Source organism: Bradyrhizobium arachidis (genome assembly GCF_024758505.1).
Classification (GTDB): Bacteria; Pseudomonadota; Alphaproteobacteria; order Rhizobiales; family Xanthobacteraceae; genus Bradyrhizobium; species Bradyrhizobium manausense_C.
On sequence record NZ_CP077970.1, the window covers coordinates 1,827,400 to 2,058,085 of the forward strand.

The window sequence follows — 230,686 nt, forward strand, 5'->3', positions numbered from 1 at the left end:
TCCGTATTGGCCACGGCATTTGTCTTGCCTCGCCGCACTACAATCATCCAGTGCGGGTCGCTGAGCGCCTCGCAACGCTCGATCTGATTTCTGGAGGACGCGTTGACTGGGGGACTGGGGAATCTGCCTCGCTAATTGAGATGCATGGTTTGGAATAGAGCCAGACCAGAAGTTGCGATGTGGCGGGAAGGCGTTGAACAGGCCGCCAATATGATGACGATGCGGCCGTATCCGGGATACAATGGACGGTTCTTCAAAATGCCACCCCGCAACATCGTCCCAAAGCCGGTACAGAAGCCGCACCCACCGCTTTGGATGGCCTGCTCGCGGCGCGAGAGCATTTTGCGGGCCGCGCGTCACGGGATGGGAGGCGCTGGTCTTTGGGTTCGTCGATGCCTCCCAAGCGAAAGTCTGGCGCGACGAGTACTATGAGACGATCAAGGACGACGTGAAAGAGACACCAGGCTCAGGAAGCATCGGCCGGCCTCAGAGCGTTCGTGACCATCTCATGGGCTATGCCGATGTCGGTATCGACCAGATGATTTGCGGACTGAATAAGCACGAGCATATCTGCGAGGCACTCGAGCTGTTCGCCAAAGAGGTTATGCCCTCACTGAAGGAACGGGAAGACGAACGCGTTCGACATAAAGAAGAGGAGCTGGCGCCCTACATAGAGGCGGCACTAGCCCGCAAACCCTTAATGCCTGAGCTGCAAGAGAAGGGCATTCCGAACATTGAGGGCATGGGGATCGTGCTCGAGCGTCGCACGGGTAAGGATTACGCTTCGGCGGGTGGTACCTTTGCGGATCCGACTCGCGGAGGCGCGCCATCCCGATGGTTTCTCGCGAAATGTTTGCCAAAGCAGCCAAGGTTGACTGATGGAAGTTCGCCGCAGAACGTGCCTGAGTTCATGGTGGTGTTGCATGCACAACGGCTGAGGCATACTGCAAGCATCTGAGGACCGATGAGGATATCACAAGCGTTCAGGTTCGAGGCAGCCCACTGCCTCCCCAACGTGCCGGCCACACACAAGTGCAGCCGCATACACGGGCACTCCTATCGAATCGAGGTGCAGCTTGATGGGCCTGTGGACCCGGTCACCGGATTCGTCATCGATTTTTCTGACCTGGAGGAATCGCTTGTCGAAATAGTGAATGCGCTTGATCATCGATATCTGAATGAAGTCGAAGGATTATATAATCCTACGGCAGAAAACATTGCTGTTTGGATCTGGGAAAGATTGCATCGCAAAGTTCCGCAAATCTCGTGCGTTCGAGTCTATGAAACGTCTGATGCCTGGGCTGAATATGACGGACGATGAGATAAATAAGTCTCTTTTGAGCTTTTCTCCTCCCCGACAACGGCGATAGGCGAGCGGTCGTACCGCGCTGGCGCTGATCCAAATCGACCGCGGATTACCAAGCGCCTGGGAACCGCGAGCTTCTACGCCCGGGCGAGATCATCCGATGGTTGGCGAGCGCATTCCGGAATCCAGCGGCATCACCTCAGTATATTCTGGAAAGATTGCCGGAATCCGCGCTTCAGACAGCTTCTTCAATATTATGCCGACCATCAGGCTATGCGGTCTTGGATCACCGACTAACGCTTGCATCGCAAGGCGCTGGGCTGACCGAGCAGCAAATAAACTTTCATATTCGGTTCTTGGCACAACAGATAAAATTCACGAAACACGGTCGGTGGTTCGCACTAACGACTCGCCAAGGGCAAACGTGTGGAATGGGAGAGGAGCGCGCGCGGCGCCCGCTCCTGTTAATGGCTTTACCCTTTCACCGGTGGGGGCAACGACGATAAACCAAATCACTCTCGAATCCGGTCTCGTCATTGCAACTGTTACCCCATAGCCAATCGTCTCATGGCGCGCTCGAGGTGCCAAGAAGGGTCGTCGTCAGAAGAATCTGCTTCACTCGAGTATGTTTCGCTACCTGCTTCGGTATCGGTATCATTGCTCTCTTCTTTCGAAAGATACAGTGGAGGTTTATCGGCGCGCTGCCATTTTCCGTCGGCGTTCCTCGTCCACTTCTCGGGATGTTGGGTGGGATCGAGGCCCCAGCAGTTATTACCCCAATCGCCCATATCACCCATATGAACAAAGCCCATCTCCGCTAGACGGGGTTCAATCCCGTCTAAGGCAGGACGCGACATGACCAATGGCCGCTCGCCGTCAAGCCGAAGCTGATGCTCCAGCAGAATATCGCCTGCGTTCTCGACCAGCGGATGAGTAATCCTAAGGTCCAGAACGGATGTGACCTCGCTATGCTCAGGAAATTGTCGCTGCGCCTCTTCCGTTTCGAGGGGAAAGCCGGCTCCTGACCTTAGAAGACCGACAGTTTTGTCGCCCAATTGATAGCGGAAGAAACGCGCCCTCTTGCTCGGATTATCGTAGGTGCTGGTATAGCCCCCAGCAACCCATGCTGAACGCTCAGCTTTTTCGGCTACGAAAGCCGAGTACTCTTGTGAACTATCGGCGATGTGTCTGATGTCACGGCCCAAGAACTCCCTCACTTCTGTCATGAAGGAAGACCTGTCGATCTCATCGATTGGTGGCTTGGAAGCGAGGAAGTAGGGCCTAGACCCCGACGCGCCTGCAACCGTCTCCGCAAAGCGGTAGGTGTCTTCTGACTGTCTCGATTCATCAGCGTGGCTGGCGCTTGTGGACTGGCTGGATGAGCCAGTGATTCGGCTATACATTAGATCGCCCTCCTATCGGCAAAGTTGCTTGCTACGGGCTTGTGCCGCTCAAGCGTTGGGTACAATGATACGCAGCCTAACTGACCACAAGCTGACACGCCGGCGCAGAGCGTCTGCTGCAGACCGCGACTAGCGTAGGTTCTGTCGGGATTCATCGGGAGCTTATCACGGCCGCGGCTAATGGATCATAGCAGCGAAGCTTTGATCGGCTTGTCTGCGCGCAGCGGGATGCGTTTGAATTGCTTGAGCCTGCAGAAGAGGGTTTCGATCGGATGATTTGTACTTTTTCTTGTCGATGGCGTGCGGCTGTGCGTGGCGCGGGTGCTGGGAGATGACTACCTTGGCGCCGCTGCTCGCCGAGATCGACGCTGATGGCATTGCTGTTAAACTGTCGGTGATCAGTGCTTCGAAGGCCACCTTTTCGATGAGTGGCGGAACACCGACGATGTCGAAGCTCTATCCGAGCAGCAGCACGAAACACACGAGGGCAAAGAGCGCATCGGTGAGGGTCAGGATTTTTGGTGCTCATGCCACTCTTAACGGCGACAGCCTGACTTTGAGTCCTCCTTTTGCACCTTGTCCGTGGCGGTGCACCTTGACGACCGTGGCGTTGACGATGGCGTACTCCATATCCGGCTCGTCCGGCGCCGAACAGGCTCTTCCACACATCCGCCTTCTCCTAATGCGCGAGCACACGGCGGTTCGACGTGGGCGACACTTTGCTGACTCATGAAGAATTTGCGAATGTCTATGAGATCGTCCGCAAACTGATCGACGAAAATCCGAACCTCAGGGGGATCTTCGTTAATCATGGCGGCGGTTCTGCGTCTTGCGTGCAATGCGTGAGCTGTCTAGCCGGTGTTGTTGGGTTCAAAAGCAGAATCAGAGATCGTACAAATAGACGCTACGTACGATTCAATCTCTTTCGAACTATTTGCGTAAATGATGTCTCGGCGATGCGGAGGCGGTCTAGCGGCCTAAGTTTCGCCACGCTGCTCGCGTCAGTCAGAGCAGCATCATCACGGATGTACTGATGGTGCAGAGGCGGGACCCGGCGCATTTTACAACTGGCAAAAGTGCGCCGGGCGCCTCGGTTTGCTTCGCGAGCCGCAATGCGTGTAAGACCTATCAAGTGTATAGGGTGGTTGGTGGGCTTTGACGTGCGGCCTCTAGCAGCACGCTATGAATCTAGGCAGCTCCGGTGCAAACACGGCCTTTGTCAGCCGCTTCGCCAAATGATGCCGAGCTCAACACCGAATTTGGTTCGAAAGCGACGGGCACCTGCTTCAAACCGGGGAAGATGTGGCTGAGGCGACATCCGAGCGAGAGAATCGCTTCGTGCGTTGACCTGCCATGGCCCAATTATTGCAAACTTTCCTGCCAACGATGCCGACTTATCTCTTCACTCTTAAGGAGCTCGCTTGCCCCTTCATCGATTAGATGAAGACAGTGTTGCTGGTCAGACCTCTGATCCAGATCTGGCGCACTGTCCGTTTCACGACGATAAGTCCCACGCGCGACTTGGCGAAAAGAAGACGCTTGTACTAACCGGCGCCTCGCGCGGCATCGGTCACGCTACGGGTAAATTGTTCTCCGAAGCTGGTTGGCGAATCATCTCCTGCTCTCGACAGCCCTTCGATGACCGTCGATGTCCATGGGATTCGGGAATCAACAACCACGTGCAGGTGGAGCTAAGCGATCACAGCGCGTTGCCGCGCGCGATTGCCGAGATCAAGGAGCGGCTCAACGGAGAGCCGCTTCACGCCCTTGTCAACAATGCCGGTATTTCCCCAAAGGCACCAGATGGCGGTCGGCTGAATTCGTTGACAACATCCATCGGAACCTGGATGAGCGTGTTTCACGTCAATTTGGTCGCGCCGATTCTACTTGCGCAAGGTCTATTCGACGAATTGAAAGTGGCATCCGGCTCGATCGTCAATGTCACCTCAATCGTTGGCACTCGTGTGCATCCTTTCGCAGGTACTGCCTATGCGACCTCTAAGGCGGCGCTCGCCTGCCTTACGCGCGAGATGGCGCATGACTACGCGCCGTTCGGCATTCGGGTCAACGCGATCGCGCCGGGCGAAATCAAGACCGACATTCTGTCACCGGAAACTGAAGCGAGGTTGGCGCCGATTATACCGCTACACCGTGTCGGCACGCCGGACGAGGTCGCGAAAGTTATTTTCTTCCTCTGCTCAAGCGCCGCGAGCTACGTCACAGGTGCGGAAGTGCCAATCAATGGCGGACAACACGTGTGACAGTGCCGGCGTGGTTCATCGCGGATTTGATGCGCTCATCAAGACGAGATCTCGGTTGTCCCGGGTGCAATGTCAATTCTAGTGTCGCAAACTGGCCAAGTCGTCGAGACGACAACAGGGTGCGGATAAGCCGACAATGTAAAGTTGAGTACCCGCGTAACTCGGCACGAAGCGGGGAAAGTCTAAGTCTTCTCGGATTTTCCTGGCCCAAGGCGGCAGCTGTCGCTGCGGGCAGATCCGCCGAGCCAAAGTCGGCGCGCGCGCATGCCCGCTCGCAGATCGACGACACGCTCAAGATAGCCCCCTCCAATTCAAACGATTCTGATGAGACGATTGCCGATTACAAGGTGGTGTTATTGTATTGCTAGCGACGGCAGACTTGCGAAAGTCGGTGTCGGGAGCTCCCGTCTCTCACATGTGGCACGAGGCTTGAAAGGCAGGTGTCGAGCGCACCGCTTAATCCTAGGAGTCGCAATCCATGGCCTACAAGATCGTCGCTTCGCAATGCTCGGTTTGCGGTGCATGTGAGTTCGAGTGTCCGAACGGCGCGATCAGCCTCAAGCGCGACATCTATGTAATCGATCCGGAAAAGTGCACTGAGTGCGAGGGGCATTCCGATACACCGCAATGCGCGATGGTCTGTCCCGTCGAAGACACATGCGTTCCCGCCTGACAATGTTGATCGAGATATCGTCGCCGATAAGAAGAGTGTCGGCGCATCCCCGCCGAGTCGTCGAGCGGCGTGGCCAGCTTGCGGCAACCTTGAAAGAGCGTTCGTCAGCGGCGTTATGGCCGGCGGCCAATAGGGCGCACACTCTCGAAGGCAGACCGAGGCGATACATCGGTTCACAGGCGAAGTAGTGGATGGTAGCAGCTCACAAACAGTCGAGCGGGTAGGCGGCATTGACGTGGACCAATCGCAACCGTGAGGCCCTGATAGCTCCCAATAAGGCCTTGAAGAACTAAGAGGTTGCCAGAGAAAAAGAAGGCTCGCTTGGATGCGTCCCGTGGTACCTGGAGGGCTATTACCGCTCGCTGATCATGACCGAGCTGGTCCGGCGCGCGTTGACTATCCGACAATCGAGTTTCCGGCATCCATTGCTACGCGGGGCCGAGGTCGAAGAAGCGGTCGTCTGGCCAGGCAAGGCCGATTATTCAGATCCCGGAAGACCCACGAGCTTGCTGTTCCCCGTCGCCAGGTCGCGATGCTGGAGATCTGCTTCCACGAACTGCGCCCGCAAAGGTCTTCACGCCGATATCTATGGTCCGGACCTTCAAGGCGGAGCCGATGAAGAGGGCGTCATTTTCATGTCGATTGCGAAGCCGTCCACGAGCATCGGGAGCTGGTGCAGGTCGACTGCAACTAGGCCATCCGATGTCGCGTAAGAAGCGTCTAATCGAACGTGACAGGAATGAGACGCGATGGTCCATCGTGAAAGACCGGTTCACCCAACGCTATTCTAACGGCCTCGCAGACAGAACTGAAGGAGATTGGATTGGTGATGACCCCGTGTGCGCCCCGCTCAAGTCCAGTCTGCACCAGGGGATCGGAGTTCCGCTCCGCTACGAGCAGGACCTTGGTACTCGCGAACACCTTGATGAGTTCGTCCAGGACTGCCTCTCCTCGATCCCGCAGGATGGCAATGCCGACCAGAACGAGGTCGGGAGTTTTCATTGGCGACGTCATGGCGTCATCCAGAGAGGCAAAAGCATGTGTCTGGTAGCGCTCACGTAAGATGTAGTCGAGCGCGGAACGGACGACCTGCTCAGGTTCGATCAGGAGGATGCGCGGACAGCCGCTACTTGTATAGGTCTCGGTATCGAATCGCATGATACCCTCTGTGCATTGATCAATACACATCAAAGCAAGCTCCGTACCGTAGCTGTCCAGCCGCGTGTGAACGAAAACTGTCGATTTCGTCCGTCGGGTAAAGCAAAGCAAAGCATTGCCTTGCTTCAGACAAGTTAGTGCGACCGCTCATGTCGAAAATTGCCGATGTCGGACTTGCGACAATGGTCCCCTACAACCGGTATCTATCTCCACTTGCACTGTTATTTGTTTCGAGCGAGCGCTGGCACGCTCGTTGCAAAAGTCGTTGTGCAAAGGCGCGGCTGTCGGCCTTTGTATCTCACCGAGCTGCGAATGCGGCGAGCCGAGTGATGGGATTACGAGAGAGCGCATTACGCAGATCATCAATTGATCGATGGAGAGCAACATGTCGTCACTGAGACAAATCGCGTTTTACGGCAAGGGTGGTATCGGCAAATCGACCACATCACAGAACACGCTCGCAGCGCTTGCCGAGATGGGCCACAAGATCCTGATCGTTGGCTGCGATCCGAAGGCCGACTCGACCCGCCTGATTCTGCATGCCAAGGCACAGGATACGATCTTGAGTCTCGCGGCGAGCGCCGGCAGCGTCGAGGATCTCGAGATCGAGGACGTCTTGAAGGTCGGGTATAAAGATATCCGCTGCGTCGAATCCGGTGGTCCGGAGCCAGGCGTCGGGTGCGCTGGCCGCGGCGTCATTACGTCGATTAACTTCTTGGAAGAGAACGGCGCCTACGAGGACATCGATTACGTGTCCTACGACGTGCTCGGCGACGTCGTCTGCGGCGGCTTTGCGATGCCAATACGCGAGAACAAGGCGCAAGAGATCTACATCGTCATGTCCGGCGAGATGATGGCGATGTACGCCGCCAACAACATCTCCAAGGGCATTCTGAAGTATGCCAATTCCGGCGGCGTGCGGCTCGGCGGCTTGATCTGTAATGAGCGGCAGACCGACAAGGAGCTGGAACTGGCGGAAGCGCTCGCCAAGAAGCTCGGCACCCAGCTGATCTACTTTGTCCCCCGTGACAACATCGTCCAGCATGCCGAGCTACGCCGCATGACGGTGCTGGAATATGCGCCGGACTCCAAGCAGGCGGAGCACTATCGCAATCTCGCGTCCAAAGTTCACAACAATGGCGGCAAGGGCATCATCCCGACGCCGATCAGCATGGACGAACTTGAGGATATGCTGATGGAGCACGGCATCATGAAGTCAATCGACGAAAGCCAGGTCGGAAAGACAGCTTCCGAACTCGCCGCCCTTTCGGCTTGAACTCAAACCTCACATTCGGTGCGATTCGACAAAGCGTCGGCCCGAAGCCATAGAGAGCAATCAGAAGGATATTCGCATGAGCCTGGCGTCCACCCAGAGCGTCGCAGAGATCAAGGCCCGCAATAAGCAATTGATTGACGAAGTCTTGAAGGTCTATCCCGAGAAGACCGCCAAACGGCGTGCCAAGCACCTTAACGTGCACGAGGTCGGTAAGTCCGACTGCGGTGTTAAGTCGAATCTCAAATCGATCCCCGGCGTAATGACCATTCGAGGCTGCGCCTATGCTGGCTCGAAGGGTGTGGTGTGGGGTCCGATCAAGGACATGATCCACATTAGCCATGGCCCCGTCGGTTGCGGCCAGTATTCCTGGGGATCGCGACGCAACTATTATGTTGGCACTACCGGTATCGATACCTTTGGAACTATGCAGTTCACTTCCGACTTCCAGGAAAAGGACATTGTCTTCGGGGGCGACAAGAAGCTCGTCAAGGTGATCGACGAGATCCAAGATCTGTTCCCGCTCAGCCGCGGAATCACCATCCAGTCGGAATGTCCGATCGGCCTGATAGGGGATGACATAGAGGCAGTTTCGAGGGCAAAGTCGAAGGAATACGGCGGCAAGACTATCGTGCCCGTACGCTGCGAAGGATTCCGCGGCGTATCGCAGTCGCTGGGTCACCACATCGCTAACGATGCCGTGCGCGACTGGGTGTTCGACAAGATCACCCCGGAGGCAGAGCGACGATTTGAATCCACGCCCTATGACGTTGCCATCATCGGCGACTACAACATCGGCGGCGATGCCTGGTCGTCTCGCATCCTCCTTGAGGAAATGGGCTTGCGTGTGATTGCGCAGTGGTCGGGCGACGGTAGCCTCGCCGAACTTGAAGCGACGCCAAAGGCGAAGCTTAACATCCTGCATTGCTATCGCTCGATGAATTATATCTCTCGCCACATGGAGGAGAAGTTCGGCATTCCCTGGTGCGAGTACAACTTCTTTGGCCCATCCAAAATCGCGGACTCGCTGCGTAAGATCGCTAGCTTCTTCGACGACAAGATTAAGGAGGGAGCCGAGCGCGTGATCGCTAAATACCAGCCACTCATGGATGCTGTCATCGCCAAGTACCGGCCGCGGCTAGAAGGCAAATCCGTGATGCTCTTTGTTGGCGGCCTGCGACCTCGGCACGTGATTGGCGCCTATGAAGACCTCGGTATGGAGGTTGTCGGGACCGGCTACGAGTTTGGTCACAACGACGATTATCAGCGCACCGCCCAGCATTACGTCAAGGACGGTACATTGATTTACGACGACGTCACTGGTTACGAGTTCGAGCGCTTCGTCGAGAAGATCCAGCCCGACCTCGTTGGTTCGGGCATCAAGGAGAAGTACGTTTTCCAGAAGATGGGCGTGCCGTTCCGACAGATGCACTCTTGGGACTATTCGGGTCCTTATCATGGCTATGATGGGTTCGCGATCTTCGCCCGCGACATGGATATGGCAATCAATTCCCCGATTTGGAAGAAGACCAGGGCGCCTTGGAAGGATGCCCCGCGTCCGAGCCTAATGGCGGCGGAATAAGTGCGCCGGTTCAGACGATCGAACACGAATCCAACAAGGACGCCACGATGACACAGAATGCCGAAAACGTGCTCGATCATTTCGAGCTGTTCCGAGGGCCCGAATACCAGCAAATGCTGGCGAACAAAAGAGCGCTCTTCGAGAATGCGCATGATCCCGCGGAGGTCGAACGTATCCGCGAATGGGCCAAAACTCCCGAATATCGTGAAAAGAACTTCGCGCGCGAGGAACTGACTATCAATCCGGCCAAGGCGTGCCAACCGTTGGGGGCCGTGTTTGCCTCGGTCGGATTCGAGAGCACGTTACCTTTCGTCCACGGCTCACAGGGCTGCGTCGCCTACTATCGAAGCCACCTGTCGCGGCACTTCAAGGAACCAACCTCCTGTGTTTCCTCGTCGATGACCGAAGATGCAGCTGTATTCGGCGGTCTCAAGAACATGATCGATGGGCTGGCCAACAGCTACAACATGTACAAACCGAAGATGATCGCGGTCTCGACCACGTGCATGGCGGAAGTGATCGGAGACGATCTCAACGCCTTTATCAAGACGTCGAAAGAAGAAGGCTCGGTTCCGGCCAAGTTCGACGTTCCCTTCGCTCATACACCCGCTTTCGTCGGTAGCCATGTCACCGGTTATGACAACGCCCTAAAAGGCATCATCGAGCATTTCTGGGACGGCAAAGCCGGTTCTGAGCCAAAGCTCGAGCGCCAGCCGAACAAGAAGATCAACTTCATCGGCGGCTTCGACGGCTACACCGTGGGCAATATCCGCGAGATAAAGCGCATTTTTGAGTTGATGGGCATCGAGTACACGATCCTCGCTGATAACAGCGACGTGTTCGACACGCCGACTGACGGTGAGTTCCGCATGTATGACGGCGGGACTACGCTGAAGGACGCCGCAAATGCCATCAATGCCAAGGCGACCGTCTCCATGCAGCAATATTGTACGGAGAAAACGCTGCCCTTCATCGAGAGCCATGGCCAGCAAGTGGTTGCGTTCAACCATCCGGTCGGCGTCAGCGCGACCGACGACTTCCTGATGACGTTATCGCGCATTACGGGAAAATCAATCCCGAAGGGCCTAGAACAGGAGCGCGGTCGTCTGGTCGACGCCATGGCGGACTCCAGCGCACACATTCACGGTAAGAAGTTCGCAATCTATGGCGATCCTGACCTTTGCTATGGCTTAGCAGGCTTCCTGCTCGAGCTCGGTGCCGAACCCACCCACGTCCTATCAACCAACGGAACTAAGGCCTGGGAAGAGAAGATGCAGGCGCTATTTGCCAGTTCGCAGTTCGGCAAGGACTGTCATGCCTATCCTGGTAGGGACCTTTGGCACATGCGTTCGCTGCTGTTCACCGAGCCGGTCGATTTTCTGATCGGTAACACCTACGGCAAGTACCTGGAGCGCGACACCGGCACGCCGCTGATCCGAATCGGCTTCCCCGTGTTCGATCGTCACCATCATCACCGCTATCCGGTGTGGGGCTATCAGGGCGGCATGAATGTGCTGGTGAAGATACTCGACAAGATATTTGAGGAGATCGACAAGAACACCAACGTAGTGGGTAAAACCGACTACAGCTTCGACATCATCCGCTGATGCGAGCGTGTCTCCGCCTCATCGCCGCGTGCCGCGGCCGTGAGGTGGGGATCTACACTCGTCCGTGCTAGGACCACAAACCATCCGCGGAAGGAGACTACCGTGACTTCGCTCTCGGCCACGATCCAGGACGTCTTTAATGAGGCGGACTGCGCCAAGAACGCCAACAAGTCGGAGGCTGCGCGCAAAAAGGGCTGCACCAAGCAACTGCAGCCGGGCGGGGCCGCCGGAGGTTGCGCCTTTGATGGCGCCAAGATTGCGCTACAGCCATTTACCGATGTCGCTCATCTCGTTCACGGCCCCATCGCATGCGAAGGCAATTCCTGGGACAATCGCGGCTCTGCCTCCTCAGGGCCCGATCTCTGGCGCAGGAGCTTTACGACCGACATGCATGAGATCGATGTCGTGTTCGGCGGCGAGAAGCGACTGTACAAAGCCATAAAGGAAATCATCGAGAAGTATGATCCGCCGGCGATCTTCGTCTACCAGACCTGCGTGCCGGCCATGATCGGTGACGACATCAATGCGGTCTGCAAGATCGCGGCGGCAAAATTCGGCAAGTCCGTCATTCCCGTCAATTCGCCGGGATTTGTCGGTTCGAAGAACCTCGGAAACAAGCTCGCCGGTGAAGCGCTGCTGGAATACGTGATTGGCACGCAGGAGCCAGATCGCACAACGCCCTACGATATCAATCTCATCGGGGAATACAATTTGTCCGGCGAGCTCTGGCAGATCAAGCCACTGCTGGACGAAATCGGCATTCGCATCCTGTCGTGCATCTCCGGTGATGGCAAATATCGCGAGGTCGCCTGCTCACATCGGGCGCGCGCCGCTATGATGGTGTGCTCCAAGGCCATGATCAACGTCGCGAGCAAGATGAGGGAGCGCTACGGCATTCCATTCTTCGAAGGGTCATTCTACGGCATCCAGGATACCAGCGAGGCTTTACGAAAGATCGCGCGCATGCTGATCGAGCGCGGCGCTCCACCCCAACTGATGGAGCGCACCGAGGCTGCAGTCGCACGCGAGGAAGCAAAGGCCTGGGCTGCAATCGAGCGCTTCAAGACGCGCTTTGTCGGCAAGAAGGTTTTGCTCGTCACTGGCGGCGTGAAGTCATGGTCGGTGGTCGCGGCTCTGCAGGAGGCAGGGCTCGAGATCGTTGGCACTTCGGTCAAGAAATCGACCAGCGAGGACAGGGAGCGCATTCAAAAATTGATGGGTCATGATGCCCACATGATCGAGGATCTTACGCCGCGTGAAATGTACAAGATGCTCAAGGAGGCGGAGGCGGATATCATGCTGTCGGGCGGCAAGTCGCAGTTTGTCGCCCTGAAGGCGGCTATGCCGTGGCTCGACATCAATCAGGAACGCTGCCACGCCTATATGGGCTATGTCGGCATCGTGAAGCTAATGGAAGAGATCGATAAGGCGCTCAACAATCCGATATGGGATCAGCTCCGTATGCCCGCGCCATGGGATAACGCGGAGGGAAACTGGCAAGCAAAGGCGCTTGCGCAAGTGGATGTGTCGGCGCCCGGGGGCGCGCCGAACTCGGTCGGTGCCGAGAAGGCCCCGCACGCCAAGAGAACCCGTTCGTGCAAGACGGTCGAGCTCAGCATCATCGAGGATCGCGTTTCCGCTCACGGCTCAACCGCTGTCGGTACTATGGCGCAGGACACCGACGCTTCCGCCGCTTCTAAGCGAGCGAGCGAGAATAAGATGCCGGCCCAGCCTGTGTCCGCGCTGCAGGCGGCAGAGTAGGCGTAAGCAGGGGGCAAGCTATGGCGATCGTTACCTGTTCGAAGAAGGCCTGCACGATCAATCCGCTGAAGATGAGCCAACCGATCGGCGGCTCTTTCGCCTTTTTGGGACTTCGTGGTGCGATGCCACTCTTACACGGTTCTCAGGGCTGCACGTCTTTCGGCTTGACCCTCTTTGTCCGCCATTTCAAGGAGGCCGTGCCCTTGCAGACCACCGCAATGAGCGAGGTTTCGACCGTGCTCGGTGGCTATGAGAATGTCGAGCAGGCGATCCTCAATATCTACAAACGCGTCAAGCCCGAAATTATCGGCATCAATTCGACCGGCGTCACCGAGACCAAGGGCGACGACGTCGAGGCGTTCATCCGCCTTATTCGGCAAAATCATCCGCATCTCGAAAATGTCCCGTTCGTCTACGTTTCGACGCCGGATTTCAAGGATGCGTTTCAGGATGGCTGGGAAAAGACCGTGGCGCGACTGGTTGAGGTGCTCGTCGATCCCGTGGATCCGGCCGCACCGCGCGATTGCTCGCGCGTTAACGTCCTGCCTGGTTGCCACCTCACCCCTGGCGATCTTGACGAGCTACGGACGATCTTTGAGGACTTTGGGCTGAGGCCGTCGTTCTTGCCGGATATCGCCGGGTCGCTCGACGGTCACATTCCCGAAGAATTCACGCCGACTACGATCGGTGGGATTGGGGTCGACGAGATCGCGAGCATGGGGCAGGCGGTCTGGACGATCGCCATCGGAACGCAGATGAGGCGCGCGGCTGAGGCGATGCAGGCGAAGACCGGCACGCCGTTCCGGCTATTCGAGCGGCTCTGTGGCCTCGTCCCCAATGATGAATTCATGACTTTTTTGAGCGAGATCAGCGGCGAGCCGGTGCCGACAAAATATCGCCGGCAGCGTGGCCAACTCGCGGACGCGATGCTGGATGCGCATTTCCATATCGGAGGTCGAAAGCTCGCGATTGGGGCCGAGCCGGACCTCTTGTTCGACATCTCCAGCATGCTGTACGAGATGGGCGCGCAGGTGACCGCGGCAGTGACGACAACGGCATCTCCGGTGCTCGAACGCGTCAAGGCCCAAGAGGTCGTCATTGGTGACCTCGAAGATCTAGAGGAGCTTGCCAAGGCGCGAGACTGCAATCTCCTGATTTCTCACTCGCACGGCCGCCAGGCGGCAGCACGATTGGACATCCCGTTCTATCGAGCCGGCTTTCCGATGTTCGATCGCCTCGGCGCAGGTCACCAGATGAGCGTCAGCTATCGCGGAACGCGCGAGCTGATCTTTGACCTCGCCAACCTCATCATTGCGGACCGCGAGGCCAACCACCAACCGACACCAGCGACTTGGCAAATCACCGGCGCCGGTCTGCATGTCGTTCCGCCGCAGCTGAACTGATGCGAAAATAGGAATCAGAGCCCATGAAAGTCGCATTCGCAACCCAGGATTTAAAGCGCGTCGATGCACATTTTGGCTGGGCCAAAAACATCGCCATCTATGAGGTTAGGCCCGAAGGGCACCACTTGATCGAGGCCATCCAGTTCGACGGCGATCTACAGGAGGACGGCAATGAGGACAAGCTCGCGCCGAAGATCGATGCCATCAAAGACTGCGCCATCCTCTACGTTGCTGCGATCGGCGGCTCTGGTGCAGCGCGTGTCGTGGCAAACAATATCCATCCGATGAAGGTGAGCCAGCCCGAAGCAATCGACGATCTCTGTATCAAGCTCGAAGGTGTGTTGAAGGGCTCCCCGCCACCCTGGTTGCGCAAGGTGCTTGCCAAAGGCCACAAACGCTCGTTCGATTTCGAGGACTGAAGGAAACGACTATGAACGAGACGGCTGAATTGATCCAAACCAGCCTCGCTGGGGAGGCACCCTTTGTGAGGGAGCTTGTCAAGATCTGGCGCGCCGAGGATGGCCACGGCGCCTGGGATGGCAGAGGGGATCTCGAGCTGCTCGAGCCCTATATTCTCGACAGGGAAAAGCGCCGCGCCTTGCCGATCGTCGGCGATCCCGATCCGGACACGATCTGGCGATTGGAATTGTTCTTCAACGCCGTTGCGGTGTCTATCGAGAAGGCCACCGGGGTGATGATCTCGCCGATGCTGAAAATGCACCATGAAGGCTTTGGCCGCATAGTGCTCATAGGCGGCCGGCTGATTGTCGTAAACAAGCAACTGCGCGACGTGCATCGTTTCGGTTTTGACAATCTCGCAAAGCTGGTTGCGGAAGGTGACAAATATGTCGACAAGGGCATCGAGATGATCCGAAGATTCCCGGAAGTTGCGAACTACTGAGGTGATAGATGAGCAATCTTGAAGCACTGAAAGCCGATATCAAGAAGCTCTCGGTCAAGGCTACTCAAGCAAAGATGGATCTCCACGATCTAGCCGAGGGGCTGCCGGCGAATTGGACCTCGATCCTTAGCGTTGCCCAACAGGTCCACGACGCCTTCGACGAGCTAGAGCGCAAGCGCGAGGATCTCAAGGCGCAGGAAGAAGTAGACGGTTGGTGACATGTCATTTGCAACGCGCGACGGCCGCAATTGGAAGCCCGACTATCTGATTTCTATCGATCCCAAGAAATGCATCGGCTGCGGCCGCTGCTACAAGGTGTGCGGGCGCCAGGTCATGATTCTGAAAGGCATTAACGAGGCCGGCGAGATGATCGATCTCGAAGACGATGATGACGAGATCGAGAAGAAGGTCATGGTGCTGAATGATGACGGAGCGTGCATCGGCTGTGGTGCCTGCGCACGGGTGTGCCCGGCCAACTGCCAGAGCCACGCTCCAGCCGCTTGAATGTAGCCACCGCTTGAGGCGGAGCGATAATGTCCTTAGGGGTCTTCCGCAGTGGCCCGAGCGTGTGTGCGCCTGGTAACCTCTTAGTGAGAGTACGAGCGACATTGCTCCGCCTCTGCCGCCGGCGCGGCTTGGTTCAAATTCGACGAGGGTGGCGAGTCATTTTGCGCCGTCATCGCGAGGCTTATCCGCGGCGATTCAGTATGCAGGCGGGGAACTCGATGCTTGGCATGCTTGATGTCAGCGTCCGGAGCCAGCTCAACTCTTGCTACTCGATCCCCTGTTCACGTGCCTTCCTCATCGCAGCAATGCGAAACCGCTCGTGGATAGCGACGGGATTGCCGAGCATATCGGCCTCGGCCCTATTTAAAGCCGCGAGAACGAGCGTCGCTTCCTCGCGTGTCAGCGGGACGCGGCCAGCCATGTGAGTGGCCTCGGGCACTGTGGCCAAAATTGCTCGGCGATATGGATGATCCTTGACTTCGATGAGCTCGTCAGTTTCGAGCCTGCCCCCAAGCATGATTGCGAGCCCAACTACCTCAAGCTTGCGGCCGTCCTGAGTGGTCTTGATCAGAGTTGCCATTTCATTCAGTCTCCTACGCGGCAAACCAGTATAGCGAGCATGATCACGGAGTCGCGTCACGGCTCGGTCGGAGTTTTAGGTGGGGAGTCCTCTTTTCAGACCGCGCAATAATCCGCCCCGAAGCGTGACGCGCCTGTGGCGCAGATCCGCTTTTGAAAACTGCCTGGGACCACAGCACCAAGTCGGACGGTTTGCTTAAGGCCAGCAACGCGAATCTAGTCGTGTCAAACAGAAGGCGCACCGGCGCTTCACACATTTAAGCACTCGCTCTTTCGACGCGACAAAAATATCGGCATCGCGAAACCTGGACACGGACGGGCATTTTCGTCATCAGGCCGCTCCAGCCAGCCGTCTTCAGTGACGAACTTGAAATGGCAAGTTGCACCAGGGCAGCTTGCGCGCTTGGAGATTTTACAGTTTCGATCTCGTGCTTGTTCCAGCCCAGCGGAAAATTGCAATGTCACGCCCACGAGCTTGGCAGCACGAGAGCAGCGGAGAAATCTGACCCGATACCTTAGACAGGGCGGTTCTCGTTGCGGTTCTTCACTGGCTTCATCTTAGCGAGACCTTCCTCGTAGGAGAGTTCGGCATAAGATGCGTCGACGTTCTTGGCAGCGTCGAGCAGATAGTCGAGCTTGCCGGCAGTATTTAGCTTCTTGATGTCGTTCTTGTCGACTCCAGCAAGATCCATCATCTCCTTCCACACAGTCGACTCGTCACATGGCAGCACGCGGAACGTGATGTCACCGATCTTGGTACGGTATTTTGCCGATAGATCGATGTTGTTGCAGAACATGAAGTATCTGCCCTTCTGGCTCAATGCGCCGTCCAACACTCTTGCGACATCGGCAAGATAGGCAAAAGAATGCAGGTAGCCGGCCAGTACCGGGATCGCTGTCTCTCCCTCGTCTGCGACAGTCAATACCTGCTCGACCGAATAGTCGGGCGGACGCTTCTCGTCGGCAACCTGAGTCTGGAACTTTAGCGCGATATCGCCGCGGAAGCCGAAGCGGCCGGGCTTCGTGGTCTCGCCCTTAAGCACTGCATTTAGCAAGCGGCCCTCCTTGTCCAGCCGGCCAAGAACGGTGTTGTCGATGGACGTCATGAAGTCCTCCTCGTTTGATGGGGCCGGCGCAGATGTCGCACCGCGTGAACTCACCTTGCCATCTATGCAAATTGTTTGCCGGCTTCCCACGCCCGCAGCACAGTCAGCGGCAATCCTTCGTCTGTGCTTAAGTAGACAAGCGTGTCCGGCAGCGCGAAGATCACGACAATCTCTTCCCAAGCAGCAAACCCCTGTGTCGCAATCCCGACAGCTTCGCAACGCTAACAGGCGAGATCGGCAAAAGCCCAGCTCTGTCAGGAGCACGATTGTTGGCATGGGACTTGCCAAACCCATGGGAGACTTGCCAAACCCAAGTTGGCGCAGAGGGAAAGCGATGATTAATCTGACAGAGAGCGCGGAAAACGCGGTGAAGAGCGCGATTTCAACGGCAGCGCAGCCTGCGAGCGGCTTGCGGATAATGGTCGAAGGTGGCGGCTGCGCCGGGTTCAAGTACACGATGGGACTTGCCGATGCGCCGAAGCCCAACGATACCGTGATCGAGCGGGGGGGCATCAAGCTGTTTATCGACTACAACAGTCACGAGCATCTTGCCGGAACCACGATCGATTTCGTGGTGGCGCTCGAGGGCTCTGGTTTCACCTTTGACAATCCCAACGCAAAGTCGAGCTGCTCATGTGGCAAGTCATTTAGCTAAGGCCGACTTGCGAAGATAATTATAGAGAACCGGACAATGCTCGTCGAGACTCAACAATCAAGACAATTGGCCACCAAAGAGTCTTCCGGACGGGAGCGGATCGTCCGCGCCGTGCTCGACGAAATCCGGCCCAATCTGAAGCGTGACGGCGGGGATTGCGAGCTTATCGGCATCGATGGCAACAAGATCATGGTCAAGCTCACAGGCGCCTGCCTCTTCTGCAAGCTCGCAAGTGTGACCCTGGAAGGCATCCAGGCGCGGTTGATCGAAAGGCTAGGCGAGTTTGTCCGCCTGATCCCGGTTGCGGGATCTGCCAGAGCCGAACACTAAGGAAGACGCACCGTGCGGCCGGTTTACCTGGACAATAACGCGACCACACGCGCGGATCCGTCCGTCGTCGCGGCGATGTTGCCATTTTTCTCCGAGCAGTACGGCAATGCCTCCTCCGCGCATGCGGTGGGCAGGCAGGTCGCGGAAAGCATAAGAGGCGCGCGCAGGGGCGTGCAGGCGCTGATCGGTGCGGCCTTTGATCACGAGGTCGTCTTTACCTCAGGCGGCACCGAATCGGACAATACCGCGATTCTCTCGGCGCTTGCTGTGCAGGAGCAGCGCGACGAGATCGTCACCACAGCTGTGGAACATCCCGCCGTGCTGTCCCTTACAGACGAGCTCGGCCGACGCGGCACCAAATGCCATCTGATACCTGTCGATTGTGCCGGCCGACTCGACATTGACGCCTATCGCCGCGCGTTGTCCCCACGTACCGCGGTTGCCTCCGTCATGTGGGCCAATAATGAGACCGGCACGATCTTTCCGGTCGAGGTCCTCGCCAAGATGGCGCGCTCCGTCGGCGCACTCTTCCACACTGATGCGGTGCAGGCTGTGGGGCGAATTCCGATCGACGTAAAGACGACAGAGATCGACATGCTGTCGCTTTCTGGCCACAAGCTGCATGGTCCAAAAGGCATTGGCGCGCTCTATGTACGCAAAGACACCAAGTTCAGGCGGCTGATCTTCGGCGGCCCGCAGGAGCGCCGTCGGCGTTCCGGCACCGAGAACGTGCCCGGCATCATTGGGCTGGGTAGGGCTGCAGAGCTTGTTGCTGCAGAGCTCGGACGGGGGCGGATGAAAATCGCCGCCCTGCGCAATCGGTTGGAGCAAGGCGTCCTGGAGCTCGGCAATTGCGTGGTGCTCGGCGACCAAGAGGACCGCCTGCCAAACACATCAAACATCGCCTTTGAACATCTGGAAGGTGAAGCAATCACTCATCATTTGAATCGCGCCGGCGTTGCAGCGTCCCTGGGATCTGCCTGTAGGTCTGGCTCTATGGAGCCGTCGCACGTGCTGCGCGCAATGAACGTACCCTCGGCCTGGTTGCGCGGCGCGGTCCGCTTCTCATTGTCTCGCGAGACCACGAGCGAGGAGATCGATCGTGTCCTTGTTGTGCTCCGGAAGATCATTACGAAACTGAGAGGGGCATCATCTGGGGGGCTAGAGCGCGCAAGGTCTATTTCTCGATTCAATGAGTCTGTCCGATGAAGGTCATTATTCGTCGTTCACCTGAAGTCGGTCTCTCGATTTACGTGCCCAAGAAGGATCTTGAAGAGCCGATCGTTGAATCCGAGTACGAGACGCTGTGGGGCGGCTGGATCAGAATCGCCAATGGCTGGGTGCTCGATCTCCCGCCGATGACGAGCGACACAACCTTGCCAATTACAGTCAACGCAAGGAAGCGTGGCGGCGACCGCGAAGAGGCATGAACGCGCTCAATCCAGGAATCGAGTTCATTAATGGGCAGGCGGCCGAAGCCATCCTCCGCAAGGTTGCCGAGGAGCTTCGTCGCGGCCATGTTGTTCCCTATCTCGGACCCGGCTTAGCGGAGTTGTCGAAGGCGAGTGTACCGAGAAGTCCCGAGGACCTAGCGGCATTCTTCGGCAGCAAGCTGGCCTTGCCAAGACGCACGAGAGGGAACGCCTGGGCCTCCGCACAGCACATTGAGACCACGAGGCACCGCACCACCCTGACAGCGATGATGGCGGACGCCTTTAGCACACCGGTCGAGCCGGCGCTGCTACAGCGGCATCTCGCAGGGCTGCCGCTGCCGTTGATCGTCGATAGCTGGTACGATGACGCGATGAGAAACGCGCTGACGAGACGCAGCAATTGGGGCGAGGTCCAAGGAATCAACCGCGCTGGTCTCAGCGAGCATCGTTGGTACCGCTTCTATGATGCCGCAGGCACTGAAGTCGACTGCTCTTCGGCAAGAAGGTGGCAAACTATCCTTTACAAACCGCACGGCAGCGTCGCCCCGGCCAAGAATTTCCTTGTCTCCGATGCCGATTATGTTGAGGTGCTAACCGAAATCGACATACAGACGCCAATTCCGGACGACGTCATGGATCGCCGCACCGGCCGCAGCTTCCTATTTCTTGGCTGCCGCTTCAATGACCAGCTTCTGCGTACCTATGCGCGACAGGTGCTAAAGCGCTCTGCAGATGTACACTACGCGGTGATCGAGCCCGAAACGCTCTCCAAGAATGAGCGCCGCTTTCTGCTCGAGCAGGGCGTGAGGCCACTCGCAATTCCGCTCGCCCATGCCGTCGAGATCCTCCGGACCAATTAGCGGAAGCAGTCAATTGTTCGGCAGTCGGAAAGGGAACTCTCCACCCCGCATCGCCTCCACCCGGTGAGCGATCCTTCCAGCAAATCAGAGGGAAATGAGACTGATAGAGTCAACATCTCTGCTCACGCGCTGCTGCGTGGCGTCTTAGCAACAAGGCATGTCGACTTTCCAACATGCCTCGGCAACAAAACATCCGTGCCCTTTGTAAGTCATTGACACGACCATGAAAGTCGCGTGCCCTGGCTATGGCACGCCGGTTGCTAAGACCTGGATACACAAGCTTGTTTGGTCTGAAGGGAGAACTGGGCAAATGGATGCTCCAACGCAACAGGAAGCATCGAGCAGCGCCATTGAGATCGGCGAAATCACGCGGGTGCTTGCCAAGCAAAAGGGCTGCGGCACGAGCAGCGGCAGCGGCAGCGGCTGGGCTGGCTGCGGCTCGCAGGCGAACCGCGGCGATCTGCCAGCCGAGACATGGGAGAAGGTGAAAAACCACCCCTGCTATAGTGAGGAAGCGCATCATCACTATGCGCGCATGCATGTCGCGGTCGCGCCGGCCTGCAATATCAAGTGCAACTACTGCAACCGAAAATATGACTGTGCCAATGAATCGCGCCCCGGCGTGGTCAGCGAGAGGCTGACGCCCGAACAGGCCGCTAAGAAGGTCGCGGCGGTCGCTTCTACCATTCCACAGATGACCGTGCTCGGCATCGCCGGTCCTGGCGACCCCCTAGCCAACCCCGAAAAGACCTTCAAGACGTTCGAGCTCGTCCGCGAGGCCGCACCCGATCTCAAGCTGTGCCTGTCAACGAACGGTCTGGCACTACCCGATTACGTCGACACCATCACAAAATTCAATGTCGACCACGTCACGATCACGATCAATATGATCGACCCCGTAATCGGCGCAAAGATCTGTCCCTGGATCTTCTACAAGCACAAACGCTACGCCGGCATCCAAGCTGCAAAGATCCTCACCGATCGCCAGCTCCAGGGGTTGGAAATGCTCACTGCGCGGGGAATCCTCTGCAAGATCAACTCGGTCATGATCCCCGGGATAAACGATCGGCACCTCCTCGAGGTCAACAAAGCTGTGAAACGGCGCGGTGCCTTCCTGCACAATATCATGCCGTTGATTTCCTCGCCCGAACACGGCACCGTGTTTGGTTTGAATGGCCAGCGCGGCCCGACGGCGCGGGAATTGAAGGCGTTGCAGGATGGCTGCGAGGGTGAGATGCGCATGATGCGCCACTGCCGTCAGTGTCGGGCCGACGCGGTCGGCCTCCTCGGCGAAGACCGTCGCGCGGAGTTCACCACCGAAAAACTCATGGACATCGATGTCAAATACGATGTCGAGAGCCGCAAAGTCTATCAGGCCAAGATCGAGGAAGAGCGCGCCGCCAAGTCTACTGCCGAGCGCGCGGACCTTACGAAACGCGCAGATAGCGTTAGCGACATTAAGCTTCTGGTGGCGGTCGCGACCAAGGGGGCAGGCCTGATCAACGAACACTTTGGTCATGCCAAGGAGTTCCAGGTCTATGAGCTCTCCAGCGACGGTGCCAAATTCGTTGGCCATCGCCGCATCGATCCGTACTGCCAGGGAGGCTATGCGGAGGAAGGAAGCCTCGCGACTGTCATCGAAGCTGTTAGCGATTGCCATGCGGTGTTCATCGCCAAGATTGGCAGTCGCCCCAGGACGGAATTGATCAAAGCTGGCGTCGAGCCGGTCGATGAGTACGCTCATGAACCAATCGATACATCAACGGTTGCCTGGTTCGAGGCCTATCTCGACAGGGTCAGCAGCGGCGCGATCGAACATGAGGAACGTGGTGATGCCGCGATCCGCCCGCGCCCGCTGACTTCCGCGGCATGAGATAGAAAAAAATGCCGTTCAAGATCATCGCCTCTCAGTGCACGGGCTGTTCGGCCTGCGAGCCAGAATGCCCAAACGTCGCGATCGCGGAGAAGGCCGGAACGTTCGTGATTGATCCTAAAAAATGTACCGAATGCATCGGCCATTTTGACGAACCGCAATGTGTGGCGGTCTGCCCAGTCGACAACACCTGTGTCATCGACACCTCGCTTGCGCGCTACCGGGAGCCCGCTCGAGCGGAGGACAGGACATGAACGTTATGAATATGCGAGCGGTGCGACGAATCGCCCGCTTGATGCTCCAAGCCGACAGATTCTCCGGCTGCTACCTTTGCCTTGCGATTAGCCCAGGCGGATGTTCGGGGCTTGGCTGTGGAGGGAGCCTGATAGAAGAGCCGTGGGTCCTTGATGCTAGAGTAGAGAACGATCACGTCGAGCCGCTCCGGGAGAGCCCGCAGCTGCACGAGGGTGCGACGATTGACTTGCCAAATGATCCGAAGTGGACTGGGTTCGTATCGCCAGATCACAAGCAAGTCTCCAGCGCGCATTGCTGATTGTAAGGGGCTGCCAACGATGCCAGAAGCTCTGTTCAGCCCGCAATCCGAAATCAACGAGGCGCTCCTCACCAGCACCTTGCTCGGACATGGGCTGCCCAGCGAGGCCGAGCATCATCTGTGGGAGGCGAGCCTCTTCTATCATCTCGATGAGATCGCCGAAAGCCACTTGCGCCAGGCCGAGGCGCTCGCACCAGAGCATGCAGCAGTGCTGATTGGCCTCTTTCGCTTCTATTTCTACAAGGCGCGTCTCGCTGAGGCGTTGCAGGTCGCTCAGCGTTGCATAAACAAGGCGGCCGAGGTGAACAATCTTTCGTCGGACTGGCGCCTGGTCCGTGCCGGTGACGCGGAGTTCGGCCGTTATGAAAACATTCTGCCACGCTTCTTTCTATTCTCGCTGAAAGGATATGCCTATTTGCAAATGCGCCTTGGTCGTACCGAGGAAGGGCGTATAGCGGTTCAAAAGCTGCTGGAGCTCGATCCCACTGATAAGATCGGTGCCAAGGTTCTCCTAAGTGTGCTTGTACACATGGGTCAAGACGATGACTGATGACATCGATGAGGCCCGAGACTGGCTGGGCAGTCAGGTCCATTGCGCCCGCTCCGTGCATGTTGGTCTGAAGCACGTTAGCCGCTGTCAGCCCAAGCACGCTTGCGTCAACGAGCGCTGTGCCCGACGCATCGATCGTTTCTTCGCGCCGCGACAAAGACTGGCGTATCCGGCACAAGGTTGCGAGCCGGATCGCGCCCTCCGACCTTATAGGCCTTGTCGATGACCCATACCAGCCTAGCGCGCGAGGTCGCGCGTTCGCGACTTGCCATCGAGCCAGAACGAGGAGCCCGGCATGCGCACTAATGTTCCTGATGATGATGTCGTCGAGCTGATGGCAGGACCCGTCTTCGACTTCGGGGAGAAGGTGCGGGCCAATCGCACCATCCGCAATGACGGCACCTATGCCGGCAAAGACATCGGCGACATCCTGGCCAAGAAGGGCGAGGTCGGCTACGTCGTGTCGATCGGCACTTTCCTGCAGCGGTTTTACATCTACGGCGTCCAATTCATCGAAAGCGGCAACAGGGTCGGCATGAAGGGCAAGGAACTCGATCCGATCGTGCCTCGCGACACGGTCGAAGACCTGCTCTTGCCGGGAGCTAAAGCACGATGATCGAAGCCAAGCGGCCAAAATTTCAGCGGGGCCAGCGCGTGAAGGCGATGTTCGACCTGATCAATGACGGGTCCTTCCCCGATGCTCCAGCGGAAGGCCTCCTAGTTAACCTCGGTGACATCGGCGAGATCGTCCAGGTCGGCCGGCATACAGAAGCGAACCTGCCGATCTATCTGGTCGAGTTCGGTGAAAAATTGGTCGTCGGCTGCCTCGAAAGAGAAATTGGCCCGGTTTAGGAAGTGGACGCATGATCGCCGGCTTAGGCAGAAATCCGGGACGACCCGCGCACCCTAACGACATCGATCGCATGCGAATCGAGCGCGCGCTAAGATCGAGAGAACGCTACCGTTATGTCTCAGCGAGCATCACCGCTGTTGCCGGCGGCTACTTGATCGAAAGTCCATGCTGCTCGCGCAACATCGATATCGACGGCGGGATTATTGACGTGGCCCTGCTGCATCACAACAGCGCAAGCGCCTGCTGGCAGGTCTTCCGAAAGGATCACAAGCAATGCGTCTGGAAGCTGCACTCGACGCACCGGCGCTTGGCAGCGGTTACCGATCTCTTGAACGCCGATCCGGAACGCGTGTTCTGGCAATAAGGAGCCGTTGGATGGCTTTGGGAGCAGACGAAATCGCGGATATCGAGCAGGAGCTCGGGTCATTCGATGATGTATCTCAAGCTTATGCGGCTTTGCGACAAAGATACCCGCATCTATCCTGGATTCGCTGCGACGCCTCCGATCTCACCGAAATACCCTTTTGCAGCATCAGGCAATTCGACCTGCATTTGCTCGATAGCGCTGATCATTGTGCGCGGATCACGGACGATCCAACGCGGGCGACCGGCATTGTGTTGGCCAAGCGGGCGGCCGAGTTGTGACCGGACCAAATCTAACCTATGGCTGCGTTGCAGAGGCCGACGAAGAGCCGGGTCAAACGGGACATAGCTCATTGATTCCATTGTCGGATCCCGACATTACCCAGGTCGAAATCGCGGCAGTCGATCGCGTGTTGCGCTCGCAACGGCTCTCAAATGGCGCGGTCACCGAACAATTCGAGGCGGCATTTGCTGCCTATCTCGGGCGGAACTATGCCGTTGCAGTACCGAGCGGCACCATCGGCCTTCTGCTTTGCCTGAAGGCTTGCGGCATTGCTGCGGGCGACGAAGTGATCGCCTCGTCCTATTCATATCGCGAAACTGCGCACGCAATTAGCCTCGCGGGTGCACTGCCGGTGTTTGCGGACATTGACTATTGGTCCGGGACACTCGCGCCGCAGAAAGTCGAGGAGCGCATCACGCCAAAGAGCCGCGCCATTTTCGCCGCCAACATTAATGGGCATCCCGCAGCTTGGTCGGAGCTGCGGGATATCGCCAGTAGGCACAATCTGCTGCTGCTGGAAGATTCCACTGAGGCCATCGCCTCGCGTTACAAGGGCCAACTGGTCGGCACCTTCGGCGATGTCGCCGTGTTTGACTTGGCCCAGCCCTCGCTTCTGACCTGCGGCGAAGGCGCGATAGTGGTTACCGATGATATCGAGCGAGCAGTGGCGCTACGTCGCCACCGCTCGCATCGGCTGGACGACCGTTCTTCCATTGCCGTCGGTTCGGTTGCGCCATATCAGGCCGGGATGAGCGATCTTTCCGCTGCGCTGGGACTTGCGCAGCTAAGGCGTATCGACGAGATCTTGGAGCGGCGCCGGCTGATCGGGCAGCTTTACGCGACGCATATGCAGTCGTTCGAAGGTATCAAACCTCCCTATGTCGAGTCTGACGCGACTGAAGTCAACTGGTTCCTCTATGTTGTCCATCTCGGGACGCGTTTCATGCGCTCCAGCCGCGACGCGGTCGTCGAGGACCTCCGCGTCCAGCAAATCGAGGCTGCCGCCTACAGCCGTCCCCTGCACCTGCAGCGGCACTATTTCGATCTCGGCTACCGCCGTGGCGATCTGCCGGTGATCGAAAAGATCTCCGATCGCGCCGTCGCACTGCCGTTTCATACGCATCTCACCGACAGCCAAATCGAGTTCATCGTTGAGACTATGAAAGACGCCTCGATCAATGTGGGCGCAGGGGCGGCGATCTACTGAATGGCCGATAGATGGAGCACAAAGGACGATTAAGTTGACCGTGGTGGCCGACATTCGCGAACCCAAGACCATCTCAGAATTCATGAAGACAAGCATGTTTCGTAGGCCAATATGCCGAAGCTTGACCCAGCGGCAACTTCTTCATGTCGGACCAAGCGTTTCCTCAAGTGTGACCGCGATAAGTAGATCTTCGAGATCGACGCTGGGCTCTGCCTGGAGAGGCTCTGCAAAGGCAAAAGTTCTGTCGATCATGCTAATGTCCTCGAGGGCGAGGTCTTTCTTTGTGCGGCCAGCGATTGATGGTCGAGAACAACCGGTTGCTTGATGTGTTCGACGATGGCGAGGAGATCATAGTGATCACGATCCATCCAGACTACCGGTCTCGAGTCACCAATGCTCAAAGATTTGAGAACGCTGCTCAAGGATGAACTCGTACTGAGCGGTCACAGGTTCTCCCGAATCGAATTCATGGCAGACCGACGCTCACCGCTGTAATGCGGCAGTGTCGCCAATCGATACGAATTCTTGTTGTCTCTGCGGCAGTCCGCCGGCTGGATCGTCGATTAGCATCTGCGTCGCGGACCCTCTCGTCGGATGGCCGTCGCTACAGTTGGTTTGGAGCTTGCATGAAGCTGTGCCAGAGCAGGAGTGAGCGACCATGGTGATGGCTGGACCGACAATTGAGGCCTTGATCCGCGAGGCGTTTCCCGACGCGGATGTGGTCGTGACCGAGCTCGGAGGCACCGGGCGCTACTGTGGGACACGAATCGTGTCGCAGGCCTTTGCCGGCAAGAGTCGTATCGAGCAGCATCGGATGATCTATGAGGCGCTAAAGGGCAAGATAACCGACACGTTCCAGGCGCTCGTGCTCGAAACAACCGTTCCAAAATGAGCCGCTTGCAAGGAAAGACTCAATGAGTGTCCTAACCGGACAATGTATTAAGCGCTCCAGTGCTGGAGGTGACATCCAACCCGTTCGAACCGGCTGATCATCCTACAGCTCTATATTTGTGACGATAGCAAGTTGGGGTAACAGACGCATGGACAACAATATGAACGAGTTTGAACTTCCGCAGCTCTACCGGCATCACGTGTTTTCCTGTCACACTCAGCGCCCGCCCGACCATCCGCACGGCAGCTGTGGGACGGCAGGCGGTGGACCTTTGTGGGAACGGCTCGGCAAAGCGATCGAGGCGAGAGGTCTCACAGATGTCGGATTCACAGCAGCCGGCTGTCTCGGCTTCTGCAGCTCCGGTCCCCTGATGGTCGTCTATCCTGACGGTGTCTGGTATCGTCCGCGTAGCTCGGAAGACATTGACGAGATTGTTGACTCCCATTTGAAGAATGGCCGCCGTGTCGACCGCCTCGTCATCGTGCTCACGCGGAGTTAGCGGCTCCGCCGCTTGTGGTATGAAGATAGACGTCGCAGCGATGCATCGGCGTTGGCGCGGAGGGGGGATCCTTCTCCTCGCACTTGAGCGGGAACGTCTCGCTGAAAGGATGCCTCGCGTCTATCCGCGTCGCAGAAAAGGCCCGACAGTGGTACAAGGCAGTGCGTAGGTGTGCGTGCAGTTCTGAAGCTCGCGCCTCGGACTTGCGCCCAGCAGCGACAGTACGGGTTCCCGGTCAAATCCGGCACATTTCATATTTACGGCTTCGATCAGTGGACGCCGGATCAGCAGAGGACTTTCGAGCAACAAGGCGATCGCGTCGATTGCATTGATCGCCGTCGGGTCAATCGCGCCCGATTTCACCTGCCGCGCGGCGGGGTTGAACCAGGATCGAACCGGCGTGTCACCAAAGAAAGTAAGCAGATTTGGCGCTGTCCAGAGCTCGGTCAGCAGGTTCTTTGCAACGACGCGATGTCCCGCCGCCTCCAGGGCGCGAATCTGGCGCGCGTTCGTGCTGCAGCCGGGCTTCTGCCAAAGCAGAACAGTAGCCATGTCCAATATCCTCTTTCTTTACAGTGAGCTGGATCACTGGCGTCGTTGTCGATCCTTTTTGCGGGGGCGATCGAGGGTTGGCGGCGTCACCGCTCCGCGGCCAGCCCTCACGCCTCCAGTCGTCGAGGTTGTCTAGGCGATCAAAATGCGCAGACCGCTCGATTGCTCGGCTTGACCGATCGGACCAGTCCGCGGAGCCGCCGGAGCAGTATCGCGTGAGGCAGTTGGTGGTTTGGCGTAGGTCCGTTCGGGCGTGCCTGTTCGTCGGTCTCGACATGCCTTGGAGTGTGAACAGCAATGCTGCACGGCGGATCTCGTCCCCAGCGCGCGCCAGGGGTACTGCCGCCTCGACGCCGATCTGCATGTCGCATTCTCCTCAAATCGCCACTTGGTGAGGAGGTAGCAATTTCTGTTCCGCATTGTGCGGCTGCTTCGCAGCAGAATCTTGCTTTCGGGAGCCGGCTCTGTCCTGCTTCTGACAGGACCATTATCGGTCGGCAGCGCCTGTTGGTCGTGAACTTCCATGGTTCTTCGAGGACGACCAAGCGCTTAGCGCAAGCGCCGCGAATGGCACGCCAGTTGCTACACGGATGCTGCAGGAGTGAGGCTGGAGCGCGCCTGGTGCTTTTGGCGAGCATCTTCTCCTTCCCAAAGCTCGTGTGCCCACCTTTCCGAGAGAGAAGCAATCTCACACAAGCCCAGCGCAAAATCGTTGGAAATCGATGGATGGAGAGCAACATGTCGTCACTGAGACAAATCGCGTTTTACGGCAAGGGTGGTATCGGCAAATCGACCACATCACAGAACACGCTCGCAGCGCTTGCCGAGATGGGCCACAAGATCCTGATCGTTGGCTGCGATCCGAAGGCCGACTCGACCCGCCTGATTCTGCATGCCAAGGCACAGGATACGATCTTGAGTCTCGCGGCGAGCGCCGGCAGCGTCGAGGATCTCGAGATCGAGGACGTCTTGAAGGTCGGGTATAAAGATATCCGCTGCGTCGAATCCGGTGGTCCGGAGCCAGGCGTCGGGTGCGCTGGCCGGGGCGTCATTACGTCGATTAACTTCTTGGAAGAGAACGGCGCCTACGAGGACATCGATTACGTGTCCTACGACGTGCTCGGCGACGTCGTCTGCGGCGGCTTTGCGATGCCAATACGCGAGAACAAGGCGCAAGAGATCTACATCGTCATGTCCGGCGAGATGATGGCGATGTACGCCGCCAACAACATCTCCAAGGGCATTCTGAAGTATGCCAATTCCGGCGGCGTAAGGCTCGGCGGCTTGATCTGTAATGAGCGGCAGACCGACAAGGAGCTGGAACTGGCGGAAGCGCTCGCCAAGAAGCTCGGCACCCAGCTGATCTACTTCGTCCCCCGTGACAACATTGTCCAGCATGCCGAGCTACGCCGCATGACCGTGCTGGAATATGCGCCGGACTCCAAGCAGGCGGAACACTATCGCAATCTCGCGTCCAAAGTTCACAACAATGGCGGCAAGGGCATCATCCCGACGCCGATCAGCATGGACGAACTTGAGGATATGCTGATGGAGCACGGCATCATGAAGCCAATCGACGAAAGCCAGGTCGGAAAGACCGCTTCCGAACTCGCCGCCCCTTCGGCGTGACCCAGCGCGTCGGCCTCCCGAAAAGGCGGCCATCACAATTGAAGGCCTAACGATGGAGTTGTCCGTGATTGTAGCGGAGGAGGAGCCAATCGATGCGATGTCAATTCCGTCGGGCGGCCTCCCCGCTGACAGACGGCAGGCCGGAATTGAACTCTACCGTCTTCTAACTGGCTGCGATCCGGCAGATGCCGACGTAAGCGATAATGGAGACTTTGATCGGCATGTGCTCGCCTCAGTTCTTTGTGCCGCTGTGATGGATGGGGGGCCGCTTCCCGAGCGCGCGGGCCTGACTACGGAGGACCTCAATGAACTGCTGGCGCAGTGTTTCTCATTAGCGCCCGTACACACTCTCGTCTCGATCGAAAACGTCGTTTCGACCAGCGACGAGGAGGTCATGGTGCGTGACCTTCTGCTTGAACAGCGATCGACGGAGGGCGAGGTCAGCCGCTGGTTGGCGGCCATGATCGCGCGGCGAGCGATGGAGCCGAACCATTTGTGGGAAGATCTCGGATTGCGCGCGCGGCCTGAGTTGTCGCGCCTATTGGCGCGCCATTTTGCGCCCCTGGCAGCGCAAAATACCAAGAATATGCGCTGGAAGCGCTTCTTCTATCGCAGATTGTGTGAGGACGAAGGTATGGCCATGTGCACGACGCCTGTGTGTACACAATGCAACGACTTCGATCACTGTTTCGGCGAAGAGACCGGCGAAAGCAGGATGGCGGGGCGCCACCGCGACTATCTGCGCGGAGTGGAGGTCATGTCGGAGCCACCAGGCAGGCGCGAGTGAATCGATTATGTACGGGATCTCCGCTGACCGCCTCGCAGGAGCGTCGGAAGCTGCGCAGCCTGAACTCGCGCAACGGCTTTGCACCGGAAGTTCCGCGACAGGGTGCATGCGGCGACTGCGTGAGGCGGGCATGAGGCCGACGCGCCGGCGCGTACGGCTGGCTCAGTTACTCTTCGCAAGGGGCGATCGCCATGTTACCGCCGAAATGCTCTTCAACGAGGCGATCGAAGCCAACATCGAACTCTCAAGTGCGACGATCTACAACACGCTAAACCAGTTCACAAAAGCTGGCTTGTTGCACCGAATCATGCCCAACCGCTCAAAACTATTCTTTGATACCGATACAAGCATACATCCGCATTTCTATCTCGTCGACGAAGACATTTTGATCAATATCCCCGAAAAGCTCCTGTTTGCGCAGATGCCGAAGGCCCTACCGGGCCACGAGATTTCTCGGCTCGACGTCATCGTCCACATTCGCCGTAGGGCAGCCGACATCTGATGCGTCAGATCTCCTACATTGTTGTATTTATGACCAACCCAGTTACTGCCTATTATTAATTTAATCTCAGAAGTCTGCCTCACCGATCGCTCTGGCACAGCCGTTGCTCACGATTCAGCGGGGAAGGCGGAATCCGCCCATGGCCTTTGGAGTGACCGTGTCTAGCAAGTTGCAGACAAGACAGATAGTCCTGAATGATACCACGTTACGCGACGGCGAGCAGGCTCCCGGCGTGGCCTTCGCAACAGCGGAAAAGGTATCGATTGCACGTGTGCTAGCAAGCGTCGGGATTACCGAGATCGAGGCCGGCACGCCGGCGATGGGCCATGAAGAAGCCAGCGCGATCCGCGCAATTGTCGAAGCTAGCTTGGAAGCGACAATCATCGCCTGGTGCCGGATGAAACGTTCTGATGTCGATGCGGCAATCGAATCTGGCGTTTCAATGGTTAATGTTTCGGTCCCATCCTCCGACCTGCAAATAGCCGCCAAGCTCGGCACCGGTCGGATCGCCGCGCTCGAGCAGCTGAAGCGGATTGTGGGCTACGCTCGCGACAAGGGGCTCGATGTCGCAGTCGGAGGCGAAGACTCTTCGCGCGCCGACGTCAACTTCCTGGTCGAGCTGGTCGCCGCGGCAAAGAACGCCGGTGCCCGGCGCTTTCGTGTCGCAGATACACTCAGCGTGCTCGATCCCGATTCGGCCTTTGCGCTGGTGGCGGCGCTGCGTGCCACCACCGATCTCGAGATTGAATTCCACGGCCACGACGACCTGGGCCTTGCAACCGCAAACACGCTCGCCGCAATCAAGGCCGGTGCAACGCACGCCTCAGTCACTGTGATCGGCCTCGGCGAGCGCGCTGGCAACGCGCCGCTTGAAGAGGTCGCTGTCGCGCTCAAACAGCTGTATGGATGCGATACGGGCATCGTGCTGTCGGAACTCGAGAATGTCGCTGCCCTCGTCGCGGCCGCCGCCGTCCGCACCATCCCACTCAACAAGGCGATTGTGGGCGAGCATGTCTTTACGCACGAATCCGGTATCCATATCGATGGTCTCCTGAAGGATCAGCGCAGCTATCAGGCGCTCGATCCAGAACTGCTCGGTCGCTCCAATCGCTTTGTGATCGGCAAACATTCGGGGATCGCCGCGATCACCGCGCTGCTGTCCGAATTGCAGCTTTCCGTCAGCGCCGAGGAAAGCAGGGCGATTCTTGCGCGCGTCCGCAAGCATGCCGTTGAGCACAAGGGTGGGGTGGGGCGTGAGACTGTGATGACGATCTGGCGCGAGGTCCGCGAGCGCTCCCTGCCCAAGGCGACGTAAGGCCGCCATGTCCAAAATAGCCGCCCTCTCTGTTCTCGAACGGGTAGTTAGGCCAGCACGCCAGCGTGTTGCACCCCGATGACGAGCAAGCGGGCCGTACTCGGCATAGCGCAATGGTAGAAATACGGATGGAAACGATGGTAAACGGAATCCTTTTTCAATTGAGCAAGGCTGGTGCGGCCGAGGAGTTTTTTGAGCTGCTCGGCGTCAAGTACGATCCTAAAATCGTCAATGTGGCGCGTCTCCACATCTTGCGACGCATGGGGCAGTATCTCGCGGCCGAAGACTTGACTGCTGCAACCGATGCGGAGGTCGCTAAACGGTGTAAAGCCGTGCTGGAGCGGGCATACGCCGACTTCGTGACCTCCTCTCCAATCGATCAACGCGTTTTCAAGGTTCTGAAGGAAGCCGTCGCGCCACGGCCGAAGAAAGCGCCACCCTTCGTGCAACTCGACAGGTTGAAGTGACAGCGCTTGTCCTCACCTCGCTTTCGTTCGCTGCACTTCCCGGCCTTCCCGCAACAACGAGGCCGCTGCTGAGCGTGGGCGCCCCGATTTGCTCGAAGGGCTGTCGAGATGCGAACATTCCGAATTGCAACGTCGCGCTAACCCTCCTTGTCGTGGCTAAGTTCGCCTGTGACGATCATAAGCGTGGATCTGGTGCCGCTGTTCGGTTTGCGACGCGTGGTCGCCGCATTCTCTTGTCGGGTCGGGCCTCTGTCGGCCAAGGGGCATGCCGCTGATTTTGTAAGCCTCTGTATTAGCACCGAAATTCGAATGCGCGCCCAGTTGGTACGACACTTGCTGTCTGTATTGGCAGCAAAGCCTTGGAGAAGCGCATGCACATCGTCGTCTGCATTAAGCAAGTCCCGGTTTCCGCGCAGATGAGAGTGCAGCTGTGAGCAAGACCATCATGCCTCAAACGGGAAGGTCCGACCTCCAAGCCCTGTTTGCACTCGTACAATGCGACCTCCGCGGCTCGCCCTCTGTACCGAACGCCAATTGGGGCCGGGGTCACGCAGCAAGACTGATCTAATCGAAGTTCGGCGAGCAACTCGGCCCCGCCCTTAGAGGGGGTGACCCGCGAGCGCCAGACGAACTCGAAAAGCCGGCCTCGCGACGTTGGCGCACGGCTAGTATAGCAAGGAAAACCAATATCATGAGCAGTACCCCCAAAAGCCGCGCTCCGGCCGCCGCCTCTGGCCGTGCCGCGACCAAGAAGGAGTTGCCCGAGCGCTTTAAGGCCTACAAGCACGTTTGGGTTTTCGTCGAGCAGGAACGCGGGGTTGTGCACCCCGTGTCCTGGGAACTCATGGGTGCCGGCCGTAAGCTTGCCGACAAGCTCAAGGTTGATCTTGCCGCGGTCATCATCGGCCCAGAAGGTGAGGCGACACAACAAGCGGCTGCGCAATCGTTCTGCTATGGCGCCGACCTCGTGTACATGGTTGCCGACAATCTCTTGGCCGACTATCGCAACGAGTCCTACACGAAGGCTCTGACCGATCTTGTCAACCTCTACAAGCCGGAAATCCTGCTCTTGGGGGCAACTACGCTCGGCCGCGATCTCGCGGGCTCGGTCGCAACTACGTTGCTTACGGGACTGACTGCCGATTGCACAGAGCTCGATGTCGATGCCGACGGTTCGCTCGCTGCGACGCGCCCGACCTTCGGAGGCTCGTTACTCTGCACGATCTATACGCTGAACTTTCGTCCGCAAATGGCAACCGTCCGCCCACGTGTGATGCCGATGCCAAAGCGCGTCGCGCGCCCAGTCGGTCGGATTATCACCCAGTTACTCGGACTCGTCGAACACGACATCGTCACAAAAGTTCTCTCTTTCCTGCCTGACCGCAACTCAGCAAAATCCAACCTCGCTTATGCCGATGCCGTCGTCGCGGGCGGCCTTGGGCTCGGATCACCGGAGAATTTCCAGCTGGTGCACCAGCTGGCGACCGCGCTTGGTGCCGAATACGGCAGTTCGCGGCCGCTGGTACAGAAGGGCTGGGTCTCCTCCGATCGCCAGATCGGCCAGACCGGCAAGACGATCCGACCGAAACTTTATATCGCCGCCGGCATTTCGGGGGCGATCCAGCACCGAGTTGGAGTTGAGGGCGCCGATCTTATCGTTGCTATCAACACCGATAAGAACGCGCCGATTTTCGACTTCGCTCATATAGGCATCGTCACCGATGCCATTCATTTCTTGCCGCCGCTCACCGCCGCGTTCCGCGAGCGGCTGTCGCCACATTCCAGCGATCGCATAGCAGGTTAAAGGAGTACGATCATGATCGAGGAAAAATTCGATGCCATCGTCGTTGGCGCGGGCATGGCCGGCAATGCGGCCGCGCTCACCATGGCCGAGGGTGGCATGAAGGTGCTGCAGCTCGAACGCGGCGAGTATTCGGGATCAAAGAACGTGCAGGGCGCGATCCTCTATGCCGACATGCTCGAGAAGCTGGTTCCCGATTTCCGTGAGGACGCTCCGCTTGAGCGACATTTGGTCGAGCAGCGCTTCTGGATGATGGACGATCGCGCGCACACCGGCTTGCATTACCGCTCCGAGGATTTCAACGAGGAGAAGCCGAACCGCTACACCATCATCCGCGCTCAATTCGACAAATGGTTTTCACAAAAGGTTCGCGAAGCCGGCGCCACAGTATTATGCGAAACAACTGTCACCGACCTGGCACGAGACTCCCATGGCAAGGTCATCGGTGTAAGAACCGATCGCCGCGATGGGGAGATCCACGCCGACATCGTCGTGTTGGCGGAGGGCGTCAACGGCATGCTTGGTACGCGGGCTGGCCTGCGGGAGCGGCCGCAGCCCGAGAAGGTTGCGCTCGCAGTCAAGGAAATGCACTTCCTGCCGCGCGAGATCATTGAGGCGCGTTTCAATCTAAAGGGTGACGAAGGCGTAGTGATCGAGGCCGTAGGCACGATTTCTCGCGGCATGACCGGCATGGGGTTTATCTACGCCAACAAGGAATGCATCTCGCTGGGTATCGGCTGCCTGGTCGCCGACTTCCAGCGAACGGGCGAGACGCCTTATGGCCTGCTCGATCGTTTCAAACGGCATCCTTCGGTCGCCCCGCTCATAGAAGGCTCCGAGGTGAAGGAATATTCTGCCCATCTGATCCCAGAAGGGGGCTTCAAAGCGATACCTGAACTCTATGGCAAGGGCTGGGTCGTGATCGGCGACGCCGCGCAGCTTAACAACACAATTCATCGCGAAGGATCAAACCTCGCGATGACGTCGGGCCGGATTGCGGCAGAAGCGATCCTTCAGATCAAGTCGCGGAATCAACCGATGACCCCGCAGAACCTGGCGCTATACAAGAAGATGCTCGATGAATCTTTCGTGATAAAGGATCTAAGGAAGTACAAAGACATGCCGGCGCTGATGCACACTCGGTCACAAAACTTCTTCCTGACCTATCCGCAGCTCGTCTCAAAGGCTATGCAGAACTTTCTGCGCGTCGACGGCACGCCTAAAATCGAAAAAGAGAAGCTCACACTCAGGTCGTTCACCAAAGCTCGCTCGCGCCGAGGTCTGTTTGGCGATGCCTTTCGCCTCGTGCGCGCGTGGCGGTGAACGAAAGAGCAGGACATGTCAACGAGGGAGACCTAATTATGTCGATCGAGCTATCCATGCGTGTCGAAGACAAGCTATTCAACAACCGCTATCTCGTCGATACCGGCCGCCCCCACATCAAGGTGCGGCCGCATCCCAAACCATCGCCGCAGCTTTTGTCAATGCTGAAGGTTTGCCCAGCGCGATGCTATGAGCTCAACGAACAGGGCCAGGTTGAGGCTACCGTCGACGGCTGCATCGAATGCGGCACTTGCCGAGTAATTTGCGAGGAGAGCGGCGACATCGAATGGAGCTATCCACGAGGCGGCTACGGCGTGCTATTTAAATTCGGATGAAGCAAAATGGAGAGTTTCCCGGAGAGTCGCGATTCTGCAGCTATCAAGCCGCGATTTCCCGAGCGTCGAGGCGTCTTCCATGAACTGTCCGAGGGCTATGAGAGCATGATCGGGCTTTCGGGCGAACAGCAGACCTCTGCACAAGATCAGCGCAGAACTAAATAACATCGCAGAGGATCGTGATGAGGACAGAACATCTCGCCTCCTACGTTCTAAGGGGTGGAGAAGAGGGCCGGGCACGTCTTGCAGTGATCGCCCGCGTGCTGGCGGAACCAACACGCTTGCTGCTCGATCGATCCGAACCGCTCGAAGGATGCGCGGCCATCGATGCAGGCTGCGGCGGTGGCGATATAACGTTCGAATTGGCAAAGAGGGTTGGCAGAGCCGGCCAAGTCTTCGGTCTGGATCTCGACGAAGACAAAATCGTTCTGGCACGGGCCGAGGCTAAGCGGCGTGGCATCCCAAATGTGGAATTCTGCCGCGCAGACGTTACGCATCATTGGCCGGTGCGCGGGGTATCAGTGGTGAGCGTTCGGTTCGTGCTTACTCATCTCGTCGATCCTCGCGAGGCGCTCAAACAAGCATACGAGGCGCTCCGACCTGGGGGTATGATCGTGGTGCAGGATATCGATTGTGACGGCGAGTTCTGCGATCCGCCGTCGGCTGCGTTTCGTCGCAAAGGCGAACTCTTCATTGAAGCCGTGCGCAGGCGCGGCGGAGATCCCTTGATTGGCCGTAGGCTCGTCGCGCTCCTCGAAGCCGCAGGCTTCTCCGACGTTCACTCCTCAATGGTTCAGCCTTACGGGCGCGATGGTGACGTCAAGCGGGTTCCATTGCTGACTTTCACCGCAATTCGCGACGCGCTGCTTCAGTTAGGGCTCACCAGCATCCAGGAGATCGGCGGCATTACGGCCGAGCTCGAAGCGTTCCTCGATCGGCCTAACACGACTGTCGGGCTGCCGCGGATCTTCCATGCCTGGGGACGGAGGCAGTGAAGCTTGAGTTTGCCGGCTTGCTATACCTCGAGCGCGCTCCACGATGGTTTGAGAGCGCGCGACGATGGTTCGACAGTGCATGACGTGAAGCCTGCTGCTGGGCCGTTTTTCGCCGTACGCACGATAAGAACCAGCGGCGGAAACCGGCAAGACGAAGCTTGGGTTTTCTCACTAGCGTATTTTCACCAAATGCAGCACGCGAGGACAAAAGCGTGAAGACGATGACAAACGAGGATTTTGCGGCCATGCGCAGTCATCGTGACCGCATCCATCGTTATCGCCGTATACTCAAGACGCGGCCAACTGGACTCGAGCATCAGGATCTCGAGCGACGTTTGTGCGAAGAGCGTTGTGCTTTCGATGCCTTAATAGCCGGTAGCTTTCCACTAGTTTTCAAAATTCCGCATGGGGCTGACCGGGAGAGGTCTGTTTCAGTCACGGCGAAGGGCGCCATCGTGTGACTAAAGCCGCCCGACCCCTCGGTGCCGGTGTTCGCTGCCCCGATGATTGCAGTTGTCGCGAGCCAAGCGCTGGTAAGCGGCAAGCTGAGGCCGTCGGGCGGCGTGATTTCCATGGTATAATCGCGTCGATTTCGCTGCTTGGCCAGTCCGTTGGCGATACCCCGAAGCGTTAGGGTGAGCCAGGCGAACGGATCTACGTTGTTCGTCTTAGTTGTCTGCAGCAGTGTTCGTAAAGCCGTATGTCCGTCTCTTCCGGTGAGGTGGCTCGCCCTATACTGCGCGTCCGAGGTTACTCGGGCGTACCGACCCGATCCTCATCACAGGCGGACGAGTCGTGGCAGATTATAGGGAAGTATTTGTCGGAATCGACGTGGCGAAGCTGAAAAGCGCGATCGCGGAAAGACGCCGGGAAGGAGAGGCTCGCTTCTTCGGTGAGGTTGACGCGTCGGCGACCGGCATGCGCCGGCTCGTTGAGCGGATCGCCAGCCGGTTTGATGGTGTGCATTTCTGTCGCGAAACAGGTCCGACTGGCTATGGCCTTTATCGCCTGATCCGATCGCTCGGCCATGAATGCACCGAGGTAGCGCGATAGAGGCAAGCACGCCCAGGTCATTGCCACCCTTCTGAGACTCGTCAGCTTCTTGAAAGCTAGGCCTGCGAGCATCAGGCAGTTGGCCTTTAGACGATCGAGCCGTCTTAGGTTTTCAGAGGAAAGGAGAGTGCTATGGACTTCAATCGAATCAACGGTGCCGGATCCCCACCAATGACCCCAGGGTCCTACGTCCTTACTCAGGAGGATGCCGAGCTGTTTCGACAGGCATTGGGGGAATCGTCTTCCAGTGCTGGGGGAAACCCCGCAACCGGCCATCCAGAGGTCCTTGATGTCTCACATGCCGCTCCGCGGTACTTTTCCCACGGCACCCAACGCGCGCCCCGACAGCTAGCAGACGCGTTGTTCCACATGGGCCTCGCGCCGGATTCGGACCAGCCGAGGATGCATTACAACATCCGCGGTGAGCGCTACACGGGTGAGTTGGGGCCAGGAGGGCTAACCGACATTCGTCTTACACACCATCCCCGCGCTCGAAATGAGCAGGTAAATGAAGCCGGGCCGTCGTCTGTCACGCCATCAGCGGGTCAACCGGTGCCAGATTTCGGCGACATCTTCCCGATCAACCCAAGGAACTACGTGCAATGGGCCACGTTCGGGCTGATGGACGCATTGCGCGAAGCGAATCTCATGCCGAGCGCAAACCGCCCCACAATTGTCAACATCAGCCAACGGCCCTATATAGCCGAGCTTGTTGAGGGCGCGGTTCGTCTCACGCCGCGGGCCCCCGAGTAACTGCAGGGGTTTGAATCAACGCGGTTGGTACCATGAGCGAGTAGGCTGCTTGAGTTCTCCCTCCGGCCTCTCGCAGAACGGTCCGCGGCTCTTTCGACCCATACCACTTCCACCAGGCAAACGTGCCGGCTATGCCGAATTGCCATTGGACGAGGGTTCGTCCCCAGACCGGTCATTGCAGGAGACCCGCGCCTGATGTTGTGAGTTCTGCATCGTCCACAGTGCATCAGCCCACCGTCGACATACCGACACCATGGGAGGTCGGGATGTGCCCGGGCCATCCAGAGGTCAAATGGGATAGTAGAGAAAAACCTTTAAGCGTTAGCCTCTGCGCGGCCCACTGTTGCTTACGCTTTGTCGTCAGTGCCTCACCCAGCCGGCTGCGGGGGATCTCGGCGTTACAGCAATCGATCGTCGTCTGGATCCGCGACAGCCGACTTCACACCGTGTGTCCCGTACAACCGCCGCGAAGCTACAAGCCGGACGGCCTTCGCAATATGCGGTCGAAAAGGGTAGCGGGTTTAGGACTGACAGACGTTGTGGCGCTCGCAAGGACTGTTCGCCTTTGCGAGCCGCCGCGGCCAGCTATCTTTCGACCTGATAGAATACTGAGCGTGCCATCATGCGGCTTGTGGCCCGGGTCTAGTGTGAAATCAGGGCGGGCTCCAGAGGTCAAAGGCTGTAAGCGAAGTATGAATCTTCGTTGTAGTCGAACATGTGGGCGTCACGACGCTCGACTTTTACTGAGAAATAGGAAGACGTGTCGTGATCAAAGCCGTTGTACGCCCCCGAGCCGTTCGGCATGAGCGTGAAATGCGAATACTCTCCATGGTGATAGACGTTTGCTAACTCGCCACTAACGTAGCAATGGCTGATGTAGTCATACCCGCTAACTCTGCCGTTCCGAACGCAGACGCTGATCCTGTTGTAGGCGCTGGTCTCGTGTTCGTACACCCTGGTGACAAGACGACCGAGACTGTGAGCCAGTGCAACCGCGGCTGCGGCCGCCCGAATACAGGGTTTCACGTTGTCTCCTTGCTGCTTGATCGGAGAACTTGGGGTGGAGGCGTGGCTTGATGCGCGCGTGGAGACGCGCCATGCCCACCTCTACGTGGCGCGGCGATTTTGTGCCTTAAGAAGCAAGCAGTATGCCGAACCGCGGCTGAAGCAGCTGCAAGCATTCCATCCAAGGACCGCTCTCGAAGAATCTGGCGTCCGAGCCATTCTGCGCCGAATCGTCGACGTGGCAGTGATAAGCGCCTGACGTGAGCCGGCGGTCGTCACCTCGCGAATGTGAGGAGGATAATTCCTTCCAAAAGAGGGCTTGAATCGGACGTTGCGTCAAGTTGTACTGGAGGCGAAAGCCCTTTCGAGAAGACCTAAACCAAAATGACGCGATCCTTCCTCGCTACTATACTATGTTCCGTATCCGCTTTGATTGGGATGGCCGGAGTCTCGCTCGCTGGCCCAATCGGACGCTACGACTGCGCCATTGTCGCCACATCTCGATATCCAGTGGGTGATCGCAATGAACACGACGTCGTCAGCTTCCAATATACGTGCAACGGCGTCGATGGGGCATTCAAAAATGCCGTAGTTACAGCAATATCTGTTGTGGAGCTCGATAACGAGGAGGGAACCTATTTGGCTTCGTTTAGTCTTCACCGCTCACCCGATGGTTTTGCAGCTGAGCAGTTTTTGGAAGGCATCGGCGACATCGTCGTAGAGGGCGACAACGCCGTTGGAATTGAAGCGTACGGAAAGACGTCGTTTAAATTCGCATCCGGTACCTTGGAGTGTCTCGCAGACAAGACGGTCAAGTTCACGGCCAAGCCCACCGGTTTCGGCAAATTCAAGCTGGAGTTTACAGACTAATCGTTCGTCAACTCGGTGCTCACGTGCAAGCGGCGCTTTATGTAGCAAAACCTCCCTGACCTCGTCCTTCTTGATTAGCGAGATCCGTCGATCTCGAAGGTTCAGGACGCGGAATCGCCATACGACAAGTTCCCACACTTGGAGCGTGAGCGGGAGGAGTTCAGCGGTGCGTGCGACGTCCAATGTTTCTCGCATTGAGCTGCTGGGACGCTACAGGAGTTATGCATATCTGCAGGTGAGGCTACGCTTGTCGACCGTCGTTTCGTGGAGTCGCTGGTTTGCAGCGGTTTAAGGCAAGCTTTTGAGGGAAGGGGATGTTAAGGCCGGATCAGGTGCAAGGCGCTCATATTGCGCGCGCCCTAGAGATCAAAGTGGCCATGGCCGTGTTAAAGATCTTTGATTGATCGCTTCAATACAACAACTCCAAAGCGTTCAACTAGCACGTCGATTGCAGCTGGAAAGGCCCGCGCGGTGCCTTGCCCCGGGACGGGTCGCCCGTTGGGGCGCGACCGGTCAGGCCCAATTCTCTCAAGGGCGAACGAACGCCGCGGCCTGAGGCGCTTGTTTAGAATGAGGTGGAGCGTTACTCGCTCCTGCGCATTGAACAAGCTGAGATCGAAGCAGAAGAATACAGGTCGAGATCTCCGCAGCTAGCTGATCGACCTCGCTGAAAAGCATTAATACCCGAAAACGGATTACTCATCCGGCGAAACATAGCCCTACCGGCGCTTGAACCAAGGATCCGGTTCGAGCGCACGTGGCTTGCGAGAACCGCGCGGATCCTTTTGTTCGAAGTCGTGCGTCTAGCTGTCCGACCGCAAACGTGCCGATGTCAACAAGTTACCAATTTGTCGGCAGACTGACATTGTGCCGGAAAGGCAACACGCGTGTTCGTGCATCGCACTGGCCCAAATCCTGCACCGCACAAAAAAGCGGGATGCCGAGGCTTACGAAACGGAGGCCTATTTGAAACTCTATGTATCAAAGCGACGATACCGACCCGGCTCCACTGTTGGTGAACAATCGCGGCAGTTCGCCCAAGAGGCTGGACGGCGCAAAGCTGATGGCCCCCATGACTTCAGCAGAAGCCTCGATGACCTCCTTCAAGATCAATTGGCTGGCGCCGATCTGGGTGGCGCAATGACTCTTTCGCGAGCTGACGACCGTCAATCTAACCGTGATCGTTTGCTGGCGGGCCTACCGATTTGGCGTCGCCGACGATGCGGCTCGCGGTGATGTGGGGCGTTGCGGGCTCGGGAGATCTCGATGGTCGATCAATTGGATTTGGCATCATTCAAGCTACATCCCGAGCGGGACGCTGTACTCGGCGAAGTGCATGCACGCCCATTTACCGGCCTAGTGTCGGCGCTCGGGATGGTGCGTTTCGTGTTTCTCGCGAAGGGCGACGACGCCGCAAGCGATCGCCGCCGGTTTATTGATTTCTGTCGGGAGCACAAGGTAACCTCGCCCGAGCCGTCCGCGAAACATCATCAGATCGGGTTCGGGCCAGTGGTGCTACGCTGGGAGCAGCATTCCGAATTTGCAACGTTCACTTGGATCTGGAGCACCGCGAACGGTCCAGCCGCCCGCCAATTTGGCGACGTCCGTGACTCCGCTCAATCATTAATCCGTGGACTATCGCAAGCTGGAGAATTGCTCGCCGCGATCAAGTTAGAGGCAGAGCGGGGAGGCGCTTGTCCGATCGAGCGCGCCGAGCAGATTTTTGACAAAAGTAGTCTGGCGATGGTCAACGTCAAGGGCGGGGCAGGCGTTGTGGCCTCCGACTTTCGCGCTGACGATAAAGGTTTTACGAGAATTCTGGTCTACGATCGCGGACTGACCCCGCACGATCTCGGCGCGCTGGTCCAACGTCTGTTGGAAATCGAGACCTACCGCTCCCTAGCGCTGCTTGGTCTATCGACCGCGCTGGAGCTTGCGCCATCGGTCGATCGAATCGATCGCCGTCTCGTCGAGGTGCTCGAAGAGATGCAGGGCGCGGAAGGGCTAAAAGTCAACAACCATCTCCTTCAGGAACTGACAGCACTGGCAGTCTCGTTCGAAAGAGACGTGGCCGGCAGTTTGTTCCGTTTCGGTGCCAGCCGAGCATACAACGAGCTGGTGCAATCGCGATTGTCGATCGTTGAAGGCGAGGGCGTCGCGGATTATCCAACTTGGTCGTCCTTCCTGGCGCGCCGTATGGCGCCTGCGATACGAACCTGCGCAACGATGGAGGAGCGCCAGGCAAATTTATCGGACAAGCTGGCGCGCGCCGCGGATCTGTTGCGAACACGCGTTGATGTTGAAATCGAGCAACAGAATCGCGACCTTTTGCGCTCGATCAACGAACGGTCGAGGCAGCAGCTTCGCCTGCAGTCCACGGTCGAGGGCTTGTCAGTCGGGGCCATCGGGTACTATGTGGTCAGCCTGTTCGCCTATCTCGCCAAAGGTGCCCACGACGTTGGACTGCACGTAGAGCCAACGTCTGTAACCGCGGCTTTCGTGCCAATCGCCGTCGGCGTGATCTGGCTGGTTAGTTACAATGTTCGGAAACGACACCTTAAGCCAGAAGACGCACCGTCCAGAGCGCGCGAGTAGAGTTTCCTGAGACAACATCGATCGCGAAGTCCTGCAGCCTGGGGCGAGGTCGGGAGAGGATATATTCAGGGGCGCCGGCTGCCCTTGCGTGCTGGCTTTGCGAAGGACGATAGTTGGTGGGCTAAATCGATTCTCATGAGATGCGTTCTCTAGTCGTTTGTTGCGAAGCGAGCGATCGCCTGACCAAGTGGCACGCGTTTCTGTATAGCAAGCCAACTCCGGATCCGATAGTTCGGCCGCACCTCGACGTAGGGCAACCAAGCCGGAGATTTCGTCGTAGCGGTCTTGATGAAGGTTTTGTTCTGGGCACTGGGGCTAAGCGTGGCGATGTGCAATGCGGGCGCTTTCGATCGTGATCCCGTTAAGAGCTGCTTGCCTAAATGCGGCCTCCGTCTGGCACACTGTTTGCTCTGCCAAACACAACATCACCAGGCCCCCCATGGTGGTGTTGGGGCGGACTCGGTGCATCCGAGGTCCAGGCGTCGGGGCCGCCCCGCTGCCCTTGTTCGAGTATAGGCGAAGACACACGTCTGCACAGCGCTAATGTTGATTACTCCACATCTCCGACAATTTTGACAGAGATTCGACCCACACAAAGCCGATACCGTTCACATCGACACGCCAGAGTGTCGTTTAGAACGTCACTGCCTTCTGTAGGTCCCGTTCCATGGCGCATGCCAAACCGCCGATTTGGAGCAGACCAGCAAGGGACGTGAAGCAAAGTCGCCAATCATATGGCTGATCGCGTAGTTTCCCGGCGCCAAGATATCCTTCAAGATATCCTTATCGTCTGCATGAACCAATGTTGGGATCGGCCGATTGCCATTCGCTGTGCTCGTTTGTCGCGATTCCGACGTCGTCGTGCGCCTGTGATTTGGTCGACGATAATCCCAACGAACGGGAACGTCTTCAGTTCGCGCACACACGGAGCCATTGGCCTGCTTCTTGCTGTTCGCTTCATCGATAACTCATCAATCGGCACAATCGGTGGGGAGCCTCATGGGAGCAGCGACGGCAACGTTCTATGGCGTGATCAGACGGCAGGGTATCACCCGTCGAAACTTTCTTAAATTCTGCAGCCTGACCGCGACGAGCCTCGGGCTTGGGCCGCTGGCCGCCAGCCGCATCGCAAATGCTCTTGAAACAAAGCCACGCATACCGGTTATCTGGATGCATGGGCTCGAATGCACCTGCTGCTCGGAGAGCTTCATCCGCTCCGCCCATCCCTTAATGAAGGATACCATGCTGTCGATGATCTCGCTTGACTATGACGATACCATCATGGCCGCCGCTGGCCATCAAGCGGAAGCGATCCTCGAAGAGACCCGTGCCAAATATAAGGGTCAGTATGTGCTCGCGGTCGAGGGCAATCCGCCGCTGAACGAGAGCGGCATGTTCTGCATCCACGCCGGCAAGCCTTTCGTCGAGAAGTTGAAGATGATGGCCGAGGACGCGATGGCGGTCATCGCCTGGGGCTCCTGCGCTGCATGGGGCTGCGTTCAGGCAGCAAGGCCCAATCCGACGCAGGCAACGCCCATCGACAAGGTCATCACCAACAAGCCGGTCATCAAGGTGCCGGGTTGCCCGCCGATCGCGGAGGTGATGACGGGCGTAGTGACCTTCATCACCACCTTTGGCAAGCCCCCTGAACTCGACCGGCAGGGCCGGCCGAAGATGTTCTACTCGCAACGCATCCACGACAAATGCTACCGACGGGCGCATTTCGACGCAGGCCAATTCGTCGAGGAATGGGACGATGAGGCGGCGCGCAAAGGATATTGCCTCTACAAGATGGGCTGTAAGGGGCCGACCACATACAACGCCTGTTCGTCGGTGCGCTGGAACGGTGGCGTCTCCTTTCCGATCCAGTCGGGCCACGGCTGCATCGGTTGCTCAGAAGATGGCTTCTGGGACAAGGGCTCGTTCTACGACCGCCTGACCAACATCAAGCAATTTGGCATCGAGAAAAATGCCGACCAGATCGGTATGGCGGCGGCTGGCGCCGTCGGCGCTGGGGTCGTCGCACATGCAGCGGTGACGGCGCTGAAGCGCTATGCCGGCAAACGCGAAGATGCGAACCGGCGTCACTGAGTGTTTTGAGGTAGGGCAAGAGTGGACCTCCAACACCCCCACGGGTTCAAGCCCGGCAAGCGCATCGTGGTCGATCCGGTGACCCGGATTGAAGGTCACATGCGGGTCGAGGTCAACATTGACTCCGACAACGTGATCCGCAACGCGGTCTCCTCGGGCACGATGTGGCGGGGCATCGAGATCATCCTGAACGGTCGCGATCCGCGCGACGCTTGGGCCTTCACCGAGCGGATCTGCGGCGTGTGCACCGGAACGCATGCGCTCACATCGGTCCGTGCGGTCGAGAACGCGCTCGGCATCGCCATTCCGGAGAATGCCAACTCGATCCGGAACATCATGCAGCTCTGCCTCCAGGTGCATGATCATCTCGTGCATTTTTATCACCTGCACGCGCTCGACTGGGTCGATCTGATGTCGGCGTTGAAGGCCGATCCAAAGGCGACCTCGGCGCTGGCGCAATCGATCTCGTCCTGGCCGTTGTCCTCTCCCGGCTATTTCAAGGACCTCCAGATCCGGCTGACAAAGTTCGTCGAGTCCGGTCAGCTCGGTCCGTTCAAGTACGGCTATTGGGGGCATGCCGCCTACAAGCTACCGCCGGAAGCGAACCTGATGGCTGTCGCCCATTATCTGGAAGCGCTCGATTTCCAGAAGGACATCGTCAAGATCCACGCCATATATGGAGGCAAGAATCCGCATCCCAACTGGCTGATCGGCGGGGTGCCCTGCGCGATCAATGTCGATGGCACCGGCGCGGTCGGCGCCATCAACATGGAGCGGCTGAACCTCGTCTCGTCGGTCATCGATCGCTGCATCGAGTTCACCGAAAAAGTCTACCTGCCCGACATCGTCACGATCGGCTCCTTCTACAAGGACTGGCTCTATGGCGGCGGGCTCTCCGGCAAGAGCGTGATGGCCTATGGCGACATTCCGGAGAACGCCAACGACTATTCTGCGAAGAACCTGAAACTGCCGCGCGGCGTGATCATCAACGGCAACCTTAACGAGGTGCTGCCGCTCGACCATGCCGATCCCGAGCAGATACAGGAATTTGTTAGTCACTCCTGGTACAAATATGACGACGAGTCAAAGGGCCGGCATCCCTGGGACGGCATCACCGAACCGAACTATGTGCTCGGTCCCAATGCGCGGGGCACCAAGACCGACATCAAGGAGCTTGACGAAGGCGGCAAGTATTCCTGGATCAAGGCTCCGCGGTGGCGCGGAAATGCCGTCGAGGTCGGGCCGCTCGCCCGTTACATCGTGGGCTGCGCGCAGAACAAGCCCGAATTCAAGGAGCCGACCGAAAAGCTGCTTAAGACGCTCGGCCTGCCGGCCAGCGCATTGTTTTCCACTCTCGGCCGCACCGCGGCACGCGCGCTGGAATGCGAATGGGCGGCCAACCAGATGCGCTATTTCCAGGACAAGCTGGTGGCACGCATTAAGGCGGGCGACTCTTCAACCGCCAATATCGACAAATGGGAGCCGGAGAGCTGGCCGAAGGAAGCCAGGGGCTATGGCTTCACCGAGGCGCCGCGTGGCGCGCTCGCGCACTGGATCAAGATCAAGGAGACTAAGATCGACAACTACCAGTGCGTGGTGCCGACCACCTGGAACGGATCGCCACGGGATCCCAAGGGCAACATTGGCGCCTTTGAAGCGGCGCTGATGGATACGCCGATGGCGGCGCCGGAACAGCCCCTGGAGATCCTACGTACGATCCACTCCTTCGATCCCTGCCTTGCGTGCTCGACCCACGTGATGAGCCCGGACGGTCAGGAAATGGCAGCCGTCAAAGTCAGGTAAAGAGGCAGGAACGTCATGATGGATGCAGGTTCACGTCCGGCGGCAGAGTCAGAGCTGGCCTCTGCCGTAATCGCGCTCGATGCCGCTGGCGAACAGACCGCCGCTCGGCCCACCATCTATGTCTACGAAGCGCCGGTGCGGATTTGCCACTGGGTGAATGCGTTGTCGATCCTGGTCCTTATGGTGAGCGGCTATCTGATCGGCACGCCGCCGCCGATGGTCGCGGCGTCCGGCAACTTTGTAATGGGCTACATCCGGTTTGCTCACTTCGCGGCGGCGCAGGTGCTCGTGGTGTTCTTTCTCGCCCGCATCCTATGGGCCGTCTTCGGGAACCATCACTCACGGCAGATTTTCTACATTCCGGTGCATCGCAAGCAGTTCTGGAAGGACGTACTGCACGAGATTCGCTGGTACGCCTTCCTGGAACGCGAGCCGAAGATTTATGTCGGCCACAATCCCCTGGCGCAGACGGCGATATTCACGGGCTTCACCCTGTTGGTCCCCTTCATGATCGTCACAGGTTTTGCGCTCTTTTCGGAAGGCGCGGGGATCGACAGCTGGCAGCACGCGCTATTCGGTTGGGTGTTCGACCTTTGGCCGAACAGTCAGGACGTTTACACTTGGCATCATCTTGGCATGTGGGCGCTCATCATATTCTTGATGGTCCATATCTATGCCGCCGTCCGCGAAGACATCATGTCGCACCAGAACATCATCTTCTCGATGATCTCGGGTGTACGTCGGTGCCGCGATAACAGGGGAAGAGGAGCGGTGCCGACATGTTCAAAGCCAAGGCGCGTCCTTTTGCTCGGTATCGGCAACATTCTTTGGGCAGATGAAGGGTTTGGGGTGCGTGCCGTGGAAGAATTTCATCACCGCTACGCCGTACCCGATGAGGTCACAATCCTGGACGGTGGTACCCAGGGGCTCCACCTCGTGAACTATCTTCAGGAATCCGACCGCCTGATCGTATTCGACGCGATCGATTATGGCCTGGAGCCTGGTCAGTTGAAGCTCGTGCGCGACGAGGAGGTGCCGCGTTTCACCGGCGTTAGGAAGATGAGCCTTCATCATACCGGATTTCAGGAAGTTATCAGTGCGTGTGACCTGCTCGGGGATTGCCCGAAACATCTCGTGTTGATCGGCTGCCAGCCGCTTGATCTCGATGACTGGGGTGGGCCCCTGACGTCGGACGTGCGTAATCAGATCGGCCCTGCGGTCGAGCTTGCCAGATTTATTCTGGTGGAGTGGGGCGTGCAGGTGACGCCGCGCATCACACCGTTACGGGAATCTGAATGGTTGCTCGCCAATGGTATCGATCACCAGCGTTACGAAGTGAGAGCGCGGACATAAACGGCGAGCGAGTTGTCGGAGACATCGCAGATGTGTCTTGGTTTGCCAATGACGATTATCGAAACCGACGGTATCTCTGCGCTTTGCGAGTTTCGTGGAAAGCGCCGTCGCGTCTGGGTGTTCTTGCTCTCCCGTCCGATTGCCTGCGCCAAGGTGCTTGTCCATGTCGACACTGCGATCCGGCTCTTGGATGATGAAGAGGCGCAGCTAATTGGCGATGCTATTGAAGGCATCGGCGCAGCGCTCAACGGCGAGGATTGCGACCGCTTCTTCGCCGACCTGATTGACCGCGAGCCGACGTTGCCCGTGCATCTACGGCTCGATCAGGCCTCTGGTCACCTTCGACTTCCTAATACGAGCCACGAGACAAGCACCGACCTTAAGAAAACGACTGTGAAGCTGGAAGACGATCCTGTGATCCATAAGATCATTGTCAGTCGTTCATGATAGCGATCGTTCCAACTAAAAACGGCCTCGTAGAATAACTGATCTGCTCAGATCTGGAGGACTGATGGAATTCCGCCTCGCACGACGCGACTGGTCCGTGCCCGATATCACTGCTCTTCGTTCTCCAGTCGTGTCCGATGAGGGTGCGGTGGCAGTGTTGATCCCGCACGCCTTGCCGAGGCGCCCGGCGTTCGCCTCGTTCTGCCTGAGTTGAACATGACTTTCGGAGGGTAGGTGCATGGCGTGGTTGTTGCGTGCAAGGCCAAGAAGGAGCTCGGTCAGCGCTATGGGCTGCGCGTGCGACCATAATGAACTGTCTCACCAAGGGAGAAACACTCGGATTGATCGCAAAATCCAGAACTGGTCGATTTATATCGTCCGCATAGCCAAGCTGACCAGGCGACCGCTCCGAGGCTCGACCGCAGGCGTAAAAACAATCGTCGCGTACTATAGGTCACACGGTGTCCGACTATGAATGCGGATTTCTTGACAGCGGCTGAAGACAAGGAGCCGCCGATGCGCGCCGAGGAAAGTCGGGACGCGGCGGGGGGCAGCCGGAGCGCCGCGGACTCCTTGGTGGGGCTTGCCATGCTCGATGGTGCCGGGCTCGCGAAGAGCTGCCCGAATGTTGTCGAGCTCTTGTCGAAGATCGCTGAAGCCATCGCAAGCCAGAAGGCAGATGCGCCCACGCAGCTGTTCCGGCTTGACGATCTCAATCATCTCGAACGCGAGCTCCTCGCTGACGTGATCGGTGAAGGTGAGGTGGCCGGCGTCGTCGCGCTGCCGGGTGGATCGCTGGTGCAGATCCAGGAAGCGGTACTTGCAGGCCTATGGCGCGTGCGGATTGAGACCGACTCTCTCCACGAGTATCTCGAGGTCGGAGCGATCCCGGAGATCGTGAAACGGGCGGCCGCGGATTTGACAGCCGCGAATTTTGAGATCGGCCAGCCGCCGGAGGGCGCCATGAACGTGCTGCCGGTGCTCGCCGAAATCCAGGAGCGGGCACCTGCCTGGCGGCCCGGCATGCACTCTCTGATCATCAACTTCACGCTGCTACCGATGAGCCCGGTCGACATGAGCTTCCTGCAGGAGACGATCAGGAACGGACCAATCCAGCTGGTCTCGCGCGGCTATGGTACCTGCCGCGTGCACGCGACCGGAATCCGCAATGTCTGGTCGGTGCAGTTCCTCAACGCCATGGACACCATCATCCTCGATACGCTCGAGGTCGGCGGCGTGCCGACGGTGGCGGTCGCGGCCGACGAGGATTTCGAGGATTCGGCTAAGCGGCTCAGGGAAATTATAGAGGTCTATTTCAATTGAGCGGGAGTGATAATTTCGGCGTGCGGCAGGATGTTACTGAGCTCGCGCGGCTCGAATGCAGCATGTGCTGGACCGTCTATGACCCCCTCGGCGCGCCCGCGACAAGTGCGTTCGACGACCGTAACTTCCTGCGCGGTGTACTGACGGAGTAGCGCGGATGAGCCTGGCCCTCCGCAACGAGATCGACATCACGGTGTGGCTCGCGGGGGGCTCGATCGCCGACGTTGCGATCCTGCCGCGCAGCCGGCCGCCCGTCATGCGCCTGTTTGCGGGCAGGCCGGCATCGTCAGTGCTCTCAGCGCTGCCTCGGCTGTTCTCGCTTTGCCTGGTCGCGCAGCAGGTGGCCTATCTGTCGGCCGCCGAAGCTGCGCGGGGTGAAGGCGCCACCGTAAAGACGGTGCAACGCCGTGTCACCGCAATCGTTGCAGAACGATTGACTGAATTGGTGCGCGGCCTGTTCGTCGGGCGGCTTGCGCTTGACGGCACCAGCGCTGCGGCCGTGCGCGCGGTGATGCAAGCGGCCACAGTTCTTGGCGGCGTCGCCAGCGAAGGCGATAGGGGGGTAGCAATGCGCGAGGCGGTGTCGCAAATCAGGTCCGCGCTGACCGAGCTCGGGATCTTGCGCGAAATTCAGTCACCGGAACCAGGCCGTGCACCGGCGGCGACGCGTCTTACGAGCTTCGATGGTGGGCCGCTGTCGCTTCCGACTATCGAGCAGTCATTCCTGTCTGCTGCTGATGACCTGGACGTCGTTGGGCGGTTGCTCATCGAGGGCGCGAGCTTTTCCGGCGCGCCCGAACTTCACGGTCGCATTCCGGAGACAGGTGTCTGGGCCCGCAGGGCCGGACGCGAGCAGATTGTGCCGCTGGATTCTGGTCCAGCCGAGCGCCTCAAGGCGCGCGTCGCCGAAGTGGCTCGTCTCTTCGCCTGGCTTGACGGCGCCGAGGGGGATCTCGAAGACGGCGTTATCGCCAGCTATTCCCTCGGTACCCGCAGGGGCGCGGCCGCGGTCGAATGTGCACGCGGCCGACTCTACCATGCGATCGAGCTCGACGACGAGGACCGGATCGTACGCTTTGAATTACTGGCGCCGACCGAATGGAATTTCCACGCTCGTGGGCCGCTGGTCCAGAGCCTCAAGGGCTCGCTGCTCGGCGCCGGCCCGCGCGGACAGGACGCGGTTCGTACCCTCGTCGGGTCGTTTGACCCTTGCGTCGGCTTCAGCCTCAACTTCCACGAGGTCGGCCGTGCATGAGATGGCGCTGTGCGAGGGCATCATTGGAATCGTTGAGGAAGAGGCGCGAAATCGCTCGTTCTCGCGGGTGAAGGCCGTGTGCCTCGAGATCGGCGCGCTCAGTCACGTCGCACCGGAGGCAATCAAATTCTGCTTCGAGGCCGTCGCTGTGCGGACCATCGCGCAGGGCGCAAGGCTCGAGATCATCGCGACGCCGGGGATCGCATGGTGCATGGCTTGTTCGAAAAGCGTCGAGATCAAGCAACGTTACGAACCGTGTCCATCCTGCGGCAGCCATCAATTGCAGGTGACCGGCGGTGAGGAAATGCGCGTGAATAAACTGGAGGTCGCCTGATGTGTACGGTCTGCGGTTGCAACGACGCCAAGACGTCTATCGAGTACGTTCGTGATGAACATCACGAGCATGACCACGATAGCCGTCATCACCATCATGCACACCAGCATGATCATCCTCACCATCACCACGAGGCCGGATTCCACGATCATGTGCACGACGATGCGGGGCTTCTCGATTGCAGCGCCAAGGCCGCGGGCCAGCAGATCGCGGGCATGAGCAGCGACCGTATCATCCAAGTTGAGCGCGACATTCTCGGCAAGAACGACCGCCTCGCCGCCGAAAACCGTGCCCGCTTCCGCGCCGACGACGTACTTGCTTTCAACCTTGTCTCGAGCCCCGGCGCCGGCAAGACTTCGCTGCTGGTCCGCGCCGTGTCCGAGTTGAAGCACAGCTTTCTAATCGGCGTGATCGAAGGTGATCAGCAGACCTCCCACGATGCAGAGCGCATTCGCGCCACTGGCGTGCCGGCCATCCAGGTCAACACCGGAAAGGGCTGTCACCTCGATGCCGCCATGGTCGGTGAGGCCTATGAGCGGCTGCGCCCGCTTAACGGCGGCATTCTCTTCATCGAGAACGTCGGCAACCTTGTTTGTCCCGCGGCGTTCGATCTCGGTGAAGCCTGCAAGATCGTGGTGCTCTCGACCACGGAGGGCGAGGACAAGCCGCTGAAATACCCGGATATGTTCGCCTCCTCTTCGTTGATGCTGATCAATAAGATCGATCTCGCGCCGGTGCTCGATTTCGATCTCCCCAGAACCATCGAATATGCGCGGCGTGTCAACCCAAGAATTGAGGTGCTAACAGTGTCGGCGCGCACCGGTGAAGGGTTTCCGGCCTTTTATGTTTGGATCCGCAGGCAGGCGGCCAAGGTAGGGCCGACCGCGGCGGCTGCGGCGGAATGACGATGGTCGGCGAAGCCACAGTGCGCGATGGACAACGGCTGCGCCTGCATGTGCGCGGCGCCGTGCAGGGCGTCGGCTTTCGTCCCTATGTCTATGGTCTGGCCAGGCGCTATCGCCTCGGCGGCTTCGTAGCCAATGATCCGCATGGCGTCGTCATCGAGGTCGAGGGCGCGCGCACATCAGATTTCGTGACCGCGCTACCGCTCGAAAAGCCGCCGCTGGCGCGGATCGACGAGATTTCGGTGCAGCCGATCAGCGCGGCGGCGAGCGAGGAGTTCTGCATTCGCGCCAGCGAGCAGGGCAGGGTGTCGACGCGGATCGTCGCCGACGCCGCAACCTGCCCGGAGTGCCTGGGCGAGCTGTTTGATCCGGCCAGCCGCTTCCATCTCTATCCCTTCATCAACTGCACCCATTGCGGTCCACGCTACACCATCACCGAGCAGCTGCCATATGACCGTGCGGCCACCGCAATGAAGCGCTTTGTCATGTGTGAAGCCTGTGCCGCGGATTATGCCGATCCCAACAGCCGCCGCTTCCACGCCGAGGCGATTGCCTGCCCGCAATGCGGCCCGAGGCTTAGCCACGCCGTCGCGGAGATCGCGGCCGCAATTGCCGTGGGCAAGATCGTCGCGATCAAGGGTCTGGGCGGCTATCAGCTGATCTGTGATGCACGCGACGACGAGACCGTAAAGCGCCTGCGGAAGCGCAAGCAGCGCGATCAAAAGCCCTTCGCCGTCATGGTCGGCTCAATAGACTTGGTTGCCGAGATCGCCTCTGCCGATGCTGCCGAGCTGGCGTTGCTCCAGACGCAACAGCGGCCGATCGTGCTGATGACGTCGCGTCATCGTCTCGCGCCTGCGATCGCGCCGGAGCTGTCGCGGGTCGGGGTTATGCTGTCGGTTATGCCATTGCACCATTTGATTTTCGATGCCCTGAATTCGGGCCATCCGCGGGACGGCAATAGCTGGACGATCGTCACAACCAGCGCCAATCTCAGCGGCGAACCGCTGCTGACCGACAACGACCAGGCGACGCGGCGCCTCGCCGGCATCGCCGATCTCATCGTCACCCATGACCGCGACATTGTCATTCGTGCGGACGATTCCGTCGTATCGGTCGTGGCGGGGCGCACGCAGTTCATTCGCCGCGCCCGCGGTTATGTTCCAGAGCCCGTGCGCCTCGTGCGATCCGTGCCGTCGATCCTTGCGGTCGGCGGTACCCTGAAATCGACCGTAACAGCGACGCGCGGCGACGAGGCCTTTGTCTCCCAACACATCGGCGATCTCGATACTGCGGAGGGGGTCCGCTTCTTAGAAGAAGCGGTGCATCACCTGCTTTCAACGCTCGATGTCGAGCCGATCGTCGTCGCGCATGACCAGCATCCAAACATCGCTTCGACCCGTTTTGCCGAAGCGAGCGGGAGGAGGTTGCTCGCGATTCAGCATCATCATGCCCATGCAGCGTCCGTGATGGCCGAACATCGCGTCGAAGGGCCTGTGCTGGCTCTGGTGCTCGACGGGTTCGGCTATGGCGGCGACGCCGGCAATTGGGGTGGTGAGTTTCTGCTGTGCGAGCGCGCGCGCTTCCGCCGGCTCGGACATCTCGCGCCACTCAAGATGCCCGGCGGCGACCGCGCCGCGTGCGAGCCGTGGCGGATGGCGGCGAGCGTGCTACACGGCTTGCAGCGCGGCGAGGAGATTCCGCGCCGCTTTGCCGCGCAGCCGCAAGCGACCCATCTGTCCGCCTTGCTGGATCAGCGCGACGTGCCGAAGACGACGAGCGCCGGCCGGCTATTCGATGCGGCGGCAGGACTGCTTCGGCTTTCCGTGGTGCAGAGCTACGAGGGCGAGGCGGCGATGAAGCTGGAAGCGCGTGTTCGCCAGCCCCGCGTTGCCTGGGATGGCTGGGTGATCGAGAACGGCGTGCTCTCACTGTCCACGTTGCTCGAACGGCTAGCGAGCGATGCTCTCGATCCGACCGACGGCGCCGCACTGTTCCACGGCACGTTCTCCGCCGCCTGTGTTGACTGGATCGTTCGCATGGCGCGGGAGACCGGCATCATGACCGTCGTCTTGAGCGGTGGCTGCTTTGTCAATGCGATCCTGAGTGCCCAGATCGAGCGGGGCTGCCTCGCAGCCGGTCTCGCGCCGCTGCTGCCCCGCCAGGTGCCGCCCAATGATGGCGGCCTGAGCCTGGGGCAGGCCTGGATTGCCGCGCTCCAACTCATCGAACCCCAAGGCCTGGAAGGAACCGCCTGATGTGTCTTGCCATACCTGCAGCGGTAACCAAAATCTTGCCTGACGAGATGGCCGTCGTCTCCATCGATGGCGTCAGCAAGGAAATTTCCATCGCCCTGATCGAGGATCTCGCCGTCGGCGACTACGTGATCATTCATGTCGGTTATGCGCTCACCAAGATCGACCCCGAGGAAGCCAGACGCACATTGGATTTGTTGCGCGAGCTCAGCGCCGAGTGACAGGGAGCCGTCCAATGAAATATGTCGATGAGTTTCGCGACAAGGAGATCGCGCTGGGGCTGGCGAAAGCGATCCGCGCCGAGGTCGATCTGGCAAGACCCTATCGCTTCATGGAATTTTGCGGCGGCCATACACACACGGTCTCGCGCTATGGCCTCGAGGACATGCTGCCGAACAACGTGCGGATGATCCACGGCCCCGGCTGCCCGGTCTGCGTGCTGCCGGCCGGGCGTATTGACATGGCGATCCATCTCGCGATGCGACCCGAAGTCATACTGTGCGTCTATGGCGACCTGATGCGTGTGCCGGGTTCCCAGGGCGCCTCGCTGCTCAAGGCAAAGGCGCGCGGCGCGGATGTCCGCATGGTGTATTCCACCATCGATGCGATCCGGATCGCAGAGGAGAACCCCGCGCGCGAGGTCGTGTTCTTCGCCATTGGCTTTGAGACCACCACGCCGCCGACGGCTATCATGATACGTCTGGCCGAAAAGAAGCATCTCTCGAACTTTAGCGTGTTTTGCAACCACGTGCTGACGCCGCCAGCGATGCAGAATATTCTGGAGAGCTCCGATATCCGCAATATCGGCGGCGTCGAGATTGACGGCTTTATCGGGCCAGCCCACGTCTCGGTCATCATTGGCACGACGCCTTACGAGTTTATCGCGGAGGAGTTTGGCAAGCCGATCGTGATCACCGGTTTCGAGCCGCTCGACATGATGCAGGCGATCCTAATGCTTGTCCGGCAAGTCAACGAGCACCGCCACGAAGTAGAGAATCAGTATCGCCGCGCGGTGATCCGCGACGGCAATCTGCGCGCTAAGGAGGAGGTCTCCACCGTTTTCGAGCTGCGAGACCGGTTCGAATGGCGCGGACTCGGTCGAGTGCCCTACGGCGGGCTGAGGCTGAAGCCCGCTTACACCAAATACGACGCGGAGCTGCGCTTCGGCATGCGCGAGCTGTGCGTTGCCGACGATCCGGCCTGTGAATGCGGCGCCATCCTGCGCGGGATAAAGAAACCTGTGGATTGCAAGCTGTTCGGGACGGTCTGCACGCCCGTAACGCCCATGGGATCCTGCATGGTCTCCTCGGAAGGCGCCTGCGCCGCTCATTGGACCTATGGCCGTTTCCGCGATCATCAGCAGAGGCCGGTGTCATGAGGGGTCATCAGTGCAAGCTCGACATCAAGAACGGCTGCATCGACCTCTCTCATGGCTCCGGCGGCCGCGCGATGGCGCAGCTAATTTCGGGACTGTTCCACGAGGCCTTCGGCAATGAATGGCTGGCGCGCGGCAATGATCAGTCGGCCTTCGACGTCGGCGGCGGGCGCATGGTGATGACGACCGATGGCTACGTCGTCTCGCCGCTGTTCTTTCCGGGCGGAAATATCGGTTCGCTGGCCGTGCACGGCACGGTCAACGACATCGCAATGGCAGGGGCGCGGCCGCTTTACCTGTCCGCGAGCTTCATTATCGAGGAGGGGTTTCGTTTCTCCCACCTCAAGATGATCGCCGAGTCCATGGGGGAAGCGGCGCGATCGGCCGGCGTCCACATCATCACTGGCGACACCAAGGTGGTCGAGCGCGGCAAGGCAGACGGCCTGTTCATCTCGACAGCTGGCGTCGGTGTGGTGCCTGACGGGCTCGATCTCTCTGCGGAAAACGCGCGCGTCGGAGACCGCGTGCTGATCTCGGGCACGCTCGGCGATCATGGCATTGCCATCATGTCCAAGCGGCAGAACCTCGCCTTTGAAACCGACGTCATGTCGGATTCGGCGTCGCTGCACGACCTCGTCGTGAAGATGGTTGAGGCGGGAGGCCACGGCATCCGCCTAATGCGCGACCCCACGCGCGGCGGGCTTGCCGCGACCCTGAACGAGATCGCCCAGCAATCCGACCTCGGCTTTCGCTTGCAGGAAGAGGCAATCCCAGTGAAGCCGGACGTGGCGGCGGCCTGCGAGCTCTTGGGGCTCGATCCGCTCCATGTCGCCAATGAAGGTAAGCTGGTTGCGATCGTGTCGCCCGAGGTCGCCGATGCCGTGCTCGCTGCCATGCGGGCGCATCCGCTCGGCTGCGATGCCGCCGAGATCGGCGAGGCAATCGCCGATGACCATCATTTCGTGCAGATGGCGACCAGCTTTGGCGGCGGCTGCATCGTTGACTGGCTGTCGGGCGAGCAACTGCCACGCATCTGCTGAGGCTCAAGCTTGCAAAGATCGGAACGTCGCTGTCACACAGGATCGACTAGGGAAGGTTGGTCCGTGGCCTGGACTCGGCCGCGCGCGGCACGAAAGTATCTTCGTAGCGACCCGTGTCGCCGATATGATTGCAAATGCCACAGTAAGAAGCAGGAGCGTACGCAATCGAAGAAGTTATTCCAGAGGCTGTATGGCAATTGTGAAGAAGCTCATTACCTCCTGCGTTGAATGTATTGACGCGCAAAGACCCGGTGTCTCGCTAGACAGCTACCCGCAAAGCTCTCAAACTTGAGTTTCGTTATTCGCGCCGCAAGGCAGCAAACCGTCGGCAAATCGCGCCGGAAAACTGCACTTCTTCCCGGCAATAGCAGGATTATTGCGACAAATTCGAATAATCATTTGATGTATCAGGCGGTCGACCGGACCAGCCAGGACAGTCACTTTCCCCTCTTGCCGTGCAATCGAGGGCTGTATGATGAATAATCATGACCTTGTTTCCAGCAGCCTGCTGGCGCTAACCGCGACAGGCCTTGCGCTACTCTGCTCGAGCCTGCTAGCCTTTGCCTTCATTTGAAATCAACGTTCGCGCCTTGCTGCTTCACGTTTGGGCCCCCGCAAACGGTCGCTAGCTTGCTAAGATCAACAGAACGCAAATCGGATCCATTAGCTTGTAGGAAATCAAGTCAGACGAGGGTCCCATGCGCCATCATCTCCTGTTTGCTGTTGCGCTCGCAGTCCCCACCTTGGTTTTCGCTCAGGCAGGTTCGATCGCCGCTCCGCAGGATCGTTCGGGATACATTCCCCCGGCTCAACAAGACCTTTACTGCCTGCAAGGGCGTATCTGGGGATACCCAGGTAATTGCCAGTTCTCGAGCTATGGCCAGTGCATGACCACCGCGTCCGGCACAGACGCCTATTGCGGTATTAATCCGGTCTACGCTTTCGAGCGCCGCAGATCGCGATCACCTGATGGCTTCGCGAGGCCAGGATATTAAGGCGAATCCTAGGGTGAGCGTTGAAACCTCGAGGTGCTGATCCAGGAAAGAGAAGAATCGACAAGTGGTCGCAGCGCTCCTCATCGGTCTCGCCGCGGCGTGCCCGAGCGGCAGCGGTTGAGACGCTGAGGTCCACCGGCACAGGTGAGCGCCTTCATGCTCAAGCACGGTCGCACCTGTTCCCGCAAGACTCCCTTGATACGGCTGTGGTAGCCGTTTCGTGCAGTTCGACGTGAGCGAACTTGGAGGTTCGGTCGATCGCCACGAACATGTGGAGCCTACCCTGTTCGGTCCGCACTTGGCGATATCGATGTGGAAGAAACCGATCGGGTTGCTCTTGAACTTCTTCCTTGCCGGTCTGTCGCCTTCGACGTCCGGCAGTCGGCCTAAACCGTGGCGCTGCAGACAGCGGTGCAGTGATGAGCGCGTCAGATCTGGGATGGTCGGCTGCAGCGCATAAAGGCAGTCATCAAGCGGCAATAGCGTGTAGCGCCGGAAGGCAACGATGACTGCCTCCTCTTCGACTGACAGTACCGTTGATCTGGCGTGCTTGGGGCCGGTCGGGAGGTCGGCGACCGAGGTCTGCTTATTCCACTTGGCGACTTCTGGTTGATGCCGCAGCGCTTTGCCAGTGTCCTCAGTTTCGCTTGACTATGCTGTATCGCTCGACGGATCGCCTCTGTCGTCGTGGCGCTCCCATGAAGAACCTGGTCCATAGGCATCCTATGATTCGGTAGACAAGGATGCCCCATCAAAACCTGGGATCGAACATTTAGGACGCCGTCGCCGCCGAAAAGGATCCGTCAGCACCAGCACCACCACCAGCAGGTGCTGACGCTGAACAGGCCGAGGCATTGATGCGTGCGGGCACCTCGATGGGCGGCGCGCGGCCTAAGGCTACTGTCGAGGACGAGGATGCCCTTTGGCTCGCGAAATTCCCGCATCGCGATGATCGCTGGAATAACCCGCGGGTCGAACACGCCATGCTAACCCTTGCTCGCGAGTGCGGGATCTCGTGTGCGGAGAGCCAGATGACCACAATCGGCGACAAGGATGTTGTCCTGATCAAACGGTTCGATCGGAATAGGGCCGAAAAAGGCTACCTCCGCAGCAGGATGGTGAGCGCCTTGACGCTGCTCGATGCGGATGACACACCCGACACTGTCGATAAGCGTCAGAAATGGTCATATCTTCTGCTGGCGGACGAAATACGACGAGCCGAATCCGGAAGTCAGTCGAAGGATCTGCCAGAGTTGTTTCGGCGGGTGTGCTTTAACGCCCTTATCTCCAACACCGACGATCATCCACGTAACCATGCCATCTTGGCAAAGGACCAGGCATGGTCGCTGTCACCGGCATACGACCTCACTCCGAACCCGATGATTGCATTAGAGCGCCGGGACTTGGCGATGGCGTTCGGCAACTGGGGACGATACGCCAACCGGGTCAACTTGCTGTCGCAGTGCGAGCGTTTTCTCTTGTCAAGAGAAGACGCTACGGCAATTGTTGACGGCATGAAAGCGACCATCGGGGAGGCCTGGTATCGAATCTGCAGGCAAGTTGGCGTCAGCGAGCGGGATTGCGAACTGATCCGCAGCGCGTTCGCTTACGAAGGGTTCGGTTACGATTTGGAGGATCCGACGATCGCAACCGATGACGCCGAAGAGCTGCCGACCACCCGTCCTCGCTAAGCAATCGGAAACGCTGGAAGCGCGAATATCGCAGGTCTCATTAGGCGGGCGCCACGAAGCTCCGCTCGATGAGCTCCTCTTGTCTTGAGACAAGGCCTCAAATATTGGCAGGGCCAGAGGTATTTGAAGGTCCGAGTTGCCCGATGATATCTGAGTAGCGGCCGGCTTTTTCGACGCGTCGGACCAACTGCACCGGGATTGGTAGCTTGCTTCTAACGGTTCGAAACGCTTCATAGGTTCGCTTATCGACGTTGGTGACGTCGGCATAGGCGGCCAGCTGCCGAGGTGCGCATCGTTCAGGTCGCTTCCCTTCCACTGCTTGCCCTCCGGCCGGAACTGCCCGATTCCGGCTTGAACCACTCGCGCCAGCAGTCGACGTTCGGAAATCGCAAGCGCGAAAAGCAACTTCTTCAATTCAAACATTCTCCGTGCCCGATACTGGAGGCGCGACTACGCCTTCTTCTTAAACTTGCGATCAAACGCTTGTTCAACCCGTAATGCACGAAACGGAGCGCGGCCGGTAACTCAGCCTGGCGTCGCTTGCAGGGCATAACCGGTTTAATCGGCTGCCGCCCGACCGACCTCAGTGCAGCGAAGCAGTTGCGTGGCGTGCTTGCGATGAAATCCGGTGATGACGATGAGCTCAGCGAAAATCCGCGCTTCTGCGCACGGTTCGACGATCTGTAGCTCTCGCTGACAGTCGCCGTTAGCTCCTTGCGCGTCGCCTGCTCAATCGCCCCGTCGTCGCCCCGACCGCCCGTTTCGCACGAGGAGTAAATTATTCGAGGCAAGGACGCGCTATTCAGGAACATTTCTGGCGAGGTAATGCGGGAAGCAACCCCTTGAATCGCACGTAGCGTTAAATTGTACAGTCTCAACTGGGTGAGGGGCCTGACCACGCAAAAGCTCTCCAATGACTAACAAGGATTGCGAGTGTCTCAACTCTTAGACTCACGCCGCACGGATCTCGTCAGTTGCGAAAAGCAGGGCGGTTTTTGGGCGGCTCCGCCCGTTGGACAGCGTCAACAGACTACTAGCGTTTGATGAACGAAAATAGGAGCAAGACGCCCCGCATGTCGAGCCTCGAACCAATTGGACGGAGCATAGCTTGAACACGGAGGCCGTCGATGTTTGACGCAGCACTACGTGGCTTGATCGATAACGTAAAGAGCGGATCTATGGATCGCCGAGCCTTCGTCCAGCGCATGATATGCTTCGGTATCACCCCGCCGATGGCAACGCAGATCCTCGCCATCGGTGGCGTAGCCACAGCCGAGGCCCCATCAACCTACAAACCAACCAAACGCGGCGGTGGTGGACCGCTGAAGATGTTGTGGTGGCAAGGACCAACCCTGCTCAACCCCCACCTTGGAACGAGCATGAAGGACCAGGATGGCTCGCGCCTCTTCTATGAACCGCTCGCCTGTTGGGATCCGGATGGCAACCTCCAACCCGTTCTTGCCGCGGAGATACCCTCGATCCAGAACGGAGGGCTCGCGCCCGACGGCAAGTCAGCGACATGGAAGCTTAAGCCCGCGGTCAAATGGCACGATGGCAAGCCCTTTACCGCGGACGATGTAGTTTTCAACTGGGAGTACGCCAAAGATCCTGACACGGCAGCCGCAACCATAGCAACATACCGCAACACAACGGTTGAACGGATTGATGATCTCACCGTCCGTATCCTCTTCAGTAAGCCGACTCCCTTCTGGGCCGACGCATTTGTCGGAACTCCCGGCGCCATCATTCCAAAACACTTGTTCGCCGATTATCGGGGCAACAAATCCCGCAATGCGCCGAACAATTTGTCGCCGGTGGGCACGGGCCCTTACAAATTCATCGAGTTCAAGCCCGGCGACCTCGTCCGCGGCGAGATCAATCCCGAATACCACATGACTGGCCGACCCCATTTCGACACAATCGAGATGAAGGGCGGAGGCGATGCCGTTTCGGCGGCACGCGCGGTGATCCAGACCGGCGAATATGACTTCGGTTGGAATATTCAAGTCGAAGACGACGTTCTGTTGCATATTGAAAAAGGTGGCAAGGGCAGGAGCATCCATGCGGTCGGCGCGGATGTTGAGTTCATCGCGTTGAACTTCACCGACCCTAAGACCGAGGCCGACCAAGAACGCTCCTCATTAAAGACCAAACACCCGCTGTTGTCGGATCCCGCGGTCCGCAAGGCGCTTGCGCTGCTCGTTGATCGGGAGACGATCAAGAAGGCCATTTACGGCCGCGCCGGCCGCACCACCGCTAATTTTCTTAATGGCCCCGAGCAGTTCGTTTCTAAGAATACCTCGTGGGAGTTCGGTATCGAAAAGGCTGCCAAGCTGCTTGACGATGCCGGGTGGAAACCCGGCCCGGACGGCGTTCGCGAGAAGGACGGAAGGAAGCTCAAACTGCTTTTCCAGACCTCGACCAACGGACCGCGCCAGAAGACTCAGGCCATCATCAAGCATGCCTGTCAGAAGGCAGCCATCGACGTGGAGCTCAAATCGGTCGTCGCATCCGTGTTCTTTTCGTCCGATGTTGCAAATCCGGACACTTACACAAAGTTTAATGCAGATATCGAATTGTTAGCGTCCCTAAGCACCCAGCCCGACCCGGAGAGGCGTATGCGTGCCTTTCATTCGCGCTACATTCCCAGCAAGGCGAGCAAGTGGCAGGGATTCAATATTCCGCGCTACGCGAGCCGCGATTATGATGCGGTGATCGATGATGCCGAGGTTGAAATCGATCCGGTTAAGCGCGCAGCCCTCTTCGTCAAGGCCAATGATATCCTCTGGCAGGACACTGTTCTCATCCCCGTGATTCACCGTATGAGGGTCGCCGCGTGCTCGAACACGTTGCGCCCGGTCATCAGTAGCTGGACGACTGACATTGACAATTTACACGATTGGTACCGAGAGGTCTGACTCAACGTCGCACAATCGAATTCAGGTCGCATCTAGAAACGCCTTGTTTGCAGGCTCCGACGTCGGCGCCGACCATTGTTCTTTGTCGATTTCGTCCCTGGTTTGATCGCCGAGTTCGCGTTCAGGGAAAGGTCGAGAAGGCTGATGATGTCGGTTTCCGCTGCTCTCTGCATGGATCGCAACAGATCGATTGCTGGAGGTTCCAGCATGGATCTTCGAGCGGACGGCATGCCCTGAGGCTGAGGTTTTGGCAGCTCGGCCATTTGTCAGCATGAGATGAAGCGGCTGCGTCAGCGCGAGCAAGAGAACAGAAAGCTGAAGCGGATTATCGCCGAAGATCGCGCAAGTACTGGACCCCCATCTAGCCTTCGGTCACTGATGAATCGCCGAATGCGTGTTGTCAATTCATCGACTGCGGTGCTCGCTACGTACGGAGGATTGCCGACGGAATGTCGGATCAGGTGAACGCCAATTTTCTTGCCACAAATCCTTGTTCGCGAAAAATCCCGACCTATTTCGGCTGCGCTAGCACTCGCAGCAAAGGAAGTCCTTTGCGTTTTCCAGACGGGGGCTCGTCAGCTTCTCGACAGCTGGCCCGAGTAGCATGAGAGAGCCGCCTTATTGCTCCTGACGGGGCGGTGGCTCGGGATGATTTTTCAGGCCCGTTCCTCCCAGAGACTGGCCCGGCTGCCGAAAGGTGGCCGGGGCTTTTTGGAGGGGGCGTCATGCCAAGAATTTCGGAGCCGCCGAACGGATTGCGGCCGCGGCGCTGGGTGTGGCGCCTCCGCAGGCCCATTCACGAAGTTGTCGTTGGCGTGAGGCCGTCCAACCGACGGGACGAGTAGCGCTGCAGGGCTTGGTGCCGGGGCGTCGTATTTTCTTTGTGTGCTGCTGGGGACCACTAGCGACCGCGGATGCTTGAAGAGTCCAATGATTCGAAGAAAGTTGACTGAATTTGAGAAGGCTCAAATTGTTGCTCAGCGCAGAGCAGAGCATCTGCGCCAGTTTTGGTTTTGGTCCAACGAAGTCGAAGTGATTGTGGAGGACTACACGGATGACGGAGGCAATCCTCGCGTGACCATCCGCGTAAAGAGTTGACAGAGAGCAACATATGAACCCTCTCGTCCGGCAGGATCCTGTTTCAGACCACGAGCAGTGATTGTTGGGTAGACGATGAGGGCTAAGGGTCGGCACAGGCGCCTGCCCGAACCGCCGGTCGCGTATGGTCGCTGGTGACCGATGCAACGCCCATAGAGACGCAAAGCCGGCGCGGCGGCGCCTGAAATCCTCGCCCGCTGATATGCTGAGGCAGAAAAACATGTAGCCTTGAACGCTGGGATCGAAGCCACGTAGACTGGTGCTAACATCCTCGTTAACCGCCGAAGATGTGTCCTGTCGCTTTGTCAGAGGACGCAATGAGCCGGTCCGGGCAGGAGACAAAACAGATAAACACCGCACCAAGTTGCAGTCTTGTGACGGTTATCTCGCTTCCCGGAAACATGCGTGTGCCGAATTAGAACTATGAGGACGTTGCGGCGCATCTAGGGCGTCGCCTCTTTACGTTTATATTGTCGGATCCACGTAGCTGTCTGCTGAAGTCCGCCGAACCCGAAGAAGTGCGCTCGCAAGGATCGCAATTCAACCGTGCTTTCCATTTGATGCAAGAGTCGATCAATTAGCTCCCGCGGCTCATAACCGACGGCAAGACGGCTTAATCTATGACCTTGAGCGCGCAATGCTTGAGCAGAGTTTGATACGCCACATAAGAGCGCCAAACGCATGACGCTCTTTAGCGTGGTAGGGCCAGCCAAGCCGACGCGAACGTCATCTATTATTCCTCGCATCTGCAAACGACTGATATGGGCTGTTATGTCGTCTGGCTCGAAACAAAACTGGCTCACCACCCACGGCGTCATCCCTTGCCGAGCGGTCAACGAAACCTTTTGATCGAGTTCGCCATCTAGCACATCGGTCGGGATGTGCGGATGGGGCTGCGGATAGGTGGCGAAGCCAATACGTTCAAACCCATAGCGAGCGAATAGGCCCGTCTCAAGCGCCGCTCGACTGGAGGGAAACGGTCCGACGACGCGCGCAACGTCGCCCGCCAGCAACAATGCTCGATCGACGCCGGCCTCCTGCAGTCGAACCAGCGTCGTCTCGAGCTGATCATGGCTTTCGTATCTACGTGCAACCACGTGAGGTACCGGAACGAAGCCCGATGCCCTGAGCTCTAGCGCTCTTGCAACCAACGTCTCTTGCGGCTCTCCTGATATATTCGCAAGGTATATCTCTGTCCCGGGCGAAAGGACTCGCCTCGCTATCTCAACAGCGCGAGCATCGCCCGGTGTGATTTCGATGGAGTACTGACCGAGCAATTGCTGGCAAGCGTCCCCCTCGTGGCAAGCTTGGGCCCTTGACTCGGTCATGAACTTGTCCTTTTCGGCTGTAACGCGAGCGCACGGCAATCTTCGGCCAGAGGCTCGACGTCACCAGCCGGGTCTTTTAAGGTTGGAAGCGAGCGGAAAGGTCCCGCGCCTCAGCGGGGGACTGAACTATTTTAATGGTTGGTGGTTTCGAGAGATGACGTAGGACTCGTCCCAGAACCAGAGTCCATTATGCTTGCGCAAGATCTCCTTGGTGCATGCCAAGTACCGATCGTCCGTCATTGCCCGGGCCAGTCGATCGTCCTCAATCTGTGCCACGTAGCTGGCGTTATTCCAGGCCGCGAACATTGTTGACGTCCCGATGGACGTGGCGTCCGCGTCAATTTCGTTGGGCAACGTATACATCACGTACTTGAATCTAGACTGCTTATCGGTCAGCGCATTGAAGTTGTACTGGCGTGCCTCATGCCCCATCGCGACCTTCGTTTCGCGCAAGATATCTCGTCGATCGTTTGCGAAGGGCTGTTCCCCTGGCCACACGCTCTGAATGATTTCCAGGCCTGGATCATTGCCGCACGAATGAATGCCGACCAATCGACCTCCCGGAGCAAGTGCGAGCGCTAGTGGCGCAACGACCTTCTTTGCCTTGAACTCCGCCGACGCACGTGCCCGATAGGGCTGAGAGGCGATGACAAGATCGTAGTCCGCCACGATCGCGCTTTGCTTGGGGATGACCTGGTCCAACAGGAACCGGCAGCTCTGCAGATATAGCACCAGAACGACCGGGCGCTCATAGACCGGATTGCCGGATTTCTTGCTTACACTGGCCTTCCAATGTTGAGCTAGAAACGGCTCCAGATCATTGATCTGGCGCTCGTACTCGGCCGCAGTCCGTCCGGTCAGGGCGACTTCATGCCAGACGAGCCTGGATGTCGATGAAGCCGAGCTTGGCGAAAGATATGGGGCTTCGTGATAGTAAAGGTTGGTCAGGACGACGACCATAGCCGGGTGCTCGTGAAACCGGTCAGGTAACTTCTCGAGCGTCAAGCGAATGTCTTCAAGGCTGATCTCCTTCCCAACGACGTAGTATGGCAAATGCTCGTAGCGTTGATGCATTGAACGCAGCACGCGGGCCAGCACCGTCCCGTCACCAACGCCCGCATCAAAGACCCGCACAGCAGGCGGACGTGGATGAATCTGATCGAGTTCGAGCGCTATTCGTTCTGATACAACGCGCTTCTCGCTGCACGTGTTGACAAACATCAGGTACTTTTGCCGATTGTCGTAGAATCGAAAGCTTTTCTCGGGTTCAGCTTCTTTGATCGCTTGAACCTCAGTGTGCGCAAACTCAGTTCGTGCAACGGGTGACACGTCAACCTCTTTCTTCATGATCCTAGCATTTCTTTCGTGACGTCGCTGAACCCTCGATAAGGCACGGCTCAAGGGCGAACCTCCGCACGAGACCATTGAGCGTGATCGACGATTCTTGAACGAGCTCGAGGTCTGCTTTGTGCGTCGGCCTGTAAGCCCCACATTTGTGATAGCTTCCAAAATGGCAGCGCTTGGCTTCCGGAATAAGCGGCTGGAGAAGCGTTCTCATTGCTCTTGCCAAGAGGGGGCGCAAACTTTCCAAACGTTGCTGACGCAATCGGAGCTAAGCGGGTAAGCAATTGCGCAGCGGCAAAAGGGGACCAGCCGAGCCTCTGACAATCAGAAACCACAGCCCTCGAAGCGATCAACGCGAAGAGTTCAACCTGGCAAAATCGCCCCCTTCGTATTTGCTTAGAAACTCGTCAATCGTCAACTTGCGGAAATCTGGCAGCGTCGCCTGCAGGGCTTCATGATCCCAGTCCCACCAGGCCAGCCTGGCGAGCCTCCCGGCGATGTCGTCCGAGAACCGCCGCCTGACGGGGCGGGCCGGATTACCAGCGACGATCGTGTAGGCCGGCACGTCCTTGGTAACGATTGCACCGCCCGCAACCACAGCACCAGTGCCGACGTTGCGGCCGGGAAGTACGATTGCGCCGTGACCTATCCAGACATCGTGGCCGATGTGGACCTGATGCTGCCTCCGCCAATCGAAGAATTCTGCCTCGTCACTCTCGCCGGGAAAATAGGCGCTCGCCCGATGGATGAAATGCGACTGACTCGCGCGGTGCATCGGATGGTAGCCGGGGTTGATGCGCGTCATTGCCGCCATCGAGCAGAACTTTCCTATCGTAGTGTAGGTGATCTGGGAATCGTTTTCGACGTAGGAATAATCGCCCATCGCCACTTCTCGCAAGCTCGTGCGCACCGACCTCGCAGTACGCGCCGAGTTTGGTGCGTGCATCAGAACGCCGAGGTGGACGGTTGGTTGGACTGAGAGGGTTCTTGTGGCCATAGTTGCTCCGCAAGTTGAACGGTGAGCACTGGTCTGAACGGGATGATCACGATTTCGGGACGGATCGAGACTGTCTTGCTGATATCCGGGATGCTGGCGACCTCCAGCATCGTCGGCCGCGGGCCCGCGCCGGCATGACCTCAGTCCGTCTCGAAAACACTATCGGCGAGGAGATCAGTTGGATTCCGCTCTGCCACGATCTGTCCCTTCTGGACGACCAGCGCTCGGCCGACCAGCGAGGCCAAGAAGCTCAGATCCTGATCGGCAATGATCATGGCCGTCTTTTCCGACCGCTGAATCGACAACAGCAATTCGGCGATTTCGTCGGTCACCGAAGGCTGAACTCCCTCTGTCAATTCATCAAGCAGAAGAAGTCGTGGAGAGCGAACCATGGCGCGCGCCAGGGCCAGCAACTGCCGCTCGCCTCCACTCAACGCCCCGCTGGGGCGCGCAAGAAGCTTTTCGAGTCTCGGAAAGAGACACAATATCTCGGCAATCGGCTTTGCGTTGGCGGATCCGGGCATCATGCCCGCAAGCAACAAGTTCTCCTTTACGGTGAGGCCCGGAAAACCCGCTCCGCCTTGCGGCGCGTAGCCGAAGCCGAGACGACTGCGTCGATAGGCAGGCAGAGCTTCGATGGCATCACCGTCCAGCACGATCCGGCCACCTTCCACCGGCAACAGTCCCATGACAGTCTTGAGCAAGGTGGTCTTGCCCATACCGTTGATGCCGATGATCCCCAAGATCTCATGAGCGCCGAGATCGAAGCTTAGGCTGCGCAGTACCTGCGTCTTGCCGTAGCCCGAGATCAACCGTTCACCTTTCAGCATGAGTGGCCTCCTTCTTGCGGCCAAGATAAATGTCGCGAACAATCTCGTTTGCCTCGATCTTGTCCATGGTGTCCTCAACCAGCACCTTTCCCCTGTGTAGGACAGTAACTCGTTGCGCAAGGCGGGCGATGAACTCCAAATCGTGCTCGACGACGATCACGGTAGCGCTTGCGTTGAGAAGTTTGATGATATCAACGGTCTTCAACATCTCCTCGCGCGTCATGCCGGCGGTGGGCTCGTCAAGTAGGGCAATGCGCGGGCTGCTCGCGAGCAGCATGCCGAGCTCGCACCATTGTCGATGCGCGTGCGAGAGGGTCGCTGCCGGCTGGCTGGCCAGACTTTCGTTGAAGCCGATCTCGTCCAGAGTCAGCTCGACGACCCTGTCCAGCTGGCGCTTTGCCAGTCCCCTCCGCAAGCCGGCTAGGCGGATATTCTCGCGCACGTCAAGATTGGCGTAGATGCTGGGAATCTGGTTCTTAATGGCGATCCCAAGCCGAGCAATGCGATGGGTGGCCAGCCCATGCAGATCCCGGCCCTCGAACAGAACCTGGCCGCTGGTCGGCTGGTGTTGATGTGTGAGGCATTTGAAGAGCGTGCTCTTGCCGGCGCCGTTCGGGCCTATGAGGCAGCGGATTTCGCCGGCGGTAATGACGAGGTCGACACCATCAACTGCGGCGAGACCTCCGAACCGCTTAACGAGACCGCGCGTCGCAAGAATGGGGGTCTCGCTCATGCCGATTCCTCCTTCCGTCGCAAGATGCCGAAACGGTTCGGGAACTTCAGGCTCGATAAGCCAAGAAGCATCGGCTGCAGGCCTTGCGGCGCGAGCATGACGAACAGGATGATCGTCGCGCCGAAAATGAGCTCCGTGTTGAAAACCTGGTTTGCGCCGAGCTGGCTGCTCAGGAGCTGAAAGCCGAAGCTTGCCACCACGGGTCCGACAAAGGCCCCGAGTCCGCCGGCGATCACCCACAGAACGAACTGCGAGGCTTGCGGAAGATCAAAGACGTTCGGACTGACGTAGCCCATCACCGCCGTGTAAAGTGCCCCGCCAAGCCCGCCAATGGCAGCACTTACCGCAAAGCCGACGAGCTTGTAGAAGCGGATGTCATAGCCAAGAAGCTCGCTCCGCAACTCGCTTTCGCGGATCGCCGTCATGATCCGACCGGCATCGCTCGAGCGCAGGAACGAGAGCAGAATGTAAGCTCCGGCCAGTGCCAGCAGGCAGATCGAGAAAGTCGCTTCCGTGGACAGAAATGCCTGCGGGTCGCCTGGCATATTAAGTGACGGGACTGCCGTGATCCCATTGAAGCCGCCAAGCGGCACCGGACCGATGTGAAACGAGGGATCGGCGGTTGACGTCATGAAGGAATAGAAGATCAGCGTCACGCACAGCGTGATAACGCCGAGATAGACGTCGCCTAGGCGGCTGAAGAACAGGAAATAGCCGAGGACAAGCGAAAATGCGACCGGCAGTGCGATCCCAATCAACGCGGCAAGTGTGCTGTCGCCGAGATTAAAGACCGCGATTGCATAGGCATAGGCGCCGAGACCGAAAAACACGGAATGCCCGAGGTTCAGGATCCCGAGTGTTCCCCAGACGAAGGCAAGACCGAGTGCCGCGATCGCCATTGCCGAAAAGGCCGATAGATTGACCAGATCGAATGGCTCCAGAATGAATGGCCCGAGAACCGCGAGGAGCACAAGGGCGACTGGGAAAAAGGCATGTTTGACTTTGCGCTTCATGACGCTATCGACCTCCGGTCCACAAGCTGGAGACGCCAGTTGGAAAGAGGCGCAGGATGATCACGGCCAAAAGCAGCAGCGAGGCCTGGCCGACGACCGGCGTTGCGAAATAGGAAAGCATCGCCTCAACCGGCCCGAGTATCGTTGCGGCCGACAGAAGGCCCGCAATCAGGGCTCCACCGCCGCTGATCACCGTGACGAAGGCGCGGGCAACATAGGCCGCCCCCATATGAGGAAGGACACCGGATATCGGCGCAAGCAGCGCTCCGGCCAAGCCACTGATTGCTGCGCCGACGATGAAAGTGACCGCATACACGCGATCACAGTTGATCCCGAGGGTAGCTGACATCTCGGAATTTTGCATCGCGGCCCGCGCGATCAGTCCGTATTTCGTCCAGTGCAAAGCAAGTAGAGAACCCACGACCAGCAGCGCGGTGATTCCAATCAGGAGCAGTTGGTAAGCACCGATGGAGTAGGCGCCAATCGGAATATTGCCCAGCGGTGCGCTCACGCCCATCGTCGTGTTGCCGAAGATGGCGGTCACCGCACCGATCAAAAACAGGCTAAGACCCCAGGTTGCCAACATCGTCGTGACCAGATGACCGTACAGCCGGCGAACGATCAGTCGCTCCGCTACTGCACCGATCAGAGCGACGACCATCGGGGCGACAACCAACATGGAGAGCCAAAGATTGACGCCGGCATGATTGGCGATCACGGTGGCGTATCCGCCGAGCATGATGAATTCGCCATGAGCAAAGTTGATGACGCGCATCATGCCGAAAATGACCGCGAGTCCCAAGCTGATCAGGGCGAGAAGTGCAATGGAATTGACCACCGCGAAACACAACATGACGAAACTGTCCATGAACTATCTCGGCTTGCGAAAATGCAAATAGGAAAATCGGACTGACGGCGCCGCGAAAAGTGCGGCGCCGCCAGCGCTGGCCCACCTAGATCTGCGGCATCAGAAAATCCGTCTGGTTGGGATTGGTGAAGACGTTGCATTTGCCACCATACGTATCCGGCGGAATCTGCTCCTTCTTCTCAATCAGGCTCCAGACGCGGTTCTCGACCTTGATGATGTGAACGTCTTGGGTCGTGTTATGGGTGGGGCCATCCGTGGTCATGACCCCGGCCGGACCTTCCCAGCGGATGCCGCTTTCGAGGGCAGCCAGGACCGCCTCCCGTTCGAAGCTGCCGGCACGCTTGACCGCTTCGGCCCAGAGCATGACACCGCTATAGCCGCCGAACACCTCGCCATTGATATAGGGGTGGTTCTTGCCGGCAACGGCTTCCACCTTGGCCAGAAATTCCTTGTTCTTCGGAGTGTCGAGTTCTTGGAAGTAGTTGTACGCAACGATCAGGCCGTCCGTTTCCTCCGGAGCAAGAACCTCGTGCTCGTTGCCAGCGGCAAACACGATCGAGATAATCGGAATCCTCTTTAGCATCCCGGCCGCTGCCCATTGGCGATAGAACGACATGGCCGGGCCGCCAACGAGGCAGGAATGCACGACGTCCGGCTTAGCGGCCTGTATCTTTGCAATAGCCGCGGTGAAATCCGTGACATCGAGGGGATAGTAATCATCGGCTAACACCTGGCCACCTTCGCGCTTGGCCATCACGTGATTCCAGATCCCGAAATTGCGGGGGGCGTTATAGTCCGACGCAATATAGTAGAGCTTCTTTCCGAGATTCTTGAACGACCATTCGAGCAAAGGAACGACCTGCTGGTTACCGCCCGTGTTGACGCAGAATGTATTCTTCTCGCAAAGTCCGCCTTCGTAGAATGAGCCGTAGACGAAAGGTATCTTGTACTTGCGCAGAACGGGGCGCGTGGCTTCGCGCGCGGCGCCGCTGAGCGCACCTTGTACCATGACGACCCGATCGTTCAGCGCCGCCTTCTGCGCGTATTGCGGGTACTTGTTGATGTCGGACTGGCCATCATAAACCTTTAGCTCGACCTTTTTGCCGAGTAGGCCGCCTGCGCCGTTGATCTCCTCAACGGCGACCTTCATGCACAAATTCGAGGGTACGCCATAAATATCAAGAGGTCCCGACAAATCATGGAGGGATGCAATAGCGATGGTGTCGGATGCGGCCCAGGCGCCTCCGGCAAAAGAGCCGGCGATGGATGCAGCAGAGAGCGCTGCGGAAGTGCCGAGAAACGAGCGACGGGATAGTTTCACTAGAATTCTCCTTGGATTGCTCGAACGAAGAGGCGTGCTCTCCTGCCGAGTGGTGACTAACGAAAAGCAAGCAAATGAGGCTGCGGCGCCGCTTGGAGACGCAGCGCCGCGAGCCACCTACATCTGTGGCATCAAGAATTCCGTCTGATTTGGGTGGGCAAAGACGTCGCACCTGCCGCCATAGCTGTCCGGCTGGATCTGTTCTTTGGTTGCAACCAGGCTCCAGACTCGGTTTTCGACCCTGATGATGCGTACGTCTTGGGTAGTGTGGTGCGTAGGCCCGTCGGTGACCATTTTCCCGCCGGGCCCTTCCCAAGTGATCCCGGTTTCCCAAGCCTTCATCACTGCGTCGCGATCGAAACTGTTCGCGCGCTTGACGGCCTCGGCCCACAACATAACTGTATTGTATCCACCGATCGCCTCGCCATTGATGTAGGCGTGGTTTTGACCCATCGCTTGAGCAAAACGCGCCAGAAAGGCTCTGTTTCGTGGCGTATCGAGCTCCTGGAAATAGTTGTAGGCCGCGTAGATGCCGTTCGTCTCTTCAGGTGCCAAAATCTCGTGCTCTTGCCCACCACCGAAAATGATCGAGACGATGGGAATCTTCTTCAGCATTCCCGCTGCGGCCCATTGACGGTAGAAGGACATTGACGGACCACCAACCAGGCAGGAATGGATGAAATCCGGCTTTGCCGCCTGGATCTTGGCGATTGCCGCAGTGAAATCCGTAACATCGAGGGGATAATAGTCGTCCGCAAGCACCTCGCCGTCTTCGCGCTTTGCCATCACGTGATTCCAGGCTCCGAATGTGCGCGGCGCGTTGTAATCGGAGGCGATGTAATAGAGCCTCTTACCAAGAGTTTTGAACGACCACTCGAGCAGCGGAACGACCTGCTGGTTTCCTTCGGTGCTGCAGCAAAATATGTTCGGTTCGCAGGCGCCACCTTCATAGATCGAACCATAGAAATACGGCACCTTGTATTTGCGCAGAACCGGTCGCGTCGCCTCTCGGGCAGCTCCAGTCAAGGCGCCCACCGCCATCACGGCTCGGTCGCGCAACGCCGCCTGCTGCGCGTATTGCGGACCTTTGTTGATGTCCGACTGGCAGTCGTAGGCCTTCAGGACGACTTGCTTGCCGAGTAGCCCGCCCGCCGCGTTTAACTCCTTGACCGCGAATTCCGTGCACATGTTGGACGGTGCGCCATAGACATCGAACGGTCCGGAGAGATCGTACAGTGAGGCAATGGTTACGGTGTCCGAGGCCGGAGAGGCGGAGCCGGCCAGTGAACCAAAAACGGAGGCGGCTGATACCGCGGCGGAAGAACGGAGCAATGTGCGACGTGACAAATTCATGAGTATCCTCCTTTAAGGCTCGCAATAAGAGTCCAACGCGGCGAGCAACTGCGGCGCCGGGGATAGACGACGAACGGGCAGGCGTGATGATCGTTGGCGGCAAGCGAATCCCCGCGGGCGGGATCAGGACTATCTTCGTCGCGCCATTGGAACGACTTGACGCTCGACGGGCAGGTCGGGCTCGTACAGGTACTTTGCGCTTGTATCGAGAAAGTCGTGGGTGTGGATCACCACCGCGTCCGAGTTCAGGAACGCGATCGCATAGGCTGGCGGCTCCATGCTGCAGGGAATCCCTCGCTCGTGACTGAAATCGAGCCACAATTGATGATTGAGCCCCCGCAAGGAGGAAAAGGGAATGTTTTGCCAGCTTCCGGCGATTGGGCGATGCACATGCCCGAAGAACAGATGGCGGATGGAGTGTCCGTCGAGGAGCCGTCCAAATCTTGCAGCATCGTCCAGCATGATGTCGTCAGCCGGTCGGAAGTGAACCGGAAGCGGCGGGTGGTGCATGAAGAGATAGACAGGGCTGCCTTGTGACTCTCCCAGACGCGTGCGCAACCATGCCTGGCGCTGCTCACAGTAAAGGCCGGCGTGGCTGTCGGTTTGCTTTGTATCGAGGAAGAGAAAGCGTCCGGCCGCCGTATCGAGCGCGGATTGAACGAAGCCGAAATCGTCAAGAGGAGCCTCGGGAAACACGCTTCGGAAATTGGCCCGATCGTCATGATTGCCCATCAAGAGCCGCACCGGCATAGGCAGGACCTTTAGCGCCTCGCGCAGGCGAACGTAGGCGCTTTTCTCGCCGTGATGAGCGAGATCACCGGTGATGACGCAGAGCTCCGCATCTGCGTGCTGCCTGGCGATATCGGCCAGGCAGGCGTTCAGGCGCTCACCCGGGTCGTTGTCGAAGAGACGATTGCCAGCTGGGACCAGGTGAAGGTCGGTGATTTGAATGATTTTCATTATTGGAGGCTACTTGCGCTGTCAGGAAGCAACGGCTTCAACGGAGGGCCTGGCGTTCGCGTTCCAGAGCCGGCGAGTCGCAATCTCGGCGCCCTGCACAAGCGACTCGAGCTTGCGCCAGGCGATGTCCGGATCGACAGTGTGGAACGTTGCAAAACTGGCAAAGCCACAGTCGGTGCCAGCGATCACTCGCTCCCGTCCGACCAAATTGGCGTATTGTTCGATGCGCTGGGCGACGACCTCGGGATGTTCAATGTAGTTCGTGCAGGTGTCGATGACACCCGGCACGATAATCTTGTCGTCGGGGAGCCGCGTCTGTTTGAACAGACTCCATTCGTGCGAGTGACGTGGATTTGCCGCCTCCAGCAGAAGTGCCATCGGCCGCGCCTTGATGATGATATCGAAGATCTCGTGGAGATCGATATCGTGATGATGGGGCGATTCGTAATTGCCCCAACATAGATGCAGTCGCATCCGATCGGCGGGAATGTCGCGCAGGGCATGATTAAGGACCTCGACGTGAAGGGCAATTTCCTTGCGAAACTCCGCGACATCCATCGGCTTCGCCCGGAAATGGCGTCCAAGCGCCAGATCAGGGCAGTCGATCTGCAGAAGGATGCCCGATGCAGCGATGGCGTCATATTCCTTCTTCATCGCGTCAGCCAAGGCATAGAGATAGGCCTCCTGCGAGGGATAATATTTGTTCGGCATGTAGTGGGCCATAATCCCCGGCGACGAGGCGTTCATGAATGCCTCCTCAACAGAAACCATATTGAGTGCCGCTTTGAGGTTGGCGATATCCGTCGCCACCGCCGCCTCTCCCTGGTACGCGATAGGTCCCACGCACGCAGGCGTCTTGATATCTAGATCGACCCGCTTTGCGAAATTCGAAAACTCCGCCAGCTCGGACAACGCAAGCGGCTGATCAACGCCCGTCAGACCTGTCATGCGCTCGCGCGCATAGGTCGAATAGGCGTATTTGCTCATCTCGCCATCATCGACAACCGCAAGCCCAATAAGCGATTGCTTTTTTACGATGTCGAGGACCGCTGAACTGACGCTGGTCGCCAGCAACGGATTGCGGTCAGCGTCCAGTTCGCTCTTCTCTTTTGCTAGGAGCATCTCCTCCAATGCAGAGGGCCGCGGCAGACTGCCGACGTGGGTCGTGAGGATACGGTCGGTGCTTATTTTCATTCGCCTCTCCTATTAATTCGTACGAGGTCGGCGGCCGACCCTCCTATCCCCGGTTCGATGGGGAGAGGGTCACCTCGACACGCGCGATCTCGTGGTGCGTGAGCGTTGCGCTCTCGATAGGCCTGACTGACAGTGGTTTGCGGCCTGCTTCCGGAGACGAGGCGTAGCAAGCATAGTTGACGTGGAAATGTCCTGTTATTAGCCCTGCTAATAGTTGAAGTATTGCTTCAATTAAATTGGCTGGCATTCAATCGGCTCATCTATCGCCGCTGCCAATTTTATTCTGCGCGAAAGCCTTAATCCGCGCGCTAAATTATGCCAAATCTTACCGGTCTTGCTGAAAAGCGATCCAGCGAGCAAGTTAAATGGTCGAGATGCACCTGCGAAACGGCGCGCAACTGGCGCAGTCAAAAATCAAGGTTGTGTGTTTCTGTTGCGCAGAGAAAACACTCTCCAAGCGGAGGGGGCTTGGTTTGCCTATACTGGAGAGTAACGCGCCCAAGCTCTGCTTTGGAGACGCAGTAGAAGTTTGACATTTCGGATACCATGTGATGTTCATTTTCAACCACCACAGCAGAAGCCTCTACCGGGAGTTGAGGCAGCATCTTAAGAAGAGTCTTTCGTCGATTTGCGATCTTGAAGCAGGCCATGTGGGGAAGGGCGATATGAGGTTAGGGTATTCGCGACAGTAAGTTGTTTCGATCGTCGGTCGAGACACAGCGGTGATCAGCAAATACTTTAAGAAGAACGCCGAAGCCGCGCGCCTCAATTCTCTGAGCCGTGCCGCTCAGGTCGCCGTTAGGCCGCCCAGTACATACAACTCCAACCTTGCCAGTAGGCAGGGGCGCGAAAAGCCTTGAAACCGCGTCGGAATGCGAATCTACGGCAATAGGAGGAGCAGGCGTCGAAGGCATGAAAATTAGTTCTCATCAGATTGCGGCCTTTACAGAGGTCTTCCGGCAGAGAAGCGTTTCAGAAGCTGCAGCTGTCCTCGGTGTCACCCAATCGGCCGTCACCCAGCACCTTGCGAAGCTTGAGCAACATATGGGGACGACACTCTTTATCCGTCATCGCAGCGGGCTCGAGCCGACAAAACCGGCTCAGGAACTGTTTGCGCTAACTGATCGCGTTCGAGTCCTCGAGCAGCTCGTCGCGGAGAAGATCAATGCCTACAGTGACCTATCGGCCGGACATCTAACGGTGATCGCGAACGCGCCGCGCCCGGCAATGCCACTTATTTCCGAGTTCAACCGGCAGTTTCCTGCAGTCAGAATCACGTTCTCCCTAGTGCCCTGGGAGCTTGCTAAGCAACGGCTTGAAGCGCGTGATGTCGATATTGCTATCATCACGGAGCCTGATGACATTGCCAACCTATTCCACGTGCAGCTAAGCAAGACTCGGCTCATGGCGCTCATGCGGCGCGAGCACCGACTCGCCTGCAGACCGACACTCACTCTTGCCGAACTTGCCCAAGAGAGAATCATTCTAACCGAGGATGGTTCGCTGACGCTCCGCGAAGTGGAAAAAGCATGTCTTGAGAACAGTACAAGTATGCCCAATGTTATCAAAATGGCGACTTATCCTGTTCTGAAGGAGGCCGTTCTGCACGGAATCGGAATCGGCGTCCTCCTCGAGGACAGCGTGTTTCCAGCAGAGGAGCTCGTCTATAAAACAGTCGACGAACTCTCGAGTGATTTCAAAACGTATATTGTCACGACATCGGATAAAAGACGCCTACGCTGCGTAAAATCATTCTTCGAAACCGTTGAGATTTCCTTAGAAAATCAAGGCAAAACGTTTCCCCGCTAGACAGATTGGAAATCGCACCGCGCAAGCCGGTTCGCGAGGGGGGGCTTCGGCCGAGGTCGGTGCCGAGCTTCACGATATAATGGCGTCTGGCTTAAGCAAGTGCGGTGGCGCGCTCCTGACGATGAGGAAGCTTTGCGCGGGATGTGCTGGAGGGAGCCTTTCCTAGCGTGTGCCGTAGGTCGATATATAATAGCCCAGTACCATGCTTGTCCTCGCCTAGGCTACGAAATCTGCTGCAGTAGTAGGATCTCGACGTCTTATGCGGTCATATCGGACGGCCAATGTCAGCCCCAAGTCCGAGCGGCGTGCCGCCCCACAGCATCGCGGGTCGCCCCCGTATGCCGGAGCAGATTGGCGGCCTTGATGGAGCGTCAATTCATGTGTTGAGCGCTCGTCCGGCTGCGACCGGTTCTTTATGACTTTGAAAGCACGGCCGCCTTCGCAGACTACAAATGCTCGAGCGCGGCAGGTAAACTAGGAGCCGGTCCAACGTGAGAGAGATCAGAAGATCCTCGATCATTTGCAAGGGCTACTGCAGCCGATCCCTTCCAGATCGTCACGATACGCAACAGAGCAGACAAGCCGCTGGCCTAGACCGACCAGGGAAGCGAGTAGGTCTTCAACTGCGTGAAGCTCCGCATCGCCTCCAGCACGCCCTCTTTGTGCCCGAGTCCGGACTGCTTGATTCCCCCGAAAGGGGTCAATTCGGTGCGATACCCGGGAACTTCCCACACGTTGACGGTACCAACCGCGAGACCGTCGATGAGCTTCGTTACATGATCAAGCCGGTTGGAGCACACTCCAGCAGAAAGTCCAAACTGGGTCGCGTTCGCAATCGATATGATCTCATCAACATCATTAGGACAACGGATGATCGGCAGCACAGGCCCGAATGTTTCTTCAATAACAAGTTCGGACGTTGCTGAGACGTGGTCCAATAGGGTGGGCGGATAAGACGCGCCGTCAGGCTGGTTACCCAGCAACAGGGTAGCACCAGCATCGACGGCATCGGCAACCCGGCGAGCAATCAGCTGGGCAGCCTCTCGACTGATGACGGTGCCGATGTCAACCGATGGATCGCTGGGATCGCCGGTCGAAAGCTTCAGCATGTGATGGAGCGCCCGCTCGGCGAATTCGTCGGCAACGGAGTCTACCACTAACGCCCGCTTGACGGCTGTACATCGTTGACCCGAGTTCTTGGTCGCTCCCTGAACCGCCAAATACGCTGCCCGATCGACGTCGGCATCCTCAAGCACAATGATGGGGTCATTCCCACCGAGCTCCAAGATGAGCTTCCGGTAACCGGATCGTTCCGCAATATGGTGCCCAACGTGCACGGAGCCAGTAAACGTGACGAGCTCAGCATTTGGATCGGTAAACATGGCGTCTCCCAAGGGGGCGGGAGCCCCTGTCAGGATCGAAAGCATTCCCTCCGGCAGGCCTTGCTCGTAGAGAATCCTTCCGAGCGCCAGGGCGGTCAATGGCGCTCGCTCAGATGGCTTCAGGACGACGCGGTTGTTTGTCGCAATCGCGGGCGCGAGTTTATGGCTGACGAGATTGAGAGGATGATTAAACGGCGTGATAGCTGAGATCGCACCCGCAAGGGGTGTTCGCATGGAAAAAATGCGCCGATCATGTGGGGTTGCGCCAATGTCAGATGGATAAATCTCGCCGTCGCTCTGGATTAACATATGGGCAGCAAATGACCAGACGTCGCATGCACGCCCGGTTTCATGCAAAGCGTCCTTCAGGCAGAGACCTGTTTCTGCTGTGATAAGCCGAGCAAGTCGGTCTTGATCTCTTCTAAGGGCGCTTGCCGTCCCCAGGAGGATATCCGTTCGTTCGCGGCGCGTGAGCCGAGGATGAATCCGCGCGGCTGCTTCAAATGCTCGGCGTGCATGCTCCGGTCTGCTTTGCGGGACTCTGCCAAAAAGCATCCCTGTGAATGGGTTCTTCACCTCGATCGTTGCGTCCGAGTGGGCGGGCGCACCTGCGATGAGCATTGGATGATAGTCTTGATCGGTATCGTACATGTCATAACTCTCTTTGGGCGTCTATTTGAGATCCACGACCGCGGTTGCGTTTCTTGGAAGCAGATAAGGGAGGCGATCGGAGCACCTCTTTGAACAGCCCGTTTTCGTTCCAAACCAGAGCGATGAAGATCAGCCGCATATGCGGCCACCGAACTAGGACACGAGACCCATATTGCCGGTTGTCGCGATCTCATTGCCGCCGATGCCGATGCAGCGCTGAAACATGGTCTTGTTCTGAAGGGGAGAATATCGGCTCGTGACGCGAGCAAGCTGAGAGGGATGGAGGCGGTTGACCTTGCAGACCACGAAATGAGGGCCGCTGCGCCGGGCGCACTGCCGCAAGGCCGTCGTGATATGCTCGGCCCGCTCACAGCGAGTAGCCGTTCGATAACCGCAGGCGGACGCAACGGCCTCGAGAGATGTCGTTCGTGACGTCGAGAACTGCCCGCCCGTCGAAACGTATCCTTCGTTGTCCAGTACCACATGAATGAGATTCTGGGGGGCGGCGTAGCCTATCGTCGATAGGATACCCATGTGCATCAGCGCGCCGCCGTCTCCATCCAGTGCCAGCACAGGTCGGGTCGGCGAAGTCAGCGCGACCCCTGCCGCAACCGCGCTGCAATGTCCAAGGGAGCCCTGCATGTAGAAGTTAGTGGGACGATCCTGAATGCGGAACAGCTCACGTGAAATGTATCCGGTCGTGGAAACAATAAGAGTATCGGGTTCGAGCTGCTGATAAATCAACTCAATGGCTTGCCCGACACTGACCCCATAATGGATTGCATCAGTCTGTCTTTCATCCGGGCTGCACTTGGATAGCTGACCTCTCCGAAAAAGCAATGCAAACGGCGCTGAGCGATGAAACGCATCGTCGCCTTGTGCGAGGGCGTTATCCAAGCCGGACTCGGTCCCATCAAAGTCACAGGATTCCATAGAGAACTGGTTCAAGATGGCTCTTGTGTTGGCACCCATGATCGTGTGTTGGGGCTCGTCGGCAGGTTCATCGGGGTGGCCACGAACGGATAAGAGGAGAAGGATGGGAATCTTGTTGACCATTAACAGAGATGTCAGCGGGTTGATGATGTTTCCGAGCCCGGAATTTTGAAGCGCAACGACCCCTCGTTGACCTGAGAGCGCCGCGCCAGCAACTAGCGCAACTGCGCTGCCTTCGTTGGCCGCAGGCAAGCTCAGGAATTCTGAAGCTTCAGCGACTTGGTCGAATAGACCACCAAAGATAGAACACGGTACCCCAGAAAAGACCGTGTAACCCGCCACCCGAAGCTTAGACAAGAGAACATGGATTGGAATAGTCATGTCGTGCTCACGAGATGCATCGAGAGCAGCGGCGGAATGAGCCGTTCCTGCAGAGCGGAAAAGTCATTGGGGTCAGACGATCTTTCTCGCGACGATGAGGCTGCGATTGCAGATTGATTTGTGGAATTCGATCTCCTGGAAGCCGGTCCTCTCGAGCATGGCCCGCATGTCCTCAAAGCTGTAACAGCAGCCTTCGTATCCCGTGGTAAGGAGCACGGAGTACTCCGCTTCGGCGGCCGGGGACGGGCGGCCTCCGCGATCATCAGGGTGGCAGCCGTAAATTGCTATCCGACCATCGCAAGCAATGCTGTCAAAAGACTTGCTCAGGAGCAGATGAACCTTGTCTGGTCCCCAATTATGAAGAACGTGCGAATAGAGGTGGAGGCTAGCATTCCGAGGCAGGGGATCAACGAACATGTCGCCGGCTATGACATTGGCACGACTCGGGTACAAATTCCGATCTGTCAGGCACGTCCTTGCAAGCCGATCAACAGGGGAACGCTCAAGGATCGTTGCAGAGAGTGGGGAATAGCGCATCAACAAATGCGCAGAATAGACTCCCGATCCACCGCCTACATCGAGTACGCAAGTATCATTCGTGCAATCAAGCAGCTTCGCAAGGTGCGGAGCAAAGATCCGTCCGCGTTCCTCCATCCCGCGTGTATTCAGATCGGCGAACTCATCCGTCTGCATCAAGGCGTCCCAGGTCTTGGTTACGCCGCGCTCGACGTGCCAGGTATCCGAGCCATCCTGTCGCAGGACCTCATAAAGTTCCCGCACAGATGGCTTATATTTCATCGTTGCAATATACGACGCGACGTTGTCCGCGGAATTTCCGCTCAGATACCGAACGGCTGTCGCTGTTGCGTGCAGTCGGCCGGATTGTCTGGAGATGAGGCCCCACGATTCAAAGAGGCGAAGCATGGTCCGCGTTGGCCGCTCGCGAAGAGAGAAATCAACTCGCAATTCCTCTTCCGTTACCGGTTGGTTATCCAGGTAAGTAAAGAGATCAAGCCATGAGACTGCGGCAATATAGAGATCAGCAGCATAGGAGCTGTCGCGCCACTTGATAATTTGAGTAATATCGGGAAAGCAGACAGGCGCGGCTTCAGAGTTCTGGGCGCGCGACGTCAGTGCAGACGAATGCATTGCTGCAAGTCCTTGTCAAAACGAGCGTGTATCTGTGAATGAGCTATTGCTGAATGTCGGCAAGCTCCAGTCCGACGTTTAGCGAGCAATCAGTGACACGCGTCTGTCATCTAGATCAATTGCCATTGTTGGTAGTTGACCGTTCGCAAAATGTCTCGGTCACGGCTCGGAGGAATGGCCGTTAATCGAATGATCACAAGCTGTCAGTGTTGGTGCGGAAGATCAAACAGGCCATGCTTGTGTGGTTCGACGAGTCCTATGCGCAGTGCGTCTCCACATTAGCGTCGAGTGCGACCGCTGCGATCTGCTTTAGGCAGTACGAAGGTCGCTCCACGATGTAGGTCGCTTGCGGACGATTGCGTTGTAAAAGTTCGGTCCGTGATAGTTAGGGAACAAAGACTGCGGACTTGGTATGCGCGAATGCGACTCGAATTTGTCGTGCTGCAGACGTATGTCGCAATTGCTTCAAAGCATAAGGCGCTGCAGTCGTTGCTCGTTTCGAGGCGTTGTGTTTGGGCGCTTGACTATCGCGGCCCCCCCACTGGTACGATACTTGCTATTCTCCTCGCCAGGTCGTCAAGAACAGGCGGGAGGAGAAGATGACCAAAACCACGAGCTGGGCCAATGGTGGTATTGGCGGGCATGCGACAGCGAAAGTCGATGTCCTGGTTATCGGAGCCGGCGTCGCTGGCCTTTATCAGCTGTACCGGCTACGGGAGCTCGGGCTGAACGTCAGGGCGATCGACGCGGCCTCAGGGGTCGGCGGCACTTGGTATTGGAACCGTTATCCTGGTGCGCGCGTCGATTCAGAGGGACACGTCTATCAGTACCTTTTCTCCGAAGACCTCTACAAAGGATGGAGCTGGAGCGAAAGGTTTCCGAGCCAACCCGAAATCGAACGCTGGCTCAATTACGTGGCGGACCAGCTTGATCTACGCAAGGACATTCAGTTCGGCGCGACGGTCCAGAGCGCTCATTTCGATGAAGCGACGGAGCGATGGGTGGTCGTGACCGACAAGGGTGATATGATCGATACCCAGTTTCTCGTCACCTGTTGCGGCATGCTTTCGGCGCCCCATGTGTCTTTCCCGGGCCAGGAGACATTCAAGGGGCAGGCGTTTCATACGGCGCGATGGCCGCAGCAACTGGTCGATCTTACTGGGAAGCTTGTCGGCGTGGTCGGTATCGGACCAACTGGGATCCAGGTGGTCCAGACGATCGCGCAAAAGGTCGGCCAGCTCAAGGTGTTCGTCCGCACGCCGCAATACATCCTCCCTATGAAGAATCCCAAGTACAACGCCGCCGACGTCGAGGCCTACAAGTCGAAGTTCAAAGCCCTTACCGAGCTGCTGCCGCACACGTTCACGGGCTTCGAATATGACGTTCAGTACGCCTGGGCCGGTCTGCCACCGCAACAGCGCCGCAAGGTGATCGAAGACTGCTGGAACGATGGTTCTGTGAAGTTGTGGATGGCGTCCTTCGCCGAATTGTTCTTCGATGAGGGGGTAAACGCGGAGATCTCCGAATTCGTGCGCGCGAAAATGCGCGAGCGGCTCAGGGATCCAAAACTATGCGAGCTGCTGATCCCGAGCGATTACGGATTCGGCACCCATTTTGGAGCAGAATTTCCTCGAGGCGTTCCATCGAGCCAGTGTGGAGGTTGTCAACGTCAAGACCAACCCAATCGAGCGCGTCACGACCGAAGGCATCCAGACGGCGGACGGCACAGTTCACCGGCTCGACGTCATCATCCTAGCGACGGGATTCGACGCAGGAACGGGCGCTTTGACCCGCATCGACATCCGCGGTCGCGATGGACGGTCGCTGAAGGAGGAGTGGGGCAGAGACATCCGGACCACCATAGGGTTGCAAGTTCACGGCTATCCCAATCTCTTCACGACCGCGGCGCCGCTAGCCCCCGTGGCCGCGCTTTGCAACGCGACCACTTGCTTGCAGCAGCAGGTCGAGTGGATAACCGGATGCATTAGCTATCTCCGTGGCAAGAACTTGAAGTTCATCGAACCCTCCAAAGCGTTGGAAGATCAGTGGGTGGCGCATCACGAGGAAACCGCCAACGCAATGCTGATCGCCAAGACTGATTCCTGGTACCTGGGATCGAACGTCGAAGGGAAGCCGCGCCGAGTGCTCTCCTACACCGGGGGTGTAGGCAGCTATCGGCAAAAATGCGACGAAGTCGTCGCAAGCGGCTGTGAGGGCTTTGCCGCGCACTAGGGTCCGATCCGGCGCGAGCAATTCTTTGGGTCAATTGGTGGCCTTTGATTGGGAAAATGGAGCCACGATGGGAGTACTGTCGCATCTGCGGGTCGTCGAAATTGGTAGCTCGGCGGCAACCAGCTATTGCGCGCGATTGTTTGCCGACTTCGGTGCGGATGTTCAGAAGGTCGAGCCGCCGGCAGGCGATCCAATTCGCCACTACGCGCCGCTCACGCCGAAGGGCCAGAGCGCTTGGTTCGCTTTCCTGAACTTCAACAAGTCAAGCACAATCATTGACCCCGCTGCATCGGACGCGGTAACGCGGCTGACTGCAATGATCGAGGACTGCGATATTCTGGTTGACGGCAGGGAAATTGATCCGGCGAACTGCCCCTCCATTGATATCGCCGCGATCCGCCAGCGGCGATCCAATTTGATCTACCTCGAAGCGAGCTGGTTCGGCCGCGAGGGCCCTTATGCGGGATTCGCCGCAACCGATGCGACCATTCGCGCGCTCGCCGGCCTTATCAAGCTCGTGGGACCCGCCGAGGGCCCGCCCTTGCACGCACCGGATTTCCAGACCGGTATCCTCGGCGGTCTGTGGGGTTTCATCGCGGCGGCTTCTTCGGCGGTTGCACGAATGAAGGGTGAGGCAGGACGGTCGTGGTCGGTCAGTATCTTCGAATCGAGCCTCGCTATAAGCGAGTATCTCATGTTCGAGGCCTCGGCGCGCGGCGAGGTCATGCGCCGGATTGGCATTAACCGCTTCTGGCCGGTTTTCCCGGGCGGCGTTTACGAAACCAAAAACGGCTGGCTCGGCGTTACGACGTTCACGCCGGCACAATGGCACGCGTTCTGCGATATGCTCGGGCTGTCCGAACTGCGCGATAGTCCGGCTCTGGTCCTCAGCGAAGAGCGTCTGCAATACATCGAGATGATCGAACGACAGTTCGTGCCAAGGTTGAAGGCTCGGACAGCGCAGGAGTGGTTCGCAGAGGGACTGAAGCGGAAGATCCCGATCGTACCAGTACCGAACCTATCCGATCTGCTCCTCGACACAGAAAAAAAGGAGCGCGGCGCAATCGTGCCTATCGTCCTAGGCCGAGAAGAGGGCATGACTGTTGGATCGATGCAGCGGCTGACATTGACGCCCCCGCGCCGAGGAGGCAAAGTTCCAGCTCTTGGCGAGCAGCAATCTGTCGCGGACATCCCAAAGCAGCTATCTTTGGCGGCGTCGCGGTCGTCCACCTGCATCGATGCCGGACGGCAGCCCTTGCGTGGAATTCGCATTATCGACTTCACAATGGGCTGGGCAGGCCCGTTGTGCACGCGCACCCTGGCTGATCTTGGCGCGGAAGTCATCAAGATTGAGTCCACCAAGTATCCGGACTGGTGGCGCGGTGTCGACCGGCGGCCCGCTTACGTCGACGCTCAGATGTACGAAAAGAGCCAAGCCTTTTGCATCATGAACCGCAACAAGCGCGGCATCACGCTCGACCTCACGCGACCCCAAGGCCTCGCTCTTGCCAAGCGTCTTTTGGCGGAAGCCGATGTCGTCGTAGATAATTATTCGGTTGATGTGCTGCCGAAGCTCGGACTTGGCTACGATGTGCTCCGAACGCTCAATCCTCGGCTTGTCATGTTGTCAATGTCCGCCTTTGGCGCGAACAGCCTCTATCGCGATTGTCGAGCTTACGGTTCGACCCTCGAGCAGGCGTCAGGGTTGCCGATCGTGGTCGGAAATCCGGACGGGCCACCCGTGATGAGCCACGTCGCCTTTGGGGATGCCGTCGGTGGGTTGAACGGCTGCGCAGCAGTTCTGGTCGCGCTGATTCACGCCCGCAATACCGGGCTCGGACAGTTCATTGACCTTGCGCAAATCGAATGCATGATGCCGTTTGCAGCGCCGTGGATCACCGTTCAGTCGATCGGCGGTAGGCCGCCCCCGAAGTATGGTAGTCGACATCCGCAGTTCGTTCCGCATGGCTGCTTTCGGTGCTCGGGTGAGGACAGTTGGGTCATGCTAGCCGCGATCGACGAGAAGATGTGGCAGAGACTTGCTATTCTCATTGGACGGCCAGACTGGGCGATAGACGCATCGCTGCAATCTGCAGAAGCTCGCCGCTGTATCGAGGACGAGATAGAGAGGGCCATCGAAGCCTGGACGCTCACCCACGATGCCGACCAGGCGATGTCGAAGTTGCAGGCGGGAAGAGTTGCGGCTGGCGTGGCCCGGCAGCCAAGTGATCTGCTCAGAGACCCGCATCTCGGGTCGCGTGCATTTCTACAGGAAGTGGAACGCGCGTTCATTGGCGTGCATCCACAGCCGTCGATGCCGATCCGCGACAGTTCGGGACCGTTTGCGATCCGCACAGCGGCGCCAACGCTCGGAGAGCACAACAGCGAGATACTATCGGGACTTCTCGGGCTCTCTGGCACCGAGATCGCTCAATTGGCGTCGGCGGGCATCATCGGGACGTCGATGGCCTCCAAGACGAGCTAGCAAAAGCAACGTGTCGCGAACATGAATAATCGACCCAACGACGCTCATGTGAAACGGCCGCAGGGGTTCATTTTCTAAAGCCCTCGTGAAACCAGCGGAAGACGGACGCTGATGAACAGAGACAGAGCTGGCGGTCATTCGTATCCAGCCCTTTGGGGGCCGAGGTTCGAAGCGGCGTATCGCAGGCAGATAGCTGATTGGGTCAGCGCTGTGAAGACCAGAGCGTCGGTCGGAGCGAGCGCATGGGACGGCTATGTCACCTCGGCCATCGCAGAGCAAGTCGCTGAAGCGCTTGCCCGAAATGGCCTGCGAGCCTGGAATATGGACCACATCTTCCGTTGTATGACTGACCGATAGCGAGCAAACAAGGCTGGAGGGAATCGACCAGCCACTCACGCAATCAAACGCCAGTCCTGGGAGAGAAAATGCTGATCAACTATGCAGTTGTCGGCGCGGGCCGGATTTCGCAACAGGCCTTCTTGCCAGGCGTTGGACAGTCCACGAACTCGAAGGTCACTGCGATCGTGACCGGTGATCGGGACAAGGCCGCGCGGCTGGCGGAGTTCCATGGTGTTGGTCAGATTGTCGGCTATGACGGATACGATGCCCTTTTGAAACGATCCGACGTCGACGCGGTGTATATTGCTCTGCCCAACCACTTGCATGCTGACTACGCTGTTCGGGCAGCTCGCGCCGGCAAACACGTCTTGGTCGAGAAGCCGCTGGCTACCAACGAACAAGATGGGCTCGCCATGATCGCCGCTGCGCGCGAAGCCGGCGTGTTTCTGATGACCGCTTACAGGCTCCACAACGAACCCGGAACGGTCGTGGTCCTTGAACACATCCGCAACAACGCGATCGGCCGGCCGCTCTTCTTTCAATCGGTGCTCAGTTTCCAGGCGCCGCCAGAGAACCACAGACTGAAAGCTGCGAGTTGGGGCGGACCGCTCCAGGACGTCGGGGTCTATTGCGTCAATGCGGCTCGTCACATCTTTGCTGAAGAGCCGATCGAAGCCATGGCGATGGCGCACCGACCGAACGATGACCCGCGTTTTGGCGAGGTGGAAGCGTCCGTCGCAGCTTTGCTGCGTTTCCCATCGGGCGGTTTGGCGCAATTCGTCGCCAGCTTCGGGGCGGCCGCCGTCGACAATTATCGGGTTGTCGGAACGGCTGGCGATCTCGAACTCGACCCTGGCTTCAGGTTCGAGACTGCAACAAAACTGCGTCTGCGCCGCGATGGCGAGGTCCGCGAAACGCAGTTTGCGCAAATCGACCATTTTGGCGCGCAGGTGGAATATTTTTCAGATTGCATCAAGGCTGGAACGCCGCCCGAGGCTGATGGCGAGGAGGGATTGGCTGACTTGCGTGCACTGGTCGCAATCGAAACGGCCGCCCTGACGGGACAACCGCAAACCATCACATCCCATCCACGTGCCCGCCATCCGACGCTCGACATGGTGCGAGTTACCCCCGTAACCGATCGACGTCTGGTTTTTTGAGGCGCTGCTCGCCTGCGCGCATCACCGGACGACGAACATAGAAAAGGCGCAGGCCGACCGCGCCATAATCTGAGTTGCTGGAGTTGCGACGGCGTTGTTCGCCCTTCGTGAAATTGGCCAAAGGAATGGGAGTCTCAATGGGGATCCAAGCGCAAGCCCGCTCCAGTTGCCCTACTGACCGGTAACCGTTGGAATCCGCGGATTGACGTTATTTTTCTGTAGTCTCGCTGCCAGCGCTACCATCAAAGCATGGGCAATGCACACAGGAGCGGCGAGTGAACGCGAAAGTTTGTATTCATGCTCTGGGACCGCGAATAGAACGCGGGCGCTCTTGGCCAGCGGAGACAGCGTGCTATCCGATAGCGCAATGATAGGAACGCCATTTCGCCCGGCTTCTTCCACAACGTTGACGACCTCGTTTGCGTAGAAGCGGAACGATGCCGCCAAGACCACGTCCTTCTTGCGGATCGTACGCGCGATGTGTGTAGCAAGTCCGCCGCCTGCGTCGAGCAACACGCAACGTTTTCCCAGCATGGTCAATATGTAGCGAAGGAATTCAACGACGGGCGCTGAACGCAGTTGCCCGATCAGAAAAACCGAGTCGGCTCTCTCAAGGAGGCTCACCGCGTCCGAGAGAGCTTTTGGGGAGAAGTCCCTTAGTATGTCTTGAAGGGAGGCAATGTCACGGACGACCAGGTCGCGCAGGAAACCAACTTCACTGCGATCGACACGGGCACCCAGTCCAACCTCCACGGCTCTAATGTGCGCCTCGAAACCCGGGGCGGCAGTTGACAGGCGCCGCTGAAACAGCGCCTCAAGCTCCTTGAAACCTTCATAGCCCAGTGACTGGGCGAAACGCACGGAGCTCGAGGCATGGATGCCGCAGCGATCGGCGATGGCGTTTACTGAAAGGACCGCGGCATCATTCGGGCTCCGGGTTAGATAAACGGCTATCTTTCGATAGGACTTGCTCATGTCATCGGCGGTCGTGGATGACGTGGATCAATTCCTCACAATCTCCCGGTGCCTTCACGTTATGCATTCAAGGTACTCTCATCATTGGTTTCATAGTGTTTGTATGGTGACAATTTCACTCTCGTTCGGAAGCCTGTCGTCCCTGAGGTCGGTAGCGCCCTCGATCGCGGAAATCAGGTGGTTCCTAGCATCCAGCTTGAGCAAGGAGCCGGCGGATTTCCGCCAGGATGGCTTCAGTCAGCAGCTCTCATTCTAGTGCACTGTCGAGATCAGGACTTCCGTGCTGCAGGGCACGACGGCCGACCTCCGGTCCGCTCATGAGCGGCATCGAATAGTCGACGCTCTCGACGTCGGAACGCGTCTCGAACGCAATTGCGACCGTCTGCTCGACATTGGTTGCCGCTCCGCTGACGATCAGTTGGAGCGGTTCGACATGACGGCTGTGCGCCAGAAGCGCCTCCACCGCCGCGAGCATCAGCTTGGCGGCGTCGGACTTCTGCAGGAAGGCGCGCGCCTGCCTGGAACGCCTCCTGCGCGAGCAGGCTGAAATTGTGCACCGTGAAGATCAACACCTCGGTCTGAAACGGGTATTCCCTGATTCGCCGCGCGATGCGTGGCATGGAAAAATCGACGATGGCGACGTCGTGGCGCTGGTTGGCGATTGCGGCGGCAACCGCCTTGCTGCCGCATTCGCTTCAGCGACCACCTGCCAATCCGCCCGCTGTTCGAGCATGACCCGCAGGCCCGATCGCACCGTCTCGTGATCGTCGCGATCAGAAAGCGCTTCATGGCAGAGCACTCCAAACTTTCTTGACACGGTGGCAGCCCGAAACGCCAACTACGGAAAAAGCGACGTTCGCCTACCCCGGTGATCAGTTTTCTTCTCTCACGATGTGCCTGCGCGGGCCCTCACGAGGGTTGTGGTCGCTTTCCTGTTACGTTTGTTCCTGGCGGATTTGCGCGGGAACACCGCCAGCAAGGTGGTGCCGGAATGTCGCGCCGCCGCGTCAGACTGGATATGAAGCGTGCCTCCGATCTGCTGCAATCTTGCCTGCATGGCCGGAATTCCAACACCCATCACAGCCTTCGTACCGGATTTAGCGCGATCAGCTGGAAAGCCCTGCCCGTTGTCGCTGACAGTCAGTTGAAAATGACCGCCGGCCGAGGCCACGGCGATTCTCACCTCCGTTGCCTTCGCATGGCGAAAAACGTTCGTGAGGGCCTCTTGAATGACCCGGAGCACCGAGTACTGCTTGTCACGCGACAAGCGATCGATATCCGACGAAATCCTGGTCGTAACGCGCAGGGATGTCCGCGCGGCAAACCCCCGCGAATAACGTTCGATGGTCGCCTTCAGACCGTCGACGGTCAGATTCTGCGGGTGCAGCAAATAGGCAAACGCCCGGATCTCCCGCAGCGCCTCGTCGATCGAGGCATCGATCTCGTCACATAGCCGCGCAGCACCGGCCTGGTCGTTCAGGCAGGTGCGCAGGCGCATCAGCCCGAGGCTCGCGGCGATCAGATGCTGGCAGGTCGAATCGTGAAGGTCAGACGCGATCCGCTGCTGGATGCCCTCCTGGAGGGACACCAGGCTCGCGTTCGGATGGACGTCGGCCAGCCATTCTTCCGGACTAATCGGCGGCCATTCCCTGACGCCGGTCCTATTCGACTCGCAGGTGGGGAAGCCATGCAGCTTCACGGTACGCACTCGCACCTCGAGCAACTCCCGTTGTTTATCCATGGATTTCAACGTTCCCACGCCGGGCGCCTACCTGCAACAACCGACGCGGGCCACTCATACACTATGCGCAAGGCATAGGCTGGCGAGGTCTGCTAATCCAAATCGCATCTTCGGATCAAAGCGTACCTTTCAAGCGATACTACAATATGACCTTACCTCAGCTTCAGGCCAAATCGCCTACCAACCTTGTTAGTCCCGGCGCCGACCTCTTATGTGGTCCTGCAATAACCGGCGTTGTCCATAAATGAGAGTTCTTGATAGCCTCGTTGTTCTACTCGTTCGCGTACAGTTTAGGACGCACTGTCCGAAACCTGACGAGAGGTTGCGGGCATCTGCAATCGCAAACTCGATCACGCACGGCTTTTGCTCTGGCACGGCGATTTCCACGACACACTACAAAAATAGCGGGCAGAGGCCCGTGGACGTCAGCACGAACCGTGTCCGAGGTGGAAAGCCGATGCTCTTGCTTCCTGGACTAGGCAGCAAGTACGCACCAATTCTCAAGTGCCTTGACTGCGACGTTGTAGCCCCTTCAGTTCACCTGATATACGAGCTTGGATTGAGAGTAGTTCTTTGAGGCCGCCGAGCAACGAGCAAAATAACCGGGGCTGCCGGTCGTTGTCTGCATGCGGTCGGTCGGAGAGTAGCAGCGCAAGGGGCTTCCGTAGCGACACCACCGGGTCTGGCCTACCGACGGTTTGTCTGACGATCATAGCCCAACCGAGCTGATGATGGTGGTGTCGCTTGCATCGGAGAAAGTGAACATCGTTGCGAACAACGCGCGCCAGTGTCATGTCTAGCGGCGCGCTCCTTTGTACCAAGAGCCCCATCATCCTGTGGATTCCTGGTAGGGAAAGCCAAACTGTCAACGTTCTGGTCGACCTCCGTCGATCCGGAGAGTCGGCAGTTGCCAAGAACCATAATGAAATTTGATGCCAGCCCCAGCTGGAAAGTTGAGCGATGCCAAAGGAGGGAAGAGGACAGTAGGGTTGAAGAGCTCCGGGCTGGCGAACGGTGGAAGGTCGACATTCGCGAGGGCTTTCGCGCTCTCAATCGAGTAGATCACATCTCGCGCGACCCGCTGCGTAGCGCCTTTCATCCAGAGCTGAAGAAAGCCGATCTGATCGTTTGCGGAGGTCGCGGAGGTGACTTTCCCGAAGAGGTCTACCGCCTGCGTGCATTCGGTTTGAAGTCGCTCCTGCCAATGCCAATAGACGTCGAAAAACTTTTTCGAAAACTCCGTCTGCGTTCCGATGGTTTGCTTGGTAAAGTCCTGAAATGCGCGTGTTGCATCGCCGACGTTATCGTTGATTCCCGCTTCCTTCGTCATCCTCATCTCCTTGTCATTGTTGAGTGCTCGTGACAGCGCTGGTGCGCTGGAAACGTCCAGTTTGGGAAAGGCTAAATGGAAAATGCAGCTCGTCGAAACACACCAGCAATTCGTCGCGCAGCGCGCTTTCAGGACCCCTATGCGGCAATATGGCAGGAGGCGTGACGCTGCCGCTTTGCTCAGCTCGGCGCCACGACGCCAAGGGCCCGCTCCGGACTTGACGGGCTGCAGCATCAGCATGGCCTTGATTGATCGATCGAGTGGGCCTCATCCGAACTCCTGGGCCGGAGATTGCAGGAGCGCTTCGTCGCCCCATCACCGCGCCCGAAATCTGTCCCAGCAATCGCCGTGCCACCAACGGGGTGTCGACACCTTTCTGAACAGGAAAGTGTGCCTTGCGCCGCGCCGTTGGAATGCGTCGGCCTTCGTGCCGAAGTTCGGACATCCGTCGCTTCAGCCGGACTGAACCGAAGATCGCAAAATGACCGCGATGGTCTTCCCGAAGATATTTGTACCATTCGGAGTAGGGGCCGCTGGACGAAATCTCGCTGGAGCGCCTTGAAAGACTCCGAATGGGTGACACGCTGTTTGAGACCCCTGAGAGGGCCCGCCGCCTTTCTCAGCCAAGTCTTGCACGGAAAGAACTTCGCACTCAGGTCTGATCGACCCTCTGATGAGCATCGCGAGGTCACGCGCGAACGCGAGCCAGAGCAGGGGGCATGGTTCGTCCCGGCCGGGCTGATCAGCCGTTCGCCCGACCGGCCTCTCTCCTAAAGCCGCCTCCCTCGTACTCGCGAAAGAATTCGCTATATCGCGCAGGGTCAATGGCCTTCAGGCGGTTCAGCGCGCGTTTGGCTTCTAGATCGGCGTCTTGGCCATGACGATCTTTGATCTTGTTCACCGCATCTATGATGCTTTTTAGTCGCCGCATTGGTGTTGTTTGCCCGGAGTTCTTTTCGAAGCTTGCAAGTGCAGATGTCTGCCCGAGTGCCTTCGCGAGCGTCCCGAGCTTTTCATCAAGTTCCTCAACGGCGTCGGATAGGGTGTCGAACCGTTCGGTTACGCTAATCGTTTTGGCTACATCCTCGTCGAGCCGCGCGCCAACATTCGTCTCAATGTCCTGAGTCACTGCCCCGCTGAGTGGCGCAAAGAATGGAAAGGAGTACCATGAGAACCAATTCCGGTTTGACATCGATATCCTCTCGACCATCGGAATGGAGGCGTTCTTTCTCATGTTCCAGCAATTGGCGTGCCAATCGACCGGATTTGATGGCCAAATCATGGGCAAAGTATAATTCCCACTAAGCAGATGAACTGAAAGCGACTCCAAGGCGCGGCGTGGCGCGCTTAGAAGATCCGTAGTCAGGAAAATGATGATCGATCGGCTGCTCGGACGACTAAATCGTTAGCCGGGCCGACATTGAATTCTGTCGATAGATCGAATGCTCAGGGAAGGCCTGCGATGCAGTCAACTACCAGCCTTGGCAATTGATGGAGAAGACGGAGGCATGGCTATCGTGGCCGATCAACTGTCAAGGAAACCGACACGGAACGGAGCCAAAAGAATGAAAGAAGTCCTGCTGTGCACCGTCGCGCTTTTTGCGCAGACTGCTTCGGTCTCGGCCGCTGATCTGGTGGCGAAAGCGCTCCCAATGGTCACTCCGATCTACGACTGGAGCGGCTGCTACACCGGCATCAATGGGGGCTTTGGCTCTGCGCACCAGTGTTGGCACGTCGTCAATGTCGGCGACTTGGTCGTTGCTCCGCCGCTCGTGATGGGGTGCCATAGTTCGACAGGAGGCACCGCCTGCGGTCAAATTGGTTACCGCTGGCAGATTGCGAACTCTGTGTTCGGTCTTGAGGCGGAGGGCAACTGGGCCGACTTTAAGGGCTCCAACGCCAACCTTGCCTTCGCTGGCGTGCAGGATGAATCCAGGATCGATGGATTTGGCTTGTTCACCGGCCAGGTCGGCTATACCAAGAATAACGTGCTGTTCTGTACGAAGGGTGGCGCTGCAGGCGTCCGCGACAAATACCGGGTCTTCGATCTTGCGACTAGGCTGACAATCGACAATGGCAGCGAAACCCTTTGGGGCAGTGCTGTAGGCGCGGGCCTTGAACTTGGCTGCGCTCCGAATTGGTCCGTCGGCATAGAGTACGACCACGTGTTTATGGGCCGTCGGGATATGGACTTCTTTTGTCCAACCGCACTGGTAGGCGTTTCGGCGGGCGGCCGTGCAGGGACCGCGCGCATCAGTCAGGACGTCGACATCGGTTTGGTTCGTGCGAACTACAGCAGGAGTGACGCGGTCGCGAAATATTGATGTTCGCCAATCAGGACCGCGGAAGCGGGAACGGAAGGTGGCCTGTCGTTCGAGCAATCAAACGACTATCCGCAGCAAGACGGATCTAAGTCCCAGCTAAATAGTTCGGTCGACAAGCCATCGGCTGAATGGTTTGGCAATTGGCCCGGCTCTTGCTCCACTGCCTACCGATACCATGAAGGTCTGCCGCCGGGGTGACCGCTTCAAAAGCACGGGCATGCGAGATGTTTAGTGTTTCAAACAACCTGATGATCGAAAGCACATCTCTGACCCGTCGCTCACTGTGCAGCTTGGAAAACTACCTTGAGCATACGACCCATCAGTCCTGAGGGAGAACATGACGGACGCTAGTGCGATCAAATCGAAACTTTCGTCCAGCCGAAAGATTGCAGGTCGTCAGCTATTCTTTCTTGAGGTGAGCACCAACCGCATTCAAGTCATGAAGCCAGATGGCTCCGATCGAAAGGTTATTGTCACTGATTGTCAGCTTCCTGACGGAATCGCCATCGATGTCGACGCCGGCCACATCTATTGGACCAACATGGGTTCCGGTATCGCCGTTAACGATGGTTCGATCGAGCGAGCCGATATCGATGGAGCGGCTCGTAGAGTCATCGTCCCGCGCGGTGCCACTTTCACACCGAAGCAGATTCAGCTCGATCAGAAAGGCGGCAAGCTCTACTGGTCTGACCGCGAAGGAATGCGGGTCATGCGGTGCAATCTCGACGGTTCCGAGATCGAGACGCTCGTTGAGGCAGGCCGCGGTGAGCTGGACCGACGCGACCCGACCAAATGGTGCATCGGCATCACCATCGACACCGATCGCCGCCAAATCTACTGGACGCAAAAAGGTCCGGACAATGCCGGCAAGGGCCGGATCTTCCGCGCGGACATGGACATCCCAAACGGCAAGGGCCCGGCAACCCGTTCCGACATAGAGGTGCTGTTCGACGGCTTGCCGGAGCCGATTCACCTTGAGTTCGATCTGGCGAACCGCGTCCTCTATTGGACAGACCGCGGTGATCCGCCGCGTGGCAACACAGTCAATCGCGCGTGCGTCGATCTAGAGACGGAGCCGGAAATTCTGATCACGCATCTAATGGAGGGAATCGGCATCGCACTCGACGTTCCCGGCAACCAGATGTTCATCACCGACCTCGCCGGTTCGATCTATTCCGCCACTCTTGATGGAAAGAACAAACACAATCTCCTCTGGTCCCAGGGCAATTTCACCGGCATCGCGTATGTCGAAATCTGACCCGTCGAAGGAAATGACTGGACTCACGCAACGCCGTGGTAGGTCCCACCTGTCGGCGCAAACGGGGCTGCTGTTTGCGGCCGCGAGAGGCGCGGATCAAACCGCTTGGCACCGAGCCTAAAGGTGCGCTCAGGCGCCACTCTCCACTCGAAAAGCCTGCGATCTCATTCGTCTAAAGCAGGCGGCGAGGCTGCTGTTCCTCAACGCAAGCATCGGCGCAAAGGTCGCGGCGATTCTTAATGAGCCAAACCTGTTCCGGGATCTTAAAAGGAATGCCAGGTATTGGAGGCTGGAGCCTGTCGAAGATGTCATTCCGGCCTCCACGTCTTGTGTCAAGGCGTTCCTCAGCGAGTACGTAAGAGCCCATATGAATGACCTAAAAACGACAGGAGACAGTATGAGTTTTGAACGAAAGGTTATTGTCACGATTGCTCCGACGGGAGGCGTGGTGAAAAAATCGCAGAACCCACACCTGCCGACCCAGCCAAGCGAGATCGCCGAGGATGTGTACCGGTGCTACGATGCAGGGGCATCGATCGTGGCGCTGCATGCGCGCAGGCCGGACGACGGCGCAACCTGCAATCCGGAAATTTATCAGGACATCAACTCCCGGATCCTGACAAGGTGCGGCATCATCATCAACAACAGCACAGGCGGGGGCATTGATGGAGACATGATCCGATCCCTAGAGCCAAATCTCGATGAGGTTATATTCGAAGAGCGCCTAAAAGGTCTCGAGGCCGGCGCTGACATGGCGACATTTGACGCTCACAGCGTTCTGGCCAGCTTTGGCGGCCGCGAGATTGTCGTTAACACCTCGCCCACCCGCTGCGACATCATGGCGAAACGATTCCAGAAAACGGGCATCAAACCCGAATGGGAATGCTTCTCACTTTCCCACCTTCTCCAAGATCCGATACGTCTCATCAATAAGGGGGTCGATAAGCCTCCCTATTGGATCAATTTCGTTCTTGGTGCCGATCGCGCAATTCAGGGGGCATTGCCTTACAGTCCGCAGATCCTCGATTTGCTGATCGGCAATCTTCCCAAAGGAGCCATGTTTTGCGTTAGCGGGGTCGGTCGAGCGCAGCTGCCCGCAACAACTCACGCGGTGCTTGCAGGCGGCCACGTGCGTGTAGGCCTGGAGGACAATCTCTACCTCGAACCGGGCATACTTGCCACGAACGTGCGCCTGGTCGACAAGACTGTAAAGATTATCCGAGAACTTGGGTACGAGCCCGCCACCACAGTGGAAGCTCGGGCGATGCTTGGGCTTGCGCCACACAAACAGCCCGGATAGCTCATTTTCCGCTCTCAATCGGAAGCGACGTACGATGGCTCGTTAAATTCGATGACGGGCTCTAGATAAGTCCTAAGCGTGGGGCCAATAGTAGAAGGTGTTGTCGATGGTTGAAAATGAGCGATCGGACAGTTGTGGCAGCGATTCCCATGTTTCAGCCTAACATCGCGGCGCAGCGTCAGAGAAAAAGCGGGCGTGTGGTCAGCGACTAGTTGTAGGAGCAGAACGAATTGTTGGACGCCGCTGCTGCCCAGCGTCATACCAACGAAGTGGTAAGGTGTGGCTTGGTCGCGAGCGCTGTCGCCAAGAACACGCGGCGGCTCGTGCCACTGTTGGGCGTTGCTTATCTTTTCAACAACCTTGATCGGACCAGCGTCGGCATCGCTGCGCTGCAGATGAACGAAGCCATCGGCTTAAGTGCCACGCAATTCGGCTGGGGCGCCGGGATCCTCTTCTTTAGCTACTGTATGCTCGAAGTACCCAGCAACATGATGATGTATCGCGTGGGAGCGCGCCGCTGGCTCGCCCGCATCATGATAACGTGGGGCCTTGCAGCCGCGGCGACAGCGTTCGCCGTTGGGCCATACAGCTTCTACGCAATCCGTCTTCTTCTGGGAGTTTTCGAATCGGGCTTTTTTCCTGGCGTCATCTGGTACATCTCCATTTGGTTTCCGGCGCAGTCGCGGACAGGCGTCCTCGCCTGGTTCATGACGGCAACACCGCTGTCCTCGTTGATCGGCAATCCGCTATCCGCTTTGCTATTAAGAATGGATGGAGTGTGGGGACTAGCCGGCTGGCAATGGATGTTCCTGATCGAAGGCCTGCCGGCCTGCTTGCTCGGAGGCTTATGCCTCGTTCTGCTAGCCGACACGCCGGGCAAGGCCTCGTGGTTGACGCCCCGAGAACGGGACGCGCTACTGGACGAACTCGCTAAGGAAAAACACGACAAGGTCAAAAAGGATCTCTGGGCTGCGATGAAGGATGTCCGGGTGCTGATGCTGACGGGCATCAGCTTCGCTTTCACGATCGCCTCCTACGGGATAGGTATCTGGCTCCCTCTGATCTTAAAGAGCCACAACCTGAACAACATGCAGATTGGTTTGCTCTCGGCCGCGCCCTATTTCTTTGTGACAATAGGCTCGTTGTTCTGGGCGCGCCTTGTCGATCGCAAGGGACAAAAGATCTACAATCTGGTCGCCGCATTGATGCTTGGCGCCGTCGGACTTGTCTTTTCGGTAATGTTCACGTCGCTCATACCGGCGCTCATATGCATGACGCTTGCTCTGATTGGCACAATTTCCGCGCGGACCGTCCTTTACACGATCCCGCAGAGTTTCCTCACTGGGCCCGCTGCCGCTGGAGGCATCGCATTCATCAATTCAATTGGTGCCTTTGGGGCCTTCGTCGGCCCGTACATGGTCGGTTTCCTCAAGGATTGGACGGGATCTTTTGACATTGGCATGATCGGAATGGCAATCATCCTAATTGTTGCAACGGGCGTCGCCTGCAGCCTTAGACTCGTCGTGACATATAACGATGACGTTCCTGTCTAAGCGGAACGCCTAGTAGATATCCGGGTAAGGTGTTTCGCAACGCATCGCCGCCGCTGAAGGACCTGCTGAAAGAGATCGCACGGGAAACCTGGATCTTCTACATCAATGGACGTGGCAAAATGATCGAGTAGGTCATGGCAAGAGGTGGCGCGTGCCGGCAACGAGCCGAGATCGGGACGCGCGGGCACAAGTTCGGTCTATTTGGTGGCAACTCGATCCTGGCGATGTGCGCAAAACAGACTGATTTTGAAGATATGGTCAGCTTGCCCACCTCCAACGAGTAATGCCGAGCCTGAACAGCTCAGCATTCGGGCTCGGCAAGACTCGATCTTCGATACCAAATCCGCTTTTAGACTAAAGCGAGAGTCGGGGTAGATTAAAACGGGACGAAGGGTCAGCGTGACAACGATCCTTCCGTCGCCACGTGGCTGGTCATGTCATTTGCGATTCTTGGTATTCGAGAGCTTCTCGCCTGCACCGCTCTTGGCCGCCTCGCCGCTAGCGGATGGCAGTTTCGATTTGTCGCCGCTTGCTAAGGTGAAAGTGTCCGCGCCGGCGCTGATGCCGTTCCATGCCACCGGTTCCGCGAGTGAAAGGAGCCATAGTCCCTGAAATCCCGATGCAGCGTTCAGCTGTCCGGTCCACACGGTTGTCGATCCGCAGCCTACAAAATTCACCGAAAAACTGATCGCCGTGCCACTATTGGTCTGCGCGAGCCAGCCCGTCATCGTCTGAGGGGCACCTTCATCGCAGCTATTGCTCGCATTGTTCGTGTAAGTGCCGGAAATTGCGCCTGTGCTTGGATTATAATTGTCGACCGCTAGGGTTGAGCCGTATTGGTTGGTCCAGGTCCAGATCGGCTGCGCCGCTGCAGGTGCAGCCAGGAGTAGGCCGAGGCAGGCCGCGCCGATCCGGTTCGTCAATTTCCATTTCGCTTGAGACATTTCCGACTCCATATCGCTCCATTAGCGGAGCGACCTAGTTATAGAACACGGCGTGAACAATTTAAACGAGTATGATATCGTGATAGCGCTAGCACGTTGAGATGTGATTGATGTCCAAATTTCAGCTCTGTGTGCCAGCGTGGTGCCGTCGTACGGACCGGGGGACTTGCTTGAGCTATCGACAGCTCTGCGGCATCATGTGGCGACGGTGCGCCCCAGCTAGCCAGTCTCCATCTCGAGCATTTTAGTAACAATTCCCGGCAGCGCATGGTTTTAGCGTTGCACGCTCCTCGAGCGATCCTCCAGCGATCCCAATCCAGTTCCTCAAGTGCTCAGCTCTGAACAGATAGGTTGGTATTAGAGGAGAGATAGAGAATTTTCGAGCCAAGGTTGTCCGCGTGCTGAGCGCCTCTCTGCCCCAATGAGTGATTGGGCCGCAATCGCGGGCCCGGTGTACAAATGTGGAATCAGCCAGCCCTCACCGACGAACACGGTTGACCGCCAGATCACGCTGGCATCAGGAAGTCTTGCGCAGTTCGCGGGCTGCCGCGACCATGTTGACGAGCGCCGGACGAACTTCGGTCCATTTGCGAGTCTTTAAGCCGCAATCCGGATTGATCCAGAGCTGTGAGTCCGACAGCCGTTGGCGAGCCAGCGCGATGAGATCCCCTATCTCAGAGGCCTCGGGAACGCGCGGAGAGTGGATGTCATAGACGCCAGGGCCGATGTCGTTCGGGTATTTGAAGGCAGTGAACGCATCGAGCAGCTCCATCTTCGAGCGGGACGTTTCGATCGAGATGACATCTGCGTCCATCGCGGCTATTGCATCGATGATGGCATTGAACTCCGAATAGCACATGTGGGTATGGATCTGCGTTGCATCGGCAACACCGGAGGAGCAGAGGCGGAAGCTTTCCACTGCCCAGTCGAGATAAGATCTCCAATCGGAGCGGCGGAGCGGCAAACCTTCGCGTAGCGCGGCCTCATCGATTTGGATCATGGTTGCCCCGGCCTTTTCTAAGTCGGCGACCTCGTCACGGATGGCGAGCGCGATCTGACGGCAGGTCTCGCTGCGCGGAATGTCGTCACGGACAAACGACCAGGTGAGGATTGTCACCGGCCCCGTAAGCATTGCCTTCATCGGCTTTCTGGTCAGCGACTGCGCGTAGCGCCACCATTCGATGGTCATCGGCTTCGGGCGGGAGACATCGCCGAACAGTATCGGCGGACGAACGTAACGGGAGCCGTAGGACTGCACCCAGCCATGCTTAGTGAATGCGAATCCGGAGAGCTGCTCGGCGAAATACTGAACCATATCATTGCGCTCGAACTCGCCGTGGACAAGCACGTCGAGCCCGATGTCTTCCTGCCAGAGGACCGCGCTGGCCGTTTCCTCCTTCAGGAATTGTTCATATTTCGCCTTTGTCAACTTTCCCTTGGCATGCTCGGCGCGGGCGTTGCGTATCTCGCTCGTCTGCGGGAACGACCCAATCGTGGTTGTGGGGAAAAGCGGCAGGCCGAAACGCTTGCGCTGAACCTCCGCACGTGTCGCAAAAGCACTGTTGCGGCGGCGCATAGCCTCGTCAATCGTCGCCGTTCGCTGGGCGACGGCCGTGTCGTGGATTTTCGGCGATGCCTGGCGTGCCCTCGCTGCAAGGTCTGATTCGGAAAGCGCGACAATAACATTTCCGTCCCCCGCAAGCGCTTTCGCCAAGGTCGCGAGCTCCTGGATCTTCTGGACTGAGAAGGCAAGCCATCTCTTCACGTCCGAATCGAGTTCGGTTTCGAGCTCAAGGTCGATTGGGACATGCAAGAGCGAGCAGGAAGGTGCGAGCTGCACGCGCTCCTTGCCGAACTTTGCAATGACGGGCTTAAACCGCTCCACCAGTGCCGACAGGTTGGAACGCCATACGTTGCGGCCGTCGATGACGCCGAGCGAAACCACGAGGTCCGCGCGGGCGCCGTATTCAATCTGGTTCAATTGTTGGGGAGAGCGAACAAGATCGACGTGCAGTCCGGCCACAGGCAGCTTTAGAGCTATCGCCAGATTGTCGCCGATCGCTCCGAAATAGGTTGCAAGCATGACCTTGATGCCAGGCACCTCCTCGGCGAGACGCCCATAGGCGCGCTGGAGCGCAGTCCGCGTGGCTTCGTCGAGATCAAGCACCAGATAGGGCTCGTCAAGCTGGACCCACTCGGCTCCACGTTTGGCCAGTTCCTGGAGAACTTCGACATAGACGGGCACGAGGCTATCGAGGAGCGAAATCGGATCAAACGCCGGATCGGCGGCCTTGCCGAGCTTCAAGAAGGTGACTGGTCCCACCAAGACCGGACGCGTTTGATAGCCAAGGGCTTTCGCCTCATCATATTCCTCGATCGGTTTGCGGGAAGAGAGCGTGAAGGTCTGTCCTTTATGGAATTCGGGCACCATGTAGTGGTAATTGGTATCGAGCCACTTGGTCATCTCCTGCGCAGAGGCGCCAAGGCCTTGATGGACGTGAGCGCAACTCGCGTCGTGTTCCTTGTCTTGCGAGCCCCGCGCCATGGTGAAATAGGTCTTCAGCGAGACCGGACCGCTCTCCCAGCCATACGCCTCAGGAATGGCGCCGACCATGACGCTCGTGTCGAGAATCTGGTCATAGAGTGAAAAGTCATTGGACGGGATGATGGTGACGCCCAGCGAATTCTGACGTGCCCAATTGGCGACACGAAGACCGGCCGCAGCTTCCAGGAGCTGCTGCTCGCTGATCTTGCCAGCCCAGTAGCCTTCGAGCGCCAGCTTGAGTTCACGGCGTGGCCCGATACGTGGCATGCCGAGGGTCGCAACAGGAAGTGAGAGAAGAGACATAGCTTTATCCCCGTTGTGTGGGGGCAAAGGCCATGGCGGAAACGCAGGCAGGTAGGCCGCCAGAGCGCGGCCTGCTGCTAGGCGTACCACCGGACACCCCGCCCGTGGACGATTATGTTGTCGGGGCAGGTCTCCTGGCTCGCGGGTCATCGCCTGCATCCGGCCTTCCCGAAGCGTTTGCTTCAGTGACACGTGTGGATGCAGGCTCGCCGCTTACAGTTGCGGGGGCAGCGCCGGCATTACTTTGATCCTGAACGGATCGAAAGCGCACCGGCTTCCCTCTTAGCTCCAGATCAAGCCAGACCTGGAGAACCTCGACGCCTTCCGATTAACTGCAACGGAAGCTGTACGTCAACCCTGAGATCACGTTTGCGGCGGCATCCCGGTAGGTATGACGGTCTTACCAACGGACGCATCGAGCTCTCTGGAGCAATCGTGGTGTCAAGCTCTGGGCGCGTGCATTTGATCGACGAGTTTGGCCGTAACGCCGTCGCTTGCTATCGCGCTGTAAGTGTTTCCCGGGGGCCATGCTGGCCAGACGCTCGTATCGGCTATTTGACCATCGAGTAGCCCATGGCCTCGAACGCCGCCGCTGTGAAGACCGCCACCTACCAAGGGTCCCAAACCTCGACCAGCGTTCCCTTGACGCCGTCGTTCTGTCTCGCACGGAGAGGAATGGACAGCTCTTGGGTACTTCCTGTCGCTTCGGTATCAACACTACGGCTCTTTGGCGCGGCAACTCGGATTGCTTAAAGAGCTGCCCCTCTGAACCGATCGCAAAGGCCTCTCTCATTTCCAATGCGCACAGATTTCCTGTTCATTCATCAATCGCTCAGCGAGGTACAAAGCTTTCGCCGTGGTCAACTACCAGTGCTAGCAATTGATCGAACGGACGGATTTGGTCAATCTTTCAAAGGCTGTCGCAGAAAGCCTCACTAATATGAGCGAGTTCGCGTGAAGAGCTCAAGCGGGGACTCGTCGCTGGCACCACTGACTATGACGGATCCCGTTAGGTGGTCCACTATTTGGCGTTCGTCGCTCTGTCGAGTTGAGTAGAGTGGCTCAGTGGCAACCGCAAAATTGGAGACTGGAGCCATGACTGCAACGGTCTTGTCGGGCAATGGCATTCCTCGCGCCGATATTATCAAGCGCGCAGCGCGCATCGGCGCAGAAATCCGAAACATTAAGCTGTTAGGCGATTTACCGGAGCAGACGATCGCCTCAATCAATGAGCTGCTGTTGGAGCACAAGGTTATCTTCTTTCGCGACCAGGGGCACCTCGATGATGCGGAGCAGGAGCGCGTTGCCGTTCGTTTCGGAAAGCTGACAACTCATCCGACGCTCGGTGCGATTAAGGGAACAGCGTCGATCATCGAGCTTGATTCCACCCGCGCCGGTGGCCGGGCCGACCTGTGGCACACTGATGGAACCTTCGTAGATGCCTACCCCAAGATTGCTGTGCTGCGAGGCATTGTGATGCCACCATTCGGTGGCGATACGGTCTGGTCAAACACCGTCTCGGCCTACCTCGACCTAGCACCGCCGCTCCAACGGCTTGCAGACAGGCTCTGGGCCGTTCACAGTAACGCCTTCGACTACGCGATACTGCCCCGCGTCACCGAGCTCGACAAGAAGCACCTGGACGAAGTCTTCACTAAAACGATCTATCAGACTGAGCATCCCGTTGTGCGCGTGCACCCGGAGACTGGCGAACGCACGCTGGTGCTCGGCGCTCTGGTGCAAAACTTCGTTGGCCTGCCGAAATACGACAGCCAGAAGCTGTTTGACTTGTTTCAGTCTCATATCACTGCGCTCGAAAACACCGTACGTTGGAGCTGGAAGGAAGGCGATGTAGCGATCTGGGACAATCGCGCCACACAACATTACGCCGTCAACGACTATGGCGACCAACATCGTCTCGTTCATCGCGCAACCGTCGCCGGCGAAGTACCCGTCAGCATCGATGGTCGGAGCAGCGTAACACGCATAAGGGCCCCCAAGCAGCCGGCCGAGGTCGCCTAGACGGGTCACAAGATTAGCTGCACCCGGCCGATGGAAACTCTGCCACTATGCGCTCGATCGCTGCGTGCAGTATTCGGCAGCTTGGTTCGCAATCGCACTCAACTATGAACCCGATGCTGCGTGCTATCAAATCAAAAAGTCGAATCTGTTCCTGAGAGGCCACATCGGGTTCAGCAGCTGCTGGTAGCGGTACTCATATTCATTCGAGTGGCTGAGCGCACGTTCTCGCCGCCGGATGTCGGGTCTCGAACCGCGCCACATGGGGCGCACGCCTTTCGAAGAATGCTCTCGTTCACGGGTTTTGCGCGCAACCATCTCTCGATCTGTCTACTCATTCGCAATGGCCTCGACAGCTGCCTAGCAGCCGCTCGGCCTTCTCCATCAGCACATTTTCTTGGTCATCCTGCGTGCGCCACCGTAGTCGCGTCCTCGCCCTTGAGAGGCTTGGGACGAGCGCTAACCTCCTCGAGCACACAGGCGCGATTTTGTGGCGAGGATGGCAAGAAGGCTTCGCTCGTCGCTATCTGTAGACGAGCCCCTCCTTGAAATAGTCCTGGCATCCGTCGGAAGGGCGGAGGAACGAGCACCAATTGGTCGCGCGCCCCGTCCGACATTGAGGATGTGAATGGAGAAGCAACACCCTGCGGTTGAAGTCACCTACCAACCTTAGCAATTGATGCAATGTCGACCACATGGCAATCGAGCGGCGGTAAAAGTCACGCCTCACACGCTAAGGAAGTCGGGATGCAATATGGATCTGCCTGCGCCAGCAGGCGTGAAGGATCTGCTGTCTCGCCATCCGCAGCTTTGAGGTCTATTCCTACCGCGATCGTTCCCGTCTCATGGCAGCCTCTGGCGAACTTTCTCGCGCGATCCTCGAGGACCCAGCCAAAGGTCTCAGCGCTCCGTGGCCGCCCATTGCTTCGTCTCACGGCTAGCGCGCTGCAAACGAAAGTTCATGAAGCTAACGCGCAGAGATGGATCTCTATCGCACTCGCACTGTCCCTCGCTGCGAGTCTCGTCGTGGATGCGGAGCTGGCACAAGCTGCCAACGTGCCTAGCCCGCGAAGCGGCACGCCTAATGAGGCCACCCAAGGAGGAATTCAAAAGAAGAACCGCCCGGCTACACCGTACCGAAGGTACCGGTCCCAACAAGCGGTGCATCTCATCGGTAGCGCGGCGCTTGTACAAACTGCCAATGCGTTTGCAGCAAAGCGCGACGGTCAGGTTGTAGTTGTAAAGAACACAACTCTGCAGAACGCCGGGCCTTTTGCAAAGTTCGATGACTTGCGCGAAAAAGGTATGTGGCTCAATATTCCTGGTCCGGCCGATACAATAGATCAGGATTACGGCGGCGTTAGATCTGCGCTGGGAGAAGTCGGGATCGGCTATGTTGGCGGGACAGTAAACACCTTCGTGGCCAATCAGCTGCCGAATGCGGCGAAGAGCACTATTCGTGATCAGCTATATGCTGGTCAGAACCCGACATTCAATACCCTGAATTTCATGATCGTGACGTATGATCTCAGCCGCTTTGGGATTCCCGATGGTCAGATCATCGTGGGAGCCCAGCAGCAGTATTGGACATGGAAGCCCGGGGGGCCAGATAGAGTGGGGATCAATACGATTGCCTACTATCAGACGTTCTTTGGCGGGAAGCTCGAACTCAAAATGGGCTATCTCAGGAACATTAATGAGTTCGCAGGCACGGTGGTCGGAGGAAACGCAGCAGTAAACGTTTTTGGAGCGTCATCCAATATTTTGTACCAAGCAGGAATGAGCAACAATGCCGCGCCGACGCCAGCTCTCAATGTAAAGTACAATTTTGATGATCGGTTCTACGACAAAATTTCAATACAGCGTTCACTCAGTCCAGACGGTCAATTTGTGCACATTCTCGAAAATCCGACTGGGTTAGACTGGAGCACGACGAACGCGGGCGTTCTTCTACTCGACGAAGTTGGCTACAAGAACAAAGCTGCTCCAGGCTTACCGGAGACTTGGTTGCGGGCAGGTGCCGGTTTCAACAATAGCAGCTACACCGACTTGCAGTATCCGAAGCAACCGAGAGCCGACGGGAATAGCATCTATTACGTGGCAGCGGACACGCAACTCTGGCAGTCGGATGTCCAAGGCTCACCAGCTCGTGGCGTCTATGCAGGAGTTTCTGTGATGTACGCGCCGCCCGACTTAAATAGAGTAAGTGAGTATTACGAGCTCCGTCTCTACGCAAAGGGGCTGTTTGACAGCCGTCCACGTGATCAGATTGCGATTGTCGCCACCAACACTGCGTGGAGCAACGTTGCAGTAGAAGCTGCGGCGGCCAAGGGCCATCTTGTTCATCGCAACAGTACGGCGCTTTCCGGAACGTACACGGCGCATCTCGCGCCCGGGGTATATTCAAGCCTAGGACTGACATACATCAATAACCCGACAAGCATCACATACACACCCCGAACGGGACATGCGTTGAACGTGTTAGTGTCTACGTCGATATTCTTCTAAGCCTGGAAAAATTGGGGGAGATTCACAAGCAGGCCAATGCGGATCTTGGAATGCTGTCGGTGTCCATCATACGAGACGAACATCGCAGCCAGCCCGCATGACGCCCGACGCGTAGATGGCCATTGTTTGTGGACAGGATCCTGGCGTTTGTCGGCTAACGCGGCGTCTTGGCTCCATGCAGTTCAGCAGGAGTCGCAATTTGGGTCAGGCGGCAGACGCCATTTGTCCCGAACAGGTCTACCTCGGCTGGTCCTTCTGCCGTCCATAGGGAAACGGAATTAGCAATGTATCGGCAAAGTTCGCGGTATCTTGGACCTGGACAGCGGCCCGCTCGGCTTAAGCGGATATCAAAACGGTCCTCAGCAGGGCAGCAGCTCTCGGATTTGACCTTGCCAGTTCGCGGCCGCACTCAAAGAATTTGCTGAACATATTTTCTTGCTACAATTTCCCTACTCTGCGGAAGCCCGCCGGAATATCGATGGTCAGCCGTAAAAACGCGAAAACGCCGTGTCATGGGCCAAATGCGAACCGAAGAAGACGTTCTTGGTGAGAGGCAACTGCCCGCGGACGCGCTCTACGGCATCAATACCCTCCGGGCATCGGAGAATTTTCTACTCACGCGCCGCACGATCGCGACGCTGCCTGAGTTTGTCCCCGCACTGGCGATGATAAAAGAAGCGGCGGCGCGTGCAAATCAAGAGATCGGCGCGCTGTCAGCGCAGAAAGCGGAAGCCATCATTGAGGCGTCCCAAGAGATCCGCGCCGGAAAACACGATGCGCACTTCATTGTCGACGTGCTTGAAGGTTCGGGTGGCACATCATCCAACATGAACCTCAATGAGGTAATCGCAAATTTGGCCGCGCGGCTGGCCGGAAAGCCGGTTGGTGACTACACTTTCGTCCATCCAAATGATCACGTCAATCTCGGTCAATCCACCAATGACGTGATTCCGACGGCTATGAAGCTTGCGGTCTTTCGAGTGTCGGCGGGGACTTCGCCCGCGCTGACGCAACTGGCCGCCGCGTTCTCGGAAAAGAAGAAGGAGCATTCGCAAACCCTGCGCCTTGGCCGGACATGTTTGCAGGATGCAGTTCCAATGCTCTTTGGTCAGACTTTCGGGGCATATGAGGCGGTCATAGAACGCCACGCTCAGCATGTGGAGGAGTTGCGGCGCCAACTCCTGATCGTTCCGCTCGGCGGAACTGCGGTGGGCACCGGATTGAATTCCAGACCGGACTACAAACAGGCAGTTTTCCGCCATTTGTCAGCTCTGGTTGGCCACGAGATCAAATCAGCGGCCGATCCATTCGACGGAATGCAGAACTTAGACGCGTGCGCCCGGTTGTCAGCTGAACTTCGAAATTCAGCAAATTCCCTCTGGAAGATCGCCAACGACCTCATTGTGCTCTCGTCCGGTCCCGTCGGTGCTGTCGGAGAAATTACGTTGCCTGCGATCCAGGCCGGATCTTCGATTATGCCTGGCAAGGTAAATCCGGTTATTCCGATAGCAGTTTGTCAGGCAACGTTTGCCATCTCCGGGAACGATGCTGCCATAGCAATGGCCTGCCAACAAGGACTGCTGGAGATCAATTGCTACGATATGCTAGTCTGCGATCGCCTGATCGATTCCATCACTCTCCTCCACCGTTCGGCGACTATTTTGGTCGAACGGTGTGTGCGCTCGCTTACAGTAAATGAGGAGCGGTCGCGGCAAAATCTGCTTGCGTCGTATGCACTAGCAACAGCGTTGGTACCCAAGTTCGGGTATGCAAGTGTTGCTGCGATCGTGCGGGCGGCGCTCAATGAACATCGATCGTTTCTCGACGTCGCCATCGAACGTGGATTGCTTGCGCAGAAAGACGTGCATTCACTTATCCGCCGCGCTGCTGCCATTGAATCGACGCTCACGGCCGAGTGAGGCGGATCTGCCAAAGGGAAAATTGCAAATCTTAGAGGAGGGGGCGGATCGAGGACGTTCTTCTGTAACCCTGTCGCTGCTCAGCGGCGTGCATTAGACGCAGAACGACCTCGCAAACCGTTGCGAGGCCCTCGGCGATCGGCCTGCTTCTGATCATTCCCAGCTCAGTGCGCCTCCATTCTGATATTCGATCACGCGGGTCTCAAAGAAGTTCTTTTCCTTGTTCAGGTCCATTGTCTCCGACATCCACGGAAACGGATTCTCGACCCCGGAGAAGACGGGCGCGAGCCCGATTTGGGCGCAGCGCCGGTTAGCAATGAAGTGCATGTACTGCTCGCAGAGCGCCGCATTGAGGCCGAGGAAACCGCGCGGCATCGTATCGCGGCCGTACGTAGCCTCGAGCTCGGCGGCCTCGCGGATCATGCCGCGGACCTCCTCCTGGAACGCTGGCGTCCACAGATGCGGGTTCTCGATCTTGATCTGGTTGATGACGTCGATGCCGAAATTCAGGTGAATGCTCTCGTCGCGCAAGATGTATTGATACTGCTCGGCGATGCCGACCATCTTGTTGCGACGTCCCAGCGATAGGATCTGCGCGAAGCCCGTGTAGAACCACATCCCCTCGAAGACGACGTAAAACGCCACGAGATCGCGCAGGAAGGCCTGGCCTTGCTCCGGCGTCCCGGTCTGGAATGACGGATCGTCAAGATGCTGTGTGTGCTTGAGCGCCCAGGCCGCCTTGTCGGTGATCGACGGCACCTCACGGTACATGTTGAATAGCTCACCCTCGTCGAGACCGAGGCTTTCGACGATGTATTGGAAGGTGTGGGTGTGGACCGCTTCCTCGAAAGCCTGTCGCAAGAGATACTGCCGGCACTCCGGATTGGTGAGATGTCGGTAGATCGCCAAGACGATGTTGTTGGCGACAAGCGATTCCGACGTGGCGAAGAAGCCGAGATTGCGCTTGATCGCGCGCCGCTCGTCTTCGGTCAGACCATCGCGGGACTTCCAAAGCGCGATGTCGGTCTGCATCGAGACTTCAGTCGGCATCCAGTGATTGTTGCAGGCGGAAAGGTACTTCTCCCAAGCCCACTTGTATTTGAGCGGCAGGAGCTGGTTGACGTCTGCGCGGCAGTTGATCATCCGCTTCTCGTCGACCGAGACGCGGCCGCCGCTGCGGTCGATCGCGCCGAGACCGGTCGGATCGGCCGGCTCGCGCTTGAGCTGGATCTGCGGACGTAGCGCAGTGGCGAGGATCGGGACGGCCGGGACCGCCGTCGTCTCGGTATCAGACCAATCGAGCATCATCCCCTCCTTACTGGCAGGCTTCGCAGTCCGGACCATCGATCCGGCATGCCTTAACGCCATCGAGTTCCCGCGCCGCCATGGCGACCGGAACGACGATCGCAGCATGCGAAATTGCGGCCGATGCGGACACCGCATTGAGCTTGCCGTCGGTGCCCCTGAGCGTCGACTTCTCGACATGCGTGGCGCCGCGGGATCGCAGGTAGTAGGTGGTCTTCAGCCCGCGCCGCCAGGCCAGGCGGTAGAGCGCGTCGAGCTTCTTGCCCGAGGGGTTGGCGATATAGAGATTGAGCGACTGCGACTGGTCGATCCACTTCTGGCGCCGGGCTGCGGCTTCGATCAGCCAGGCGCTGTCGATCTCGAAAGCGGTCGCGTAGAGGTCCTTGAGATCATCAGGGACACGATCGATCCGGCTGACGCTGCCGTCGAAATATTTGAGATCGGAGACCATCACCTCGTCCCAGAGCCCCCTCGACTTGAGATCGCGAACCAGGAACTCATTCACGACAGTGAAGTCGCCGGACATGTTCGATTTGACGAACAGGTGCTGGTAGTTCGGCTCGATCGACTGCGAGACGCCACAGATGTTGGAGATCGTTGCCGTTGGTGCGATCGCCATGACGTTGGAGTTCCGCATCCCGCTGGAGGTGACCTTCTTTCGCAGGCGGTCCCAATCGAGCGTCGAGGATCGGTCGGCGTCGAGCCCGCCGCGGGCATCGGCAACGAACTGGATGGAGTCGAGCGGCAAAATGCCCTTCGACCACAGCGAGCCCTGGAAGCTCGGATAACGGCCGCGCTCGGCAGCGAGATCGGACGATGCCTCGATGGCATGGAAGGAGATTGCCTCCATGCTAATGTCCGCGAAGGTCACCGCTGCATCCGAGGCGATCGGAATGCGCTGGACCTGAAGCGCCTCCTGAAAGCCCATTAGACCAAGACCGACCGGCCGATGGCGCATATTGGAGCGTCGAGCTTCCGGGATGGTGTATAAATTGATGTCAATGACATTGTCGAGCATCCGCACGGCGATCGTAACGGTCCGCTTCAGCTTGGCCTGATCAAACCCGTCGGGGCCGATATGATTGAGCATATTGATCGAACCGAGATTGCAAACTGCGATTTCGTCGGCTGACGTATTCAGGGTGATCTCGGTGCAGAGATTCGAGGAATGGATCACGCCGGCATGCTGCTGCGGCGAACGCAAATTGCAGGGATCCTTGAAGGTAATCCAGGGATGGCCAGTCTCGAACAGCATCGTCAGCATACGGCGCCAGAGATCAGTCGCACGCACAGTCTTGAAGACGCGCATGCCGCCGGCCTTCGCCTTGGCCTCATAGGCTTCGTAGGCCATCTTGAACGCAGGCCCGTAGCGATCGTGCAGATCGGGTGTTTCATCCGGCGAGAATAGCGTCCATTCGCCGTCGGCATCGACACGCTGCATGAACAGATCGGGCACCCAGTTGGCCGTGTTCATGTCGTGAGTACGGCGGCGGTCGTCGCCGGTATTCTTGCGCAGATCGAGGAACTCCTCCAGGTCGACGTGCCAAGTCTCCAGATAGCCGCAGACGGCGCCCTTGCGCTTGCCGCCCTGATTGACGGCGATTGCAGTGTCGTTGGCAACTTTAAGGAACGGGATGATGCCCTGGCTCTCGCCGTTAGTACCCTTTATGTGCGCGCCAAGGCCGCGCACAGGCGTCCAGTCATTGCCGAGCCCACCAGAATATTTGGCGAGCAACGCATTGTCCTTGATCGACTTAAAAATGCCGTCGAGATCATCGGACACGGTGGTGAGGAAGCAGGACGACAATTGCGGCCGCAACGTGCCGGAGTTGAACAGCGTCGGCGTCGAAGCCATGAAATCGAACGACGACAACAGGTCGTAGAATTCGATCGCTTTGGCTTCTCGGTCGATCTCGCGCAGCGCCAGGCCCATCGCGACGCGCATGAAGAAGGCCTGCGGCAGTTCGACCCGCTTGCCACGTTTGTGCAGGAAGTAGCGGTCGTAGAGCGTCTGAAGTCCAAGGAACTGGAATTGCAGGTCCCGCTCCGGCTTCAGCGCAGCGGCGATGCGGGCGAGATCGAAGCGGGCAAGCTCGGGATCGAGTAGTTCGGTGGCGATACCGACCTTCACATAGACCGGGAAGTATTCTGCATAACGAGTCGCCATTTCGGTCTGGGAGGCGCACGTCGGAACGCCGTGGACATGCGACAGCACCTCGCCCCGGAGCTTATCGAGCAGCAAACGGGCGCTGACGTAAGCGTAGTTCGGCTCGTGCTCGACCAGCGTGCGCGCGGCCATGATCGAGGCCAGCGCCAGCTCGTCCTGGCTGATGCCGTCGTAGAGACTACGGGAGGTCTCAGTCAGAACCGGCGCGGCGGACACACCCTCGAGGCCCGCGCAGGCTTCGCCGATGATCAACGCGAGCCGCTTGGTATCGAGACACACGCGGGAGCCATCGGGCAGCATGACATGGAGTTCCGGAGCGCCGGCAGGCTTCGCTTCAGCGGCTCTTTCTTCGGCACGCTGGCGGGACTGTTCCTCGCGATACAGCACATAGGCGCGTGCGACCTTGTGGTTCTCGGTGCGCATCAAGGCGAGTTCGACCTGATCCTGGATGTCCTCGATATGGAAGGTGCGCCCATCGCCCGCGCGCCGCATCAGCGCCATCACGACTTCGGCCGTTAGCTGTTCGACGCACTCATGCACGCGGCGCGAGGCGACCGCGCTGCTGCCTTCCACCGCGAGGAAGGCCTTGGTCATGGCGACAGCGATCTTGGCAGAATCGAATGGCGAGATCTTTCCGTTGCGGCGGATGATCTGCATGGCGGGCTCGCTCGAAGCGGGCGCGAGCGGCTGTGGACACGACTGGATGATGGGTAGGGTAGCAGTGTCCGCGTCGAGCAGGTTCAGTGACATCGATAGGCCCCGTGATGCGCGTTTGTGTTTGAGCGGGGCAAACGAGGACGCTGCAGAAACGCCGGCAGCGGGTTGCCGGACGAGTGCATGCAAGCGACCGCCGGGACACCCCGCCCGTGGACGTTCAAGTCGTCACGGCAGGTCTCCTGGCTCGCAGGTCCTCGCTCGCTCCCTGTCTTCCCGGCGCAAAAATGCCAGTGACATCGTTCGGAAGCAGCTCGCTGCTGACAGTTGCGGGGGCAGCGCCGGAATTCCACGCGTTGTGCACGCGGTCACCGGCTTCCCTCTTAGCCACTAAATCTTGCGTTCTAGTGGAACCGTGATCGCCATATGTAGTAATTTTCGAGACGGCCTGTCAACGGCTGATTAACGTGCCGGCGCGGATTTGCTTGTGGAATGCTGTAATCTCACCGGCCGTCCTCATCGACCAGCGCAGAGCGGTGAGACTTGCGCAGCCGCGTTGCAACGGTCATTGGCCCTTTCATCATTTCAGCGACATCGACCACAATGGCCTGGCCCGGTTCGAGACAACATGTCGCGACTCTGACGACTTGAGGTCACTGCTGCTGGACAAGCCTGGCGTGTTTCTCAGGTGATGTCCGATCGGATGGGGCGAGTCACGCCGTTTGGGCACTGGTACGACGCTTGCTTAAGGTGGTCAAACGATGTGTTCACCTCGCCTAACCAAACTTATCCGTCCCATCAGAGCCTTGGCTCCTTAACAAGACGATTAGCTTTGCGAAGATTAGCATGTCAGATGTTGCTGGCGCGTTTCTCTCGTCCTTGACGTATCTGTCCTTCCTAGTTCTCGGTGCAGGCATGATCGCATCGATCTGTTTGCGTTCGAGATGCCAACTCTAGAAGGGCATTAGCGTGCTGAAGAGAAGCTTATGGCGAATCTTCCCCATGCGCGATGCATCCCTGCTTGAGGTCAGATCATGAAACCTGCTCTTGTGTTCGATTGGAATGGCACGCTACTCGACGATGCGCATGTATTACTGCAGACGACGAACGCCATACTAGATCGCTTTGGTCACGCAACTATAGATATGGATACGTTTCGGAAGCATTGCGACATCCCACTCTCTATCCTTTATTGCAGTCTGGGAATGTCGGAATCGGAAGTTGCGGCCGTGGATCGAGATTCGGGTGCAATGTTTCACGACATGTACGAACGGTTTGCCAGCAAAACTGATCTGCGCGAGGGCGCGCGTAGAATTTTAGAAATAGCGCACGAACAGGCGGCTTCGTCCATCATTGTGAGCAACCATGTCGTCGACCCTCTCCGATCACAATTGCGAAGGCTTGGAATCAATGACTACATTAGCGAGGTGATTGCTTTTGAAAGCCGCGGCACGCAGTTCAAATCGATGAGCAAAGGGGAGCGACTTCGTCTCTACATGCAGGAGAACGACCTGAAGCCGCCGGCGTCCTTCATCATCGGCGATATGCCCAACGAAACGAATATTGCGCGCGACCTTGGGCTCATAAGTGTATCCATTACCGGCGGATTTGTTTCCGATTCGCGATTGCAGGCAGCAGAACCGGACTACATCATTCGCAGCCATCACGAGCTGTTGCCGATCTTGCAGGCGCACGGGTACTTCCGAGACACATAAAATCATAGTCAAAGAACATGACCCGACGTGTCCCTATAGCGACGAAGCCATTCTCATGCGGATCGTGCCGTCTTGAGGTAAGCTGACATTACCTCAACAGGCGTGCCCATGGACTCTTCCGCTTATGTGGCGGCCATGAATGGGATTTAATTCTTCTGCTGCTTTTTCTCGCTGAGCGGCCGAGGTGCGCGAGTTCGCGCCCTTGGACCATTCGGGCTGAGGATACCAGTGTCCTTTTGCAGACAGTTCGCCAGGCTGACGGTCCGGCATCGAGACGGCTAGAGTGCGTTTTAATTGCGTTGGGGATGCAAGTCATAGTTCGCAAGTCATCTCAGATTATCCAATCTTACCCGACCTGAGTCTTGAAAGGCCGCTTGCGGCGAAAGAACGGCGGCTAAGCCCTTCGCACTACTGCGGCCTGGTTAAGAGGAGGGGCGCGTGGTTTTCCGGCCAAAGAGCCCATCACTTTTTGACAAGTTAAGTTATGATCGCGAGACCGACGCTATAAACGGTGGACATAACGTCTCAACCTCCGTCGTGCCTGCTAGACGGCCGTAAGCTCATCGCACCTCTCGTGCCTAAGTGCCACCGTCGTGCTTCATACGCTGCAATCTTGCGATCGCTCCGCCAAAGCTCAATCGCGTAATCCTTTGCAACTTGCCGTACTCGCTCTTTAGCCGCGCCCTCATCAGAACAGATAAACTCGACAAAACCCACAGTATGCCCATCTGGCCCGACTAGGTAGGCCGTGTACCGCTCCATCGAGGCTGTCTCTAGCCGACGGCTCCTGATCATAGCGGTCCTGGTCACTGCACTGTCCGGTAACACGCAACCCGGATTCCGGCGCAAACGTGCACGCCACACGCTCCCAAGATTGGTTTTCATTGGTTCACTCCGTGATTGGAGTGCGGCTCCCCGACCAGATCGTGTACGTGAAGTCCGCGCCTTCCCGGTGATCGAACACCCTGGCGTGCCTGCTGGTGACCTTTACTGAAAAGAACGATGAGGTGTCATGATCAAAGCCGCTGTACGCTCCCAGGGGGCTGGGCCTCAGCCGCCAACGCGATCTCACGCCGTGGTGAAACATATACGGCAGTGAGCCGCCGACTTTGCACTGATTGTCGTAGTCGTATCCGCTCGCCCAATTTGCGTTTACCCACACCCTGATCCTGTTGTACCCACGGGTTTCGTGTTCGTACAAGCTGAGGACCTCCCGGCGGAGCGCGTGAGCAAAGGCGACCGCAGCCGCAGCCGCCCGCATATGCTGTTTCATGTCACCTCACCGCAGATCGTTCGGGGCGGACACAACACGCCGTGACACGTCCATGTCCGCCCCTGCATCACCGAGCCCGGTAGGCGCGACGGTGATGGTGTGTTGGGCGAAGCAAGCTGCGTGCCGACCGCGAAATTGAGGTCTACAGGCGCCTCGCATTGGTGTGTTTATCGCCAGCCTAGCGAAATCGGCTCAAACCCGACAAACTCGCAAAGCTCCTGTCCGATTGTTCGCAAAGGCTGTGGTGTGGATCCTCGGCTTTGCTGGAGTTGCCCTCACGGCGTACCGGCGCGCCTGCCAATTGCCAGAGGTGCCGCTTCGCCGACACTTGGCGTTCCTCGTTTCCTCTTCGCGCCGATTCAATGCGAAGGATCAGTTCGCACCAAGCTCCAGGAGCAATGAGCTGGAGCCGCGACGTCGCTCGCCAGCGGTCGACGGGAGCCTCGCTTGCCCCAGATCCTCGGGTGATAGCCGCAGGTCGCCAAGCGAAAGGCGTTACGTTAGCGGCATACCTTTTCAGTTCTGCCTTGTCGGCCAGCACATCGGCCGCGCACTTTTGGACGCTGAGCTTGTGCAATTATATATAGCGGCCACCTCCAAGCGAGCTTCGGAGCCCTGAAGACCATTTTTCTGCGCCCGGCGATGCGGTCAACTACTAACATTGGCAATTGATGAAGATGACGGACACATGGCTATCGTGCTTAATCAAGCCTGAAGAAACTCAGGATGCAATATAGATGTGGCCGCCCAATGAACCCGATAGATGTCCTCACTCGTTGCCGACAGCCATCACTCGCGATCTCGGAAGCTGATGTACGCTCTGAGGCGCTATCAGCACGGCGTCGCCGAAGTTCATGAACTTCACGTCCGTCAGCATGACGGAGACGATCGGGAGCGACCTGCTTGCCGGTTGTCGCGACGAAGGCGTGCCCAATCACGCGCTCGGAGTACGCAACAAACATGCAAAGGCAGTCTTTTGCCTCGCGATGCAATCGTTGACCGATTAATCCTTGGAGGCGGAAAACTTCGCCAAAGTCGGTGCAGCATGTTTTTCCTGCTTTTGGCCGTCATCTCACTGCTCTACGCGACGGTCGGGCAGGCGGGCGGGACAGCGTTTCTCGGACTGATGGCGTTTGCCGCTCTTCCGCCAACAGAGATGCGCCCGACAGCGCTTGCGCTCAACATTGTTGTCACAACTTATTCAACCTGGGCCTTCAGTCGCAACAGAGTCGTTGACTGGACAATGCTGCGCCCGCTTTTGCTTTCATCAACGCCAATGGCGCTCGGTGGCGGCCTTATCGTACTCGAGGATTACATTTACAAGCCAATGACTGGCGTCCTCCTTCTCCTGGCGGGCGCCGTGATGACGTTACGGCGCGATCGCGCCGCCGGTCAGGATCGCAAAATCCCGCTCTGGGGTACCGTGAGTGTTGGAGCGATCGTCGGCCTGATTTCTGGCCTGACCGGCGTTGGCGGCGGAGTGTTCTTGGCTCCGACGCTCATTGCACTGAATTGGGCGTCACCTAAGCAGACCACTGCGCTGTCGAGCCCGTTCATCCTGGCGAACTCCACTGTCGGGTTGGCCGGAGTTCTTCTCGCTGGCCAATTTCCGTCTTTGCATCTCGGGCCGTATGCCATTGCCGCGCTGGGGGGCTCCGTCACAGGAACGGCGATCGGCCTCAAATGGCTGGGTCAAACAGCCACCAGGTTCATCCTCGCAGGAGTTCTGTTCGCCGCCGGAATCCAAATGGTTCTCGTTTGAAGGTTGAGGTCGCTGGAGTTTCATGAAGCTTGGCGAGCTCTAGGAGATGTGGCGTGAATTCCGAATGTGGCGTTCTTTGGTCGGCATCGATTTCACCGCGCGCCTTGCAAAGGAGCGCGAAGCAGAGGTCCTGGTGACGCTGAACGTCTACGCCGTCGAGGGCGCCGCGGCCGACGTGCGCCGGATCGAGGCGGAGCTTCAGCAAGCAAGGACCGCGGTGCCCGAGAAGGAGGCTATTCTCCGCGCCGCCGAGGCAGATCTCGACCGCACCATTATCCGCTCTCCGATCGACGGCGTGGTCGTCGGCCGGTTCATCAACGAGGGCCAGACGCTTGCCGTCGGCCTCGAGGCGCGCACGAACTTCCCGGTGGCGCATCGACTTGAGGACATGGAGATTCACGCGCAGGTCGATGAGGCCGATATCGGTTCACGCTCGATTCCTATCCGGATCGGCGCTTCCAAGCCGTGGTGCGGCAAGTCCGCAAGGCACCAAAGACGCAGCAATACGTGGTCACCTAGACCGTCGTGCTGTCGACCTCCAATCTCGACGGCGCACTCCTCCCGGTATGACGGCGCTGCTCAAGATCGTGATCGACCGCCAGGACGATGTTTTGAAGGTGCGGTCGCGGCCCTGCGCTTCCAGCCGAGCGGTACGCAGCCGTCCGAGGCGCAAGGGCGGGACGGCGTATGGCTGCGCACGCCCACGGGCTCGCTCAAGCGCGTCGCCGTCACGGTCGGCGCCGCCGGCGCCGAGCAGGTCGCACTCAAGAGCGGCGATCTCACGGAAGGCAGCCAGGTTGCCGTCGGACAGGCGATCCGCTCCGGGGGGATGGAATTGCTTGGAATAAGGTTCGGCTCATGACCGCCCTGTCCGCACTCGTCAGCCTCAGATCGGTTTGTCGCACCTACCGGACCGACGGCGTCGCGGTGATCGCGGTGCGCGACGTCAGCTTCGACATTCAGCGCGGTGAAAGTCTTGCCATCATGGGCCCGTCGGGGTCCGGCAAAATCGACCCTGATGAACATGATCGGGCGATCGTCCGAGCGAGGGCGCGATCCTCCTGGAGGGCGGCGACGTCGCCGATCTGCCTGATGACCGAAGGTCCGAAGTGCGCGCACACGCCATCGGCTTCGTGTTCCAATCCTACAATCTGCTCGCGCGGCACAACGCAATCGAGAATGTGGCGCTGCCGCTCGTCTATGGCGGCGTCCGCTACCAGCAGCGGAAGCTGCGTGCCGAACATTGCCTCGAGGCGGTCGGTATGCTGCACCGGGCGCGGCATTTTCCTCGGCAACTGTCCGGCGGCGAGCAGCAGCGCGTTGCGATCGCGCGCGCCCTCGTCGCCACGCTTGCGATCGTGCTCGCGGACGAGCCGACCGGTGCGCTGGACAGCCGGACCGGCGCAGAGATTCTGGCCCTGTTCGACGCACTCCGTGATGGCGGCCAGACCATCGTGATGATCACCCACGACTCCAGCGTGGCCGCGCGCTGCGAACGAACCATTCGCCTGCGTGACCGCGAGCCGATGAGATACGTCACCCAATGCCGAACAAGGTCTGGGCATCATGACGGCATATCAGGCCCTTCTGACCGCTCTTCATGCGCTGCGTCTGAACCCGCTGCGCAGTATCCTGACGATCCTTGGTATCGTGATCGGCGTGGCCGCGATCGTCACCGTCTTCGCCATTGGCAGGGGGTCCAGGTTCGCGTCGAGGAGCAGATCCGTTCGATCGGCTCCAACGCGCTGATGATCATACCGGGCGCGGTTCAACAAGGCGCCGTTCGCATGAAGGCCGGCACCAAGCTGACTATGACCGAGGGCGACGTGCAGGCAATCCTCGATCAAATTCCGGAGATTCAGACCGCGGCGGGTTCGGCTGCGGGCACAGCGCAGGTCATCCGGGAAAGCAAGAACTGGAACACCACGATCAACGGCACGACCACCTCGTACTTCATGGTGCGCGACTGGCAATTGTCATCCGGACGATACTTCTCCGCGGCCGAGGAAGCGAGCGCCGCGAAGGTCGTCATTCTTGGCAGCGCGGCCGCCAAAGAGCTGTTTGCGCCGGGCAACGATCCGATCGGCGCAAGTCAGAATCATGCAGGTCCCGCTCGAAGTCATCGGCGTGCTCGATCGCAAGGGGCCGGCGCAGGACGATGTCGCCTTCGTTCCACTGACCACCGCCAAGCTGCGCTTTCTCGGCAGCGCGAGCAGCATCAACCGGGACGCCATCGCCTATATCCTCGTCAAGGTCGCCTCCGATACTCAGATGGCGGGCGCGACCAGCGAGATCGAAGGCCTGCTGCGGCAACGACACAGGATTCCCGCCGGCCAGGCCGACGATTTCGAGGTGCAGGATGCCGCGGCCGCCATGGAGGCGCAACAGGGCGCCATCCGCACCGGGGCGTTGCTGCTGTTCGCGATCGCATCGGTCTCGCTCCTCGTCGGCGGCATCAGCATCATGAACGTCATGATCGTTTCGGTCACCGAACGCACCCGCGAGATCGGAATTCGCCGCGCGCTCGGCGGCCGGATGCGCGATTCGTTTGCAATTCCTTTGTGAAGCCCTCATCCTTTGTCTTCTTGGTGGCGCCATCACGCTGTCGACGACTGTGGCGCGATTGGCCGCTGGATCACTGCGATCGACATGCGGTCGATTGGGCCTCGCCGTTGGATTTTCAGCCCTGACCGGTGTGATCTTCGGGTTCTATCCCGCCCACATGGCTTCCGAGCTCAGTCCGATCGAAGCGCTCAAGGTGGCGTGAGAAAAATGCCGGGATGGTCACATCAACCTCATGCCACGGAGAAATTGGTCATGAATACAAAGGTATCGATCACACCTACGCCGCGTGAGCGCGAACTCATGATGCTGATTGCCCGCGGCATGCAGAACAAGAATATCGCCTGTGAACTCCAGATTTCAGAAAACGCCGTGCGTGCGCATGTCAGCAATATCATACGCAAATACAATCTGCAGAACCGAACCCAGATTGCAGTCATCTACGCGCTCCTGGCGCCTTAGTCATGCATGCGACAACGACCTCGAGGACATGTGTGGACGCCCCCGTTGGTGCAAGAAGAATCTTTCGAAGAGCGCGGAGCGTGGTCGGGTGCTGACATGTGTCCGGCCTTTTGCTGCGGCTGTCACATGCCGCTGGCCCGTATGGGAGTTCGCGGAACGGGTCCAATTCAACTTTGCGTGCTCGAGGCGCGTATCCATGATCTGGTTTTCCCGATTCCTGTCTCGTGACCGTTGCGCCATACTCTCCGGTTGACCTTCTCACACTCTCACGGTCTCCCCGCCGCGGAACTACTTCGCCGCAGCCGGAGCCCGATAGGTTCCGCCTCTCGCCATCAATGCCCAGACGATGCGCGCCATCGCGACGATCACCAGCATGGGCGGCTTGCGGGCAAGCATGCGCGCAAGCCAAGGATCGGTTGTCGAGCCTTTGCGCATTGCCCAGCGCACGGCCGCGCTCGCGCCGATGATCAGCAGTCGGCGCAGGGTTCGTTCGCCCATGCGTGACATCTCGCCGAGCTTCTGCTTGCCGCCAGTGGAGCGCTGCAGCGGGGTAAGCCCCAGCCATGCCGCAAAGTCGCGTCCCCTCTTGAAGGCCTGGGCTGTCGGCGCCAGGGCAACGAGCGCCGTAGCGGTGATCGGTCCAATTCCTGGGATCGTCATTAGCCGCTTCGCTTCGGCATCCTCCTTGGCGCGCCGGGCGAGCTCTCGGTCGAGCAGCGCCACCTTCTCGTTCAGGGATCGCAACTGCTCGACGAGCAACCGCAGGATCGGTCTAGCCAGCTCAGGAATGCCGGTGTCATGGCCATCGATCGCGGAAACGAGTTTGTCAACATGGGAGGGACCTTGCACCGCTACCACCCCAAATTCGGTCAGATGGCCGCGGAGCGCATTGATGGTTTGGGTGCGCTGACGCACCAGGAGGTCGCGGGCGCGAAACACAATGGCCGCGGCCTGTTGCTCCTCGCTCTTCACCGCCACGAAACGCATCGTCGGCCGCTGGGTGGCTTCGCAGATCGCTTCCGCATCGGCGGCATCATTCTTTTGCCGCTTTACGAAAGGCTTTACATAGTCTGGCGGGATGAGTCGCACCGCATGCCCCAATCCCCCGATCTCGCGCCCCCAGTAGTGGCTGCTGGCGCAGGCCTCCATGGCGACCGTGCAAGTCGGCTGCGTGGCAAGATATTTGAGCACCTGGTCCCGGCGCAGCTTCTTGCGGAAAAGCACGGTTCCTGATCCATCCGCGCCGCGCATCTGGAACACATTCTTCGCCAGATCCAACCCGATTATGCTAACTTCCGACATGAACGCCTCCGTTCAAGTGATGGTCAACGACACCACTTTGGCACAGCGATGCCGTGAGGGGGCGTCCACCCCATCAACTTTGGTCAAACACTCCGGCCCGCGTGTCGATGCGACGCCGGCGAGGTGTCGCTCCCACGCTGGTCTTGCATGAGACTCGAGTGTATTGGCGATGGCCGGCTGACGATGAAAGTCCGTTGTCATGTCGGGCTTTGAGCTCACTTCGAAGCGCAACTGCGATGCCCGGTACCCGCAAGCAAGATCTGTACGCAGCAGTCGGCGTACATTCTGGCCTTGCGGGGCATTGGCTTGTTTGGTTGGTGGCGGTTGCGGGCCCGCTCGCGATGGCAGCCATGATTTGGTAAGTCGCTACGACGCCGGTTCAAGCCGGCGGGGCCGTCAGCCTTGGTTTGCTGGACTCGGGCAGTTACTCAGCGGTAACTAGCGTATTTCTGCGGCGTGCCCAAACTGTCACGCTTGGCCGATAGTCGCCAATGCCATTGGGCCGAGGTGGGCTGCCCATCCGTACAGGCAGGCGCGCAATCGGTCTCGCAGCTTCGGGGGCCCACGAGCAAACTGCGCCCGAAAGACTTATAGTCGAGCGCCGGAACCATTGCCGGATTTTCCCGTTGACGCGAGCCGTCAGCGAGGACATATGCTAATCATTCGATATTTTCTGTTCACAGGCGCTTTTCTCCTAATCCTTCTCTTCATCGCCGATCGCTACCTTCCAGCAGGGACTGTGGCTCAGGCCGACGACCAAGAGATCGACCGGACGATTATTCGGATTCACTCGGCGCGAATTCTTCCGGAAAAGATCGTATTCGACACATCGAACCCGCTTCAGCCTGCTGCTGCAGCGGCGGCCGAACCATTCGAAGACCAGCCGCGCCAAGCGTCTGCAACGGGGCCGCTATCCGCTCCTGCCGCGATCCCGCAGACCGCGCCGTTGAAAAAGCGCCTCGTTCAGCGCACGGTTCATTCACATGGGGCGACCAGCGCAGGGCAGCGTCGTCTTGCGTTCGATCAATGAATTCTCCGCATCGTAAGAACCGCCAAGAGCCCACCGCTAAGAGTTAGCATCAAGGCTATCGCTCAGTCGTCGTTCTCGCAGCGTACTGGATGCGATCAAGATCCGCTTCGTCCCTCGCCGTGACGTGAAGGCTCCAATTCATACCTGAAGGCTGATCCGCCGTAGATTCAATGCACCCGGAAAGCTACGGATTTCCTGAAGCGCGATATGTTCGAGGTCCTTCTTCGAGACCACTGTTCTGGTCATCGAAACGCTCCCGATCCCGCCAGGAGGGCTCTGCCAGATTTCCTCAGTGATCAATCAACAACGCAGCCTATTGAGCTGACGTTTCTCCTTCCTGTTGACTGCCATGTCGGTCGATCACCATTGTTCCCGGAATCCGGTCTACACGTTGCCAGTGATGGTCTCACAATAGAATCATTGACTGATCCGCAGGGTGTCGTGCGTTTGTTGCGATCTGACCGGCACAAATACAGTTTCATTAACCGGCTCAATCGCCGTAGCGGTGTCAAGGTGAGGGCAGACAAATCCGCCTTCGAGGTGTCAGAACACTTTGTTTTGCACAGCTGTATGTAGCGTTGTCGCAAAGCGCTGCCTCTCGCGCCGATGGGCCGAAGACGGCGGCGAGTGAATTGCGAGGTAACTCAACATGGTTCCAAGCATCGCGGAAGGCCGTTCGGCGACGTCGTTATCATTTTTGGATGACAACATTTGCGTAGGGGCGCCCTTGTGCTAACAGACTTTCATTGCGTCTATTGAGTAGCCGTCGTTCCTTTTTGAACGCCCCTGCGGGCTCCTTTCTAAAGAACCGAGATCTTCCGAGTCTTAGGAGACGGCTACATGAAGCCTGTGCGGATCACGCCTGAGGATAATTCGCGAGACGGCCAATTAATCACTTTCCTACTGGCAATCGGCGCCGAACGGCAATTGTGCCAACTTCAGACGACATTCCGGACCGTCGACCAGGCTTCCAGCTATCTTCACAAGCACCGAAAAGAGTTGGAGCGTGCGGCCCGCGAAAGATTCGCGCGTGGCGAATTGGAAGACGGTGTCGTCAAACTGACCATGCTTTAGAGCTCACTCGCGCCGCCAGCCTTCACTCGCGCCGTTTGGGAGGAAATCTGTCAAATCGCTAATGTTCGCGACTCTTGCAAGATTCCTTGCTATGCAAACGACTGCCCGGTGGCGAGGCCGCAAACGAGCTAACGGATTCTCTCGCGAAAGACCAATTGCCATCGCTTGCGCCCGCAGAACTATCGAGAGGATGTTGAAGCTGCGCTGAGGCTGTTGAGGGAGGAGTATTGCGACTCTAAGCCCGACAGCTTCAGCTATTCGTGGTTCTGCGAGAGTACGTTTGAGCTAGAGGAGGCGCGAGGCGCGTAGGTACTGCCTGGCACCTTTCCAAGCTGAATATTGCGGCACCTTTCAGAGATGCGCAGATATTGCTCTGAAGAGGATGCAATTTCAAAAGTGCGGTGGTTTACGATAGGATCGTCGTTCGCGAATGAGGAGCACGATGAACAGCTCCTCCTGTGCCAGGATCGTCGGCCTAGGTTTCGTAACCTGTCTACCTTTCGGATACAGCCACCGGTCACACCGCTCGCAACACCGCAGTCGTGGATCCCATGCAGGCTGATTTCGTTCAAGGCAGGCTGATCTTTTGCTCAACGCGGCGCGTTAACAACGCTTCTATTCGGACTTTCGCACAGGAAGGGTGTGGAGTGCTGCGAGCAGCGAGCCGTCGTCGGCGAACAAGTCCCAGATCATGATTCCGGCGAGTGCATGGGCGCGAGCGTACATCGCCTTGCATGCGATGGAGAGTGGATCGTCGTAGCTGATCCACAAGCGCCGTTCGGCGTTATAGAGCCACGGCACCTGGGCCTCGTCGCTCCAATACCGGCGAAACCCCTGCTCCTCCGGTCGCCGGGCAACCAGATCCCGATAATCGATGCCGTCGCTCCCTCCCCACTCCTCGCTCGCTGTAGCCCCCTGTTGGAAAAGCCCGCCCTTTTCCTGGGGCACTTCCGCAACGGCTCGGCCATAGAAGGCCATTCCGAGCGTCACCTTGGCGGGCGGCACACCGGCACGGATCAAGGCGTTCACGCTCGCATCGACATTCAGGTCGGGATTTGGATCTCCGGCGCAGGCGAACAGTGGGGCATTGAAGCCGGCAAAGGCCGAGCCCGCATGATAGTCGTAGGCCATCACATTAATTCGGTCGACCAGGCGTGCGAGAGCGGCCGCCTCTAGATTGATAATTTTGTCGGGCGTGGACGACACCGCGATCGTGAGCTCCAGGTTCCGGCGCTCCAACGCAGAAAAGTCCGCGAGCTTTCGGCGGAGCTCCGCAATCAGGAGCGTGAAATTGCCACGGTCCTCGAAGTGCGCGAGATTTCCGGGACGTCCTCCTGAGACGGGAAATTCCCAATCGACATCCACGCCATCGAACAGACCCGGATACGGCCGAAAGAACGCCTCGATGACGGATTGTGCAAACCGCGCGCGCGAGAGCGGCGTGGCAGCTGCGGCCGAGAAATATTTCGATCCGCTCCAACCGCCCAACGAAATCAGGATCCGAAGCTGCGGATTGTTCCACTTCAATTCGGCGAGTTGGGCGAAGTTGCCGCCGAACGGACCGGACGGCGCCGTCCCGTCGCAGGCTCCGGCGTCGAGGCAACGGTCCGTAAGTTCAGCCAGTCCTTCTGCCGAGACGGTCCCGAATGCGTACATTAAGTGGGTCAGCTCGCGAGCCGGGATCGTCTTGATGCTCGGACCGCCCGGCCGGGCCTTCCAAGGGGCCAAATAGCCGGCGACCACGGGGCTCCAGACTCGCGCGGCCCACCCCTGCTGCATCAGCGCTGGTCCGCACACGAGGGTAGAAAACCCGGCCGCGGCGAATGTTCGACGATTAACATGACTCACGATCATGGGCTCTTTGCCGGGTTGCTCGTTTGCGCCAACGGATGACACGACGACCTCCAGGATATCGCCCGGCATCACTGCCGCGAACTTGTCGACATCGAGCTGATCGGCTCCGTTCTCACCCGATCGCCTCACCATCCGATAGCCAGGCAGCAATGCCAAGATGCACGCGCGATATACTTGGGGTCGATATAGCGGTTGTCCATACCCAACAGCCCGCGCCGTCAGTGCTGCCCCGCGCGATGGCGCAATGTCCTCGCGAATAGGGAGGCCGATGAAGTGCCATGCGCGGCGGCCCCATTCCATTCGGCATAGTATTGTCGTTCAGGGCGCCTCGAGGAAGGCGAGCAGGCCGTCGTTCGGTTGGAAGCGGTTTCGCTTGCCGCGCTCATAACTTGAGTTTCGCTAGAGCGGCTTCTTTGGGGATAAGCATCCGGCATGTCGGTTCCACCAGCCGGTGTCTCGGCAAAGTCCGCGGACGGCCCTTTATTCCATCCCAGCATATTCTGCCCAGCCACTCTTCGCGACACCGATCTCGTCAGCTTCTCGAAAGGCAGCTCCGCTATCTAAGGGTCCGAAACGGCTTTGGTGGCTCTTAATTGGAGACGAGGTATGGACCTTAACGCTATCGACCGGTTGTCACCAATCCGCGAGGAGGGGACGAGCCGGCATGACAGTCCAACGGACTTTCAGCAGCAGCTAAGCGCGCTAAGGATGCCGGGGACGCTCAACAGGGCGGGCAATTCGCAGGGCACCCCATCGCCGGTCGGGGCGCAGACGCGTCTTCCGCGGTCTCGCATGAACCTTCCGTATCGTGAGTCCGCGTTGCGCGACAGTCCTGACTTCGTGCGAAGAGACGCCCCGTCGGCGGAGCTCGTCGCGACGCTGGCAGGAGCGGAGACGCGTCTCCCGCGGTCTCGCATGAACCTTCCGTATAGTGAGTCCGTGTTGCGCGATGGTCCTGACTTTGTGCGCGATCCGTCGCAGGATAGCCCGTCGCTGGACTTCAGCACGCCGCCCGGCGCGTTGCTGTCCGGCATAGAGACAGATCACCCGGAGTCTCGCATGAATCGTCCGTATAAAGAGTCCGTGCTTCTTGCCGATGCTCGTTTTGCGCCGCTTGATCAGACGATCAACAGAGCCGTCCAGGAGAAAGCCGGGGCATCGTCACCAACAACCTCATCTGAGCCATACTCAAAGCACCACTGGCGAAATATATAATCGCTAAGTGCCGCATCTGAGGCAGCTAAACTGCCTCCGTATCATCCGAGCGATCTGCACGATACAATTTCCCAAGCCGCCGCCCGCCGCTATGTCCTGCGACGGCAAATGGCCAGTCAATTCCGAACTGCTTTCAGTCATGGGCCCGCATAGGTACTGAAACGAATGCCGCTCACATAGCGACAGCCCAAGCTTGCGGACTTTCCATCTGAGCGTGACAACATTCTTCCTTGACCCACGTGCCACACGTGCGCGATGGGGCCACTGATGCGCAGCTGGTCTCGCAAAACGAAGGAATAAGGCCGCGTCCGGCCACACGGCGGCTTCCGACCGGCCATTCACCGTGTTGTTCGAGCGTCCGTTTCGTGGGCTCGGTCCGGAAGCGTCGACTTGCTTCAATCGGCGATAGTGGCCTTCCTAATGCTTACCGAAATCGCTCGCCTTTCGCATGTAATAACCCTGCTTCTGAATAGCTAGCCTGATCTCGTGACTGACGCCGATTACCCGTGTCTTCTTTTTTCGCCACTTCGCGAGCGCACCCGTGACAGGCAGCGGAGCTCCCTGTGGAACAACCAGCAGATCATGTTTATCGTTTAGATACACATCGAACATGTCCGACCTTTGGCTGAAATCTTTATCCAGGCTGTCTCATGTACGCGGACAAGCGCGTTCATTGGACCTTCGCTCAAACTTGCCAACGATCACGTATCCGCAGCGACTGAATGCGACGAGATTCAGTCGCGATACGGTCGTAAACGCAAAAGTCCGGCTTTCACCGGACTCCGATCGTGATACTATTTTGGTTTATGGTCAGCGTAGACAATCAAACGCCACCGGATCGATCCTTGCGCCGGGGTGTGTGCGTGATGTCCTTGCGGCGGCAACACGTGGCCTGCTGCAATGCCGATCTCGAGATGACAGCCCATGCACCGGTAAATTCCGGCATGCGGAGCTGCGGCTCCTGGCCCGTAATCCTGATCAAAAGCTTCGCTGGAAGATTGTTGCAGATAGCTCGCGTCTTTGTAGATAGCCATTTCACTTCTCTTGATCGACTAATCTATGGATCAAATGAAAAATCATTTTGGGCGCGCAAACTCAGTACGAAGCGAACGAATCTGCCGGCACGTACCGCGAAGACTGCCTAAATTGCCTCTCCGCGGTGCTTGTCGAGCATTTGCTGCCAACAACGCACGCCCCGTCCACCGGGGGGTGAATTTAGTCCTATGATTGCGATCGCATTGTGCGTTTTTCGACCATTCTCTGCAGCATTTATGCGCCACCTCCACGTTCGATTGCGCAGAGGTTGATGCTCCTGGCCTTCGAGACAGAACCGCTAGGAGCCCAAGTCGTTCTACTGATCTCCTCCTTGCACATGGCCGTTGGTTGCCGATTTTGCTAGGCTAACCTGATGTATTCGATCGCTTGGAACTGTGGACGTGGTGCTCGACAAGCTCCCGCTCCCGCCGCTTTCGGTCGTCTTCCAGACCGAGCCGTCTCACATCGAAAAGCTCCTGCTCACGAAAGGGCTTGGGCAGGAATTCGACTGCGCCGAGCTTCATGGCCTGCACCGAGATGCGAACGTCAGAATGGTGCTGATAAAAACGATCGGAACCGAGGCCCCAGAGTCCGCAAGTGTTCGCTGCACTTCCAAACCGCTCGGGGGGGGGCCCGGGAAACCGAACGTCGAGCACCACGCATGACGGGAAATCGGCGAGCTCCTCCGCCAGGAATTCGTCGGTCGAGCCGAACAGTTTCACCTCAGCAGACATCAGCAACTGAGTTTGGCTGCCGGAGACGACTCGGGCTGGAGTAACGAACACAAGGATGGTGCTTTGGCGTTTCGCCATGGCGCCGCCATAGCGGGCCCTATCCGGCCCGAGCAGGATTTTGTATGCGCCTGTCCAAAAATTCTTCGATCGGGCACAATGGAGCCGGCTGAAGGGGAGGGGCACTGTGCCGCTGGGCAAGTCACGGTACCTTCGGCGAATGTACGCGCTTTTTTCGGAGTGGATGAGCGCGCGACCTGCGCGTATCCGTCGTCTCTGCGCGACACCCTTACGCGACACGATCTTCCGGAATGGCGTCAAATAATTGCGGCTTGTTGGGGTAGGTAGGTGTGGCCGTTCACGCAGCTTGGCTGTGCTAGCTGGGTGAGCGGTATGGATAAGCGTCGAAGGCGGCAGCAACAGATCGAATCAGAAAGCGGTGTTCCTGCCTTACGCGGATCAAACCGTCTTCGATGTCCACTATTCCATCTTCGGCGAGGAGCGCCAAACGTTCAGCGGAATCGAGGAAAGGAATTGGATCAAATCCGTGGGCGGCACAGATTGCCGGCACGTCAACCTCCAGATCGCACATCAGCCGCTCGATTATTGCGCCTCGGACGCGATCTTCCGGGGTGAGACGGCAGCCCTTTAATGTCGCCAGACGGCCAGCTCTGATCTGCCGGCTGTAAGACCCCTCAGTAACTTCGTTCTGAACGTAGCCGTCTCGCAACCGCCCAATAGCCGACGGCCCGAAGCCGATCAGGGTTCTACAGGTGTCTGCCGAGTAGCCCAAGGAGTTCCGCCGCAGGCGACCGGCTTTCTGAACCAGCGCGAGCTCGTCCTCAGGCAAGGCAAAATGGTCGAGTCCAACTTGGCGATAGCCGGCGGCGACTAGCGTATCGGCCACGGCCGCCGCCTGTTCTGCGCGGGTGCCGCTATCTGGCAACTCCGCCTCTTCGATGAGGCGCTGATTCTTCTTGAATGAAGGAATGTGCGCGTAGCCGAAAACCGCGAACCGGTCTGGGCGCATGGCCGCAGCTAGTGTCGCGGTCCGTACGCAGGACTGCACCGTCTGCCTTGGAAGACCGTAGATGAGATCGAAGTTGATACGGTTTATTCCATGCACACGCAGATTTTTGACTGCAGCAGCCGTCTGCGCCTCAGTCTGAACCCGGTTGATGGCATTTTGAACAATGGGATCAAAACTCTGCACGCCCAGGCTCGCGCGGCTCACTCCGGCCGCCCCTAAGGCCTCGGCCATCTCTGCCGTGAATGCACGCGGATCAATCTCGATGGCGATGGTTGCCGATCTCCTGAAGGCGAAGTGGAGACGTAAAAGTCCCATCAAATCCAGGAACTCCGCTGGCTTGATGAGGGTCGGCGTCCCGCCGCCGAAATGTACGTCGCTCACAGGTAGTTCTTTAGGCACTTTCTCCGCGACCAAACGGATCTCTTCACGCAGCACCGCCAAATAATCAAGGATCGGCGAATCCTGCAGGGTCATCGCGGTTGGAAAGCCACAATACCAGCAAATCGAGCGGCAGAATGGAATGTGCAAGTAGAGCGACACAGGTTCGCCAGGCGCCAGGCGCCTCAGCCACTCCTCATAGGCCTTGGCACCGACCTCAGCGGAGAACTGTGGTACCGTTGGATAGATCGTGTACCAAGGCGACTGGGCATCACAATACTTCTTCAAGATTGGCGACAGCAATGGTTACTATCCCTTGTCTGTACCCGCGTGGCCTTGCTTGCGATCGCTGTAGAGTCAGCACAATGCAATGGCGTAAAAAATTGTCTTCCGAGTGTTATGCTCTCGTCTCGCTCCCTGGCTGGAAGGGTGCTCGCCAGCGTCTAACCGATGAAGGTCTTTTTGTGACCGATTCTGACTAGCCTTACCGCCAGTGTCCTCGCCTAAGTTCGCTGCCCCGGATCCTTCGTCCGGTCTTAAGCGCCGCTTACTATGAGTGAGCATTAGAGGTGTGATGAACTATCGAGCTCTGGCCTCGATGCAATCGCTGTTGAGCCGGAGCCGAGTTTACGCGAAGCGAGCAAGCGCCGTCGCATAGACGGGCATAAGCTACTCGACGGCGACGACAGGTCAGCCGCTCTTGTCGATTCAAGAATTGAGCCCGTGGTCTTGTGAGCGTCGGCTAGCGAGTACCCGCGCTTGTAAGAGACCTCTTCCGGCACTCGGACGAGGTATTCAACAAAAGTGTAATCCGATCTTCCGGAGTCGTCGGTGAAGTGAACTTTCGTCTTTATTCGCAATCGATCACGTCCTTCGAGCGTCAAGTCTGCGCATTTAACTGACGACCTAGAGTGCCATTTAACTTCGAGGCTTCCATAGTAGGCGTCGGAACTCTGCGTCCGCGCGGTGCCCCAATCGCAGTCGGTGGGACGACATCTGCTCCATGCACGAACAAGCGCTTTGTCGAACTGCCGGTCGACAAATATGTGCGTAATGATACCGGTGCTCTGATCCTCATTAGACCAATTTCCGGCAAACTCGCTCATTGTCGCGCCGCCGAGATTGCGTGGTGTCAGTGTGTTGCTTTGCTCGCCAAATGCTGGTCGGAGAAGCAGGAGCGCGAGCGCCAGGATGATCGCGGACAATCGCAACATTGTATTTGTCCTGTTAGTTTGACGTTCGAAAATGTTGGCAACAATCGTGCCAGCTAGCTGGACCAAAAAAAAGGGAAGTTGGAGTGCACTAGTGTCTGCAGCTCACAGATGCTTCGTCGCAAATCCGACAATCCGCAGCGCCAACAGACGGCGCATGCCAGACATCTTACTTCCTTGTTCGATTTGGGCGTGACTTGATAGCTGCCGTAAGTTCTCACTTATGGCATGACTGTACCGTGTGACTAGCTGCCGAAGCTGCGCACTACGTAAAAGGTTTCTGAATGCCGAGATATTACCTCGTATAGATCTCCGAAAGAAGAGCAGAGCGGAGGTATCGCAGCCATTTGCGTAGCGTCGTGGCGCGAGGCCGCCAAGTGGAGGCGTCAAGATCCATTCTTCCGTGCATTGCCGCGTCAACCTGGTGGTGGATGCGGCAATCACATCCTGCAACTGCAAACTCGCTGAGAAGGTTGTTGTTTAGCCACTTGCCGATCACCTAGTTACGAGAGCAGCGCTGCATATGCATACCTCCTCGCCTAAGCTTGCCTTGTGGCATCGGTCTCGCCAGCGTCTGCTCGACGTTTAGGACGGCATGACGCTCTTTACTGAATCCAGTGATCCCGGGACGCAGAAGCAGGTATTCGAGAGGCTGAAAACGTAGGGTAAACGAAGCGAGCTCGGTTAGCTTTCGCGCTCCAGCCTATCGGATTTGGCAGCTCCCAAAGCCACGCGGCCTTGGTTTAGTTCATTTGAAACAAGCGGGTCGCTTGAGCTGGCGTTACGTGAGCAAATCTCAGTCCATCCCAACCTTGTCGAGGAGTTTGGCTGGTGCCAGTATCGCCGATTCGCCCACGCATTCTTCACACGTCGAGCGCAAAATGGAGCAGCGGCGTGGCAAAATTCCAGTGCGCGCGTGCTCCGGTTTCACTGTGATGGACAGGCGCGATCACCTTACTGAGCCGGATCGGCCGAGTTTGAGCCGGTCCTCGCGTTGGATCGCATTCATCTCAGTCACTTGCTCAGCAAGCAACGCATCTTAACTCCGGATCTCATGCGCCAATTTACGTGCGATTGAATCCAATTTCCGGCGAAGTCGTGGAGGGCTGGTTGCGCATCTGCGGTATCAAACTGGGGCATGATGGGGCGATCGCTATTGTCGAGGGCGGACAGCTTGTCTTTTGTGTCGAGCAAGAGAAACGGGCCAACAATCCACGATACCAAGCGATTGACAATTTCGACGCCATTGTTGTCGATTTAGCGGAGCACGGTCTCGATCCGCGCGATGTTGATCTATTCGTGGTCGACGGAGCGTGGTGGAGAGACGGTCTTCGGCTCCGCAGTGGGACAGAACTTGTCAGTCTCGAGTGGGCATCGTATGTTGAATGTCATCCAGAGGGCCTTCTTGCTTCACACGGCGGCGTTGGCCTAATTCTCGACGGCAGATCATTTTCTTATAGAAGCTATCCGCATGTCACTGGGCATCTAGCCGCCGCATTCTGCACCAGCCCATTTGCCAAAGCCGGACAGGGCGCATTCACTCTGATCTGGGACGGTATCATTTTTCCACGCCTTTATTACGTGGACCCCCGCGGCGCTCGGTTCATTGAATGCCTGTTTCCGCTGATAGGTCAGGTCTACGCGACAGCGGCGGATTACTTCGGACCTTACACGAACCGGTCCAGCTGGGACGATCTAGGTGTTGCCGGCAAATTAATGGCGTATATCGCGCTGGGATCTGCCGATGAAGAAATCATAGCCGTGTTTCGGGGCCTCTACGAGGAGCGTCTTGAGCTTGGCTTGCAGCACGCTCGGAACTACCATGCAGAGAGCAGTGTGGACACCTCCCTTGCGGCTATTCATGACTTCTTCCACACGAGTGCCCTACGGCTGAAGGGTAAGCGCGCTGAAGATGTGCTTGCATCTTTTCATTGTTTCCTCGAGCGCCTTCTCATCCAGAACATGACGACCATTTTACAGCAGTATTCGGGCCTTCCGGGATCACGCAATTTGTGTATCGCTGGTGGCTGCGCTCTTAATATCAAATGGAACAGCGCATTGCGTGCCTCCGGTCTGTTCGATGCCGTCTGGGTGCCGCCCTTTCCGAATGACAGCGGGGCGGCAATTGGTGCCGCTTGCTCCGCCATCGCTGTGGATAGCGGCTTCGGTCCGCTGGATTGGTCGATCTACAGTGGGCCAGCCCTTCAGTGCGGTGATGTGCCGCCTGAATGGGAGGCTACACCGTGTAGCATGCGTGAACTTGCTATTATCCTTGCGAGCAACAAGCCGGTGGTGTTTCTTGCCGGCCGCGCCGAGCTAGGACCACGGGCATTGGGTGGCAGAAGCATTCTTGCAGCCGCAACATCGGGGGGAATGAAGGACTCTCTCAACGATATCAAACATCGCGAACACTTCCGGCCAGTGGCGCCGATATGCCTTGAGGATCGGGCGCCCTCTATTTTCAGCCCAGGAACGCCGGATCCTTACATGTTGTTCGATCACGAGACGCGGTCAGAATGGCGGGACAAAGTGCCCGCTGTTGTACACCTTGACGGATCTGCCCGACTGCAGACCATTCCCAGAACTTCCGACCACGAGGTCGCAGAACTTCTTGTCGAATATGAGAAACTCACGAGCATTCCCCTGCTTTGCAATACGAGCGCCAATCAACATGGACGCGGCTTCTTCCCGGATGTGGCATCAGCCTGCCGGTGGGGACGCGTTGAACACATATGGTCGGGCGGCCTGCTGTGGACCAAAAGGACTCAGAACTGAGCTATTGCTGGTCAACCGTTTTTCGATAATGAACGTAAGTCTAGTCGAGCGATCAACCTTGAGGAGTGTACGGGTCGCAACGTTTACTCGTCACCCAACTCCCCACATACGCACGCCCGCCTTGTGCCCTATTCTCGGGTTTCTCGCGTCCTAGACGGTCACGAGCCCCGCAATTTGCGGATTCCGACGAACTCCCGCAGCCATTCCGATATGAACTCGTCCGGGGATTCCGAGATAATGTCGCCCGCCTTACTCGCGGCGCTGGCCGATGCAGGCCTGTTTCGACTGTGGCTATGAACGCGCACTCATCTTCAGCGAGCTGCACGATGGTATTCGCTTTGTCCAGCTCGTGGCAGCTGTAGAGGCGCTCGCCGTTTTGCCGCGAAGAAAATCTGACGGACACGCGCGGCGATGCGCCTTGGTGACTGCGCACGCGCTCTACAAATGATTGATGTTCAATGCGCGTACATGGTTTGCAAAGCCGTTGTACATGGAGACGGTCCGGACACCGAAGATGCAATCTCGCTATCGGCTGGAACGAAAATGGGCCCACGATTTATCAAGGCTTTCTTCGTCTGCACGCCAGAGGCGCTACCGCCCTACCCATGTACGTCACATCCGGCGGGCTCGACCGGCATATCGAAAGCTATTTCTGGTTTCCGGATGATGCATGGTGAGGAGCGATACTCGAGCTCGTATTCACGATCTTAAGAATATTGCGCCCGGCGTCACCCGCCCGAAACTCAACTGACGGGCTGGTACACTCTGGGAAACCACCGATCGACGACGGCAGTCGGGAGTCCGAGCTTCACGGGCGAGCGCGTCGTGCGTGAAACCAGGTAGCCCTTTTCAATAGTGTGTTGAGGACAGTTCGTGCCTGGCGTTCTTCGTATCCCGTGAGGGCAGGGGCACTACCTCGCGCGTACTCACCGGCCATCACAGCTTCACGCAACAAAGGCCAAGAACCCTTAGGAAGCCGCCTTGCGCGCGTTTCTTCTTCAGTCCAAATCTCCATGCGTCTGAGCAGTTCTTCCGGATCTAAGAGCCCGGCCATGAAGTCGATTTGATCGACGCACGTGGTCAGAAAGAAGGTACAGAAACCGATAAGCCCCGCCATCGTGAGGTTGCCACGACCATCAAGGTCGCCGCAACGCGGTTCGTCTGCTGCTTGCAGGTTGGCCTTGTAATCGGCGACGCGTCGCGCAAGTCCTCGCGAAACGGCCCTAAGCTCGGAGCCGACATCCAACTCTCGTAAGAGCGCGTGCGAGAACAGCCGCGTCACGCGGCCGTTGCCGTCCAGAAACGGGTGAATCCAGGCCAGCCGATGGTGTGATGCGGCGACACCGATAATCTTACGCAGCTTGGAAAGGTGCTTCGCTGAGTAGCCCTTGGCAAACCGCTTTAAGAATGCAGGAAGGTCTGCCGGCGAGGGAGGTATATGGAATCCTAGCCAATGCCAAGCGTTTCGACCCGCGCTTGCGCCGCGCGAGAACCTTCTGCGTCCTGCGCGCCCTCCTGTCGAGAAGTCGCAACCGCTCAACTGGGACCGACGCCAACTCGCCGTTCGAAAGCGTAATGCTGTTCGCTACACCACGATCAATGCCAACCGCCGGGCGGATGTTGGTCGGCGCTTCGTGCTCGATCTCGCAGGCGAACGACACGCAACGAGCCGACGAAGTAGGACGGCGACCACAACGCGGCGTCGCGGCCGCGCATGTGCACTTCAGGCCGCCATTCGCTGCGGAGGTGCCCCGCTATCAATCATCGCCGAGTACGTTCAGTCCCAAAGGCAACTGCGGCGCCCGGCGATGCCTTCAACCTCCGGCGCTGCCGGAGCCGCTATCCCTCCCCGGCCTGAAGACTGGGGCATCTCGCGGACGATTAGGTGAATCGGCTTGGGGTCCGGACGCCGATCGGCGCCGTAAGCCACTGCTTCTTCTCGTGCCAGTCAATACAACAACTGGCGTCGATCCACACGTGCTGAAACGACGACGTGTTGGTAGGGCCAAGCCGTCCCCGTGCGAGTCGTGAACAGGGCCGAGTCCTCGCCCGCCAGCATCGGCAGCTCCCGGCGGCGCTCATATGGGCAGCCAACTCCTGCGCGAGCTTAGGGCCGGTCGGGACGAGCCGCATCTTGAAGAATTTGGTCTTACGCGCGGTGATGACGCGTTCTCGTCCCTAGTGCCTGGGCAAACTGGACCAATGTTGCAAGGGCCTCTTCCTCGGCACAACGTTCGACAGCCAGACGAGCAATAGCCCGCCGCTCGGGTACAAGTAGCATAAGCCCGTCATTGAGCGCGGGCTCAAACCGGTTCGCAGTACTGACCGCCCTCCATACGTGCGGTTCAGCCGGCCAATCTGATCTCCGGTCAGGTCGTGCCGGACCGTCTCAGTCGAAACGCCCAAGCGTCTCGGCCAATTGGTTCACCCGCAGCGTAGGGTCAGCCTCCAGCCCGGACAAATCTCGGGGTCAGGGCGCAGTTCCTTCCCGGACTTGGCGGCTCTCATCTGAAATCTCCACTCTGAGTTGCGTGAGGCGACAAAATCGCAAAAGACGCTACATCGGTAAGTCAAAATGACCGACATGCGACATTTTCGTGTTGCATATCTAACATATTGATGCAAACCATACGCCGTGTAGGAAACCATACGCCGTGTAGTGAGGTGCGTCTTGTTCGACTGCGGAGTCATCAAATTCAGTTGGAGGGCTGAGCTGCTCCACAAGGCCATTGTCCATTGGAGGTCGGGCGAAGCCCGATTCTGCGACGATGCAGGTATCAATCCGTTGATTGATCGCCGGGAAGGTTCTTCCCGTACGACATGTCCGGGCGGAGCTCGATCGGTCTTCAACGATCTGCGCTGGGGGCTAGTCCCCTTCGCCATGGCCGCCTCGTCGCCGCACGACGCTCGAACTCTCCAAAAAAGCCTCCTCCCGCATGATGCCTGTCAGATGACGTCGAAAACTTCCGTCGCGGGAGATCGGCTTGCGTCGCAAGACCCAAACGAAAAGGGATGACGAGATGTCCGAAGCCGCGACGATCAAGCAGGTCGAAGACGCCATCGCTGCTGTCCCGGGATGGGATAAGACCAAGGTGACCAAGCGTCCCTTGGTTGGAGGATTGCTCAATTCCAACTGGCTCGTTCACCATGCTGGTATCGATTACTTTCTGAAGGTTTTCGGGGTTGGATCGGACAGCTTTGTCGATCGCAAGCTGTCCAATGAGGCCGCGTCCAGGGCGCACGCCATGGGCATCACGCCTCGCATCGAGTTCTTCAGCCTCGAGAAGGGCGCCGAGGTCATCGAATTCCTGCAGGGGTACCGCGCTTCGACGAATGCCGACTTCGCCCGAAAGGACTTTCTGTCCTCGGTAATCGACCTCTACCGGCAGTTCAACGCATGCAAGCGCTTATCCGTCACCAAGGATGTATTCGCGATGACGGACGAGCATATCGAGCAAGGTGACGCGCTGGGTGCCGTCAGGCCTGCCGACTTCGAGTGGCTCTCCTGTCAGTATCAGCGCGCAAAAACGGCCTTTCTCGCTTCCGGCCTCGATCTGGTTCCCTGCCATAACGATCCGATGCCGGGCAACTTCATGGTCAAGGTGTCCGACCAGAACCAGATCGTGGACATGAAAATCATCGATTTTGAATTCGCGTCGAACAACGAGCGAGCCTACGAAATCGGCGTATTCCTCGGCGAGGTCTTCGTGGATGAGGAAACGACGCTCGAATTGATCGAGCAATACTACGGAACGGTACGGCAGGAATTGGTTGCCCGGGTGTGGGTGGCGCGCGCGGTCGCCGACATGAAGTGGGGCTCGTGGGCCGTTCAGCAAAGACAGATGTCGAGCTGGGATTTCGATTACCAGAAATACGGAATTTGGAAATATTCACGAGCGCGCAAGCTGTTCGAAGACCCTAGGTGGAACGACTGGCTCCGCCACATCTGAGTGCGCTGGCGGCCAAGTTACGCCGGACAGACGATAACCATCGCGAACTGAACTGAGACATGCGAGCGCATGGATATTCAAGCCCATTCTTTCGGTTGGCGAGCAACTTTGGCATGGGACGCTCTTGAGGTGTTGTGCCGATTTAGCGGCCTCGCCCTCTAGGGTTAGCGCGAACCTGCAGCCTGGCTCCGCACCTTCGAGCGAACCGGACGTCTTATCATTTCGCAGATTGTGAAAGCGTTGATTCATCGATCGATCGTCATTGCCTCGACCAGGGCGTTGATCTGTCCCTTCGTGGTCCCCGGCGTGACAACTACGTGGCTTACGTCCTGCGTCAGGATTTGCCATTTGGTCCTAACGCACTCTTCGACAGGCGGAAGAACGACAGTTAGCGCACTGGGATTGCGCCAACCGCCTATGCCGCGGGCCTTCAACGCATCAACTGTGTAAGCGGCCAATCCCTCACATTGCTCAAACATCCGTTTGATGCCCTCCACACCCAAACTTCGGATCGCATACCATAGAATGATCGCTGTGTACGCACTGCGCGATCCGCTCAAGGTGGTATCAGAACTCCCAACGTAGTTGGCCGTTCGCAATACCCGCTGGACGTGCTGCTTAAGCGCTAGAACGACTCCGCAAGGGATGGGCGCACCAAAAAATTTGTGACCACTGAACATTATTGAGTCAGCCCCGTCGAGAAAATCGAAGGGCGTCCTCGGACTTTGGAACTGCGCATATGGCCCGCACAGCGCCGCGTCGGAATGAATGTAAACCTCCTCAACTCCGACGCTATGTAAGGCTCGGCGAATCTTTTCGATGTCGTCCCTGCCTTCCTTCATGGTGGTTCCAATGTTTGCAACTACAATCGCGGGCCGATGTCGAGAGCGAAACGCCTGTTGTGCCAGATCTTCATAGGCTATTTCCCCGCTCGGCTCTGCCTGCACTACAACGTGTTCAAGACGAAGAAGCCGAACTGCTTTGCTCACACTGCAGTGGGTGTCACGCGAGAAGTAGGCCACAGCATTCGGATACAACTCTCGGCCGAGATGCAATCCGTAAGTGTTTCCTTCAGTCCCCCCGTTTGTAACGTAACCCCAAATTTCGGAGGGGGGTGCTCGGAATACTCGGGCAAAGAACTCAATTACTTCGCATTCCAAAAGACGAGAGTTGACACGATAGGTTTCCGGGCCAAAAGGATCGCCGAAATTGTTGCCTGAAAGCTTCATGAAACGCCACAACGGCTCGTAGCTGAATCCTTTGGCGAAGGGATAGCCAAGGAAAGATTCGTTTGCCTCGTTCATAGCGTCAAATAGATCGTCAATGCGTCTTTGGTGCTGCTGATCGAGCATCGAGCCTCTGTAAATATTCAAGTGATCAGATCACGCTTCCGGCGGCTTGGGCTGGCGCAACATCGGGAAGAACGGTGGCGAACTGCCGACCTGGACTTCCGTTAAGACATTCCAACCTAGACGCTCATAAAGTCGCATCGCGTGCGGGCTGGTCGCCTCTAAGTGCACAAGTCTTTGAGCGTTGTCCGAGATCCCGGTTGCATGCCGAAGAAGATGTTCTCCTAGTCCTGATCGCTGATGCATAGGATCGATAGCTACCATGGTGAGATACCAATGCGGCTCATGTGGGTGGTACTTGCCGAATGTCTCGAAAACTTTTTCGGTTTCCGAACGCCTGTGCGTTGGGACGCTCTTGAGAAGAAAGTCCATCATGATGGTGTTGTCGCGTTTTTCGCCTTGCGTCTGCCACAAGATGGCGCCTTTGTCCCCGTCGTTAAGGTATGCGCCGCTGTTACTCGAGAATGGATTGCCGCAGTAATATTCAATGAATCCCTTAAAATGCTGCAGATACTCCCGCGGTTCAGGATACAGCCACCTCAACAAAGGACACATCGCAAATGCGGTCGTCAGTATCGCATCGACTCTCGAGCGGTCCTCGAGATCGACAGTTTTGATCGATATTGCATCCACGTGATCGGATTGCATAGTGTCTCCTTGCGCCGCCACTGTCGAGTGTGGCCGTACTGATCTGGCTCTTTCAATGCAACGACCGCATCGGCCATAGACCCGGGTAGCAAAAGCCGGGCCAACGAAATTAGCAAAACTGTCTCGCTTCTTCGCGTGGAATGTCGTCTTTGCGACAGGACGAGCTTGTTGCATTCCGGTGCGTTCTTTTCCCAACACAGATCGATCGTGCGGCTCGATGCAAGGCATTGAAGGAAACCGCCTAAGCCAGCATGCAGTTGCTGTCAGCGAGCTAGCAGTTGCGAGAAAGGAAGGTCGGCCGGTTCGCCGGATCCGCAATAGCCGGCCGAGAGTTATTCTTCGCGCGATGTCCCGTGAGCTGTTGCGCTCCTCAGAAGCTCAGTATTGATCCGGCGAGGCCTTCAGCGATCCATCACTCTCCTGCTGCCGCGGCGCCCAGTGGAATGCCCGTAAAGCGTAATAGCCACGCCGCATGTTCCTGTCGCCGATGGGCGGAAGCCGGCGGGCAGGCAGCCGCCGAGGCTGGCGATTGCGATAAAGTGGCGCGGGAGTGCCGTTCGCGCTTTTGCTTTGTCATCGCCTGGACGAGCAGTTCAGTTGCTATCGAACGCGAGGGCTGGAGGCGCTTGTAGAGCGGAGCGGTTGAGCTTCGTCAGCCAGAAGACGCGGCAACTCAAGATGCGATAAAGAGAGATCAAATCGCGCAGCGTACGACCTTCCTAAGCTTCGATCTTCGGCGTGTCCGTCAGGGTTAGTGCGGGATGGCGCTCCTGACGTCGGATCGCCGTCGCGCGACTCTTCCGATATCTGATCTCGAGCAGGGCTTCGTTAGGAGCGGCCTTGTTTCTGAGGCCAGGCAATTCCGCCCTTTGGCAGAGGTTCGCGTCATTTCGCCGATGTTTGTCTTTATCCCCAGCCAAGTGGCGGATGTCCAATCCGAAATGCCATCTGGGTTCTTGCCGAGAGCTCATAGATGTGGCTCTCAATGGTTCGTTTGTCGACGACAACAACCCACTTACTCACCTCTCTCAAAAGCTCGCGGCCCTCTCGAACGCTGGAAGATCTCGCGCACTGACAGCTCCGAAAGACCTGAAGCCGGAGCCCATAGGCTATTGCAGGAGCTTTTACCGCAGTTCTCGCCGCACGCTGGTACGAAGTTTGCTGTCTCAATTCGTGCCACCGCCCCCAATTGCGGCCACTTCGCCAGGTACGGCGTTCTGTATTATTTGATAAAGGAGTGCAAGATGAAGGCGCTGGTAAAGGCCAAGTCTGAGCCTGGACTATGGCTATGCGATGAACCAGTACCGACGATCGGATCGAATGACGTCTTGGTCAGAGTCAAGAAAACCGCAATCTGCGGTACCGATATTCATATCTTCGGTTGGGACGAGTGGGCGCGTAGAACAGTGCCTGTGCCAATGGTGGTGGGCCACGAGTTCGCGGGCGAAATAGTTGAACTCGGCTCGTCGGTCCAAGGTCTTGTGTGTGGCCAGCGCGTCTCGGGAGAGGGGCATGTAATCACAATGCACGGTCGCGCCGCTCGCAGCGGACGCTTCCATCTCGTGCCGCAACCTCAAGGGCTCGGTGTCAACCTTCAGGGCGCGTTTGCTGAATACTTGAGAATTCCCGCTTTTAATGTCGTGCCGCTGCCCGATGATATTGACGACGAGGTGGGTGCTATTTTGGATCCGCTGGGCAACGCTGTCCATACAGCCCTGTCCTTCGATCTCGTGGGCGAGGACGTTCTGATCACCGGCGCAGGGCCAATTGGTATTATGAGCGCTGCTGTGGCGAGACATGTCGGTGCGCGTCATATCGTGATCACTGACGTAAATCCGGTTCGTCTAGAGCTGGCGGCCAAAGCAACGGATGTCGTGCCGGTTGACGTGTCGAAGGAAGATCTGGCGTCTGTTAAGGCGCGCTTGGATATCGAGGAGGGTTTCGGCGTTGGCCTGGAAATGAGCGGTGCGCCCGGCGCCTTCAACGATCTGGTTGAGCATCTCGTAGTAGGCGGAAAGATCGCAGTGCTTGGCATTCCCTCTAAGCCCTTTGCAGTTGATTGGACCAAGCTCGTTTTCAAGATGCTCACGGTGAAAGGCATCTATGGCCGAGAGATGTTCGAAACCTGGTACAAGATGCTAGGCATGGTCCAGACCGGCCTCGATGTGCGAACGGTTATAACGCACCGCTTATCGGCTCGAGACTTCCAGCTCGGCTTCGAGACAATGCAGAGCGGGCTCTCGGGTAAAATTGTCCTCGACTGGACAACTGCGTCTTGGCCTGATCGGGTATGAGGCTTTCCGATGATCAGCTTCACCACTGACGCAAGCCTCTCAATTCATCTCACAAGGAACGGATCGCTTGCCGAGCTGTGCAAGCGGGAGATATCTGGCCAGGTGAGCGGCCACGTCGTGCAGCGAGAGCGGCGCCGCGCGGCGTGCTCTATCGGCAAGGTATTTTGCTCGATCGCGCTGGCGAAGGCCATCCGATCGCGGTGCGCTTCATCGATGCAGAGGGCAAGGCCGGCACGACGCTTCTGTTGCATTTGCCGAGCAAGCCCGGGCATCCGTCGTTGTTCGGACACATCGTTCCGTGGATTAGATGGTCACATAGGGCTAACTGTTGACATGACGGAAGTTGGACAATCAACAAAAATAAGCCTGATCACCAATTGTTCAATAGCTAGAAACGACGCCGATAATTACGGCCGCCGTAATCGGTCCTTTTGAGTTGGGCAGGAGTAGGGAGGAGTTATCCGTGAGCAAAATTGATCTTTCGGGAAAGCACGCGCTCGTGACGGGCGGCAGCTCTGGAATTGGTGCCGCAGTCGTGCGCGCGCTCGCAGCCGCGGGAGCTTCGGTGAGTGTGATGGCCCGGAAGCCGAATCACTCGGCTCAAGACGAAAAGATGTACGACAATCCGAAGGTCGAGTTCATCGAGCTCGACGTCTCCGATAGCAAAGCGGTGACGCGTGTGTTTGCCGATGTCGCGGCACGGAAAGGAATCGATATCTCCGTCCTGTCCGCAGGTCTCCTGTTGGCCGGCAAGTTGCTTGACACGGACGATGAGAGTTGGCGTCGCACCATGGCGGTCAATCTGGATGGCCTTTTCTACACGACTCGCGAGTCGATTAGGCACATGATGGCGCAGGGGCGTGGCGGCAAAGTCGTGTCTATCGGCTCCATTTCTGGTTACCGGGGTAACCAGGGCTTCGCTGCCTACTGTACGTCGAAAGGCGGCGCTCTCAATTTCACGCGCCAAGTCGCGATGGATTACGCAGCGCACGGCATCAACGTGAACGCGATCGCTCCCGGCTTCATCTACACCTCGATGACCGACATCTACGACAAAGAGACCAAGGCGAAGCTTGCGGCACAAACGCCCGACGGAAAATGGGGTACCTCGCAGCAAGTTGCAGATGCTGTGTTGTTTCTCAGCTCGAACCTGGCTGACCACATTCACGGTCAAAGCATTCTAGTCGACGGCGGATGGACACTGGGCGTCTTCGCTCAGCCTTAGCCGCAAGCCGTAAATTTCAAATGCGCCGCCTCTTCAATCCGCTGCGCCTGCGGAGGTGGCGACGCGCGTCAGGAGCAAGGCGTAATCTCAACCGGCCACACAACCAAAACGGAGCTTTACGATGAGGAGGCGACAGTTTCTCTCGAGTGCGGCCATACTGAGAACCCCGATCGTCGAAGCTCTGGCGCCAGAGGATAACCTGCTGTTGGAATATGGCAACAATAGAGTTGCAAGTTGATCATTTTGCCTTAAGGCACTATGTGTTTGGGGCCGGCCGTCGCAGGCGGTCATGACACCCAACTTCTATGCAAAAGAAAGCAGCCAGACAGAACAAGATTCGCGCGGCGTTGGACGATGATCCCGCCTTGCGCGTAAACGAACTCGCGAGTCTTCTGAGAGTTTCAACTGAAACAATCCGACGTGATTTGTTTGAGCTAGAACAAGCGGGGGCGCTCAAACGGACCTATGGCGGAGCCGTTCGCAATCCAGTAGCCGAGCCGGCATTGGTCGAGCGCCTCAAAATCATGGTTCATGAACGCCGAGCAATTGCTCAGCTGGCACTGACCATGATCGGGGATTCCGAAAGCCTCCTCATCGGCGGCGGAGCGACGTGTCTGCACTTTGCGACGGCACTTCGAGGAATTTCCCGAAACCTAGTGGTCGTCACGCCTTGCTATGGCATTGCAGCAGAACTAGCGACGAATCCCCTGATTCAGGTGATTATGCTCCCGGGCTATTTCGATGGACGCGAGGGGCTTGTTCACGGCCCGGACACGCTTGAAGCAATACAACGGTATCGGGTGCCAATGGCCATTCTCGGCGCATCCGGCGTCGATAACAGCGGTCTGAGCGACGCCATGCCAGCAGCTGCCCAAGTATTTGCAGCCATGATTCAGCATGCTTCACGTTCCCTGATTCTTGCCGATCGAACCAAATTCAATCAGCGAGCTCTTTCGCTGGTTAGCGCCTGGAGAAGGGGTCTACATCTAGTGACCGATACCAAACCAGATCCGCGGCTCTCAGCGACCATCCTGGCAGCCAACGCTGAGATCTCCGTGGTGAATGCACCGACCTTGGTGCACGAAAACGCCGTCTAGCATTCCGCAAAGTGTTTTCTCTAGTCGCAGCACCGTTGTGCCGATGCAGAGATCGGCGGCTGGTTCCCGTTGAACCGCCTTCAGGCAGGATGTTTTCTCGCGACATGGCGATGACTCGTCGTTCGCGAACACGCCCGCGAAATCGCGCATCGTGGGCCATCGGTTGCTTGACAAATTGCTGCAAGTCGGACAATATTTGTTGGACATCCAACAAGCTGGAGGTCCAGCCAATCGAAGTCACGGCTACCCGAGGAGGTCGTCCATGAACAAGATGAACCTCGCTGGGGAAGCATCTTGTCGTTAAGGGAGAGAGCTCCGGCATAGGCGCATCTCTTGGCCGCGGCCGGTCCGTAATCGTACTTCCGCGCAAGCGCGCTCATTCCGCGGAAGACGAGACGATGCATGACGACAAAGTCGGCTCGGGGAATTGGACCCCGTGGCCGTTACTCGAGACGACGACGTAGCGAAGCGACAAGAGATCTGTCAGGCCGCCTGTAGGCTAATAGCCTTTGGCGGTGGCCTGATCTCAGAGGTCCCACTGGGACGTTTCCTCCCTGACTTGGGTGGGCCACTCCGGAAGGAGTGGCCCATTTTTTGTGCCGAGTATGAACGACAGCTTGGAGGTGGAAGTCCTCTACCCAGCCTGATGGTGGCGAAGGGTTAGCGAAGCGCAAGGGCGTCATCGCGAGGTGGGGTCTGAAGAAAGCGTGGAGCAAATCCGCGACCCGATGAACAAGAACCGGATACGAGGCCTACCCGACCGGACGAGCGAGCAAATGATCGCGAAGTCCACAGCCATCAAGGGTCGGGGTGGTAGATCCGGCGGGTGTGCAGAGAAGGCGGTCGATCTTACCTCGGGAGGTCTGCGCTCTGTCTCGGCAACGGGACTGAGGGCACCGCGAGGCGGCCTGACCGCAGCGCAGAAGTCAGCAGAGGGCAAAGTAGGCGGCAGCGCGCCGCCGAAGGCCCGAACGGTGGAAGTGGTTAGTAGAGCAGTCGATCTCGTGCAAGCCATGCGGCAGAAGAATCAGGTTGAGCTGAACTCGGACACCGGAGCGCAGGGTGAAGCCCAAAGCGCCGCCGTCCGAGAGACTGAAGCAAGCACGGCGACGGCTAGTCTCGAACGCCCGGCGGTCGCAGGACCATCGATGGAAGCAGTAATCGAGCGTGAGAATCTGAAGAAAGCGTTGGCGCAAGTGAAGCGCAACAAGGGTTCGGCGGGCGCCGACGGGATGACCGTCGGCGAGCTGCCGGCCTACCTGAAAGAGCACTGGCCTACGATCCGGGCCCAGTTACTTGAGGGCACCTACAAACCGCGGCCGGTGCGGCGAGTGGAGATACCGAAGGCGTTGGGCGGCATGCGGCTGCTCGGCATTCCGACGGTGCTCGACCGCTTCGTCCAGCAGGTGGTGATGCAGGTGCTGCAGGCGGACTGGGACGGGACGCTCTCCGAAACGAGCTTCGGCTTCCGGCCGGGGCGTTCGGCACATCAGGCGGTGGAACGGGCACAGGCGTATATCTCGTCTGGGCACGCCACTGTCGTGGATATCGACTTGGAAAAGTTCTTCGACCGGGTCAACCATGACATCCTGATGGGGCTGGTTGCCAAGCGGGTCGCTGACAAGCGTCTCCTGAAACTCATCCGTGGGTTCTTGAACGCGGGTGCAATGGAAGGAGGGCTGGTCAGGCCGACGGAAGAGGGCATGCCGCAAGGAGGTCCGCTCTCGCCGCTGTTGTCGAATCTGATGCTGGATGTGCTGGACAAGGAACTGGAGAAGCGCGGCCACCGCTCTGTCCGCTATGCCGATGACTGCAACATCTATGTGCGCAGTCGGCGGGCAGGCGAACGAGTGCAGGTCAGCATCGAACGATTCCTAGAAAAGCGCCTCAAGCTGAAGGTCAACAAAGCAAAGAGCGCGGTCGCCAAACCGAGCGTCCGCAAGTTCCTGGGCTTCAGCTTTAGTATTAGTAGCGCAACGGAGCCGCGGCGTCGCATTGCGCCGCAGGCGCTCGCCCGCTTCAAGGCGAAAGTTCGGGCGCTGACGCGGCGCACGCGTGGCCGAAGCCTTGCGCAGATTGTCAAGGAGTTGTCCGTCTATCTGATCGGATGGCGCGGCTACTTTGGCTTCTGCCAAACCCCATCGGTATTGCGCGACCTTGACCAATGGCTCAGGCGGCGGTCGCGCGCCATCGTCTGGAAGCAATGGAAGCGCGGAAGCACTCGTTATGCGCAGCTGCGACGCCGTGGCGTCGGCCGGCACCGGGCGGCGAGAACCGCCGGAAGCCCACATGGCCCTTGGCGGCTCGCGAACAGCCCCGCGCTCACCATCGCCATGCCAAACAACTTCTTCGCCTCACTCGGATCGGCCTCCGTCATGGCACAGCGACGTGCATAATCCGCCGAACCGCCGGATACGGACCCGTATGTCCGGTGGTGTGGGAGGGGCGGCGTCGCGAGACGTCCCCCTATCCCAATTGTGACCTAAAGGTATGATTTCAGCTGCTCTATAATCGCCGGTGTGGAAGGGAGAAGCCCGTCATCGACCTTGATGACGAAGTCACTGAACAGAATCCGAATGGGATAGCGATACTCGGCCGGACAGGAAAAACTGCGACTCGGGCAACGTTCGCTTGATCTCGAGCTTGTACGACAAGTTAACTTCGGTGGGCAGTATCGGTCGACGGCGCATTTGGTTTTGATATATCTCCGAACGATCGAGTCCAGAAGCCTAGCCCTACCGCGCCGAAAAATCAGTCCGTCTTAGTCTCAATTCGATACGGTACGACGCCCCTTTCTGCAGTGCCAACATCAAGAGCTCGTCCGATAGGAGGTAGCGCGCGGTGTCGACAGTCTGTCCGTTCGCAAGCGCGGCAGCCGGGGCCGATAGGATCCGCAGCCTCTACGTCTTCCAGATCGATACCCTTTGAATATACCGTCTGACTGGCGTAAGCGATCTCGCAGCCTAGTCCGACTGCGACCGCGCGAGGTCGATTCAGGTACGAGCCGGCAGAAAGGCCAACGGTGCGCGCGATACACAGGTAGGTCGTGAGATCAGGCGTAGCTGCGAGCTGAACCAGAATACGGCCTGGTTGAGAGAACGATTGGTGGACGTTCCAAAGCGGGCAGGGACCTCCAAAACGGGCGAATTGGAAGCGCGTGGCGCTGCTGCGCTTCAGTACGTTTCCGGCAATGTCGATCTTCAGAAAATAGAACGGAATACCCGGCGAGGTTCGACGTTGTAACGTGCTCAAGCGATGGCAGACTTGCTCGAAGCTCGCTCCAAAGCGTCGCTGGAGGCGTTCGACATCGTATCGCGCGTCCCGCGCGGCGTGAAGGAAAGGCTCGTAGGGCATAACAATTGCGCCAGCATAGTAGTTGGCGAGAGCGACGCGTGCCAGCGCGGCAGCTTCGTCGTTGCTAAGGCGAGCCTGCCTGACCTGCCGCTCGATGGTTTCCCCCTCCTCAAGGAGACCGATTACATGCGCGATCCAGAACATGCGGCTCTCCGTCGGCGCATCCTCGGAAAGGAATAGCGTCCGGGAATTGCGATCGAGTCGCCAGATCATTCCGCTATCGAGCGCTTCCGGTGCATGCTCTATTTTGATCCGGTACGCATCGCGTAGGTACCTGACAAAGTCTTCGCCGCGGTTCTCGGGACTAAAGCTTCTGACGGCTGCAAGTCGTTCGGCCGCGCGGTCGAGCACATCGAAATGATTGCGCTTCGATTGCACCCAGTCTCGGACCTCGTCGTATGGAAAGCGGCTCGCAGCTCCCGAGTCATCTCGCACGATGACCGTCTGCAGCGAGCGGTGTTCCTCCTCTACCGCCAGATAGGCCCGGTAGAGGTGCAGGAAGCGCTGCGCGATATCAGGCGCGACCCGGAGGGCGGCGGTGGCCTCCTCTCCTGAAACGGCAGTACCGAACAAGGGGTCGCTCGCGCTTTCTCGAAGTTCACTTGCGAGCCGCAAATCATCGTCGTCAGCGAAATAGTTCACGTCTATGCGGTATAACTCCCCCAATCGCATCAGAAGCCTGCGCGTAATCGGTCTCTGATCCGCCTCGATCTGGCTAAGATAAGCTGCCGAGATTTCGAGTGCGTCGGCTAACGCCGCTTGCGTTGTGCCACGCTGTTCCCGAAGCCGCCGCAGTCGGTCGCCCGCGAAGATCTTCCGCAACTTCATTGCTTTGCAATCTTTGCAATTTCAGAAAAATAATCAGCAGGAATGAGCATTTTCAACGCTCCCCTTGGCCGGGCGGATTAGCTAAATTGGCATAAATCAATCGGGGGTGCAAAGATGAGGCCAGTTCCGCGTTTCTCGTTTGCAGCCCCGACCCATCCGGAGAGGTCGAAAGGCCACAGCCGATATCATGATCCTTTTGGACCAGCTCCTCGACGGTGACGCCGCGACCACGCTCGGCCGATGGCCGGTTGCGAATTCTCATGCCATGGCCTCCGCTCGCCCACGTCCACGTGGCGCAAGCCTCGTAAGCGACGTGCGATGAGCGGCCTTCAAGAGACCCTTCGGGGCAGTGTCGGCCAGGAACAGCAGGTCCGTCACAACTGGACCCGCACGGAAGCCGAAGCTCTACACGGGCTGCCCTTTGCAGACCTGGTCTTTCGAGCACAAAGCATTCATCGCGGAAATTTCGATCCCAACATAGTCGAGCTCGCGAGCCTGCTCAGCATCAAGACCGGCGGGTGTCCCGAAGATTGCGGATACTGCTCGCAAAGCGCGCACTATGGCACCGGTCTGAAGGCAACGCGGCTGATGGATCAGGCCGATGTCGTCGCCGCCGCGAATCGTGCCAAGGAAGCCGGCGCCACCCGCTTCTGCATGGCGGCTGCCTGGCGGAGCCCGAAAGAGCGCGATTTCGATCGGGTCTGCGACATGGTCAGTGCGGTGAAAAAGCTCGGCATGGAAACATGCGCCACGCTGGGCATGCTGACTCCCGAACAGGCAGAACGGCTCTCCGCCGCCGGACTGGACTTCTACAATCATAATGTCGACACCTCGCCCGAGTTCTACGACAAGATCATTACTACCCGCACGTTGCAGGACCGCATTGACACGCTGGCGCATGTACGCCGTCAGGGCATCAAAGTCTGTTCCGGCGGAATCATCGGGATGGGCGAACGGATCGAAGATCGGCTTGGCATGCTCGTGCTCTTGGCCAATCTCACGGTTCAGCCCGAGAGTGTGCCGATCAATTTGTGGAACGAGGTCAACGGAGTTCCAGTTGCGGAAATAGCAGAACGTCCCGACCCGATCGAGGTGGTGAGACTGATTGCAGTCGCTCGCATCCTGATGCCTCGCGCGGTGGTGCGGTTATCCGCCGGTCGTCAATACATGACCGATGAACTGCAGGCGCTATGCTTCTTGGCGGGTGCGAACTCGATCTTCATCGGTGACGTATTGCTGACTACGAAGAATCCGCAGCGGGAGCTCGATGCGAACCTGCTCAGCCGGCTCGGCATCGCCTCCCGGGTTAGCTAACCCAGTCAACGTGCAAGTTCACCCAAGACCCAGGTATCAGATGCAGATCACTTTGATGAAAGGCAAAATTCATCGTGCCTCGGTGACCGAAGCCGATCTGCACTATCAGGGCTCGATATCAATTGATCGCACGCTTATCGATGCCGCAGGGTTTCTGATCAATGAACGTGTTGAAATCTACAACATCGACACCGGCGCCCGTTTTGCAACGTACGTGATAGAGGCACCCAGAGGGTCAAGCATTGTAGGTCTGAACGGCGCGGCCGCGCGACTTGCGATCCCCGGCGACAAGGTGATCATCGTGGCGTACGCCTCCTTTGAGGACGGCGAAGCGAGAGTGTTCAAGCCACGTGTCGTGCTAGTCAACGAAGAGAATCGCTTGTTGCCCAGTTTGACCGAAGCGTTGGTCGACTGACAGATGAATCTCACTCCCAACGTTGCCAGCTACGTTAGTGAACTGCGGGCGCTCAAGGACGACAACCGGCTGCGCAGCCTCAATCCACGCGCGGGCATCGATTTTTCATCAAATGATTATCTTGCCCTTGCGAGCGCGCCGCGCATGAGGACGGCAATCGCCGCCGCGCTGGAGGCCGGCACTCCGATCGGGGCTGGTGGGTCCCGACTCCTGCGGGGAAATTGTGCGGCGCATGAAATTCTCGAATACGAAGCTGCAAGGTTCTTCGGAGCAGACGCGGCGTTGTTTTTCGGCGGCGGATACGTCGCCAATTTTGCCGTTCTGACGACGCTGCCTCAGCGGGGAGATCTGGTCGTACTTGATTCCCTCGTGCACGCGAGCACCCGCGAAGGAGTCCGGGCAGGCCGGGCCGAGTTCCGCGAAAGCATCCACAACGAATCTCAGTCGGTGGAAGACACCATTCGGAGTTGGCGATCGCTCGGAGGAAAGGGGCGTGTCTGGATCGCTGTCGAAAGTCTCTACAGCATGGACGGCGATTTCGCTCCGCTGCACGAGCTCTGCGCCATCGCTGATCGACTGGATGCGTTCCTGATCGTGGACGAGGCTCATGCCACGGGGGGTTATGGCGAGCAGGGGAGGGGACTGACCGCTCCGTATGAGGGGCGCCAAAATCTGGTGGTCGTTCATACCTGCGGCAAGGCGTTGGGAGCCGTGGGCGCGCTTGTCACAGCAACCGGAGTGCTGCGCGACTTCATGATCAACCGCTGCCGCCCATTCATTTTTGCGACAGCGCCTTCGCCTTTGATGGCGGTTGCGGTACGGGAAGCGCTATCAATTCTGCAGGAGGAGCCCGACAGGCAGCAGCGCCTGGCCCATCTGGTCGATTTTGCGAATCGACAGATCGAAGCGCGGGGCTGGCGTCCCTCGGGCTCTCAGATCGTGCCGCATATCGTTGGTGACAACGCGCGTGCGATGGCTTTGGCATCCGCACTGCAGTCTCGCGGTTTCGATATCCGCGGGATACGCCCACCAACTGTGCCGGCTGGCACCGCGCGCTTGCGGATGTCTCTGACGCTCAACGTAAGCGAAGCCGAAGTTAGTGCGTTGCTTGACGCATTGGCGGAGGAGAAGGGAACAGGGGTTCGATGACCTCTCGGATCGTGGTCACCGGAACGGATACCGACGTCGGAAAGACCGTATTCGCGGCGGCGGTCAGCAATGCGATTGGGGCGCTCTATTGGAAACCCGTTCAGTCGGGCCTCCAATCCGAAACGGATTCGAGGATCGTCATGCAACTAGGTGGACTTTCCAAGGATCGCATCGTTCCTGAACGATGGAGTTTGGGTACGCCGGCTTCGCCGCATCGTGCCGCCGAAATCGACGGTCTTCAAATTGATCCGGAAGCACTCCACGTCCCTGATACCGGAGGACGCCCGCTCGTCATCGAGGGAGCCGGCGGATTGATGGTGCCGCTAAATCGCAGCACGCTCTATATCGACGTTATCGCCCGGTGGGGCCTACCGATAGTCCTTTGCACGCGCACCACGCTCGGTACCATTAATCATTCGCTTCTGTCACTTGAAGCCGTGCGACGTCGAAGAATCGACGTCTTGGGTGTCGCATTTATTGGGGATGAGCAGCCCGACAGCGAGGGCATCATCTGTGATATCGGGCGGGCACGCCGCCTAGGCCGACTGCCTCACCTCTCTCCGCTCACAAGACAGACGCTGCAGGCTGCATTCGCCCGCTCGTTTGATCTCGATGATTTCAAGCCATGATCCTCAAAAGCGGCTCGCATATCTGGCATCCCTTCACGCAACACGCGCTGCAGCGGCAGATGACGAAGGTCGCACGCGCGAAGGGCGCCTATCTCTATGCCGAGGATGGCCGTCGCATTATCGACGCTATCTCGTCCTGGTGGGTGGTAACTCATGGCCACTGTCATCCAAACATCGTCCGCGCTATTCAGAGTCAGGCAGAAAGCCTGAACCAGATTATTTTTGCCGGCCATACTCACGAACCGGCCGAAGAGGTCGCTGCGCTGTTGTTGAAGCTCGCACCTGCCGGGCTCGACTACGTCTTCTTCTCCGATAGCGGCTCGACCAGCGTAGAAGTGGCCCTGAAGATGGCGCTCGGCTACTGGCGCAATGTCGGTGAGAGACGCTCGCGCATCGTTGTGATGGAGCATTCGTATCATGGCGACACGATCGGAACAATGTCCATCGGAGCGCGCGGCGTGTTCAATGCTGCGTATGAGCCGCTACTCTTCGACGTTACGACGCTCCCGTTTCCGGTCGCCGGTCGAGAGCAGGCAACTTTAGATGCGCTCGATGCAGCGTGCCGCGAGCACGATGCAGCGGCTCTGGTCGTCGAGCCTCTGGTATTAGGCGCGGGCGGCATGCTGATGTACCCTGCCTGGGTGCTGAGGGAGATGAAGCGGATCTGCGAAACGTGGGGCGGCCTGCTTATTGCCGATGAAGTCATGACCGGTTGGGGCCGCACGGGAACGCTGTTCGCCTGTTCGCAGGCCGAAGTGTCGCCGGACATCGCATGCTATTCGAAGGGCCTCACTGGCGGATCGCTCCCGCTCGCGGTCACCCTGTGTAGCGCGGAGCTGTTCGAGGCGCACTATTCCAAGGACCGTGCACGAACGTTTTTTCACTCGAGCTCGTATACCGCAAATCCGATAGCGTGTGCCGCGGCCAAGGCGAATATTGATCTTTGGCAAACTGATGAGTGCAGCGAGCGCGTCGCATCAGTGTCTTGGATGCAGGAGTGCAAAATCAAACCGCTCCGGTCCGACGAGCGCTTCGAGAACGTTCGTCGGACTGGGACGATCACAGCGCTTGAATTAAGAGTGCGAGACGCAGGCTATCTGGCGAGTGTTGGCCCAAAGCTTGAGGCGTTCTTCAGAAATCGCAATCTGCTGCTTCGTCCGCTCGGGAACACAATCTACGTCATGCCGCCCTATTGCGCGACTGCAGAGGACCTCGGTGAGATCTATGCCGCAATCCAAGAGGCACCCGAGGCGGTGCAAGCGTTAGGAGCATAGCGATGTCTGTTTCATCACCTGCAAAGCACAAGTGGGCGTCGGATGTTCGTGCCCAAAATCGGAGGCGCGACCGATGATCTCTGTAATCGAGAAACTCGAAGCGCAACGCGCCGGTGCCAGGCTCGGCGGCGGGGAGAAGCGCATCGAGGCGCAGCATGCCCGCGGCAAGCTGACCGCCCGCGAGCGCATCGAGCTCCTGCTCGACAAGGGATCGTTCGAGGAGTTCGACATGTTCGTCGAGCACCGCTCGACCGAGTTCGGCATGGAGAAGTCCAAGGTGCCGGGCGACGGCGTCGTCACCGGCTGGGGCACCATCAACGGCCGCAAGACCTTCGTGTTCGCCAAGGACTTTACGGTGTTCGGCGGCTCGCTCTCCGAGACCCATGCGCTCAAGATCACGAAGCTCCAGGACATGGCGATGAAGGCGCGAGCGCCGATCATCGGCCTCTATGACGCCGGCGGCGCACGCATCCAGGAGGGCGTCGCCGCGCTGGCCGGCTATTCCTATGTGTTCCGCCGCAACGTGCTTGCCTCGGGTGTGATTCCGCAGATCTCCGTCATCATGGGCCCCTGCGCCGGCGGCGACGTCTATTCGCCCGCCATGACCGACTTCATCTTCATGGTGAAGAACACCAGCTACATGTTTGTCACCGGCCCCGACGTCGTGAAGACCGTCACCAACGAGGTCGTCACAGCCGAGGAGCTCGGCGGCGCCTCGGTGCACGCCACGCGCTCCTCGATCGCGGATGGCGCCTTCGAGAACGACGTCGAGACACTCCTGCAGATGCGGCGCCTGATCGACTTCCTGCCGTCCAACAACACCGACGGCGTGCCGGAATGGCCAAGCTTCGATTCCATCGAGCGTCTCGACATGTCCTTGGACACGCTGATCCCCGACAATCCGAACAAGCCCTACGACATGAAGGAGCTGATCCTCAAGGTCGTGGACGAGGGCGATTTCTTCGAGATCCAGGAGGCCTTTGCCAAGAACATCGTCACCGGGTTTGGCCGCATCGCCGGCCGCACCGTCGGCTTCGTCGCCAACCAGCCGATGGTGCTGGCGGGCGTGCTCGACAGCGACGCCTCGCGGAAAGCCGCGCGCTTCGTCCGCTTCTGCGACGCCTTCAACATCCCGATCGTCACCTTCGTCGACGTGCCGGGCTTCCTGCCGGGTACGAGCCAGGAGTATGGTGGCCTGATCAAGCACGGCGCAAAACTGCTGTTCGCCTACTCGCAGTGCACCGTGCCGCTGGTCACCGTCATCACCCGAAAAGCCTATGGCGGCGCCTTCGACGTCATGGCGTCCAAGGAGATCGGCGCCGACATGAACTACGCCTGGCCGACTGCGCAGATCGCGGTCATGGGCGCCAAGGGCGCAGTCGAGATCATCTTCCGCAGTGACATCGGCGACCCCGACAAGATCGCCGCCCGCACCAAGGAATACGAAGACCGCTTCCTGTCACCGTTCATTGCCGCCGAGCGTGGCTACATCGACGACGTCATCATGCCGCACTCAACCCGCAAGCGCATCGCCCGCGCGCTGGCGATGCTGAAGGACAAGAAAGTGGAAATACCCGCGAAGAAGCACGACAATTTGCCGCTGTGACCATGTTCAAGAAAATTCTGATCGCCAATCGCGGTGAAATCGCCTGCCGGGTCATCAAGACTGCCCGCCAGATGGGAATTGAGACTGTCGCGGTCTATTCCGAGGCCGACCGCGATGCCTTGCATGTGGAGATGGCCGACGAGGCGATCCTGATCGGGCCGCCGGCCGCCGCCGAGAGCTATCTGGTGATCGAGAAGATCGTCGAGGCCTGCCGCAAGACCGGTGCCGAGGCCGTGCATCCCGGCTACGGCTTTCTCTCCGAGCGTGAAGCCTTCCCGCGCGCCTTGAAGGCCGCAGGCGTCGTGTTCATTGGCCCCAACCCGGATGCGATCGCCGCCATGGGCGACAAGATCGAATCCAAGAAGGCCGCCGCCAAGACAAAAGTCTCGACCGTGCCGGGCTATCTCGGCGTCATCGAGGACGACAAGCACGCAGTGCGGATCGCCGACGAGATCGGCTACCCCGTGATGATCAAGGCCTCCGCTGGCGGCGGCGGCAAGGGCATGCGTATCGCGCATTCCAAGAGCGAGGTCGCCGAAGGTTTTAATCTCGCCAAGGCCGAGGCCAAGGCCTCGTTCGGCGACGACCGGGTCTTCGTCGAAAAATTCATCGTCGATCCCCGCCACATCGAGATCCAGGTGCTCGGCGACAAGCACGGCAACGTGATCTATCTCGGCGAACGCGAATGCTCGATCCAGCGCCGCAACCAGAAGGTCATCGAGGAAGCGCCGTCGCCGCTGCTGGACGAGAGCACCCGCCGCAAGATGGGCGAGCAGGCGGTCGCACTCGCCAAAGCCGTGAACTACGACTCCGCCGGCACGGTCGAGTTCGTCGCAGGCCAGGACAAGAGCTTCTACTTCCTGGAGATGAACACCCGTCTCCAGGTCGAGCACCCCGTCACCGAACTGGTCACCGGCATCGACCTCGTCGAGCAGATGATCCGCGTCGCGGCCGGCGAGAAGCTGGCGATCGCGCAGAAGGACGTCACGCTGACCGGCTGGGCCGTGGAATCGCGCCTCTACGCCGAAGATCCGTTCCGCAACTTCCTGCCCTCGATCGGGCGGCTAGTGAAATACCGCCCGCCAGCGGAGTTGAGCAAGGACGGCATTACCGTGCGCAACGACACCGGTGTGCAGGAGGGCGGCGAGATCTCGATCCATTACGATCCGATGATCGCAAAGCTCGTCACCCATGCGCCGTCGCGGGCGGCAGCGATCGAAGCGCAGGCGACCGCGCTCGATGCGTTCTATGTCGACGGCATCAGGCACAACATTCCGTTCCTGTCGGCGCTGATGAACCATCCGCGCTGGCGCGAGGGCAATCTCTCGACCGGCTTCATCGCGGAAGAGTTCCCCAAGGGCTTTGCGCCGCGTGCGGCCGAAGGCGAGGTCGCACGGCGGATCGCCGCCGTCGGGGCCGCCATCGATCACGTGTTAGGGGAGCGCAAGCGGCAGATTTCCGGCCAGATGGGCGGCCGCGTCGTGCAGCGCGAGCGGCGCCGCGCAGTGTGGCTCGATCGCGAGGAGATCCAGCTCGAGGTCGCCCGTGAGAGCGAGACAATCGCAATCCGCTTCGTCGATGCCGAGGGCAAGGCCGGCAAGCCGCATCTGCTGGACTCGCCGTGGAAGCCCGGCGACCCGGTCTGGCAGGGCACGGTCGACGGTCAGTTCATCGCGGTGCAGGCGCGTCCGATTCCGAACGGCATCCGGCTGGCCCATCAGGGTGTCGAGGTGCCGGTCTATGTCTGGACCGAAACGGAAGCGACGTCCGCGCGCCTGATGCCGGTCACTACGGCGTCCGACACCGGCAAGAAGCTGCTGTGCCCGATGCCCGGTCTCGTGGTCTCTATCGCGGTAACCGAAGGCCAGGAGGTCAAGGCCGGCGAAACGTTGGCGGTCGTCGAAGCCATGAAGATGCAGAACGTGCTGCGCGCCGAGCGCGACGGCACGGTGAAGAAGATCCACGCCTGCGCCGGCGCGACGCTGGCGGTGGACGCGTTGATCCTGGAGTTTGCCTGAGCACGGAAAGCAACCGAGATACCATGCAACGTTTCCCTGCAGGATATTCCGGTCCACTCGTAACGCCGGAATTCGGGGCAGCTCAGCCCATTTGTGACTAGGACACGTCGAATGGAAGACGAAAGGCTAGAATTCGCATCCGCCTTTGCCCCTGCTTCGCGTGAGGATTGGCGCAGGCTGGTTGACGAAGTGCTAAAGGGAGCGCCATTTGAGAAACTCATCGGCAGGACATACGACGGGCTAAGGATCGAACCGGTTTACGGGCGCGTGAAGAATGTTGCGCCGATTCAGGGACGAACTCCCGCCGCGCCATGGCAGATCTTGCAGCGGATCGATCATCCGGATGCTGCGGCCGCAAATGCCCAGGCACTCACAGATCTGGAGAATGGCGCTACAGGACTCGCGCTCGTGTTTGCCGGCGGCAGTGGCAGCCACGGCCGTGGCTTGGAACCGACCGCGGAAGCCGTCGGCAGGGTCTTGCAGGACGTTCACCTCGATGCCGGCATCAGCCTTGAATTACAGGTCGGCCCGCAGTCGCGGATGGCAGCAATCCATATTGCCGAATATCTCAAGGCAAGGGCCATCGACCCCGCTGCCTGCGACGTCCGCTTTGGCCTCGACCCGCTCGCCGCCTGCGCGACCTGGGGCTATAGCCCGTACGCCTGGGAAGAGATCATTTCCGCCGTGACCAGCGGCATCAAGGGGCTGGCTGGCCTTGGCTTCAAAGGCCCGTTTGCCTCCGCCGACGGTCGCGTGATCCACGACGCCGGCGGTTCGGAGGTGCAGGAGCTGGCCTTCGTGCTCGCCTGTGGCATCGCTTACTTACGCGCGATCGAAGGCGCCGGCATCCCGCTGGAACAGGCGCAGGGCTTGGTCTATGCGCGGCTTGCTGCCGATGCCGACCAGTTCTTGACCATGGCCAAATTCCGCGCGCTGCGGCTGCTCTGGGCACGCATCGAGCAGGCCTGCGGCTTGGCACCAAAACCGCTGTTCATCGCTGCCGACACAGCCTGGCGGATGCTGACCCAGCGCGATCCCTATGTGAACATGCTGCGCGCGACCATGGCAACCTTCGCTGCGGGCCTCGCCGGCGCCAACGCCATCACCGTGTTGCCGCATACGCTCGCGCTCGGGCTGCCCGATCCGTTCGCCCGACGCGTCGCGCGCAACACGCAGCTCCTGCTGCTCGAGGAGAGCAACCTCGCCAAGGTGTCCGATCCGGCCGCGGGGGCCGGCGGCATCGAGGCGCTGACATCGGAGCTGTGCGAAGCAGCCTGGGCGCTGTTCCAGGAGACCGAAAAGGCCGGCGGCGCGTTCGCCGCCCTCCAGCAGGGACTTATTCAGGACAAAGTCGCAAACACCCGTAAAGCCCGTGAGGGCAACATTGCAAAACGCCGCGACGTGCTGACTGGCGTGAGCGAGTTCCCAAATCTGCAGGAAGTCGAGACGAAGGTCCTGGATGCAAAGCCGGTGGTCCTTCCGTCTGTCGGCGAACAGAAATACACGTTTGAGGCGCTCACGCCGATCCGTCTCGCGGAGCCGTTCGAAGCGCTGCGCGACGAGTCGGATACAGCATTGAAGCTACAAGGTGCGAGGCCAAGAGTCTTCCTCGCCAATCTCGGCACGCCCGCCGATTTCACTGCGCGTGCGACCTTTGCAAAGAGCTTCTTCGAGGCCGGTGGAATTGAGGCTGTCGACAGCGTGGGCGTTGCAGCCCCAGCTGAGCTCGCTGCCGAATTCAGATCCTCTGATGCCGAACTCGCCTGCCTGTGTTCCAGCGATAAGGTCTACGCGGAGGACGCCGAAGCCTCCGCGCGAGCACTCAAGGAAGCCGGCGCCAGGCATATTTATCTGGCAGGACGCCTCCCTGAATCCGAGACCGCGTTTAGGACGGCGGGCATTGGCAGCTTCATTCATGTCGGGTGCGACGCATTGGCGATTCTGAAGGCAGCTTATGCCTGGATCCAACAACCGGCAGATCACTCTCTAATGGCAAGCGATCCTTCGTAAGCAGGCAGCAGTTACCCATGACGGCCATCCCGAACTTCGCAAATCTTTCGTTCGAGAGATCCTTATCCGCCGCTTCCGCTGACCGAGCCGAACCATGGCTGACGCCGGAAGGCATTCCGGTGAAAGGCGTTTATCGCGAAGCCGACCTCGCAGGCCTCGATTTCCTCGAGACCTGGCCGGGCATCGCACCCTATCTGCGCGGCCCCTACCCGACCATGTATGTCAACCAGCCCTGGACTATCCGCCAATATGCCGGCTTCTCCACGGCGGAGGATTCCAACGCCTTCTACCGCCGCAACCTCGCCGCGGGACAGAAGGGCCTGTCGGTCGCCTTCGACCTCGCCACCCATCGCGGCTATGACAGCGATCATCCGCGCGTGGCCGGCGACGTCGGCATGGCCGGTGTCGCGATCGATTCCATCTACGACATGCGCACGCTGTTTGCGGGCATTCCGCTCGACCAGATGAGCGTGTCCATGACCATGAACGGAGCTGTGCTGCCGATCCTCGCACTGTTCGTGGTGGCGGCGGAAGAACAGGGCGTGCCGCCGGAAAAGCTCTCGGGCACCATTCAGAACGACATTCTGAAAGAGTTCATGGTGCGCAACACCTACATCTATCCGCCTGCACCCTCGATGCGGATCATCTCCGACATCTTCGCCTTTACCTCCACGAGGATACCGAAGTTCAATTCGATCTCGATCTCCGGTTATCACATGCAGGAGGCCGGCGCGACGCAGGATCTCGAGCTCGCCTATACGCTCGCTGACGGCGTCGAATATCTGCGCGCCGGTCTTGCCGCCGGCCTCGACGTCGACCGCTTCGCGCCGCGGCTGTCGTTCTTCTGGGCGATCGGCATGAACTTTTTCATGGAAGTCGCCAAGATGCGCGCCGCGCGCCTGCTCTGGGCGAAGCTGCTAAAGCCGTTCAATCCGAAAGATCCCCGCTCGCTCTCGCTGCGCACGCATTGCCAGACTTCTGGCTGGTCGCTGACCGCGCAAGACGTCTTCAACAACGTGATGCGCACGACGGTGGAGGCGATGGCCGCGACGCAAGGCCATACCCAGTCGCTGCACACCAATGCGCTCGACGAAGCCTTGGCGCTGCCGACCGACTTCTCCGCCCGCATCGCCCGCAACACCCAGCTCTTCCTGCAACAGGAAAGCGGCACCACGCGGATCATCGATCCCTGGGGCGGCTCCTATTATGTCGAGCGCCTGACCCGCGACCTCGCGGCAAAAGCCTGGGGCCACATCCAGGAGGTCGAGGAGCTCGGCGGCATGGCAAAAGCCATCGAGGCCGGCGTGCCAAAGCTGCGTATCGAAGAAGCCTCCGCCAAGACGCAGGCCCGCATCGATGCCGGCCGGCAGGCGGTGATCGGCGTCAACAAGTACAAGCCGACGGACGAAGTGCCGATCGAGATTTTGAAGGTCGACAACACCAATGTCCGGCGGCTCCAGATCGACAAGCTGACGCGGCTGAAGAGCGAGCGCAACCAGGCGGACGTCGATGCGGCGCTCGCCGCGCTGACGCGCTCGGCCGGCGAAGGCAACGGCAATCTGCTGGCGCTCGCGATCGACGCGGCGCGGGCGAAAGCCACGGTCGGCGAAATCTCCGAGGCGATGGAAAAGGTGTTCGGCCGCCACCGCGCCGAGATCAAGTCCATCACCGGCGTCTACAAGCGGGAGGCGTCCACTATGGGCAGCCAGGTCGAGAAGATTCAGGCGCTGATCGACGCGTTCGAGGAGGCCGAGGGCCGCCGGCCCCGCATCCTCGTCGCAAAAATCGGCCAGGACGGCCATGACCGCGGCCAGAAGGTGATCGCATCGGCCTTTGCCGATATCGGTTTCGACGTCGACATCGGACCGCTGTTTGCCACCGCCGACGAAGCGGCGCGGCAGGCGGTCGAGAACGACGTCCACATCCTCGGTGTCTCCTCGCTTGCGGCGGCCCACCTCACCGCCGTACCCGAACTGAAAGCGGCGCTGAAGAAGCAGGGCCGCGACGACATCATGATCATCGTCGGCGGTGTGGTGCCGCCGCAGGATTACGAGGCTCTCTACGCCGCCGGCGCCGAAGCCATCTTCCCGCCCGGCACCGTAATCGCGGACGCCGCTGAAGAGCTGATCCACAAGCTGAACGCCCAGCTCGGACACACCGAGGTGGCTAGCGATCCGGCTCCCGAGGACATCTACGGAAGCAGCCGGCATTCTAGTTCCTCTTCAATCTCGGGCGCCTGAGCAGATGAGTACCGTAACGCCGACTCTTGAATCGATTCGTCAGGAGATAGACCGCATGCGCCTTCAGGTCGGGCGGCATCGCAGAGAGATCGCCCGTCTCAAGCGTGCTGGGATTCGGGTCGAGTCGGCCGAAGCAATTGTGGAGAGAATGCTGGCGAAGATCGAAGAATTATGCCTTCGACGTAATCTGTTGGCAAAGGCCAGGCCTCATCCGGCGAAAGGCAAAGTCGGTCACCGAAGGTGCTTAGACGAGCGGGGCCGGCACACCCCGTAGCCGAGCTGGTAGATGTAGCTGAGCGAGTTATTCGGCGTCTCGATGAACCCACGATCACAGCATGTGTAGCTCTGTGAATAGCCGTCTCGGTGAAGGGCGTCGATAGCGTTCGGAACAGACTGTCATCTGCCGCTTCGCATTAGGCAAATAGATCCGAAGAACGGCGCGGCCCTTCGCCGTAATGACGAACGTCTGCGTTGGCCAAAAGGCTGCGGCTGCTGGCAGGTCATAGTGCAGCAACGAACGACAGCATGATCGGTGTCCAGTTCGATGCCTGTCACTCCTATCCGTGATTCTAGCTCTCGGTGTTGATTGCGGTCCCGGCGTGCCCGCGCGGCGTCATCTGCCTTCTTCTCCTTTCGTCTCCCGTCTATCCGACTGCTGCGGACTGCGCAGTGACCTGTGTCAAGTTCCGGACAAGGTGGTCCTGCTTGGCTGCCCCGAAGCCTTTGTTTGCCAGAAACTCTCGAACGGAGCCGCCCTTGGAGCGCATGTCTTCGAGCGTGCTCGCCAGATAGGACGGTGGCGCGTGGCGAGGCGCGTCGCCCAGGATTTCGGGAGGGACCGCTATCTGGCGATAGAGGTCGCGCAAACGCTGCTCGAACTTGCCGCCAAGGATTTTTTCGCTGGCACCATAATCTTCAAGTATCCTTTCCGGCGTGAGGCCGACCGTTGCGTGCAAAAGTGCGATCACCAGCCCCGTGCGATCCTTGCCGGCGGTACAATGCACCAGCACTGGCTCCTCGCTCGCCTCGGCCAGGATTTCCATGACGCGCACCAGTTGATGAGTGTGCTCGTCCATGATCAACCGGTATAGTGCGGCGAGGCTGGGAAACTTCCCGAAGTCCCTCTCGAAGAGACGATCCTCGAAAATAGGAATGCGTTCGTAGCGCACCGCATTTCGATCGATCAGGTCAGGCGCTCCGTCGGCTTCGCGCGCGTCCCTCAAATCAATGACTGTACGCACGCCGAGGCGCGCAAACTCCTCAACATCGGCCGGACTGAGGGCATTCAACGCGTCCGATCGGTAGATGCGCTTCTCGAGCAGCCATTTGCCATCCATGACCGGATAACCTCCGGCATCCCGTGCATTGAACGTGCCTTCCTTAAGAATGCGGCGGGCGCTGGCTATGGGCTGATGGTAGGAGCGTTCTGCTGTCATCGATCTTCCTTGTTCTTTCGGTGCAAATTGATGGAGCGGATTCTTGGTTTGCTGAAACGTCCTCGGACGGCCCTCAACCTCGACAATCAGCCGGGCGACGCGAGGGCTTCCCCCTTGGCGAGCGCGGAGAGCGGCGCCGGTTCAGGGGGCCCTCGGTTCGCGGTGCTGACCGCCCCGAAATATGTGCGGTCTGGACGGCCCATCTGACCGAGTTCGGTCAGATCGCGCGGACGCTCTCAGTCGAGACGCCAAGCGCCTCGGCCAATTGCCGAGTCCGATGCGCTTCCAGAACGGGCAGAATCCGACGTTCGCGCAATATGTTGCGTGACCCGGCTGCTCTCACGGTCGCAATTCCCACTCCGAGTTGCCTACAGCCACATGTTGGCAAACAAGGTCATGACTGACAACCAACTTAAAAATGACCGATATCCAACATTTTTTGTTGCATATCAAAAAAAGGGATGCAAAGGTAGGGGGCAGATGGAGGTGCGCCTTGTTCGACTATGGTTTCTTCAAGTTCGATTCGAAGTCCGAGCTGCTCGACAAGGCCATCGAGTATTGGAACCCGGGCAAAACCCGCTTCTGGCGAGATGCTGGGATTGATCTCGTGATCGATCGCCGGGAAGGTTACTTCCTCTACGACATGTCCGGGCGGAGACTGATCGATCTCCACCTCAACGGGGGAACCTACAACTTTGGGCACCGCAACCCGGAACTGGTCGCCACGCTGAAATCCGCGCTGGATTATTTCGACATGGGGAATCACTGGTTCCCCTCCATTGCGAGGGCAGCCTTCGCCGAAAAGCTCGTCAAGACGGCACCCGGAATGAAGTACGCCATCTTCGGTGCGGGCGGGGCGGAGGCAGTGGAGATCGCGCTTAAGACTGCCCGATATGCCACCAAGCGCCGCAAGATCGTGTCGATCGTCAAGGGCTATCACGGCCACTCTGGCCTGTCGGTGGCCACGGGCGACGAGCGCTTCTCCAAGCTGTTTCTTGCCGATCGGCCCGAGGAATTCTCACAGGTCCCGTTCAACGATATTGACGCGCTCGAGCGCGCGCTGCGCGGCCGCGATGTCGCCGCCTTCATCATCGAGACGATCCCGGCGACCTATGGATTCCCGCTCCCGAACGATGGCTACCTCAAGGCTTGCCAGGAGATCTGCCGCCGATATGGCACCTTGTACATTGCTGATGAGGTGCAGACGGGCCTGATGCGCACGGGCGTCATGTGGGGTTGGCAATCTTACGGCCTCTCCCCTGATATCTTCGTTACCGGGAAGGGCCTGGGCGGCGGGATCTATCCCATATCTGCTTGTGTCGTGACCGAGCAATGCGGTGCCTGGCAGCACGAAGACGGCGCAGCGCACATCTCGACGTCAGGCGGTTCTGAACTCGGATGCGTCGTTGGCCATCAGGTTATCGACATGCTCCAGCGGCCGGAACTCGAGGCCAACGTTCATTCCGTCGCCGACTATTTCCAGCGCGCCCTAGCCGAGATCATGGCGGCCAACTCCGACGTCTTTGTGGGTATTCGGCAGCGAGGTGTGATCCTGGGCTTGGAATTCGATCACCCGGAAGGTGCCATCGCCGTCTCCCGCGCGCTCTACGAACACGGCGTCTGGGCGATCTTCTCCTCGCTCGACAAGCGAGTGCTGCAGTTCAAACCGGGTCTTCTTCTTGATGTGACGACTTGTCAAGAAATTGTCGAACGGTTCGAAGCTGCCATCCCGCGCGCGCGCAGCCTTCTGCGTAGCCCGCGCCGGGCAGCCTGATCCGGGAAAAGGAAAGTTATGCTAGCTCACGATGACGCGCCTCGCCTCGCCGTGCCGGACAAGGCGGCGGCAAGAGCGCGGATGAAGGTCGACCGGGCCGGATGGGCGGTCCGCGCCTATGCCCGCTACGATCGCGCTTCCGTCATGAAGGTGGCGCGCGCTGTCGCCGAAGCAGCGCACCAGGCTGCTCAGACTTACGCCGAATGGGCGGTGCGCGAGACCGGTATGGGCGTGGTCGAGCACAAGAGATTGAAGAACGAGCTTTCGGCCCACCCCCTGGTGGATTTCTATGCCGACACGAACCTGGTCGACCCTCGCATCGACAGCATGCACAAGATGGTCGAATTGCCGAAACCGGCCGGGATCATTTTAGCGCTGACGCCGGCGACGAATCCGATCTCAACGCTGTACTACAAAGCAATCCTGGCGGTTCTGAGCCGCAATGCGGTGATCTTCAGCCCCCATCCCTTGGCGAAGGAGTGTTGCCGCGATGCTGCCGCCCGCCTGGAAGCGGCCGCTGTTGCTGCGGGCGCACCGGCCGGGCTGATCCAGTGCATAGAGGAGCCGTCCGTTCCGCTCGTCCAGGCGCTGATGATCTCGCCGAACGTGCAGGTTATCCTGGCGACCGGTGGCAGCGCGATGGTGCGGGCTGCCTATTCGTCCGGCAATCCGGCGATCGGCGTCGGACCCGGTAACGCTCCGGTCTATGTAGATCCCAGCGCGAACCAGGGTATCGCTGCCCAGCGGATCGTCGAGAGCAAGGCCTTCGACAACTCCGTATTGTGCACCAACGAAAGCGTGCTGATCTCGCTCGACGAGAACAGGCAGCAACTGGAACGCGGTTTGCGTGCCGCCGGAGCGCACATTTGCACGCAAGCCGAAGTCGCCAAGCTGCGCGACTGGCTTTTCCCGCACGGTCATCTGAATACGGCCGCTGTCGGCAAGAGCGCGGTATGGGTCGCACAGCAGGCAGGCATCCGCGTGGTGCCCTCGACCAAGACTCTCATCGCTACTGTCGAACATTTCGGATCCGAAGAGCCGCTGACGAAAGAAAAGCTATGCCCCGTTCTCGCATCCGTTTCGGTTGAGAGCTTCGAACGCGCAGTCAGCGCGGCAAACATGATCCTTCGCGTGACGGGAGCGGGCCATTCCGCCGCCTTCCATGGCGAGAATCCCCAGCGCGCCATGGATTTCGCCTCGGCCTTGCCGGTTTACCGGATTGTCGTCAACGCGCCATGCTCGCAAGGAGCCGCCGGCTTTGCCACGCATCTGGCGCCTTCCTTCATGATCGGGACAGGCTATTTCGGTCGTTCCTCGGTGGGCGAGAACATCGGCCCCCAGCATCTCGTCCATTGGACACGGCTTGCGTGGAACAGCGATGCGGCCGTCCCCTTCGGTGATTTCAGCGCAGTTCGTGTCTTCTCGGGTGGCCCCGAATCTCGCTCCGCGGTATCCGCGCCGGCGCCTGCGGCCGCGCCGGGCAACGGCGTGGATCGCGATCTCCTGCGCCAGCTGATTCTTCAGGAACTCCGTGAGTTGACCAGGGGCCAGTCGTGACCGATCTCCGCGCCTTCATCTTCATTGACCAGCTTCAGCCTCAGACCCTGGCATATACCGCCACCTGGATGCGCGGCACGCTGCCGCGAGCCCGCATGGCGGCGCAAATCATCGAGATCGCGCCCGGCCTCGACATCGAGGCGCTAACGGACACAGTGCTCAAGAGCGCCGAGGTGCGAGCGGGCTTTCTCGTTGTTGAGCGGCAATTTGGCACCCTGCAATTTCATGCCTATTCGACCGCCGAAGTGCAGGCGGGGGCCGATGCGGCGCTGGCTGCCATGGGTAAGAAACGCGAGGATGCCGAAAAGCCTAGGATCTTTGCCTCGAAGATTGTGACGCGGGTGGACGACCAGCACGCGTTCCTCATGAACCGCAACAAGACCGGCTCGATGGTCTTGGGTGGCGAAAGCATCTATCTGCTGGAATGCCAACCTGCCGCCTATGCGATCCTCGCCTGCAATGAGGCCGAGAAAGAAGCCGACATCAAAGTGATAGACATGCGGATGATCGGCGCCAACGGCCGGCTCTATCTGGCTGGTACCGAAGCCGATGTCCGCAACGCGCGTGAAGCGGCTGAACGGGCGCTGCGTGAGGCAGGGGCGCGCTGATGACCAACGACCTGCGAGCTCTCATTCGCGAACTACTTTCCGAGGAGATTGCGGTGCTGCGCGCCGAGATGCGAGGCGCAGTGCAGGAGGAGCATGTCCGCGTCGGGACCGCAGCCGACCTGACCGACTTCGCACTCTCCGTGGCACGGCGTGCATCGGACCCAACCTTCGCCGCGGCGCTACGAGAAGGGCGACTGCGATTCGTGCCCGAGCCGCCGGCGACGCCGCCGACGATTGTCCCGATTGCGCAGCCGGCCAATGCACCGTTAACGGCGGCGCCCCCGACACTGGTCACGACTGTTCCCGCGACTGTGCTCGAACTGATGAAGCCGTTGATTACCGAGCGTGACATTGCCGCCGTGGCTGAAGGTGAAACGCGGCTGCGGATCGGCAGGCGGAGCAGACTTACCCCGCTCGCCGGGGACGAGGCGCGCCGCCGGGGCATCAGGATCGAAAGGAGTGCGAAATGATTAGGGCGCGCGTCAGCGGCAGGATCTGGTCCACGCGCCACATCGGCACCTTGCCGACCGGCGCACTGCTTGAGGTGGAAACAGAAACCGGCACAAAACTGATTGCTTTCGACCCGCTCGGCTGCGCCGACGGCGAAGCGGTGCTGGTCACCCAAGGCTCGGTGGCTGCCGCCTTTTTTCCCGAAAAACCCGCGCCGATCGACGCGCTGATTATCGGGTCTATCGATGAACAAACCTCGAAACCGAAATAAAGGAGTCTCTCAAATGGCAAATCTTGCAATTGGAATGATCGAGACCAAGGGCTACGTGCCCGCGCTCTCCGCCGCCGACGCGATGGTGAAGGCGGCAAATGTCGAGATCATCGCCCGCAACGAGGTCGGTGGCGGCCTGGTTTCGGTCGTGGTGCGTGGTGATGTTGGCGCGGTCAAGGCTGCCACCGAAGCCGGCGCGGAAGCTGCCGGACAGGTCGGAGAGGTGACCGCCGTTCATGTGATCCCGCGTCCGCATCCGGATCTGGGCAAGCATTTCGACGCGGTCAAGGCTTGATAGCGTCCGACGAAAGGACTGGGGCATGACTGAGCTTCGTGTCTACCTTCCCATAGAAGATCTTCAGCCTCAGTTCGCGGCCTATCTTTCCTCGCCTACAAGGGCGAGGGGATATCCGCCATTTGCTGGAGAGCATTCGCTGATTATCGAGGTCGCGCCCGCATTGGCGATCCATCGTATCACGGACCTCGCGCTCAAGGCGGCGCCGGACATGGAGCCCGGTATTCTCTACACCGAACGGCAGTTCGGCCTTCTTGAACTCCATGCCGACAATATGGGCGCACTGGAAGCTGCCGGCAACGCCATTCTCAAGGGATTGGGTGCCAAGGCCGAGGACCAGCTCGTGCCGGAGATCCTTTACCACGACATTATCGAGGACCTGTCGGACCAGCATGCAATCATATTGAACCGGTCGCGCGATGCGTCGATTCTCGTACCTGGCGTCGCACTGCTCATCTATGAGATGGCGCCGGCTCTCTTTGCATGCGTTGCCGCCAACGAAGCCGAAAAAGCGGCACCGCGCGCAACGATCAACGATGTCCAGATGATGGGCGCTACCGGCCGCATCTTCATGTCTGGGACACCCGAAGACATGAGACTCGCCCGGGACACGATTTCACAGAAGCTCGGCGCGATCAAAGGCCGCTCGGCAGTCAAGGGACGCACGTAGCACAGCTCACAAAACCGCGCACAGTTCACAAGAACGCGGGCTATTTTCAACATCAGACCATAGGAGAGGGACTATGATTGTGAGTACACATGCAAAGACGGCCATGGCCGCGTTGGTCTACGTCGCGGCGCTCTGGTTGAACCAGGCGGCCGCCGCGGAAAACGATCCTTCAAAAGTTACAATCGAAGAAGTGCGTGCCGGCGGCAAGAAGGCGTGCGAGGGCGGCAAGAAGTTCAAGATCGCCTTCAGCCATTCAGTGTCCGAGGCGGCGATCGTTAAGCAGGTTCGCCATTTTGCCGACAAGCGCGCGGCCGAACTCGGTTGCGTGACCGTTCTGCATGACAACACCCAAGCAAATAATCTGGAACAACAGATCAACGCGGTGCAGGGATGGATTACACTCGGCATCGATGCGATCGTCGTCACGCCGATCGATGAGAGTGCGCTTAAGCCTTTCCAGAAGCAGGCCCAAGCCCAGCATATCAAATGGCTGACCTATCTCGGCAAGATGGGGGGCTCGGACGGCTTTGTCGGTTTCGACCATGCGCAGGCAGGTCAGCTCATCGGCAAAGCTGCGGTCGACTGGGTCAAATCGAAAAAGATCGAGCACCCCAAGGCTTTGGTGACCACGCTAACGGGCCTACCCTCGATCGCTCCACGTTGGACCGAAGTCGAAAAACTGTTTGCGCAGGCAGGCATCGAGATTGTCGCCAAACAGGACTCCGCCGACCAAGCATCCGGCCTGACAATCACGGAGACCGTGCTGAAGCAACATCCGGACCTTAGCGTCGTAATCGGCTTGAATGACGATGCCGCGGTCGGAGCCAATCGAGCCGTGACAGTCGCCGGCATCTCTCCGGACCAGATTTTCATCGGCGGCCAGGACGGCTCCTTTGAAGGACTGACCGCGGTCAACCAGGGAAAAGCCTACAAGGCGAGCGCCGCTATCCTGATCAATGAGCTTGGCGCTAACGTTGTTGACCTCGCTCTGAATGCGGTAGCCGGCAGTGGCCCAAGCTTTGCCTACACGCCAACGGTGCTCGCAAGCAAGGCAGATCAGGCCTTGCTCGACAAGCTGATTGCAAATTACAAAAACTAGCGCTTCTCCGGTGCGGGCTTTGCCCGCACCCTTTTGCCCCAAGAAAATCATGGCCTCTGAGATTGTCAAAATTTCTGGGTTGCGGAAGTCCTATGGCCCGATCGAGGTGCTGAAGGGCGTCGACCTTACGTTTCGGGAAGGCGAGATTCACGCTTTCATCGGTGCTAACGGGGCCGGTAAATCGACGCTTCTGGGCTGCTTGTCAGGCGCGACGGCACCCAGTTCGGGCGAGATTGTCCTCCATGGCGAGAGCTTCGGCCGCCTTACGCCGCGTCTTGCGATCCGGAAAGGTGTCGCCATCATTTATCAGCACTTCCAGGTCATCGAAGGGCTCAGCGTTGCCGACAATATCTTTCTCGGCAACGAGATCAGGAAATGGGGAGTTGTCGACCGACGCGCCCAGGTGGAACAAGCGCGCCAGCTGCTTGCGCGATTGAGTTCGTCAATCGACCCAAGCCTCCCGCTCGAAAAACTGAGCATCGGCGAACGGCAGATCGTCGAAATTGCTAGGGCCCTGCATCTGCATCCAAAGGTTCTTATTCTCGACGAGCCGACAGCTGCACTTTCAGACCGCGAGATGGAGGCGTTGCATGGTGTCGTGCGTCAGCTGGCCAAGCAGGAAGGGCTCGCGATCGTCTATGTGACGCACCTTCTCGATGAGATCGCGGAAATCGCAGACGTTGTGACCATCCTGCGCGACGGCGCGGTGGTTTGGACGAAGCCAGCCTCCGAAGCGCCGGTCGAAGAGATAGCGCGGGCAATCGCTCCGAGATTGGCCCGGGGCTCCAGCCGGCGCAACCGGACGGCGGCTGGCGATACGATCGTCAGGCTAAAGGATTATCGGTCGGACTTCACCGGGCCGGTCAATCTCGATTTGCGGCAAGGGGAGATAGTCGGCCTTTATGGTCTGCTTGGATCGGGTCGAACCGACCTGGTCGAAAGCCTCGTCGGCGCACGGAAGAGGGTGGGCGGCGTCTACGAACTCGGCGGCGGTGCCGTCCAGATGAACGGTCCCAGCGCGGCGCTTGCCAACGGTGTGGCACTGGTTGCCTCCGACCGCAATCAGCAGAGCCTTTTCGGCGATCTTTCGGCGATGGATAATCTGCTGATGCCACATTATGCCGGCATTGCACGTAAACGGTCGAGCCAGAGGTCGATGTTCGATCAGGCGGCGGAGGCTTTGAATCTCGTGCCGAGGAAGCCCAAGTTGGCCGCCAGCAGGTTCAGCGGCGGCAACGCCCAGAAGCTGGTGATGGGCCGCTGGTTACTACCGGACCTTGGGACGAGAGTCTTGCTGCTCGACGAACCAACTCAGGGTGTCGACATCGGCGCTCGTGAGGATCTTTATCGCCTCCTTTCCCAATTCGCGGCAGGCGGCGGAGCGGTCGTCGTCGCTTCGTCCGATCCCGCCGAAATTGTCGCCGTTTCGGATCGTGTGCTCATACTGGCTCACGGTCAGCAGATCGCGCTGCTCGATGGTGAAATCCATGAAGACCAGATCGTGCAACTCGCTCATCAGAGTAAGGCCGTGATCGACGGACGTCGCCGGCAAGCCGCAACTGTCACGGGGTAAGATCATGTCGCAAGCGAACGACAAGTCGGTGGACACCATGAACATCGGAGCTTCCTTCACGGCTGCGGCGCTGCCGGCCGCAATCGCGTTCCTTGCTCTGTATTTCTTCTATAAGTCGCCGGTCTTCCTGACCTTCAACAACTGGATCAGCATCTCCGTGCAGATCGCATCATTGATGACGATCTCCATTCCGTTTGCGATTCTGCTCATGGCTGGAAAAGTCGATCTCAGCGTCGGTTCGATGGTCGGGCTGTCAGGCGTGGTCGCTGGCCTGTCTTTCCCCAATCTGGGAATCACCGGAACGGTTGTACTGGTGCTGGTAGTGGGATTGGCGATCGGGCTGCTCAACGGCTTTCTCGTCGGGGTCCTATCCATGTCGCCGATCATTGTGACATTGGGCGCCCTAACTTTGATGCGTGGACTGGCGCAATGGTTGTCTCCATCGCCCTTGTTTGACTTTCCCGAGGCCTTCACATTCATCGGTTATGGTAGGCTGCTCGGTTTGCCTATTCTGACCTTGATCATGCTGACAGTTCTTGCCGTGGGCCTGTTCGTGATGGCGAGAACCCCGCTGGGGCGTCACACAGTCGCCATTGGGGTCAACGAGCGTGCGGCCTATCTCGTCGGCATCCGCGTCAAGCTGACCGTGATGCTGCTTTATGGTGCCGTCGGCATGAGTGCGGCGCTGGCCGGCCTCATGACGATCGCGCGCATCAATTCAGCTCCGTCGGGGACGCTCGGCGTCGGGGTCGAACTGAGTGTGCTTACCGCCGTCCTGTTGGGAGGCGTGCCGTTTACGGGGGGCAGGGGATCCCTCCTGCGCGTCGCCTTGGGCGTTTGGCTGCTCGGAATGCTGTCGAACGGGCTCATTCTGATGAACGTCCCCACGACAGCCAGCTTGATGATCACCGGTCTCGTGCTTGTCCTGGCCGCGGCCCTGGATGTGCTCCGGACGCGCCGGGGCTGAGGAGGTGTGATGGTTTTGGACGAGGTATCGAAGCTCACGTTGGATCAAATGTTGCAGGGCTTCCGAGCCGGCACGATCGATCCGGTCGAGGTGATGGAGCTCACGCTCGACCAGATCCGCCGGGTGAACGGCGAGATCAATGCGCTCTACGAATTGCGGCCCGACGAAAACCTTGCCGCAGCCAAGGCTGCAGCCCGGCGGTATGGCGAAGGCCGGCCGTCCGGCGCTCTGGACGGCGTGCCGGTCACCATCAAGGATTCCATGCATGCCATCGACACTCGCTGGCATCACGGTTCGCGTATCCATGCAGACGGTGTCGTCGGCACAACTGACGCGCCACCCACAGAGCGCCTCAAGGCTGCCAATGCCATCATCGTGGGCAAGGCTAAGATGCCTGACTTCGGTCTCAGCGGATCGGGCGTGAGTTCGTTCCATGGCATCGTGCGTAATCCGTGGGGCCTCGCGTGGAATCCGGGCGGATCAAGCGCCGGGGCAGGCGCATCTCTTGCAGCGGGCATCGGCATGATGTCGGTGGGCTCGGACATAGCAGGCTCCGTACGGCTCCCGGCCAGCCATTGCGGATTAGCGGCGTTGAAGCCGACGCAAGGTATGATCGCGCATACGCCGGCTTCGGACATACGGTCGGCCGGACCCATGACGCGGTATGCCGCCGACCTGGAGGCGCACCTGCGCGTTCTTGGCGGGTTGCATCGATACGATCGTTTTTCACTCCCCGTGACCGAACCCAGCGAAAGCTTCGGGAAAGCCCGTGTCGCGGTCTATGGAAGCTTCGGCTTCGGTCCGCCGGTAGAGACGGCGGTGCTTGATGTCCTCAGTCGCGCGGAACAGGCAGTAGCGGGTCTGGTTGCAAAAGTAGCGAGCGCTCCCCCTCCTTATGATTTCGATGCCTACCTGCCGATCGACGACATGTTTAAGCTTCGGGGATGGCGTGAACACGTCGGCGTGGCCGAGCAGCTGCGTCAGCACACCCCGCGGCAACTGTTCGATTGGTTTAAGGAAGCACGGGACTGGTCGGCCGAACGGATCGCATTGTTCGAGGCCGGCGTTGCGCGCGGTGTGGCGCAGACGAATGCCCTTTTCGAGGACAGCGATTTTCTGCTGACTCCTGTAATGCCGGTGGTCAACTTCCCGGCCGAGGAGAGGGGGGTGGACCCTGCGATGCCGTTGCGGCACTGTACGTTCACAGCAATGTTCAACCAGTCGGGGCATCCGGCGGTGTCGCTCTGCGGCGGGTTCGACTCGCGTGGCTTGCCGGTCGGGGTGCAACTGGTCGGGCGCCGGTTCGACGATATTCGGCTTTGCCGGCTCGCGGCGGAGCTGGAAGCAGTGCTTTGGCCGGGCGGCCCGGAGGCGCGCGAATGGCCGCTCCAGCCCCGCAAGCCGACGTGACGGAGGTGGTTATGGTCGCTGCAAATCGCCAAGCCGTCGTTCGGGCTCGTGCCGAGGCTCGCCTGGGCGGTTCGTTGGATAGTCTTGAAAGTCCGCTGACCGTGCTGGCCTCGCCGGCCTGGAGAGGCGTTGAAGCCGACATCTGGCTTGCACGCCGGGGCGATCAGTCCGAAATCTACAAGCACTATCACACTGACCTCTCGCACTACGTGGATCCGGCAGGGGCCATCGATGCGGCTAAACGCGCGGGGGACATCGGAGTCGGGCCGCGCGTCTTGCAATCCTGGGACAAGGATGGGCTTTTCGCGATGGAGTACCTGGGGAACGGCTGGAGAGCAGGCGGTCTTCACGACAGCGCGAATACCGGCGTTCGTAAGGGTATCGTTGCCGCGAAGAAAGCTCTTCAAGCTGGGCCAAAACTACCGCGCGACGCGGATATCTTCGGTGAGATTCGCGCAGCCTTCGCCGCATGCACGAGTTTCAAGGCAAGTCTGCCGAAGAATATAGCAGCCTTTCTCGGCTTCGCTGACAGGGCAGAGCAGGCGATGTCGCAGCTGGAGGTCGAACGGGTCCCCTGTCACCGCGACGGCAACACCGCGAACACCATGGTCGGTCCCGGAGATGCGGTGCGGCTTGTCGACTATGATCTGGCGGCCAATGCGGATCCTTATGAGGACATCGGCTACCATCTTACGGAATTGTTCGATCGCGAGCCCGAAGCACGGGATGGTTTTGTCGAATGGACCGGCTTTTTTGAAGAATCGCTGTTCCAGCGGGCCATGGTCTACGGGATTCTGGATGATCTGCGCTGGGGTCTAGTCGCCTTCGCCATGGCCGCGTCGTCGCCGCGCACGTCGCTCGAATTCGCCAAATACGCCTCATGGCGCATGATGCGTTTCGAAATGACGTCGCAAACTTCGATGGCGGGAGATCGCCTGCGTCGCATGGCCTAAACGAGAAGGGATGACGAGATGTCCGATGCGGCGACGATCAAGCAGGTCGAAAACGCCAACTCATGTTGGTGATCACGCAACAGATAAAGGCAGCAAGGGCCCTTCTTAGCTGGGGGCAAGATGACCTTGCGGTGAAATCCGGCGTTGCGATATCAACGATCCGGAGACTCGAAGCCTCAAGCGGACCACTCTGTGCTCGCTTTGAGACAATCGCGAAAATCCGTCGAGCACTCGAAGAAGCCGGGATCAGATTTAGCAGCGAACCACATCCAGGTGTCGGCCTAACGCAAGGCAACCAGAATCCTCTCAGCTGATGTCGTCAAGCTCTGTCTTCTTCAGTCGCGAACGACCCGCGGCGAACGGCTCCGCAATTCTCAAAATTATATTTCGTACGAGAATAAGTATTTTAAGTTGCGATTACTTGTATTATTGGTATCGAGTAGTCAGAGACCAAAGGAGTGTGAGTGCTTCGCGGCGCTTTGTCTCTTGGTTTTACATCATTTTATTTATTCTCAGTTAGCGTCCTCCGCCGATGCCGCACAACGGGCCACGGGCCACGGGCCGCGCGGCCTTGTAGAGACAATGGCGGGGGAATTCGCATATGGGTTTGTTAAAGGGGAACGATGGGCACGAGCAGTATAGACCCGGCTTGTTTTCCAATCTGAGATTTCGCGTCAAGATCGTGCTGGGCTTCGTTGTGGTGCTCGGTCTTTCGGCGGTGGGCATGAGCATCGCCTATCTAGGCTTCGAGCGCATCTCGATTGGTGTCGCCTCATACCACGACATCGTTGTTGAGAGCGATGTAGCCCGCGACATCGACCGGGAGCTCACCGTCTATGCACTGCTGGCGCGCTACTATGCGGTAACCGGAAACGCCGCCGACGAGACCGCCGTGCATGAGGCGCAGAGTGCGTTGGGCCAAGTCATGAAGAATGCCGAAGGCACAGTCAGCGCGGAGAATAGGCAAAAGTTCAAGGATATCTCTGCAAAGTCCGAGGAGTTCGGCAATCTGTTCGGGCGTGTCGTAAAGCTCAAGATCGACAATGACGAGATCGGCAAGCAGCTTCTGCGGCTTAGCAACTTCTTCCGAAATCGGCTCGAAGATCTCGCCGATTCGGCAGCACTCGAGGGCCAAGCTGATCTGCCGCCAGCAGTGAAGGAGCTCGCGAGCCAAATCGCAGCGGTGGCCACCAACATCAACACCTACTTTGTGCGGCAGGACCAGGCGATTGCCAACAGCGCCACCGCTCGTATGCACCTGATCAAGGACAATTTACCGGCGTTGACCTCCAGCAATGAGAACCTGACCGCCAAGATCAAGGAGATTTCGTATCAGTTTAACACCTACCAGGCTTCGTTCGATAAATTCTTGCAGAACGTGGTTGCCGTTAACGACCTTGTGGTGAAAATGAACGACGCCGCGCGCGAGATCAGCCAAGACGGCAAGGCCATGAAGAATTCCCTGCTGGCCCAGCAACAACTCGTGTCGGCGCAGTCGCTGTCGGTCGCCAACGATACGAAGCGCTTTGTGACGTTGCTCGGACTCGTTGGTCTAGCGTTCGGCGCGATCTTGGCCTGGATGTTGGGCCAGGGCATCTCGCGACCAATAATCAGCATATGCCGAGCGATGCGCGAACTCGCCGGCGGCAATTTCGAAGTGGTGCTGCCCGGACTCGGCCGCAAGGACGAAATCGGCGAGATGGCGAGCGCGGTGGAAGAGTTCAAGAAGCAGGCAGTGGCGAAGGCAGAGCGCGAGGCATCCGAACGTGAGGAGCAGAACAGGGCGACCAACCGCACGCGCCGCGCTGAGCTACATCGCTTCGCCGATAGCTTCGAGGCCGCGGTGGGCGCCATCGTCTCCAACGTGTCGTCCTCGGCCAACCAACTCGAGAGTGCCGCGGGCTCCCTGACCCGCACTGTCGAGACGACTCAGGACCTGTCCGGTCGTGTGGCGGGCGCCTCTGAAGAAGCCTCTACCAACGTGCAGTCGGTGGCCTCTGCCACCGAAGAACTCTCGGCCTCAGTGCGCGAGATCGGTCGCCAAGTCCTGGAATCTGCCCGCATCGCGAATGCCGCGGTGATGCAAGCTGAGGAGACGGACGTGCGGATAGGCAAGCTGTCGCGCGCTGCACAGCAGGTTGGCGAGGTCGTCAAGCTGATTACCGCGATCGCCGAGCAGACCAATCTCCTCGCGCTTAACGCTACCATCGAGGCGGCGCGCGCCGGCGATGCCGGCCGTGGCTTTGCTGTAGTCGCGACCGAGGTGAAGTCGCTCGCGAGCCAAACTGCGAAGGCGACCGACGACATATCGTCGTACATTACCGACATGCAAGCAGCGACCCAAGAATCGGTTGGAGCGATCAAGGAAATCGGCGGGACCATCGGACAGATCTCCCAAATTGCTTCCACGATTGCCGCCGCCGTCGAACAACAGAGCGCGGCGACTCAGGAAATCGCCCGAAACGTGCAAAACGTTGCGCACGGCACCCAGGAAGTCGCTGCCAGTATTACGGATGTCAACCGCGGTGCCGGCGAAACCGGCGCGGCTTCTGCTGAGGTGCTGAATTCAGCGCAGATGCTGTCGGTGGAAAGTACGCGGCTGCGCGAGGAACTCGACCGCTTCATGGCCAATGTCCGCGCGGCGTAGGCCGCCAGTCCTTCTGTTTGCGCGACCACGACGCGCGCTGGCTCGCGGCGCGCGTTTTTGGCTCCTGCTTCAGCGAGCTGCCTTGACCTCCCGGCGGGGGCGCGGCAAGGATGTACTCGGTGTAGCCGTTCGGCTGCGTGCGGCCCTTGAACACGAGGTCGCAGACCGCCTGGAAGGCTGTGCATCGAACGAGGGTGCCATCGGCCAGTAGAGCGAATCGCCGGCGTTCTGCTTGTCGACCACGGCGGCCATGCGCTTCAGCAATTCCATCACCTGGTCCTTGCTGACGACGCCGTGCTCCAGCCAGTTCGCGAGATGCCGGCTCGGGATGCGCAAAGTGGCGCGGTCTTCCATTAGGCCGACGTCGTGGATATCAGGCACCTTAGGCAGCCAACGCCCTGGTGTGTGTCCAGCGCACGACGTAACCGAAAATGCCACGGAGCTTCCAGTACCTATACAACCCTCGGAGCTTTTTCTGCAATATTTGAGTATGGCGCGGGTACCGATGCGCCCTTTCAGGTGATGCACTGGCCGTGACTTAGCCAAGGTCGACAGCATGCGTAATAGCGCGAGCGCGCGCTCCGAGGCTCGGATCCGTTGTGTGCGTGGGAGCTGTGCGCTTCGATGAAGGGCTTTACGCAGTCAGAAATCCAATTTGCGGGTGGTGGTAGTTCGCTTTCGTGGTTGACGACGACGCCCGGCACTCGCTGAACCCATCCACCGTGAGTGCTCTGAATGGCTCACCGATGCGCAAATTGCTTAGACTTTGCATGGTCCTGAATATCAGGCGCTTGAGTAAGCGGGGAGGGGGCGTGGCATTGCCTGAAGAGCTCGAGGGCGTGCGACGCGCGAATAAAATCGGCGGCGTGATCTTTCCTTGGCTCATATGGTGCGTAAAAAACTCGCGAACGCTCGACTATGGTCCCCCGCCGACCTACCGTTGCAAGCGGAGAGCGGCTGAAGAGTACCGATGAGTTGAAGGCAAAAGAGCTCTGCTTTGACCTCACCCTCACGGTTTGACCGATGGCGCAGAAGGCTGCAAGTCTAAGGTAGCAAGTGCTCTGTCCAGCTCCCGCCGACGGGGAGCCGAATCGGCGGTAGAGACCACTTACTGTTGTATCAAGATGAATGAGGAGGCATCCCATGCACTTCAATCGGATTTTCGACAGCGATGGCAAGGGTTGGGAAGGCTTTCCAAGCAGGTCCTACGCCCGACTTGATCAGGTTGAGCCGGCAAACCTTAAACAGGCCGACGAAGCGGTGTTCGCGCTTGATGCAATCGATGCAGCCTGGACCGAATTTGGCCATGGAAATGCATTCGATCTGAATATACCAGCGGCAATTGCGTCAAATATCAGCGATGTTTGGAAGCAATTGTTTGGGCCGCGGCCGCAGCGGCCGATTAACATACCGTTTGATCGCATGCCCGTGTATCGAATAGAGGTTACATCGCGGCGCGGCGATTTGTTTTAGGATGAACTTGTCTCATTCAACGAGCACGAGTGGTAATGAAATTGAATTGAGCGGAGTTGGTTCGGTTGAGGCGGACGTCTATGGTGCAATCCTCGCTGACCCGGTGCCTGCGTATCTGAGTTCGGTTAGGGTCCTGAGTGGAACGATCGCGCAATCTCTGTCGGCGACGTTTGATGTCGATTGTTGGTCGGACGCGAGCGATCAAGATCTGGCCGATGCACTAGGTAAAATATCGAGCGTTGATACACTGGTCGTCTATGACATTGGCCAAGGCAGTGCCCTCGGGATTCTGGACGGCAACAACAGCGTCCAGGCGTTTTTCGATTTGGGGGCCGGCTCATATGGCAACAAGCACACGCGGCCAAAACCTCTCCGCTTCTGTTGGGCGGCAGATCCTCCTGTAATTCTCTCCCATTGGGATACAGATCACTGGGCTGGCGAGCAGAACGATCCAGGCGCCCAACAACGAACCTGGGTCGCGCCACGCCAGACCAAGTTACCTCCCACGCATCATCTGTTCGCTTCTAGGATCCTAAAGGCGGGCGGCACCCTGCTGATTTGGAACGCTGCCGCGGGAAGTACTCTGCAGACTAGCCTGGGTGGCGCGCAAACGCTTACGATTGGAAGATGTCACGGATCGACACGAAACGGGAGCGGAATTGCCTGCATGATTGAGAACGCGAATGATCAATGTGCATGGCTTTTGACCGGCGATGCCGGCTATTCAGAACTGGGTGTCAATCCGAGTTACAACCCGATATCGATCGTTGTCCCCCACCACGGCTCGGACATGACGCACCTGGGTTCTCCTCCCAATAAGCCGGTCAATTCCTACGGTCGACTGCTCTACAGTTTTGGGCGGGGCAACAAGCATGGGCGAACGAAGGTAACTCATCCAACGAGCAACGCCGTAAACGACCATCAGTCGAAGAGCTGGGATCACGGGGCATGGCTGAGCACGGGAATAGCGACTTGCGTCGCGGGTAATGACGTTCTTGCAACTGCCGAAAACCCAACTATCGCGGGCGCTGCGGGGCGTCATTTAGAAAGCGCTGCTGCCGGGTGGCTGACGGCGCCCGTCGTTCCCTATTCGGGGCTGCCACATGGGAAGGGGAAGTTGGCCGGCTGTACCACGGACATTCAGCAATCCTAAATTCCAGGCAACGCATTGCTCGGGAAACAGATGGCCATTCCCCGGGCGTTTGGTCAGATTGGATGGGCAGTAGCGGACGGGCTCAAGTGGTGCCCGGGACGACTACCTAACTATTGGATCAAGCACCGAGCCGCTAGCGATGCCGTGCAAGCGTCCGTGCAGGGCGACGGCTTCGCCTTCCGTAAGACTAGCTATGCAATCCGATACGAACCGGGCCGGCTTTGGCCGGCCATCGATATCCCACAAGTATCGCAGCCGATTGGGCAGGTACTTTGGAGGTTCCTTCTGAGAGTCAGTGTGGACACACTCGAAAAGCGTCTCCAGAATTCGCTCTTGCCCCTTCTGTTGCGCAGCCAATGCTGGATTACTGATGATGTAATCGCGGGTGATCTGCTTCAGAATGAGAACTTCGTCAGCTTCGTCCTCTGCGATCGCCACGCACTTCCCCATTGCATCGGGCTCCGTCAACCGCGCTGCCCCAATATAACGTCCTATCAATCTAGACGTCATAGTTCTGAGTTGCTGACGCTGGTGAAGTGAACCGTCGTAGGGTTCATTGATGAGTTGCGGAAATGACCCCCTCAGGAACGAGTTCAGATTTCGAAAGGCATCGCGTAGCCGTCCTTCAGCGTCCATCGGCTTACCGTACCAGCTCTCGAGCGCGCGCCTGAGGATTTGATCGCTCTGGTCTCCTTCGAGGATGCGATGCCAAGGAAGTACACCGCACCGGTGGAAGTCCTCAAGGTCGTGTACCGAATAGGCGATGTCATCCGCCCAATCCATCAGGTCAGCCTCCGCGGTCTTCGCCGAATGCTGAAACAGCTCCCGTGCGAACTCGAAATCCTCCTTTTCGCTATCGTACGCACCCCATTTTTTGCTGCGGCTGGGCTCCTTCGCATTGCGAAGCCACGGGTACTTGAGACAGGCGGCGAGTGCGGCCCTGGTTAGATCCAAGCCCGTGCACTCTACAAACCGCACAGCGAGTTTCGTCAGAATGCGAAAGGACTGAGCATTGCCCTCGAAGCCGTTATCGTCCCCATGCTTGCGGACGAGAACATCCAGCAGGTGTTCACCAACGTGACCAAAGGGCGGATGACCTAAATCGTGGGCCAAGCACGACGCTTCAACCACTTCAGGATTAAGCCCCACTCGGTCGGCTAGATCCGGCTGTTCACGGACGCAGTTTTGTGCCAAACGGCGGCCGACTTGGGCCACCTTGATCGTATGCTGCTGTCTCGTGTGGAATACATCGGCTTCCCCGGCCCGAACGATCTGAGTGATTCCAGAGAGCCGACGGAACGCGGACGAATACAGGATGCGATCCCGATCTCGTTCGAACTCCGCGCGTTGATCTTGCTTTACGGCCCGATAGCGGCGCCGCATCCGGTCGGAATCAGTCCACACGAGTGCTAGAACTAAGCTGCGACGCGCGGCCGCTGGAGGCGCAGCTTGGCTCCAAGATCCAAGTCGCCCCTATCCAAAGCAATTTGGATAGCACGCTGAATGGCATAGGGATGGTGACCTTGTGCCACCAAGGCCTTCGCGAGCGTGAGAGCGTCGATGCCCGCCTCGTGCTTGCCGACCTCTTCGACGAGTTCCTTCGGATCAAGGGCCCGATTAGATGTGTTCTCGAACACGGGGGACATGGGCTCACCCTCATACGCAGCTGGCTGAACTTTTCTATCGCTCATTCGGTCTGATTTGGCAAATCGATGTTGCCACACACAATGTCCTAGAACGTTAACTGGTCCCAATTCCGACCCATCACAGTGTCGGTACACAGCGCCTGCCGGCGGATAAAAATAAAAATTACCAAGCGAAATCAGTGACTTAATTTTTATCTAGTCCCTTTGGGATCGAGTTCCCGAAGCGCGTGCAGCGTATGAATCTCCCGCATCATAGGGGCCTTCTTTAGGGGCCTTCTGGCACTTCGCGGCGGTGGTTCTGGAACGTCCGAGATCATGCTGCTCTTTGATGTCGGCGGATACAGTCCAAGTCCGTCGGCATACATTCCTGGCTTCAGGTTCTGTCTGATCTTGAGTGTGGTGAGCACCCGTATGCGAGCCATTTCAAAACTTTCGCGTCATATCTGAGCCCATATCGAGAGCTGGATTCAGTCGACGGGCGAAGATGTTGAGGGGTATGAATATCCGCTTGTGACCCCGCGCGACCAAAGGGAGCGAAGATCGGGGGATGCGGATTTTGTTCCTGCTGGGTGCCAGGGCGGGGCCTTCGTACCCCAACCCAACAAAAACGATATGTCGCGCAAGCCATACAAAACATCGGCGCGAGGGACGGAAGCCGGCAGGCGCAGACCCGGCATCCCGTTGAGGATTTGAGGGGCTCGGTTCTCGACAGCCGGTCCGGCAGAGCCGGGCGCGCCGAAAGGCATCTTGCTGTATTTGTTGTTTTTATTCACACTCGCCCTCATAGGTTGCGGGAATAATCCTTTCGCGTCTGCCCGCGGATGTGCCTAATCGGGGACGGTCCATGACCGGGGAAGAAGCCTACGAAGCGCGCTCTCGAATATTTGGCGGTTTACCGCCGGACATCTTTCGCATTTTTTCTGGGGAGGCGCGTTGGTTCTACGCCGACCTTTTGGAGCACATCGACCGCGATGTTTTCGGAGATATTCCGGGCGTCGTTTCGCGACAAGAAATGACCCAGGCGATTCGGGAATTTATCGACCGTCAGGGGCGCAATGTTCAACTTGACGAAGAGGCTCCGTATGCGCCCGCAGCGGAGACCGCAGATACCAAGGCCATCGTCGCGTACCGGCGGCTTCTCGACACGGGGTGGCTAACCGAATTTCGGGACCGCTACCGCCGCGTTGTCGATATGAATGCCAACGGACGCCTTATTCTGACAACCCTACTCGAAATCAAAGCAGGACGAACGCGCTCCTATGGCGGTGAAGTCTTGCAAGTTCTGTTGCAGCTCGAAGGAGCCGATAAAGATCCTGAGAACAGGTCAGAGGCCGTCCGTAACGCGGAGCGGTCAGCCAAGTCCTTTATGCATCACTTGCGCTCGATCTCGAGTGCGATACGGCAAATTGAAGAAGAGCTGATCGGCCAGACCGATATGCGGACTCTGTTCAGGAAGTTCTTTGACGATTTCGTCGAGCATTTCCTGATCTCAGATTTCAAGCGGCTGAAGAGCACGACCAATCCGTTCCGGTTCAGACGCAAGATCATCGACACGGCGGAGGGCATCCTTGCCAACGAGATAAGGATGTCTGTCCTCTCCGAAGCCTACGTCAAGGAGGGGCGCGGTGAAAGTGTTGAAGACGCGTATGCGCTAATTGCTCAGGAATTGCGCAACGTGATCTCGGTATTTGACCGGATCGGAGACTATCTCGAAATTATCGAGGCCACGAACCAGCGGCTTGAACGACGCATTTCCAATACTCTGCGGTTCATGGATCGCATTGCAGAGACGAAGACCGAACGTGTGATCGAGGCATTAGCCAAGCTCGGCGATCTGGCTAGTCCCTCCTCGCTCGAGCTATCCATTCCGCATAACCTTCTTCCGGAACAAGCGGTGATCGGTAGGGAAGACCTCTATCAACACAAACGTGGGCGGGAAGTCGTAAAACCCCAAAAAATCCGGCGCGAAGCACCAGATCCAGCATTTCTCGCCTATCGTGCGGCGCTTGATGCCTACCGGGGCCGCACGGCAATCACGGCCGCCAAGATGGCGACCTATCTCGAAACCGCGTTTGGCGAGCGACAGGAGGTGCAAGCGGCCGACATGCCTCTTTCGTCGTTAGACGATTTCTTCATTTTCGAGCGGCTCCGTACCTTGCAGCAGATCGGCGACGGCGCCCTGGCGCGGCGTTACGCGATCGAAATCAAGTCCACACAATTCGAGAATGAGTGGATCTCGTGTCCCGACTTCGTCATTCGTCGCGTGGGAAAGGTAGCGTCGCATGCTGGAGCTTGACGAACTTCGTGACCTTCTCGAAGGTCGGCGGGGCAACCCGCCCGTCGAGAAGGTCGATGTTGAGACCGCGATTCAAGCGCTCCTTGCCCATCAGATCATTTATCCGGATACAAGCCTGCTTCGGCGAGAAATCTACGACCTCATTCGCCGTCACAGCACATTTTTCGAGCGGTACTTCGGCGCGATGGGGGTTGGCATTGTCATTGAGCCGCCGACCGGAATGATCGCGCTGGTCCGGGGCCAGAACCGGTACGGCTGGCAATTCTCGCGTCTCAAGAAAGACGAGACGCTTGTCCTGCTTGCACTGCGCGTCACCTATGACGAGGGCTTGCGCGCGGGCCTTATGGACGAAGTCGGTCGGGTTGAGACCAACACCGACGAAATATTCGACCGAATCCGGACGCTTGCAAAGGCCGATCCGCCCATTGAGTCCCGGCTGGAGGAAATCCTGAAGTTGTTGCGGCGGCGAGGAGCTGTTCTGTTGCATGATGCGGACCGCGTCGAGCGGCTTACCCCGGTTACGGTCCTCCCTGGCATAGGTATTCTTGTCGATGATGTCTTTACCGCCTCTGTTGTAAAGTGGGTTGAGCTGGGAGCGCCTGAAGAGTTCCTTGCCTGGAGTGCGCGTGAGCGTGACTCAGCTGTCGTGCCGGATAAGGCTGGACCGTCATCGCAACGGCAACGCCTCGATCCAGACGAGGTGTCTTCTGATGTATGAGCTCACGCGCCTTTCGTTCCACAATTGGTATGTTTTTGAGGTTCTCGACCTCGATGTGGGTGGCATGGTCGCCGTCATTGGACCAACCGGAGCCGGCAAGAGCGCGATCCTCGACGGCGTTCAGGTGGTCATTACAGGTAACAACGGAAACTTCATCGACCTCAATCCTTCTGCCGGCGAGAAAAGCGACCGCACGGTCCTGAGCTATTGCCTTGGCCAAGTGAGTGATTTCGATCGCGGTGCACCCAAGCGTGAGCGGTGTGAGTCGATTCTCGCTCTTACGTTTCGCGATACGATGACGGGCGAGCCGTTGACGATCGGCCTGCTTCTACATGCAGATCATAGCGAGCGGACGGAGTCGGCGCGGGCGCTGTTCATCGCGCGGCGCTACGCATTCTCGTTTGAGGATTTTATCGAGCGCGATGAAGACGGCGACGAGTTCGTCGTGTCCCATGACGAAATCATCGAACGTCTGAAGAAAAGTTGTGGCAAAGCGCTTACGCTGCACGCTCGATCGACGCAATTCGTCGCCGAGTACCTGGCCGCGATGCGGCCGCGTTCGTCGCCGGACGCGCGGCTCTTTCTGCGCAGCTTTAACAACGCCGTCCTGGCTAGAGAAATCCGCGACCCCACGGATTTTGTGAGGCGCTTCGTGCTTGAAGCGGACCCCCTCAATGTTGAGCGTATTCGCTCGTCTATTGAAACATGGAGGTCGATGGAAAAGCGCGCTGAAGAACTTGAAACGGAAATCAGGGATGTGCGCCTCGTCCGAAGTCGCTTTGCGACATGGGCAAGGCAGACGCTTCAGTCGCAAACGGAAGAATATATCGCTAGCGCCTCGGAGCGCATGCGGCTGGAGTTTGAGATCAGGGAGCTAGAGAGGGAAAAGGAGCGCGCCGACCAAGAGAATGCATCGCTCAATCGGCTGATTCTCAACCACACCAGCGTCGTAGCGGACAACCGCGACCAGGTCATCCGCAAGCGAACCATGCTCGCGGAAGGCGAAGGTGCATCAAAGATTCGAGCTATTGAGATCGAGGAACGGGTTGCCAACGACGATAAGGCCCGCGCCGTCGCATCATTCGACAGTGCCATGAATGAGTTTCGACACATCTCCCAATTTTCTGCGATACGTCAATTCGTTCCGATTGTGCATCATGGTGCCATACAGGCGGCGGCGGAGCTTGTTCGAGCTGCCAGCGAACAGACCACAGAGCGGCTTGTAGCTGAAAGCGAATCCTTGGCGGATATGGCGCGGCGCGCGTTGGCAATTCTGGTGGTCCGCGCGTCGCTTGCGCAGCAACGCGATATCCGAATCGCGGAAATTGCCGAGGACCGTCAGCAGTTAAACAATCTGGAGCAGTCGCTTCGCGGCGCGAATGACGGGCGCGCAAGCGTGCTTTCGCCCCATGTGCGGCAATTCATGAACGCTCTGGCGCTGAACGACATTCAAAGCATCGCTCTTCCAGATGTTGTGGAGATCGCCGACGAATCGTGGGCTCTCGCCTTGGAGATGCTTCTTGGCCCGAACCGAGAGGCGCTGATCGTGCCGGAGTTGCAGCTTGAAAGGGCGTTTGACTATCTGTGGCGGCACCGTTCAAGCTTGCACGGTTGCCGGATTGTCAATACGCGCAAGACCCGGCGCGGCTCAAATCGCGCCCTGCCGCAACGATCGATTGCGAACGTGTTGCGGACCGACAACATTGACGCGCGTGCCTTTGTCGATACCCAGGTCGGGCGCTACGTCCGCGCCGATGCCGAACAGGAATTGCAGGATTTCGATCACGCCGTTATGCGCAACGGCAAGACTACTGCCGCGCTTTCACTGCGGGTATTTAGCGATCTCAGTCCCATTCTGGGGAAGACGGCGCAAACTGCTGCGTTGGCGTCCACGCAAGCGAAATGTGCTCTCCTTCGAAACCAGATTGGTGAGAAGGATCGGGAATTGAAGATGCTCGACAGCGCAGTCACGTACCTCGCGGGGCTCGAACGCAAGGAAGACGTTGTGTCGCAGTTGCGAGAAGCGGCGGAAAACGTCAAGCGGGCCGAAGCGAGGCGAAAAGCGCTCCAGAAGGATCGGGAACAGGTCGAAGATCCCAAGAGCCAAGCCCTTCGGCTGGAGATTGAACGCATCGAAAAGGAGACTGCCGGTTACGAAAAAGAACTGACAGAGTTGCGTGAAAAAGAACGGACAAGCAGTACGCGTTCAATTCGGGCCGGTGAGCGGATCACGGAGCGTCAGGACGCCGTAACGAAGATGTCGATGGCCGCTGAAGCAATTGAGCGAGAACAAGCCACCGATCGCATGACGAAACTGATCGCCTTCGCAGAGGCGGGCGCATTTACGATCGACGAGGCTCGGACGACACTTGGTGTGCAGGTGTTCCAGAAGCACGGCGAGGAGGTACGATTTCTCGCGGAGCGCCGCGATCAAGCAAGGCAAGCCGCGGAGGAATATGCGCGGCTTGCGCGCGACAACGGTACGCGTGCCTTGCGCGAATTTGGTGAGTACGTCCGGAAGTATATTCAAGGCCCAAGTCCTCTTCCGGAGGATGCCGGCCATGCTGAGCATTGCTTTTGGTGCGCCGCGCGGGAGATTCGGCTCGAAGAACATGAACTCCGGCCCCACCGCGAGAAAGTCATTCAGGCCCGTCATGAATTTGAGGCAGCGCTTAAGGAAGACTTGCTCGCCAAAATGTCAGACCGCTTTGAGAAGATAAAGACGCAGCTCGACATTTTGAACAAGCGGCTCGCCGCATATTCGTTCGTAGGCCAGAAGTATTCTTTCAAAAGGTATATATCTGCGGACTTTAAGCCGCTCTACGATCTCGTGAAGCGCATTATCGGAAGCCAGGATGCATCATTTGCGGCACTGGCGGATAAGGCCAGCACGGCGGATGACGAGATGAAGCGTGCGATGGCGCAGGTGGAGGAGATCGTTACGCGCGATCAGGATACGCGTCGCCTGGAAGACTACCGGAACTATTTCGAGTTCGAGCTGTTCCTGGAGAATCAAGCAGGTGAACAGCAAGCCTTCTCGAAGTTGGTTGGGCTTTTGTCGGGAGGGCAGCGGCAGGCGCCTTATTATGTAGCCATTGCCGCCAGCATGGTGTCCGTCTACTTCCCGAAAGGCGGACGCGAGGGCAGTACCGAAGGCATGGGTTTGGTTGCCTTTGATGAAGCCTTTAACAAATTGGATATCGGTAATACGCAGAATCTCATCACGCTCTACCGTGATCTTGGACTCCAACTGGTCATCGCGGCACCCGAGATTCACCGTGCGACGTTCCTTGAATCGGTGGACTGTATCATCTCGGTGACGCGCATGAGCGGCACGGATCGCGTTGCCGTCGATGCCGAACGGATTGGCCCGAGAGCTCAGGCCGAGATGCAGGCAGCCAATCCGGAGCATCGCGGGGTGGAATGGTTCAGGACGGAGAGCGAGCAAGCGATGCAAAAGGCGGCGGAATGAGCGCAGGCAAGGCACGCGACATTTTGAGCATTCTTCTCGACCGCGTGGAACGTGTCCCAGACCGGGCGCGCCAACCGGCTGAACGCGCGCCTGCCGAGTTTCCTTCCGCAGCGGAGCGGGCGGCATTTGACCGGCTTCTGGAGGATGCGGAACGCCATGGCGCCATCAGCGTGATCAAAGGCCGAGGTGAGGCGCGGCATCTGACCGAACGTATCCGATTGAGAGATGCCGTCCGCCTATATGAATATCTTGGAAGGACTCCGGCGGTCGAGCGTGCAAGAGGAGCGGTATCCCGACTGCGATCAGCTGTGGCACCAAAGCACAACGACGCAGTACAGGCGCGAGACAGTATCATCGACGGATGGCTGCGGGGAGAGCGGCCGTTCTCGATTAGCCTTGAACAGACGGATCAAGCGGTAGAATTCCTAACAGCCCTGGACGCCGTTCTTGCGCGTGATCCGATGGACCGGCGCGATCTTCGAACTTATTCCGGGCAAACCACAGGCAATACTAAGCTCCTGGAACGGTACGCGTCGCGGATCATCAATTTCCTGAAGCAGATCGGAAAACTCGATGCCGATCTGTCTGACAATGAAGCCATGGCTAGCCTGGGCTTGGAGAAATTTTTACAGCCCGTCTTAATAGCCGGTCCGGTTCGTCTCGCGGGCTTGGATTTCGGGAGCCTGGCTTACGTGGGGCTTCCTCCTGAACAAGCACCAGCGATCGAACCAGCCGGTGCGATCCGATCGATCCTCACGATCGAAAACCTCGCGAGCTTCAATCGGCATGTGCGAGAATCTCTGCTGGCCAACGACGTAGCGGTCTACACGGGCGGCTTCCCGTCGAGGGCAGTGGCCGCGGCGTTGGTAGCGATTTCACGGTGGCCTGGAATTACGCGCATCCATCATTGGGGAGACATTGACGAAGGCGGCCTGCGTATCGCGCTGCATCTAACGTCCCTTCTACCAATCCCGGTTCTGCCTCATCTTATGAATCCCACCTTGGCGCGTCTGCACGGAATCCCCGGCAAGGCGTCGCGGAAAATCGATTTGCTACCAAGCCACCCGTGGCAGCCTCTGGCCACTTTCCTGGGAGGCGATGATGCTCGATTTCTCGAACAGGAAAAGGTCGATCCGGAGCCCATTATTATTGCTGGAGCTGTGTCATAATTCGCCTGAGGCCAACTGTGTTCGTGCATCAGGGCGCGGGAACAGACCGAAACGATCATTTGCCGGGTCGCCGGTAAAGGTCTCCACATTCGCCCATTTGGCGATGCCCATTGGCAGGTCGACGTTCTCTACGACGATGATCTGACCAAGTTTCGATACGCTCGACAGGTGTTCGAAGAAGTGGTCTATCAGCGAGGACTTCTTCAAGGCGTCTTCGTCGTCGCTCAGCGGGCTGTTTGTACACAGCGGATCGCGGTAGGTGAGCAGCGGTGTATCGAGCACCAAGAACCCAGGGTGGGGGAGATTGCGCTCACGGCAATAGATGAGCAGGGCGACCTTAAACGCGGAATGCGTTACCGCACGAACGCCCTTGCCATTGTCTTTACGCTTCTTGCCATCGATGCGAAGGTGGTCATAGGCGCCCTCATCGAACGAAACGTGAACTTCCACGCGGTCAAGACGCGGCTTACCGTCTGGGCGAAGTCGTGCATCACATTGCCGGGCGCGCCGAGCGTCGGCCTGTCAGCCTTCGCTGCGGGCTTGGCCTTGAGCAGTGCTTCAGCCGTCGCGGCCGAAGGCCTGGGTCGTCGCAAGCAGCGCCGGGAGGAGGACCGCGGAGGCGTGGGTCGTGGCGCCATGGAAGTTGTCGTCGAAATCGAGCGCGTGGGCTGCGATGCCGTTGGTCAGTGCAACCGTTGCGGGACCATCGACTTCTCGGGTCACAATCGAAAGCCATCGCCTTCGATCGGAAAAAACTTCCAAAGTGATGCTACATCAAGCTCTTCCGTCACTTGGGCGTCGTTTTCGGTGGTTTAGGCAGGAGCATGGAACTTACCGCTTGGGGATTGCCGTAGACCGATCGCTCCCGCCGTCCAGCAGACGGCCACGCGACTCCGCTGATCGTGGTCGAACCAACTTTGATGGCCTAAGCCCGCCGAATAGGTCCCCAAGCGCGGGAGGTGTCAGCAGATTCCAGCCCGCCAGACCTGCAAAGAATATTCGAGGTCATTGATCCAGATAACGTTGCTTGCTGAGGCGAGCGAGGGAGGCGAGCATGGGCTGAAAACAAATCGTGATATTCAATGAAGGCAACCCAGCAACATGCCTCTCACGCTGCTCAAATATGGGCTGAAGCGCGACTACGTTCCGACGCCGGATCTGAAGCGCCATTATGATGTCGTCATCGTTGGCGGTGGTGGGCACTGACTGGCGGCGGCGCAGTTACCTCTCCAAGTATCACGGCATCACGAAGGTTGCCGTTCTGGAGAAGGGCTATCTTGCCGACGGCAACACGGCGCGCAACACGACCACAATTCGTTCAAATTACATCACAAATCAATCGATCCGGTTCTACAAGGAAGCCGTCTCGCTCTACGAAAACATGTCGCATGAGCTGAATTTCAACGTCATGTTTTCACAGCGCGGCCAGCTGACGCTGGCGCATTCCGTGGCGACTCCTTCCATCTGCGCGCCGAGATGGGCAAGCATCATGGAACGCGGATTTGGTCGTTGATCCGCGTGAGGTGAAAGAAATCTGCCCTCATCTCAATATGGACGAGGGCGGACAAGACGAAATCGTCGGAGGGCTCTGGCACGAGGGCCTCGCGGTCGTGAGCCCTCCTCCAAAAGAGATCTGCCGACCATGGCTCGCATCGCACGCTTCGCTGACGCCTGCCTGATGATAGCCTTAACGGATGCTAGCAAACGTCGAGGTTCGCTCGGGCTGCCCGGCACGAATGCGGCGATGAATATCGCCCGCGTTGGATGTACCGGGCACGTCCGCTATGTGAACGAGGCGACAACCACTTGAATCGCGATTCTGGGCGCAAACGGTCGGAGACGGGTTACAGAAACGATCGGAAGACCCCGACCGCACTAGGCAGGCTTCTCCGGGAAGGTCGGGGGAGACGGTACGTTTTGCGGGCCCAAAATACCGTGAGAACGCTGATCGATGGCAGGGCCGGCAAGTGCTTCAACCACCCGAAGCAGTGCTAGCCGATGCGTTTGGTCGTCGATCCGGAGAAATGCCTGCATGAGCCGAAGGTTTTGCAACTCACGCATTGCTGATGAACTGTTGTCGTTCATTAGCAAAGTCTCCCGAATTTGGCGCTTCCAAGCAATGCACAAGTAGATTGCAATAGAAACACCGGATCAAGCAAAAGTTGTGGAGCCAGAACGCGTAATACCGGCCAGATGCGCATTGCGAAGCGGTGGCCTGATTGAGCTCTCATCCTCACCGGCCAGAGCTGCATTCCGACGCGCTCAGACTTGGGCTGGGGGCCGACGCGAGTGCCTGCAGCAGTGTGCCGGTCGGCCTTCATTGCCGCAGCCGACCGCCATGTGGGAGGCTGTATTTTCTAATGTGTGTATGCGCATGCCGGATGCCGATGGACCTTCGCTAAATATTGTACACCTCGGCGCGATATGGGGCGATGTTGGCAGCCTCCAACAAAGCTGATGGTGAGCCTCAGCCCTTCGTCGATCGAGGTTTCCGGCATCCAGCGCAGCAAGCGCCAGGCTTATTGTTGGAGACAAGCCGAAAGACTTCGCTGGTTGCAGGCGGCGAAGGCGAACGATGTCGCCATTTCTATGCCGACGCTACGCAGCGCAGCCTTAGTGTTCTTCAGCAAGATAAATACTCAGCAATACAATCCAACCCTGAGAATAGGAGCTTTTGGATTGGACTAGAGATCAGGTTATTGGCGCTAGAAGAACCCGTGCATTCATGCTGCCCGTCAACGTGACCTAACCATCGACCGATTGTTTGACAGGCGGGCGCTTCACATCAAGAGTCGACGCATGTCGTCCGCACATCGTGCCGGCGAGCGCTTTATCGTCTACAAGCTGGACTATGGCTGTTATGCCGATCTGATCAACACCAACAAGTCTACCACCCGAATGCTGCTGGTTGGAATCGATGACGTTTTCGTCGATTTCGATGTGCCCGATGATGACGGGCGATCGTATCGCAGGGCGGTTCTCGATCTTTCGGATTTTTACGCGCAACGGAAAGGGTAGCGGACAGCCCATCGTTCGTGAGCTAGCTAGGGCCGATATGACGAAGGACAGCTCGCGAAAGCTACGTATGCAGCGTCCTTGATCCAATACCTCGCTTCGCGAAGTCCATTCGTCCGAGTGTTTCGCCCGGGACGTAAAATCTTGGCACGGGTCGTGCAAACTAACAGATGCCGGGATTTTGCATCACCCTCCCGGGGCTGGAAAGCCGCCGTCCGCGATACATTCAAGCGGACGGCGCTTTTGCTTATGACATGAAGGGCCCAGCCCGGGGTTGACCGGCTGAGGCCCGTTCTGAGTCGCCCACTCCAGAAGCTGACACGGCTCAATTGCCACGTTATCCCGAAGCATGTCCTAACTTAGTAGAGCGAGTGTCCCAATTGGGACGGCTACCCGCATTTGCTCCCCCGGCAACCGACCCCGCGCGTCACAGCGTCCAACCAGTCCAAACGCCATTCGCCCCTCTCGCCGTTGATTGCGCGTGTCGGGATCGAAAGGGGCCGCCCTTCAGCGGCCCCTTGCCGGTTGAAAATCGTTCTTCGTGGTGAAATGCCATTCCCGTCCGCCGCGAGAACAACGCTGAGGAGACCTTACGCAAACACTGTTGCCCTGACTCGCCATGCGATTGGGCGACCTATTCAAAGGCCAGGCAATTGATAAACGGGCTTACCTCTTTAGTGTTCGCTCAATGCTTGTCCCTCGCAACTCTCGCAATTCCTCTCAGCCGTCTCGACGCGCGGCCGCCTTCCCAGCCTCGGTCACCTCGTACAGAACATCGCTGATGTTGACGGAGACCTCGGTCAGCCAGCCTAACGCGACTAAGCGCTGATATTTTCGGCGGTCGATGTTTCCGGCGGTGTATTTCGTGCCGCCCGTGCTTGCGATTCTGCGGATTAATTCAAGGTCGGTCGGTTCAGCGGGCGGAGTCACGATTTCTTCCCTCAACTCAAGCTCGGGCAAACGTCTTGGCCTTTTCCAGGGCGGTCTTGCTATCAACCTGATCGGGGCTAAGCCGGCGGCCGGGACCGGAAGTAATAAACGCTTGGCCGGCCGTCCGGAAAGCGCACCTCAAAGCTCCCGCAGTCGGGCACGTTCTCGTGGCGTATGATGCGAGCGCGGCTCACGCGTTCCATTACCGTAGCCGTATTTGTCGGAGTACGGGCTATTGCACTGTAACCCGAAAAACAACTTGCAGGAGATCGCCCTTGTGAAGCGCGGCGATCCTCGCTGCGACAGATACGAGACCCGTCAATAGGAAACGCGGCGCACTGAAATCGGAGATGCTGTCGACGGGTTTAAGTGGCAGGCGGAACGCGAGGTGCTGTCCTACGGACACTCGCAAACCGAGATTAGGACACTTCGAGTTCTGCCCATGGTCTGTGGGCGTTCAGCGTTTGTGACGCCACCCACCTCTAAAGGTGTAGAAAAGTTCATGTATGTTCTTGGCTTGGCCGCACTCGCGGCATTGGAGATCGTGCATTGGGAACTAGAAGGTTCCACTGGAACTTAGTTGAGTCCACCGGACACTTTACCGCCGATTACTGTCCGGTGCGAAATGGCGGCGCCAGCACCCAAGCCTCCGCTGGGGCCGTTTGTGTTTTTCACTCCCGCACGCCTCAACCATTGCTCTTGCTTGTCTGTACTTATCCAGCCTTTCGTGCTCAGCCCGCGCGAGGGCCAGAACCGTCGGCCTCCGCAGCATTTCAAGCGGGCGGCGTTTTTGTTTCCGACTAGGCTAGCGCGGGCCGGCTATTTGCGATTGGCCGTGAATTCCGTTGGGCAATTGGCCTTGCGTGTGAGGTGAGTGAAAAGCCTCGGTCCGCCAACTGAGGAGGGCACCCAGGAGAAGGGCTGTTACGACCACCTTCGCAAGAACGTCGTTACTCATTGTGCCCCCGATGGGCGACCTGCTTGCCGGCGGTCAGCCACCGAGGGAAAACCTTTCAGCGCCACTCGTTCTCGCGCAGCGTCACTTGTGGCAGTCGGAGCTGCTCTAGCCCTTGCTCGATTATTCGCAGGTCCTCCTGAACCTGCTTCAGGGCCTGACGCGGTTCGAAGCCGGAAGCAGCCCGCAGATCTTTGAGCAGCCGGTGCCGAAGTTCACGCATATCGTCCAGAACTCGCTGGTTCTTCAAACGTACATAAGCGGAAACGATCAATTCAATGGTGGTCGATGACATGGGGTGGCTCCTCAAATATGCTTGGCTGACGAAAGAGGCATTTGGGCTCGAAATACGGGTCCCGGCAGCGCTTATACTGAGCATCGAAATCCCAGTTGTTTCCAAGTCTGCAATACGCATGCCACACCTTTGTGACAGGCCCGTCAGCGGCGCACGCTGGCGGGCCTTACAAAAACGACGATCCAACCGGCCGGTAAGGCGAAGCTCTCAGCGCAGGGCCTGTCCTGCGCTCATACCTAAAACGCGACGCAGCTTGGACGCCCGTCACCACCACAGGCGGTGACCGGGCGGCCTCTTGAGTGCGATCTCGACCAGCAGGACGGATGGTCAGGTCGGGGTATCACTCGGTGAGGTGCTTCAGGAAAGCTTCGCAGGCCTTCTCCGCCTCAGCGAACGTGTTAAACGGCGAACCGCCCACCCGTACAGCCGGCCTGTTCAAATTGATGAGGCGCCAGGATGCAACAAAGCCCGGCTGTCCGTGGAGACCGGGTCCGCTGCGGCTCTCGTTGCTTATCACGAAGGAAAAGCCGCTGTCGCTCGCGCTCCAAATTTCCAGATTGGCTGGAGTATCGACGCGGCTGAAGCGCAGGGCCATTTCACCCTCTACCAAACTCGGTCCTGTGCGGTCATCAGAGGGACGCTCAACCTGCTTTTATGCGATTGGCCGCTTCAGCCTCCCGCGCGAGCCGTTCTGCCATTAGGCGCTCTCGGTTATCGTGGAGGGCCTTTTGCGCTTTGGCGTGGTCGGTCATAGCTTCCCTCGCCTTGGCCGCCTTGAATGCCTTATGGGCCTCGCGTTCCGCCGCTGTCCTACCCCGCCGTTCTCGGTCGCTGATCATGGTGACCTCCCGCACTTGGGGCTCAATACTCAACGCGCGGAGAGGGGCTTTCGATCCTTGAGATTCGAGGCGATTCAAGCGGGTGTCGCCTTCACTGGCAGGGCAGAACCTGTTTGGCCTGGGCGTCGCGATTGGCGGCGGTCGCTTAAGCGGCCGCAGGCCGCCACATTGAAGCGGTGACCTGCGGCCTGCGCTGCTACCGTTCCGCACGATCGGTGCAGCGATCTCCATTCCTCATCGTTTTGCCTTCGCCCCGGAGCTCGACGACCCGACCGATGTTCCAGCAAAACCGCGGGCGAGCGCAAGGGAAAGTCGCTATTGTTTGGCGGGCTCTTCGGCAGGTGCTGCTGGCGCTGTGGGTTCGGCGTCGGGTGTGCTGCCTCTGAGCTCTGACGGTGTGGCGCAATCACCGGCCCAAATCTTGGTCCCCTTCACCGTTCCTACGAACTTACAGCCCGTCGGGACCGCCGGCTGTTTGTGCGGCTTGCTGGCAGCCTTGGGCACTGCGGTCGCCTTAGGCGCCGCTGCTGTTTGAGCGAAGGCAGATGCCGAAAAGCCAAGGATGGTGGCGGCGAGAATCAGCGGCGTCCTCATCGTCATTTTCCTTTTGTCTTCAGCCCGCGGACGAGTAAGCCAGCTACGCCGAGAAGGATCAAGACGCCGCCACTTGCGGGTGTCGACTCGAAGCCTCGAGCGGCCCACGAATTCTGCATCCATGCGGGCATTGCCACCGCCGTCGAGCTTGACGTCGCCCGAGCTGTCGTCGGCGATCTCGACGAGCTCGTCGGCCATCGAGTGATAGCCGAGTTCTCGCGCCCGAGCGTATTGTGCGAAAAAGCCCTCGCGGGGTCCTTTGAACTTGATCACCTAACTTTGCAGCTTGAGTTACACGAACAACATCTGGATATCGTCGAGAGGCCATTCAAGGACGAGCGAGTGGATTATGAAATCGAGGGCTTAAAGCTTGTCGCAAAAATGGGCGAACGCATGCACAGGCTGGCTGAAGAACAATATGTTCATGACAAAGGTTTGCAGCAAGTTGGGAATCTCCCCGACCACGACCAGAGGGTGACCGATGAGGGAATCAGAACGGCCGATCTGTATCAAAGATTGCAACTGGTCACTGTGGAAGCATACCGTGCCGAGCAAAAGAAGCAGGACGGGCTTGATAAAATATCGTTAGGAAGGTCAAAGCTTAAGCGGCAGAAAGAAATTCTAGAACAGATGAAACAGTATTTAGTCGTCACTGCCCCGCGAGATGGAAACTTTATCCCACAGATAGCAGCCGGTCTTGCGTCGAAGAAGGGTGAGGTTTTAGCGGAGTCTACCTGATGGCCGACAATCCACGAGATCCGCCACAACAACAACCGCAACAAAGTCCGCCAACAGTACCTGCGTACTCGAGTGACTGGCAGCGGAGAGTGAACGGTAAGCAGCTGCCTGCATACTTAGGGCAACTCAGCGGCATAGTCGTTACAATCGGGCTTAACGCAATGCTTCCTAAGGAGGCTAGTGGGATCCAAAAGGTGATGGGCCATATTCTGTCCAAAGTTGCTGGAGATCAATCCAAGGGTATCGCTGAGTCGGCAGCTCAATCAGTGCTCGACGGCATCGATGCCTTCGAATATGACGTTGAGACCATGTTCCAACAAATGAATGATCCAAAGTTTTGGTTTGCCGACATCAGCCAAGACTGAGGGACGAGATAACCGTGTTTGGACCTCGGCCGTCTTATCGAAGACACGCGTTGACATAGCTGCTTGACCGTCAAAGCTGACAACTACACCGCCATTAGAATGCCTCCCTCACCGCGTATTCCGACAGCTCGACGCTAGCTTTCGTGCCGTCGACCTGAGGGAGTGAACGCAGCTTAAGGCGTCGTTCGTGAAGAACGTTTCTGAGCACCGTTTTACGCGAGGCGTTGCGATAGACGGCGACAGCGTATCCAGAGCAGGACGCGTAAAAGTTCCGTGAACCAGTGGCGGAGCAGGCTGAAGTTGTAACCGGCGGCGGCGAGCACGGCGTTGATGCGGTCGCCATCGCGGCCCTTGAGTTGGTTGCGGCGCATTCGGTGGTCGTCCTTGAGATGGCCGATCACAGGCTCGACGGCGGCGCGGCGCCGCATCTCGCGGCGGATGGCCTTGGTGACGCGGCGAACCTGGCCGCTGATCCAGACCTTGAACCGGTCTGGATAGTTGTGGCCGCGATAGCCCTTATCGCCGTGGATGCGGCGCGCTGCGACCCCTGTGAGCTTTTCGAGATCGGCGATGACGGGACCGAGCGTGTGGCCGTCATAGGGATTGCCGTGCAGGGCCTTGGCATGCAGCACGAACTGCCCGCCTTTGGGCGCTGTGGCAGGCGTGGCAATCGAGACTTTGCAGCCAAACTCGTAAGGTGCCCGGGCCTTGCCTTTGCCGATGCACTCCACCTCGGGGGCGTGCAACGAGTAGACCTTGGGACCGCGCTGACGCTGCTCTTGATGGCGAGCCCGGTGGGCGAGATCGAGCAGCGGACCAAAGCGATCCTCAAGCGTAGGGTCGCCCTCGATCTTGCGTCTGATGTCACGGATGATGCGGCCAAGCCGGGTGCGCAGGAATTTGAGTTCTCGCCGGGCGCGCTTGAACTGGTGGGCATGCGTGTAGCGTCCCACCATGACGGCGGCGCGCTTGGCCACGCGCAGATAGCTCTGGCGCAGTTCGATGCCTTCGCGTTTGGCCAAATCGACCAGCTTCTCGATCGCCCGGTGGATGAGCCGCGCATCGCTCGGGTGCGCGATCGCCTTGTCCTGGACGGTGGTGTCCACAATGACCCGCTCGAGATCTTTGGTCTCGATCGCCCCAGTTCGATGCGCCACCGAGAGGCTTTCTTGCAACAGCGCGGCGATCTGCTCCTCACCCAGCCGCTGGCGCCAGCGGGTCAGCGACGAGCGATCGAACGGCAACTCGTGCCGGAACGCCACCTCGCCGCAGAAATACTGAAAATACGGGTTCTCGACCCACCTGTCGCACAGTGCCTCGTCAGACAGATTGTGCATGTGCTTGAGGATGAACAGTCCGGCTGCCAATCGTGTCGGCAACGGTGGCTGCCCCGGCCCCAAGCGACAGACCGAACTGAAGCGTCCCACCAGGAAGTCCCAATCGACCTCCGCCGACAGACGCACCAGCGGATGGCGAAGGTTGATGATCTTGTCCAGAGATGGACGAAACAGATCGTCCTGACGATCGTCGCGCGGATGGCTCATGGGGTCTCCCCAGCAGCGAATCTCGCCGTCAAAGGAATCACGAAGCCGCCAAATCCGGAATCCAAAACCGCAAGAAAACCAAGACCTACCCACGGCTTTCTTGCAAAATCGAATACTTGCTCACGCCAAATCACAGCGACAGATCAATCGCTTCCGAATTCTTCACGGGCGACTAAGGCGAGTGAAAGAGTCCGCGGCAGCGGGCTGGCCTCACCAGAGATCTGAGCTGGGCCAGACTCAGACATGGCACCGGCGAAAATGCCTGGGGTCGGCGGTTGGCGCAGCCGCCATGCAGAGATAGAACACGAGTGAGCGCTTAGAGGACGGCCGGTTTGACAAGATAGATGATAACAAAGGTCGCGAGCGCTCCGCTGGCGCCGATAACGATTTGAGTTCCCAAAGTCGCCTTTACATTGAGCAGGCCAGTCATCACGGTCGAGCAGCCGGCGACGGCAATTGCTAAGACGGCCGTAAACACGCGAAGCTGAAACGGAGTTGGGTCGGGAAAATAAAGGGCAATCGTGAGCAGGGCAGTAACGAAGGTGATACCGAAGGCGAAGGCCAGTATCGTATAGAGCTTCTCGTGCTGAATTTGCGGGCGGTTCGACATCTCTGTGATCCTCGTCAAGGTGCCGTCAGCGAAGGTGCCCGGCCGGCGTCGGTTCTCGAACTCCTCGATCGGAACAAACTGCAGGTCAGCTTTTTCGCTGATATCGCGAAGTGCGCGCTCCGCTTCACCGGTTTCCGTGTCGTACGCGCGGATCACTTCGACAACCTTTTGGGGATTCTCTTGATGCCACCGAAGAAAGTCCGCGCTAGCGATCCTCTGCTCAGGAAGGAGGGAGCGTCCGGGGGCATCATGACGCAAGATGCGGTCAATAACGCGGCTTGCCTGGTCGATGATACCTAACTCATTTCGGTAGGCATCACCGACGAGCCTATAAAGATCATCGTACGCCTGGCTATCCTTCTTCCGGAGCCAGTCAAAGTCGATTGGAAAACGCCTATAGAGATGTATGAGCGGCTTGCAGAGGTTCGTTTTAACGGCATCATCCCGGGCATCGAGGCCGCGCTGGTAGACCAGCAGCTCATCAAAGAACGCCTTGTAAGCTGCCGGTGTTGATCCCTCTTCGAAACCGGGATAGCTCATCAGCAGGGCGATGAAATCCTTATTCCAGCCTCGAACCTTCTCGTCCAACTCGGCTAGCCAGGTAGTGGCTAATTTCCGACGCTGGTCCTCAGGGTTGGGCGGCAAAACTTCGACAACCCGCCGCGAGATTTCAACGAGCGGCCCCTCTGGACCACTGAGGTGAACTTGTGGCGCGTGATAATTAATGCTCATACCTACACCCTCTCGGGTAAGGACGCTGCCCACTTCCACAACACATTAGCGCAAGCGCGCGAAGAGCAACACGACTTTCTTTGCTCGCGGTCAGAATCGGTGGCGGCAAAGAGGCGTCCACAATGGCCCGGCCGCGCCAGCATCGGTAACGTAGCTCATAGCTCCCTCACGGCGTACTCCGACAACTCGACGCTCGCTTTCGCGCCGTCGATCTTCACGGTAACCAGGCGGCCGCCCTCGGCCTTCCTGGCCTTCACCTTCGTCACCACCCCGATCGAGCCGACGAATTGCTGCCACCAGTGCTGCGTGATCATCACCCGATCAAGTGCGACGCGACCCGCGCCAAAGCGCTAGCCCCCCGATCTGGACCGTGTTGTGGGTACGTCGCTAGACAAAGGTTGCCGAACTGGACGCGCTGGCGGCGATGTCGGCTGTGGCGAGGCAGGAAATCATCAGCTTGCGCCAGCGGCGAGAACGTCTACGCTCTGCGGACGATCGTCTCCCATGGTACGCTCGCAACTTCGCCGGCGAATGCGGCTTGGAAACCTGTTCGTCCCCGTGGACCCGATACTTCCGGTCGAAGAACGCCCGGACGGCCGGCACATACCGGCCGCCCATCAGGCCGTGGATCGTTGGGAAGCCGCGGCGTTCCAAAAGTGGCGCGACCTGCTTCCAGTGCCTCGCCTGGCCGGGGCCCATAAGTGCGGTCGCGATATCTTCTTCGCTCGCAAACAGCGGAAGCTCATGGAGCGGGCGAAAGCACTTTGTCATCCGATCAGCGCGAAATGCGGATGTCGCCGGCGTCCGGCGACATCGGGCGTTCGCCATCGAAGTCGAGATGCGATAGCAGGGCGCCGATCCCGAATAACAACATGCCGCCGATCCAGATTAGGCTCGTATGCTGACGTTCCCACCCCGATAGAGCCGGTCAGGCCCATCAAGGATCCGGCGTTGAACAGCAGTCCGACAGTGCCCCAAAGCCAAAACAGGACAGAAAGAAACCCGCGGCCGACGCCCTGATGGCTTCGCAGCCGAAATGTCCGTTCCCACTTCTCGCCCGAAAAAATCCCCATAGCTCCCCCTTCCATGCGAGAAATCAACCGCAGCCGGTGGACGAAAGCAATAGCGCTTCATCGATCATCCCGAGGCGATTTTTCCGCCTCGCCTCGCCTCGCCCAACCGCACGACCAGAGCGGCCATCACAATTCTCGTTCCATCGCTGGATGATCGCGGTTTTTGACCTTGATCCAGAAGCTCTGCCGGCCGCCGCGGTACGGCCGATCGCGATGTTTCGAGACCAGGCCCTCAAGCCCCATGTGGCACGCCGCGCGGAATAAATCGGGCCCGATCTCGCCCCGCTCAAAGGGCGCAACGGTAATGCCGTCGGGCCGGCCCTGTGGGCTGCTCCGATCGTCAGCGGCCTCAGTCACGGCCCGGGGCCGAGCTGGCCCCACTCTCGGGCTATTGGCCCCTTGCCGAACGCCAATCCGCGCCGTGGAGGCGGATCATCTTGCGGTGGGACCGATCGATGAAGGAGCGCTCGACGCAAAAGCCGGAAGCGAATGAGGCGACCAGGGCAAGGCCACAGGCGATGTAGCTGTTAAGATCCCACAAGATGCTGACGCTGGCGACTGCGATAAATGCGATAGCCATGACCGTGTTACGACATGCGTTGACCATCTTGCTCTCCCAGCCGGTCGGCGAAGTACGGTAACATTGCAACCAGGACGAACAGCGGCGTTTGACGGGCGTGAGCCGCCGTATTTCTGCTAAAAACCACTACCCGTCTGCATGCTCCACACCCAGGCCAAATTCGATCCAAGCGCAACCAGCGCACTACTCGCCTGAGCTTTACGAAATCCCAGCAGCGTGTCGGCCAGGTCCTCCAGCAACCCCTGGCGCGCCGCAAACCTGCGCGGGGAGCTTTTTTTATGCCGCAGGAACGTACCGAGCGACGCGGTTCCGGTGCAAATCGACTTCGTTGCGCAGCTATGAAGTGCTTTTCGCGAGCGCCCAGGCAAAGCGTCCTGCCGTGGGGGTTTGATTTGCAAATTTCATTTGTTCGAGCGGCTTTGCTCGGGATTTTGGTCTCGACGAGCTCGCTTTCTGTGCTGGCGCATGGGCTGTTTGGCGCCGGATCCGTGGTGACGGGCCTGTTGCTTGCCGGTCCTGTCGTGCTGCTCGTCGCTCTGGGAGAGTGGCGCGTTATCTCATTCAATCTGTGCGACGGACTCTTCGTCGCCTTTGTGGGGTCGGTTGGCGTGTCGCTTCTGGTCAACGGCCATCGAGGCGAGAAGGAGCTCGCGCTCCTGGCGATCACGCTGAGTGGCTACCTAGCTGGGCGCCTTTGCGGCGAACGCGAGATCCGGCAGGGACTGATGATCATGGGGTCCGCAGTGATGGCCGCCGGCGCGCTGTCGACACTAGCTGCCTTGGTCGAGCAGTGGTCCGCACCGCATTGCAAGCCGCTCGTATTCGGCGAATTCGACGCGGCGCCGGCGCAGTTCGCAATGTTGATGGGTCTCTGCTTGCTGGGTTGGCTGACGAGCCTGTCGCGTGCCTCTGGCGTGATTGCGCTCGACGTCCTGGCTATGGTGCCGATTGCGGTCTTCGCCGCCTCGATGGTGCGCTTTACCTTTGTGGCGCTGGCGGTGCTTGTTGCCGCAGTGCTCGGCCCGCGCGTGCTGAGCCGAAGGGTGATTGCGGCGCTGGCCGCCCTGGCGCTTTGCGCGATCGTCGGCGCGCTGGCAGACGGCACGGATTTTTGTCGACCACGCCTTCAACACTGCCGCCGGCATCTGGTCGACAGCCTGCGAGGCGGTCGACCGCGACAATTCTATTGCGATCCGAGGCCAACTCTTACGCAATGCCTTGCGCCTCTTGCCGGCGGCGGGTCCGTTCGGAATCGGCCTCAACGGCTTTGAGGCGAGGGGCTGCATCGAGGGCGCCAGCGTGCACAATGCCTTCCTGCAGGCCGCGCTCGAGTTCGGCTGGATCGCCGGGCTCGCGCTCTTGGCGCTCTTCGTCAGCGCCTGGCGTGCGGTCCGCGCTATTGCGCCGATTGCGGCGGACTATCGCTTCGTTGCCGCCGCTCTGGCCTACGTGGCGACAATTTCGTTGATGCACGGGCGCATCAGCCGCCTGATAGAGGGCGCCGGCGGAGTGGGTCGATAAATTGTCCTGGACGACCCGGATGATCTCGGCGTCGGGATAATGGATGTCGACGAGATCACGCATGCATTGGGCGTAATCTCTTGCCGCTCGCCGCTCGGTGAGCTTGACCTTGCGCCAGGGACGATGCACGTCGAGGAGAACGAAGAGATTGACTGTGCCATTGCGACGATACTCATAATCGTAACGTTCGAGCCTACCGGGCTTGGCCGGAATGGGCTGGCGCGTTTCGCCGATGAGTTGCACCGGGCTTTCGTCGAAGCACACCACTGGCCGTCTGGAGTCGGACGCCTCGGCATAGAGGTCGAGCACATCCTCCATGCGGGCGACGTATTCGCCGTCGACCTGCGGAATGCACCACATGTCTTTGCGCCAGGGCTTGAGGTCATCCTCGGCCAGGCGCCGCCGAACCGTCTCGTGCGACAGGCTCTTGTGTTCGGTGAGCTTGACCATCGCACCCGCCAGCAGCTTCAGCGTCCAGCGGGCACGGCCCTTTGGCTGACTGGCGCAGGCTGTCGCCACCAGCAAGGCTTCTTCCTTGCCCGTGAGTTTGCGTTCCGCCCCGGGACGCGGCTCTTCGCTCAGCGCCCGCTCCAGATTGCCCTCCACGAAGCGTCGTTTGGTCCGGTATACGGTCGAGCCGCTCACGCCGACGCTCCTTGCGATCTCCTCGTCGCTGGTCCCGGCATCGGCGGCCAGCAAAATCTGCGCTCGCTTGAGCTTGCGGGACGCATGCTTGCCGCCGCTGAGCAGCGCCCTGAGTTCGGTGCGCTCGATTTGGCTGAGGTCGACCCGATAGCGTACATTCATGGCGTGCCTCCTCGTTCGAGGCACGCACGAACAACTGAATCGGATGGCCGGCGTGAGTCCTTCGACAAAACCCTTCACGCCCACGCAGGGGCAGTATCTGGCTTTTATCCACCTCTACACCCGGCTGCATCGCAGGCCCCCGGCCGAAACCGACATACAGGAATATTTCCGCGTCAGCCCGCCTTCGGTTCACCAGATGGTGCTGACGCTGGAACGCGCCGGCCTCATCAGACGGCAGCCAAGGACGCCTCGCAGCATCGAGGTCCTCATTGATCCGAAACTCCTGCCGGAGCTAATCTGACCGCCGGACCCAACCTGTCAAAATCACTGTGCAGAGCCACTAGGCGCTTACAAGGACCAAACAACGGAGCATTGTCATGACTACCGAAAGCAAATCCTCGCGCCGAATGCTCGATCGGCTCGACCAAACGCCTCTTCCCAGCTCTTCCGGCGCCGCGGAGGGCCTGTCGCGCCGAGCGGCACTTGCTGGCCTTGCCGCCCCGCCGGACTGCCCGGCGTCGCGGCGGCCGAACTAGATCCGATCTTCACCTTGATCGAGCAGAACCGCGAGCTCGCCGCGCAATCCGATGCCGCCGCCTCGATATCCACAAGACTGGACGAGGGCCCCGAATTTGATGCTGCTGACGAAATCACCGGAGAAAGGGAGGCGGCTCTCCGCCAGCATTTGACGCTGCTCATCCGTTCAAAGCCGACCACGATGGCGGGCGTAGTCGCTCTGAGCCGCTACGTTGCGAGCATACCTGCGTGGCGGCTGTCTGAAGATGAAGACGGTTGGCACCAAGCGTTTTTGCGGACGCTGGCAGATGCGATGGATGAAATCAGTAGAACGGAGCCGAAATCGTGACGGTCGGGAACCTAGCTGCCCCCGAATTGTGCTTTCCGGCGAAATGATGCGCCTTTATGGTGAAAAACAGCGCGTGGACCAGGGGGCGCGACCACCCACCACAAGCCGGCCATGCGATCCTTCACCTTCGTCGATTCCCCACGGGATTGGCGGCTGCGAGGTCCGGTTTGGGTTTGCCTCCAATTTCCGGGCCTCGCTTCTTGGAACACTTGGCGCATGCCGCTGCATGGTGCAGAACAATTGGCTCCCCGATTCGTGGTTGAGTTGGGTTCGGTGATGAGTATGAGGCGGAATGGTAATCAAGCGGATTGCCAGCTTTCTTGGCCGTCGCAAATCGAAGGTGCTGGCGCCGTCCGCGCCCAAGGTTGAACGCGCCTCCGCCGCACCTGCCGGCCCGGAGGTGTCACGAAGGACTCTTGTTATCTGGGAGTCAGAGCTGCGCGCTATTGCCGCCGAGGCCGCGGCGTGGACGGTCGAGACCGGCGGCGACCTCTTTGGGCGCTGGCAAGTTAATCCGACAGTATTTCTTGCGACAAAAGCGGGCCCAAAGGCGCAGCGCGACAACGCGCATTTCCGGCTCGACGTCGACTATCTCAGGCAATTGAGCGAGCCGCTCGCGACTGATTGGGCGCTTCGCTATTTCGGCGATTGGCATTCCCACCACCGGCTTGGCCTCTCGGAGCCAAGCTCCGGCGACCGCAGACGCATCCGCCAACTTGGAAAGCGCAACAACTTTCCGGGCATGGTGGAAATCATCGTCACGACGGAGGGATCGCACAACGTGCCCGTCGTGCGCATTCATCCGTGGTTCTACGATCTGGCCGTTGAGGATGGGCCGACGGCAATGAATGTCACCTTACACGCTGGATGCAGTCCGGTACGCGAAGCGCTCAGCGCACGTGGTGTGTTTTCGGAACAATCGCTCGATGAGTGGCAAGGCGTTGCGCTGGACCACGTTCGGATTGGCGATGCGAGTGAACCGCCCGCACTCGGTGACGCCGCCGCCGTGGACACGTCGACGCAGGAACGAGCCCTATCGCATCTCGCTGAAGCGCTGGAACGGGAGAGCGGCGCGCCCATCGAGCAGCACACGACGGCGTTCGGAAAAATTCTAGTTGCCCAGCTGAAGGAGCCGCATCACCTCGCGTTCGCCATCGATCAGAAATGGCCGATGAGTGTCCTCGAGGTTCACTGCCTTGATCGGGCAACGGGTGGTGCAGAGCAGATTGAAGCGCCAGCGGGGCTGATGGTCCCTGACATCAACGGCATCGTGCAGGTGTATCGTGCGGCCAAGGCCGAAAGAGGTATCGCGTGAATTGGACATCGGCACAACGACAGCGCCTGCAGCTTGAACACCAAATTCTACAAAACGAGGGATTTACCCAGTTCGGTGTTTATCATTATGCGACGTACGATACGTACAACGCATCGGGCACGGCGACGACGAGCGCGGGCCGAAGCTATCAACTTTTCTGCATAATCCCTCCTGGTTATCCCACGGAGCGGCCGTCACTCTACATCACCGATCCGAAGCCACTGTTCAATTACCATGGTGCAGCCATCTCGGGGCTGGGCGTCTCGCACGCGATGCACACCTTGGAGCCGCACGCTGCAGGGTGGGTTCAGATTTGCCATTGGCGCAGTGCACGTTGGCATGCCGGCATCGTTCTGCAGAAGGTTTTTCTCAAGGCGATGCTTTGGCTCGAAGCTTACGAACAGCACCTCGCCACGGGGCGCGATCTCGCTGACTTCGTTGGCACAATGCAGGAGACCGCATGAGCACCGGCGACCAACGCTCGATGATCCGTGAAGCGATGCAGGCCATCGCCCAGCGGAAGCCGGGCAAGTCAAAGCTCGTCTACGACAAGACGAAGCGCACCATCGTTGCGGTTTCCGAAGGGGTCTCTACCCCGAAGGCGCTTAACATCACGGCTGACGATGCGGATATGTTTGGTGTCGTGACGCTTTCTTCTGGATGGTTACGCAACAAGTGGCCCGACCTGACAAAGCTCGGCTCACTTGCCGTTGACTTCAGCTCCTGGGACGATGGCGACGCGCTCACTCAGTTAGAGCTGTGCATTCAAGGCAGCGGTACGCAAGCGCCAGCGACGCTCGTTTTCGGCCAACAGCAGGGACAGCCAGCCGAGGGGATGGTGATCTCAATCGTCCCAACTGACAAACCAACGCACCGGGCCGACGTGTTTGTGTCGCCTGACAATATCGCGTACCGGGCAGAGCTAATTGAAGGTGGGAAGCCTGCCGGCGACCGGCGCGAGGTGGTGTTTGCCGATATCGAGCCTCAGCTCGACCTGCGCCGTGCGGGAATATTGGAGACGACCATCCTGAAGGACCGGACCGTTCTGTGTATCGGCCTCGGAACGGGCGGAGCCCATGTCGCGGTCGAACTGGCCAAGTCCGGCGTGGGGCATTTCATTCTTGTGGATCGAGACCGCCTGTCAGTCGGCAATGTGGTACGACATCCTGGTGGAATCTCGCAGGTGGGCCGCACCAAAGCAAATGTTACGCGCGATCTCATCCTCGAAAAAAATCCAAACGCGCAAGTTGATGTCCATATAGTCGATGTCGGTTTTGACAACCGCGGGACGATGGGCGGCCTTGTGCAAGCGGCCGACCTTGTCATCTGCGGAACGGACAACCGCCAAAGCAAATTGCTGATCAACGAGCTTTGCGTGTCGGCAAACAAGCCGGCCGTCTACGGGGGCGCATTCCGCCGGGCCTATGGCGGGCAAATTTTGCGTGTCCGGCCGAAGCATTCCCCATGCCAACAGTGTTTTGTTTCCGCGCTGCCGGATGAAGCATCCGACGTGGAGGTATCCTCGCAGGATGACGCGGACGCGATAGCCTACTCGGATCGGCCTGTGGCCGTGGAGCCAGGGCTCTCTTTGGATGTGCTCCCTATCGCCACGCAACTCGCCAAGCTAGCCTTGCTTGAACTTCTCGCGGACAAGTCCTCCACGCTCAATGTGCTCAAACGTGACTTCGATGCTCCTTGGTATCTCTGGCTTAACCGGCCTGAACCCGGCACGCAGTATGCCGATATGCCCCCCTTGAGCGAGAGCCGCGATGAGATGACGATCAACCGCTGGTACGGCATCTATTTTGAACGGGACGAGCAATGTCCCGTTTGTGGCGACTTCCTTGCAGGATTTGCCGCCGCATATAGCATCGACCCAGCACGGCTTCCGGCGCTACCGGAAAAGGATTGACCCGTGGAGCTTTCGGGAGACTTCGCGAAATATGTCAGCTCGTGCCAGCCTGACGATGATGCCGTGACCAGAGCCAAGAAGGCGCATGAGAAAGTCCGGGATGAGCTAAAAACGGATGAAGAGACGAAGGATGCTCACGAAGAAACGTTTCTGACGGGTTCCTACCGGCGACATACCGCCATCCACGACATCGAAGATGTGGACGTGGTCTGCATTCTTGATTTGGATATTCATGCCGAGGGATCCGAACCCGAGGTCGTTCTCAGCTGGCTTCAGGGCGTGCTGGATAAATATTACAGCGAAACGCGGCCACAAGGCCGTTCGATCGGCGTTAGTGCTAAAGGTGTGTGGCTCGACATCGTGCCGGGATCGCCCGTTTACGAAGATGGTCCACTCTGGATTCCGGATCGTGACGCCAAGGAATGGGTGCAGTCGCACCCCAAGGGACAGATCAGCGCTGCATCCGAGAAGAACAAGTCGACGGATGGTTATTACGTGCAAACTGTGAAGTTGATGAAGGCCTGGCGCGATCGGCTGCCGACCGAGAAATCAAAGCCGAAGTCCTATATCCTGGAAACGCTTGTCCACCAGACGATAGGCCAACCCACCTCGCACGCGCGGGCCGTTGTTAGTGTGCTCGAAGGAATCAACTCGTCATATGGGTTTTATCGCGGCTTGGGTACCGTGCCGTTCATCGCCGACCCGGGCTTTGCAACTGTGAACGTCGCCAAGCGCTGGAGTAGCGCCGATTTTGATGCTTTCCTCGATCAAGTGAAGTCGGCTGCGGCGACGGCACGTCAGGCGCTTGATGCAACCGATGAAGCGGAAAGCCGCAAGCTATGGCGAAAGCTTTTCGGTTCGACCTTCGGCGCGTAGGAGAAGCGAATGGCCAAAGCCCCATCCGGATCGCCCGATGATAAGGGGTCGCTCCTCTCGCCGGACGCGATGGGCGGGATCAATGCCGGGAAGGGCTTTGATTTTCAAAGCCGCTACACGGTATGCCACCTGCCAATCTGGCTGCAGGATGACTCGTTTCATCAGCTCTTCACGGAAGGCACGGGCGATATTGACATTCGTTATCTCGAGAACGGGAAATCCCGCCGCAAGCACATCCAGACGAAAGACCACGATGTCGCGCCCGCCGAATTCAAGGAGGTCATTGGGGCGTTTCGTAAGTTCAACGCAGATATGCCGGACACTTATCAGGAATTCCGGCTGGCGTGCCCAAGTCTTTCTCAGCAGATGCGACCTGTTGAAACGGGCCTTTCACGCTTCCGGAACGCCAAGCCCTTTTATGATGACGACGTTCCGGCCTTAGCTCAGACTAAGTCCGACGTTGATCAGCGCATGCGGACCGTTGGCCTCAGTGATGAGGACATCGCCTTCATCCACGAGAAAGTCTTCATTGATGTTGGGCATGGCGATCTGGCGCACGATGAGCGTGCGCTTGATCTCTTCATCGCCAGAATGCTTAGTCACCCCGAATTTGCGAGTAAGATTCGAGCGATGGTCCAGCCAGCTTACGCTGCCCTTTTGAATAAAGTCGGCGCGAGCAAGGGCGCGGTGTTGGACAAGTCGTCAATCAAAACCCTTTTGCGTTCTGCAGTCCTCGCGGACTTGTCGGCGGAAGCCAGTGTAACGCTCTGGGTTCACAACTGGACGAAGGAAGCATTCACGCCGCCTGCGGACTATGAGTTGGACTGGACACCTCTGTTCGATCGCGGGTCACGGAAGGTGCCTTCGCCCGATGCCTGGACGAACGATCTCGTACCGCAACTCGATGGCTTGCGGAAACTGATCATGGCGGCGGGCGCTGTTCGTACGATACGGCTGCGCGGAAAATGTACCCTCTCAACCGGCATTGCCATTGGCGCAACATTCCCGGCGGTTGGTAGCTGGACCTTCGAAATCTCGCAGCCGCCTGCGAAGGAGTTTTGGCGCTCGGATGCAACGCCGACGCCTGGTTACGCCTTGCAGACGGAAATCACCGAGGCGGACCCGAACGGTACGGACCTCGTTCTTGGCTTGAATATTCGTGGCGATGGCCGCCTGGATGTCATGCGATACGTTGAATCCACCGGCCAGGCGCCAAATGCTTTTGTGTTCATGTCGCCGCCGAGCCAGGGGGCGCAATCGATCGGCGGCGATGGCGACGCCGTCGCTATGGCGATGGCCGTCCGGGAGGAGCTTGGCAAGCTGTTGAAGGCTCGTCAGCTTCGTATGACGCGGTTGTTCTTTTATGGCCCCTTCGCGCTCTCGGTCTTTCTCGGTCAGCAGCTTACCTCGATCGGAAGGATCCAGCTATTCGAGTATCAAGACCCCAGTTACGTTCCAAGCTGCCTTCTGAAAACCTAACCCCGCGAATTTTGCATCCCGTCTCATGCCCGCACCGGAAAAACGACCAGAACTGATAAGGCTGCAAAAGGCTTTCGAGGAGGAGGCCGGGAAGTTTCCCGACCTCTCGTTATCGATCCTGTATTTTTCCCAAGAGGGAATTCCGACGGATCGGATATTCAGGAAGCCCAATCACCAGATTATGCTCTGGCAGTACTACGGTCAGCACGACGGCTCCGACGATGCCACCACTCGGCTGTACAACAATATGCAGGCGAGCAACTTCGTCATGGCTGGTTTAAGAGGCTGCCAGTTCTCCGCCTATGCGTTGCTGGAAGGCGAGCCAACGGCGCACTTCATTCGCATGGCTCAGCGGGCCGGCAACCTCTTTTTCGAGAAAGAGTGCGACCGGATCAAGACTCAGGCCATCGCCGATTTCACATCGAACCTTCCTCCGTCAACGACGGGCAAGCCGATATCTCGCAGTAATGCGAACCGGTTGGCGATTTGGCTCAATCATGTCCTGCATCACCTTGGGCGAACGCATCCTCGCTACCTTATGGAATCAAAGGTTGACGTTGATCCATACGCTGCCTCCCTCTCGGCGATCGATGCGATGCTTGCGACGGCGAAGCGCAAAGCACCCGCGCCGTCGGCAATTGATACACGGCGCTTTAGGGTTGCGCTTTCGTTTCCTGGGGAGCACCGTCCCTTCGCCTGCGCGGTCACCGAACATTTGAAGAGTGAACTCGGGAGCGATTCCGTGTTCTACGACAATGACTATGTCGCTGAGTTGGCGGCCAAACCTGGATGTGCTGTTAGAGCGGATTTATCACGACAACTCCGACCTGGTTGTCGTATTTCTGTGTGGTGACTACAACGTCAAAGAATGGTGCGGCCTCGAATGGCGAGCCATACGTGACATCGTCAAGCAGCGTCGCGACGCGACTGTGATGCTCCTGCGCCTCGATCAAGCAGACGTGGCGGGCTTATTTAGCATCGATGGGTACATCGATGTAACGGCTTGGTCACCGGCCCAAACCGCCGAGGCAATCGTGAAGCGTCTTCGCTCGAATGATGCCTAGCGTGGTTACGGCAGCCGCGGAAAGAGCCTTTCTATCACAGCCCGACACAGCCGAAGCGATTCAAGCGCGCCCTGCGGAAGTAAGTAAACATTCCCGTGGGCAACGTGGTTACGCAGCATCGGTATGAAGCCGAGCTGGCACGCCATCGCGCCGCTCGCCGGACGGCGAGGGCACTTCAAAATGAGCGTGCTCAAGGTAACCCTTCTCGATCGCCATTTGGAGCAACCGGCTTAGGCCCGGGCTCCTTGAGGTGTTGGGCGGAGCCGGATCTATCCGCCGGCGGAGCGGGTGTAGCCAGCCAGCTCTGCGAGCGTCGCAAATTCATACACGAACCAAGCGTAAACGAAGGCATTCCGTGCCGTATCGAATTCGCGCCGTGTCTCTTCCGGTACAGTATCAGACAACTGGATGGGCTCGATCATCGCGTGCAGATCGGCAACGGACATCGAGCGGGTCCCGCTCGGGTCTGCCAGATTGCGGAACCGCATGTCGGCGTCCAAGATGGATGAGATCGGTTTGAGCATGCTATACCTATCCGCACTTTTGCAGAGAGCCGCCACGGCGATCGGAGCCATCGCCACCGTGGTGGATCGGGTGCGCCAGATATCCGCCGACGTCGCCTCCGCTGTCGGGGAGCAGGAAGCGGCAACCCAGGAGATATCGCGTAATGTTCATCAAGCCGCGGACGGAATTCTAGACCTTTCCGACGATATCCGTAGCGTAACTCACGGCGCGGAAGTCTCGAGCATGATCGCCGGTAGGACGCGCGGGGCAGCGCGCTCGCTGGCCGACGGAGCCGATTCACTGCGGCGCGAAGTGACGACGTTTCTGGTCGAAGTCAAGAAAGCCTAACAAGCTACCGGAAAACCTGCCATTCGGTCCCGCTGCCTGTCACTATAGCTTGATCTTTCCGCTGAGGCGGCGCGCGGTGCTCGATCGCTCCAACCGGTGCGCTGGCGCCAAAAACTGATGGGTAACTTTCGCAACGGAGGCTAACACTACTTTGGCAGATTCGTCAGGTTAGCGAGCCTGTTAGGATTCCCGAATCGATTTTTCAATGATTCATAGGGGGTCGGCTTTGGAGGGCCGACCATGGGGAACGCGACGTCGGATTGGGAAGACCAGCTCGAGCGTTGGCTGAAGCCATTCCTGGATCGCTTGGGTCACAAGGCCCGGCGGCGGATGTGTCCGCGTTACATTGCGGGGCTGATCGGCCCTGGTGAGCGCAAGAGCATTCAACCGATGGCGGAGCGCTTTGCAGCGGGCGATTACGATCAGCTGCACCATTTCATCGCTGATGGCGTCTGGGATGCGACACCGCTGGAGACACAGCTGCTCAAGGAGGCCGACCAGCTCGTCGGCGGCGATGATGCGGTGCTGGTTATCGACGACACCGCAATGCCGAAGAAGGGCGAACACTCGGTCGGTGTCGCGGCTCAATATGCCTCGGCTCTTGGCAAAACGGCAAATTGCCAAACGTTGGTGTCGCTGACGCTTGCGCGCGGTGAAGTGCCGGTGATGATCGCATTGCGTCTCTTCGTACCCGAGAGCTGGACGAGCGATGTCGCACGGTTGAAGCGCGCCGGCGTACCGGTCGAATACCGAACGCCACGGTCCAAGCCAGAGATCGCTTTGGCGGAGATCGATCGCGCGATGGCAGCCGGCGTGCGCTTCGGTTGTGTGCTGGCGGACGCGGGATACGGCCACAGTGCGCCGTTTCGACAAGGGCTCACGGCACGCGGGCTGGCGTGGGCCGTTGGCATCCCGCGTCACCTCAAGGTGTACCCGGTCGGCGTCAAGCTTATCTGGCCGGTTGCGATGCGCGGGCGTCCCCGCAAGCGGTCGATTCCGGATATCCTGTCGCGCCCGTCCGAAGACATGCTCGCCGACGCCAAGTGGAAAAATGTGAGTTGGCGAACGGGGACCAAAGGCCGATTGAAAGCCCGTTTTGCTGCGGTTCGGGTGCGGATCGCCGATGGACCTCCCCAGCGGATCAAGGACAAAGGCCAGCAGCATCTTCCCGGCGAGGAGGCTTGGCTGATCGGCGAACACAGGACATCAGGGGAAAAGAAATACTATCTCGCCAACCTGCCCGCCGCGACAGATCTGCGCACATTAGCCGCCGCCATCAAGGCGCGATGGATATGCGAACAGGCGCATCAGCAGTTGAAAGAGGAGCTCGGGCTTGATCACTTCGAGGGGCGGTCCTGGCAAGGCCTGCATCGTCACGCGCTGATGACCATGATCGCCTACGCCTTCCTACAACACCGTCGCCTCGCCCAGGCGGGGCGGAAAAAAAAGAATCAACGGACCGCCGCCGCAGCCAAGCTTGCCGGCGGTACGCCACGCCATCATCGATCTCATCCTTCGACCGTCAGCTCAGCGATGCCCCTACTGCCGAAAACGAATCCGTGAAAAGCTGCAACTCAATCTGCCAAAGTAGTGCTAACCCAGGTAAACGATTTCAGGCGCGCAGAGTGAGAAGCCGGTGGTACGTTGCGAGACTTGTTCGAGCATAACGACTCATCGACCGACACTCGCGTCTCAGGCAAACAGGGATAGCGCTCAGCTATCAATTTGAGAAAATTGGCGAGCGCGGCGTTTTCGTTATCTTTGCGAAAAGCAGCCGAAAAACCGAGGCCGCTCGGACCCGTCCCATCCCGTAGCTCCCGATAGATCAGCCCCGAGATGTTTGGCAAACGTCCGACTTCAGCACCATGGACGAGCGGGGCCTGCTCGGGGAAAGCGGGCTTATTGCCAGCGACTTTGCCACAATTGGACGAAACGTCCGTGAACAAACGGCACGGAAGTGGCCGCCAGCAGGAAAAATCAACAACTTAGACAATGTTCATTGCGTTCGGGACGCAAAAGCCGCCCCTTCATACAGCCACGACAAGCGACTGTCGGTATCGGGGGTTGCCCCCCGCGACTCGAACCCCCCGACACTCGGCTCTGTCGAAAGTGCGCGCGCGAGCGTCTGCTCACTTGGCTGCGCGCGCCTCCGTTGCCTCTTATCTTCGGAGTTGATCCGTCCTGCGACGGCTGCCTCCAAGCGGCGCGACAGGTCTTCTTGCGCTCTTCGTAAGTTCTACTTCTGCCGACGGTCAGTCGCCAAGAATGCCTGTGTAAGAGCGCCTACCGCAGCCGTAGCTGCTGCCCATACGTTCCAATACACCGCCTCTAGTTGTGCACCTTTCGACAAATTCGGATGAGACAACGCGGCGGATGCTAGCCAGAAACCGCCGGAAGCCAGCCAAACAAGAGCGCTTAGAACTTTTACGCCTCGTCTAAACGTACCGTCATCCTCCATTGCGTTCAATTTCTTCGCACGTTCGTCATTCGAGAGTCGAATCGCACGCAAAGCAACGTCGAATCGAAGCGAACGCAACTCCATTGATCCTGGTCGCATGGCGATTGTGTCGACACGGATGTCGTCGTGGACAGACCAGCGAGTGGGGCGAGATCTTTTTTGCGGCGTGTGCCCCTGTTGTGCCCCAAACTTTTGGGGGCACATCCTGAGGGAAAGAAGCTGCTAAGTCATTGGAGAGAGGGGATTATTGGTGGGCGCACAAGGGATCGAACCTTGGACCTCTCCCGTGTGAAGGGAACGCTCTCCCGCTGAGCTATGCGCCCGGGACCATGATGCGGGTCGCCTCAAATCGGCCGACTGGCGCATTCGTTGGAGCCCGCGATTTAGAAGTGCGGGCTTAAGGTGTCAAGTTTTCAGGCGCCCTGGCCCCTGAATTCCTTCGGTAGATTGCGAAAATCGTTGCCGAAATCGCGATTTCGGACGCTTCACGCGCCCTGCTGGCGGGCGCGGGAGGCGTGGGCCTGCAGCGCGCGGATGCGTTCGGCGAGCGTCCCGCCGCCCTCGGGCGGGGTGACGGCAGCGGCGCCATTGGTCGGGGCGTCGTTGGCCGGGCGCGGGGCGGGCTTTGGCGCCGCGCCCGCCTCGGCCGCGAGCAGCGCCTCGATCGGTGAGTTCGGGCCTTCGAGCTGCATCGCGAGCTTTGCCACCTCGGCGGCGATGTCGTTGATGCGCTCGCGCAGCAGCGCGTTCTCCATGCGCTCGGTCGCCCAGGAGCTTTCGGCCTGGCTCTGGATCGCGTTGATGTCCCGCTGCAGCTTGGCGCGCTCGTCGCGTGCGAGGCGCAACTGCTCCTCGACCGCGGCCTTCTCGCCGCGCAGCCGCTCGAGCATCGGCGAGCCGCCGCCACCGCTCAGGGCTGCGACCTCGACGCGCAGATCCTTGATGGTGCGCTCGGACGCCTCGTTGGCCTGGCGGAGCTGGTTGTTCTCGTAGTCGCGCTCGGCGAGCAGCTTGCCTTGCGTGGCGAGCCGTCCCTCCAGGTCGGTGACGCGGCCCGACAGCATCTCGGCTTCCTTGACCTGCACGATGAGCTGGCGGTCGAGATCGGTGACGCGCTGGCTCAGATTCTCGACCCGGCCGCGCGCATCGCCAAGCTCGCGCGAGGCGGTCTCCGACTCGCTGCGCTCCTGCGTCAGCCGCGCCTGGGTTGCCGCGAACTCCTTCTCGGCGTCGCCGACGCGGTTCTTCAATAGGTCGATCTGCGCACGCACCGCGACCAGCTCGACCTGGCGGCTGTCCGCCATCATCGAGCGGTCGGACAATTCGGCATTGATCTTCGCAAGCTCGTTTTGCTTGTCGGAGAGCGCCAGTTCGGCGCCGCGCAACGCTTCGGTCTTGGTGTTGAATTCCTCTTCGGTGGCGCGGAGCTGCTCCTTCACCGCCTTCTCGCGCGCTTCGAGTGCGAAGATCGTGGCGTTCTTCTCGCCGAGCTCGATCTTCATGCGGTTGATGGCGTCGCTCTTCTTGCCGAGCTCGGCGAGCTGGCTCGTGGTTTTGTTCTTGAGCTGGTCGACGCTCATCTCGAGCCGCCGCGCCGACATCGCGAATTCGGCGCGCAACTGGTCCTTGTCGGCCTGGATCTCCGCCATCGACAGCGGCGTTGCGGCCTCCAGCCGCCGCGTGGTCAGGCGCACCGCGCGGTTATGCACCAGCGGCACGATCGCGAGCCCGCACAGCATCGACAGCAGGAAACCGATCGCCAGGTACATGATCGGTTCGACCATGGGGCAGAACTCCCGAAAACAAGGAAAAATTTACCAAACACAATGCCATGGCGGGCCGGCCAAAAGCCAGCCCCGGCCGCCGTTAACGTTGATCCGTAACCAGGGAAATAGCATAGCGTTTTCGAGCGAAGTGGGGCCCGGTTCGCGTGAAGAAAACGCGTTAAAACAAGACTACCCCGTCAGAACGGGTTCCAGGTCGCGCGCGGCGTGTACTTCAGGTAGCCGATATTGGCTCCGAGCCGCAGACCGATGCCCGAGCGGATCGGCACCAGCACGATGTTGTTGGCAGTCAGTGCCGTCATGCCGAAGCCGCCGATGATATAGGCGGAGCCGTCGATGCCGGCGAAGCGCTGGTAGATCGCGTTGGTGGCGGGCAGATTGTAGACCAGCGTCATGGTGCGCGCGCCGTCGCCGCCCCAGTCGAAGCCGAGCGAGGGACCCTGCCAGTAGACGCGCAAGTCGCCCGCATTCTTGGTGTAGAGCGTGCCTTCGCCGTAGCGCAGGCCGGCAACGAAGGCGCCGGAGCCTTCCTCACCGAGGATATAGCCGTTCGGCAGGCCCCATTGGCTGACCGCCTTCTCGATGATCGAGGCAAGCCCGCGCGAGACGTTGCCGAAGAAGCGATGGCCGGCGCCCACGAGCTCGTCCGGCCCGTAGGTGTTGGGCGTCGGGGTCCGCTGCGGCGGCGGCAGGTTCGGCGGCGGAGCCTGCTGCGCGGAAGCTGGCACGATCCAACCCACCATCGCGGCAAGCGCGAGCGCGGCGAAGCGTGATGCGAAAGTCATAAAACTACCCCTGGTATCGATTCCGGACGCTTCTTTAACCTGACGCCAACAGGCGCGGCCCTAGGTTGCGCCGACTGTCCCCTCGACTCGGATGTTATCCGTAGCAACTATGACGGCACAACGGCAGGAAATCAGTCCTTCGCGCCCCGGATTCGCCTTGATCTGCCTGCTGGCGGGCATTTGGCTCGCGATCGGGGCGGTCGCCCAGGCCGCCACGACCGAGCGGATCGTCGTCAACCGCTTCTCCGGCGTCGCCATCGAGGGGTTTGACCCCGTGGCCTATTTCGTCGTCCACGAGCCCGCCCAAGGCAACGCCGAGTTCGAGGCGAACCTGTGGGGCGCGGTCTGGCGGTTCCAGAACGAGGGCAACCGGGCCTCCTTCCTGGCCCATCCCGAGGTCTACGGCCCGCAATTCGGAGGTTACGACCCCGTGGACGTCGCCCGCGGCGTCACCATTGCCGGCAATCCCCGGTTTTTCGTGATCGCGGCCGAACGGCTCTATCTGTTCAGCCGGGAGGACAACCGCGACGCCTTCGCCGGCAACCCCGAGCGCTTCCTGCATGAGGCGAACAAACGCTGGGCCGGGCTGCTGGAGCAGCTCAGTCAGTAGGGACCTACCGCCTTGGGTATTGCCTTGGGATCGCCCCAGGCGATGAACTCCGGCACGATGAAATCGCCCTTTCGCTGGCCGAATTGGATCTCGCCGCCCTCGCTGTCGGTGACCCGGCCGCCGGCCGCGGTGACCACCGCGCAGCCGGCCCCGACGTCCCATTCCGAGGTCGGGCCGAGGCGCGGGTAGATGTCGGCGGTGCCCTCGGCGATGCGGCCGAACTTGACTGCCGAGCCCAGCGTGCGCCTGACCGCCCCCGGCCGTTCGGCGATGAACGCCTCGCTCCTGGCGTCGCCATGCGAGCGGCTGACCGCCGCAACCCAGGGCTCGCCAGGCTTTGGCATTGCGCGGGTGTGGATCGGCTCGGCCGGACCGGTGACGGCGCCGTCGATGCGCAGTCGCTCCGCGCCATGCCCGACCACGCCGCGCCAGAGCAGCCCGAGCGCCGGCGCGCTGACGATGCCCAGGAGTGGCACGCCGCCTGTGACGAGCGCGACATTGACGGTGAACTCATCCCGGCCGGCGACGAACTCCTTGGTGCCATCAAGGGGATCGATCAGGAAGAAACTGTCGCGAAACGGTGGCGTCGCAAGCTGGGTCCGCTCCTCCGACAGCGTCGGCACGTCGGGCACCAGCATCGCAAGCCCTTCGCCGATGATGCGGTCGGCGGCAAGGTCGGCTTCCGTCACGGGCGAGCCATCCTGCTTGCCGTCGATCTGCATCGCCGCGCGGTTGACGGCGAGGATCGCCGTACCCGCCCTGACCACCAGCGCCGTCAGCGGCTCTATCAGGCCGCACGCGGCCTTGCCGTCCATCACCCGCATCACCTGCATGCCTCATTCATCGGCAAATCTCGTCATCCCGCCGGTTTGATTCGCGAGCGCTCCTTATGGCCGCTTCGAGCCTATCGCAAGCGCTAGCTGCCATGGCTAGCTGTCATGGGCTTGCGAATGTTAGAAGCCGAGCCACCCCGAAAGCATGCGTGATTCGCCGCGTCCGCGCCGTGTAATTTCCAGGAACCATTTATGTCTGGCACCTCGTCACCCGGTACCGCTACTGCTCCCGATATGCTCGAACTCGCCGCGCTGTTGTGCTCGCGGGTCTGCCACGATCTCATCAGCCCTGTCGGCGCCATCGTCAACGGGCTGGAGGTGCTCGATGACGATCCCAAGCCCGAGGACCGCGAATTCGCCCTCGATCTGATCCGCAAGAGCGCCAAGACCGCGTCCGCCCGGTTGCAGTTCTGCCGTCTCGCCTTCGGCGCGGCCGGCTCGGCCGGCGCGCAGATCGATCTCGGCGACGCGCAGACCATGGCGCGCGGTCACATCGAGGACGGCAAGTGCACCATCACTTGGAATCTGCCGCGGCTCCTGTTGCCGAAGAATCGCGTCAAGCTTTTGCTCAACATGCTCGTCATTGCGCAGCACACGATTCCGCGCGGCGGCTCGCTGACGGTCGATCCCGTCGGCGAGGGCGAGACGATGAGCTTTCGCATCACCGCGTCCGGCCACAATGCGCGCCTGCCGCAGAACATCGCCGAACTCCTCAGCGGCGAGCGCGGACCCGCGGCCGATGCACACGCCATTCAGCCATATTACACACGGCTGCTTGCGCAAGCATGCGGGCTCACCGTGAAGCTCGCGCCCGAGGGCGAGGCGATCATCGTTAGCGCTTCGTAAACGCGCGTTTCTTCGCGGGTTAATCAAAGCTTACCAAGGCGCTTCGATTTGATCGGAGCGCCTTATCTCTTTGTTGGTCCCGTTCTTTTGCACATACTCAACCATTATTAAACGCTTTGCGGTGAAGCTGGCCCCATTCTGAAAGGCGCATCACGACCTCATGCGCCCTCCCTGTATGAAGGCCTGTTTTCATGGATGATCTGTTGCGGGAGTTTTTGACGGAGACCAGTGAGAGCCTGGACACCGTGGACAACCAGCTGGTGAAGTTCGAGCAGGAGCCGAACAACGCCAAGATCCTGGATAACATCTTCCGCCTGGTTCACACCATCAAGGGGACCTGCGGCTTTCTGGGCCTGCCGCGGCTGGAAGCGCTTGCGCATGCCGGCGAGACGCTGATGGGCAAATTCCGCGACGGCATGCCGGTGACCGCGGAAGCGGTGACGGTGATTTTGTCGTCGATCGACCGCATCAAGGAGATTCTGGCCGGGCTGGAAGCGACCGAAGCCGAGCCTGAAGGTGCCGACCGCGACCTGATCGAGAAGCTGGAAGTGATGGTCGAGCAGGGCATGGCGGCCATGGCCGCTGGCACCGCTGCTCCTGTTGCTGACGCCCCGCCGCTTGCGCCGGAGATGCCGGCCGCCGGCGAGGCCAAGGGCAAGGAGATGACCCAGGGCTCGCTGGTCGACCAGACGCTGGAGCGTCCGCTGCGTCCGGGCGAAGTGTCGCTCGACGAGCTCGAGCGCGCCTTCCGCGAGACCGCGATCGAAGTGCCCGCACCTGTTGCCAAGGTCGAGGTGAAGGCCGCGCCCGCCACGGAGGCGCCGGCGCCCGCCGCCAAAGACGCTGCCAAGGACACAGCCAAGGACACCAAGGCGCTCAGGGAGAGGGCCGCCGCCAAGAAGTCGATGGCCGACGAGACCCTCGTCGAGGGCGACCGCGTCGCCAACCAGTCGATCCGCGTCAACGTGGATACGCTGGAGCACCTCATGACCATGGTCTCCGAGCTGGTGCTGACCCGCAACCAGCTGCTTGAGATCTCCCGCCGCAACGAGGACACCGAGTTCAAGGTGCCGTTGCAGCGCCTCTCCAACGTCACCGCCGAGCTGCAGGAAGGCGTCATGAAGACGCGCATGCAGCCGATCGGCAATGCCTGGCAAAAACTGCCCCGCATCGTCCGCGACCTCTCATCCGAACTCGGCAAGCAGATCGAGCTCGAGATGCACGGCGCCGACACCGAGCTCGACCGCCAGGTGCTCGACCTGATCAAGGATCCCCTGACCCACATGGTGCGCAACTCCGCCGACCATGGGTTGGAGACCCCGGCCGAGCGGCTGGCCGCCGGCAAGGGCGAGCAGGGCACCATCCGCCTGTCCGCCTATCACGAGGGCGGCCACATCATCATCTGCATCGCCGACAACGGCCGCGGCCTCAACACCGAGAAGATCAGGGCCAAGGCGCTCTCCTCCGGTCTCGTCAGCGAGGCCGAGCTCGAGAAGATGAGCGAAGCCCAGGTTCACAAGTTCATCTTTGCACCGGGCTTCTCGACCGCGGCGGCGATCACCTCGGTGTCGGGGCGCGGCGTCGGCATGGACGTGGTGCGCACCAATATCGACCAGATCGGCGGCACCATCGACATCAAGAGCGTGGCCGGCGAGGGCTCCTCCGTCACCATCAAGATCCCGCTGACCCTGGCGATCGTCTCGGCCCTGATCGTGGAGGCCGCCGGCGACCGTTTTGCGATCCCGCAGCTCTCGGTGGTCGAGCTGGTGCGGGCCCGCGCCAACTCCGAGCACCGCATCGAGCGCATCAAGGACACCGCGGTGCTGCGCTTGCGCAACAAGCTGCTGCCGCTGATCCACCTCAAGAAGCTGCTCAAGATCGACGATGGCGCGGCCTCCGATCCCGAGAACGGCTTCATCGTGGTGACGCAGGTCGGCAGCCAGACCTTTGGCATCGTCGTCGACGGCGTGTTCCACACCGAAGAAATCGTCGTCAAGCCGATGTCGACCAAGCTGCGTCACATCGACATGTTCTCCGGCAACACCATTTTGGGCGATGGCGCCGTCATCATGATCATCGACCCCAACGGCATTGCCAAGGCGCTCGGCGCCTCCGGCTCCTCGGCCCATGACATGGCCGACGAGAACGCCGCCCATCACATCGGCAACGGCGAGCAGACCACCTCGCTGCTGGTGTTCCGCGCCGGCTCGAGCCAGCCTAAGGCGGTACCGCTCGGCCTCGTCACCCGTCTGGAGGAGCTGCCCGCCGACAAGATCGAGTTCAGTAACGGCCGCTACATGGTGCAGTACCGCGAGCAGCTGATGCCGCTGGTGGCCATGGACGGCGTCACCATCGCCGCCCAGGGCGCGCAGCCGATCCTGGTGTTTGCCGATGACGGCCGCTCCATGGGCCTCGTGGTCGACGAGATCATCGACATCGTCGAGGAGCGGCTCAACATCGAGGTCGGCGGCTCAGGCGCAGGCATTTTGGGCTCGGCCGTGATCAAGGGCCAGGCCACCGAGGTGATCGACGTCGGCCACTTCCTGCCGATGGCCTTTGCCGACTGGTTCACCCGCAAGGAGATGAAGCCGTCGCTGGCCTCGCAGTCGGTGCTGCTGGTCGACGACAGCGCCTTCTTCCGCAACATGCTGGCGCCGGTGCTCAAAGCCGCCGGCTACCGGGTCCGCACCGCGCCGACCGCGCAGGAGGGCCTCGCCGCGCTGCGTTCGCAAAGCTTCGACGTGGTGCTGACCGACATCGAGATGCCCGACATGAACGGGTTCGAGTTCGCGGAAGTTATCCGCGCCGACCACAATCTCACCGCGATGCCGATCATCGGGCTCTCGTCGCTGGTGTCGCCGGCGGCGATCGAGCGCGGTCGTCAGGCCGGCTTCCACGACTATGTCGCCAAGTTCGACCGTCCCGGCCTGATCGCGGCGCTGAAGGAGCAGACCGCGACCGCGGCCGGCGCCTCCGAGCTCAGCCGGGCTGCGGCCTGACTACGGATAGGGACCAGGGAACATTCCAATGAGCAGCAAGACCCAATCCGCCGAAGGCGCCATGGTCGAATACGTCACCGCGATGATCGGCGGGCAGTTGTTCGGCCTGCCGATCTCCCGCGTCCAGGACGTGTTCATGCCGGAGCGCGTCACCCGCGTGCCGTTGTCCTCGCGCGAGATCGCGGGCGTGTTGAACCTGCGCGGCCGCATCGTCACCGTGGTCGACATGCGCGCCCGGCTCGGCCTGCCGAGGCCGGAGGACGGCAAGATCCCGATGGCGGTCGGCGTCGACCTGCGCGGCGAATCCTACGGCCTCATGATCGACCAGATCGGCGAGGTGCTGCGCCTGCCCGAGGACGGCAAGGAGGAAAACCCCGTCAACCTCGACCCCCGCATGGCCAAGCTCGCAGGCGGCGTCCACCGCCTCGACGGCCAGCTCATGGTCGTCCTCGACGTCGATCGCGTCCTCGAACTCGCGCCGGAAATGCTGGCGGCCTGAGCAGACGGCGGTCGGCGACGATCGCTTCGCAATTTGGAAGTGTCCCGTTTGGGATAGGAAATAGAGGCTCACATGAGAACTTGTCTCGTCGTTGATGATTCCAGCGTCATCCGCAAGGTTGCGCGCCGGATCCTGGAAGGCCTGGATTTCCAGATTCTTGAAGCCGAGGATGGCGAGAAGGCGCTGGAAGCCTGCAAGCGCGGATTGCCCGACGCGGTGCTGCTCGACTGGAACATGCCGATCATGGATGGCTACGAATTCCTCGGCCATCTGCGCCGCATGCCCGGCGGCGACCAGCCCAAGGTGGTGTTCTGCACCACCGAGAACGACGTCGCCCACATCGCGCGCGCGCTGCATGCGGGCGCCAATGAGTACATCATGAAGCCGTTCGACAAGGACATCGTGACGGCGAAGTTCCAGGAAGTGGGACTGATCTAAGTTCGCGTTCCACTCCGGAGGCTGAACGGTCTTCGGCGTTCGTTTCGAGTAACCGTTTCAGTCCTAGTTGGTGAGTAATGAGTGTTGCGTTTGCAGGGAGTTCGTCGGTGAGCCCGTCGCGTGAAGGGCCGCTGCGTGTCATGATCGTCGACGACAGTGTCGTCATCCGCGGTCTGATCTCGCGCTGGATCGGCGCCGAGCACGACATGGAGGTCGCGGCTTCCTTGCGCACCGGGCTTGAGGCGGTCAACCAGCTCGAACGCATCAACCCAGACGTCGCCGTACTCGACATCGAAATGCCCGAGCTGGACGGTCTGTCGGCGCTGCCGCAATTGCTCGCCAAGAAGCGCGACCTCGTCATCATCATGGCTTCCACGCTGACCCGCCGCAACGCGGAGATCAGCTTCAAGGCGCTCTCGCTCGGTGCCGCCGACTACATTCCGAAGCCGGAGTCGACGCGCGAGGCATCCGCCGCCGATATCTTCCACCACGACCTGATCCAGAAGATCCGCCATCTCGGCGCGCGGCTCCGCAGGAAGCCGGCGGTATCCAGCCCGCCGCTGGCTCCTGCGAGCCCGCCGCCGGTTGCGCGCGAGCCGGCCGCGCGTCCCGCATCGCCGGCGCCGGTCGCACCGGCCGCCTCCGCGCTGTCACTGGTCAAGCGCTCCTTCTCGGCGCAGGCGCCGAAGGTGCTCCTGATCGGCTCCTCGACCGGCGGTCCGCAGGCGCTGATGACGCTGGTGACCGAGCTTGGTCCGGTGATCGACCGCTTCCCGGTGCTGATCACCCAGCACATGCCGCCGACCTTCACCACGATTCTCGCCGAGCATCTGGCGCGCTCGAGCCGCCGTCCCGCGCATGAAGGCATCGACGGCGAGACCGTGAAGCCCGGCCATATCTATCTCGCGCCGGGCGGCAAGCACATGCGCGTGGTGCGCTCCGGCGCCGACATCGCGATCGCGCTCGACGACGGTCCGGCCGTCAATTTCTGCAAGCCCGCGGTCGACCCGCTCTTCACCTCGGCCATCGACATCTGGCATGGCGGCATCTTGGCCGTGATCCTGACCGGCATGGGCTCGGACGGCATGCGCGGCGGCAAGGACATTGTCGCCGCCGGCGGTAGCGTCATCGCGCAGGACGAAGCCACCAGCGTCGTGTGGGGCATGCCGGGCGCGGCTGCCAATGCCGGCATCTGTGCCGCGATCCTGCCGCTCAATCAGATCGGATCCAAAGTCAATCGCCTGTTTGCTGGAGATCGTTCGTGACGCCGTTGGACTATGAGTATCTGCGTAAGTTCCTGAAAGAGCGTTCCGGTCTCGATCTCTCCGCCGACAAGCAATATCTGGTCGAGAGCCGCTTGCTGCCGCTCGCCCGCAAGGAGGGTCTCGGTGGCATCCCCGACCTCGTGCAGAAGATCAAGGGCGGCAACGGCAAGCTCACAACCGACGTGGTCGAGGCGATGACCACCAACGAGACCTTTTTCTTCCGCGACAAGGTCCCGTTCGACCATCTGCGTGATACGATTCTGCCTGGACTGATCCAGGCGCGCGCCGCGCGCAAGTCGCTGCGCATCTGGTCGGCGGCGTCGTCGACGGGGCAGGAGCCCTATTCGATCGCGATGTGCCTGAAGGAGAAGGCCGCGTCTCTCGCCGGCTGGCGCATCGAGATCGTCGCCACGGATCTTTCGCAGGAGGTGCTGGAGAAATCCAAGGCCGGCGTCTACAGCCAGTTCGAAGTGCAGCGCGGCCTGCCGATCCAGTTGCTGGTGAAATATTTTACGCAGTCCGGCGACATCTGGCAGCTCAATGCGGACGTCCGCTCGATGGTGCAGTTCCGGCAGCTCAACCTGCTTCAGGACTTCTCTCATCTGGGCACGTTCGACGTGATCTTCTGCCGCAATGTGCTGATCTATTTCGACCAGGACACCAAGGGCGTAATCTTCGAGCGTCTGGCCAAGTGTATGGAAGCGGATGGCACGCTGCTGCTTGGTGCTGCCGAATCCGTCGTCGGCATCACCGACGCCTTCCGCCCCGTCGCCGACCGCCGCGGCCTCTACCAGATCAACCCGGTCCGCGGCGTACGCCCCACCGGCGCGCCGCTGTTCTCGGGCATGAAGATCGCCGCGGCGCGCTAGGCTCTCCCTCCGTCATTCCGGGGCGGCGCGTCAGCGCCGAGCCCGGAATCTATACCCACAGGCCGTTGATGCGGGCAGGCTGACGCAGCCGGGCCATTCCATCTGCCTGGGGTTATGGATTCCGGGCTCGCCCGCCTTGCGAGCGCCCCGGAATGACTAGGTCACAAAATCGCATGCGGTAAAAACCGCGAGCCGTTACCGGTGATCGGACTCTCGTCCTCGCGGATCGACAGCCCGCAAGCCTCATGATTCACGAGCCAGCTCCCCACCACGGCATAGTTGCCGGAGAAGTTCGGCAGCGGCGACAGCGCCTGGCGCACGAAACCTTCGGCGCCGTAGGGGCCGGCCTGCTCATCGAGCGAGTGGCCGCCCGAGACCAGCGTCACATTGGCGCCCTCGCGTGACAGCAGCGGCTTGCGGACATAGGAGCTGCCGAGCTCGGCGGCACGCGGATCGTCCTCGAAGAATGCCGGCAGCAGATTGGGATGGTTCGGGAAGGCCTCCCAGAGCAGCGGCAGAATGCCCTTGTTGGAGAGCACGGCCTTCCACGCTGGCTCGATCCAGCGCGTCGATGCCGCGCGGAGCTTGGAGCCAAAGGCGTCGTGGAACATCCACTCCCACGGATAGAGCTTGAAGACGCGCGCGATGTCGCGATCGTCGAGGTCGACGAAGCCTCCGCCATCCTCGCGCCAGCCGATGTCCTCGATGTCGAGCAGCGTCGTCGATAGCCCCGCCTGCCGCGCGGTGTCCTCGAGATAGGCGAGGGTGCCGGCATCCTCGTCATTGCCGGTCGTGCCGGTGAGGTGCAGATGCTCGCCGCCGGCAATATCCTTCCAGGCCTCGATCAACCGCTCGTGGATCGAGTTGAACTGATCGGCGCGCACCGGGATGATGCGGCGCTCGATCGCCTGCTCGAGCCAGGTCCATTGAAAGACCGCGGCTTCGAAGATCGATGTCGGTGTATCGGCATTGTACTCGAGCAGCTTTGCGGGACCGTTGCCGTCGAATTTCAGGTCGAGACGGCCGTAGAGGCTGCGGTCGTCGCGCTCCCAGCTCTCGGCAATCAGATCCCAGAACGCGTCGGGGATCTTCAGGCGGCGCAGATGGTGCTCGTCCTTGACGATGCGGCCGGCGAGCTCGAGGCACATCGCATCGATCTCGCCGGTTGGCGTCTCGATGCCGTGCTCGATTTCGTTGAGCGTGAAGGCGTAATAGGCCCTCTCGTCCCAATAGCGCTCGCCGTCGATGGTGTGGAAATCGAAGCCGCATTGTTCGGCGGTGGCCCGCCAGTCGTTCCGCTCGGGGCAGGTGATGCGCCGCATGCGCTAGCCGCCACCGTGACCGTGGCCACCATGTCCGTGTCCGTGCACGCGATGCAGCGTGCCGCCAAAACCACCATAGGTCGGACGACAATAGGGCCTACCGTCAATGCCGGGAACGGCCGTGAGCCCGGGTCCGCAAACGGGCTCGCGCTTGACGAATCCCATCGAGACCGCGCTGACCGCGGCACTACCCATCATGGTGAGCAAGACCCTACGTGAGCGTTTCATGCGGCGGCCTCCTCCTCGGTCTTACTTAAGCAGACTGACCATGCGCGGTGAATTCACGGCTTCGCGCCTCAGCCGCCGCCGGAGAAGCCGAAGCCATGCGCGAAGGAGCCGAAGCCGCCCCGCGTCACGCCGCCCGAGCCGCTGTCGGATGAACCGGACGAGGAATGGCTCGATGAGTCACTGCTGTAGTAGCTCGAGCGCGATGACCAGTGCGAGGAGCCGCCGCCGCTGGACGAGCTACGGCTGGAGCAGGTGGTCGAGGATTGCGCCGGCGCGGCCATCCCGGGCGAGGATGGCTCGCAGTTCTGGTTCGGCATCAGCATGAAGGCCGTGGTGCCGACGGCGATCGTGCCCATCACCAGCAGCGCAACATGGCCGGAGCGCTTGGTCGGCTCTTTCGGCGGCAGCGGCAACGGCAGGGGCGCGGGCAGCCGCGGCCGCCGCTTGCCAAAATTCTTGTTGGGGGGCTTCTCGGCCATGTCAGTAGATCATGCAGGCGGCGTTCAGGAGGCCTGCGGCGAGCGAGGAAAGTCCGAGCCAGATCGCGGGCGCAAGCTCGCCGGCCGCGATCCGTTCAGACAGGTTCGGCACCGGAACGCGCACCAGATAGAACACGATGACCTGGACGACCAGGGCGATGAACGCCCAGATCAGGCAGTCCAGCACATTGGCCGCATGCGCGATGGCGCTGACCAGCGGGGCCACGAAGCCGAGCAGGCTGAGGCCGAGCGCGATGGCCGCGGCCGGGTCGTTGTCGCGGATCAGCTGAAACTCGTTGTGCGGCGTGATGCGGGTGTAGACGAACAGATACGCCACGATCGCGACCAGCCCGGTGCAGAAATAGACCAGAAAGGCGGGCAGCCCCGCGAGCGATTGCAGAATCATCGTTCCCCCATTGCCGGCGACCATTGGTCGGCCGGTAGAGGATAGCGGTTCAACCCTTAAGGCTTCGAACAAGCCTCCCAAAAACGAAAACCCCGCCATTTGCGGCGGGGTCCAGTCGGGAGGAGCGAGCCTCGTGAGGCTCGCGGCAGAAGGAAGCCTTAGGCCGGGATGCGCTCGTCGGCCTCGTGCGGCTCGCGCAGCACGTAGCCGCGGCCCCAGACGGTCTCGATGAAGTTGCGGCCTTCGGAGGCGTTCGCGAGCTTCTTGCGCAGCTTGCAGATGAAGACGTCGATGATCTTCAACTCGGGCTCGTCCATGCCGCCATAGAGATGGTTGAGGAACATTTCCTTGGTGAGGGTCGTGCCCTTGCGGAGCGAAAGCAGCTCCAGCATCTGATATTCCTTGCCGGTCAGATGCACGCGCTGGCCGCCGACTTCCACCGTCTTGGTGTCGAGGTTGACGACGAGGTCGCCGGTCTGGATGACCGACTGGGCGTGGCCCTTGGAGCGGCGCACGATCGCGTGGATGCGGGCCACCAGCTCGTCCTTGTGGAAGGGCTTGGTCATGTAGTCGTCGGCGCCGACGCCGAGACCCTTGACCTTGTCCTCGATGCCGGCGAGGCCGGAGAGGATCAAAATCGGTGTCTTGATCTTGGAGACCCGAAGCTGCTTGAGCACGTCGTAGCCGGACATGTCGGGCAGGTTGAGGTCGAGAAGGATAATGTCGTAATCGTATAGTTTACCGAGATCGACGCCCTCTTCCCCCAGGTCGGTCGTGTAAACGTTGAAGCTCTCAGACTTCAACATCAGCTCGATCGACTGCGCGACGGCGCTGTCATCTTCAATCAGCAAAACGCGCATGCCAGTTCCCCATAGTCGCCGCTCCGGGCGTCAGGTCGGCCGCATTCGCGGCACTCAACAAACGCCTTTGAACAACTGATTCGGATCCTGACTGGACATGGTTAACAAAGTCTGATTCCGGAACGCAAGTACCCGCGGTGCAATTTTTGTCGAATCGCCCTAAGATGTTGCGCAAGAAGCAGCTTTTGTCACCCAATCCCGTTCAAGTTCCACTTTAAGAGACGGGCCTAACCGACTCTTGCGACTCCCCTTCTTCTGAAGGGCAGAAGCTCAGTCACAAAGACAGTGACGCAATGATTAATGATGCGGGTAAACACGGAGTTAAGCGCCGTTCAGAAATATGGCGAAATTTAAGGGTTTCGCCATGAACGCTCCCTTGAAGGCAACTCTATGAAGGCTCTGGCCGAGCAGATCGGCGATATCGACGGCGTCAATATATACGGTCGCGTGGTCGGCGTGCGCGGCCTGATGGTCGAGGTCGCGGGCCCCATTCATGCGATGTCGGTTGGTGCGCGGCTCGTCATCGAGACCGGTGCCAGCCGTTCGATTCCCTGC

197 protein-coding genes, 1 tRNA gene, 12 pseudogenes and 2 riboswitches (2 of these 212 running past the window's edge) are annotated in these 230,686 nt (G+C 59.0%); of the genes and pseudogenes, 143 read left to right on the forward strand and 67 right to left on the reverse strand.

What is annotated here, in order from left to right; translation table 11 throughout:
- From KUF59_RS08090 to queD, 4 genes are all read left to right on the forward strand, one after another.
- Positions 1-158, forward strand: the 3' end of a protein-coding gene (locus tag KUF59_RS08090; RefSeq protein ID WP_258769188.1) for an LLM class flavin-dependent oxidoreductase. 217 nt of this gene lie to the left of the window's left edge; only the last 158 of its 375 coding nucleotides appear in the window; its start codon lies off the left edge, out of view; the stop codon is at positions 156-158.
- Between the two features lie 61 nt (positions 159-219).
- The gene (locus KUF59_RS44325; protein ID WP_408918113.1) at positions 220-432 is read left to right on the forward strand and encodes a hypothetical protein; all 213 of its coding nucleotides are present in this window, start codon (positions 220-222) and stop codon (positions 430-432) included.
- Between the two features lie 76 nt (positions 433-508).
- Positions 509-958 (forward strand): hypothetical protein, encoded by a 450-nt coding sequence (locus KUF59_RS44330; RefSeq protein ID WP_408918082.1) that lies wholly within the window; start codon positions 509-511, stop codon positions 956-958.
- Positions 959-964: 6 nt separating this feature from the next.
- The gene (gene queD, locus KUF59_RS08100) at positions 965-1,321 is read left to right on the forward strand and encodes a 6-carboxytetrahydropterin synthase QueD (RefSeq protein WP_258769191.1); all 357 of its coding nucleotides are present in this window, start codon (positions 965-967) and stop codon (positions 1,319-1,321) included.
- Positions 1,322-1,851: 530 nt separating this feature from the next.
- Here queD and KUF59_RS08105 read toward each other — a convergent pair.
- Positions 1,852-2,709: a host specificity protein gene (locus KUF59_RS08105; protein WP_258769193.1), complete on the reverse strand. Its 858-nt coding sequence runs from the start codon at positions 2,707-2,709 to the stop codon at positions 1,852-1,854.
- A 340-nt stretch (positions 2,710-3,049) separates the two neighbouring features.
- Between KUF59_RS08105 and KUF59_RS08110 the strand changes: the two genes are divergently transcribed.
- The 3 genes from KUF59_RS08110 to KUF59_RS08120 all read left to right on the forward strand — a co-directional run bounded on the left by KUF59_RS08110 (position 3,050) and on the right by KUF59_RS08120 (position 5,643).
- A complete protein-coding gene (locus tag KUF59_RS08110) occupies positions 3,050-3,442 on the forward strand; it encodes a hypothetical protein (protein WP_258769194.1) in 393 nt (130 codons plus the stop codon).
- A 745-nt stretch (positions 3,443-4,187) separates the two neighbouring features.
- Positions 4,188-4,970: an SDR family NAD(P)-dependent oxidoreductase gene (locus KUF59_RS08115; RefSeq protein WP_258769991.1), complete on the forward strand. Its 783-nt coding sequence runs from the start codon at positions 4,188-4,190 to the stop codon at positions 4,968-4,970.
- 478 nt (positions 4,971-5,448) lie between these two features.
- Positions 5,449-5,643: a 4Fe-4S binding protein gene (locus KUF59_RS08120; RefSeq protein ID WP_258769195.1), complete on the forward strand. Its 195-nt coding sequence runs from the start codon at positions 5,449-5,451 to the stop codon at positions 5,641-5,643.
- A gap of 720 nt (positions 5,644-6,363) precedes the next feature.
- Here the strand turns inward: KUF59_RS08120 and KUF59_RS08125 are convergent.
- Positions 6,364-6,801, reverse strand: coding sequence for a response regulator (locus KUF59_RS08125; RefSeq protein WP_258769196.1), 438 nt, complete (start codon positions 6,799-6,801; stop codon positions 6,364-6,366).
- A gap of 385 nt (positions 6,802-7,186) precedes the next feature.
- On the opposite strand from KUF59_RS08125, the gene nifH (KUF59_RS08130) reads away from it, so the two are divergent.
- From nifH (KUF59_RS08130) to fdxB, 9 genes are all read left to right on the forward strand, one after another.
- Complete coding sequence (gene nifH, locus KUF59_RS08130) at positions 7,187-8,077, forward strand: nitrogenase iron protein (RefSeq protein WP_258769197.1); 891 nt, start codon at positions 7,187-7,189, stop codon at positions 8,075-8,077.
- Positions 8,078-8,153: 76 nt separating this feature from the next.
- Positions 8,154-9,656 carry a nitrogenase molybdenum-iron protein alpha chain gene (gene nifD / locus KUF59_RS08135; protein ID WP_258769198.1) on the forward strand — a complete coding sequence of 501 codons (1,503 nt, stop codon included), beginning with the start codon at positions 8,154-8,156 and terminating at the stop codon, positions 9,654-9,656.
- 47 nt (positions 9,657-9,703) lie between these two features.
- The gene (nifK, locus tag KUF59_RS08140) at positions 9,704-11,263 is read left to right on the forward strand and encodes a nitrogenase molybdenum-iron protein subunit beta (protein WP_258769199.1); all 1,560 of its coding nucleotides are present in this window, start codon (positions 9,704-9,706) and stop codon (positions 11,261-11,263) included.
- Positions 11,264-11,365: 102 nt separating this feature from the next.
- Complete coding sequence (nifE, locus tag KUF59_RS08145; protein ID WP_258769200.1) at positions 11,366-13,024, forward strand: nitrogenase iron-molybdenum cofactor biosynthesis protein NifE; 1,659 nt, start codon at positions 11,366-11,368, stop codon at positions 13,022-13,024.
- Between the two features lie 20 nt (positions 13,025-13,044).
- Positions 13,045-14,427, forward strand: coding sequence for a nitrogenase iron-molybdenum cofactor biosynthesis protein NifN (gene nifN, locus KUF59_RS08150; RefSeq protein WP_258769201.1), 1,383 nt, complete (start codon positions 13,045-13,047; stop codon positions 14,425-14,427).
- Positions 14,428-14,450: 23 nt separating this feature from the next.
- Positions 14,451-14,846 carry a nitrogen fixation protein NifX gene (gene nifX / locus KUF59_RS08155; protein ID WP_258769202.1) on the forward strand — a complete coding sequence of 132 codons (396 nt, stop codon included), beginning with the start codon at positions 14,451-14,453 and terminating at the stop codon, positions 14,844-14,846.
- 11 nt (positions 14,847-14,857) lie between these two features.
- Complete coding sequence (locus KUF59_RS08160) at positions 14,858-15,328, forward strand: NifX-associated nitrogen fixation protein (protein WP_258769203.1); 471 nt, start codon at positions 14,858-14,860, stop codon at positions 15,326-15,328.
- Between the two features lie 8 nt (positions 15,329-15,336).
- Positions 15,337-15,546 (forward strand): CCE_0567 family metalloprotein, encoded by a 210-nt coding sequence (locus KUF59_RS08165; protein WP_258769204.1) that lies wholly within the window; start codon positions 15,337-15,339, stop codon positions 15,544-15,546.
- 1 nt (position 15,547) lies between these two features.
- Positions 15,548-15,832: a ferredoxin III, nif-specific gene (gene fdxB, locus KUF59_RS08170; RefSeq protein ID WP_258769205.1), complete on the forward strand. Its 285-nt coding sequence runs from the start codon at positions 15,548-15,550 to the stop codon at positions 15,830-15,832.
- 268 nt (positions 15,833-16,100) lie between these two features.
- Here fdxB and KUF59_RS08175 read toward each other — a convergent pair whose 3' ends face one another.
- The gene (locus KUF59_RS08175) at positions 16,101-16,415 is read right to left on the reverse strand and encodes a hypothetical protein (protein WP_258769206.1); all 315 of its coding nucleotides are present in this window, start codon (positions 16,413-16,415) and stop codon (positions 16,101-16,103) included.
- 514 nt (positions 16,416-16,929) lie between these two features.
- Positions 16,930-17,520, reverse strand: a complete 591-nt coding sequence (locus tag KUF59_RS08180; protein ID WP_258769207.1) for a hypothetical protein — start codon at positions 17,518-17,520, stop codon at positions 16,930-16,932.
- A gap of 334 nt (positions 17,521-17,854) precedes the next feature.
- Between KUF59_RS08180 and KUF59_RS08185 the strand changes: the two genes are divergently transcribed.
- The 16 genes from KUF59_RS08185 (at position 17,855) to KUF59_RS08260 (ending at position 27,871) form a co-directional block, all read left to right on the forward strand.
- On the forward strand, positions 17,855-18,175 hold the full coding sequence (locus tag KUF59_RS08185; protein ID WP_258769992.1) for a HesB/IscA family protein: 321 nt from the start codon (positions 17,855-17,857) through the stop codon (positions 18,173-18,175).
- 36 nt (positions 18,176-18,211) lie between these two features.
- Entirely contained in the window at positions 18,212-18,505 is a 294-nt protein-coding gene (locus tag KUF59_RS08190) for a NifU family protein (RefSeq protein ID WP_258769208.1), read from the forward strand.
- Positions 18,506-18,517: 12 nt separating this feature from the next.
- Positions 18,518-19,714 (forward strand): cysteine desulfurase NifS, encoded by a 1,197-nt coding sequence (gene nifS / locus KUF59_RS08195; RefSeq protein WP_258769209.1) that lies wholly within the window; start codon positions 18,518-18,520, stop codon positions 19,712-19,714.
- Complete coding sequence (gene nifT / locus KUF59_RS08200; protein WP_258769210.1) at positions 19,711-19,935, forward strand: putative nitrogen fixation protein NifT; 225 nt, start codon at positions 19,711-19,713, stop codon at positions 19,933-19,935. Before nifS ends, nifT begins: the two co-directional genes overlap by 4 nt.
- The gene (locus KUF59_RS08205) at positions 19,932-20,798 is read left to right on the forward strand and encodes an SIR2 family NAD-dependent protein deacylase (protein ID WP_258769211.1); all 867 of its coding nucleotides are present in this window, start codon (positions 19,932-19,934) and stop codon (positions 20,796-20,798) included. Before nifT ends, KUF59_RS08205 begins: the two co-directional genes overlap by 4 nt.
- 310 nt (positions 20,799-21,108) lie before the next feature.
- Positions 21,109-22,671, forward strand: a complete 1,563-nt coding sequence (nifB, locus tag KUF59_RS08210; RefSeq protein WP_258769212.1) for a nitrogenase cofactor biosynthesis protein NifB — start codon at positions 21,109-21,111, stop codon at positions 22,669-22,671.
- 11 nt (positions 22,672-22,682) lie between these two features.
- Positions 22,683-22,925 (forward strand): 4Fe-4S binding protein, encoded by a 243-nt coding sequence (locus KUF59_RS08215; RefSeq protein WP_258769213.1) that lies wholly within the window; start codon positions 22,683-22,685, stop codon positions 22,923-22,925.
- Positions 22,926-23,243: 318 nt separating this feature from the next.
- Positions 23,244-23,774: a hypothetical protein gene (locus tag KUF59_RS08220; protein ID WP_258769214.1), complete on the forward strand. Its 531-nt coding sequence runs from the start codon at positions 23,244-23,246 to the stop codon at positions 23,772-23,774.
- A complete protein-coding gene (locus KUF59_RS08225) occupies positions 23,767-24,000 on the forward strand; it encodes a 4Fe4S-binding leucine-rich repeat protein (RefSeq protein ID WP_258769215.1) in 234 nt (77 codons plus the stop codon). Before KUF59_RS08220 ends, KUF59_RS08225 begins: the two co-directional genes overlap by 8 nt.
- A 69-nt stretch (positions 24,001-24,069) precedes the next feature.
- Positions 24,070-24,390: a nitrogen fixation protein NifZ gene (locus KUF59_RS08230; RefSeq protein ID WP_258769216.1), complete on the forward strand. Its 321-nt coding sequence runs from the start codon at positions 24,070-24,072 to the stop codon at positions 24,388-24,390.
- The gene (locus KUF59_RS08235) at positions 24,387-24,626 is read left to right on the forward strand and encodes a nitrogen fixation protein NifZ (RefSeq protein WP_258769217.1); all 240 of its coding nucleotides are present in this window, start codon (positions 24,387-24,389) and stop codon (positions 24,624-24,626) included. Before KUF59_RS08230 ends, KUF59_RS08235 begins: the two co-directional genes overlap by 4 nt.
- A gap of 11 nt (positions 24,627-24,637) precedes the next feature.
- Positions 24,638-24,991, forward strand: a complete 354-nt coding sequence (locus KUF59_RS08240; protein WP_258769218.1) for a DUF3024 domain-containing protein — start codon at positions 24,638-24,640, stop codon at positions 24,989-24,991.
- An 11-nt stretch (positions 24,992-25,002) separates the two neighbouring features.
- A complete protein-coding gene (locus KUF59_RS08245; RefSeq protein ID WP_258769219.1) occupies positions 25,003-25,272 on the forward strand; it encodes a hypothetical protein in 270 nt (89 codons plus the stop codon).
- A gap of 71 nt (positions 25,273-25,343) precedes the next feature.
- Positions 25,344-26,480 (forward strand): DegT/DnrJ/EryC1/StrS family aminotransferase, encoded by a 1,137-nt coding sequence (locus KUF59_RS08250; RefSeq protein ID WP_258769220.1) that lies wholly within the window; start codon positions 25,344-25,346, stop codon positions 26,478-26,480.
- A gap of 658 nt (positions 26,481-27,138) precedes the next feature.
- Positions 27,139-27,372, forward strand: a complete 234-nt coding sequence (locus KUF59_RS08255; RefSeq protein WP_258769221.1) for a BolA/IbaG family iron-sulfur metabolism protein — start codon at positions 27,139-27,141, stop codon at positions 27,370-27,372.
- Positions 27,373-27,520: 148 nt separating this feature from the next.
- Positions 27,521-27,871: a (2Fe-2S) ferredoxin domain-containing protein gene (locus tag KUF59_RS08260; RefSeq protein WP_258769222.1), complete on the forward strand. Its 351-nt coding sequence runs from the start codon at positions 27,521-27,523 to the stop codon at positions 27,869-27,871.
- 120 nt (positions 27,872-27,991) lie between these two features.
- Here the strand turns inward: KUF59_RS08260 and KUF59_RS08265 are convergent, their stop codons facing one another.
- A complete protein-coding gene (locus tag KUF59_RS08265) occupies positions 27,992-28,423 on the reverse strand; it encodes a thioredoxin domain-containing protein (RefSeq protein WP_258769223.1) in 432 nt (143 codons plus the stop codon).
- A gap of 738 nt (positions 28,424-29,161) precedes the next feature.
- Between KUF59_RS08265 and nifH (KUF59_RS08270) the strand changes: the two genes are divergently transcribed.
- From nifH (KUF59_RS08270) to KUF59_RS08315, 10 genes are all read left to right on the forward strand, one after another.
- Entirely contained in the window at positions 29,162-30,052 is an 891-nt protein-coding gene (gene nifH, locus KUF59_RS08270) for a nitrogenase iron protein (protein WP_258769224.1), read from the forward strand.
- 52 nt (positions 30,053-30,104) lie between these two features.
- Entirely contained in the window at positions 30,105-30,839 is a 735-nt protein-coding gene (locus tag KUF59_RS08275; protein ID WP_408918083.1) for a nitrogen fixation protein NifQ, read from the forward strand.
- A gap of 130 nt (positions 30,840-30,969) precedes the next feature.
- Complete coding sequence (locus KUF59_RS08280; RefSeq protein WP_258769225.1) at positions 30,970-31,341, forward strand: Fur family transcriptional regulator; 372 nt, start codon at positions 30,970-30,972, stop codon at positions 31,339-31,341.
- Positions 31,342-31,480: 139 nt separating this feature from the next.
- Entirely contained in the window at positions 31,481-32,656 is a 1,176-nt protein-coding gene (gene nifV, locus KUF59_RS08285; protein ID WP_258769226.1) for a homocitrate synthase, read from the forward strand.
- A 128-nt stretch (positions 32,657-32,784) separates the two neighbouring features.
- Positions 32,785-33,123 (forward strand): nitrogenase stabilizing/protective protein NifW, encoded by a 339-nt coding sequence (gene nifW, locus KUF59_RS08290; RefSeq protein ID WP_258769227.1) that lies wholly within the window; start codon positions 32,785-32,787, stop codon positions 33,121-33,123.
- A 691-nt stretch (positions 33,124-33,814) separates the two neighbouring features.
- Positions 33,815-34,927 carry an electron transfer flavoprotein subunit alpha/FixB family protein gene (locus KUF59_RS08295; protein ID WP_258769228.1) on the forward strand — a complete coding sequence of 371 codons (1,113 nt, stop codon included), beginning with the start codon at positions 33,815-33,817 and terminating at the stop codon, positions 34,925-34,927.
- A gap of 12 nt (positions 34,928-34,939) precedes the next feature.
- Positions 34,940-36,247 carry an FAD-dependent oxidoreductase gene (locus KUF59_RS08300; protein WP_258769229.1) on the forward strand — a complete coding sequence of 436 codons (1,308 nt, stop codon included), beginning with the start codon at positions 34,940-34,942 and terminating at the stop codon, positions 36,245-36,247.
- Between the two features lie 38 nt (positions 36,248-36,285).
- Positions 36,286-36,582, forward strand: coding sequence for a ferredoxin family protein (locus KUF59_RS08305; RefSeq protein WP_258769230.1), 297 nt, complete (start codon positions 36,286-36,288; stop codon positions 36,580-36,582).
- 182 nt (positions 36,583-36,764) lie between these two features.
- On the forward strand, positions 36,765-37,577 hold the full coding sequence (locus KUF59_RS08310; RefSeq protein ID WP_258769231.1) for a class I SAM-dependent methyltransferase: 813 nt from the start codon (positions 36,765-36,767) through the stop codon (positions 37,575-37,577).
- A gap of 212 nt (positions 37,578-37,789) precedes the next feature.
- Entirely contained in the window at positions 37,790-38,038 is a 249-nt protein-coding gene (locus tag KUF59_RS08315; protein ID WP_408918084.1) for a hypothetical protein, read from the forward strand.
- Positions 38,039-38,327: 289 nt separating this feature from the next.
- Here the strand turns inward: KUF59_RS08315 and KUF59_RS44335 are convergent, their stop codons facing one another.
- Positions 38,328-38,651 (reverse strand): hypothetical protein, encoded by a 324-nt coding sequence (locus KUF59_RS44335; RefSeq protein ID WP_408918085.1) that lies wholly within the window; start codon positions 38,649-38,651, stop codon positions 38,328-38,330.
- Positions 38,652-38,762: 111 nt separating this feature from the next.
- Here KUF59_RS44335 and KUF59_RS08325 point away from each other — a divergent pair, with 111 nt between their 5' ends.
- On the forward strand, positions 38,763-39,383 hold the full coding sequence (locus tag KUF59_RS08325; RefSeq protein WP_258769232.1) for a hypothetical protein: 621 nt from the start codon (positions 38,763-38,765) through the stop codon (positions 39,381-39,383).
- Positions 39,384-40,055: 672 nt separating this feature from the next.
- Here KUF59_RS08325 and KUF59_RS08330 read toward each other — a convergent pair.
- The gene (locus KUF59_RS08330; protein WP_258769233.1) at positions 40,056-40,409 is read right to left on the reverse strand and encodes a hypothetical protein; all 354 of its coding nucleotides are present in this window, start codon (positions 40,407-40,409) and stop codon (positions 40,056-40,058) included.
- Positions 40,410-40,898: 489 nt separating this feature from the next.
- Between KUF59_RS08330 and KUF59_RS08335 the strand changes: the two genes are divergently transcribed.
- The 17 genes and pseudogenes from KUF59_RS08335 to KUF59_RS08415 all read left to right on the forward strand — a co-directional run bounded on the left by KUF59_RS08335 (position 40,899) and on the right by KUF59_RS08415 (position 59,029).
- Positions 40,899-41,258 carry a hypothetical protein gene (locus tag KUF59_RS08335; protein WP_258769234.1) on the forward strand — a complete coding sequence of 120 codons (360 nt, stop codon included), beginning with the start codon at positions 40,899-40,901 and terminating at the stop codon, positions 41,256-41,258.
- Between the two features lie 976 nt (positions 41,259-42,234).
- Positions 42,235-42,402 (forward strand): hypothetical protein, encoded by a 168-nt coding sequence (locus tag KUF59_RS08340; protein ID WP_258769235.1) that lies wholly within the window; start codon positions 42,235-42,237, stop codon positions 42,400-42,402.
- A 122-nt stretch (positions 42,403-42,524) separates the two neighbouring features.
- Positions 42,525-43,853, forward strand: a complete 1,329-nt coding sequence (locus tag KUF59_RS08345; RefSeq protein ID WP_258769236.1) for a DUF3422 family protein — start codon at positions 42,525-42,527, stop codon at positions 43,851-43,853.
- Between the two features lie 999 nt (positions 43,854-44,852).
- Positions 44,853-45,944: a hydrogenase small subunit gene (locus tag KUF59_RS08350; RefSeq protein WP_258769237.1), complete on the forward strand. Its 1,092-nt coding sequence runs from the start codon at positions 44,853-44,855 to the stop codon at positions 45,942-45,944.
- 21 nt (positions 45,945-45,965) lie between these two features.
- Entirely contained in the window at positions 45,966-47,747 is a 1,782-nt protein-coding gene (locus tag KUF59_RS08355) for a nickel-dependent hydrogenase large subunit (RefSeq protein WP_258769238.1), read from the forward strand.
- Positions 47,748-47,762: 15 nt separating this feature from the next.
- Positions 47,763-48,500, forward strand: a pseudogene (gene cybH, locus KUF59_RS08360) (Ni/Fe-hydrogenase, b-type cytochrome subunit); the annotation flags it as partial.
- A gap of 18 nt (positions 48,501-48,518) precedes the next feature.
- Positions 48,519-49,100, forward strand: a complete 582-nt coding sequence (locus KUF59_RS08365) for a HyaD/HybD family hydrogenase maturation endopeptidase (protein WP_258769996.1) — start codon at positions 48,519-48,521, stop codon at positions 49,098-49,100.
- A 30-nt stretch (positions 49,101-49,130) separates the two neighbouring features.
- Positions 49,131-49,418, forward strand: a pseudogene (locus tag KUF59_RS08370) (HypC/HybG/HupF family hydrogenase formation chaperone); the annotation flags it as partial.
- 600 nt (positions 49,419-50,018) lie between these two features.
- Entirely contained in the window at positions 50,019-50,870 is an 852-nt protein-coding gene (locus tag KUF59_RS08375; RefSeq protein WP_408918086.1) for a hydrogenase expression/formation protein, read from the forward strand.
- A gap of 157 nt (positions 50,871-51,027) precedes the next feature.
- The gene (locus KUF59_RS08380) at positions 51,028-52,125 is read left to right on the forward strand and encodes a nickel-dependent hydrogenase large subunit (RefSeq protein WP_258769240.1); all 1,098 of its coding nucleotides are present in this window, start codon (positions 51,028-51,030) and stop codon (positions 52,123-52,125) included.
- Positions 52,118-52,459, forward strand: a complete 342-nt coding sequence (gene hypA / locus KUF59_RS08385; RefSeq protein WP_258769241.1) for a hydrogenase maturation nickel metallochaperone HypA — start codon at positions 52,118-52,120, stop codon at positions 52,457-52,459. Before KUF59_RS08380 ends, hypA begins: the two co-directional genes overlap by 8 nt.
- Positions 52,459-53,364 carry a hydrogenase nickel incorporation protein HypB gene (gene hypB, locus KUF59_RS08390; RefSeq protein WP_258769242.1) on the forward strand — a complete coding sequence of 302 codons (906 nt, stop codon included), beginning with the start codon at positions 52,459-52,461 and terminating at the stop codon, positions 53,362-53,364. The genes hypA and hypB overlap by 1 nt, the downstream gene beginning before the upstream one ends.
- Complete coding sequence (gene hypF / locus KUF59_RS08395) at positions 53,361-55,622, forward strand: carbamoyltransferase HypF (protein WP_258769243.1); 2,262 nt, start codon at positions 53,361-53,363, stop codon at positions 55,620-55,622. Before hypB ends, hypF begins: the two co-directional genes overlap by 4 nt.
- The gene (locus KUF59_RS08400; protein WP_258769244.1) at positions 55,622-55,840 is read left to right on the forward strand and encodes a HypC/HybG/HupF family hydrogenase formation chaperone; all 219 of its coding nucleotides are present in this window, start codon (positions 55,622-55,624) and stop codon (positions 55,838-55,840) included. Before hypF ends, KUF59_RS08400 begins: the two co-directional genes overlap by 1 nt.
- A 14-nt stretch (positions 55,841-55,854) precedes the next feature.
- The gene (gene hypD, locus KUF59_RS08405; protein ID WP_258769245.1) at positions 55,855-56,997 is read left to right on the forward strand and encodes a hydrogenase formation protein HypD; all 1,143 of its coding nucleotides are present in this window, start codon (positions 55,855-55,857) and stop codon (positions 56,995-56,997) included.
- Entirely contained in the window at positions 56,994-58,034 is a 1,041-nt protein-coding gene (gene hypE / locus KUF59_RS08410) for a hydrogenase expression/formation protein HypE (protein ID WP_258769246.1), read from the forward strand. Before hypD ends, hypE begins: the two co-directional genes overlap by 4 nt.
- A gap of 698 nt (positions 58,035-58,732) precedes the next feature.
- Entirely contained in the window at positions 58,733-59,029 is a 297-nt protein-coding gene (locus tag KUF59_RS08415) for a DUF3551 domain-containing protein (RefSeq protein WP_258769247.1), read from the forward strand.
- Between the two features lie 196 nt (positions 59,030-59,225).
- Here KUF59_RS08415 and KUF59_RS08420 read toward each other — a convergent pair.
- Positions 59,226-59,745 (reverse strand): annotated as a pseudogene (locus tag KUF59_RS08420) (transposase family protein); the annotation flags it as partial.
- 141 nt (positions 59,746-59,886) lie between these two features.
- Between KUF59_RS08420 and KUF59_RS08425 the strand changes: the two are divergent.
- The 3 genes from KUF59_RS08425 (at position 59,887) to KUF59_RS08435 (ending at position 64,736) form a co-directional block, all read left to right on the forward strand.
- Positions 59,887-60,720, forward strand: a complete 834-nt coding sequence (locus tag KUF59_RS08425) for a type II toxin-antitoxin system HipA family toxin (protein WP_258769248.1) — start codon at positions 59,887-59,889, stop codon at positions 60,718-60,720.
- Positions 60,721-61,847: 1,127 nt separating this feature from the next.
- Positions 61,848-63,638: a peptide ABC transporter substrate-binding protein gene (locus tag KUF59_RS08430; protein WP_258769249.1), complete on the forward strand. Its 1,791-nt coding sequence runs from the start codon at positions 61,848-61,850 to the stop codon at positions 63,636-63,638.
- A 930-nt stretch (positions 63,639-64,568) separates the two neighbouring features.
- On the forward strand, positions 64,569-64,736 hold the full coding sequence (locus KUF59_RS08435) for a hypothetical protein (RefSeq protein ID WP_258769250.1): 168 nt from the start codon (positions 64,569-64,571) through the stop codon (positions 64,734-64,736).
- 443 nt (positions 64,737-65,179) lie between these two features.
- On the opposite strand, the gene KUF59_RS08440 is transcribed toward KUF59_RS08435, so the two are convergent.
- The 11 genes from KUF59_RS08440 to KUF59_RS08490 all read right to left on the reverse strand — a co-directional run bounded on the left by KUF59_RS08440 (position 65,180) and on the right by KUF59_RS08490 (position 76,677).
- Positions 65,180-65,833 (reverse strand): methylenetetrahydrofolate reductase, encoded by a 654-nt coding sequence (locus tag KUF59_RS08440; protein WP_258769251.1) that lies wholly within the window; start codon positions 65,831-65,833, stop codon positions 65,180-65,182.
- 357 nt (positions 65,834-66,190) lie between these two features.
- Complete coding sequence (locus KUF59_RS08445; RefSeq protein ID WP_258769252.1) at positions 66,191-67,411, reverse strand: hypothetical protein; 1,221 nt, start codon at positions 67,409-67,411, stop codon at positions 66,191-66,193.
- Between the two features lie 346 nt (positions 67,412-67,757).
- Positions 67,758-68,405, reverse strand: a complete 648-nt coding sequence (locus KUF59_RS08450; RefSeq protein WP_258769253.1) for an LbetaH domain-containing protein — start codon at positions 68,403-68,405, stop codon at positions 67,758-67,760.
- Positions 68,406-68,545: 140 nt separating this feature from the next.
- Positions 68,546-69,235 carry an ABC transporter ATP-binding protein gene (locus tag KUF59_RS08455; RefSeq protein ID WP_258769254.1) on the reverse strand — a complete coding sequence of 230 codons (690 nt, stop codon included), beginning with the start codon at positions 69,233-69,235 and terminating at the stop codon, positions 68,546-68,548.
- Positions 69,222-69,968 carry an ATP-binding cassette domain-containing protein gene (locus KUF59_RS08460; protein ID WP_258769255.1) on the reverse strand — a complete coding sequence of 249 codons (747 nt, stop codon included), beginning with the start codon at positions 69,966-69,968 and terminating at the stop codon, positions 69,222-69,224. The genes KUF59_RS08455 and KUF59_RS08460 overlap by 14 nt, the downstream gene beginning before the upstream one ends.
- Entirely contained in the window at positions 69,965-70,981 is a 1,017-nt protein-coding gene (locus tag KUF59_RS08465; RefSeq protein WP_258769256.1) for a branched-chain amino acid ABC transporter permease, read from the reverse strand. Before KUF59_RS08465 ends, KUF59_RS08460 begins: the two co-directional genes overlap by 4 nt.
- Before the next feature lie 4 nt (positions 70,982-70,985).
- Positions 70,986-71,849: a branched-chain amino acid ABC transporter permease gene (locus tag KUF59_RS08470; RefSeq protein ID WP_258769257.1), complete on the reverse strand. Its 864-nt coding sequence runs from the start codon at positions 71,847-71,849 to the stop codon at positions 70,986-70,988.
- 85 nt (positions 71,850-71,934) lie between these two features.
- On the reverse strand, positions 71,935-73,170 hold the full coding sequence (locus KUF59_RS08475; protein WP_258769258.1) for an urea ABC transporter substrate-binding protein: 1,236 nt from the start codon (positions 73,168-73,170) through the stop codon (positions 71,935-71,937).
- 117 nt (positions 73,171-73,287) lie between these two features.
- Positions 73,288-74,523, reverse strand: a complete 1,236-nt coding sequence (locus KUF59_RS08480; protein ID WP_258769259.1) for an ABC transporter substrate-binding protein — start codon at positions 74,521-74,523, stop codon at positions 73,288-73,290.
- A 129-nt stretch (positions 74,524-74,652) separates the two neighbouring features.
- The gene (locus KUF59_RS08485; RefSeq protein ID WP_258769260.1) at positions 74,653-75,483 is read right to left on the reverse strand and encodes a phosphodiesterase; all 831 of its coding nucleotides are present in this window, start codon (positions 75,481-75,483) and stop codon (positions 74,653-74,655) included.
- A gap of 21 nt (positions 75,484-75,504) precedes the next feature.
- Entirely contained in the window at positions 75,505-76,677 is a 1,173-nt protein-coding gene (locus KUF59_RS08490; RefSeq protein ID WP_258769261.1) for a cobalamin-independent methionine synthase II family protein, read from the reverse strand.
- Between the two features lie 912 nt (positions 76,678-77,589).
- Between KUF59_RS08490 and KUF59_RS08495 the strand changes: the two genes are divergently transcribed.
- Positions 77,590-78,486 carry a LysR family transcriptional regulator gene (locus KUF59_RS08495; protein ID WP_258769262.1) on the forward strand — a complete coding sequence of 299 codons (897 nt, stop codon included), beginning with the start codon at positions 77,590-77,592 and terminating at the stop codon, positions 78,484-78,486.
- A 590-nt stretch (positions 78,487-79,076) separates the two neighbouring features.
- Here the strand turns inward: KUF59_RS08495 and phnY are convergent.
- The 3 genes from phnY to KUF59_RS08510 form a co-directional block, all read right to left on the reverse strand.
- Positions 79,077-80,519: a phosphonoacetaldehyde dehydrogenase gene (gene phnY, locus KUF59_RS08500; RefSeq protein WP_258769263.1), complete on the reverse strand. Its 1,443-nt coding sequence runs from the start codon at positions 80,517-80,519 to the stop codon at positions 79,077-79,079.
- 153 nt (positions 80,520-80,672) lie between these two features.
- A complete protein-coding gene (aepY, locus tag KUF59_RS08505) occupies positions 80,673-81,833 on the reverse strand; it encodes a phosphonopyruvate decarboxylase (RefSeq protein WP_258769264.1) in 1,161 nt (386 codons plus the stop codon).
- A gap of 72 nt (positions 81,834-81,905) precedes the next feature.
- Positions 81,906-82,982: a methyltransferase gene (locus KUF59_RS08510; protein ID WP_258769266.1), complete on the reverse strand. Its 1,077-nt coding sequence runs from the start codon at positions 82,980-82,982 to the stop codon at positions 81,906-81,908.
- A 599-nt stretch (positions 82,983-83,581) separates the two neighbouring features.
- On the opposite strand from KUF59_RS08510, the pseudogene KUF59_RS08515 reads away from it, so the two are divergent.
- The 3 genes and pseudogenes from KUF59_RS08515 to KUF59_RS08525 all read left to right on the forward strand — a co-directional run bounded on the left by KUF59_RS08515 (position 83,582) and on the right by KUF59_RS08525 (position 89,198).
- A pseudogene (locus KUF59_RS08515) lies at positions 83,582-85,214 on the forward strand (flavin-containing monooxygenase).
- 67 nt (positions 85,215-85,281) lie between these two features.
- Positions 85,282-87,699 carry a CaiB/BaiF CoA-transferase family protein gene (locus KUF59_RS08520; protein WP_258769267.1) on the forward strand — a complete coding sequence of 806 codons (2,418 nt, stop codon included), beginning with the start codon at positions 85,282-85,284 and terminating at the stop codon, positions 87,697-87,699.
- Positions 87,700-88,124: 425 nt separating this feature from the next.
- A complete protein-coding gene (locus KUF59_RS08525) occupies positions 88,125-89,198 on the forward strand; it encodes a Gfo/Idh/MocA family protein (protein ID WP_258769268.1) in 1,074 nt (357 codons plus the stop codon).
- 171 nt (positions 89,199-89,369) lie between these two features.
- On the opposite strand, the gene KUF59_RS08530 is transcribed toward KUF59_RS08525, so the two are convergent.
- Together KUF59_RS08530 and KUF59_RS08535 are read right to left on the reverse strand one after the other, a co-directional pair.
- Complete coding sequence (locus KUF59_RS08530) at positions 89,370-90,173, reverse strand: MurR/RpiR family transcriptional regulator (protein WP_258769269.1); 804 nt, start codon at positions 90,171-90,173, stop codon at positions 89,370-89,372.
- Between the two features lie 247 nt (positions 90,174-90,420).
- The gene (locus KUF59_RS08535) at positions 90,421-90,648 is read right to left on the reverse strand and encodes a helix-turn-helix domain-containing protein (protein WP_258769270.1); all 228 of its coding nucleotides are present in this window, start codon (positions 90,646-90,648) and stop codon (positions 90,421-90,423) included.
- A 4-nt stretch (positions 90,649-90,652) separates the two neighbouring features.
- On the opposite strand from KUF59_RS08535, the gene KUF59_RS08540 reads away from it, so the two are divergent.
- The gene (locus KUF59_RS08540; RefSeq protein WP_258769271.1) at positions 90,653-90,937 is read left to right on the forward strand and encodes a hypothetical protein; all 285 of its coding nucleotides are present in this window, start codon (positions 90,653-90,655) and stop codon (positions 90,935-90,937) included.
- Between the two features lie 122 nt (positions 90,938-91,059).
- On the opposite strand, the gene KUF59_RS08545 is transcribed toward KUF59_RS08540, so the two are convergent.
- From KUF59_RS08545 to KUF59_RS08555, 3 genes are all read right to left on the reverse strand, one after another.
- The gene (locus KUF59_RS08545; protein ID WP_258769272.1) at positions 91,060-91,932 is read right to left on the reverse strand and encodes a sensor histidine kinase; all 873 of its coding nucleotides are present in this window, start codon (positions 91,930-91,932) and stop codon (positions 91,060-91,062) included.
- Between the two features lie 847 nt (positions 91,933-92,779).
- Positions 92,780-93,244, reverse strand: coding sequence for a hypothetical protein (locus tag KUF59_RS08550; RefSeq protein ID WP_258769273.1), 465 nt, complete (start codon positions 93,242-93,244; stop codon positions 92,780-92,782).
- Positions 93,245-93,986: 742 nt separating this feature from the next.
- Positions 93,987-94,532 carry a hypothetical protein gene (locus tag KUF59_RS08555; protein WP_258769274.1) on the reverse strand — a complete coding sequence of 182 codons (546 nt, stop codon included), beginning with the start codon at positions 94,530-94,532 and terminating at the stop codon, positions 93,987-93,989.
- Between the two features lie 277 nt (positions 94,533-94,809).
- Between KUF59_RS08555 and KUF59_RS08560 the strand changes: the two genes are divergently transcribed.
- The 4 genes from KUF59_RS08560 (at position 94,810) to KUF59_RS08575 (ending at position 99,679) form a co-directional block, all read left to right on the forward strand.
- Entirely contained in the window at positions 94,810-95,568 is a 759-nt protein-coding gene (locus tag KUF59_RS08560) for an outer membrane protein (RefSeq protein WP_258769275.1), read from the forward strand.
- 337 nt (positions 95,569-95,905) lie between these two features.
- Positions 95,906-96,826, forward strand: coding sequence for an NHL repeat-containing protein (locus KUF59_RS08565; protein ID WP_258769276.1), 921 nt, complete (start codon positions 95,906-95,908; stop codon positions 96,824-96,826).
- A gap of 397 nt (positions 96,827-97,223) precedes the next feature.
- On the forward strand, positions 97,224-98,126 hold the full coding sequence (locus KUF59_RS08570; RefSeq protein WP_258769277.1) for a beta-keto acid cleavage family enzyme: 903 nt from the start codon (positions 97,224-97,226) through the stop codon (positions 98,124-98,126).
- Between the two features lie 230 nt (positions 98,127-98,356).
- Positions 98,357-99,679, forward strand: a complete 1,323-nt coding sequence (locus tag KUF59_RS08575) for an MFS transporter (RefSeq protein WP_258769278.1) — start codon at positions 98,357-98,359, stop codon at positions 99,677-99,679.
- Between the two features lie 437 nt (positions 99,680-100,116).
- Here KUF59_RS08575 and KUF59_RS08580 read toward each other — a convergent pair whose 3' ends face one another.
- Both KUF59_RS08580 and metE read right to left on the reverse strand, forming a co-directional pair.
- Positions 100,117-100,623 carry an avidin/streptavidin family protein gene (locus tag KUF59_RS08580; RefSeq protein ID WP_258769279.1) on the reverse strand — a complete coding sequence of 169 codons (507 nt, stop codon included), beginning with the start codon at positions 100,621-100,623 and terminating at the stop codon, positions 100,117-100,119.
- Between the two features lie 517 nt (positions 100,624-101,140).
- The gene (gene metE / locus KUF59_RS08585) at positions 101,141-103,471 is read right to left on the reverse strand and encodes a 5-methyltetrahydropteroyltriglutamate--homocysteine S-methyltransferase (protein WP_258769280.1); all 2,331 of its coding nucleotides are present in this window, start codon (positions 103,469-103,471) and stop codon (positions 101,141-101,143) included.
- Between the two features lie 107 nt (positions 103,472-103,578).
- Positions 103,579-103,803, reverse strand: a riboswitch (cobalamin riboswitch).
- Between the two features lie 763 nt (positions 103,804-104,566).
- On the opposite strand from metE, the gene KUF59_RS08590 reads away from it, so the two are divergent.
- The 3 genes from KUF59_RS08590 to KUF59_RS08600 all read left to right on the forward strand — a co-directional run bounded on the left by KUF59_RS08590 (position 104,567) and on the right by KUF59_RS08600 (position 109,917).
- Positions 104,567-105,493, forward strand: coding sequence for a TauD/TfdA dioxygenase family protein (locus tag KUF59_RS08590; RefSeq protein WP_258769281.1), 927 nt, complete (start codon positions 104,567-104,569; stop codon positions 105,491-105,493).
- 1,023 nt (positions 105,494-106,516) lie between these two features.
- Entirely contained in the window at positions 106,517-107,998 is a 1,482-nt protein-coding gene (locus tag KUF59_RS08595) for a carbohydrate porin (RefSeq protein WP_258769282.1), read from the forward strand.
- A gap of 512 nt (positions 107,999-108,510) precedes the next feature.
- Positions 108,511-109,917 (forward strand): aspartate ammonia-lyase, encoded by a 1,407-nt coding sequence (locus KUF59_RS08600; RefSeq protein WP_258769284.1) that lies wholly within the window; start codon positions 108,511-108,513, stop codon positions 109,915-109,917.
- A gap of 153 nt (positions 109,918-110,070) precedes the next feature.
- On the opposite strand, the gene KUF59_RS08605 is transcribed toward KUF59_RS08600, so the two are convergent.
- Both KUF59_RS08605 and KUF59_RS08610 read right to left on the reverse strand, forming a co-directional pair.
- Entirely contained in the window at positions 110,071-111,222 is a 1,152-nt protein-coding gene (locus tag KUF59_RS08605) for a ribonucleotide-diphosphate reductase subunit beta (RefSeq protein ID WP_258769285.1), read from the reverse strand.
- A 10-nt stretch (positions 111,223-111,232) separates the two neighbouring features.
- Positions 111,233-114,139: a ribonucleoside-diphosphate reductase subunit alpha gene (locus KUF59_RS08610; RefSeq protein WP_258769286.1), complete on the reverse strand. Its 2,907-nt coding sequence runs from the start codon at positions 114,137-114,139 to the stop codon at positions 111,233-111,235.
- Between the two features lie 119 nt (positions 114,140-114,258).
- Positions 114,259-114,476: riboswitch (cobalamin riboswitch) on the reverse strand.
- Positions 114,477-115,077: 601 nt separating this feature from the next.
- On the opposite strand from KUF59_RS08610, the gene KUF59_RS08615 reads away from it, so the two are divergent.
- From KUF59_RS08615 to KUF59_RS08645, 7 genes and pseudogenes are all read left to right on the forward strand, one after another.
- On the forward strand, positions 115,078-115,758 hold the full coding sequence (locus tag KUF59_RS08615) for an HAD family hydrolase (RefSeq protein ID WP_258769287.1): 681 nt from the start codon (positions 115,078-115,080) through the stop codon (positions 115,756-115,758).
- A 2,318-nt stretch (positions 115,759-118,076) separates the two neighbouring features.
- Positions 118,077-118,793, forward strand: a complete 717-nt coding sequence (locus tag KUF59_RS08620) for a sulfite exporter TauE/SafE family protein (RefSeq protein ID WP_258769288.1) — start codon at positions 118,077-118,079, stop codon at positions 118,791-118,793.
- Positions 118,794-118,857: 64 nt separating this feature from the next.
- Complete coding sequence (locus KUF59_RS08625) at positions 118,858-119,655, forward strand: efflux RND transporter periplasmic adaptor subunit (RefSeq protein WP_258769289.1); 798 nt, start codon at positions 118,858-118,860, stop codon at positions 119,653-119,655.
- Positions 119,652-120,316, forward strand: a pseudogene (locus KUF59_RS08630) (ABC transporter ATP-binding protein); the annotation flags it as partial. The gene KUF59_RS08625 and the pseudogene KUF59_RS08630, both read left to right, overlap by 4 nt.
- A gap of 43 nt (positions 120,317-120,359) precedes the next feature.
- Positions 120,360-120,820, forward strand: a pseudogene (locus KUF59_RS08635) (ABC transporter permease); the annotation flags it as partial.
- A 73-nt stretch (positions 120,821-120,893) separates the two neighbouring features.
- Positions 120,894-121,358, forward strand: coding sequence for an ABC transporter permease (locus KUF59_RS08640; RefSeq protein ID WP_258769290.1), 465 nt, complete (start codon positions 120,894-120,896; stop codon positions 121,356-121,358).
- Between the two features lie 252 nt (positions 121,359-121,610).
- Positions 121,611-121,817, forward strand: a complete 207-nt coding sequence (locus tag KUF59_RS08645) for a response regulator transcription factor (protein WP_258769291.1) — start codon at positions 121,611-121,613, stop codon at positions 121,815-121,817.
- A gap of 288 nt (positions 121,818-122,105) precedes the next feature.
- On the opposite strand, the gene KUF59_RS08650 is transcribed toward KUF59_RS08645, so the two are convergent.
- Complete coding sequence (locus tag KUF59_RS08650) at positions 122,106-123,119, reverse strand: IS110 family RNA-guided transposase (protein ID WP_258769292.1); 1,014 nt, start codon at positions 123,117-123,119, stop codon at positions 122,106-122,108.
- Between the two features lie 652 nt (positions 123,120-123,771).
- Here KUF59_RS08650 and KUF59_RS08655 point away from each other — a divergent pair.
- Positions 123,772-124,149 carry a hypothetical protein gene (locus tag KUF59_RS08655; RefSeq protein ID WP_258769293.1) on the forward strand — a complete coding sequence of 126 codons (378 nt, stop codon included), beginning with the start codon at positions 123,772-123,774 and terminating at the stop codon, positions 124,147-124,149.
- 840 nt (positions 124,150-124,989) lie between these two features.
- The gene (locus tag KUF59_RS08660; RefSeq protein ID WP_258769294.1) at positions 124,990-125,223 is read left to right on the forward strand and encodes a hypothetical protein; all 234 of its coding nucleotides are present in this window, start codon (positions 124,990-124,992) and stop codon (positions 125,221-125,223) included.
- A 615-nt stretch (positions 125,224-125,838) separates the two neighbouring features.
- Here KUF59_RS08660 and KUF59_RS08665 read toward each other — a convergent pair.
- The 4 genes from KUF59_RS08665 to hemN all read right to left on the reverse strand — a co-directional run bounded on the left by KUF59_RS08665 (position 125,839) and on the right by hemN (position 131,769).
- A complete protein-coding gene (locus KUF59_RS08665) occupies positions 125,839-127,233 on the reverse strand; it encodes a glycoside hydrolase family 18 protein (RefSeq protein WP_258769295.1) in 1,395 nt (464 codons plus the stop codon).
- Between the two features lie 1,853 nt (positions 127,234-129,086).
- Positions 129,087-129,326, reverse strand: coding sequence for a hypothetical protein (locus KUF59_RS08675; RefSeq protein WP_258769297.1), 240 nt, complete (start codon positions 129,324-129,326; stop codon positions 129,087-129,089).
- Between the two features lie 366 nt (positions 129,327-129,692).
- Positions 129,693-130,139 (reverse strand): response regulator transcription factor, encoded by a 447-nt coding sequence (locus tag KUF59_RS08680; protein WP_258769298.1) that lies wholly within the window; start codon positions 130,137-130,139, stop codon positions 129,693-129,695.
- A gap of 295 nt (positions 130,140-130,434) precedes the next feature.
- A complete protein-coding gene (gene hemN / locus KUF59_RS08685) occupies positions 130,435-131,769 on the reverse strand; it encodes an oxygen-independent coproporphyrinogen III oxidase (protein WP_258769299.1) in 1,335 nt (444 codons plus the stop codon).
- 2,018 nt (positions 131,770-133,787) lie between these two features.
- On the opposite strand from hemN, the gene nodU reads away from it, so the two are divergent.
- On the forward strand, positions 133,788-135,452 hold the full coding sequence (gene nodU / locus KUF59_RS08690) for a nodulation protein NodU (protein ID WP_258769300.1): 1,665 nt from the start codon (positions 133,788-133,790) through the stop codon (positions 135,450-135,452).
- 808 nt (positions 135,453-136,260) lie between these two features.
- Here nodU and KUF59_RS08695 read toward each other — a convergent pair.
- Together KUF59_RS08695 and KUF59_RS08700 are read right to left on the reverse strand one after the other, a co-directional pair.
- Positions 136,261-136,734, reverse strand: a complete 474-nt coding sequence (locus KUF59_RS08695; RefSeq protein WP_258770102.1) for a hypothetical protein — start codon at positions 136,732-136,734, stop codon at positions 136,261-136,263.
- 30 nt (positions 136,735-136,764) lie between these two features.
- Positions 136,765-136,992: pseudogene (locus tag KUF59_RS08700) on the reverse strand (hypothetical protein); the annotation flags it as partial.
- 1,444 nt (positions 136,993-138,436) lie between these two features.
- Between KUF59_RS08700 and KUF59_RS08705 the strand changes: the two are divergent.
- Positions 138,437-139,402 carry a choline kinase family protein gene (locus KUF59_RS08705; RefSeq protein WP_258769301.1) on the forward strand — a complete coding sequence of 322 codons (966 nt, stop codon included), beginning with the start codon at positions 138,437-138,439 and terminating at the stop codon, positions 139,400-139,402.
- A 245-nt stretch (positions 139,403-139,647) separates the two neighbouring features.
- Here the strand turns inward: KUF59_RS08705 and KUF59_RS08710 are convergent, their stop codons facing one another.
- Positions 139,648-140,754 (reverse strand): histidine decarboxylase, encoded by a 1,107-nt coding sequence (locus KUF59_RS08710; RefSeq protein WP_258769303.1) that lies wholly within the window; start codon positions 140,752-140,754, stop codon positions 139,648-139,650.
- 30 nt (positions 140,755-140,784) lie between these two features.
- On the reverse strand, positions 140,785-141,399 hold the full coding sequence (locus tag KUF59_RS08715) for a GNAT family N-acetyltransferase (protein WP_258769304.1): 615 nt from the start codon (positions 141,397-141,399) through the stop codon (positions 140,785-140,787).
- Between the two features lie 1,244 nt (positions 141,400-142,643).
- Between KUF59_RS08715 and tdh the strand changes: the two genes are divergently transcribed.
- From tdh to ltrA, 4 genes are all read left to right on the forward strand, one after another.
- Positions 142,644-143,693, forward strand: a complete 1,050-nt coding sequence (gene tdh / locus KUF59_RS08720) for an L-threonine 3-dehydrogenase (RefSeq protein ID WP_258769305.1) — start codon at positions 142,644-142,646, stop codon at positions 143,691-143,693.
- A gap of 463 nt (positions 143,694-144,156) precedes the next feature.
- Positions 144,157-144,918: an SDR family NAD(P)-dependent oxidoreductase gene (locus tag KUF59_RS08725; RefSeq protein WP_258769306.1), complete on the forward strand. Its 762-nt coding sequence runs from the start codon at positions 144,157-144,159 to the stop codon at positions 144,916-144,918.
- Between the two features lie 305 nt (positions 144,919-145,223).
- Positions 145,224-146,015, forward strand: a complete 792-nt coding sequence (locus KUF59_RS08730; RefSeq protein ID WP_258769307.1) for a DeoR/GlpR family DNA-binding transcription regulator — start codon at positions 145,224-145,226, stop codon at positions 146,013-146,015.
- A 776-nt stretch (positions 146,016-146,791) separates the two neighbouring features.
- Entirely contained in the window at positions 146,792-148,411 is a 1,620-nt protein-coding gene (ltrA, locus tag KUF59_RS08735; protein ID WP_258769308.1) for a group II intron reverse transcriptase/maturase, read from the forward strand.
- 355 nt (positions 148,412-148,766) lie between these two features.
- Here ltrA and KUF59_RS08740 read toward each other — a convergent pair whose 3' ends face one another.
- Positions 148,767-150,197, reverse strand: coding sequence for a helix-turn-helix domain-containing protein (locus KUF59_RS08740; protein ID WP_258769309.1), 1,431 nt, complete (start codon positions 150,195-150,197; stop codon positions 148,767-148,769).
- A gap of 318 nt (positions 150,198-150,515) precedes the next feature.
- Here KUF59_RS08740 and bioB point away from each other — a divergent pair, with 318 nt between their 5' ends.
- The 9 genes from bioB (at position 150,516) to scpA (ending at position 162,852) form a co-directional block, all read left to right on the forward strand.
- Positions 150,516-151,511 carry a biotin synthase BioB gene (gene bioB / locus KUF59_RS08745; RefSeq protein WP_258769310.1) on the forward strand — a complete coding sequence of 332 codons (996 nt, stop codon included), beginning with the start codon at positions 150,516-150,518 and terminating at the stop codon, positions 151,509-151,511.
- 40 nt (positions 151,512-151,551) lie between these two features.
- Positions 151,552-151,926, forward strand: a complete 375-nt coding sequence (gene panD / locus KUF59_RS08750; protein ID WP_258769311.1) for an aspartate 1-decarboxylase — start codon at positions 151,552-151,554, stop codon at positions 151,924-151,926.
- 3 nt (positions 151,927-151,929) lie between these two features.
- A complete protein-coding gene (locus KUF59_RS08755; RefSeq protein ID WP_258769313.1) occupies positions 151,930-153,075 on the forward strand; it encodes an 8-amino-7-oxononanoate synthase in 1,146 nt (381 codons plus the stop codon).
- Complete coding sequence (gene bioD, locus KUF59_RS08760) at positions 153,072-153,704, forward strand: dethiobiotin synthase (RefSeq protein ID WP_258769314.1); 633 nt, start codon at positions 153,072-153,074, stop codon at positions 153,702-153,704. Before KUF59_RS08755 ends, bioD begins: the two co-directional genes overlap by 4 nt.
- On the forward strand, positions 153,701-154,978 hold the full coding sequence (locus KUF59_RS08765) for an adenosylmethionine--8-amino-7-oxononanoate transaminase (RefSeq protein ID WP_258769316.1): 1,278 nt from the start codon (positions 153,701-153,703) through the stop codon (positions 154,976-154,978). Before bioD ends, KUF59_RS08765 begins: the two co-directional genes overlap by 4 nt.
- 73 nt (positions 154,979-155,051) lie before the next feature.
- A complete protein-coding gene (locus tag KUF59_RS08770; protein ID WP_258769318.1) occupies positions 155,052-156,584 on the forward strand; it encodes an acyl-CoA carboxylase subunit beta in 1,533 nt (510 codons plus the stop codon).
- Between the two features lie 2 nt (positions 156,585-156,586).
- Positions 156,587-158,602, forward strand: a complete 2,016-nt coding sequence (locus KUF59_RS08775; protein WP_258769320.1) for an acetyl-CoA carboxylase biotin carboxylase subunit — start codon at positions 156,587-156,589, stop codon at positions 158,600-158,602.
- Between the two features lie 111 nt (positions 158,603-158,713).
- A complete protein-coding gene (locus tag KUF59_RS08780; protein ID WP_258769321.1) occupies positions 158,714-160,612 on the forward strand; it encodes a methylmalonyl-CoA mutase subunit beta in 1,899 nt (632 codons plus the stop codon).
- A gap of 17 nt (positions 160,613-160,629) precedes the next feature.
- Positions 160,630-162,852 carry a methylmalonyl-CoA mutase gene (gene scpA, locus KUF59_RS08785; protein ID WP_258769322.1) on the forward strand — a complete coding sequence of 741 codons (2,223 nt, stop codon included), beginning with the start codon at positions 160,630-160,632 and terminating at the stop codon, positions 162,850-162,852.
- Between the two features lie 644 nt (positions 162,853-163,496).
- On the opposite strand, the gene KUF59_RS08790 is transcribed toward scpA, so the two are convergent.
- A complete protein-coding gene (locus tag KUF59_RS08790; RefSeq protein ID WP_258769323.1) occupies positions 163,497-164,288 on the reverse strand; it encodes a tyrosine-protein phosphatase in 792 nt (263 codons plus the stop codon).
- 493 nt (positions 164,289-164,781) lie between these two features.
- On the opposite strand from KUF59_RS08790, the gene KUF59_RS08795 reads away from it, so the two are divergent.
- The 13 genes from KUF59_RS08795 to KUF59_RS08855 all read left to right on the forward strand — a co-directional run bounded on the left by KUF59_RS08795 (position 164,782) and on the right by KUF59_RS08855 (position 178,562).
- A complete protein-coding gene (locus KUF59_RS08795) occupies positions 164,782-166,062 on the forward strand; it encodes a class-III pyridoxal-phosphate-dependent aminotransferase (protein ID WP_258769324.1) in 1,281 nt (426 codons plus the stop codon).
- An 81-nt stretch (positions 166,063-166,143) separates the two neighbouring features.
- Positions 166,144-167,619 carry an aldehyde dehydrogenase family protein gene (locus tag KUF59_RS08800; RefSeq protein WP_258769325.1) on the forward strand — a complete coding sequence of 492 codons (1,476 nt, stop codon included), beginning with the start codon at positions 166,144-166,146 and terminating at the stop codon, positions 167,617-167,619.
- On the forward strand, positions 167,616-168,227 hold the full coding sequence (locus KUF59_RS08805) for a BMC domain-containing protein (protein ID WP_258769326.1): 612 nt from the start codon (positions 167,616-167,618) through the stop codon (positions 168,225-168,227). The genes KUF59_RS08800 and KUF59_RS08805 overlap by 4 nt, the downstream gene beginning before the upstream one ends.
- The gene (locus tag KUF59_RS08810) at positions 168,227-168,697 is read left to right on the forward strand and encodes a hypothetical protein (protein ID WP_258769327.1); all 471 of its coding nucleotides are present in this window, start codon (positions 168,227-168,229) and stop codon (positions 168,695-168,697) included. Before KUF59_RS08805 ends, KUF59_RS08810 begins: the two co-directional genes overlap by 1 nt.
- Positions 168,694-168,948 (forward strand): EutN/CcmL family microcompartment protein, encoded by a 255-nt coding sequence (locus KUF59_RS08815; protein ID WP_258769328.1) that lies wholly within the window; start codon positions 168,694-168,696, stop codon positions 168,946-168,948. Before KUF59_RS08810 ends, KUF59_RS08815 begins: the two co-directional genes overlap by 4 nt.
- Before the next feature lie 13 nt (positions 168,949-168,961).
- Positions 168,962-169,243, forward strand: a complete 282-nt coding sequence (locus tag KUF59_RS08820) for a BMC domain-containing protein (protein ID WP_057029833.1) — start codon at positions 168,962-168,964, stop codon at positions 169,241-169,243.
- Positions 169,244-169,268: 25 nt separating this feature from the next.
- Entirely contained in the window at positions 169,269-169,913 is a 645-nt protein-coding gene (locus KUF59_RS08825; RefSeq protein WP_258769329.1) for a hypothetical protein, read from the forward strand.
- 103 nt (positions 169,914-170,016) lie between these two features.
- Entirely contained in the window at positions 170,017-171,012 is a 996-nt protein-coding gene (locus KUF59_RS08830) for a sugar ABC transporter substrate-binding protein (RefSeq protein ID WP_258769330.1), read from the forward strand.
- Between the two features lie 49 nt (positions 171,013-171,061).
- Complete coding sequence (locus KUF59_RS08835; protein ID WP_258769331.1) at positions 171,062-172,585, forward strand: sugar ABC transporter ATP-binding protein; 1,524 nt, start codon at positions 171,062-171,064, stop codon at positions 172,583-172,585.
- Positions 172,586-172,589: 4 nt separating this feature from the next.
- Positions 172,590-173,552 carry an ABC transporter permease gene (locus tag KUF59_RS08840; protein WP_258769332.1) on the forward strand — a complete coding sequence of 321 codons (963 nt, stop codon included), beginning with the start codon at positions 172,590-172,592 and terminating at the stop codon, positions 173,550-173,552.
- 9 nt (positions 173,553-173,561) lie between these two features.
- Positions 173,562-174,962 carry an amidase family protein gene (locus tag KUF59_RS08845; RefSeq protein WP_258769333.1) on the forward strand — a complete coding sequence of 467 codons (1,401 nt, stop codon included), beginning with the start codon at positions 173,562-173,564 and terminating at the stop codon, positions 174,960-174,962.
- Positions 174,963-174,973: 11 nt separating this feature from the next.
- Positions 174,974-175,915 (forward strand): phosphotransferase family protein, encoded by a 942-nt coding sequence (locus KUF59_RS08850; RefSeq protein ID WP_258769334.1) that lies wholly within the window; start codon positions 174,974-174,976, stop codon positions 175,913-175,915.
- 601 nt (positions 175,916-176,516) lie between these two features.
- Entirely contained in the window at positions 176,517-178,562 is a 2,046-nt protein-coding gene (locus tag KUF59_RS08855; RefSeq protein ID WP_258769335.1) for a methyl-accepting chemotaxis protein, read from the forward strand.
- A gap of 69 nt (positions 178,563-178,631) precedes the next feature.
- Here the strand turns inward: KUF59_RS08855 and KUF59_RS08860 are convergent.
- A pseudogene (locus tag KUF59_RS08860) lies at positions 178,632-179,001 on the reverse strand (malate synthase G); the annotation flags it as partial.
- Positions 179,002-179,705: 704 nt separating this feature from the next.
- Between KUF59_RS08860 and KUF59_RS08865 the strand changes: the two are divergent.
- Together KUF59_RS08865 and KUF59_RS08870 are read left to right on the forward strand one after the other, a co-directional pair.
- Positions 179,706-180,035 carry a hypothetical protein gene (locus tag KUF59_RS08865; protein WP_258769336.1) on the forward strand — a complete coding sequence of 110 codons (330 nt, stop codon included), beginning with the start codon at positions 179,706-179,708 and terminating at the stop codon, positions 180,033-180,035.
- Positions 180,036-180,081: 46 nt separating this feature from the next.
- Positions 180,082-181,188 carry a ComEC/Rec2 family competence protein gene (locus KUF59_RS08870; protein WP_258769337.1) on the forward strand — a complete coding sequence of 369 codons (1,107 nt, stop codon included), beginning with the start codon at positions 180,082-180,084 and terminating at the stop codon, positions 181,186-181,188.
- Between the two features lie 102 nt (positions 181,189-181,290).
- Here KUF59_RS08870 and KUF59_RS08875 read toward each other — a convergent pair whose 3' ends face one another.
- A complete protein-coding gene (locus KUF59_RS08875; protein WP_258769338.1) occupies positions 181,291-182,571 on the reverse strand; it encodes a deoxyguanosinetriphosphate triphosphohydrolase family protein in 1,281 nt (426 codons plus the stop codon).
- Positions 182,572-182,603: 32 nt separating this feature from the next.
- On the reverse strand, positions 182,604-182,834 hold the full coding sequence (locus KUF59_RS08880) for a hypothetical protein (protein WP_258769339.1): 231 nt from the start codon (positions 182,832-182,834) through the stop codon (positions 182,604-182,606).
- An 844-nt stretch (positions 182,835-183,678) separates the two neighbouring features.
- Here KUF59_RS08880 and KUF59_RS08885 point away from each other — a divergent pair.
- From KUF59_RS08885 to KUF59_RS08900, 4 genes are read left to right on the forward strand one after another with little or no spacing between them, the layout of a single operon-like run.
- Positions 183,679-185,130 carry a Wadjet anti-phage system protein JetA family protein gene (locus KUF59_RS08885; protein WP_258769340.1) on the forward strand — a complete coding sequence of 484 codons (1,452 nt, stop codon included), beginning with the start codon at positions 183,679-183,681 and terminating at the stop codon, positions 185,128-185,130.
- Positions 185,117-185,848: a DUF4194 domain-containing protein gene (locus KUF59_RS08890; RefSeq protein WP_258769341.1), complete on the forward strand. Its 732-nt coding sequence runs from the start codon at positions 185,117-185,119 to the stop codon at positions 185,846-185,848. Before KUF59_RS08885 ends, KUF59_RS08890 begins: the two co-directional genes overlap by 14 nt.
- A complete protein-coding gene (locus KUF59_RS08895) occupies positions 185,841-189,320 on the forward strand; it encodes an SbcC/MukB-like Walker B domain-containing protein (protein ID WP_258769342.1) in 3,480 nt (1,159 codons plus the stop codon). The genes KUF59_RS08890 and KUF59_RS08895 overlap by 8 nt, the downstream gene beginning before the upstream one ends.
- On the forward strand, positions 189,317-190,489 hold the full coding sequence (locus KUF59_RS08900) for a Wadjet anti-phage system protein JetD domain-containing protein (protein ID WP_258769343.1): 1,173 nt from the start codon (positions 189,317-189,319) through the stop codon (positions 190,487-190,489). The genes KUF59_RS08895 and KUF59_RS08900 overlap by 4 nt, the downstream gene beginning before the upstream one ends.
- On the opposite strand, the gene KUF59_RS08905 is transcribed toward KUF59_RS08900, so the two are convergent.
- Both KUF59_RS08905 and KUF59_RS08910 read right to left on the reverse strand, forming a co-directional pair.
- On the reverse strand, positions 190,484-190,939 hold the full coding sequence (locus tag KUF59_RS08905) for a hypothetical protein (RefSeq protein ID WP_258769344.1): 456 nt from the start codon (positions 190,937-190,939) through the stop codon (positions 190,484-190,486). The two genes, KUF59_RS08900 and KUF59_RS08905, sit on opposite strands and share 6 nt — an antisense overlap.
- 138 nt (positions 190,940-191,077) lie before the next feature.
- A pseudogene (locus KUF59_RS08910) lies at positions 191,078-191,185 on the reverse strand (MmgE/PrpD family protein); the annotation flags it as partial.
- A gap of 475 nt (positions 191,186-191,660) precedes the next feature.
- Between KUF59_RS08910 and KUF59_RS08915 the strand changes: the two are divergent.
- Positions 191,661-192,002, forward strand: coding sequence for an FAD-dependent oxidoreductase (locus KUF59_RS08915; RefSeq protein ID WP_309500956.1), 342 nt, complete (start codon positions 191,661-191,663; stop codon positions 192,000-192,002).
- Between the two features lie 362 nt (positions 192,003-192,364).
- On the opposite strand, the gene KUF59_RS08920 is transcribed toward KUF59_RS08915, so the two are convergent.
- Positions 192,365-192,574, reverse strand: coding sequence for a hypothetical protein (locus tag KUF59_RS08920; RefSeq protein WP_258769345.1), 210 nt, complete (start codon positions 192,572-192,574; stop codon positions 192,365-192,367).
- Between the two features lie 372 nt (positions 192,575-192,946).
- Between KUF59_RS08920 and KUF59_RS08925 the strand changes: the two genes are divergently transcribed.
- Together KUF59_RS08925 and KUF59_RS08930 are read left to right on the forward strand one after the other, a co-directional pair.
- Positions 192,947-193,177, forward strand: a complete 231-nt coding sequence (locus KUF59_RS08925) for a hypothetical protein (protein ID WP_258769346.1) — start codon at positions 192,947-192,949, stop codon at positions 193,175-193,177.
- A gap of 111 nt (positions 193,178-193,288) precedes the next feature.
- Positions 193,289-193,507: a hypothetical protein gene (locus KUF59_RS08930; protein ID WP_258769347.1), complete on the forward strand. Its 219-nt coding sequence runs from the start codon at positions 193,289-193,291 to the stop codon at positions 193,505-193,507.
- Between the two features lie 717 nt (positions 193,508-194,224).
- Here the strand turns inward: KUF59_RS08930 and KUF59_RS08935 are convergent.
- The 4 genes from KUF59_RS08935 to KUF59_RS08955 all read right to left on the reverse strand — a co-directional run bounded on the left by KUF59_RS08935 (position 194,225) and on the right by KUF59_RS08955 (position 197,390).
- Positions 194,225-194,434 carry a TenA/THI-4 family protein gene (locus tag KUF59_RS08935; RefSeq protein WP_258769348.1) on the reverse strand — a complete coding sequence of 70 codons (210 nt, stop codon included), beginning with the start codon at positions 194,432-194,434 and terminating at the stop codon, positions 194,225-194,227.
- Positions 194,435-195,447: 1,013 nt separating this feature from the next.
- Positions 195,448-195,684, reverse strand: coding sequence for a hypothetical protein (locus KUF59_RS08940; protein WP_258769349.1), 237 nt, complete (start codon positions 195,682-195,684; stop codon positions 195,448-195,450).
- Between the two features lie 340 nt (positions 195,685-196,024).
- Positions 196,025-196,279: a hypothetical protein gene (locus KUF59_RS08945; RefSeq protein WP_258769350.1), complete on the reverse strand. Its 255-nt coding sequence runs from the start codon at positions 196,277-196,279 to the stop codon at positions 196,025-196,027.
- A 559-nt stretch (positions 196,280-196,838) separates the two neighbouring features.
- A complete protein-coding gene (locus KUF59_RS08955) occupies positions 196,839-197,390 on the reverse strand; it encodes a terminase small subunit-like protein (RefSeq protein ID WP_258769352.1) in 552 nt (183 codons plus the stop codon).
- A gap of 69 nt (positions 197,391-197,459) precedes the next feature.
- Between KUF59_RS08955 and KUF59_RS08960 the strand changes: the two genes are divergently transcribed.
- Positions 197,460-197,855, forward strand: a complete 396-nt coding sequence (locus KUF59_RS08960) for a hypothetical protein (RefSeq protein ID WP_258769353.1) — start codon at positions 197,460-197,462, stop codon at positions 197,853-197,855.
- Positions 197,855-198,220 carry a hypothetical protein gene (locus tag KUF59_RS08965; protein WP_258769355.1) on the forward strand — a complete coding sequence of 122 codons (366 nt, stop codon included), beginning with the start codon at positions 197,855-197,857 and terminating at the stop codon, positions 198,218-198,220. Before KUF59_RS08960 ends, KUF59_RS08965 begins: the two co-directional genes overlap by 1 nt.
- Positions 198,221-198,432: 212 nt before the next feature.
- On the opposite strand, the gene KUF59_RS08970 is transcribed toward KUF59_RS08965, so the two are convergent.
- The 4 genes and pseudogenes from KUF59_RS08970 to KUF59_RS08985 form a co-directional block, all read right to left on the reverse strand.
- Entirely contained in the window at positions 198,433-199,764 is a 1,332-nt protein-coding gene (locus tag KUF59_RS08970) for an IS5 family transposase (protein WP_258769356.1), read from the reverse strand.
- Positions 199,765-200,080: 316 nt separating this feature from the next.
- Positions 200,081-201,106, reverse strand: coding sequence for a hypothetical protein (locus KUF59_RS08975; RefSeq protein ID WP_258769358.1), 1,026 nt, complete (start codon positions 201,104-201,106; stop codon positions 200,081-200,083).
- Positions 201,107-201,261: 155 nt separating this feature from the next.
- Complete coding sequence (locus KUF59_RS08980) at positions 201,262-201,420, reverse strand: hypothetical protein (protein ID WP_258769360.1); 159 nt, start codon at positions 201,418-201,420, stop codon at positions 201,262-201,264.
- Positions 201,421-202,305: 885 nt separating this feature from the next.
- Positions 202,306-202,497: pseudogene (locus KUF59_RS08985) on the reverse strand (ATP-dependent DNA ligase); the annotation flags it as partial.
- Between the two features lie 540 nt (positions 202,498-203,037).
- Here KUF59_RS08985 and KUF59_RS08990 point away from each other — a divergent pair.
- Positions 203,038-204,030: a hypothetical protein gene (locus tag KUF59_RS08990; protein WP_258769361.1), complete on the forward strand. Its 993-nt coding sequence runs from the start codon at positions 203,038-203,040 to the stop codon at positions 204,028-204,030.
- 190 nt (positions 204,031-204,220) lie between these two features.
- Here KUF59_RS08990 and KUF59_RS08995 read toward each other — a convergent pair.
- Positions 204,221-205,087, reverse strand: a pseudogene (locus KUF59_RS08995) (IS630 family transposase); the annotation flags it as partial.
- A 43-nt stretch (positions 205,088-205,130) separates the two neighbouring features.
- Here KUF59_RS08995 and KUF59_RS09000 point away from each other — a divergent pair.
- The 9 genes from KUF59_RS09000 to KUF59_RS44340 all read left to right on the forward strand — a co-directional run bounded on the left by KUF59_RS09000 (position 205,131) and on the right by KUF59_RS44340 (position 212,598).
- The gene (locus KUF59_RS09000) at positions 205,131-205,388 is read left to right on the forward strand and encodes a LexA family protein (protein WP_258769362.1); all 258 of its coding nucleotides are present in this window, start codon (positions 205,131-205,133) and stop codon (positions 205,386-205,388) included.
- A gap of 249 nt (positions 205,389-205,637) precedes the next feature.
- A complete protein-coding gene (locus tag KUF59_RS09005; RefSeq protein WP_258769363.1) occupies positions 205,638-205,952 on the forward strand; it encodes a hypothetical protein in 315 nt (104 codons plus the stop codon).
- 292 nt (positions 205,953-206,244) lie between these two features.
- Positions 206,245-207,267, forward strand: coding sequence for a hypothetical protein (locus KUF59_RS09010; protein ID WP_258769365.1), 1,023 nt, complete (start codon positions 206,245-206,247; stop codon positions 207,265-207,267).
- The gene (locus KUF59_RS09015; RefSeq protein WP_258769367.1) at positions 207,264-207,731 is read left to right on the forward strand and encodes a hypothetical protein; all 468 of its coding nucleotides are present in this window, start codon (positions 207,264-207,266) and stop codon (positions 207,729-207,731) included. The genes KUF59_RS09010 and KUF59_RS09015 overlap by 4 nt, the downstream gene beginning before the upstream one ends.
- The gene (locus KUF59_RS09020; RefSeq protein ID WP_258769368.1) at positions 207,728-209,179 is read left to right on the forward strand and encodes a HesA/MoeB/ThiF family protein; all 1,452 of its coding nucleotides are present in this window, start codon (positions 207,728-207,730) and stop codon (positions 209,177-209,179) included. The genes KUF59_RS09015 and KUF59_RS09020 overlap by 4 nt, the downstream gene beginning before the upstream one ends.
- Positions 209,180-209,182: 3 nt before the next feature.
- Positions 209,183-210,055 (forward strand): SMODS domain-containing nucleotidyltransferase, encoded by an 873-nt coding sequence (locus tag KUF59_RS09025; protein ID WP_258769369.1) that lies wholly within the window; start codon positions 209,183-209,185, stop codon positions 210,053-210,055.
- Between the two features lie 9 nt (positions 210,056-210,064).
- On the forward strand, positions 210,065-211,534 hold the full coding sequence (locus KUF59_RS09030; RefSeq protein ID WP_258769371.1) for an SAVED domain-containing protein: 1,470 nt from the start codon (positions 210,065-210,067) through the stop codon (positions 211,532-211,534).
- A gap of 25 nt (positions 211,535-211,559) precedes the next feature.
- On the forward strand, positions 211,560-212,387 hold the full coding sequence (locus KUF59_RS09035; RefSeq protein WP_258769372.1) for a hypothetical protein: 828 nt from the start codon (positions 211,560-211,562) through the stop codon (positions 212,385-212,387).
- Positions 212,296-212,598: a TIR domain-containing protein gene (locus KUF59_RS44340; protein WP_408918087.1), complete on the forward strand. Its 303-nt coding sequence runs from the start codon at positions 212,296-212,298 to the stop codon at positions 212,596-212,598. The genes KUF59_RS09035 and KUF59_RS44340 overlap by 92 nt, the downstream gene beginning before the upstream one ends.
- Positions 212,599-212,867: 269 nt before the next feature.
- On the opposite strand, the gene KUF59_RS09040 is transcribed toward KUF59_RS44340, so the two are convergent.
- Positions 212,868-213,122, reverse strand: coding sequence for a hypothetical protein (locus KUF59_RS09040; protein WP_258769373.1), 255 nt, complete (start codon positions 213,120-213,122; stop codon positions 212,868-212,870).
- Between KUF59_RS09040 and KUF59_RS09045 the strand changes: the two genes are divergently transcribed.
- Positions 213,100-213,450, forward strand: a complete 351-nt coding sequence (locus KUF59_RS09045) for a hypothetical protein (protein WP_258769374.1) — start codon at positions 213,100-213,102, stop codon at positions 213,448-213,450. The genes KUF59_RS09040 and KUF59_RS09045 overlap by 23 nt on opposite strands.
- 205 nt (positions 213,451-213,655) lie before the next feature.
- Positions 213,656-215,013, forward strand: a pseudogene (locus KUF59_RS09050) (IS701 family transposase).
- A gap of 1,143 nt (positions 215,014-216,156) precedes the next feature.
- Here KUF59_RS09050 and KUF59_RS09055 read toward each other — a convergent pair.
- The 3 genes from KUF59_RS09055 to KUF59_RS09065 all read right to left on the reverse strand — a co-directional run bounded on the left by KUF59_RS09055 (position 216,157) and on the right by KUF59_RS09065 (position 218,477).
- A tRNA-Val gene (locus KUF59_RS09055) sits at positions 216,157-216,231 on the reverse strand.
- 162 nt (positions 216,232-216,393) lie between these two features.
- On the reverse strand, positions 216,394-217,692 hold the full coding sequence (locus tag KUF59_RS09060) for a coiled-coil domain-containing protein (protein WP_212461990.1): 1,299 nt from the start codon (positions 217,690-217,692) through the stop codon (positions 216,394-216,396).
- Positions 217,693-217,871: 179 nt separating this feature from the next.
- The gene (locus tag KUF59_RS09065; RefSeq protein WP_212461991.1) at positions 217,872-218,477 is read right to left on the reverse strand and encodes a DUF1134 domain-containing protein; all 606 of its coding nucleotides are present in this window, start codon (positions 218,475-218,477) and stop codon (positions 217,872-217,874) included.
- A gap of 109 nt (positions 218,478-218,586) precedes the next feature.
- Here KUF59_RS09065 and KUF59_RS09070 point away from each other — a divergent pair, with 109 nt between their 5' ends.
- Positions 218,587-219,087 carry a YHS domain-containing (seleno)protein gene (locus KUF59_RS09070; protein ID WP_212461992.1) on the forward strand — a complete coding sequence of 167 codons (501 nt, stop codon included), beginning with the start codon at positions 218,587-218,589 and terminating at the stop codon, positions 219,085-219,087.
- Here the strand turns inward: KUF59_RS09070 and KUF59_RS09075 are convergent.
- Positions 219,081-219,920, reverse strand: coding sequence for a 3'(2'),5'-bisphosphate nucleotidase CysQ family protein (locus tag KUF59_RS09075; protein ID WP_212461993.1), 840 nt, complete (start codon positions 219,918-219,920; stop codon positions 219,081-219,083). The two genes, KUF59_RS09070 and KUF59_RS09075, sit on opposite strands and share 7 nt — an antisense overlap.
- Before the next feature lie 192 nt (positions 219,921-220,112).
- Here KUF59_RS09075 and chpT point away from each other — a divergent pair, with 192 nt between their 5' ends.
- The 6 genes from chpT (at position 220,113) to KUF59_RS09105 (ending at position 226,836) form a co-directional block, all read left to right on the forward strand.
- On the forward strand, positions 220,113-220,766 hold the full coding sequence (gene chpT, locus KUF59_RS09080) for a histidine phosphotransferase ChpT (RefSeq protein WP_212461994.1): 654 nt from the start codon (positions 220,113-220,115) through the stop codon (positions 220,764-220,766).
- A gap of 191 nt (positions 220,767-220,957) precedes the next feature.
- Positions 220,958-223,765 carry a hybrid sensor histidine kinase/response regulator gene (locus KUF59_RS09085; RefSeq protein WP_258769375.1) on the forward strand — a complete coding sequence of 936 codons (2,808 nt, stop codon included), beginning with the start codon at positions 220,958-220,960 and terminating at the stop codon, positions 223,763-223,765.
- A 28-nt stretch (positions 223,766-223,793) separates the two neighbouring features.
- Positions 223,794-224,264 (forward strand): chemotaxis protein CheW, encoded by a 471-nt coding sequence (locus tag KUF59_RS09090; RefSeq protein WP_258769376.1) that lies wholly within the window; start codon positions 223,794-223,796, stop codon positions 224,262-224,264.
- A gap of 72 nt (positions 224,265-224,336) precedes the next feature.
- Positions 224,337-224,702, forward strand: a complete 366-nt coding sequence (locus KUF59_RS09095) for a response regulator (RefSeq protein ID WP_008138864.1) — start codon at positions 224,337-224,339, stop codon at positions 224,700-224,702.
- 77 nt (positions 224,703-224,779) lie between these two features.
- Positions 224,780-225,967 carry a protein-glutamate methylesterase/protein-glutamine glutaminase gene (locus KUF59_RS09100; protein ID WP_212462437.1) on the forward strand — a complete coding sequence of 396 codons (1,188 nt, stop codon included), beginning with the start codon at positions 224,780-224,782 and terminating at the stop codon, positions 225,965-225,967.
- Positions 225,964-226,836 carry a CheR family methyltransferase gene (locus KUF59_RS09105; protein WP_212462436.1) on the forward strand — a complete coding sequence of 291 codons (873 nt, stop codon included), beginning with the start codon at positions 225,964-225,966 and terminating at the stop codon, positions 226,834-226,836. The genes KUF59_RS09100 and KUF59_RS09105 overlap by 4 nt, the downstream gene beginning before the upstream one ends.
- A 161-nt stretch (positions 226,837-226,997) precedes the next feature.
- Here the strand turns inward: KUF59_RS09105 and KUF59_RS09110 are convergent, their stop codons facing one another.
- From KUF59_RS09110 to ctrA, 5 genes are all read right to left on the reverse strand, one after another.
- Positions 226,998-228,158, reverse strand: a complete 1,161-nt coding sequence (locus KUF59_RS09110; RefSeq protein WP_212462435.1) for a glutathionylspermidine synthase family protein — start codon at positions 228,156-228,158, stop codon at positions 226,998-227,000.
- Positions 228,159-228,161: 3 nt separating this feature from the next.
- The gene (locus KUF59_RS09115) at positions 228,162-228,386 is read right to left on the reverse strand and encodes a hypothetical protein (RefSeq protein ID WP_212462434.1); all 225 of its coding nucleotides are present in this window, start codon (positions 228,384-228,386) and stop codon (positions 228,162-228,164) included.
- A 68-nt stretch (positions 228,387-228,454) separates the two neighbouring features.
- Complete coding sequence (locus KUF59_RS09120; protein WP_212462433.1) at positions 228,455-228,865, reverse strand: hypothetical protein; 411 nt, start codon at positions 228,863-228,865, stop codon at positions 228,455-228,457.
- A 1-nt stretch (position 228,866) separates the two neighbouring features.
- Positions 228,867-229,271, reverse strand: coding sequence for a DUF350 domain-containing protein (locus tag KUF59_RS09125; protein WP_212462432.1), 405 nt, complete (start codon positions 229,269-229,271; stop codon positions 228,867-228,869).
- A gap of 158 nt (positions 229,272-229,429) precedes the next feature.
- The gene (gene ctrA, locus KUF59_RS09130) at positions 229,430-230,131 is read right to left on the reverse strand and encodes a response regulator transcription factor CtrA (protein WP_016848562.1); all 702 of its coding nucleotides are present in this window, start codon (positions 230,129-230,131) and stop codon (positions 229,430-229,432) included.
- 390 nt (positions 230,132-230,521) lie between these two features.
- Here ctrA and fliI point away from each other — a divergent pair, with 390 nt between their 5' ends.
- Positions 230,522-230,686 carry the 5' end (the start) of a flagellar protein export ATPase FliI gene (fliI, locus tag KUF59_RS09135; RefSeq protein ID WP_212462431.1) on the forward strand. Its footprint extends 1,161 nt past the window's final position, so the window shows 165 of its 1,326 coding nt (coding positions 1-165); its start codon is at positions 230,522-230,524; its stop codon lies beyond the right edge, outside the window.

Excerpts from the sequence above, each read along its gene's own strand:
- KUF59_RS44330 (WP_408918082.1), top strand. The coding sequence starts at position 509 with ATGGGCTATGCCGATGTCGGTATCGACCAGATGATTTGCGGACTGAAT.
- queD (WP_258769191.1), top strand. The coding sequence starts at position 965 with ATGAGGATATCACAAGCGTTCAGGTTCGAGGCAGCCCACTGCCTCCCC.
- KUF59_RS08570 (WP_258769277.1), top strand. The coding sequence starts at position 97,224 with ATGAGTTTTGAACGAAAGGTTATTGTCACGATTGCTCCGACGGGAGGC.
- KUF59_RS09060 (WP_212461990.1), bottom strand. The coding sequence starts at position 217,692 with ATGGTCGAACCGATCATGTACCTGGCGATCGGTTTCCTGCTGTCGATG.
- KUF59_RS08450 (WP_258769253.1), bottom strand. The coding sequence starts at position 68,405 with ATGGCCACAAGAACCCTCTCAGTCCAACCAACCGTCCACCTCGGCGTT.
- KUF59_RS09085 (WP_258769375.1), top strand. The coding sequence starts at position 220,958 with ATGGATGATCTGTTGCGGGAGTTTTTGACGGAGACCAGTGAGAGCCTG.
- scpA (WP_258769322.1), top strand. The coding sequence starts at position 160,630 with ATGACGGCCATCCCGAACTTCGCAAATCTTTCGTTCGAGAGATCCTTA.
- KUF59_RS08640 (WP_258769290.1), top strand. The coding sequence starts at position 120,894 with ATGCAGGTCCCGCTCGAAGTCATCGGCGTGCTCGATCGCAAGGGGCCG.
- KUF59_RS08655 (WP_258769293.1), top strand. The coding sequence starts at position 123,772 with ATGCTAATCATTCGATATTTTCTGTTCACAGGCGCTTTTCTCCTAATC.
- KUF59_RS09110 (WP_212462435.1), bottom strand. The coding sequence starts at position 228,158 with ATGCGGCGCATCACCTGCCCCGAGCGGAACGACTGGCGGGCCACCGCC.
- KUF59_RS08230 (WP_258769216.1), top strand. The coding sequence starts at position 24,070 with ATGCGCACTAATGTTCCTGATGATGATGTCGTCGAGCTGATGGCAGGA.
- KUF59_RS09075 (WP_212461993.1), bottom strand. The coding sequence starts at position 219,920 with ATGCAGGTGATGCGGGTGATGGACGGCAAGGCCGCGTGCGGCCTGATA.
- KUF59_RS08980 (WP_258769360.1), bottom strand. The coding sequence starts at position 201,420 with ATGATCACGCAGCACTGGTGGCAGCAATTCGTCGGCTCGATCGGGGTG.
- KUF59_RS08205 (WP_258769211.1), top strand. The coding sequence starts at position 19,932 with ATGAACGCGCTCAATCCAGGAATCGAGTTCATTAATGGGCAGGCGGCC.
- KUF59_RS08660 (WP_258769294.1), top strand. The coding sequence starts at position 124,990 with ATGAAGCCTGTGCGGATCACGCCTGAGGATAATTCGCGAGACGGCCAA.
- aepY (WP_258769264.1), bottom strand. The coding sequence starts at position 81,833 with ATGACTATTCCAATCCATGTTCTCTTGTCTAAGCTTCGGGTGGCGGGT.
- KUF59_RS08345 (WP_258769236.1), top strand. The coding sequence starts at position 42,525 with ATGGTCGATCAATTGGATTTGGCATCATTCAAGCTACATCCCGAGCGG.
- KUF59_RS08120 (WP_258769195.1), top strand. The coding sequence starts at position 5,449 with ATGGCCTACAAGATCGTCGCTTCGCAATGCTCGGTTTGCGGTGCATGT.
- KUF59_RS09000 (WP_258769362.1), top strand. The coding sequence starts at position 205,131 with ATGGCCGGCGTGAGTCCTTCGACAAAACCCTTCACGCCCACGCAGGGG.
- KUF59_RS08590 (WP_258769281.1), top strand. The coding sequence starts at position 104,567 with ATGACTGCAACGGTCTTGTCGGGCAATGGCATTCCTCGCGCCGATATT.
- KUF59_RS08780 (WP_258769321.1), top strand. The coding sequence starts at position 158,714 with ATGGAAGACGAAAGGCTAGAATTCGCATCCGCCTTTGCCCCTGCTTCG.
- KUF59_RS08275 (WP_408918083.1), top strand. The coding sequence starts at position 30,105 with ATGGAGTTGTCCGTGATTGTAGCGGAGGAGGAGCCAATCGATGCGATG.
- KUF59_RS08840 (WP_258769332.1), top strand. The coding sequence starts at position 172,590 with ATGTCGCAAGCGAACGACAAGTCGGTGGACACCATGAACATCGGAGCT.
- KUF59_RS08875 (WP_258769338.1), bottom strand. The coding sequence starts at position 182,571 with ATGCGGCGCCGCTATCGGGCCGTAAAGCAAGATCAACGCGCGGAGTTC.
- KUF59_RS08190 (WP_258769208.1), top strand. The coding sequence starts at position 18,212 with ATGCTCGTCGAGACTCAACAATCAAGACAATTGGCCACCAAAGAGTCT.
- KUF59_RS08990 (WP_258769361.1), top strand. The coding sequence starts at position 203,038 with ATGCCGCAGGAACGTACCGAGCGACGCGGTTCCGGTGCAAATCGACTT.
- KUF59_RS44325 (WP_408918113.1), top strand. The coding sequence starts at position 220 with ATGCGGCCGTATCCGGGATACAATGGACGGTTCTTCAAAATGCCACCC.
- KUF59_RS08820 (WP_057029833.1), top strand. The coding sequence starts at position 168,962 with ATGGCAAATCTTGCAATTGGAATGATCGAGACCAAGGGCTACGTGCCC.
- phnY (WP_258769263.1), bottom strand. The coding sequence starts at position 80,519 with ATGTACGATACCGATCAAGACTATCATCCAATGCTCATCGCAGGTGCG.
- KUF59_RS08770 (WP_258769318.1), top strand. The coding sequence starts at position 155,052 with ATGATCTCTGTAATCGAGAAACTCGAAGCGCAACGCGCCGGTGCCAGG.
- KUF59_RS08180 (WP_258769207.1), bottom strand. The coding sequence starts at position 17,520 with ATGACGTCCATCGACAACACCGTTCTTGGCCGGCTGGACAAGGAGGGC.
- KUF59_RS08915 (WP_309500956.1), top strand. The coding sequence starts at position 191,661 with ATGATGTCGTCATCGTTGGCGGTGGTGGGCACTGACTGGCGGCGGCGC.
- hypE (WP_258769246.1), top strand. The coding sequence starts at position 56,994 with ATGAGGGGTCATCAGTGCAAGCTCGACATCAAGAACGGCTGCATCGAC.
- KUF59_RS08600 (WP_258769284.1), top strand. The coding sequence starts at position 108,511 with ATGGGCCAAATGCGAACCGAAGAAGACGTTCTTGGTGAGAGGCAACTG.
- KUF59_RS08400 (WP_258769244.1), top strand. The coding sequence starts at position 55,622 with ATGTGTCTTGCCATACCTGCAGCGGTAACCAAAATCTTGCCTGACGAG.
- KUF59_RS08880 (WP_258769339.1), bottom strand. The coding sequence starts at position 182,834 with ATGTCCCCCGTGTTCGAGAACACATCTAATCGGGCCCTTGATCCGAAG.
- KUF59_RS08525 (WP_258769268.1), top strand. The coding sequence starts at position 88,125 with ATGCTGATCAACTATGCAGTTGTCGGCGCGGGCCGGATTTCGCAACAG.
- KUF59_RS08845 (WP_258769333.1), top strand. The coding sequence starts at position 173,562 with ATGGTTTTGGACGAGGTATCGAAGCTCACGTTGGATCAAATGTTGCAG.
- KUF59_RS08465 (WP_258769256.1), bottom strand. The coding sequence starts at position 70,981 with ATGAAGCGCAAAGTCAAACATGCCTTTTTCCCAGTCGCCCTTGTGCTC.
- KUF59_RS09020 (WP_258769368.1), top strand. The coding sequence starts at position 207,728 with ATGAGCACCGGCGACCAACGCTCGATGATCCGTGAAGCGATGCAGGCC.
- KUF59_RS08215 (WP_258769213.1), top strand. The coding sequence starts at position 22,683 with ATGCCGTTCAAGATCATCGCCTCTCAGTGCACGGGCTGTTCGGCCTGC.
- KUF59_RS08535 (WP_258769270.1), bottom strand. The coding sequence starts at position 90,648 with ATGCTCGCGGCGGTGGAGGCGCTTCTGGCGCACAGCCGTCATGTCGAA.
- KUF59_RS09045 (WP_258769374.1), top strand. The coding sequence starts at position 213,100 with ATGGATGAGATCGGTTTGAGCATGCTATACCTATCCGCACTTTTGCAG.
- KUF59_RS09010 (WP_258769365.1), top strand. The coding sequence starts at position 206,245 with ATGGTAATCAAGCGGATTGCCAGCTTTCTTGGCCGTCGCAAATCGAAG.
- hypF (WP_258769243.1), top strand. The coding sequence starts at position 53,361 with ATGACGATGGTCGGCGAAGCCACAGTGCGCGATGGACAACGGCTGCGC.
- KUF59_RS08865 (WP_258769336.1), top strand. The coding sequence starts at position 179,706 with ATGCACTTCAATCGGATTTTCGACAGCGATGGCAAGGGTTGGGAAGGC.
- KUF59_RS08460 (WP_258769255.1), bottom strand. The coding sequence starts at position 69,968 with ATGAGCGAGACCCCCATTCTTGCGACGCGCGGTCTCGTTAAGCGGTTC.
- panD (WP_258769311.1), top strand. The coding sequence starts at position 151,552 with ATGCAGATCACTTTGATGAAAGGCAAAATTCATCGTGCCTCGGTGACC.
- KUF59_RS08620 (WP_258769288.1), top strand. The coding sequence starts at position 118,077 with ATGTTTTTCCTGCTTTTGGCCGTCATCTCACTGCTCTACGCGACGGTC.
- KUF59_RS08300 (WP_258769229.1), top strand. The coding sequence starts at position 34,940 with ATGATCGAGGAAAAATTCGATGCCATCGTCGTTGGCGCGGGCATGGCC.
- KUF59_RS09115 (WP_212462434.1), bottom strand. The coding sequence starts at position 228,386 with ATGAAACGCTCACGTAGGGTCTTGCTCACCATGATGGGTAGTGCCGCG.
- KUF59_RS08165 (WP_258769204.1), top strand. The coding sequence starts at position 15,337 with ATGAGCAATCTTGAAGCACTGAAAGCCGATATCAAGAAGCTCTCGGTC.
- tdh (WP_258769305.1), top strand. The coding sequence starts at position 142,644 with ATGAAGGCGCTGGTAAAGGCCAAGTCTGAGCCTGGACTATGGCTATGC.
- KUF59_RS08565 (WP_258769276.1), top strand. The coding sequence starts at position 95,906 with ATGACGGACGCTAGTGCGATCAAATCGAAACTTTCGTCCAGCCGAAAG.
- nifV (WP_258769226.1), top strand. The coding sequence starts at position 31,481 with ATGGCCTTTGGAGTGACCGTGTCTAGCAAGTTGCAGACAAGACAGATA.
- KUF59_RS08380 (WP_258769240.1), top strand. The coding sequence starts at position 51,028 with ATGAGCCTGGCCCTCCGCAACGAGATCGACATCACGGTGTGGCTCGCG.
- KUF59_RS08220 (WP_258769214.1), top strand. The coding sequence starts at position 23,244 with ATGCCAGAAGCTCTGTTCAGCCCGCAATCCGAAATCAACGAGGCGCTC.
- KUF59_RS44340 (WP_408918087.1), top strand. The coding sequence starts at position 212,296 with ATGTCGCTGAGTTGGCGGCCAAACCTGGATGTGCTGTTAGAGCGGATT.
- ctrA (WP_016848562.1), bottom strand. The coding sequence starts at position 230,131 with ATGCGCGTTTTGCTGATTGAAGATGACAGCGCCGTCGCGCAGTCGATC.
- KUF59_RS08255 (WP_258769221.1), top strand. The coding sequence starts at position 27,139 with ATGGTGATGGCTGGACCGACAATTGAGGCCTTGATCCGCGAGGCGTTT.
- KUF59_RS08800 (WP_258769325.1), top strand. The coding sequence starts at position 166,144 with ATGAAGGTCGACCGGGCCGGATGGGCGGTCCGCGCCTATGCCCGCTAC.
- KUF59_RS08625 (WP_258769289.1), top strand. The coding sequence starts at position 118,858 with ATGTGGCGTTCTTTGGTCGGCATCGATTTCACCGCGCGCCTTGCAAAG.
- KUF59_RS08930 (WP_258769347.1), top strand. The coding sequence starts at position 193,289 with ATGTCGTCCGCACATCGTGCCGGCGAGCGCTTTATCGTCTACAAGCTG.
- KUF59_RS08295 (WP_258769228.1), top strand. The coding sequence starts at position 33,815 with ATGAGCAGTACCCCCAAAAGCCGCGCTCCGGCCGCCGCCTCTGGCCGT.
- KUF59_RS08530 (WP_258769269.1), bottom strand. The coding sequence starts at position 90,173 with ATGAGCAAGTCCTATCGAAAGATAGCCGTTTATCTAACCCGGAGCCCG.
- KUF59_RS08495 (WP_258769262.1), top strand. The coding sequence starts at position 77,590 with ATGAAAATTAGTTCTCATCAGATTGCGGCCTTTACAGAGGTCTTCCGG.
- KUF59_RS08815 (WP_258769328.1), top strand. The coding sequence starts at position 168,694 with ATGATTAGGGCGCGCGTCAGCGGCAGGATCTGGTCCACGCGCCACATC.
- KUF59_RS08125 (WP_258769196.1), bottom strand. The coding sequence starts at position 6,801 with ATGCGATTCGATACCGAGACCTATACAAGTAGCGGCTGTCCGCGCATC.
- KUF59_RS08425 (WP_258769248.1), top strand. The coding sequence starts at position 59,887 with ATGCGTGCGGGCACCTCGATGGGCGGCGCGCGGCCTAAGGCTACTGTC.
- KUF59_RS08920 (WP_258769345.1), bottom strand. The coding sequence starts at position 192,574 with ATGAACGACAACAGTTCATCAGCAATGCGTGAGTTGCAAAACCTTCGG.
- KUF59_RS08765 (WP_258769316.1), top strand. The coding sequence starts at position 153,701 with ATGATCCTCAAAAGCGGCTCGCATATCTGGCATCCCTTCACGCAACAC.
- KUF59_RS08835 (WP_258769331.1), top strand. The coding sequence starts at position 171,062 with ATGGCCTCTGAGATTGTCAAAATTTCTGGGTTGCGGAAGTCCTATGGC.
- KUF59_RS08605 (WP_258769285.1), bottom strand. The coding sequence starts at position 111,222 with ATGCTCGATTGGTCTGATACCGAGACGACGGCGGTCCCGGCCGTCCCG.
- KUF59_RS08650 (WP_258769292.1), bottom strand. The coding sequence starts at position 123,119 with ATGTCGGAAGTTAGCATAATCGGGTTGGATCTGGCGAAGAATGTGTTC.
- KUF59_RS08510 (WP_258769266.1), bottom strand. The coding sequence starts at position 82,982 with ATGCATTCGTCTGCACTGACGTCGCGCGCCCAGAACTCTGAAGCCGCG.
- nifH (WP_258769224.1), top strand. The coding sequence starts at position 29,162 with ATGTCGTCACTGAGACAAATCGCGTTTTACGGCAAGGGTGGTATCGGC.
- KUF59_RS08490 (WP_258769261.1), bottom strand. The coding sequence starts at position 76,677 with ATGAAAATAAGCACCGACCGTATCCTCACGACCCACGTCGGCAGTCTG.
- KUF59_RS08175 (WP_258769206.1), bottom strand. The coding sequence starts at position 16,415 with ATGGCAACTCTGATCAAGACCACTCAGGACGGCCGCAAGCTTGAGGTA.
- KUF59_RS08610 (WP_258769286.1), bottom strand. The coding sequence starts at position 114,139 with ATGTCACTGAACCTGCTCGACGCGGACACTGCTACCCTACCCATCATC.
- KUF59_RS09100 (WP_212462437.1), top strand. The coding sequence starts at position 224,780 with ATGAGTGTTGCGTTTGCAGGGAGTTCGTCGGTGAGCCCGTCGCGTGAA.
- KUF59_RS08825 (WP_258769329.1), top strand. The coding sequence starts at position 169,269 with ATGACTGAGCTTCGTGTCTACCTTCCCATAGAAGATCTTCAGCCTCAG.
- bioD (WP_258769314.1), top strand. The coding sequence starts at position 153,072 with ATGACCTCTCGGATCGTGGTCACCGGAACGGATACCGACGTCGGAAAG.
- nifK (WP_258769199.1), top strand. The coding sequence starts at position 9,704 with ATGACACAGAATGCCGAAAACGTGCTCGATCATTTCGAGCTGTTCCGA.
- nifB (WP_258769212.1), top strand. The coding sequence starts at position 21,109 with ATGGATGCTCCAACGCAACAGGAAGCATCGAGCAGCGCCATTGAGATC.
- KUF59_RS08755 (WP_258769313.1), top strand. The coding sequence starts at position 151,930 with ATGAATCTCACTCCCAACGTTGCCAGCTACGTTAGTGAACTGCGGGCG.
- KUF59_RS08580 (WP_258769279.1), bottom strand. The coding sequence starts at position 100,623 with ATGTCTCAAGCGAAATGGAAATTGACGAACCGGATCGGCGCGGCCTGC.
- KUF59_RS08560 (WP_258769275.1), top strand. The coding sequence starts at position 94,810 with ATGAAAGAAGTCCTGCTGTGCACCGTCGCGCTTTTTGCGCAGACTGCT.
- KUF59_RS08975 (WP_258769358.1), bottom strand. The coding sequence starts at position 201,106 with ATGAGCATTAATTATCACGCGCCACAAGTTCACCTCAGTGGTCCAGAG.
- KUF59_RS08445 (WP_258769252.1), bottom strand. The coding sequence starts at position 67,411 with ATGAAGAAAGAGGTTGACGTGTCACCCGTTGCACGAACTGAGTTTGCG.
- KUF59_RS08645 (WP_258769291.1), top strand. The coding sequence starts at position 121,611 with ATGAATACAAAGGTATCGATCACACCTACGCCGCGTGAGCGCGAACTC.
- KUF59_RS44335 (WP_408918085.1), bottom strand. The coding sequence starts at position 38,651 with ATGACCTGGGCGTGCTTGCCTCTATCGCGCTACCTCGGTGCATTCATG.
- hypB (WP_258769242.1), top strand. The coding sequence starts at position 52,459 with ATGTGTACGGTCTGCGGTTGCAACGACGCCAAGACGTCTATCGAGTAC.
- KUF59_RS09035 (WP_258769372.1), top strand. The coding sequence starts at position 211,560 with ATGCCCGCACCGGAAAAACGACCAGAACTGATAAGGCTGCAAAAGGCT.
- KUF59_RS09090 (WP_258769376.1), top strand. The coding sequence starts at position 223,794 with ATGAGCAGCAAGACCCAATCCGCCGAAGGCGCCATGGTCGAATACGTC.
- KUF59_RS08325 (WP_258769232.1), top strand. The coding sequence starts at position 38,763 with ATGGACTTCAATCGAATCAACGGTGCCGGATCCCCACCAATGACCCCA.
- KUF59_RS08940 (WP_258769349.1), bottom strand. The coding sequence starts at position 195,684 with ATGTCATCGACCACCATTGAATTGATCGTTTCCGCTTATGTACGTTTG.
- KUF59_RS08105 (WP_258769193.1), bottom strand. The coding sequence starts at position 2,709 with ATGTATAGCCGAATCACTGGCTCATCCAGCCAGTCCACAAGCGCCAGC.
- KUF59_RS08775 (WP_258769320.1), top strand. The coding sequence starts at position 156,587 with ATGTTCAAGAAAATTCTGATCGCCAATCGCGGTGAAATCGCCTGCCGG.
- KUF59_RS08185 (WP_258769992.1), top strand. The coding sequence starts at position 17,855 with ATGATTAATCTGACAGAGAGCGCGGAAAACGCGGTGAAGAGCGCGATT.
- KUF59_RS08265 (WP_258769223.1), bottom strand. The coding sequence starts at position 28,423 with ATGGCTACTGTTCTGCTTTGGCAGAAGCCCGGCTGCAGCACGAACGCG.
- KUF59_RS08730 (WP_258769307.1), top strand. The coding sequence starts at position 145,224 with ATGCAAAAGAAAGCAGCCAGACAGAACAAGATTCGCGCGGCGTTGGAC.
- KUF59_RS08455 (WP_258769254.1), bottom strand. The coding sequence starts at position 69,235 with ATGCTGAAAGGTGAACGGTTGATCTCGGGCTACGGCAAGACGCAGGTA.
- KUF59_RS08260 (WP_258769222.1), top strand. The coding sequence starts at position 27,521 with ATGGACAACAATATGAACGAGTTTGAACTTCCGCAGCTCTACCGGCAT.
- KUF59_RS08520 (WP_258769267.1), top strand. The coding sequence starts at position 85,282 with ATGGGAGTACTGTCGCATCTGCGGGTCGTCGAAATTGGTAGCTCGGCG.
- fdxB (WP_258769205.1), top strand. The coding sequence starts at position 15,548 with ATGTCATTTGCAACGCGCGACGGCCGCAATTGGAAGCCCGACTATCTG.
- KUF59_RS09125 (WP_212462432.1), bottom strand. The coding sequence starts at position 229,271 with ATGATTCTGCAATCGCTCGCGGGGCTGCCCGCCTTTCTGGTCTATTTC.
- KUF59_RS08485 (WP_258769260.1), bottom strand. The coding sequence starts at position 75,483 with ATGAAAATCATTCAAATCACCGACCTTCACCTGGTCCCAGCTGGCAAT.
- nifW (WP_258769227.1), top strand. The coding sequence starts at position 32,785 with ATGGAAACGATGGTAAACGGAATCCTTTTTCAATTGAGCAAGGCTGGT.
- KUF59_RS08160 (WP_258769203.1), top strand. The coding sequence starts at position 14,858 with ATGAACGAGACGGCTGAATTGATCCAAACCAGCCTCGCTGGGGAGGCA.
- bioB (WP_258769310.1), top strand. The coding sequence starts at position 150,516 with ATGAGCGGCCTTCAAGAGACCCTTCGGGGCAGTGTCGGCCAGGAACAG.
- KUF59_RS08715 (WP_258769304.1), bottom strand. The coding sequence starts at position 141,399 with ATGCAATCCGATCACGTGGATGCAATATCGATCAAAACTGTCGATCTC.
- KUF59_RS08470 (WP_258769257.1), bottom strand. The coding sequence starts at position 71,849 with ATGGACAGTTTCGTCATGTTGTGTTTCGCGGTGGTCAATTCCATTGCA.
- KUF59_RS08480 (WP_258769259.1), bottom strand. The coding sequence starts at position 74,523 with ATGAATTTGTCACGTCGCACATTGCTCCGTTCTTCCGCCGCGGTATCA.
- KUF59_RS08850 (WP_258769334.1), top strand. The coding sequence starts at position 174,974 with ATGGTCGCTGCAAATCGCCAAGCCGTCGTTCGGGCTCGTGCCGAGGCT.
- metE (WP_258769280.1), bottom strand. The coding sequence starts at position 103,471 with ATGTCTCTTCTCTCACTTCCTGTTGCGACCCTCGGCATGCCACGTATC.
- nifH (WP_258769197.1), top strand. The coding sequence starts at position 7,187 with ATGTCGTCACTGAGACAAATCGCGTTTTACGGCAAGGGTGGTATCGGC.
- KUF59_RS08855 (WP_258769335.1), top strand. The coding sequence starts at position 176,517 with ATGGGTTTGTTAAAGGGGAACGATGGGCACGAGCAGTATAGACCCGGC.
- KUF59_RS08830 (WP_258769330.1), top strand. The coding sequence starts at position 170,017 with ATGGCCGCGTTGGTCTACGTCGCGGCGCTCTGGTTGAACCAGGCGGCC.
- nifX (WP_258769202.1), top strand. The coding sequence starts at position 14,451 with ATGAAAGTCGCATTCGCAACCCAGGATTTAAAGCGCGTCGATGCACAT.
- KUF59_RS09120 (WP_212462433.1), bottom strand. The coding sequence starts at position 228,865 with ATGGCCGAGAAGCCCCCCAACAAGAATTTTGGCAAGCGGCGGCCGCGG.
- KUF59_RS08885 (WP_258769340.1), top strand. The coding sequence starts at position 183,679 with ATGACCGGGGAAGAAGCCTACGAAGCGCGCTCTCGAATATTTGGCGGT.
- nifD (WP_258769198.1), top strand. The coding sequence starts at position 8,154 with ATGAGCCTGGCGTCCACCCAGAGCGTCGCAGAGATCAAGGCCCGCAAT.
- KUF59_RS08340 (WP_258769235.1), top strand. The coding sequence starts at position 42,235 with ATGTATCAAAGCGACGATACCGACCCGGCTCCACTGTTGGTGAACAAT.
- ltrA (WP_258769308.1), top strand. The coding sequence starts at position 146,792 with ATGATCGCGAAGTCCACAGCCATCAAGGGTCGGGGTGGTAGATCCGGC.
- KUF59_RS08970 (WP_258769356.1), bottom strand. The coding sequence starts at position 199,764 with ATGAGCCATCCGCGCGACGATCGTCAGGACGATCTGTTTCGTCCATCT.
- KUF59_RS08415 (WP_258769247.1), top strand. The coding sequence starts at position 58,733 with ATGCGCCATCATCTCCTGTTTGCTGTTGCGCTCGCAGTCCCCACCTTG.
- KUF59_RS09065 (WP_212461991.1), bottom strand. The coding sequence starts at position 218,477 with ATGACTTTCGCATCACGCTTCGCCGCGCTCGCGCTTGCCGCGATGGTG.
- KUF59_RS08280 (WP_258769225.1), top strand. The coding sequence starts at position 30,970 with ATGAGGCCGACGCGCCGGCGCGTACGGCTGGCTCAGTTACTCTTCGCA.
- nifT (WP_258769210.1), top strand. The coding sequence starts at position 19,711 with ATGAAGGTCATTATTCGTCGTTCACCTGAAGTCGGTCTCTCGATTTAC.
- KUF59_RS08710 (WP_258769303.1), bottom strand. The coding sequence starts at position 140,754 with ATGCTCGATCAGCAGCACCAAAGACGCATTGACGATCTATTTGACGCT.
- KUF59_RS08245 (WP_258769219.1), top strand. The coding sequence starts at position 25,003 with ATGGCTTTGGGAGCAGACGAAATCGCGGATATCGAGCAGGAGCTCGGG.
- KUF59_RS08675 (WP_258769297.1), bottom strand. The coding sequence starts at position 129,326 with ATGGCTATCTACAAAGACGCGAGCTATCTGCAACAATCTTCCAGCGAA.
- nifN (WP_258769201.1), top strand. The coding sequence starts at position 13,045 with ATGGCGATCGTTACCTGTTCGAAGAAGGCCTGCACGATCAATCCGCTG.
- chpT (WP_212461994.1), top strand. The coding sequence starts at position 220,113 with ATGTCTGGCACCTCGTCACCCGGTACCGCTACTGCTCCCGATATGCTC.
- KUF59_RS08375 (WP_408918086.1), top strand. The coding sequence starts at position 50,019 with ATGAATGCGGATTTCTTGACAGCGGCTGAAGACAAGGAGCCGCCGATG.
- KUF59_RS08900 (WP_258769343.1), top strand. The coding sequence starts at position 189,317 with ATGAGCGCAGGCAAGGCACGCGACATTTTGAGCATTCTTCTCGACCGC.
- KUF59_RS08435 (WP_258769250.1), top strand. The coding sequence starts at position 64,569 with ATGATTCGAAGAAAGTTGACTGAATTTGAGAAGGCTCAAATTGTTGCT.
- KUF59_RS09030 (WP_258769371.1), top strand. The coding sequence starts at position 210,065 with ATGGCCAAAGCCCCATCCGGATCGCCCGATGATAAGGGGTCGCTCCTC.
- KUF59_RS08550 (WP_258769273.1), bottom strand. The coding sequence starts at position 93,244 with ATGACGAAGGAAGCGGGAATCAACGATAACGTCGGCGATGCAACACGC.
- KUF59_RS08240 (WP_258769218.1), top strand. The coding sequence starts at position 24,638 with ATGATCGCCGGCTTAGGCAGAAATCCGGGACGACCCGCGCACCCTAAC.
- KUF59_RS08740 (WP_258769309.1), bottom strand. The coding sequence starts at position 150,197 with ATGAAGTTGCGGAAGATCTTCGCGGGCGACCGACTGCGGCGGCTTCGG.
- hypD (WP_258769245.1), top strand. The coding sequence starts at position 55,855 with ATGAAATATGTCGATGAGTTTCGCGACAAGGAGATCGCGCTGGGGCTG.
- KUF59_RS09040 (WP_258769373.1), bottom strand. The coding sequence starts at position 213,122 with ATGCTCAAACCGATCTCATCCATCTTGGACGCCGACATGCGGTTCCGC.
- KUF59_RS08895 (WP_258769342.1), top strand. The coding sequence starts at position 185,841 with ATGTATGAGCTCACGCGCCTTTCGTTCCACAATTGGTATGTTTTTGAG.
- KUF59_RS08925 (WP_258769346.1), top strand. The coding sequence starts at position 192,947 with ATGGTGAGCCTCAGCCCTTCGTCGATCGAGGTTTCCGGCATCCAGCGC.
- KUF59_RS09095 (WP_008138864.1), top strand. The coding sequence starts at position 224,337 with ATGAGAACTTGTCTCGTCGTTGATGATTCCAGCGTCATCCGCAAGGTT.
- KUF59_RS08890 (WP_258769341.1), top strand. The coding sequence starts at position 185,117 with ATGCTGGAGCTTGACGAACTTCGTGACCTTCTCGAAGGTCGGCGGGGC.
- KUF59_RS08430 (WP_258769249.1), top strand. The coding sequence starts at position 61,848 with ATGTTTGACGCAGCACTACGTGGCTTGATCGATAACGTAAAGAGCGGA.
- KUF59_RS08790 (WP_258769323.1), bottom strand. The coding sequence starts at position 164,288 with ATGACAGCAGAACGCTCCTACCATCAGCCCATAGCCAGCGCCCGCCGC.
- KUF59_RS08350 (WP_258769237.1), top strand. The coding sequence starts at position 44,853 with ATGGGAGCAGCGACGGCAACGTTCTATGGCGTGATCAGACGGCAGGGT.
- KUF59_RS08680 (WP_258769298.1), bottom strand. The coding sequence starts at position 130,139 with ATGGCGAAACGCCAAAGCACCATCCTTGTGTTCGTTACTCCAGCCCGA.
- KUF59_RS08965 (WP_258769355.1), top strand. The coding sequence starts at position 197,855 with ATGGCCGACAATCCACGAGATCCGCCACAACAACAACCGCAACAAAGT.
- KUF59_RS08310 (WP_258769231.1), top strand. The coding sequence starts at position 36,765 with ATGAGGACAGAACATCTCGCCTCCTACGTTCTAAGGGGTGGAGAAGAG.
- KUF59_RS08945 (WP_258769350.1), bottom strand. The coding sequence starts at position 196,279 with ATGGCCCTGCGCTTCAGCCGCGTCGATACTCCAGCCAATCTGGAAATT.
- KUF59_RS08225 (WP_258769215.1), top strand. The coding sequence starts at position 23,767 with ATGACTGATGACATCGATGAGGCCCGAGACTGGCTGGGCAGTCAGGTC.
- KUF59_RS08235 (WP_258769217.1), top strand. The coding sequence starts at position 24,387 with ATGATCGAAGCCAAGCGGCCAAAATTTCAGCGGGGCCAGCGCGTGAAG.
- KUF59_RS08305 (WP_258769230.1), top strand. The coding sequence starts at position 36,286 with ATGTCGATCGAGCTATCCATGCGTGTCGAAGACAAGCTATTCAACAAC.
- KUF59_RS08615 (WP_258769287.1), top strand. The coding sequence starts at position 115,078 with ATGAAACCTGCTCTTGTGTTCGATTGGAATGGCACGCTACTCGACGAT.
- KUF59_RS09070 (WP_212461992.1), top strand. The coding sequence starts at position 218,587 with ATGACGGCACAACGGCAGGAAATCAGTCCTTCGCGCCCCGGATTCGCC.
- KUF59_RS08810 (WP_258769327.1), top strand. The coding sequence starts at position 168,227 with ATGACCAACGACCTGCGAGCTCTCATTCGCGAACTACTTTCCGAGGAG.